Below are 230,686 nucleotides of genomic sequence, written 5' to 3'. Positions count from 1 at the left end.
GTTTCCGCCCCTAATCGAATACCACAGTTCGTGCGCCGTTCAGAAAGACGCGGTCTTCGATTAAAGCTTTGACAGCGCGGGAGAGAACACGTTGCTCAATGCTGCGGCCTTTGGCGACAAGTCGTGCGGCCGTATCCGCATGGGTGATGGGTTCGACACCTTGGACAATAATCGGCCCTTCGTCGAGGTCAGGTGTAACGAAATGGGCGGTGGCACCAATCATCTTGACGCCGCGTCGATGCGCCTGATGGTAGGGCCGCGCGCCCTTGAACCCGGGGAGAAAGCTGTGGTGGATATTGACGCAGCGCCCGATCAATCGATGTGTAAGGTCATCGGACAAAATTTGCATGTAGCGGGCGAGCACGACGATTTCCGTGTCCGTTTCTTCGATTAACGCATCAATGCGCGCTTCTTGATCCGCCTTGGTCGATTTGGTGATCGGGAGGTGGTAAAATGGCGCGCCGTGTAAATTGCTGATGCGAAGGGCGTCGCGTGGATGGTTCGAGACTATGCCAACGATATCCATATCAAGCTCACCCAACCGAGTACGGTAAAGCAGATCGACGAGACAATGGTCGAATTTTGAAACCAGAATGAGCACGCGTTTCGCGCGAGAAGCGTCGCGAAGCCGCCAGTCCATATTGAACGATTTGGAGAGGGTATCAAAGGCACCGCGGAACGCGAGCGGATCGTCGATATCAAACGCGACCCGCATAAAAAACATGTCGCTTTGTGGGTCGTTATATTGCTGAGCCTCCGTGATATTGCCGCCAGCACTCTGCAAAAGTCCTGTGACGGCGGCGACAATTCCGGGACGGTCAGGACAGGATAAAGCTAATATTTGCGAACTGGACATGGAAGAAACACTTAAAAGATCAAAGGCGACCAACGTCTGACGGTAAACGGCAAAAATTGCCAGCGATAGCATACTTTTTTCGATCCCAATCGAATGACGCCATAACGATCAGGGTGGAGCTCTCTGTTCAGATTGGTTAGAGATGATTGATGAGAGCTGATTATACACTGCCCCGCTTATATTTGGATCACACCCTTTGCGGCGAGATTGATTTGTCACGAGAGCAGGCGCATTATTTCGGCACGGTGTTGCGCAAACGCGTCGGCGATCGGGTAAGGCTGTTTAACGGTCGCGACGGGGAGTGGGCGGCAGAAATCGTTACGACCGACCGGAAATCAATGCGACTGTCCGTGGGCGAACAGCTGCGAGAGCCGTGTCCTGTACCGGATATTCGTTTGCTCTTTGCGCCGTTGCGAAAGCACCGAACGTCAACTGTTTTGGAAAAAGCGACAGAACTGGGTGTCCGCACAATCCAACCTGTCATCACCGCTCGGACGCAATTTTCGAAATTTAATATCGAACGTGCGAATGCACAAATCACGGAAGCGGCGGAGCAAACCGAACGGTTGGATCTGCCAGACCTTTATGCACCTGTGACGCTGTATAGCGCGCTCGCGGATAACCGCCATCTGCTGTTTGCTGACGAAGCAGGCTGTGTGCCGATGGTTTTACCAACGTTGGAAGGTCTCAGTTTGCCGCTTGATGTGTTGATCGGGCCAGAAGGCGGGTTCATGGAGGATGAACGCGACATGATCCGAGCGAGAGACGATGTTTATCCGGTCACGCTCGGCCCGCGAATTTTACGCGCCGACACGGCGGCGATCAGTCTGCTGACGCTGGTTCAGGCGAAACTCGGCGACTGGCAACATATCTGAATGGCGATGCATACATTTGCAGGGCTTTATTCATTTGCGAATGTTGTTACACAAAAATCATGAGCGATGTTCTTGATTTAGTGATTATCGGTGCTGGCCTGTCAGGGATCGGCGCCGCCTGCCGATATGTGACGGAGTTCCCGGATGGAAACTTCACTGTTTTAGAATCACGTGACGCCATCGGCGGTACGTGGGACTTGTTCCGTTACCCCGGAATTCGGTCTGATTCTGACATGTTGACGCTCGGCTATGATTTTCGTCCGTGGAAAGGCGCGAAAACGCTCGCCGATGGCCCGGCTATTCGGGACTATGTCCGCGATACGTCACGGGAATATGGCATCGATCCCAAAGTCCAGTTCAACAGCCGTGTGATCTCGACAGATTTCTCAACCACCGAAGATATCTGGACCCTATCCGTTGAAACGGATGGCCAAACGCGAGAAATCAGGACGCGGTTCATTCTCTCCTGTGCGGGATATTATCATTACGACAAAGCGCATGATCCGGTGTTCGCGGGTCGTGAAGATTTTCAGGGCGACGTTATCCATCCGCAATTCTGGCCTGAAGGGTTTGATTATGCGGACAAACGTATCGCCATTATCGGGTCTGGCGCGACGGCCGTGACACTGGTTCCAGAGCTTGCCAAAACGGCGGCCCATGTCACCCAAATTCAGCGCACGCCCTCTTACGTCGCAGCAATTCCGAGCGAAGACCCGATTAATAAGCTGACGTCAAAAATCATGCCGGAAAGTCTGTCCATCCGTTTCAACCGGTGGAAGAACATCAAGCTATCGCAACATTTCTATAAACGCGCACAGTCCGACCCCGCTCGCGCCCGCCGTAATTTGCGCAAAGCGACACTTAAAGCCTTAGGTGAAGATTATCCGGTCGATACCCATTTTAACCCGCCCTATAATCCGTGGGATCAGCGCCTGTGTATGGTTCCAGACGGTGACATGTTTACCGCAATCAACCGGGGCAAAGCTTCCATTGTCACGGGCCATATTGATCGCTTTAATTCTGAGGGTGTGCGCATGAAAGATGGCACGCAAATCGATGCAGATGTTATCGTCACGGCAACCGGAATTGAGCTCAATTACTCGACAAATTATCCCGTCATGATTGATGGGGTCACGCAGGTGGCGAATGATAGCTTCACCTATAAGGGTGTCATGATTTCTGGCGTGCCGAACATAGTGGCCGTCTTTGGTTATACAAATGCCAGTTGGACGCTGCGCGCCGATTTGATGAGCCGTTACGTTATCCGACTTATCAAACATATGAAGGCAAAGGGTCTGACACGTGTCGTTCCGATTGCGCCTGAGGGGATGGAGCGTCGACCGATTATTGATTTCCAAGCGGGCTATATGCAACGTGTTCTGCACGAAATGCCCTGCCAGGGAGATCGTATGCCGTGGCTAAACGTGCAAAATTATAAGCATGACCAAAAAGTCTTGATCGAAGATGCGCTGGACGATGAAGCGCTGCATTTCTCCCGTATTGAATCCCAAACGTCCCTTGCTGAGGCCGCAGAATGAAATCTTTCTCTCAATATTCAGGTAAAGTTTGTGTCGTGACGGGGGCGGCGTCTGGCATTGGTCGGGCGGTCGCGAAATCGCTCGCAGCATCGGGCGCAACACTCGCCCTCTCTGACATCAATGAAGAGGGCCTTAACGAGACGGTTGAGATGATTGGTGGGGCGAACCGTCACAAAGTCGATGTCCTTGATATGGCGGATGCGGACGGCATTGCCGCTTATGCCCCAGCCGTTGAAGCGGCGCTCGGACCTGCGGATTATGTGTTTAACATTGCTGGTTTGGCGCGGGTCGGTGACTTCCGTCATACGCCTGCGGAGAGTTATGAAAAAGTGATGGACGTCAATTTTTACGGCGTAGTCCGCATGTCCAAAGCATTTCTAGAGCAGTTGATCCAAACCAAAGGCGGACTCGTCAATATTAGTTCGATTTTCGGCATTGTGGGTTGGCCCGGGCAGACACATTATTGCGCGTCAAAATTTGGGGTTCGAGGCTTCTCTGAATCGCTGTCTATGGAAATGATGGAACATGGCGTGAGTGTATCGTGTGTTCATCCCGGCGGTGTACAAACCAATGTCGCGAGAAACGCCCAAGTTGATCATATGCCTGACGTCGCGGTGACTCGGGATCAGATGAACGCGAATTTTGAGAATAATACACCGACCAGCGCCGAGCGTGCAGCAGAGATTATTCTCGAGGGCACGGCGAAACGTAAACAACGCATCATTGTGGGACCGGATGCGAAATTTATCCAGTTCTGGAACCGTCTTTTCCCGACACGCTACCGCAAACTTGTCATGAAAAAAGCGCTCACACTCACGGCGGACTGATCTCACATGATCGTTACTGGGTTGCGACTTGAATGCTCTCGGCTTAGGTGGCTCGTGTGAGCGGTCCATCTTCCCCCAATTCTCAGCCTATTGAACGAAAGGCGCAGCTGATCGAGCATTTGGCTCTTGGCTGCAAGCCGAAGGACGCTTGGCGTATCGGTACAGAGCATGAGAAGATCGCCTTTGCGACGGCGGATAATTTGCCGTTGCCTTATGATGGTCCAACGTCGATTCGCGCGCTGCTCGAAGGGCTGCAACGTTTTGATTGGGAGCCTGTCGAAGAAAAGGGTCATTTAATTGCGCTGAAACGCGATGGTGCCTCTGTCAGCCTCGAGCCGGGTGGGCAGTTCGAATTATCCGGGGCTCCGCTTGAACATGTACACCAAACTTGCGCGGAAGTGACACGTCACTTGCGGGAGGTGAGGGACGTCGCGGATGAAATGGGCGCAGGATTTCTCTCGCTCGGCTTTCGCCCGGATACGCGACTCGAAGATGTGCCGATTATGCCCAAGGGTCGCTACAAAATCATGCGCGACTATATGCAAAAAGTCGGCACGTTGGGGCGCGAGATGATGTTCCGGACTTGTACGGTTCAGACTAATCTCGATTTTTCTTCTGAAGCTGACATGGTGAGAAAATTCCGTGTTAGCTTGGCTTTGCAACCGATCGCGACAGCCTTGTTTGCCAACTCGCCATTCACAGACGGCAAGCTGAATGGATATAAATCCTACCGCTCAGCCGTGTGGCTCGACACGGATAATGACCGCGCGGGAATGCTCCCCTTCGTCTTTGAGACGGGCTTCGGGTTTGAGCAATATGTCGATTATGCGCTCGATGTCCCGATGTATTTTGTTCATCGGGACGGCACTTATCTGGATGCGTCCGGTAAGAGCTTCCGCGACTTTATGACGGGGAACCTTGATATTCTACCCGGTGAAATTCCGACGATGTCTGATTTCGAAGATCATCTCTCGACGATTTTCCCGGAAGTGCGCTTGAAACAATTCCTTGAAATGCGTGGTGCGGATACCGGGCCGTGGGACGAGCTTTGCGCGTTGCCCGCCTATTGGGTCGGTCTGCTCTACGATGATGCGGCGCTTGATGCTTGTCTGGAGTTAGTCAAAGATTGGACAGCGGCTGACCGTCAGAAACTTCGTGAAGACGTCCCCGCACAAGGGTTCGATGCCATAATCCACGGTCGATCGGTCCGCGAGATCGCGGCGGATACATTGTCTATCTCCCGAAAGACGCTGAACGCGCGCGGATATATGAATGGCCACGGTGAAAACGAAACGGTGTTCTTACAGGCGCTGGATGCCATGGTTCGTGCGGGTCGCTCGAATGCGGATGTTTTGATTGCCGCCTATAATGGCGAATGGGGCGGTGACATTTCGCGGTGCTACACAGAATGCATTTATTAGCGGGTTGTGTCTGCACGGCGGTTTGAGAATCAGGTGCACCCGTTTTGCAGGCGGGCTTGGGGTAGGCTCAAACGCATCAAATCAGCGAAAAAAGTACAAAATTTGGTCGCGACGCGCCGCAAAAGCTCTCTTTCAAGACCTGCATATTTTGATATCTGCCTTGCATATTTGACGCCCCAGCAATGCCGGACGGAAAATTTCTCGTCGCAAGGCTAACTCAAATTAGCTGAAATCCACTCTACCTATTGAAAAATATAGATATATTTATGATTTTTGTTCCTGTGTGCGAGAGAGGAAACATACATGAACGTAGAGTAAAACATCACCACATACATTTTTGCATGAGCTCATACGTCACACTTTGGCGCGAATTCGTCCTATATGTTGGTTTGCGACACTCCCCCCGTCGCACCTTTCAATGCTCGGACGTTTGACCGTCCACGCACTTTTAAAGACGTCTTGGAGACATCACATGAAAATCGCATCCGCCCTTATTGGCACAGCCGCTCTTATCCTTCTTCCGCAAGCTGCTTTTGCCAGCAACATGACCTCTGACAACATCTTAACATGCAAAACTGAGATTGAAACACGTATGGCCACGACTGTATCTGAAACATCGCTCGACTTTAAAAAAGTCAAAGGCAACTCCCGTGCTCAAACACTTAGCTTCCGCATCAATGCAGACGGCGAAACTGACACGGTAAAATGTAAAGTCAGCCGTGATGACACAGTTGAAATTAAATGGGGCAAAAGCGTTAAGCCGAAGATGGCCAAGGCTGTTCAAGCTGAAGAGACACTGACCGCCGGCGAATAAATCGCCAAAAATTGGTCCGATTTTTTCGGGCGCTTATCTACACCCTCGCTATTCGCGAGGGTGTTTTCGTTTGGACTTTGGCCCAAACTGACCCTCTGTCACGTTGAGGCCTTTAACTGATTTTTGCGCGATCAACGGCGCGACCGCATCGGGGTATCATCTCGACCGCAAATAAACGGTCGCCGCAATTGCGCCACATTGTTGCAAAAACAAGGCAGACGTACGCCTCACTCTCGCCAAACCTCAGACTTAGAGGTGTCTCAATGCAGACACACACTTAAACCGCTGAGGGTTTTACACATGCAGACGATGAGCCTAGTTAGAGATCATACCTACACATCCCGTAAGGTTGGAGGGCGGTCCGTGGCGACTATTTTCCTCGTCGATGATGACGAGAACATCCTAACGTCTGTATCCATGTATTTGGAAGCCGAGGGCTATGACGTCCGAAAGTTTCATGATGGCGTTAGCGCGTTAGAGGTATTGAAGGTTAGTCCGCCTGATCTCGCCGTCTTTGATGTGAAGATGCCGCGCATGGACGGGATCGAACTGCTCCGTCGCCTGCGCCAAACATCGAACCTTCCGGTTATCTTCTTGACGTCAAAAGGCGACGAATTGGATGAAGCTATCGGCTTTTCGATGGGCGCGGATGATTACATCACCAAGCCGTTCAGCCAGCGGCTGCTGGGCGAGCGTATCAAAGCGATCCTGCGTCGGGCACAACTGACCTCGACAGCCAATCCTGTGCCAGAAGAAGGCGACGAAAATGTCATCCGACGCGGGCAACTCTTGCTCGATCCCAATCGCCATGCGTGCTCTTGGAATGGGGATACGGTGCGTTTGACCGTGACAGAATTCCTCATCCTAGAAGCGCTCGCCAAACGACCGGGTTACGTTAAATCCCGCGATCAGCTGATGGACGCGGCCTATGATGACCAGATTTATGTCGATGATCGGACCATCGACAGTCACATCAAACGCCTGCGAAAAAAGTTTCGCAAGACGGACAAGGCGTTCGACGGTATCGAGACCCTCTATGGAGTCGGATATAAATATAAAGAAAGCTGACACGGCCCCTATGTCGGATAAACCCGCCCGCGTGCGGCGTGGACGGGATAAGCGTCGGCGGTTTGTCCCCCGGCGCTTTCTGCTGTCCTCACGCCTGACCCAATTGATTTTAGCCGCCAATCTCATTGGGCTGAGCATACTTGTTATCGGATCGCTCGCGATGAATCGGTTCGAAGAGGGACTGATTGATGGTAAGGTTGATAATCTGAATTCCCTCGCAGCGACCATAACGACGGTTATGGGCGATCGTGCCACAGGGTCAGGCCAAGCGTCCGAGCTTGATATAGATAAAGCGAAACAGGTGCTCCGCGGCATTAACGTGCCCGAGGGATGGCGCGTGCGTTTGCATGACCGCGCGGGACACGTTGTTGCGGATACAGCTCAACTTGATGACCGGATTGTTGTCGGCACGCTCGATCCGATTCGAACGGAAGAAACGGTCGCAGAGCTACCTAAAGGTAACATCAGCGAGACATTGGGCGCGCGGGTTCTGAGCGCAACGCAAAAACTGCCGTGGCGTCAGGCGCATCGCGACCGTCTTCGTCGCGATCTCAAAGCGGATATTCGCACCGCCTTGACCGGAGAGCCAGTGAGTGGTGCGCGGTATGATATAGATGACACGCTCATCGTAATGGCGACTCAGCCTGTATATCGAGTCCAGCAAGTGCTCGGCACTGTCACCGTCGAGAGCAGTGATGTCAGCGGTATCGTCAATGCGGAACGCCGCGCGTTAGCCCCGATTATCGGCTTGGCATTGATTGCCGCCTTGCTGTCTTCCTTTGCCTTAATTTTATTCATTACCCTGCCGATGCGTAAATTAGCGCGTGCGGCCGAACGCGTGGCCCGAAACCCGCAGGATTTTGAGACCATACCGGACCTGTCACATCGACGGGACGAAATTGGCGACTTGTCCGTTGTGCTGCGCGACATGACACGCGGCTTATATAGCCGCGTTGACGACATTGCTAATTTTGCGGCTGATGTGGCGCACGAAATCAAGAACCCGTTGACCTCTCTTCGGTCGGCCTCCGAGACGCTCCGGGTCGCAAGGTCGGATGAAGACCGGGATAAGCTGATCGACATTATCTCGCAGGATGTGGCGCGGATGAACCGATTGATCACAGATATTAGCAATGCGTCTAAGGTTGATGCCAACCTCGCGAAGGAAACAGCTCAGACTTTGGATGTCGCAGAAATCGTCGCAAATATCACCATGTTCTATGAACAAACAAAGTCTGGACCGGGAGCCGATGTTGTTGACCTGACAGATTTAGCCGAACCCGTATTCATTCGCGCGTTTGAAACGCCGTTCGCACAAGTGTTGCGCAACCTGATCGATAATGCGCTGACGTTCTCGGCGGATGAGGGGGTGGTCGAAATCACAGCGCGCTCCGACGATGATTGGGTCACGCTCACCATCAAAGATTATGGCCCAGGCATTCCTCCGGGTAATTTAGACACAGTCTTTGATCGGTTTTATACGCAGCGGCCCCAAGGCGCGAAATTCGGATCGCACTCCGGATTAGGGCTCGCCATTTGCCGGCAGATCGTCACCGCGCACAAGGGCCGGATTTGGGCGGAGAACTGGCTGGATAAGGCCGGGGACGTTGGCGGCGCCCAATTTTATGTCGAAGTTCCAAGGCAAACATCCGGCGGAGCGCCTGCGGCATCACGCCGCAATCGAGACTAAGGGTCAGCCCGCCTGAGGCGGCGTTAAAAGTGCGAAGCACAGTCTAAGCTGAAAAACCGCTTTACCCGGCGTGCAAATGGGGTTTTACCAAGTGGATGGAAAAACGGACGGCCTCATGATTGGACTGGTGATTGTCACTCACGGCGAACTCGCCATCGAGTTGAAGCGGGCGACAGAACATGTCGTCGGTCCGCAGGACGCATTCCTGACCGTGTGTATCGGTCCGGATGATGACATTGAACAACGGCGCGATGATATTCGCAAAGCCGTCGACGCCGTCGAATGCGGCAGCGGGGTCATACTTTTGACCGATATGTTCGGAGGCACACCCTCCAATCTCGCAATTTCGATGTTGCGCGAAGACAAGGTTGAAGTGCTGGCCGGCGTAAACTTACCCATGTTGATCAAATTAGCTGAAGCCCGCCGTAGCGGTACGCTTTCAGAGGCGGCGCTAAAGGCAAAAGATGCCGGCCAACGCTATATTGCAATCGCGTCGCGTATTCTCGCGGGCGAGGGGTAGTGGACCTTGGCTGCGGCATTCCGGACGCCAATGGCGCGCCCTCTGCCACGGCGACCCTAACGCTGCAAAACAAACGCGGTCTTCACGCGCGCGCCTCCAATAAAATTATGGAACTCGTCGGTCAGTTTAATGCCCGGGTTTGGGTCCGCAGTCATAATGACGTTTGCGCCGAAACCGTCGAAGCCGATAGCGTGATGGAATTGCTACTGCTCGGTGCCGCCTGTGGCGAATCAATTACGTTGACCGCGCAAGGGGATCAGGCAGACAGTGTTATTGCCGCGTTGACTGATTTGGTCGATGATCGGTTCGGCGAAAGCGAATGAAAGCCGTTGCCCTTACTGTCGCCGCTGTATCGGTTTCGGCCATGCTGAGCGGTTGCGGATCGACGCAAACTTTTATGCCACAGAGCCAATACCCGCCGGACCCTTACGTTAAAGGCTATGCTGGGCCGGATGATTGTATCGGCGGCGAAGCGCTGGCGGCGATTTCACTGGATATGCCAGAATACCCCAACCGCGCTTTTCGGACAGGTCGACAAGGGTGGGTTATCCTCCGGCTTGATGTTGGGGCTGATGGATCGGTTGTAGAAGCCGAGGCCCAACGCGCGCTTCCTGTTGGTTTGTTTGAAAAATCTTCAGAAAAAGCGGCGCGCGCATGGCGGTTTCAACCACCAGCCAATGGCGGATTGTCAGATTGTCGCGTTCTCATTCGCTATCGACTAGGCGAGGTGAGTTTGGGCGGCTAAGGGCGGGTCATGAAGATTCTACCTGTTATCCTAAGCGGCGGCGCTGGAAGTCGCCTTTGGCCTTTGTCCCGACAATCGGCGGCTAAGCAATTTTTGGCCTTGTCGGGCGACCGAACGATGATCCAAGACACAGCCGCGCGAACAACAGGTGAAGAATTTCTTCCGCCCGTTTTTATCTGTAATGCGTCACATGTTGATCTGATTAAGGATCAAATCGACAATTATGGTGCCATTATTATTGAGCCGGAAGGCCGTAACACGGGCCCCTGTGCTATGATTGCGGCATTGCATGGGCTCTCTCTCGGACCGGATACACTGGTGCTGCTTGCGCCGGCTGATCATGTGATCGACCGTCCAGAGGCGTTTCTAGACGCTTTACGAGCGGCAGCGCCGATTGCCGCGGCGGGACATCATGTGACCTTTGGTATCATGCCGGATCATGCCGCCACCGGATTTGGGTATATTCAGCAGGGCGCACCGCTATCCAATGGATTGTATGAAATTGCGAGCTTTCAGGAAAAACCCGATGAAGCGACGGCGCGCGACTATCTGGCCAGCGGAAACTATCATTGGAACAGTGGGATTTTCTTGCTCAATCCGTCTTTGGTGATCGAAGAAATGCTGAGTTTGGCCAGTGAATGTTCTGACCCTGCGCGCAAATCATATCAGGACGCTGAACGCGACGGGAAAGTTATCGCGCTTGATCCGGTCGCATTTGCGCGTTGTAAACCTGAACCCGTCGATATTGCATTGATGGAGCGGACCTCAAAGGGCGCTGTGTTGCCGTGCGATCTGGGATGGAAAGATGTCGGTAGCTTCTCCGCCTATTACGAATTGCATGCTGACGGCGACGCGCCAGTCATCAAGGGTGACGGCTACGCCCATGCGAGCCCGAACAGTTTGATTGATACAGATGGCCCGCTGGTCGCGCTGGTCGGGGTTGAGAATGTCGGTGTTATCGTCCGTGACGGCCGTGTTCTCGTCGTTAATCTCGACGCGTCGCAGGACGTCAAAAAGATCGTGACCCAGCTTAAAGCCGAGAATCGAACGGATAAGCTTTAAGATGCCGCAGTATTTCGGAACCGACGGCATTCGGGGTCGCGCGGGTGACGGAAAACTATCCGAATCCTCGCTCGAAAAGCTCGCTCAGGCGATTGGGGCGCATTTCGGGGCGGGCGCGACGGCTGTGATCGGACGCGATACGCGCGAATCCGGCGGTTGGGTCAAACGCGCCTTAACACGGGGGCTCATTGCACAGGGGGTCAACGTGACGTCAGTGGGTTTTTTGCCAACCCCAGCGACCGCATCAATGGTCCCGCATCTGCGCACGGACTTCGGCTTAATGATCACCGCATCGCATAATCCCTATTACGATAATGGTGTTAAACTGTTTGGACACGACGGGCGTAAAATTTCTGATACGGCGCAAGATGCCATCGAAACTTTGATCGAGACTGTCATGTCGCACGGTCTTGATGCGGCCGAGCGCGCAGGTGTTGAGCATACGGAGCTGGAGAAGGCGGGCGTCTATATCGAAGCGCTGCTAGCGGCGTTTCGCTCGACAGGGCAATCTAGTCTCTCAGATCTTAAAATTGTTGTTGATTGTGCCAATGGCGCCGCGTTTGAGACATTTCCAACGGCTCTACGCGCGCTCGGGGCTGATCCGATCCTGATCGGGATTGCGCCCAATGGAAAGAATATCAACGCAGACTGTGGCTCGACCCATCCTGAGACGCTCGCCAAAGCTGTCCGTGATAATGACGCCGATATTGGTGTCGCTTTAGACGGCGACGCCGATCGGTTGATCATGGTCGATAGTCACGGCGATGTCGTCGATGGCGATCAACTGATTGCGCGTTTAGCCACCGATTGGCAGGCGGAAAATCGATTGCACGGCGATAAGGTTGTGTCGACGGTCATGTCGAACCTTGGTCTGGAGCGCTATCTTGAGGCTAAAGGTCTGACGCTGGTGCGCACAGCCGTGGGGGATCGTCACGTGGCGGCGCAGATGATCGCCCTTGAGGCTAATCTTGGCGGGGAACCGTCAGGACATTTATTGATGACTGATTATGGCGCGACGGGCGACGGCAGCCTAGCTGCGTTGATGATTCTGGCAGGCTTGCTCGCTTCAGGTCAAACCAGCGCGGATTACCTCCGTGTTTTTCAACCCTTTCCGCAAATTCTGAAGAATGTCCGCTTTTCCGGAATGTCGCCTCTGCTGCGCGAGTCTGTTCAGCGGGCGATCCGCGACGCGGATAAGAGATTAGGCCAGAGCGGTCGCGTGTTGGTCCGCGCGTCCGGAACAGAGCCACTCATCCGGGTTATGGTGGAAGGCGAAGACACGCAGCTCGTATCGGAAACGGTCGAAGAACTCTGCGCCTTAATTGAACAGGCTGCGCAATAGTCACGGTTCGGACTTTCCTCTTTGGACTTTGATGTCTATCCCACACGCTGGGGCGAGATAGTTTTGGCATTTGCGCCCAATTTTGGAGATGATTTTCTCAGACCGTGCCTGCCTTGATGATTGATACTCAGTTTTCGATAACTGCCATAGCGGTGCTGCTCGCTGTCCTCATGGGCTGTGTCATGCTTGCGTTACTCCGACGCATGGGACGCGCGGAAATGCGGTGGAAGAGCCGCGCGTTAAATTTGGACGCGCAGGTTGGCAATTATGACGCCGTTTTCGGGGCCTACCCGGGTCTTGTTTTGGTTTGGGATGACGGTGGAATTATTTTAGGCGCGGAGGCTGAATTCGGTTTGCCGCGTGTGTTTGGCAGTCCTGCGGCGCTGGCCTCGATGATGCGGTTCTCAGAACCCGGCCGTGTTAAAGATCTCGCGATGCGAATCCTCTCGGGACTCGCCGATCTCGATACGGTCTCTGATCAAACCCGCCCGCCGACATTGCGAACGCTTTTGGTGGCTCTGCGTAAAAGTGGCGAGGCATTCTCGACATCCATTATTTTACCGGGCGGAAAAATCATCGAAGCGGATGGCCGTGTGGCCGGACAGCAAATTGTTCTTTGGCTACAAGACGCCTCAATTCGTGGAGAAGATGAACGCGAGGCTATTTCGCGTTTTGAAATTACGCGCCTGACGGCAGAAGTCCAACCTGTAGCCTTTGTCGAAATGATGAGCCGATCTCCGCATCCAGTCTGGCGGCTCTCCAGCACCCGTAAAATTAATTGGGCGAATCCGGTCTATATTCGGGCTGTCGGAGGCAAGAACCTAGAGGATGTTGTCGAGAGACAGCTCCATCTTGACGCTATGGCCCAATCTGAGGCGATGAGCGTCTTGGAAACGGGTAACCCGACGCGGTCCGTTCGCCCCATTATCACAGGGAGCGGTCAACGCATGGCGATGCGAATTGACTTGTTTCCCGTCAGCGGCGGCGTCGCCGGTATTGCGATGGATTCGTCTGAAGCCGAGACCCTTAAGCGGATGTTGGATCGACACTTAGCCGCCCATGAAGCGTGGTTGGGTAAGACGGGTGAAGCGGTGATTTCGTTCTCGCCAGATAAACTGCTGCGAAGCTTCAACCCAGCTTTTATGAATTTGTTCAAGCTCGATGCGTCCTGGCTTCACAGCGGGCCGAACCATGCGGCGCTGTTGGATCGATTGCGGGAGACAGAGCAGCTTCCGCATCAATCCGATTACAGACAGTGGAAAGCCAAGGAATTGGCGCTCTATACGGATTGGCCGAGCGAAGTTCCGGAAGAAACTTGGGGCCTGCCTAATGGTAATCTATACCGGGTTGTCCGCATGCGGGACGCCGAAGGCGGCATTAGTATCTTGTTCTCAGATATTACCGACAAGATGACGCTAAAAAGCAAACTCGGCACACTGATCAATGTTCAGCGTGCGACACTCGACAAACTGACCGAGGGCATTGCTGTCTTTGGGACAGACGGACGGCTGCGTTTGCACAATTCCGCGTTCGCCACCCTCTGGAATCTTGCCGAAGAAGACTTGAAGGGGAATCCGCGCTTTTCCGACATCATCGATATGTGTCTGCCCCTCTATCATGATCTGACTTTCTGGAACGAACTCAAAGCCAGAGCGACCGATCCGAATCCGGATGTGCGGCGACAAAAAGAAGACGAAATCACCTGTTCCGACAAGCGTGTGATGCATTGGTTGTCACGGCCCTTACCGGACGGTGCGACCTTAATCGCGTGGGACGATATTACCGCGTCACGCCGCACCGAACGCGCCTTACGCGAACGGGCTGAAGCGTTGGAAGAAGCCGACCGGATGAAAAGCGAATTTGTCGGCCATGTTTCCTACCAGTTACGAACACCTCTGACGACAATCGCGGGCTATTCTGATTTCTTACAGAATGGCGGGGCGGGTGAGTTATCTGACAAACAAAGCGAATATGTCTTCGCCATTCAAAGTGCCTCCGAGGACTTGGCTAAAGCTATTGACGATATCCTCGATATTGCGGCGATTGACGCCGATAAGCTTGATCTTGAATTGGGTGATGTCGATATCTTCGCGCTGCTCGACCATTCACTTGATTATGTCGCGACCAAAGCGGACGATACCCGCGTCACGCTTGATTTGGTCTGCGATCCTGAGATTGGCTTGGTTCGCGCTGATGAAACGCGGCTCAAACAGGTGGTTTATAATCTGCTGGCCAATGCTTTGCGCTTCACCAAACCGGGCGGATTAATTGAGCTTGGCGCAGAACGCTCGGCGGCGGATGGCGTGCGTCTCTGGGTGCGGGATACGGGTGTTGGCATTCCGCTCGACCGTCAGGCCGCGGTGTTCGAAAGCTTTGAAAGCTCACGCGGAGGGGTCGGACTCGGTTTGACTCTCGTCCAACGTATTATCGAGCGTCACGGCGGTTGGGTTGAACTGGATAGCATCGAGGGGCAGGGGACACATGTGTCCGTCTATCTGCCGCGCGAAGCCGATCCAGAGGGTGCGAACCCTGAACTTTTCGCTGTCGTCGAGAACTAACACTCTTCTGTTTACGCGACTTGCTTTTTTATAAGGGCTTGCGTAAGTGCGGCCACTGATTTTCCTTCATTTACGAGTCCCCTATGGCCCGCGTTACCGTTGAAGATTGCGTCGAAAAGATACCAAACCGGTTCGACCTCGTCCTGCTCGCCTCGCACCGTTCCCGCAATATTTCGGCTGGCGCGAGCCTGACCGTTGATCGTGATAACGATAAGACACCGGTTGTCTCTCTGCGTGAACTTGCAGAAGGCAATTTGGTCTTGGATGATCTGCGCGAAAGCCTGATCTCCAACCTGCAGCGCGTCATCACGGATGATGATATGCCGGACGATGCCAAGGATGATGCGCCGGTTCTGGCGATTGAACAAGGTGACACACAGCCGAAAGAAATGTCCGAGGCAGACCTTCTTCGCGCGCTGCAAGGTGACCGCGATAATGATAGTTCGACCCGCTTTTAGCGTCCCGATGATCTCTATCGATTTGCAAGCCACCGGTTTTCCCCGGTGGCTTTTGCGTATGTGCCTCTCTATATCAGGTCTGTGAACGATCACACGCCGATCCTGCCCGCCCCCGAAAGCGGAAAGCCCAGCTATCTGCGCCAGTTTGAACTGGTCGAGCGGGTAAAGGCGTATGACCCTTCGGCGAATGAAGGACTGATCAATAAGGCCTATATTTTCACCATCAAAGCGCATGGTGAACAGAAGCGCCATTCGGGCGATCCTTATTTCGCCCACCCGATCGAAGTCGCCGGTATTTTGGCAAATCTCCATCTTGATGTAGCTTCGATCTGCACGGCACTGCTTCACGATGTTCTCGAAGATACGGATGTGACGCGTGAGGAATTGGCCAAAGAGTTTACGCCTGAGATCGCGGAACTTGTTGATGGTGTGACGAAGCTGTCGCAATTGGAATTGAGTCCGTCTGCCACCAAAGAGAGTGCTCAGGCGGAGAATTTCCAGAAATTCGTTCTCGCAATGAGCAAGGATGTCCGCGTTCTGTTGGTGAAATTGTGCGACCGATTACACAATATGCGCACGTTGGAATATCATCCGCGACAATCGTCCCGCGAAAGGATCGCGAAAGAGACTTTGGAAATCTATGCGCCTCTGGCCCGTCGAATCGGGGTGGACAGAATATGTTCAGAACTTGAAGATCTCTCGTTCAAGCACATTAATGAGGGGGCCTATGAAGGCATTATGCGGCGGCTCGATGATTGGCGCGAAAATCAAGGCGAAGCGATTAGTGATGTTTCGACGGCTCTAAGAGACCTGTTTGACAAGTATAATTTATCGGTCCGCATTTACGGACGGGAAAAACGTCCCTTCGCGATTTGGCGAAAATTACAGCGGCAAAATATTAGTTTTGAAGACGTGGCTGATCTGTATGCTTTCAGGATTTTGACCGAAACAGAGGAAGATTGTTATCGTGTCTTAGGTATCTTGCATCGCAACTATCGGGCGGTTCCGGCACGGTTTCGTGACTTTATCAGCGTGCCCAAGCCCAACGGTTATCAATCGCTGCACACCACCATTCGTACCCCCGATAATCGCCGCGTTGAAATCCAAATCCGCACGGAACGTATGGAAGATGTGGCCGAACGGGGCGTGGCCGCGCATTGGACGTATAAAGACCAATCCTACGCCTATGACCCGGAACGAGCCAAGGCGTCTGGCGGCGATCCGGTGCGCCGAATTCGACCCCTTGTTGAGATGATGGAACAGTCCGGCGATGCCGCCGAATTCCTTGTAAACGCAAAAATGGAAATGTTCGCGGATCAGGTTTTCGCGTTTACACCGAAAGGTGATCTGATTTCCTTGCCGCGCGGCGCGACGCCACTCGATTTTGCTTATGCGGTCCACACGAAAGTTGGCGACACCTGTATCGGCGCTGTCGTGAATAGTAGCCGTGTTCCGTTAAGAACCCAGCTGCGCAACGGCGATGTTGTCAAGATCGTGCGGGGCGGGACGCCCGAACCGCAAGAGGGCTGGGAGAATATGGTCGTAACGGGTAAAGCGCGGTCGGCCCTCCGCCGCTTGACGCGCGAAGGAGAAGCTGAAGAATTCCGGCGTATTGGGGCGATGCTGGCCGAGCATGCCTTTCAACGTGAAAACCAACCGTTTGCGGAGAAATCTCTGGGCGATGTTGTGAAACGTATGGGGCTGACCGACGTCGAAGAAGTTTATGAAATTCTTGGTCGTGGCGATCTTTCCATGAACGACTTCATCATCACCGTTTTTCCGGCGCTAAAAGACCGCGATGCCGACGAAGAAATGGCCAACCGTGACTTGATAAGTGACAGGAGCGCGCGGCTTTATGTCAAAGGCGAAGAGTTGCGGCCCGGTGTAAGCTTACATCTAGAATCCTGTTGCTCACCGATACCCGGCGACCGGATCATAGGGCTGCAATCGCGCCAAGGTGGGATCGATATCCACACAATTGATTGTGAAGAGCTGGCGAAACACGAATCCGATCCTCAGGATTGGATCGACCTTGGGTGGCGTCGCGCCGCCGAGAAGGCTGCCTCGACAGCCCGTGTCACAACGACCGTTCAACATGTCCCCGGGGCTCTGGCGGACGTCACACGCATCATTGGTGAGAATTTCGGCAACCTTATCAACATCAAGACGCTGCAACGCAGCCCGGCATTCTTTGACATGCTGTTAGATCTGGAGGTCCGCGACAACAGGCACCTTCTGGCGATTATTGCCGCGATGCGCACGTCGACCTATGTCGTCGCCGCTGATCGAACGCGGTCACAGATTGAAAAAGGCGAAAGCAATGTCTCAGACGCAAAGCAAAGTGACGAAAAGTAAGATGACACAAAGCAAAATGACGACAGCGGATGTGCTAGATATTTTTCGCGAAGCCGGGGCTTTGTTGGAAGGTCACTTCATCCTGTCATCTGGACGGCGCAGCGCCTTGTTTATGCAAAAAGCACTGATTTTTCAAAACCCAATCCTGACCGCCAAGGTCTGTGCGGCCTTAGCCGATAAAGTTCGTGAGCAGTTAGGAACGCTGCCCGATGTGATCATTGCGCCCGCCATGGGCGGCGTGATTCCCGGATATGAAATGGCGCGTCAGCTGGGTCTGAACTCCATGTTTATGGAGCGTGAAGGCGGAGAGTTTACACTGCGGCGGGGCTTTACCTTACAGGAAGGCCAAACCGTGCTGATGGTCGAAGATATCGTCACGACCGGCCTGTCATCGCGTGAAACGATTGCCGCCATTACGAAAGCGGGCGGAAACGTCATTGCGGGCTGCTGTATCTTTGATCGATCGGGCGGAGACGCGGATATTGGCGTGCCGCTCATCAGTCTCGCCTCAAAACGGTTCCCTGACTACGATCCCAATGATCTACCGCCAGAACTCGCGGGGACTGTCGCGATCAAGCCGGGTAGCCGAGGTCTGGCTTAATGCCACAAAGCGGTTTTATCCGACTCGGCGTTAATATTGATCACGTCGCCACCCTGCGTAATGCGCGCGGCGGAACCCACCCAGATCCCGTTGAGGCGGCGAAAGTTGCGATAGCGGCGGGCGCGGACGGAATCACGGCCCATTTGCGTGAGGACCGACGTCACATCACAGATGCGGACATGGAGCGCTTAGCCGTGCTCTGTGAAGACGAGAATATTCCGCTGAATATGGAATTGGCGGCGACGGACGAAATGGTCTCGGTCGCAATGCGCTTGAAACCTCACGCGGCCTGCATTGTCCCTGAGCGGCGCGAGGAGCGTACGACCGAGGGCGGATTGGATGTGGCGGGGCAACATAACCGACTCGTCCCGATCATCGCGCAGCTGGCTGACGCCGGCTGCTGCGTCTCTCTCTTTATCGAAGCTAACCCCCACCAGATCGAAGCGGCCGCCTCGACCCGCGCTAACGTGGTTGAATTTCACACTGGCGCGTATGCGCATGCGCTTGATGATGGCGATCAAACCAAAGCGGATGCGATTTTGGAGCAGTTGCGTGAGGGCGGGCGTCTGGCCCATGCGGCAGGCTTAGAAGTCCATTATGGACATGGCCTGACGTTCGATAATGTCGCACCTATTGCGCGTATCAATGAGGCGAAAGAGCTCAATATCGGGCATTTCATCATTGGCGAAGCCGTGTTTCTGGGCTTACAGCCCGCGATTGAACGCATGGCGACCCTAATCCGAGACGCGCGCGCGTCATGATTTTGGGAATAGGCACAGATATTTGCGACATTCGCCGCATTCGAAAGATTTATGATCGCCACACGGACCGTTTTGCGGCGAAAGTGTTGACTGCCGCCGAACGGGAAAAATGCCTCGCGCGAATGGACCCTGTGCCCTGTCTATCAAAGCGTTTTGCAGCCAAGGAAGCCGTGGCGAAAGCTCTGGCGTCTGAGCAAACGGGCGCGTTATCTTGGCATGATGTTGAAATTTACAATGACCAATCTGGACGGCCTGGGGTCTTGCTTCACGGCGACGCGGCAGAGCGTTTGCGGGCGATGCTGCCCGAAGATCACACAGCACATATCCGCGTCAGCCTTTCTGACGAAGTCGATTTTGCTGTGGCCTTTGCGGTAGTCGAAGCGCGGCCCGGCTGCTAGGCGCTGCGCATGTTTAAAAAGACAGCCAAACAGAAAGCCACGGCTGAGAAGCCCGAAGGCGGTATCGGAGAGCTCCTCTCGACGGTTGCATGGGCGCTGGGGATCGCGCTCATCCTGCGAACCTTTATCTTTCAACCCTTCACCATCCCGACCGGGTCGATGTATCCGGGATTGATGGAGGGGGATTATGTCATCACCTCAAAATACTCAGTCGGGTATGGCCGTTATGCCGCGCTCCCTCTGCCATTTCCTGACGTCAAAGGCCGGTTTTTGGCCCGCGGTCCAGAACGCGGCGACGTGATTGTCTTTCGTCCGGATGGCATCCGTCAAAATTATATCAAACGTTTGGTGGGTCTGCCCGGCGAACGTATTCAGATGATCGAGGGTGTTCTTCACATCAATGACGTGCCTGTTGAGATGACTCTCGTCCGGACGGAAACTTACACGCACCGAAATGCCGGCCGGGTCTTGGGTCGTTATAATGCTGAACTTTACGACGAAACTTTGCCGGGCGAAGCTGAACCGCATCTTATTTATGACGGCATCAAGAATAACCGGGCTGACAATACATCCGTCTTCACTGTTCCCGCGGGCCACTATTTCATGATGGGCGATAATCGCGACTTTTCAGGCGATAGCCGCGTTCCCGTGACACAGCAGGGCGCAGGGTATGTGCCCGCAGAGAACATCATTGGCCGCGCAGAATTTGTGCTCGCATCTGTCGATGAGGATTTCGTGATTTTCAAACCGTGGACGTGGGCGAATTTCCGGGGTGATCGTTTCTTTAAGGGCATTGAGTGAGCTCGCTCGAGGCGCAACGCTATAAGCGCGTCGAGAAGCTTGAGACGCGGCTCGGCTATCGGTTTGAAGACCGGATGCTGGCGATGCGGGCATTGCGACATAGTTCTTATGGTGACGGATTGGATTCCAGCGGCAATAATGAGCGGCTTGAATTCCTCGGGGATCGGGTTCTCGGCTTAATGACCGCGCGGGCCCTGTTTGATTATTCGAGCGAGCCAGAAGGCACATTAGCGCGTCGGCTTAATGCGCTCGTTCGCAAAGAAATGTGCGCGAAAGTCGCGCGGAAAATTGGTCTCGGCGATTGTTTGCTGATGTCAGCGTCCGAGGAAAAACAAGGCGGTCGTGAAAAGACGTCTATTCTAGGAGATGCCTGCGAAGCGCTGATCGCGGCGATCTATCTGGATGGCGGCATGGAGACGGTGCAGTCGTTCTACGACACACACTGGATTCCGGAGCTAAAAATAGTTGTTTCCAAATCCGCCAAGGACCCAAAAACAACGCTGCAGGAAATGGCTATGGCGCATGGGCGTGGATTGCCGCAGTATGAAGTTACAGACCGATCAGGCCCCGATCATGATCCGGTCTTCGTTATCGACGTGTCCGTCACAGGGATTGGGACAGCCACCGGAACAGGGAAAAGCAAGCGCGATGCGGAACGTCTCGCCGCTCAGTCGCTTATCAATATATGGAAATAACACCAAAAACAGACGCTGTTATACGCAGCGGCTTCGCGGCCATTGTTGGCGCTCCCAATGCGGGGAAATCGACCCTAACCAATCGTTTGGTGGGGGAGAAGGTCTCAATCGTCACGCACAAAGTTCAGACAACACGGTTCCAAATTCGTGCGATCGCGATGTTGGAAACGACGGACAAAGTTCTCTCCCAAGTCGTACTTGTCGACACTCCCGGTATTTTTGCGCCACGCAAACAAGACCGTCTCTCTAAGTCGATGGTTCATGCGGCCTGGAGCGGTGCCGATGATTCCAACGCCATCGTCCACGTCGTTGATGCAGGCGCATGGTACCGCCACAAAATCGGCGAAGGCGATGCGCAAGACCGTTTGGGATCAGAAGATACTGAAATGGTCATGGCGGGTCTCGCGAAGCGCGAGCGCAAGGCCGCACTCGTCCTGAATAAAATGGACACGGTTCCAAAAGAAGAAATGCTTCCGATGATGGCTCACTTCGATGAGCATGGCGATTATGCCAAGATTTTCGTGGTCTCTGCGACGAAGGGCGAAGGCGTCCCTGAACTGGCGGCCTATCTGGCGGACGCGATGCCAGAAGGCCCGCTCTTATACCCTGTTGATCAGGCCGCAGACATTCCGGTTCGTTTGATGGCGGCCGAGATTACGCGCGAAAAACTGTTTCTGCGTTTGCATGACGAGCTGCCATACGCCTCTATGGTCGAAACCGAAAAATGGTCCGAGCGTAAGGACGGGTCCGTTAAGATTGATCAGATCATTTATGTCCGTCGTGGGACGCAAAAAGCCATCGTGCTTGGCAAAGGCGGCGCCGCGATTAAAGATATCGGCGCGTCGGCCCGGAAAGAGATGCAAGAGTGGCTGGGTCGAAAAGTCCACCTTTTTCTCTTTGTGAAAGTGCGTGAAAACTGGATGGATGACCGCGCGCGCTACACAGAATCCGGTTTGGAGTTCGACGTTTAGTGGATTTTGTTTCTGAAGCCATTGTGCTTCAAGCGCGCAAGCATGGCGAAACCTCCGCGATCATGGAAACGTTCACCCGTGAGCATGGCCGCCATAATGCGTTAGTCCGGGGCGGGGTTGGGCGGCGGATGCGCCCGATTTTACAGCCGGGCAACATAGTCGAAGTCGAGTGGCGCGGACGGCTTGAGGAACATCTCGGTTATTACACGGTCGAACTTGTCGACGCGCTGGCCGGGACCTTTATGGAGGATCGGCTAAGCCTTTCCGCGCTCAATAGTCTCGCCTCGCTGTTGCGAGAAATGCTGCCAGAGAAACAGCCGCTTCCCGGTCTGTATGATGTGACTAAAATCGTCCTCGAACGGCTGGACGACCCGGATATCTGGCCAGCGCTTTATGTGCGCTGGGAAACCATGCTGCTCGAAGGCCTCGGGTACGGTCTTGATTTGTCGCGATGTGCGGCGACAGAAACGACAGACAACCTCACGCATGTCTCGCCGCGCTCTGGTCGGGCTGTCTGTGCCGAAGCCGCTGAGCCCTATCTCGATAAACTCTTTCGCCTGCCGCCCTTCTTGCGCGGTCAGCCTATCGCAACACCGCAAGATATTGCCGACGGTTTACGCCTCACGGGTCATTTCTTGGAAACCCGCGTGCAGTGGGAGCGAAATCGGACGCTGCCCGAGGCGCGGCGCGTGATGGTCGAGCGGTTGGTAGCGGACGGGTTGGCCGTTTAGTTTGTAATCGGCTTAAACATAGCTGCGTTGCTATGATTTTCTTGCTTTGTTCCGCTAGGTTTCAAGTCTGAATCAGGTAGAGGTTTGGTATGGCCAAGACACGCACACCTAAGACTCCGCCTCCGCTCCCGCCCAAGCCGGTGATTGAAGAACACATCGACCGCGCCCTGTCGGGCCGTTACATGGCGTACGCGCTGTCGACGATCACGCAGCGGGCGCTTCCCGATGTGCGCGACGGAATGAAACCGGTTCACCGCCGTATTCTCTACGCCATGCGTCAGCTTAAGCTTAACCCAGAAGGCGCGTATAAAAAATCCGCACGGATCGTTGGCGATGTGATGGGGCAGTTCCACCCGCACGGTGATCAGTCGATTTATGATGCCCTGGTCAAGCTCTCGCAAGAATTCGCCACGCGTTACCCACTTGTCGAAGGGCAGGGCAATTTCGGAAATATCGACGGCGATAGCCCCGCCGCGATGCGGTACACTGAAGCCAAGATGACGGCTGCTGGCATGCTGTTGCTCGAAGGGCTGGACGAGGACGCGGTCGATTTCAAAGCGACCTATAATGAAGAAGATGAAGAACCGATCGTTCTCCCTGCGGGTTTTCCGAACTTGCTTGCCAATGGCGCGCAGGGGATCGCCGTTGGTATGGCCACGAGTATCCCTCCGCATAATGTCGCGGAGATTTGTAACGCGGCTTTGCACTTAATCAAAACGCCGAATGCGCGTGTCGAAACGCTTGTCAGTCATATTCTCGGGCCGGATCTGCCGACAGGCGGGATTATGGTGGAGTCACCCGAATCGATCTTGGAAGCGTATAAAACGGGCAGAGGCGGTTTCCGCGTTCGCGCGCGGTGGTCGGTTGAGGATTTGGGTCGCGGCCAATATCAGATCGTGGTCACAGAAATCCCCTATCAGGTACAGAAATCCCGCCTGATCGAAAAGCTAGCTGACGTCATTGAAAGCAAGAAGGCGTCTGGTCTTGCCGACATCCGTGATGAGAGTGCCGAAGATATTCGCATCGTGCTGGAACCGCGCAGTAAGAACATTGACCCCAAAGTCTTGATGGAAAGCCTGTTCAAAATGAGCGAGCTGGAAAGCCGGGTCTCGCTCAATATGAATGTGCTCGATGCGCAGGGTGTTCCGCGCGTGATGGATTTGCGCGAAGTCATTCAAAGCTGGCTCGATCATCGCCGCGTTGTGCTCCTACGCCGGACGGAACAACGGCTCAGTAAAATTGCGGACCGTTTGGAAGTGCTTGAAGGCTATCTGATTGCCTTCCTCAATCTGGATGAGGTCATCCGGATCGTTCGCTACGAAGATAAGCCGAAAGAGGAGCTTATCGCGGCCTTTAACCTGACTGAACGTCAGGCCGATGCCATCCTGAATATGCGCTTGCGGGCCTTGAACAAGTTGCAAGAGATCGAGATCAAATCTGAGAGTGAAGCGCTGCGCGAAGAGCAGGCGAAGCTGGACGGCTTAGTCGCTTCGGATGAGAAACAGTGGGAGACGATTTCAGGGCAAATCAGATCTCTGCGAGACCTCTATGGGCCGAAAACTGAAAACGGACGACGCCGGACGACATTCGAAGTGGCCCCTGATTTGGATATCGATCTGTCCACGGCCTTTATCGAGAAAGAAAAAATCACGGTTATCCTGTCAGAAAAAGGCTGGATTCGTGCGCTCAAAGGCCATGTCGATGATCTCTCGACGTTGAAGTTTAAGGAGGGCGACAAGCTGGCCTTCCTTATCCCGGCTGAAACCACGGATAAGATTATCCTGTTCGCCTCAAACGGAAAATTCTACACGCTGGGCGGGGATAAACTACCCGGCGGGCGCGGAAACGGAGAGCCGATCCGCCTGATGGTTGATCTGGAAAACGACCATATTCCGGTTGGCTTGTTTGTACATAATCCTGAGCGCACCCTGCTCGTCGCGTCGAGCGAAGGCTATGGCTTCCGCGTCAATGAGAGCGACATCATTGCCTCAACGCGCGGCGGCAAACAAATCCTCAATGTCAAAGGTGATGCCGAAGCCATTCGCGTCATTGAAGCCAAAGGCGATCGTGTCGCGATTATAGGTGATAACCGGAAGCTGTTGGTATTCCCGCTCGACGAAGTGTCCGAACTCTCGCGCGGCAAGGGCGTCCGTCTACAACGCTACAAGGATGGCGGAATGATTGATGTGACGACTTTCACGGCGGAAGAGGGGCTTTCCTTCATCGACAGCGCTGGACGCCGCCAAGAGGTTCCAGATTGGCCGAACCATGTCGGGTCGCGCGCCCAAGCGGGCCGGATGGCGCCGCGAGGGTTCTCGCGGAAGGGACTGTTTGCCCCGGATAAGCGGCTTTAATGCCAATCGTTGAATGACTATAGTTTCATTAAACACAGCAATCGTTGCCCTTGCTTTGCCACATTTGCAGGGTTTAGTTATAATGTAATGAAATCGGTCTCTGGGATATTTGGACGGAATGGATTGCGCGCTTTGCTGCGCGATCCCCGCCACTATCAAATCAGCGTCCTGTCCTCGCTAATCCTGATCGGTCTGTTCGCCTATAGCTTTCGTCTTCCGTGGTGGCATGTCGTCGGTTGTGTTGGTGCAACATTGGTGACGCAAGCGCTGGCGGATCGGTTCATTGCTAAGCGCCCGTTTGATCCGCGTAGCCCTCTTATTTCAGCGCTATCACTGACTCTGCTGTTACGCACGGGCAGCGTAAGCCTCTCGATCTTGGCAGGCGTGTTGGCCGTCGGGTCAAAATATATCCTGCGCTGGCGCGGCAAGCATATTTTCAATCCAGCCAACTTTGGCCTCGTCATTGTCAGTTTGATATTTGGGGCGGCTTGGATTTCACCGGGGCAGTGGGGCGCGGCGCCTGTTCTGGCGGTGTTACTGCTTGGCCTCGGCGGAATCGTGACGGGCAAAGCGAAGCGGTGGGATGTCAGCTTGGCGTTGCTCGGTAGTTATGCGGTGCTCTTGTTCGCACGCGCGCTCTGGCTCGGCGATCCGCTCGCTATTCCCCTCCATCAGCTACAAAGCGGCGCGCTGCTCATCTTTGCTTTCTTCATGATTTCCGACCCCAAGACGACGCCGGATGCGCGAGTCGGACGCGTGCTGTTCGCCGCCCTTGTCGCCACAGTTGGGTTTTCTATTCAGTTCGGCTTGCACAATAGCGCGGGTATTATTCTGGCACTCATCCTCTGCGCGCCGCTCGTGCCGCTCATCGATCATCTATTCCGCGATACGCGATATGCGTGGCCGCAATTTTCGCCGTCTCACACCCCATCGCCTTCCCAAGGAGTCACACATGTCCATGACCTTACGCCTGCTGAGTAGCGCAATTGCTTTTGGAGCAATGGCCGTCGCGACGAACGCGTCGGCCTTCTGTGGCTTCTATGTCGCCAAGGCGGACACGGACCTGTTCAACCAATCGTCCAAGGTCGCGATGATGCGCGACGGTGATCGGACCGTCATCACCATGGCCAATGACTATGAGGGCGAACCGGAAGAATTTGCGATTGTCATCCCTGTGCCGACGATCATCACTAAGGACCAAGTTCACGTCAGTGACCCAGCGCTATTGGCGCATTTGGATGTTTATACGGCTCCGCGTCTGGTCGAATATTTCGATGATAATCCATGCAATCGCATGCAATATGAAACTGAAATGAGGGTGTTTAGGGCGCTTCCACAAGCTGTCTCCGAGACGGTGGAAGATGCAGCCGAAGCGCTCGGTGTCACCATCGAAGAAGAATTCACCGTCGGTGAATATGACATCTTGATCTTGTCGGCCAAAGAAAGCGACGGCCTCCAGACATGGTTGGAGCAAAACGGCTATAAGGTCCCTGAAAAGGCCAAACAGACGCTCAGCAGCTATATCAAGCAAGACATGAAGTTCTTCGTCGCTAAGGTGAACCTCGAAGCGAGGGCCGACTCAGGCAATGAATATCTTCGCCCCATTGCGGTCGCGTTTGAGAGTCCGAAATTCATGCTCCCGATCCGGCTTGGCACAGTTAATGCCCAGGGTAATCAGGATATGTTCGTCTATATGCTGACGCGCGGCGGGCAGGTCGAAACAACTAATTACCGTACGCAAAAGATTCCGACCGATCAGGAAATCCCGCCCTATGTGAAGGACGAGTTCGGCGACTTCTATAAATCCATGTTCCACACGGCGGCCGAACGCGACGGCGGACACGGCGTATTTATGGAATATGCGTGGGATATGAATTGGTGTGACCCGTGTGCCGCGGATCCGATGTCCGATGAGCAGCTACAAGAGCTGGGTGTCTTCTGGCTGGATAACGGCGCGACCGATATACCGCAGCCACAACCCCGTATTCGTCCGCGTCCCCAGTCAAAAGACGTCTTCGTGACGCGACTGCATGTTCGCTATGATGCGGAAAGCTTCCCGGAGGATTTGAAGTTCAAAACAACGGGCAATCGTGATAATTTCCAAGGTCGCTACGTCATGCGCCATGCCTATGATGGCGAAATGGTGTGTGAAGCCGCAGCAGACTATAAAAAACAGGTCAATGCGCGGCGCGAAACCGAAATTAATACATTGGCTAATCTGACGGGATGGACGCGAAAAAATATTCGGAAAAAGGTCGAGGATGACACAGGGTTTTTCACAATGGACGACAGCGCACCCAAACACCGGTGGTGGTCAAAACTTTGGGGAAGCGAATAGTTACTGAAGTATGACAACAGAATATATGGCCTATTCACCATGCACGATAAATTAAAATAAAGAAGTTTGGTCTAAGCATAGGCTATGGCGCAATTTAAAAAACCCGATTTTTGGCAAGATACCAATGGGAATCTTTCCATTATAACGGGTGTCGTCGGCCTTTTACTCATTACAGCTGTCGGTGCGTCATTGGATGGTGGTCAGATGTTTTCGACCAAGCAACGACTCCAATCCATTACAGATGCGGCCGCCCTTACGGCGACGATGCCAGATGGAATTTCTTCGGATCGCCGAAAAAAGTTAGCCGTCAGCTCGATTTACAGCCACGCCGAAAAAGTCGGCGGTCTCAACATAAGCGAAACGACGATCGAGGTGAACGAGGCTGCCGGACAAGTATATGTCTCGCTCACAGCCGATGTGCCTTTGTTGTTCGGAGGGGTGCTGGGTAAAAATAATCGCAGTGTTTCCGCGTCATCTCTAGCTGAGGGGTCCAGCACGTCATCTACAAAAGCGCTATCCATCTCGCTTGTTTTGGACCTGTCTTCTTCGATGCAGGACCGTTTTGATAGTGGCAGCAAAATTTCATCAGTGCGTGCTGCCGTCTCCGATGTGTTTAGCATGGTCAGCTCGAATTTTGGTAGCGAAGCGGCCGCGGCAACACGAATTAGCACGGGTGTATACCCATTCAATTGGGGCATGGTCGACGGTGAAACTGTCGCATTACAACCAGGAACGGGACAAGTCTTGGCTTCCATGACGAACCTGTCGCTGTCCGAAGGCAGTGTTTCGGCAAATGCGATAGAACGCGCGGTTGAAGATCAGATCGCCGAAGCCGCCTTTGAAACGGATCGAGAGAGATATATTGTCTATATATCGGACGGCCGAGTGGAACACGACAAGTCGGACGAGTTCGGCCGGTATCTGGATGAAAAATCGATGTTCGCAGGCATTGAGAGCGTCAAAGGGTGCACGCAAGAGTCAAAAGAGCTATTCCGGTCTGATATGGAACTCGAGCCCGGTTTGGTCGAAATCTTGAGTCCTATTGCGCGGCTAAGCTTAGCTGAACTACTAACCCCATGGGATGTAAATAGAGGGATCTACATGAGCCCAACATGTAAAAAACCGGCACACCCACATAATCCAATTAACTTCCCTGATATTCCCTTATCATATGTCTATAATCCTAACTTAGACCCGAAATTGAATGAGAAAATTAAAAAAGGTAAACACCTCGGGCACAATCATACGCTTAGAAAATCTGATAAAATGGCGAAACGGTTGGAGAAACGTGAAAAGTTCTTGAAGCAATGCCGCCCGATACAGACAGAACGTGTCGTGAAAGCATGCGAAAGAGCTCGAGAAGAAGACATTTCAATCATCGCGATTAATTTGGCAGGTGAGGACGGGTTGGCCAGCAACGTCACGCATATGTGCGCAAACGGCTTCAACTTTGGTGATAAAAAGAAAGTAAAAAAAGTCGTTGATGAAGACGGTATTCCTCTTGAAACAGAAATAACGACCCGGGAGCTCCCATCTGGAGTGGAAATCCGTGTTTCAGCAGATGGCCAGTCCTTCTCAGGGGATGCTACCAACCTTGAAGAGCTGCGCGAAATGCTAAGTTCTATGTTGCCAAGCGGCTCGAGAGATCGTCACGTCCGCCTTGTCCGTTAAGGCGCGATCACAGCACACGCGATACGGCCGCCTGCCGCGCCGGTCGGCTGCGAGACATAATCGTCCGCACTGGCGTGAATGATGAGAGCCGTATTGTCCGCATCAAAGAGCGGCGCGAAGCCTTCTCTATCAGAGAGACTGACACGTTCATTGAGAACTTGGGTTTGAACCACTCCGGATACTGGCGCGTCGAAATTACGCATATCGCCTGCATGCGGATTGGGAGCGGTTGAATCAAACCCGTGATTAACCGCCATCGGATCGTAATGGCCCTCTGCACTCGAGAAATTTGGAAGATCACAAGTGCCATTTGTATGGAAATGGATCGCATGAGTGCCTTGTGGAATGGCCGTTACGTCCAAATTGAGTAACACCCCGCCCGCGGCTTGATCGGCAACTGTGACATCCCCAATCTCGACACCAGCCGTGTTGATGATGGCAAATGTCTGCGTCATCAGGCCCTCAGTTTGCATGCTCTGGGTTTGCAAGGTTTCACTTGGCGTTGTGAGCGTGTTTGAGGGTGCCTCAGTGTCCGGCTGACCGTCTGTTCCACCGCAGGCCGCTAAGGTGATTGCGGCGCTGACTAAAATCCAGTTTTTCATTTCAAATTTCCTTCGAGACTATGTCCCTATACCATGGTTTCGCAAGAAATACGCGTGCAACCTAGCCTGTGTTCCAAACTCAGTTGCGTTTGTGACTTCGCCTGTAAAATGTTAGGGATCACAGATTGAGATAGCCGAATCGTAAGCCATTAATTTCTTATGTTTTCAAGGCGATCGGTTTGAGGAATGCATGTGAGCGACGAAACCGAAGATCAGTCCACGCAACCGCCCGAAAAGGAACAGGGGGTTTCCCCTGTGACCATCGAGGAGGAGATGAAACGCTCCTATCTCGACTATGCGATGAGCGTGATTGTCAGCCGGGCGATTCCCGATGTGCGTGACGGATTGAAACCCGTCCACCGTCGTATTCTTTATTCAATGCATGAAAACGGATTCACGCGCGAAAAGCCCTACAAAAAGTCGGCCCGGGTTGTTGGCGATGTTATCGGTAAATACCACCCGCACGGCGATAGCGCGGTTTATGACGCGCTGGTCCGCATGGCACAGCATTTTTCAATGCGCCTGCCATTGCTCGAAGGGCAGGGCAATTTCGGCTCTGTCGATGGCGATCCACCCGCCGCAATGCGTTACACCGAAGTACGCATGGATAGTCCGGCAGCCCAGCTCTTGGCGGATATCGAAAAAAACACGGTCAATTTTCAAGATAATTACGACTCGTCTGAATCTGAGCCCATTGTTCTACCAGCGCGCTTTCCGAATATTCTCGTTAATGGAGCCGGCGGGATTGCCGTCGGTATGGCGACCAATATTGCGCCCCATAATCTTGGCGAAGTCTGTGACGCGACCATCGCGATTTTGGATAACCCCGTGCTTACGGATGCCGAATTGCTAGAGATTATACCCGGTCCGGACTTCCCGACGGGCGGTCTGATCATGGGTCGCAGCGGTGCTAAACAGGGCGTTATGACAGGGCGTGGGTCTGTGACCGTGCGGGCCGTGACCAATGTCGAGGAAATCCGCAAAGATCGCTACGCGATCATTGTCACGGAACTTCCGTTTCAGGTGAACAAAGCCAATATGATCGCCAAAATCGCGTCGCTGGTTAATGAAAAGCGCGTTGAAGGTATTTCCGCCGTTCGCGATGAATCAGACCGAGTCGGGATGCGGGTTGTGATTGAGTTGAAGCGGGATGCTCACGCGGAAGTCGTACTGAACCAACTCTACCGCTTCACGCCGCTACAACAGAATTTCAGCTCCAACATGCTCGCCTTGAATGGTGGCAAGCCAGAGCAGATGAACGTGCGCGACATGCTCAACGCCTTTTTGGTGTTCCGCAAAGACGTTATTGCGCGTCGGACAAAGTTCGATCTCAGTAAAGCCCGCGACCGGGCGCATATATTAGTCGGCCTGGCGACAGCTGTAGCCAATATTGATGAAATCATTCGTTTGATCCGGACGTCGCCAAACCCGGCCGCAGCCCGCGAAGCGCTGACCTCGCGCAAATGGCCCGCTCAGTCCATGGGCGCCTTGATCAACCTGATCGCCGACCCACGCTCGCGTCTCCAAGACGACGGCACGATCCTGCTGACGGATGAACAGGCGCGCGCCATTCTTGATCTGCGACTACAAAAACTGACGGCGCTCGGGATGGAAGAGATCACCGAAGAAGCTGAAAAGCTGGCTACGACGATTGCGGATTTGCTGGCGATATTGCGGTCGCGGGACCGTGTTCGCACCATTATTCGTGACGAGTTGAGCGAAGTCCGTGAGAAATTCGCCACGCCGCGCCGGTCCATCTTTATGGACGGTGGGTTTGATTTCGATGATGAAGATCTCATCGCGGTTTCCGATATGGTCGTTACGGTTACGAATGGCGGCTATGTCAAACGCACGCCGCTTGATACGTACCGCGCACAACATCGCGGCGGCAAAGGCCGGTCCGGGATGCAGACTAAGGACGAGGATTTCGTCACGACGGTCTTCGTTGCAACAACGCACACGCCGATCCTGCTCTTTTCCTCCTCAGGCATGGCGTACAAGCTCAAAGTTTGGAAATTGCCGCAAGGCGGGGCCGCGACACGCGGGCGGAGCTTTAATCAGCTCATTCCGTCCTTGGAAAAAGACGAGTTTATCACATCCATTATGGCGCTGCCGGAGAACGAAGAAGATTGGGCCGGGCTCGATATCATGTTCGCGTCCAAGTCCGGCGGTGTTCGCCGCAACAGCCTTGCTGACTTCACGCGCGTCAACCGCAACGGAAAGATTGCGATGAAGCCAGACGAAGGTGACGGTATTGTCGATGTGCGCCTCTGTAGTGAGCAGGACGACATTGTTCTGACGACCTTACTGGGTCGCGCGATCCGCTTCCCTGTGACGGATGCGCGTCGATTTGTTGGCCGCACATCAACTGGGGTTCGGGGCATAAGGTTAGGGCTCGGTGATGAGGTGATCTCAATGGCCGTTGTCCGGCATTTCGATGCCACCAGCGAAGAACGCACAGCCTATCTGAAACATGCTAATGCCATGCGCCGCGCGCTGGGGGATGAAGTCGAGGACAGTGCGGATGATGAGGATGACGCGGCGGAGAATGAAACCGCCTTGTCAGATGAACGTCTCGGTGAAATGGGCGCCTCGGAACAATTTCTACTCACCATCGCCGATGATGGCCACGGTAAGCGCGCCAGTTCCTACTCCTACCCGGTTCGGGGACGGGGCGGTAAAGGCGTTATCGCGCAAAACCTTGATCGCGGTAAAAACACTGAGAATGCAACACTGGTACGAAGCTTCGTTGTCGAAGATGGCGACCAGATCATGCTCGTCACCGATGGGGGGCAGCTGCTCCGCACGGGCGTCGACAATATCTCAATCGTGTCGCGCAGTTCCAAAGGTGTCTGGGTCATCCGCACGCGCGAAGACGAACATGTCGTCAGCGTAGAGCGTATTGCTGAGACGGAAGAGGGCGAGGGCGACGAAAACCCCGACGTCTCGGAAGTGGGCGGGTACGTCACTGAGAACTAGCGCATGGGGCTAGCTTGCGAAAGCAGGCTAGCCATAACCCGGCTGGTTTGACGATGGGCAGGTGATGTCGAAGCTTTGCTGATTGCGCTGTGCTTGGCCTTGTAGATTGCGAATGTGTGACGCCATGGAATTGGCATCATAATTTATATTGAGACAGCCGAGCGTCCGTTTCGTATCGCCATCAATGACGGCCGCAAATCCTGTGATGCCCATCCAGCGGTTATACTGTTCCACGATACCACGATCAAAGACGGCGTTAGCATTCCAAGCGCCTTGATTGTTTGAAATATCGATGCTCACATATTCAATGCGGGAGTCATGCAGCGTCCGAAGAGCTTCACTCAATCGCGGTTCCACGACTTTGCAGGGGGCACACCAATCAGCCCGAAACATAACGACATAAACGTCCGGCACAGCCTTTACCGTCTGATACTGGGCCTGCGTCGTGGAGAAGAGGCCAACACTGCCGATAAGACCTAAGCAGACGGCTGCCATCATTGATTTGAACGCGATATTCATCGTCTTTTCCTTTGTCTGGTCTCAATATACTCAATTGAGACCGATCCATCCATTCTTTGTCCGCCAGTCTACGCCAGCGTCAACGTAAGACGCCCGAACGGTGAACCGTCCGGGCGATACTCTCCCAAGAGCCCACATATTAACCAATAGATTTAACGAGGGGGTTGGTTAAACGTTGCCGGACACGGCGACCCAGCGACAGACGTCGATGCTTGGGTCATCCGTGGTTGGCCGTTGGCCGAGCGTGTCATTGTGGAGATATCATTCGCCATATCTGTTGTTGTCCGCGTCGCATCAATGCAGCCAATGATCGTCTTGCTCTTGGCGTCAACGACGGCGGCGAAGCCCGGAAGGCCCACCCATTTATTGAACACAGGAACTATGTCGCGGTTAAACGCATCATGGGCCGCTTTTTCCCACTTGGCCGCTGTCGTCGTGTCAATCACGACTTCTTCGGCATTAACTTGGGCGATATTCAGGGCTGTCGAGAGCTGACTATCCAGTTGCTGGGACTTGATGTCCTTCGCGTGTCGGAAGTTGACGACATAGACGTCAGGTGAGGCAAAAGCGGGAGCGGTAATCAGGAGGCCCAGTAAGGCTGAGACTATGGCTGTGGAAGCGAGTTTCATAATGATGTCCTGTAGTCGTGCGCCGAACAGACGCATATGGATCGGGGTGATCCAAGATATGACGGTGGACAGTGAAGAAAGCGGAAATTAGCTGGTAAGGGCTGATTCAGATAGGTTTCCAGAGTCGTTAATTTTTACGTTAAGTCTCTGATAGTGCATTATAAATATTTCTGCTGTGATGTGCAGAAGCATCGTTGAAGACCGTATTTCAAGGCCAATTTTCATATTCTGGAAACCATGACCCTATCATCTGTAAAGACGATAGTAATGACTATGGCGATGAGGTTACGAAAAAACGCGTTCGAAAATCGTATCGACATGCTTCAAATGATAGTCATCATTGAACATGGCGTCGATCTGAGCCGACGAGAGCAGGGCGGTCACGTCCGCATCTTGATGTAACAGGTCCCGGAATGTGCCGTCGCCCGCAGTCCCATCTGCGCGGAACATCTCCCACACTTTCATCGCATTACGCTGCACAAGGCGGTAGGCGCTTTCGCGTTGCTCTCCGGCTTGCGTGAGGGCGAGCAGGACACGTTGGCTGTTATGCAGGCCGCCAAGGCGGTCCATGTTCGCTTTCATTTTGTCCGGATAGATCATGAGTTTTTCGATCATTCCGGCGAGGCGATGAAGCGCAAAATCAAGGTGAATTGTTGTGTCCGGCGCAATGCCACGTTCGACAGACGAGTGGCTAATATCGCGTTCATGCCAGAGCGCGACGTTTTCCATCGCCGGTATTACGGCCATTCGGACCAGGCGCGCGAGTCCGGTCAAGTTTTCCGTCAGGATCGGATTACGCTTATGCGGCATGGCTGAGCTGCCTTTTTGACCCTTAGAGAAGTATTCTTCGGCTTCTAGGACTTCTGTCCGCTGCAAATGACGGACTTCAACGGCTATGTTTTCGATGGAGGAGGCGATAACGCCCAGCGCTGCGAAATAGGCGGCGTGGCGGTCGCGCGGGATAACTTGCGACGACACCGGTTCAATCGCGAGGCCCATTTTTTCGGCAACGTGAGCTTCGACAGTCGGGTCAATATTCGCAAATGTGCCGATCGCGCCGGAAATGGCACAGACGGCGATTTCTTCACGGGCGGTGACAAGGCGCGCCCGTCCGCGGGCGAACTCCGCATAAAACCGCGCGAGTTTAACCCCCATTGTCGTAGGTTCGGCGTGAATGCCGTGGCTCCGGCCAATGGTAATCGTATGCTTATGTTCTTCTGCGCGGGTTTTGAGCGCCGCGAGAACGCGGTCCATACCCACCAGCAATAGATCCGTAGCGCGCGCCAGTTGCACAGACAGAGTTGTGTCGAGAATGTCGGAACTCGTGAAGCCCTGATGCACAAAGCGGGCATCATCGCCGATAAATTCGGCCAAATGCGTAAGGAATGCGATCACATCATGTTTTACTTCACGTTCGATTTCATCGATTCGCGCAACGTCAAATTCTGCGGCGCCGCCCTTGTCCCATATGGTCTTGGCCGCCTCTGTCGGGATAACCCCTAAGTCCGCCAGCGCGTCGCAGCCATGGGCTTCGATCTCGAACCAAATTCGATATTTCGTGGCTTGGGACCAGATGGCGGCCATTTCGGGGCGTGAGTAACGTTCGATCATGGCCGCGTCATAGCGAAGTTCCGCCCAAAATGAAGGGGGCGGAACGTATTTGTTTTTTTAATTCGCGTCCGAATTGCGTGCTTCAGCCGCGGCCCAATCCTTGGGAAGTGTTTTCCGAACGATAAGATAGGCCATAACAGACAAGCCATAAGCCGCAAAAGTGGTAAACATCGCGTACCGTGTCGCAACCAGCTCAACATTTCCTGCACGTCCAAAGACATCGATCATTGCTCCGGCAAATGTAGGCCCGCCGCCCAAAGCAATCATATTCAAAATGAAGAAAAACAGAGCCGTTGACATGGCGCGAATTCGAATCGGGGCCAAAGTCTGCGCAATCGCGAAACTGGGGCCCAGATAAACACCAAGGCAGAGCTGTAAAAACGCGCCAATAGCGAGGTGTGCAATGACGGTCGGCACAGCAAATGTTGCTATTGCGAGCGGGAGGCACAGCAGGATCGAAATCGCCGGTATCGTGCCATAGGCGCGAATGTCTGTCTTTGCTTTCCAATCGACAAGCCTTGCGCCGAAATAGGTGCCCGCGACGTAAAAGGTCCCGTTAATAATGCCGATCCAGATGACAATCGTACGGAAGTTAAACTCAGGATCTAAAAGGAGAAGGTATTTCGTTTGGAATCCTGAGATCGCGTAAGACGCAAAGCTGGCAAACGCGATTCCAAGGCACATCCACCACCATGAGGGAATGGATAGAAGCGTCCGGACACCGATCAGAAAAGGAACTTTCAAAGCCTCTTCTTTTTTGACGATATGTTTCGGAACTTCGGGAATGCGTAGTGAAAGCCGAGTCATCACCGCCAAGCACACGCCGAAGAGGATTATGAAAATTGTGACGACATCCCAATTGAGAGTCGTTCCTAAAAACGTATCACTTGCCCCGAGTAGTTGAGCCAACAACGCAAAGGCGACAACAAACCCCAAGAGGATGGCGAGAGATTTAAATGAATCATTAAACCGAACTGTCGGCGAGGTATCATGTGTCGTTATCTCAACCGCACCGCGTTGGGGTTCAATGATGACGAGCCGTACAATGAGCGACAGAAATAGACCCGTGATACCGAGTATGATGAAAATACGTCGCCAGTTTACATCCGTTGCGTCTGCACCGAGAAGGGCCGCCGTAAGGAAGTAGGCGGACATAATGCCGAGCGGGATACCCAGGGAATAGACACCCAAAGCGCCCGAGCGTTCTTCTTTTCCGTAGAAATCCGAAATCATGGAATGAGATGGCGGGCTGCCGCCTGCTTCGCCGATGCCGACGCCAATTCGCGCCAGTGCAATGTGAAGGAAGTTTTGAGACAGTCCTGTGAGGGCTGTAAAACCTGACCACACGGCCAATGAAATAGCCAACAGGTTCACACGATTTACTCTATCTGCCAAAAAGGCGAGGGGGATGCCCATGATCGTATAAAAAGCCGCGAAAGCAAGGCCGATCAAAAGCCCAAGCTGCGTGTTCGTGAGACCCAAATCAGCTTGAATAAACGGGGCTAGAATACCGACAATTTGACGGTCGATGAAGTTGAATCCGTAAACAACAGTCAGCAGCAGAAGAACGACCGTTCTGTAGCCCTTTTTTGACGCCGCCTTCGGTGTCTCGTTCGCGTTTAAATCTGACATGCTGTCTCCCCAAAATCTTACGGCCTTAAGAGGGGAGATTGCGCGAACGGTCAAGCCTTACATCAAACCTAACATCTTAAAGCTGGCCACATCTTCGCGGCCGACGATCAAATGGTCGTGAACGACGACATTAATGGCTTTGGCTGTCTCTATAATAGATTCTGTCAAGGCTATGTCTTGGCGCGACGGCGTCGGGTCGCCCGACGGGTGATTGTGAACGAGGATGATCGCCGTGGCTTCATGGACGAGTGCGCGTCGAACGATTTCACGTGGATAGACGGGCGCACGGTCGACAGTTCCGTGTCCCATCACCTCGTCTGCGAGCAACCGGTTTTTACGGTCGAGAAAGAGCACGCGAAATTGCTCACGTCCTTCAAATTGCATCGCGGCGCGGCAATAATCGAGCAGAGCGTTCCAACTGGACAGGACAGGGCGGTTAATGACCGAGCTCTTACCTATGCGGATGCTGACCTGTTGGAGGATTTTCAAATGTTGCGCCGCGCTGGGACCGATCCCTTTAACAGTGGTGAGTTTCTCGACGGGCGCGGCGACGACTTCGGCGAGGGTTTCGAACTTAGCCAGCAATGCTTTGGCAATGGGTTTGGTGTCGATTCGCGGTAGCGCCTGAAACAAAATAAGTTCGAGCAATTCATAATCGTCAAAAGCGTCTGCCCCACGGCGCGTAAATTTGTCACGCAATCGGTCGCGATGATCATGGTAATGAGGTTTGGGGTCTTTGTCGGTTGCGGGCGCGAGTTCAGGGGGCTCAGCGCGCGCGTCTTTCGACATATTTGGAATCGGAGCGCTGCCTGCCTCTAAATGAGAAGGCGTAAGGTCTATTGCAGCGCCTTCTGTGGCCTGCCGAAACAAGGCTTCAAAGCCTTCGGCGGCCTGTTCCCCCGTGCGCGATCCGTCTTTAGGCGGCATAGGGTCTATGCAGTCCGGTGGGCGATGCGGTAAAAATTTCGCAGCCATCTTTGGTGACACCGAGGGAATGTTCGAATTGCGCGGTCAGTTTTCGGTCCCGCGTCACGGCGGTCCATCCATCTGACAAGACTTTCACACCGGCGCGTCCCAGATTGATCATCGGTTCGATTGTGAATAACATCCCTTCGCGGAGTTCCTCGCCTTGACCGGGGCGACCATAGTGAAGGATGTTCGGACTATCGTGGAAAAGTTTCCCGAGGCCGTGGCCACAAAAATCTTCGACAACAGAACAGCGTTCACCTTCGGCGAACTTCTGAATCGCGTGACCGATATCCCCGGTTGTATTGCCGGGCTTCACCGCGGCGATCCCTAACATCAAGGCGTCATAGGTAATGCCCATGAGGCGTTCTGCGCGGCGGTTTGGTTCGCCCGCCGCATACATGCGTGATGTGTCGCCGTGCCAGCCATCGACAATCACTGTCACGTCAATGTTTAACGTGTCGCTGTCTTTGAGGGGTTTGTCGCCCGGGATACCGTGGCAAACGACGTGGTTGATTGATGTGCAAAGCGAATGTTTATAGCCGCGATAGCCGAGGGTTGCAGGCAATGCGCCATGATCGAGAATAAAGGTCCGCGCCGCATCGTCGAGCGCGCCGGTCGTCACGCCGGGCTGCACAAGGGGCGCAAGATGGTCGAGGCATTCTGCCGCCAGCCGCCCGGCCTTGCGCATCCCCTCAAATCCAGAGGCGCTGTGAATTTTTATAGCGCCGTCGCGAAGAGTGGGCGCATCGGTTGCATCAGTATAGTTCATCCGGGTCATTTAGCAGTGGTTTCGGTAAATCGCTAGGGGGCGTCTCTGGTCTTGCTATGATTGTGTTTGCGGGCGTTTCGGGCGTGATATTTGTAGCAACGCTAGATATCGCGGGTTTAAGGTCATGACCGTCGACCCCTTTTCGGTCGAAGAACCGATCTATCTGTGAATCACTATACCCGTCCGCAATCGTTCGAATGCGATCAAGACCCATTTTAAGCCGAAGCGAAATCCATATAGAAATAAGGCCGGCCGTCAGAGGAATGACCGCGACGATAATTATGGCGCCATGAACTTTGATGGCGGTCATGATCAAAACCGTAGCAATCGCTCCCATTATAATGGCGACAAGCCATAGACAGAGGTGAACGATTAATAAGGGCGCTGTGGCGCGTTCTAAGAGCTGCCCCTGCGCAAATCGCAAGGCGAGCTTTGATGCCAATGTTGTGTCGCGCCGGGCGCGGAAGATTTGAAAAAGCTCTAAGATCATAGCTTAATCTCTCGGCGACAGCCGGATCTGTCAATCTAAACTGCCGCGACCATTTTTTGGACGGCAATTTACGGGTGATGCAAAATTGACACACAGTTGATAATTTTTTGTCATTTCTGACTTACGACTTGGCCATAGTGGATGCTTGGTAATAGAGGATCAGATAATTGTGAGTCTTTTGGGGCTCACAGGCAACGCATTTTTTGAAGGGAAGTTCTCCATGCGAAGAACAATGAAGTCGAAGTTTTTGCTTTCGACCGTTATGGGTGGGGTTATTGCCTCCACTGGCATGACGGCGATGGCGCAGAACGCCGGTGATGATGAAATTATCGTCACAGGCTCACGCCTAAATGTTAACCCGAACCTGACATCAGCTCAGCCGATCCTCTCGATCGACAACTCTGAAATCAGCGCTCGCGGTGTCGTCAACATTGAAGATCTGACAAACAGCCTGCCGCAGATTTCTGCCGCGCAAACATCCGAGCAGTCTAACGGCGCTTCCGGTACAGCTCAGCTTGACCTTCGTGGTCTGGGTGCACAGCGTACATTGAGCCTGATCGACGGTCGTCGCCTTCCTTATGGTGACTCTTCTTCTGTTGCTGTTAACATCGACTTGGTCCCGACTAATCTCGTTGAGCGTATCGAAGTCCTAACTGGTGGTTCATCCGCTGTTTATGGTTCCGATGCGGTTTCTGGTGTTGTCAACTTTATCCTTAAAGACGACTTCGAAGGCGCAGAGCTCGACCTGCAATACGGTTTTGCTCAGAGCAGCAACGGTAGCGATGACATTTTTGATGACGTCATGCGTACAGCACAAGTGCAGCTTCCTGGCTCTATTACAGACGGCGAAGAAGTCACAGGGTCAGTCACACTCGGGGCGAACCTTGATGGTGGTCGCGGTAATGTGGTCGCATTCGCCTCTTATCAAACACGCAATGAAATCCTCGGTGCTGACCGGACGCGATCAGCCTGTACAATCGGTTCAGGAAGTACGAATGGTTTCGGCTGTGTGGGTTCGTCCAACTTCCGTCGCTTCAACAATGTCGCTGACTTCGGCGGTACTGACGTCTTCCAGCAAGAAAACGGTCAGTTCACAACATTTGCCGGCGGTCCTGCTGAAACATTCAACTTCGGTGCTTCGAACTATTTCCAACGTCCTGTTGAGCGCTTCCAGCTTTATACAAAAGCAAGCTACGAAGTTATTGACGGCCATGAACTGTTTATGGATTTCGGTTTTACAGAATCGCAATCTGACGCTCAAATCGCACCGTCTGCGTCGTTTGGTTTCTTCCAGCGTAGCATCAACTGTTCGAACCCGCTGATCCAAGATACGTCTCTGTTTGCGAATGGTGAATCATTCGCAACGAACATCTTGGGGTGTTCGGCTGCTGATATCGCTGCCGATGCTGCTAACCCAGGATCCGTTGTTGTTGACGGCCTGACTGCAACACACCGGAACGTCGAAGGTGGTTCACGGAACTCACGTCTCGAAAACCAAGCCATGCGCTTTGTGGGCGGTATGCGCGGGACATTCGCAGAAACGTGGGATTACGAAGTCTTTGGTCAGTATTCCAAAACAAAAGACCAAGATACATCCACCAATGACTTCCAGATCGACCAATTGGGTCAGTCCCTCTTAGTCACAACTGATGCGGCTGGTAATGCTGTCTGTATCGATCCTTCAAACGGATGTGCGCCTTATAACATCTTCGAACGTGGCGCCGGCGGCGAAAGCCTTGTGTCTGATGCGGCTCTGAGCTTCATCCAAGGTGTTGGCATCACAACTGGTCAAACTGACCAGCTTATCTTTGGTGGTAACGTACAAACTGATCTTTCCAACTACGGTTTCGTGTCGCCATATGCGTCCGATACAGGCGTTGGCCTGCTCATCGGTGCGGAATACCGCGAAGATTCACTGGACGCGCAACCTGATCAAATCAGCCAGCGTGCCGATGGCGGTTTCACAGGCGTTGGCGGTCCAACTCTGCCCGTCGCTGGTAGCATTAACGTGTTTGAACTGTTCGGTGAGATTGAAATCCCACTCGTGACAGGCGTTGAGTTTTTTGAAGAACTCGTCTTCAATGGTCAGTATCGTTACTCCGACTACTCTGTCGATGGTAATGGGGTGTCAAACAGCTTTAGTACGGATACATATGGTGCTCAGCTGACGTGGGTTCCAACGCCGGACATCACATTCCGGGGTCAGTATCAACGAGCCGTTCGGGCGCCAAACGTTGTTGAACTCTTTACGGGTCAATCAACTGGGCTTCCGGATCTACCAGAGTTTGGTAAGGACTCGGCCGGTAATACAGTTTATGATCCTTGTTCAAGTACGGCTACGACTACGCCTCTTGCGTCAGCAGCGGCCTGCGCCAGTACTGGTGTAACAGCGGCTCAATACGGAAGTGTTCCAGACGTTGTTTCAGGTCAGACCCAAGGTATATTTGGTGGCAATCCTAATCTTTCGCCAGAAACATCTGATACGTTCACTGTTGGAGCTGTCTTTACTCCATCATTCATCAGCGGACTCACCGCCTCTGTCGATTACTTCGACATCACAATTGATGATGCAATCGTTTCAGGTATTGGCGCGTCCAACATTCTAAACGGTTGTTTGGAAACTGGTGACGCAACGTTCTGTGATCTTGTTCAACGTGATGGCGCCGGTTCGCTTAACGCGAGTGGCCCTGGCATTGGCTTTGCGCTGACAAACCTGAACGCTGCGTCTCTTGCAACGAGCGGTATTGATCTTCAGGTCAATTACAGCTTCGATCTGGAACGCTTTGGTGCCGAAAACTTCGGTGATTTTGCGGTCCAGTACGCGTCAACATTCCTGTCATCCTCAGATTTCACACCGTTCCTCGGTGCTGTCACTGACGAATGTGAAGGCAAGTTTGTCGGTAACTGTGGTCAGCCAACTGCGGATTATCGTCATCGTGCGATCGCAACATGGAACACGCCTGTTGAAGGTCTGGGCGTTAACGTCACATGGCGTCACTTCGGCAGTGTCGAAAATGAAGGAAACCCGCAATCTACGAACGAAGGTTCACTCGATGCGGCGAACTACTTCGATGTTTCTACACGTTGGGAATTCATGGACGGTATTACCGCCCGTGCCGGTGTGAACAACATCTTTGAAAACCGTTTCCCAGTGTCCGTGTCATCGGGCCCAGGAATCAACGGTAACAACAATACCTATCCTGGTATTTATGACACCGGTCGTTTCGTCTTCGTCGGTCTGAACGTCAAACTTTAGTCCTCACGACATTGAATAACGAAAGGTCGCCTTCGGGCGGCCTTTTTTGTTTTAAGACTGTAAGTTGGTATAGTCTGAGTTAGTTTGACTCTAAATGTGCGCCAGAGTACTTCCATCGCTTGCCCCTTGTGACGGCCTTTGCTAAGCGGCGCGCGATTGACGAGTAGGGATTCCCTTTTGCTTGTTGTTTTCTCACGCCGGAGCAATCCGGCTTTTGCTGACGGACATAACTAACGTGACTTCTGAAGACGTCATTACGGGCGAAGCCCCGGCTCGCTATGCTAAAGCGCTGATTGATCTGGCGGACGATGCCAAGTCATTGGTTCGGGTTGAAAAAGACCTCACCGACATTGCGGCTGCGTTTAAAGAGAGTGACGAATTGCGTCGTTTTGCGATCAGTCCCGTTTTTGCGACAGAGGATAAAGTTGCGGCGATGATCGCCATTGCGAAAGCCGCGAAAGTTAGCGAACTGACGCAGCAATTTATGGGTACGGTTACAGCAAATCATCGGGCCGGAGAGTTGCCTATGATTATTGCTGCTTTCAACGAGATGGTTGCCTTGCGCCGCGGAAGCCAAGTCGCGAAAGTGACATCCGCTTCTAAATTGACGGCTGCACAACTGACACAATTAAAATCGAAATTAAAAGCCGAAACAGGCAAAACGGTAGACATGGAAGTCTCCGTTGACCCTGACTTGCTTGGCGGTTTTATCGTCAAATTGGGGTCTCGGCTCTATGACGCATCGCTCAAAACTAAGCTCGAGGATTTACGCCTCGCCCTCAAAACGGCTTAAAAACCCGCTCACCGAATTTAAGACGCGTCACGCGCACACGATAAAGATCTGAAGAGGACACCGTCCATGGACATTCGCGCCGCTGAAATCTCCACAATCCTGAAGCAACAAATCAAGGATTTTGGTAAAGATGCCAAAGTCTCTGACATTGGCCAGGTTCTATCCGTCGGTGACGGGATTGCCCGAGTCTATGGGCTCGATAGCGTTCGCGCTGGCGAAATGGTCGAGTTTCCCGGCGGCATCAAAGGGATGGCGCTCAACTTGGAAACTGACAATGTCGGCGTTGTGATCTTTGGGGATGATAAATCCATCAAAGAAGGCGACCAAGTGCGCCGCCTCGGTGAAATCGTTGACGTTCCAGTCGGCAAAGGTTTGCTCGGCCGTGTTGTTGACCCGCTGGGCAACCCCATCGACGGCAAAGGCCCTATCGAGGCGACAGAGCGTCGCCGCGTTGATGTGAAAGCACCGGGTATTATTCCGCGTAAATCTGTTCACGAGCCTGTTCAGACGGGTATCAAGGCGATTGATGCGCTAATCCCGATTGGTCGCGGACAACGCGAATTGATCATTGGTGACCGCCAGACCGGTAAAACAGCCGTCGCGATTGATGCGATCTTGAACCAGAAGGCCGCGTTTGACGATGGCCGTGAAGCGGACCAGCTTTACTGTATCTATGTTGTGATTGGCCAGAAACGCTCCACGGTCGCGCAGCTCGTCAAGACGCTCGAAGAAAATGGCGCGATGGATTATTCCATTGTTGTCGCTGCGACCGCGTCTGAGCCGGCACCGCTGCTTTATCTCGCGCCATTCTCTGGTTGTGCGATGGGTGAATATTTCCGTGACAATGGCATGCACGCGCTGATCGTTTATGATGATCTGTCCAAGCAAGCTGTGGCTTACCGTCAAATGTCCTTGTTGCTGCGTCGTCCTCCGGGCCGCGAAGCCTATCCGGGCGATGTCTTCTATCTCCACTCCCGTCTGCTCGAACGTGCGGCGAAGATGGGTGATGATTACGGTAATGGCTCACTGACGGCGCTGCCGATCATTGAAACTCAAGGTAACGATGTGTCGGCCTTTATCCCGACCAACGTGATCTCCATTACTGATGGCCAAATCTTCCTCGAAACTGATTTGTTCTTCCAAGGTATCCGCCCTGCGCTGAACGTTGGTCTTTCCGTGTCCCGTGTGGGTTCTGCGGCGCAGATCAAAGCGATGAAACAGGTCGCAGGCCCGATTAAAGGCGAATTGGCACAATACCGCGAAATGGCGGCGTTTGCTCAGTTCGGTTCCGATCTTGATGCATCCACTCAAGCGCTCCTCGCGCGCGGTGACCGCCTGACAGAACTACTGAAGCAGCCACAATTCTCACCTCTGCAAGTGGAAGAACAAGTTGTCGTTCTTTACGCGGGCACACGGGGTTATCTCGCCAAGATCGCTGTGAACGATGTGCAGGATTACGAAGCGAAGCTTCTGTCTCACATCCGTACTGATCAAAAAGCCCTCCTGTCCGATATTTCGACACAGAAGAAACTGACGGACGAGATTGAAGGTAAGATCAAGGACGTCCTCGAAGCGTTCACATCGAACTATATATCGGCCAAAGGGTAGGGACCAAGCATGGCCTCTCTCAAAGAGCTCAAGAGCCGGATCTCCAGCGTTAAGAACACGCAGAAGATCACGCGGGCCATGCAAATGGTTGCGGCAGCGAAACTGCGTAAAGCGCAGGAAGCCGCCGAGTCCGCACGGCCCTACGCCGAGCGTATTCGCGGCGTAATTTCCAATCTTGCCAATTCAATGGGTGATGGCGGCGATGCGCCAAAATTGCTCATCGGGACAGGCTCGCAAGACACTGTCTTGCTTGTTGTCGCAACGGCCGATCGCGGTCTGTGTGGTGGCTTTAACACCAATATCGTGCGTAAAGCGCGTGAAGAAATTGTTGCGCTGGAACGCGCGGGCAAGACTGTTAAGCTCTATGTGATCGGCAAAAAAGGCTACGATCAGTTGAACCGTCTTTATAGCGCGAATATTGTCAAATATATCTCGCTCAAAGAAGAACGTAAGCTTCATGCAGGTATTGCACGTAATATCGGTGAAGATGTGACCGCTATGTTTGATGCGGGCGAATTTGATGTCGCCAAGCTAATTTTTGCGAACTTCAAAAACGTGATGGAACAGGTTCCTGTGTCCCAAACGATCATCCCGGCAAACGCCTCTATTGAAGTTGCTGACGAGGATGCTGGTGGCCCGGATTTGAACGGCGCAATCTATACCTATGAGCCAGACGAAGCAGGCATTCTGCGTGTTCTGCTCCCCCGCTCAATCAATACGCAAATTTTCTCTGCCTTGCTTGAAAACCAAGCGGGCGAGATGGGCTCCAAAATGGCCGCAATGGATAGTGCCACGCGGAATGCGGGCGATATGATTGATAAGCTGACGTTGACCTTCAACCGGACACGTCAGGCCAGAATTACGTCCGAACTCATTGAAATCATTTCAGGCGCGGAAGCGCTTTAACCGCATAGCTGACAGGAAAGACCCGATGGCGACTGCTCCGAAGAAAACAACAGCGAAGAAACCCGCTGCGAAGAAAAAAGCGCCGGCAAAGCGCGCAACTAAGAAGGCCGCAAACACGAACCGTGTCGCGACTGGCAAAATCAGCCAGGTCATCGGCGCTGTCGTCGATGTCGTCTTTGTAGGCGATCTGCCGGAAATTCAGAATGCGCTAGAGACGGATAACGGCGGCAACCGCCTTGTTCTCGAAGTCGCGCAGCACCTTGGCCAGAACACGGTCCGGACCATTGCGATGGACGCGACTGAAGGTCTCGTGCGCGGCCAAGCGGTAACAGATACGGGCTCGCCCATCATTGTTCCCGTCGGCCCTGAAACGCTGGGTCGGATCATGAACGTTATCGGTGAGCCGATCGACGAACGCGGCCCGATTAACTCCAAAATGAAAGCGCCGATTCACAAATCTGCGCCGCCCTTTGTTGATCAAGCAACAGAAACAGCCGTCCTTGCGACTGGTATCAAAGTCATCGACTTGCTTTGCCCTTATGCCAAAGGCGGCAAAATCGGCCTCTTCGGCGGTGCGGGTGTTGGTAAAACCGTTTTGATCATGGAATTGATCAACAACATCGCCAAACTCTTCGGCGGTTACTCTGTCTTTGCTGGTGTGGGTGAGCGGACTCGTGAAGGGAATGACCTCTATCACGAAATGATCGAATCCAAAGTGATCAACCTCGACGGCGAAAGCCGGGCGACGTTGGTCTATGGCCAGATGAATGAGCCTCCCGGAGCCCGCGCACGTGTGGCTCTGACGGGTCTGTCACAAGCTGAATATTTCCGTGATGAAGAAGGCAAAGACGTTTTGTTCTTCGTCGACAACATCTTCCGCTTTACCCAAGCGGGTTCCGAAGTGTCCGCGCTCTTGGGCCGTATTCCCTCTGCGGTGGGCTATCAGCCAACATTGGCGACCGAAATGGGACAGATGCAGGAACGCATTACATCGACGCATAAGGGCTCTATTACGTCCGTGCAGGCGATTTACGTGCCAGCCGATGACTTGACCGACCCGGCGCCAGCGACATCTTTTGCTCACTTGGACGCGACAACCGTTCTGAACCGCGCGATTTCTGAAAAAGGTATCTACCCGGCGGTTGATCCGCTCGACTCCACATCACGGATTTTGGAGCCTCGGACTGTTGGTGAAGACCACTATAAAGTTGCGCGTCAGGTTCAAGAAACGTTGCAGCGTTATAAGTCTTTGCAAGATATCATTGCCATTCTCGGCATGGATGAGCTGTCAGAAGAAGATAAACTCGTCGTCGCGCGTGCGCGTAAGATTGAGAAGTTCCTCTCACAACCGTTCGACGTGGCTGAAATCTTCACTGGTTCGCCGGGCATTCAGGTGCCTCTCGAAGACACAATCCGTTCGTTCAAAGGCGTTGTGAACGGCGAATATGATCACTTGCCAGAGCAAGCCTTCTATATGGTCGGCGGCATTGACGACGTGATTGAAAAAGCGGCGAGAATGGCCGCGGCTGCGGCGTAAGGTCGATGGCCGATACGCTGACATTCTCGCTCGTTTCGCCAGAACGCGAATTGTTTTCAGGGCAGGTGGATCAGGTTGATCTGCCGGGCACTGAAGGCGACCTTGGCGTTTTGCCGAACCACTCGCCGCTGATGGCGGCGATCCGCACAGGCGCGATTACGGTTTATTCCAATGGCAGCGAAGAAAAATTCTTCGTTGAAGGCGGATTTGCTGACGTCACGCCCGCGGGACTAACGGTTTTGGCGGAGGTTGCGACACCGCTTGCCGACGTTGACCCTGCTGATCTAACAGCTCGCATTGAAAAAGCGCGGGCTGAGCTTGAGATGATGTCAGATGAAAAAGCCATGGCGCATCGTCTTCATATTGACGGGCTCGAAGCTATCTTCAATATGGTCTGATCTGGCCCTGTTTCTGTCATATACTGAATTAAAAGGCGCGGTATGATCCGCGCTTTTTTTATATCCGGTTGTCTCGTTGCGTTGGGCTTGCTTGTCTACGCCGGGTGGATTGAGCCGAGACAGCTGCATATTCGCGACGTGGAAATTGGTGAAGGCGCGCGCACGGTTCGCATCGCGCTGATGACGGATTTGCACATCGGCGGGCTGCATGTCCCACCGGATAGAGTCGCGACGATTGTTGAGCAGATCAACGCAGAAGCCCCTGATATCATCCTTTTGCCCGGTGACTTCATTAACGGTCATACACCGCGTGAAGTTATGAATGCGGAGCAGAAAAAACGTCTGGCGGACGGGCTGTCTCATTTTTCTGGCTTTTCGGCCCCCGCGATTGCGACCACGGGCAATCACGATGGGTGGCACAATCGCCGGGTTGTGACCCGTATGCTTGAAGATGCGGGCGTGAGCGTGATCGATAATGCGGCGACACTTTATGATAATATTTGCATTGTGGGCGTTGCTGACTTTTATACGGATAAGCCGACCGCGGCAGGGTTTGAGCTGTGCGTAGACAATGCGCCAATGATCGCCCTGATGCATTCACCCGATACACGGTCCCTTTTACCGCCTGAGGCGGTATTGGCCGTCGCGGGGCATACGCATGGCGGACAGGTCAATTTGCCACTTATAGGGCGTCGCGTGACGTCTACCGTGTGTGGGCAACCCTGTGCTTATGGCTTGATTCAGACCGAGCCCCCGCTTTTCGTGAGCGCAGGTGTCGGCACGTCAATTTTACCCATACGCTTCCGCTCTCCGCCAGAGATCGTAATGATTACACTGCGTTTGCCAGAGTAAGTTAGGGGAGTGCGCGCAGCGCCTCCGTGACAGGATCGATGAGGGGTTTCACCTCTGTATTCGAACTCAATGACGCCGCGACATAAAGCGCTTGAAGAAAAGATTTCACATTGTGAAGGCGCGCCAACCCAGCTTCGGATTTATAGGCTTCACCCCACTCGCTCATTGGGGCGGGGTCAATCAAGGGCGCTAGCCATTCTGTCCACGCTTGTTCTGAACGTCCCTGTTGCATCGCGATAAATAGGACGGGACGCGCCAACCGACCGGGTTCACCGTGAATATAGATGTGCCCGTTACCGGAAGGAATTTGCGTTTGAATGGCTTTCAATAAGATGTTGGCATGATCGTCTGTGAGCGCAGGATTAAGCGACAGCTGCATCAACCAGTCAGCCCCATGGGCAATCCCGTGTCGCCATCCCTCCGTGTCAGAGAAACCGCGATAATCTGTGACTCCATTGACGTAAGTTGCGGCGGCCTGAACGAGCTGGTCAAATTCGGAGTCGGTCAAATAAGGTTCGACACGGTCGGTGCGGGCGACTTCGGATAGGACGAGTGCGGCAAAGGGTGCAGAATACCCGTCCGCGTCATTTGTCTCGACAATGACGAGCAGTTGGTCCCGTAAGGCACGAATGTCGTCTTGGGGTAGAGTGCCAGAGCGCAATAAGGCTGTCAGCCCCGCGTAAGCGATCCCATCACGAATAGCTGGGTCTGGATGGCCGAGACAGGCCACCATTGACGTGGCCATGTTCGCTTTTGCGCGTGTATCGAGGGTTTCGAATGCGTTCGCTTTGGCGCGTTCCATGTCTTTAACAGTGATATCCGACGACAGACACGCGGCGCTATTTTGTCCCGTGTCAGCGCAGGCTGACAATGACTGCCCAATGAGGGTGAGAAAGGCAAAGGACTTAAGGATACGGATCATGAGAGGGCCCATAGCAAATTATGACGCTTGTCTCACGCGTCTGGGATTGGCTCCACGACGGGCGCTGGGACATCACTCAGTTTTGCGGTCCGGTCTTCTTTGGTTGTCACCATCATAAAGGCAACGAACGAAATCGCGGCGAGGAGGGCGGCAAGTAAAAACGGGGCGCCAGGTTTATAGATCGGTGATGTTTCGGGGTCAGCAAAGACATAGAAAACGCCGGTGAGCACAAGCGGGCCGATCATCATGGCAAGGCCCTGTGCCGCGCCTAATGCGCCCTGTAACTCGCCTTGTTCGGTGTCGCTGACCCGAATGCTCATCATATTGGTCAGGGAGGGTCCATAGAGCCCGGCCAAGGCTGCGAAAGGTCCGGCGGCATAGACAATCCAGCCTTCAGACGCGTTGCCGAGGATGCCGTAGGCCAGCACGCAACTGCCCATGCCGATCAGGCCGCACCAAAACAGGCCGAGCTTCGGAATCGCAATGCGAATGAGATAGCCCTGCACAAACAGGCTCGCGAGTCCGAAAGCGCCGAGAGAGTTTCCGACATCCTTGGGCGCCCAACCCAAAGCTTCTTGGGTCGAGAGCGTGTAAGTGCTGGGGTAGACCGTGTGGGCCACGGCAAGCAGGAAGTAGACAAAGATCATGCCTTTAACGCCAGAGATGCGGCTGAGGCTTTTCAGCGATCCTGCGGCGTTTGAGCGTTTGATATCAAACGCGCGGCGTTTCTCGGGCTTATGCGTCTCCGGTAAAACGATAAATCCGTACACGAAATTTAACGCGCAGATCCCTCCGGCCGCAAAGAAGGGAACGCGCGGCCCAAATTCCCCTAGCCAGCCGCCGAGAACGGGGCCGAGGATGAATCCGACGCCGAAGATTGCGCCTACTAGCCCAAAGTTTTGCGCCCGCATCTGCGGCGGACTCACGTCTGAGATGTAAGCATTGGCAGTTGAGAACGTCGCGCCGAATGCGCCTGATATTGCGCGGCCTAAATATAGTATGGCGATTGTCGGGGCCAATGCCATCATAAGATAGTCGAATGCTAAGGCTCCGACAGAAAACAACATGACGGGCCGTCGGCCAAACGCGTCAGATAACCCGCCCGCAATCGGCATGCAGACGAATTGCATGACCGCAAAAATAAATGTCATGCCGCCAAGGTGCAAAGCGGCTTGATTGTTGTCCAACCCGGTCAACGACTTGATCAGTTCTGGCAGCACCGGAATGATGATCCCGAAACCGATCGCATTGATGGCGACGGTAATCAGCACAAAAATAAGTGCGTTTTTTTCTCTGAATGAGGTCGCCATGAGGCGCACTAACTTATGCGCTTGGGTCTGCATAGCGCGCAAACGCGGTGACTAGCCGTTCATAAACGTCGCGTTTAAACGGCACGACCGAGTTGGGTGTTTTGGCAAATTTGGCCCACTTCCACTCTGAAAATTCTTGCGTGCCGTGGGACGTTAAATCGACATCTCTCTCGCTTCCATTGAAACGATAGGCGAACCAAAGTTGGCGTTGCCCCTTGAACGTCTTGCCTTTTTTCTTGGCCATGCCCGGGGGGTAATCATAGTATAACCAGTCTTCAATATGACCCAATGGCGTGAGGTTGGCGACGGTGACACCTGTCTCTTCCCATAACTCTCTCAGAGCCCCGAACTCGGGACTTTCGCCGTCGTCCAAGCCGCCTTGTGGAAACTGCCAAGAAAATTTCCCTGTTTCGCCATAGCGCCGGCCAAGCCAAACTCGTCCTGACTTGTTAAACAGGCAGACGCCAACACAGGGTCGATATAGGTCTGGATTAGAAGTCATTTTAGGGTCGCTGTTGCCGGAACGAGGATGAGCCCTTGGCTAGACAAGGTCGCGGCCCAACCTTTGACCGCATCAATAGTTTGCGGATAGACGAAGCCCACACTGAGCGTGCCGGGCGACGTCTTTGCTTCTGCCGCTAAGTTTGCCAACCGGGCTTCGATCACGCTTTGACTGGGGGCCGGATCAATGAGGCCAAAGCTAGCCTTGAACGGTAAGGAAATAGAACTTGCCAGTGCGCCGACGGTCGGTGCCTCGAAGGATCCATCGATAAACAGCCCGAGACCGGAGGCTTTGATTTCATTGAGAATGGGGCTGAGTGTATCGCTACGCAAAAGCAAGACTTCGCCTTGATAATTGATAACCCCAGCATAGCCCTGTGCGCGTGACAGTCCATAATGCAGGTGTTGGCGATTCTCGTCCGGGCTAAGGTTGACCTGTAAGGTTCTTTCTGATCCTGGAGACGATGCCTCAAATCCGGCGCCCTCCATCGCAATTTCCAGAAGAACCTCATGACCGCGTGCGCGGGCTTTATTTATCCATCCCTGCAGAGCAGGTGTTTGCGCTGCGAATGACAGGGTCACAGCCGGGGGAAGCTCATCAATGGCGCGTTGCGTCAGTGTCGGATTAATGCCGAGCCCGCCGACAATGATTGAGACGGGCGTGCGTCCACTCTGGGGGGCTTGTGGAAGGCGGTAGGCCTCAAGCGGGGTCCTCCCATCACGGTTTGGCCCAGGAATGGCACCAAAACGGCTCTGGCGAGTCAAAGACGCATCGATCGGCGGCGCCTTCGGCGCGGCGGGCGGCAATACAAGGGCCTTAGGTGTAACTTTGGGTTTTGACCCGACCGGATTTCCGAGCGCATCGATAGCGGCAATGGCGTCTGTTGGGTTCTCGCCTGCTGGAACAAGGTCCGCGAGGAGGTCAGGAAGTGTGTCCCCTTTTTCGTCTAGCGGTGAGGGAATTTGTCCTTGCGGCAGGTTCGCGACGGATACGGAGCCTTTCGGTTGCGCATCAGAATCACTGCCAAAAAATCGCGCCATGAGCATCGGCGCTGAAATCAAAATAATCAGGGCCAAGAGCGCTAAGCTAAGGTGATGTCTGCGCTTGGGCAGCGACAAAGCTTGTCGCCGCCGCGAGGCGACTCGCCTGATAGGATCATCCGATGTCATAAGTCGCTCTTAAGGCGAGCCGGGGGCGCTAGTCGAGGTCAGATTGCGCGTTGAGCAAATCTTGGTAGCGGGATGTCTTGAGGATATCGACGGCGGTACGAAGCTGAAAGTCCTCATCAATGGGGAAGGTTTCCGGCGGGAACATCACGTCATCATAAATTTCTTCATAGTCAGATGTATCAGTGTTTCTCAGCGCATTGGGCAGGCTGTCTTCGCGGATACGCCGTCGCAATTCACCATTATCGTCGAGAGCCGATACCAGCTGGTCGGGCATGATACCACGACCCTGAATGCTTTTGCCGGACGGCGTATAATATCTCTGCGTTGTCATCCGTAGCGCGCCTTTATTTCCGGGCAGGGGGATCACAGATTGTACGGAGCCTTTTCCAAAGGTCCGGCGGCCAACGACGACGGCGCGTCCTCGGTCTTGGAGTGATCCGGCGAGAATTTCAGCCGCGCTAGCGGAACCCGGAGAGACAAGAACGACAATCGGCATGTCGGGCAAAAGCTCGCCGGCTTCCGCGTGGTAGCGCTCAGTATCAATGTCCTTGCGTCCCCGCACGGAGAGAACTTCTCCGCCATCGAGGAACAACCCTGAAACTGAGACGGATTGAGTGAGCAAGCCGCCACGATTACCGCGTAAATCAATAATCAAACCTGGGATTTCACCGCCCAGTTCTTCCGATAATATTTCCAGAGCGCGTTCGAGGTCAGTTGTCAGTTCGGTGTTGTTGAAGCTTTCTAAAACCACATATCCGAGACCTTGTTCGACACGGTGGCGTATCGCCCGTCCACGGACTTGTGCGCGCATCACGGAGATGTCTCGCGGTTCTTGGTCGGGAGTGAGGACGGTGACGGTGACGGGGTCGCCCGCCAGACCGCGAATGCCTTCGACGGCTTCGTCTAGATCTCGCCCTAAAATGGACTCGCCTTCGACGGCTGTGATAAAATCACCCGATCGAATGCCAGCCGCGAAAGCCGGGCCTTCTTCGAGCGCAAAGCTGATCTTAATCAGCCCGCCTTCCATGATCACTTCGATGCCAAGGCCGCCATATTCGCGTCGCGCGGCTTTGCGTTGTTCGGTGAATGTCGTTGGCGGGACATAGCTGGAATGGGGATCTAGTTTGGCGAGCGCGCCGTTTAGAGCGCCCTCAATCAAAGCCTGAGTTTCAACAGGTTCGACATACTTCGTCTCGACGATGGTCAAAATGTCGGCGAAAATTTGCAATTTCTCAAAGGAGGGGGCGTCAATCGGCTTAGGCGGGACGGCATAAGACCACCCCGCAATAAGGCTGGCTGTTAACGCACCTGCAAGAACAAAACCTTGTTTCGGTGACACTAGTTTTGCAGCTCAGCCAAGCGTTGATCATAGTCGCCGGACTTTATCAGCGCGATGGCCTGTTGAAGCTGATGGTCATCTTGGATGACAAAGCCTTCAGGCGGGTAATCAATGATCATTTCATCTTCTGCGGCGTCTTCTGTCGTGTCGTCAGTGACTCCGTCCTCAGTAACGCTATCATCTACGATTTCTTCGGCATCTTCATTTAAGATTGAATTCGGTAGATCGGCTTCGCTCATACGTGTGTGGTCTTCGCCATCATTCGGATAGGACGAAACGAAGAGGTCCGGATCAATGCCTGTGCCCTGAATAGAGCGGCCCGATGGGGTGTAATAACGCTGAGTCGTCAGGCGTAGCGCGCCGTCCCGTCCGCCGCGTAGCGGGATCAGTGATTGTACTGACCCTTTGCCGAAACTGGTCATGCCCATCACGAGGCCACGGCCCCGATCTTGGATCGCACCGGCAACAATCTCTGAGGCCGAAGCAGACGCCTCGTCGATCAAGACAACAACCGGAACCCCTTTGAGAAGTTGACCCGGTTCTGCGGTATAGCTTTGTTGATCCGCTCCTTCGCGACCGCGTGTTGAGACGACTTCACCGCCATCTAGAAAGGCGGAAGAAATTTTGATGGATTGGTCAAGCAAGCCCCCTGGATTGGTCCGTAAATCGAGGATTACACCTGGCAATTTGCCATCTACGTCGCGGCGCAATTGTGCGATGGCTTCGACAAGCCCCGGAGCCGCTTTTTCATTAAATTGACTGATACGGATATAGGGAACGCCGTCTTTGATTTCGTGGGTCACAACGGCGCGGTCTACTGCGCGACGAATCAGCGTTATATCTTGCGGCTCCTCATCGATGCGCGCGATTGTTAACGTGACGGATTCGCCCGTTTCGCCGCGGATGATGTTGACCGCTTCGGTCAAAGACAATCCCAGCACGGTTTTGCCATCGATCTCAGTGATATAATCGCCAGATTTGATACCAGCTTCTTTGGCTGGGGAGCCGTCAATCGGAGAGACGACTTTAACGTAGCCATCTTCCTGCGTAACTTCCATACCGACGCCGACATAACGCCCCGAAGTTTGTTCTTGCAGACGAAGAAAATCGTCCGGGTTGACATAGGAACTATGGGGGTCGAGCGATTGCAGCATGCCGTTAATCGCATCTTCAATCAGCTCACCATCTTCGACTTCAACAACATAATCGCTACGAACGCGCGCCATAACATCGGCGAAGAGGTCGAGTTGCTCGAACGTGTCGGAGTATGACGGCTTTTCAACCGCCAGTGCCGCCTGATTGGCGGTGGAGAAGGCAAACAATCCCACGGCGGCGACTGTGCCTACAACTGGCAGTACATATTTCATCAAGCGTCTCCTTGCTGAATCATTACCTATAGACGGTAATTCCCCGTTTCCAGTCAAATTGCTGCGATTGCCATGCCAACTTACCACTGTTTAACCCGCAAACCCTTAACCGCGGCCACCCATCCACGGTTCTGGATCAATTGATCGTCCATTCCGTCGTAATTCGATGTAAAGTGGGGTTCGGCCCGATGTTCCCGGCATTAATCCAACAGGCTCACCGCGTTTAACGGTTTCGCTTGTCGTGACATAGGTTTCGCTGAGCCCGGTGAGCAAAAGATAATAGCCGTCATCCATATTGAGAATCACAACACGGCCGTAAGTGCGAAACGGTCCGACAAATTCTACTCGCCCTGCATAGGGTGCGATGACTTGCCCGCCGCTTCTGGCCGAATAGGTCTGTCCTTTCGAACTACGGCCAAACCCTTCAGTCATGCTGCCAGATACAGGCCGGACCATGCCGCCTTTGGCATCGGCAAATCGAACCGTGCCGGGCGGAAGCTTGATCGGAGGAAGGCTGAGCGGCGTCGCGTCGGGCGTTAGGCCGGGTTTGAGGCGCGGTGTGACCGATTCTGGAATCGCCGCAACTTTGTCGATGAGCTCGCGCAAGGTCGCGGCTTCGCTTGCAAAGCGGGCGGCATCCGCGCGCGCCTCTTCCTCATCCGTTTGTATCGATAGTCGGAGCTTTTCTTTTTGCGCAACAAGCGCTTGTGTGCGTGTTTTCCGGCGCAGAAGTTCTGCCGCATTCGCGTCTAGCGCGTCCTGCTGGGTCAAGGCTTCATCCCGGGCGCTCGCAACATTTTCGGCAAGTTGTTGCGTGACTTTTGCCCGCTCTCGCAACTGCCCCGATAATAAGTCGATCATCGTCGCGGCTTGGGCTGTTCTGACCGCATCGTCAGGATGGGCGAGGGTCGCCACGCTTGGCCGGAGTTGTAGACGTTGCAGCGAGGCGAAGAGTTCGAGTGTGCTATCGCGATTGGCGGCGAGCTCGATTCCTAGTTTTTGTAGCTTAACGGTGGAGTCCGACAGTTTCTCAGTAATGCGTTGGCTTTCGCGCTCAAAAGCTTGGGTTTGCTGTGTGTCACGCGCCAATTCGGCCTTCAGCGCCGCGATTTCTTTGATCACTTTTTCCCGCTCAGTTTTCAGGCGGGCTTCGGTTTTTCGGGCTTCTGCTTCGGCTTTCGCCAGGCTCTCAAGATCAGGGGCTTGCTGCGCCATTGCGGACACGTTCAGGGCTAAAAGCAGCCAGATGAAGGGCAAAAGTGCGAAGCGCATAGAACGCTCTTTGACAAGGCGCACAGCGCCGTCAATCCCCCCCATCAGTCTCCCTTGCTAGCAATTGTTGCTAAGCTCCCATGAGACACAAGGGTCAGTGCCCCGCAATCGAACTGGCGAAGGCGATTATGATGAGGATTGTTCTCAACCAATGCCAATTCGCCCAACGGCTAAGCTCTCCAGCTAGCGCGTCATGCTTTAAGCTATGATCCGCGAAGCTTTTATTGGCTTTGCTGAAATAGACGAAGAAGATTCCGAGCGCCGTCAGGCACAGGCCTGCGGTCACATTCCAGGCCATGTTTTGTGCCTGGTTTAGAACCGCCACGATGAGGGAAAGAGCCACAGCAGACGCTGTCAATGGCGCATAATAGCGAAACAGTCTGGGTCCTAGCGATCCATGAAGCCGAAAAAACTCACTCGGGTCCATGCGACGCCAGTACGGGACCAGTATCGTTGCCTCTGTCAAAAGGCTGCCCGCATAGAGGCCGACTATGAGGGTCGATAACAGATTCAGCGGCTCTAACATGTCTAATTCCTTTTTATTATACATGTATATTTTATTGTTAAACCCGTGTCAATCGACTAGGTCTAGCGCGACGCGGGAGGGGAGAGTCAGGTGACAGAAACACATAGTGAAACCGCTACTACGCCTGGGCGACCGTCGATTACGGAAGCAAAGCGGCGCCGCATGCGGCGGGAAATTGCAGATATTGCGAAGCAACTTTTCCAAAAGGAGGGCTACGCCAAGGTCTCTATGCGACGTATCGCGGGAGAGATTGGGTGTTCGCCGATGACACTCTACAAATATTACGATGCCAAAGTGGATGTGCTCCGCACGCTCTGGGCGGATGTGTTTCGCGACCTTTTTGATCAATTGGAAACCGTACCAGAGGCGCACGATCGTCAGCTGCAGGGCTTAGGCTTAGCCTATGTCCAATATTGGTTGGACCATCCCGACTTTTATCGACTTGTCTTTATTTCAGATGGCGTCACGCAATCCGATGTGAGTGTCTTCATTGAAAGCCCAGAGCTTGTGCAACGCTTCGAAATCTTTTCTCAAGCGCTTTTAGATGGTCACGAGGATGACCTTGGCTCGAATGAACTGAAAGCAAAGCTCGACGCATTCATCTGTTTTTTAAATGGGATCGCCCACAATATGATCACAATCAGTGGGTATCGCTGGTCTGAGCCTGACATCATGGTCGCCATGGCCGTTCGTGCCGTTACGGCGCAAGCGGCTCGTTAGGACTTAGTCGCGATGATAAGGTGTTCCGGCCATGATCGTGAGGGCGCGGTAAATCTGTTCCGCCAACATCACGCGGACCAGTTTATGCGGCCATGTTTGCGTTCCGAAAGAGATTTTACGGACTGAGGACGGCAATGCCGACGGCTCAAACCCATCCGCCCCACCAATCAGGAAGACAGCTGAGGAATGACCGTCATCCCGTAATCGGATCAATGTTTTGGAAAGTTGGCGTGACGTAATCGCTTTACCGCGTTCATCTAAAACAAAAAAAACGGCACCATCAGGAAGGCTGCCCGTTAGTTTCTCCGTTTCTTCAGATCGGTTGCGGCACTTTCCAAGCTCGACGGATTGTTCTTCAACGTCGAGAAAGCCAAGGCCGCGCGCCATCGATTGGGCGCGCTTGAGATAGTCATCGACCATCTCGCGTTCCGGGCCTGACCTCATGGTCCCGCCCGCACGCAAAATTAGCTTCATTCGTTCGAATCTGCGGGGGCTTCTTCGGCAATCGCACGCAACCCATCCGGCAAAGGAACAGACCAGATTTTTTCAAGATTGTAGAACACACGGACTTCGGGGCGGAACACATGCAAGATCACATCGCCGGCGTCGACGAGGACCCAGTCTTTGCCTTCTTGGCCTTCAGTGCCGATGTCTTTGAATCCGGCTTGCTTCAGACCGCGCAGAACGTAATCGGCGAGCGCGCCCACATGGCGGTTGGATCGGCCGGAGGCGACAAGCATATAGTCGGCAATTGACGATTTCTCACGGATATCGATCTCCAGCACATCTTGTGCAGAGTTTTCGTCCAAAATTTCTCGGATATAGGCGGAGAGCTTTGTTGAGTCGGTCAGGAGCGCATCAGCTTCAGGTGTTCCGGCGTCTAACATTGTTTTATGGGGAGTCATGTTGGGCAAAGTTATGTTTCTTGCGAGAGTTTCAATTTGAATAAACTCGTCTCTATCACAAGGAATACGTCAGGACTATTGTCAGTTCGCAGTGTGTTTGGCTCGGATTGCAGAGGATGAAATCGAATTGAGCGGCAACGTGAGATAGGTCCAACAAGGGGCTGAACAGTCCTTTAGCGCATGCGCTTGTTGCTCTGGTAGACGCGAGCCCGCCATTTGCCTCGCAACTTGCCCAAGTCGCGCTTTTAGGGGCGCGCCGGGGCGAGCAATGACGGCAACAGGAACCATATCAAATACCGTCTGCCAGTCTTTCCAGCGCGGCATTTGTGCGAGATTGTCTGATCCGATCATATAGACAAAGCGCGTCGTGGGATATTGGGCGCGGAGTTGGCACAAAAGATCGACCGTGTAGCGTGTTTTCAGGCGGGTTTCGATGTGGCTGATCCGCATTGCGTAAGGCAGGTCTAAATTATCGATTGTCTTGGCGCGGTCTGATGCGCTGGGTTGCGCAGATTTTAGAGGGTTCTGCGGGCTGACGAGCCACCAGACTTGATCGAGCTGCAACTCACGTAAGCCCGCGTCAGCAACATGGCGATGCCCCGCATGGGCCGGGTTGAACGACCCCCCAAACAGACCGATGGACGGGCCTGATTTGGCCATCATAACATGACCAGATTGTCGCGGTGAACGACGACAGATCCCGTCGGATGGTCGATTTGGTCAGATCGCAGTCCGCACAGAGGGATCAGGTCGTGGCTATCGTATGAGGAGAGCCCGCGTGCGATCTCGTGACCTGCGCTGCTCATGATCGTGACTGTGTCGCCCTTACCAAAGCGACCCGAGACGGAGGTCAGTCCGGCGGCCAACAGGCTTTTTCCCAGTCGCAATGCGGCGACGGCGCCAGCATCAATTATGAGCTGCCCAGAGGGCGCCAGACTATTGGCGATCCATTGTGATCGCGCGCTTTTAGGATCGCTTCCGGCGTTGAAAATCGTATGGATCGCGCCGTCCTGTAGGTTTGTGAGCGCACCGTCAGCCTGCCCATCACAAATAATCATATCACAGCCCGCATTCAGGCAAATCTTCGCGGCCAATAATTTCGTCGCCATACCGCCTGTGCCGACACCGCGCTCAGAATTCGCGTTGCCACCCATCGCTAGAATGGTGTCATCAATGTGCTGCACTTCTGGAATATGTCGCGCCGTTGAGGATTTACGCGGGTCCTCAGAGTAAAGCCCGTTCACATCAGACAGTAAAATCAGTAAATCGGCCCCAATCATCTGTGCCGTTCGGGCAGCGAGACGATCATTGTCGCCATACCGAATTTCAGCCGTCGCGACTGTGTCGTTTTCATTGACGACAGGAACAACGCCGAGGTCGAGCAATGTATCAAGCGTGGCGCGGGCATTGAGCCAGCGTCGCCGATTTTCCGTGTCATCAAGGGTCAACAAGGCTTGCGCAGAGGGGCAATTAAAAGCGGCTAACGTGTCATCATAGGCCCGGGTCAGGGCGGATTGGCCAACGGCGGCGCAGGCCTGTTTCTGCGCCAGTGAGAGTGACGCCCGATCCATACCTAAGGCTTCACACCCCAAGGCGACGGCCCCTGACGACACAATGGTCACATCCGAGCCCTTGGCTTTTAACGCGGCGATATCTCCACATAGACGGATCAGCCAAGACCGCCGCAATGCACCGTCTTCAACGAGGAGTGCAGAGCCGACTTTGATGACGATCCTGTTATAAGCGGAGAGGTTCATTACAAAGGTGACCAGCCTTTTTCGACAACCTCCGGGGCTAGCTCAGCCTTCCGGCGCTTGTCGACATATTGAAAAACCTCTGAAAGCAAGGGTTTGAGGCCTTGGCGCGCCACGGACGAGATTTGGAAAACAGTCTGTCCACAAGCGGCTTCAAGCTCTTCTTTCGCCGCGCGAACAGTCTCATCATCCAATGTTTCGCATTTTGTCAAAGCGATGATTTGCGGTTTATCCGTTAGCCCCTCACCATAGGCGTCGAGTTCACCGTGTATCACGCGGTAGCTCTCAGCGGGGTCATCGCTGGTGGCATCAACCAGGTGGATAATGGCCGCGCAGCGTTCGACATGGCCTAAGAAACGGTGGCCAAGACCTGCGCCGTCCGCGGCGCCTTCGATCAAACCGGGAAGGTCCGCGAGCACAAATCGTTCCGCCGGGCCAAGATCAACCACACCGAGGTGCGGGTGCAGGGTGGTGAAGGGGTAGTCGGCTTGTTTCGGGTTGGCGGCGGACACAGCGGCCAAGAAAGTTGATTTGCCAGCGTTGGGAAGTCCAACCAGACCCGCATCGGCGATGACTTTTAGACGTAACCAAACAAAACGTTCTTCGCCGGGCTCTCCCGGATTAGCATTGCGCGGAGAGCGGTTGGTCGCCGTTTTAAACCGGACATTCCCCCAGCCGCCATTGCCGCCTCTAGCCAACATCACGCGCTCGCCATCTTCAGTCAGATCGATCAGCGTCTCATCCGTCTCCGCATCAATGACCTGTGTCCCGACGGGCACCATCATTACGACATCCTCGCCCGCCGCGCCGTAACGATCCCGGCCCATACCGTGCCCCCCCGTGCCGCCCCGAACATGTTGGCGGAAGCGATAGTCAATCAAGGTGTTGAGCGAGGAGGTCGCTTCGACATAAACATGTCCACCGCGCCCGCCATCGCCGCCATTCGGGCCGCCAAATTCGATATATTTTTCACGCCGAAAGGAAATGCTTCCCGCACCGCCATTGCCGGAGCGGAGGTAAATTTTGGCTTGGTCGAGAAACTTCATGAGGCGGCTCTTAGGAGGATTGTCCTGTTACGGCTAGGGGAGACCCTATGCCGATAGATAGTGAGTTAAAATTGACTGCCAGGTCCGATAATTGGCTTTGCATGCCGGGACCGAATTTTGGGCTCACGCGAGACGTGAAGCCGAACGTTTCGTAAAATGAGTCTTGTCCGTTTGCGGCCATCAGGCCGACTGTAATGGAGGATGGGAGCGTGTCCTGCATCCACTGAATTGCAGTTTGGACAAGGCGGCGACCGATACCAAGACCGCGGTAGTTTTCATCGACAATGACATCTTGAACGTAAACATTCATCGCGCCGTCTCCGACAATTCGGATCATGCCTATCGTTGCCATCTCCATTATTGCGACGGCCCCAAACACACTGTTGTTCAGTGCCAGTGTGATCGTCGCGTTATCGGGCACACCCCAGTCCGTTTGGGCGCGTAAACGCTTAAAGCTTGCAAGATCAGGCAGATAGCACGCTATCCGAACGGCGGTGTGTATGTCCAAAACCTTAGCCATCACTCGATACAGAATTGGCTTCGAATTGAAAACTCCAGCCTTCCATGGTCTGACGCCGTGCGAGGCTATAGGTTTGTTTAAGTTCGGCTTTTTGTTCAAAGCCGATCGTTTTTAAGAGATGGGCGCTCGCTGTATTGTCAGTAAAGACACCCGCGATCATGCGCAGGTTAGGGGTCAGCTTAACGAGATGGGCGATGAGACCGCAGAGCGCTTCTTTCATCAGGCCTTTCCCCCAAAATGGTTCGCCTAGCCAATAGCCAATCTCACGGGTTTCGGCCTGTCCGAACAACCCAATGACACCAACAAACTGCTCCTGCCAGAGGATCGTCCAGTGATAAGAGTGGCCCGTGACAGCGCGGGCGCAGAAAATCTCGACTAATCCTTCGACCGACGGTTTGGGGAAGGGATAGGGGAAGGTGCCCGTCATCCGGCAAATGGCGCGATTATTGACAAGACGTGCAAAATCCGTCGCGTCCGTTGTTTCCAGCGGGCGCAATGTCAGTCTATCGGTTGTCAGAACCTCGTGCATCAGAGCCTCCATCGGCATTTGACCAGGGATATAGCATAAAAAAAGGGAAACCGGGTGACCCCAGTTTCCCTGCTATTCGCAACGAGGTCGTCCAATTGGGCGACCCTTATAAAGAGCGATCGCTACTCTGCGGCTTGGGCCACTGGATCAATAGAAACATAAGTGCGGTTATTGCGTTTTTTCGCAAAAGACACGCGGCCTTGTTCCATCGCATAGAGCGTATGGTCTTTACCCATGCCGACATTGGTGCCGGGATAGTATTTTGTACCACGCTGGCGAATGATGATGTTGCCGGGAATGACAGCTTCGCCACCAAATTTTTTCACGCCAAGACGGCGACCTGCGGAGTCGCGACCGTTGTTGGACGAGCCGCCTGCTTTTTTATGTGCCATGTCGGTCTCCTAGATTGAGAAGGGCGCGCGAACGCTAGCCCGTAATGCCTGTGATACGTACAACTGTTTCCAGCTGACGATGGCCGCGTTTACGGCGATAATTTTGACGACGTTTCTTTTTAAAGACGAGAACTTTTTCGCCTTTACGTTGTTCGATCACTTCACCGGTGACGGACGCGCCGTCGACCATCGGTACGCCGACTTTAACGTCGCCATCCGCGCCGTGCATAAGCACGTCGTCGAAGGTGACAGTTTTGCCCTCTTCGGTGTCGAGTTTCTCAACAATTATAATGTCGTCTTTGGCAACTTTGTATTGTTTGCCGCCTGTCTTGATGACTGCGAACATGATGTTCCGTCCTTACTGTTTGGTCGGGCCGGCACATGCCTAGAGAGCCCAAAAATCACGAAAGCCGCGCGCGTGAAAGACTCACCGGGCGGCAGTAGCGGGCGAATTAGCCCTGCCTCACTAAACTGTCAAGCCAGACCGTCAGCATCTTGACGAATTCCGGACATGAAAAGACCCCGCCGATAAAATCGGCGGGGTCCGTATTCAAATAGCAGAGGCCTTAGTTGTTAACCGAGCCGATGACATTGCCTTGTGCGTCCAGGATTTGGCCCTGAGCGTTAACACGGCCGATCACAGCGCCCGTTCCGTCGACAACAAAGCCGTCAGAGCGAACCGTGAAGCTCGAGGATGAGCTTCCTGTCGTGACTGAGCGACCTGTTGACGTCAGCACACTGCCAGAGCTTTGCGATCCGACTTGGGCGCGAGGCAGGACAGAGACGGGGTTACGTGAACCCGATGTCGTTGTCGTGGTCGACTCACCCGAGATGATCGTTGATCCGCCGGTCACAACTGTTGGCATTTGGGTTGTCGTGGTTCGCGTTTGCGACCCGGTGATAACCGTTGGGCCTTGTGTCGTGACCGTTGTTTCGCGACGCGATCCAGCAACGATTTGCAGGTTTCGGACAACGATGACACCTGCACTGTTGATGACATTGCCGGTCGATGCTTCGTAACGGCCGACAACCGTTCCGTTGCCGTCGATGACCATGCCGTCATCGCGCACTGTGTAAGACAATGTGCGAGTTGTGGTTTCGGTCACTGTTCCGGTTTGGATACCCGTAGTGTTTGTCTGAGTTGATGCACCCGTGGTGAAGCCTGTGGTCGTTGTGGTAATTGCACCACTGACCATTGAGCGCCAATCGACCCGCAATTCGTCCACTGTACGAAGCGTTAGCCCGCCTGTGGAAAGATTGCGTGACGTCTGGAACGCCTCAACCGCTGAGTAGGTTTCTTGTGTCAGGCGACCGTTAATGGCGCTGGAGTAGAAGCCCAATTCTTGCAGACGACGCTGGATGGCCGAGATAACCACAGAGTTGGCGTTCGCTTCGCAGAGAACCTGACGCCATTCTGAGCGTTGTGCGCTTGTCACTGTGCGCTTCTCGATCGTGTCATAGACAGCGGGGATTGTGATCCGCTCTGTCCGAGCCGGGGTCACAACACGCTGCACTTCAACAGTCTGGTAGACCGCTGGAATGACTTGTTGCTCGACGCGGGCGGCTTGATCAACGACGCGGCGTGTCACGGTCCGCGTGACCGCTGGGATCGTCTGCTCATCGACGCGTGCCGCTTGAGCGACGACGCGGCGTTCAACCGTGCGAGTCACAGCCGGGATAACCCGCTGTTCACTGCGCGCTGGGCTGACAATGCGACGACGTGTTTCCGCGCGGGTCACAGCCGGGATCTGACGTTCTTCAACGCGGCCAGGGGTGCGGACGACACGGCGCGTGACAGCTTCAGTCACAGCCGGGATCGTCTGTTCAACGGCACTTGCCGGGTTAACAACAACACGACGTGAGATCGTTTTGGTGACAGCCGGGATGGTCCGTTCAACAGTCCGTGCGGGCGTAGTGACAACGCGACGTGTTTCCGTCCGGGTTATGGCCGGGATGGCCCGTTCAACCGCGCGGGCTTCCTGACGCAGGATTTGACGCGACACTTGCTTCGTCACAGCGGGGACAACCCGTTCTGTCACTTGAGCCGGTGTCCGGACAACGCGGCGGGTCACTTCTTTGGTAACCGCTGGGATTGTCCGTTCTGTCGCTTGTGCAGGTTGCGCGATAACGCGGCGCGTGATCGCTTTCGTGACCGCTGGTACAGTCCGTTCAACCGTGCGGGCTGGGGTCCGAATGACACGACGTGTCTCGTTCCGTGTGACCGCAGGAATTGCGCGTTCAGTGACTTGTGCAGGATTACGAAGCACTCGGCGTGTTTCCTGACGCGTGACCGCTGGGACCGCGCGCTCAACTATACGAGCCGGTTGCGCTATAACCCGGCGCGTAATGGCTTCGGTAACCGCTGGGATTGTCCGCTCTGTCACGGCAGCCGGTGTCCGCACAACGCGGCGCTGGATTTGCTTGGTCACAGCCGGGATTGTCCGTTCGACGGTACCGGCAGGTTGAGTGATGCGGCGCATCGTTTCCTGACGGGTAACCGCTGGGATTGTCCGTTCAACCACAGCAGCCGGTGTCCGCAAGACGCGGCGTTGGATCTGCTTGGTGATCGCTGGAATGACCCGTTCGACAGTGACAGCCGGTTGCGTGACAACGCGACGTGTTTCCTGACGGGTGACCGCTGGGATGGCGCGTTCAGTAACTGCTGCAGGCTGGCGCACGACGCGACGCTGCAATTGCTTCGTCACAGCCGGGATAACCCGTTCAGTTGTTGCTGCAGGGGTCCGCAAGACACGACGTGTTTCCTGACGGGTGACCGCTGGGATGGCGCGTTCAGNCGAACCGTTTCCTGACGGGTGACCGCCGGGATGGCACGTTCAGTGACGGCGGCGGGTGTTCGCACGACGCGGCGCTCGATCTGTTTGGTCACGGCCGGGATGGTCCGTTCGGTCACCGCAGCGGGTGTCCGCACGACACGGCGTTCTTCAACGCGGGTCACAGCAGGGATACCCCGCTCAGTGACGGCAGCCGGTGTCCGCACAACACGGCGCTGAACTTGCTTGGTAACCGCCGGGACGGCACGCTCGACAACGCGGGCAGGCTGAGCCAACACGCGAACCGTTTCCTGACGGGTGACCGCCGGGATGGCACGTTCAGTGACGGCGGCGGGTGTTCGCACGACGCGGCGCTCGATTTGCTTGGTCACAGCCGGAATGTTTCGTTCTGCGACGGTCGCAGGCGAACGAATGACGCGAACCGTTTCCTGACGGGTGACCGCTGGGATGGCGCGTTCAGTGACGGCGGCGGGTGTTCGTACGACGCGGCGCTGGATCTGCTTGGTCACAGCTGGGACAGCGACCTCAACCGTACGAGCTGGTTGCGTGATGACGCGACGCGTTTCCTGACGGGTGACCGCCGGGATACCGCGTTCTGTGACCGCTGCCGGTGTCCGCAAGATGCGGCGCTGGATTTGCTTCGTAACCGCAGGAACGGCCACTTCGACGGTGCGAGCAGGGGTCCGGACAACACGACGCTGTTCGACGCGTGTGACGGCCGGGATGGTGCGTTCAACGACGGACGCGGCTGCATCGACGACCCGGCGTGTGACCTGACGGGTCACGGCTGGGATTGGCCGTTCTACAACAGCGGCTGCATTGGCTACAACACGGCGTTGGATTTGCTTCGTGACCGCGGGGATCGCCCGTTCAACGGCGCGGGCTGGTGTCGCTAGAACACGACGCTCTACCGTTTTGGTGATTGCCGGGATGGCCCGTTCCACTGTGGCGGCTGGACGCGTGACGCGACGAACATCCTCGAGGCGTGTGACCGCTGGGATCGCACGCTCTACGACACGAGCCGGTGTGCGGATGACACGGCGTGTCTCCTCACGTGTGACCGCTGGGATGCCGCGTTCAACTGTACGGGCCGGTGTTGCGACGACGCGACGTGTTTCCTGACGCGTGACGGCAGGAATGGCACGTTCAACAACAGAGGCCGGACGATCAATAACGCGGCGTGTGATTTCTTTCGTCACGGCTGGAACCGCACGTTCAACTGTGCGGGCTGGCTGAACGATCCGGCGACGTGTTTCCTGACGGGTAACCGCTGGGATGCCACGTTCGACGGCGCGGGCCGGCGCATCAATGACACGACGTGTCACGTTGCGCGTGATCGCCGGGATTGGACGCTCGACCATACGGGCCGGCGTCCGAACGATGTTCGTTGAAATTTCGCGCGTGACGGCCGGGACGGCACGTTCAACAATACGAGACTGTTCGATCAGACGTTGGATCTGGACCGTGCTGACCTGTTGCGAGTAATCGCCATTGCCACCTGCACCACCGGCACCGGGATCAATTTCGACAACACGCGCTGGCGTGACCAGACGACGGACTTCGACGTTTTCATAGACCGCAGGGATCGTGATTTCGCGTGTGGAGGCGGCGCTATCCACGACACGTTTTGTCACTTCACGCGTAACCGCAGGAACGACGCGCTCAATGGCGCGGGCGGGTTGAACCAAAATCGTCTTGGTAATGGCCTTATATTTAGCAGGGACCAACACGCGGCAGAGGATTTCGCCCGTCTGCGTTACGATTGTTTGCGTTGATTCGACGACTTGCTCAGACACACCGTTAAACACAGTGAACTGACCGCGTGTGTTGGTGTTGACGCGGCCTGTTGCGCCCAATTGAGCGGCATTCAGGGCTTGTGTGCCAGGTTTCCACTCTTCACGCGCGGGCTCAATGATGACCTGCTCTGTGCGAGTTTCATAGACGGCCGGGATGACTTCGATTTCGACACGCTGTGGTGAGATAACAATTGTCTCTGTCACAGTGCGGTAAGTCGATGGCATCACTTCGATACGGGTCGCTGCGTCTTGCATCAGAACGCGTTCAGTTACAGTTTCGAACTGAGCCGGGATCACGCGGAGCAATGAGGCGCCATCGCGAGAAACGTAAGTCTCGTTGATGGTTTCATACTCGGCAGCAACGGCGATATACTCAACCGTAGCCGGCTGAACGACGACCGTTTCAGTGACGGTTTCGAATTGAGCGGGAATTGCCACCAATTCGGTGGTCGCGTCTTGAACAACGACAGTTTCTGTAACTTCCCGGAACGAGGCGGGTTGAGCGATAAGCTCTGACGTCGCTTCTTGAACAACGATGGTCTCGGAGAAGTCTTCGAAGACAGCGGGAACACTGATAAATTCAACGCTCGCATCTTGAACAACAACAGTTTCTGTCACGTTACGGAATGTCGCCGGTGTTGCGACCAGCTCTGTCGAGGCAGGTTTGAGAACAATTGTTTCGGTCACAGCTTCAAATTCAGCCGGGATCGACACAAACTCTGTCGATGCGTCTTGGACGACGACAGTTTCTGTCACGGTATCGAATTCAGCGGGTACAACGACCAGTTCAGTTGAGGACGGTTGGACGACAACTGTTTCTTGATACGTTTCGAACTGTGCAGGAACAGATTGGAACTCAACAGACGCGGCTTGGACGACAACCGTTTCTGTTACCGTCTCGAACACAGCGTCTACGTTGATAAGTTCAACGGAGGCATCTTGAATGACGACAGTTTCTGTCACGGTCTCAAAGCGAGCCGGCGTAACAACAAGTTCGCTGGACGCGTCCTGAACGACAACGGTTTCCGTGATTTCGCGGAAGGTTGCAGGCTGTGTCACGAGCTCGCTCGACGCGTCTTGGACGACAACCTGATACTCTTCGGTGACGAATTCAGCTGGAACCGTTTGGAAAGCGACGGAGGCAGGCTGAATAACGACTGTTTCTGTCACAGTTTCAAAGGCTGCTGGGATCGTAACGAGCTCAGTCGACGCTTCTTGAACAACGACAGTATAATCTTGATTAGTAAAGGTCGCTGGGAATGTGTCGAATTTCACTGTTGCAGGCTGCACGACGACAGTCTCTGTGACTGTTTCGAACACCGGGGCAATTGCTACGAGCTCAGTTGAGGCGTTTTGAACAACAAAAGTTTCCTGAACCGTCTCGAAAACGGCAGGGGTCGTGACATATTCAACGCCAGCCGGTTGCACGACAACGGTCTCAGTGACGGTTTCGAAGACGGCCGGGACGGTGATCAGCTCAGCTGACGCGTCTTGAACAACTACGGTGACTTGCTGCTCTTCATAGGCGGCCGGAATGGTTTCAAAGACTGTAGACGCCGGTTGAACAACCACAGTTTCTGCGACGGTTTCAAACACGGGCGGAACTGCGATGAGTTCAGACGAGGCGTCTTGAACAATGATGGTTTCCTGAACTGTTTCGAACGACGCTGGAACGCTCACATATTGGACGGTTGCAGGTTGAATGATGACTGTTTCGGTGACGGTTTCGAATTGCGCTGGAATGGACACAAATTCAGCCGACGCTTCTTGCACGACGAGGGTTTCGGTCACGGATTCGAATTGCGCCGGAACAGCCGTATATTCGACACCCGCAGGTTGAATAATAACTGTTTCAGCGACTGTCTCAAAGACAGGCGCAATGGCAATCAATTCACTCGACGCTTCCTGAACGACGATCGTTTCTGTGACGTCGTTGAAGACAGCGGCTGTACCGACGTATTCGACGGTCGCGGGCTGAACGACAACAGTTTCTGTGACAGTTTCGAATTGTGCGGGAATAGTGACAAGTTCAGTCGCAGCTTCCTGTACAACGATTGTTTCAGACACAGTATCGAATTGCGCTGGGATCGAATCATATTCGACGCTGGCAGGTTGAACGATAACCGTTTCAGTGACCGCTTCGAAAACGGCCGGAACGGCGACGAGTTCGTTTGAGGCTTCCTGAATGACCACTGTTTGTGTGTAGTCTTCGAATTGCGCAGGAACGGCAGCATATTCGACGGTCGCGGGTTGAACCACGACTGTTTCAGTGACTGTTTCAAAAACAGGGGCCGTGGCAACCAATTGGGTCGCTGCGGCGCGTGTTACGATCGTTTCGGTGACATCTTCAAAGACAGCCGGGACGCTGACCAGTTCAACACTGGCGTCCTGAACAATAATCGTCTCCGTGACGGCTTCAAACGCCGCTGGGATGATAACGAGTTCGCTGGATGCTTCTTGCAAAACGATCGTTTGTGTGACGTCTTCGAAGACAGCCGGAACAGACACATACTCGAGTGTCGCGGGTTGCAAGACGACTGTTTCTGTTACGCTCTCGAATACGGCTGGAGTCGTGACCAACTGACTGAACGCGGGTGTTACAACCAATGTTTCGTTGACAGTCGCAAAGACGGGAGCTGTTGAGATAAGCTCAACAGTTTGGTCCTGAACGACAACGTTTTCGGTGACGGTTTCAAAAACGGCCGGGGTGATGAGAAGCTCTGATGAGGCTTCTTGAACCGTGATCGTTGCTGAACGCTCTTCAAAAACCGCCGGAACCGTCTGATATTCGACAGTTGCAGGCTGAATAACGACTGTCTCGGTGACATCATTATAGGCTGCCGGTGTGATGATCAGGCGATTTGCAGCGTCCTGAACGACGACGTTTTCAGTAACCGTTTCGAAGACAGGCGGAATTGATACAAATTCAGTCGATGCAGCCTTGACGATAACATTGTCCGTGAAGTCTTCAAAAACAGCCGGGGTTGTTACGTATTCAACTGTTTCAGGACGAACCAGAATAGTCTCAGTGCGTGTCTCGTAAACTGGGGGGATTGTCACGAGCTGCGTAGAGGCTTCTTGAATGACAACGGTCTCAGTCACATTACGGAAGGTGGGGGACGCGGACACGACTGTGCCGCCCGTTCCGTTAGCGAAGCTATTGACCGCATTGGCGACGATGACGCGCCCATCCGTTGCGACGATGGCGCCGCGATTATTGATTGTACCGATGACACTGCCTGATGCGTCGCGAACACCAAAGCCGGAATCGATACCGAAGGTGTTGCCGCCAATGGTCAGTCGTGTCGCCACGCCATTTGCAAGGCCGATGTAAGTGACAGGGTCGACAGCGCCCGCGAGGATCAACGATCCGTTAGCGGCGACCAGGTCGCCATTCGCATTGACGGAACCAATCCGGTTGCCACTTGCGTCGATAATGTTGCGGCCGGCATCGATTGTATAAGTGACGCCACTAAAGATGATCTGGATGCGGCCAACGCCAGGAACCAGAACAGCGCCCGTGCCAGAACCGACCGGGACGATTTGGAAACTTTCTTCCTGAACAAGAACGCGTTCTGTGCCTGTTTCAATAACAGGGGGGATCGTGCGAATTTCGAACGACTCTTCACGAAGAACAACTTGTTCTGTTGAGATCTCATATTGAGCGGGAACGATGACCCGGGCGAAGCATTCGCCGGGCAATGGATTACCCGGAGGCAAATCCTGCGCAACGGAGGGTGCGGCAAGAACAGCAACGCTGGCTGCCATCAGTAAAGTGCGTTTCATATATAAGACCCCCAAGTCTTCAGTAAGATATTCTGCTGAGGCGCAGTTAGTCAGACGCTTACCCAAACCTCAGAAAGATGGCTAGGCGTTAATACAACGATAGCAAACCTTTCAGCTTCAGTTCAAGAAATGACCGTCGTGAGGAGAAGTTTATGTAATTCGATCCCCTAAGGAGCGTTTCACAACGATGTTTCTATCCGAAATTATGGAATACTATCAAAGGCTACGCGTTAGTGGCGAATACGTTGCAATTTGTTGACCGAAATGGATTATAACGTGTAAATATGGCGTTTTTACTGCGTTTCACGGCGTTACAGACTTGATTCCACGTGGAACTTTTCTGGCCCTTATTAACTTTTCTGGCCCTTATTAAGGTCCCACCTCATTTTACGCGGCTTTGTGTGCTCGACACTCAATCTATTCCCCTCAGAGTAGAGTTTTTGAGGGTTTAGTCGCGTTTTGCGTGATTAAGAACCCGAATAAGTGCAGACATGTTCGCTCCGTCGAAAGAGGCGTTCTCGGCATGAGGCGAGAATCAATTACCTTAACCCTTCTATTAAACGCCATGACAATCGTCCTTGTGGGACGGTCAGATGTTGCGCCATTGCACCCCCTCGACAGCGTGAATGTCGATGTTTGAAGGTAGTGATATGATACGATCCGGTTTTGCGGCAGCACTCCTCGTAACGACGGCGGCGCTTATATCTTGCGCACCCGCGTCACCGCAGACCGAAGGCGAAATCAAAGTTGCGCTGCCGGCGGTTGAGAGTGTCGATTTCATTCATCAAGCTAGCGACCTCGCGATGGATGAAGACATTCTATATGGCCGGTTCCCGAACGGATTACGCTATGCCGTCATGAGTAATGATACGCCGTCCAAAACAGCGACATTACTTATGCGGATTGATGCAGGCTCATTGGATGAAACGGACGCGACGCGGGGCCTCGCGCATTTTCTCGAACACATGGCGTTTAATGGGTCTGATGCGATCCCCGAAGGGGAGATGATAAAACGGTTGGAACGGCTCGGTTTGGCTTTTGGGCCTGACACGAATGCCTCTACCGGATTTGATCAAACAAGCTATCAGCTAGAATTGCCTGACGTGACGGATGACCTGCTTTCCGAAGCGCTCTCGATTTTTCGCGAAACCGCGCAGCGCCTGACGCTTTCGCCGGATGCGATTGAGCGTGAACGTGGAATCATTCTGGCCGAGAAACGAGCACGCAATAGTCCCGCGTTCCGCGCCCAAATTGCTTCGTTAAAATTCCAGACTGAAGGTTCGGGACTGGTCGAGAGCCTGCCGATTGGAACAGTCGAGACCATCGGGTCAGTGACGCCAGAGCAGTTTCGAACGTTCTATGATGCGCAATATCGTCCAGAAGACGCGTTCATCGTTCTTGTTGGGGATCGGCCGACAGAACAACTGGCACATTTGATCGAAACCGAATTTGCGGATTGGACGAATGATACGGCACCGGTGGGCGACGCAACACTGCCGCCGATTCGCTTTGATGAGCCGCGGTTTGGCGCCTTTTTCGATCCTGAAGTGATAAGTTCGATTTCACTCTCGACGATCAGCGAAATCGCACCCGAATTAGAACGGCGCGACACTGAAGCCAACCGGGCGGCAGGTCTGCCCCTCTATTTTGCTAACGCAATGCTAAATCGTCGATTCGCCAAAAAGGTGCGCGCGGGGGAAGCGAATTACACAGGAGCCGGGACCGGCGTCAGTGATTTTTTCGAGTCTGCTGAAATCGCAAGCCTGAGCGTATCTGGTGAGCCGGATAAGTTGCGTAACGGCTTTATCGAAGCCGAACGAATTTTGCGCCAAGCGATTGAGCATGGATTCTCACAATCTGAGCTCGACGAGCAAATCGCCAATGCCCGAAAAGGCTGGGAAGTGGCCGTGCAAACGGCCCCGACACGCCGAACATCGTCATTGGCCCGCCAGATTTTAGGGCGTTTTTCAGAGGAGCAGGTGATGACCTCCGCTGCAAGTTCACTGGCCCGATTTGAAACGAGCGTTTCCGCGTTGACGGTTGAGGATGTCCATAACGCATTGCGCGAGGCTTGGAACAATTTGGACACGGCTCCGCAATTATATTTGCAAGGCGATAATGTCATTGAAGACCCTGAAGCTTGGCTCCAAGCGCTGTTGACCGAAGCGCGGTCTATCTCACTTCCAGCCGATATTCAAACCGATGCCGGAACCTTTGCCTATACCGATTGGGGGCCAGCCGGGCAGATCGCAGAGACGTCGACGATTGAGGATATTGGCATCACGACCGTCAGGTTTGAAAACGGTGTGCGTTTGAACATGAAAACAACGCCCTATGAGGAAGACGTCATCCGTATTCGCGTGCGGACAGGATCAGGTTCTGCTTTCTATCCGCAGGATGAGCCCGCTTTTGGTATGCAGCTTGGATCTGTTTTGGGCGCATCCGCTGTGGGCGCCCATACGGCGGATCAACTCTCGACCTTGACGGCAGGCAAAACCGTCGGTGTCGGTCGCGGATTTGGCATGCGAAGCATGACCCTGTCCGGCGCAACCGTTCCCGGTGATTTGGACATGCAGTTGCAATTGATGACGGCCTATCTGACGGATCCGGCTTATCGGCCCGAGACTTTGACATCCTATGAAAGCCAAATTCGATCTTTCTGGTCAAAGCTTGATTCAACACCGGGCGGCGCGGCGAGTTTGAAAGTCCCGTCTCTGCTGAGCTCTAATCATTGGTCTGATGCGCATCCGACAGAGACACAGGCGTTGAATGTCGATCTTGACGCTTTGTCCGCTTGGTATGACGCCAATGTTCGCGGCGGTCCTTTAGAAATTGGCGTGGTGGGTGATTTTGACGAGGCCCGTGTGATCGATCTCGTATCGCGCACCTTCGGAACACTTCAGAATGTTGACGGTGAGGCCAAGGTTCTGCCGCAAACCGCGATCAACCCCGTGTTCCCCGAGGGACGTTTGCGTCCGTACCGTATCACCCATGCAGGAGAACCGGATACGGCTCTTTTACGCCTCTACTGGCCCGTCAAAGATCATAAGGAGACCTTGATGGACAGGCGTCTGAATGTCTTAGCGCAAGTTTTGAAGTTGGAATTAAATGAGGTTCTGCGAGAAGAGGAGGGGGCGACCTACTCGCCATCGGCCTTTACGTCATTGCCAGACACGACCCCGAACTGGGGTTATGTCGGCGTCAGCATTGAAGCGTCACCCGAAGAGCTAGATCGTCTGACGGGGGTCATTGAGACTGTTACCGCCAAGTTAGCCACACAGGGCGTTGTGCCGGATACATTTGACCGCGCGATGAAACCCACGCTTGAAAATTTAGAAACGAGCTTGGAGAGCAATAACTACTGGCTTGGTGTGATTGATGAGGCACAAGGCAGAGCCGAGACGCTTGATCGACACCGGACGCGCGATGCCGCCTATCAAGCCATGACCGTTGACGATATTTCTGTTGTCGCGGCCGGCGTTTTCAATCCTGACGCCGTTATTCGTGTTTACGTCTTACCGGAAAAATAGAGAGGTGTTGCGGCCATCCGCCCTCCCGGCGAGACGGCTGTTACATGGCTAGCTCAAACAGGCGTTAAGTATGCTGTAAGCATGATCGTTGAGCCTGATTTAAACCTATAGGCGCTAAAAGGACCGGGAGAGAACAGACAAGATGATAATCAAGCGGAGCACAGACGTGCCTCGACTGGGTCAGCATGGCGTCCGCAGGAGGTCTCAATGTTAAGCCGTTTTGTTAGCAATATTGGTTCATCTATTCGTCAGAATGAGAGCGGCAATGTCGCCATTATGACCGCTGTGGCGATGTTAATGATCGTTGGCGCAACGGCCTTATCGCTCGATATTTCTAAAGGGGTGAATACCAAATCCCGGTTGGCGGATGCGACTGACGCTTTGTCAATCGTCTTGGCTAAGTCTCGAGTTCAAAACCAAGCTGAAATGCGACAGATCGCGCAAGAGTTTCTCGACACAAATTATCCAGACTTATCCGGCGAAAAGGTCGAAATTCTGTCCCTGTCGTGGGACGGTGATGCTGTGACCGTCAAACTATCTGATGTTTCCGACAATAGTTTTGGGTCGTTCCTTGGCCGCGAAAAACTAGATGTGTCGGTCGAGTCGACAGCCGTGTATTCCCGTAAACTCATGGATATTGCGCTTGTGCTGGATTCAACGGGGTCAATGAGTGGATCAAAAATGTCCACTCTCAAATCTGCAGCCACAGATATGATTGATATCATTGATGAATATAGTGACACGAACGTCCGCATGTCCGTTGTCCCATTTTCTGACTATGTGAATGTTGGTGTCTCGCAACGGACGGCGTCATGGTCGGACGTGTTGCCGGATCGGTCTTATCGTGCGGCAAGCTCAGGTCGGCCTGCTGTCGCCGAAAGAAAATGGTTAGGCTGTGTCGGGTCCCGAAATGGGCAGGATCATATGCGTGTGGCCTACAATGGCCGAAAAATTCCGGCCTTATATAAAAACCAAGTCACCTGTGGGTCAGAACTGCTGCCTCTGACGACGAATTTTAACGCGGTTAAGACAACGATCAACGGCCTTGTTGCGTCTGGGTGGACGTACATGCCCTCAGGCATACTCTGGGGCTGGCGGACTTTGGATGACAACGCGCCCTTTTCGCATTTTACGGCCGATAAAACCCAAAAAGTTATGATCCTGATGACGGACGGTGAAAATACACGAGCCAAAAAAGGCATTATGCATAACCAAGCGGGACAAAATTATAAAGCGGACCAGATGACACGCGACCTTTGCGAGGCTGTGAAGGACGAAAACATAATGATTTATACGATCGCTTATGAAGTCAATGACACGTCGACGCGGAGTCTTTTGGAAAATTGTGCGACAATCAAAGCGAATTATTACAACGCCCGTAACGCCGGACAACTTAGAAAAGCGTTCGAAGATATTGCGAACACGCTGAATGATGTTCGGATCAGCTCCTGAGTTTGACTTCGTTTTGAGCGGTGAACGCTTAACGATCTAAAACCGATGTTTCGAGCCGTGATTGGTATCTTTGAAAACTGCGTATCAGGACAATCGAAATACTTTAACGCCAAAAACGCGTCTGAGCACAATGACGCATTCAAAGCGATCGCTGCTTTGCTCAATGATTTACGGATTAGCGCCTAACCATAGGTTAGGCGCTAATAGCGTTCGGTCTTAGCGGTTGACGCTGATCAGTTGCATGTTGAAGACGAGGGTGCCAGTCGGACGCCCGCCTGCACCGCTATTGCCGTAAGCGAGATCTGCGGGAATATAGAGCGTGCGCGCTTCACAGACGGCCATGTCAGCCAAGCTCTGGTTCCAGCCGGGAATAAACCCGTTTGACTTATGGGTCATCGGAGACCCTTTCACATAGCTACTGTCGAACACTTCACCATTGGGGAAATAGCCGTGATAATTAGCGGTGATGGACTCGCCAGCGTCTGGTTTTACGCCATTTTTGATGCCCGCTTGAATGACTTTATACTGGAGCCCTGAATCCGTTTGCTCAACATCATCGCGCGCTGCGTTCTGAATGTGCCAATCCGCAAAATCCTCAGTGTCCGGTAGGGATTCGTCAGGATAGGCGTCGAGGCCAACAATCATTGCGTCGGGACAGACGGTGACGGCATTCATGGCGGCAGCATCGCCATTGGCCTCCATATCATCTGACGCAGGGGCACAAGCTGCCAGCAAGGCAGCAAGAGAGGCGGTAGCAAGAATACGTGTCATAGAATCTCCAAAGAGGTAAACGTGTCTGAAAGGGTTAAACGGTTTGCTAGCGGGCAAGTTCCCGCATCGCGTTTTCAAGTCCGGTGAGAGTCATGGGGAACATACGTTCCGCGCCGATAATTTGTTGGATCATTTGCGTGGACTGGCTGAATTCCCAGTATTTTTCTTGGGTCGGGTTGATCCAAATGAGGTGCGGATAAATATCGGCGATACGTTGCAACCAAACAGCGCCTGACTCCTCGTTCCAATGTTCAACAGAGCCACCGCGCATCGCGACTTCATAAGGGCTCATTGCGGCATCGCCGATAATGACAACACGGTGGTCACTCGGAAATTTATGTAGAATGTCCCACGTCGGGGTCACTTCGGACATGCGACGGCGATTGTCCTTCCAGACTTGTTCATACAGGCAATTGTGGAAGTAAAAATATTCCAGCCGCTTGAACTCGCTCTTGGCGGCACTGAACAGGTCTTCGGCCTGTTTGACATGCGCGTCCATGGATCCGCCTATATCGAAAAAAGCGAGGACTTTAACGGCGTTGCGGCGCTCTGGGCGCATGCGAATGTCAAGCCAGCCTTGTTTGGCGGTGCCATCGATTGTCCCATTAAGATCAAATTCTTCGGCAGCGCCTTCGCGCGCGAATTTCCGCAGGCGACGGAGCGCGATTTTAATATTGCGTGTGCCGATTTCACGGTCGCCGTCGAGGTTTTTAAACTGACGTTTATCCCAGACTTTGACCGCTTTACCGTGGCGACCGTCTTTCTGGCCGATCCGCACACCTTCGGGGTTATAGCCATAGGCCCCAAAGGGGGATTTGCCTGCGGTGCCGATATTTTTATTGCCGCCCTCGTGACGTTTTTCTTGATTTTCAAGCCGCTCCTTGAGCGCTTCCATGATCTTATCCAGATCACCGAGGGCTTCGATCTCTGCCATTTCTTCGGGCGAGAGATGAAGTTCCGCCATCTTCTTAAGCCAATCGTCGGGAATCGAATGTTCATCTTGGCCGAAAATATCGCCAAGATAATCAACGCCGCGAAACACATGGCCGAAGACCTGATCAAATTTGTCGATATCGCGCTCATCTTTCACCAACGCTGTACGCGACAGATAATAAAACCCATCCATACTGTCCTCCGGCACGCCCTTATCCAGCCCTTCCAACAGGGTTAGATATTCACGGATAGACACTGGCACAGAGGCGCGGCGTAGCTCGCTAAAAAAATGGTGGAACATTAACGAGGCCTAACGGGGCGTTCTTTGGCCCATTCCGGATGGGGGTTGGCAGGACGATCCACAGCCCGCCCAGAATATTTAAACACGACGAACTCCATTGGACCCTCGTTTGCGGCGCGAATACCATGATAGTCCCATGCCCGCGCAAAAAGAATATCGCCCGGATTGGCGGGCGTACTGATGCCGTTCAGTGTCCATATGCCTCGACCCCGTGTCACCATTAAATACTCCTCATCGGCATGGCGATGAGGAGGGTGGGTTTGCTGTCCCGCGTCTATTTTTGCGACCCCGACAAGCACAGGAGAGAGAGCATGCGTGTCTTCCGCAAAGTAGCTGTAGAACGTTCCCCAATCAGCCTGATCCACACTGGCTTGCGCTTCGCTCATAATTGCCGACGCCGGAGCGAGGTTCGTCGCATCGGTCATATCGGATGGGGCCGTGGCGCAGGCTGTCATGGCCAGTCCGAAGATCGCATAGGCTATAGGCCTCATGGACGGCATTCGCCGCGATAGGCGGCCGAGACGCCGGACCCATTCGCATTACACTCGTTGCCATACGTCCGGCCATCACATCCGCATACGGGCGCATATTCCTGTGTGCAGATTTGCGGGATTGGGCGACAAACGCCGGTTTGATCAGCGGCACCACATTGCGCCTCGACGGTGCGATAACAGAATTCGCCTTGAACGCCGCAGGTTGAGCCCGTCATACCGCCACAAATCCGATCGCCCGGTTGAGTCGCGGGCGGTTGCGGCAGGGGCGTGTAATCCACGGGAGGATAGGTTGGTTGGGTCGGATAGGTCACGGGACCTTGGTCATGACCCTGATGGGGGCCGTGATCATGATAGGGCGGGGCCTGAGTGCAGGAGACAAGCAAAACCGCAAAACCAATTAAAAATAAACGCATCATCCCGTCCTCACTTCAGTTTCAATTAACGCGGCCGCTTCGGGGTCAAGGCGAAGCGCCATGGCAAGGCGGTCGAGATAATCCCGTTCTGGCCCATTGGTGCCGTCTGCGATACGGCAGCTGACGGCGTAGATTTCGGCACCACATTGATCCGAAGTTGCCAGCGCCGCAATGTCCGCAGGCTGGTCTGGATCAGCGAGGAACTGGGCTAGTTGGTCAAGGTCAGCGTTGGGGTAGGCCTCAATCAGGGCGCGTTCCTCCTCATCAATCACGCCGTCGGCTTTTGCCGCGGCAATCATCGCGCGAAGCAACATCGTGGCCCGTCGGTCGGACGTTTTGCCCGTCAGCAAATTGATCGCATCTTTGAAATCTGTCGGCATCGCGCCGCGTTTGTGGCCTTTATACGCCACAGCGCCGAGGGCGGCGAGACCGCCTAGTGTCGCCAATTTACGGGTTGAGCGTGAGCTTAGTAACAACGCCAGTCCGCCAGCTATGCCGGCATATTTTGCTTGCTGTCGAATTTGGTCCCGGCTGGCGGCGCTATCGTCCATGCCCAGCGTGTCGATGAGGAAATTCTCCCCACGTTCCCCCAGTTCACGCGCCTGTTTTGTCAAATTCCCGGATCGACCTGTTAGGTTGAACCCACCCCCGAGAAGCTGTGCGAGCAAATCTTGTGGAGAGTTCATTGAAGGTTTGGGCGTGTTTGTCATCGGTGACTCCTCATATCATGCATATGCTCTTCGTCCTCTTGGATCAAATGCAACCTTGCCGCTGAGGGCGTTTCGCGCAAAACAAAGCGCATGAAGAAAATCCTCCTGTCGCTTGTTGCGCTCATTGTTATCGTGCTGATTGGCACGTCAATCTATCTATGGACTCCAGACGGTCGAGATTTTGACCCGGATGCCGCGAGAGAGGCCGCCGCGCAATATGACGCCCGGATCCTGCGGGACGAATACGGCGTCGCGCACGTATTCGGTAAAACGGATGCGGACGCGCATTTTGGCTTCGCCTACGCCCATGCCGAAGACGCGTGGGAGGTCATGGAAGAAACAATCATGGCGGGCCGTGGGGTCGCCAGCCAGTATCGCGGTAAAGCGGATGCGCCGGGTGACTATCTTTATGATCTATTCCGGGTCGAGCAGTCTGTGGCCGCAGGCGGCCTTGGTGTTCCCGATGACGTACGCGCGATCATGCAAGCCTATGTGGCGGGCGTGAATTTGTTCGCAGCGGAAAACCCGGGCCGGGTCACGCCGGGGCTTCTGCCATTGACTGAAGACGATGTTAATTCCGCCGTGATGTGGCTGACACCGTTTTTCTATCGCTTGGATGGCTATCTGGAACCGCTGTTTAGTGAAACAGACGCGCCGCAAGTCTCGCCTTGGGCACAGACGTCGAGCCTCAATCTTGAAGAGGTTGTGCGAGGATCAAATGGGTTTGCCGTCGCACCATCCCGGAGTGACGATGGCCATACGCGCTTGATCGTCAATTCTCACCAGCCCATGAATGGCCGCTACGCTTGGTATGAGGTTCACCTCGTTAGCGAAGAGGGGCTCAATATTATGGGCGGAACATTCCCTGGAACGCCAGTTGTGCCGCAAGGGATTACGCCAAACACAGCTTGGACCCATACCGTTAACCAACCTGACTTGGTCGATATCTATAAACTGGACGTTGATGATGAAGACGACCCGCAAACCTATAAATTGGACGGCGAATGGAAAGCGTTCGATCGGGGTGTATCCGAGTTTCGGGTGAAACTTTGGGGTCCATTCTCACTCCCCGTCAAACGCGATGCGCTTTGGTCCGAGCATGGTCCCGTCATCTCAACGCCGAATGGTCACTTTGCCTTGCGATTTGCCGGTATGGGCGAGACCGCAGCCGTTGAGCAGTGGTTCCGCATGGCGAAGGCACAAAACCTCACGGAATGGCGCGAAGCGCTTAATGTGAACGGCGTTCTTTCGTTTAATATGGTTTATGGCGATCGTGCGGGTAACATCGGCATGATCTACAATGGCCGCATTCCAAACCGGATCGAAGGCCCAGATTGGAAAAGTATTCTACCGGGTGATGATAGCCAACTTATCTGGGACGGTTTCCGCCCTGTGTCTGATTTGCCGCAAATTTGGAATCCGGATTGCGGCTGGTTATTTTCGGCCAACGCTACTCCGTTCATGGTCACGGATCCTCAATGCGATCTCAATCGCGAGGATTACTCAGAGACCTTCGGGATTGAAAAGCGGATCACGAACCGGTCGCGCCGCGCCGTAACGTTGTTCACCCAAGACTCCTCGATCACGCGCGAAGAGTTGCTCCGTTATCGCGCTGACACATTTTACGCGCCTGAGTCCCTGCTGATGCAGTTAGTCGTCGAATTGGTTGGAATGCCAAGCGATGATCCCGCCGTTAAAGCTGCGCAAGATGTGCTGCGCAATTGGGACGGCAATACAGCCCAAGCGTCACGCGGGGCGGCTTTGGCCGTCATCACAGGCGTTCGGACTCTCGGCTATGAATATACGGATGAGGCAGGCGCCTCGCTGGAAATTCTGCTCGCTGTGGCGAATGAACTAGACGCTGAATTCGGCCAAATTGATCCGGAATGGGGCGCGGTCAACCGCATCGTTCGCGGCGATGAAAACTGGCCACTGGACGGCGCACCGGATGTGCTTCGCGCGATCTATTCCGATAAGGACGGCGTCGCGAATGAGGGGTATCTGAATGCCTTCGCCGGTGACACGCACATTATGGTGGCCGATTGGGGCCCAGACGGCACGCTTCGGGCGGAGAGTATTCTGCAATACGGGTCTGCCACGGTTGACGAAACGTCGCCTCACTATGCCGATCAGGTCGAAATGTTCTCAAAGGGTGAGTATAAAACGCTGCACATGACACTGGATCAAGTGCTTGCGGTCGCGACAGAGGATTACCGTCCCGGCGACGCGCGTCCTTAGGTGATAGCCCTTGAGGCTACCGCCGAGAAGGCGGTCGCTTTGAGGATGGCGGCCGATTGGGCGTGGGTGTACGCTTCTGTGGCGTGGATCGGTTGCTCGGACGCGGCCCGGATTTGACCGGCTCTTGGCGCGGTTTCCAATAGTCGCGGCGGACGCGTTGTCCGAGGCGGGCGAGAAGTTCATAATTGATCGTCCCGGCTTCGCGCGCGCGCTCTTCCATATGGTCCCCGAGAAATTCGACAACGCCGCCAATTTGTACCGGCAAGTGAATGTCGGTCGTATCCAGCGTTGTGACGTCCATTGAGACTCGCCCAACGACAGGAATTGGCTGGTCGTGAATAACGGCGTGCCCTTTATTGCTAAGCGAAACGGGAACGCCGTCCGCATAGCCCGCTCCAACAATTGCGAGGCGCATATCGCGTGCGGCTGTGTGGGTGGCGTCATAGCCGATGTTTTCACCGGCCTTGATATAGCGAACCTGTAATATCGGCGCGAGCAGCTTCACGACGGACTTACCGACTTCTTTGTCAGGGCGATCCGTGGCCTTGCCGCCATAAAGTCCAATGCCCGGACGCACCATCTGGAAATGATAGTTTTTGCCGAGATAGATGCCCGCAGTATTAGCGAGGCTGAGCGGCGTTTCAGGGAGGGCGGCGGACAGTCGCTTGAACGCCAGCAATTGTGCAGCATTCATCGGGTGGTCCGTCATCGACCCGCAGGCTAGGTGGCTCATCACCCAATCGGGTTTGATCGCGCGCCAGAGGTCTTTTTCGTGCGCCAAGGTTTTCACTTCGGCTTCTGATAGACCCAATCTGTTCATGCCCGTATCAATGTGAACGGCCGTATAGGGCGGTTCATTGACCTCGCGGCTGACCTCTGCCCAGTAACGGGCTTGATCGACTGAACTGATGACGGGTTTGAGTTTCGCACCCAATAATGTGCCTTTATCACGCGGTGCAGGCCCGTTGAGCACATAGATGGCGCCGTTCGGACCAATCGCGTCGCGCAATATTTTGCCTTCGCCCGCTGTCGCAACAAAGAAGATGCGGCAGCCTGAGCCATAAAGCGCGCGGCCAATCGACTCGACCCCAAGACCATAGGCGTCAGCTTTGACGGAGGCGGCCACCTTGGCGCGCGGCGTCAGCGCTTTTAGCGCTTCATAATTTGCCTTCACCTGAGCGAGGTCAACGCGCAGGGTTGGTCGGGTCGAATAGGGCGGTAAGGTCATCGCCGCGCGCGTAAAGGCGCAATGGGGCGAATGCAAGGCGAGCGGGCTGTGTTCCGCCTAGAGCTGTGTGGCAATTTTGGCATTGCGCGTAATGGTTTCCCAATCCCGAGCGGCGAGCGAGGCCTTATCAGCGACCCATGATCCACCGACGCAAATGACGCTGGATAGATCAAGATAGCGGCGGACATCATCGCGCCCGATGCCACCCGTTGGCATAAAGCTCAATTGTGGCAGCGGGCCGCCAATCGCTTTTAGCGTGGACACGCCGCCAGCGGCTTCGGCGGGGAAAAACTTCACCGTGTCATAGCCGCGTTCCAGCATCGCGACGGCTTCGCCGACTGTACTGATGCCGGGCACACAGGGAATATGGCTGGCGGAAATGGCGTCCGCGAGTCGCGGGGTTGTTCCGGGCGTGACAATGAAATCCACGCCAATTTGGGTGCAGCGTTCGACTTGCTTCGTGTCGATGACTGTCCCGACACCGAGCAAAATGTCGTGTTTGGCATTTTTGAGAGCCTCGATCACCGCGAAAGCATTCGGTGTTCGCAATGTTAGCTCAATCACATCAATACCGCCGGCCATAAGGGCATCGGCGAGGGGAACCGCGTCATCCGGTGAGTCGAGAGCGACAACGGGAACAACTTGGCATAACTTGAGACGTTGAATGTCCATGAATAACCTCGATCTTCAAATGCTGTTCTAATAGCAATCGGCACGCTGATGCGGGCTAGGGTCACTTGACACCGCTGTCAATGCCGCCAAACGGGTCGAGAAAAGTCGAAATCTGAACGAGGATGGCAATGTGTCATTGTCACGCTATATTGCGCCCAGAGGACATAAAAAGCCTATGAAAACGACCATTACTGACGTGGCTAAACAAGCCGGCGTGTCGATGAAGACCGTCTCTCGTGTCTTAAATAGTGAGCCTAATGTTGCAAAAGCAACGCGTGAGCGGGTATTGGAAGCGGCAGCAGAGCTGCAATACCGTCCCAATCTGGCCGCGCGCGGATTGGCGAGTTCGCGGTCTTATTTGATTGCGTTGCTCTACGATAATCCCAATCCGAACTATATTATCCAAATCCAGCGCGGTGCGATCGAAGCCTGCCGCCGACACGGGTACCATCTTTTGCTAGAGCCTATGACGCGCGAGCAGGCGTCGGGGCCGGACGTTGGTAGCCTTCTGAGCCGCCTAGGTGTGGACGGTGTTATTCTCACGCCCCCGCTTTCTGATTCCATTCCGCTGAGACGTGAGATGGAGGCCCTTGGGTTGCGCTACGTTGCGATTGCGCCCGGTGACGTCGGCACGGTTCCAACTGTGCGCATGGATGACGTTAAGGCGGCAACAGAGATGGTAACTTATCTTATTGAACAAGGTCACCGTGATATCGGGTTCATTATTGGCCACCCCGATCATATCGCCAGTTCAAAACGACAGGACGGGTTTGAGGCGGCGATGAGGACGGCCGGGCTTACGCTGGATGAAAGTCGTATCATTCAGGGCGATTTTAAATTCAGGTCCGGGGTCAAGGCGGCTGAAACCTTGCTAAAAGATAGTGCCAACAGGCCCACAGCCATTTTCGCGTCTAATGACGATATGGCCGCTGGCGTGGTCAGTGTGGCGGGGCGTTTGGGAATTGATGTTCCGAGTGAATTGTCAGTCTGCGGGTTTGATAACACGGCGATCGCGCAAATTATTTGGCCTAAATTGACAACCGTTGCCCAGCCAATTCTGCAAATGGGTCGGAAAGCGGCAGAGGTATTGCTGGATCGATCCCAGAATGACGACCCCGTCGTTCACACACTGGATTTTGAAATTCTTGTGCGGGAATCCACGGGTAAGCCTAAGTAGTGCGTCGTTAGGTGAGTCTCAATTCATTGACAGCGCTGTCACGGTTTAGCATATCGAAGCAATTGCATCGGTCATTTCGATCGATCACGAGTTTACAGATAGAGATGCACCATGACGGAGCGTGATCCCGATGTAACGCAGAAGTCTGACCCTGGCGGGAAATCCGGCTTCGTCCCGGTTGACCCCTTTGAGCTGGTCGTGTTCGGTGCCACAGGGGATTTGGCACGGCGAAAGTTATTGCCATCGCTTTACCACCGTTTCTGTGACGGGCAGATTCCGGAGAATTCTCGTATCATTGGGGCGTCTCGATCAGAGTTGACCCGAGATGAGTTCGTCAAAATGGTGGCGGATGCTTATTATGAATTCGAAGATCACCCGGATTTCAAACCAGATTCCTTTAAACGTTTTACGGAAATGCTCGATTACGTCGCGGTAGACGTCACCAATGACGATGATGGGTGGAACGAATTGGCAAAGAAAATCGGGAAACAGTCTGACCTGATCCGTATTTTCTATTTGGCTATGCCGCCCCGACTTTTCGTCAAGATCGCGCAAGGTCTCGACGATGCAGGTCTCGCGCATGATAAGAGCCGGGTTGTGCTCGAAAAACCTCTCGGGAGGGATTTCGCCACTGCCGACGAGATCAATGAGGGCGTGGGCCGTGTTTTCGATGAAAACCGTATCTACCGAATTGACCATTATCTGGGCAAAGAAACCGTCCAAAATCTGATGGTTTTGCGGTTTGGCAATATCCTGTTGGAGCCACTCTGGAACAGCCGTGCGATCGAACATATTGAGCTGACCGTTGCGGAAAGCCTCGGTGTTGAGGGACGCGGTAGCTATTACGATGGATCGGGTGCGTTGCGCGATATGGTTCAGAACCACCTGTTGCAATTGCTCTGTCTCACAACGATGGAGCCGCCGGCCTCTATCGATGCGGACGACTTGCGGACCGAAAAAATAAAGGTTTTGAGGGCGTTACAGCCTGTTACAGCGCAAAATGTCAAAGAGACAACGGTGCGGGCGCAATATGTTCGGGGCCAAGTCGAGGGTGAGTCGGTAAAGGATTATTTGTCCGACGTTGAGGTTGATGAATCCAAAACGGAGAGTTTCGTCGCGATTCACACAGAAATCAAAAATTGGCGCTGGGCCGGGGTGCCGATCTATATTCGGACGGGCAAGCGCATGGCGAGTAAACGCTCGGAAATTGTCATTCAATTCCGTCCCGTGCCGCATTCTATCTTTCCAGAGACGACCAATATCACGCCAAACAAGCTCGTGATTCGATTGCAGCCGGATGAGGCTGTGAAACTTTGGATGGAAATTAAAGAGCCGGGGGCAGGCGGGCTTCGCCTCAAAACGCTCCCGCTCAACCTCTCCTATGCCGACAATTTCACGGTCCGTTATCCCGATGCCTATGAGCGGCTTTTGATGGATGTTGTCCGCGGTAATCTCTCGCTCTTTATGCGACGGGACGAAGTTGAAGCGGCCTGGCGTTGGGTCGATGGAATTATTGATGCGTGGGAAGAAACGGATCAACGGATTAGTCTCTATCCCGCAGGGTCCGACGGGCCCGATGCGGCCGTTTTCATGCTGGAACAACTCGGCGATCGTTGGTCGGAACACTGATGGCCAGCATGGACATAAGGCTTTTCAAAGACAAATCGGCGCTTGTTGATGCGGCGACGACGCACCTTTCTGCCGTTCTCGATGACGCATTAAAGGCGCGGGGTCGCGCGAGTGCAATGCTGTCAGGGGGCTCTAGTCCGAAACCGATTTATGAGGCGCTGGGCAAGGTACCTTTGGCGTGGAGCGGAGTCGGTATTAGCCTCGTTGACGAACGCTGGGTGCCGCGCGGCTCGGCGGGGTCAAATGCAGACTTTATTCAGGCCTGCTTTGCCGGGACTGAGGCTGAGAACGCTTTTTTCGTCCCCCTTTATAATGGTGATACGTCGCCCGAAACGGGTCTAGCCGCGGCGGAACAAGCCCTCGCGCTGATTGCGCAACCGTTCGATCTCTGTGTGTTGGGTATGGGCATGGATGGCCACACAGCGTCTTGGTTTCCATACAGTGGTGGATTGGTCGCGGCGCTCGATTTGGACAACACAGCGACGCTCGCGGCGATTGATGCGTCAGGCTGCGCCGTCGCAGGCGATCACACGGACCGTATCACCCTGACTTTATCCGCTGTCGCGGCCTCCCGGAACATCATTTTACTTTTACCGAGCGCGGAAAAACTGTCTGTGTTCAAAGCAGCCGCGAAGAAAGACCCGCTAGAAGCGCCCGTAAAGAACCTTCATGCGTTGGGAGATCGATTGACCGTCTATGCCTTGGAGGAACTGAAATGAGCGTCAAAGCTGAGCTACAGGCGGTCACTGACCGCATTATAGAGCGCTCCGCGAAGACGCGGGCAGCCTACATGGCAGCGTGTCAGGCGAATATGCGCCCCGGACCGCGTCGGCGGCGTCTCTCTGAGGGCAATTTAGCTCACGCAGCGGCGGCTTGCCCGGTACTTGAAAAAACTGAGATTTTGGGCGCGAGTTGGCCGAATATAGGCATTGTCACGGCGTATAATGATATGCTGTCCGCGCATCAGCCGTTTGATCGGTTCCCAGAAATTATCAAACATGCAGCGCGCCGGAATGGGGCGACAGCGCAGGTCGCAGGCGGCGTGCCCGCTATGTGTGACGGGGTCACGCAAGGCCAAGACGGGATGGAGCTGTCGTTGTTTTCCCGCGATATTATTGCGCGCGGCACGGCCATCGCGCTGTCCCACGATTGTTTTGATGCGGTGATCCATTTGGGAGTTTGTGACAAAATCGTTCCCGGGCTGCTCATCGCAGCGCTTCGTTACGGCTATTTGCCACATATTTTTGCGCCCGCAGGACCGATGCCATCGGGGATTCCAAATCCAGAAAAAGCGCGTATTCGACAACTTTTTGCGGCGGGTGAAATTGGCCGCGAAGAGCTGTTGAAAGCCGAAGCTGCGAGCTATCACGCACCGGGGACATGCACATTCTACGGTACGGCGAATACCAATCAGATGCTGATGGAAATTATGGGCATGCAATTGCCCGGCAGCTCCTTCATCCATCCCAACACACCACTGCGGGATGCTATGACGGCACAGACTACACGCCGCGCGGTTCAGATCACCAATATGTCTGTCGGACAGGGGGGGGATTTCACCCCGGCCTGTGAGGTGATTGACGAACGCGCCATTGTGAATGGCCTCGTCGGTTTAATGGCGACGGGCGGATCGACGAATTTGACGATCCATCTGTCCGCAATTGCGCGCAGTGCCGGGATTATCATCAATTGGGACGATTACGCGGACATCTCTCATATCGTCCCCCTTATCTGTCGCATTTATCCGAACGGTGTCTCTGACGTGAATCACTTCCATGCGGCGGGCGGCATGAGCTACCTTATTGGTGAATTGATTAGCTCTAACCTGTTGCATGCTGACGTTAAAACTATCGCGGGCGGCGAGGGATTAGTTGAATATACGCGTGAGCCTATCCGCAATAAACATGCGGAAGCCGACACGGTCCTCTACCGTGCAGGCCCCACGGTCAGCCTCGACAAAGAGGTTCTGACCTCTGTTGACGAACCCTTCCGCACCGATGGCGGTCTGGCTGTCCTATCGGGCAATCTGGGTCGCGGTGTAATGAAAGTTTCGGCTGTGAAACAGGAAAACTGGTTCGTTGAAGCACCAGCCATCGTGATCGATGACCAAAATGACCTTATCGCCATGCATAAGGCCGGAGAGTTGGAACGCGACTTTGTGGCGGTTCTGCGTTTCCAAGGTCCCCGCGCCAATGGCATGCCGGAGCTGCATAAGCTGACGCCAGTGCTGGGTTTGCAACAAGATAAGGGATTCCGTGTCGCGCTGGTGACGGACGGCCGTATGTCCGGCGCGTCAGGCAAAGTGCCGGCCGCGATACATCTGCATCCTGAGGCGCTCTTGGGTGGCCCCTTATCGCGCGTCGAGACGGGCGATATTGTCCGGGTTGATCCATCAAATGGCTCAGTGGTGGTCTTAGGCGTCGATTTGGATAGTCGGACACCCGCATTAGGGCCTGTTCGAACCAATCTTTCGACACTGGGAATGAATATGTTTGCCCCGCAAAGGGCCATTGCGACAGATGCTGAGAGCGGTGCCTCAACATTAGGCGAATTGGACGTACCAAAATAAACGGGAGGGGTTAAACCGCTTCCAAAAAGGCCGTTGGCCAAAATGAGGGACACAGTGTGGATCACACATTAGTTGGCGATGTTGGTGGAACCAATGCGCGCTTCGCTCTTGCTGAGCGGACCACGCATGGCACGATCGAATTACACCATTCAAATCGGTATGCGGTAAAGGATTTTTCGCATTTTAACGATGCGGTTGATGCCTATCTCGATAGTATCGACGTCAAGCCAAAGCGCGCAGCCTTTGCTTTCGCAGGGCCTAAATTCGATGATGAAATTCGGATGACCAATGTCGATTGGATCGTGTCGGAAAACAATCTGATGTCGACCTTTGGATTTCAAGAAGCCGTTGTCCTGAACGATTTCGTTGCTATGGCGAATGGCGCAACGGTCATTCCGGATGATGGGTTTCAGACCCTCATTGACGGCAAAGTAAATTACGCCAAACCCGTCGCCGTGATGGGGCCAGGAACAGGTCTCGGCTTATCGTGTATTCTTCCGGGTCGTCCGCTTCGCATTGTACCAACAGAGGGCGGGCACACGGCTTTCTCCCCACAGTCCGAGCTAGAGATAGAGGTCTTGCGCTATTGGGTTAGTCGTATCCCCTATGTCTCCGCCGAAGCGCTTATTTCGGGTCCGGGCTTGTTCCGCCTTTATACGGCGCTTTGTGAGATTCAAGGCGAGGCCCCAATTTGCACAAAGGAAGACGAAATTGTCGCGGCCGGCCAAGCCAATCCAAATTCTGTCGCGCGCCTGTGCGTGAGGACTTTTTGCGACATGCTGGGCACATTTGCGGGCAATGCTTGCGTGACATTGGGCGCGTCGGGCGGTGTAGTTTTAGGCGGAGGTGTATCGCGACATATTGCGCCGTTCATCGCTGAATCAGAGTTTAAGGCACGGTTTCAAGAACGCGGATACGGATCATGGTTTGTCAAAGACGTGCCCGTACGCCTCATCCAAGCGCATTTTGTGGCGCTTTACGGGGCTGCGGCTATGGTCCTGTCGTAGATCGAATTTAGAGTGAGCTGTTTTAGGGATAGATTATGAAACGACTTCTTCCGCTGCTTCTTCTCTCGGCCTGTGTGACAGCGCCCGATCCGAGTTTCCCTACGATTGGATCAATTGACGATATGGCGCGCGGTATTCTACCGGCAAATGCACAAATCGAAGACTTAGGCGGTGAGTTTGCATGGTCCGAAGGCCCCGTTTGGATCGAAGACGGATATCTTCTTTTTACAGACGTGCCGAGCAACGCGATCTGGAAGTTTAGCGATACAGAGGGGTTATCGCTTTGGATGCTGCCGGCAGGATCGAAAGTGAAAGAGGATTTCACATCCTCTCCGGGCGCGAACGGCCTTTACCCCTATGGAGCTGGTAAAATCCTTGTGCCAGATCATGGCAACCGGGCGCTTTATGTTATGGATGTTGAGACACAGGTGAAGACGGTCTTGGTCGATAAATTTGAGGGCAAGCGCCTCAATTCCCCGAATGATGTTGTCGTGCATTCGTCCGGCATGATTTACTTTACCGACCCGCCTTACGGCCTGACAAATCAGGACGATAATCCGGCTAAAGAACTGGACTTTAACGGCGTATTCGCCCTGTCCCCGGACGGCGACCTAAGCGTCATTGATCGCACGCTGACCCGGCCGAACGGGATTGCGCTCTCTCCAGACGGTCGGTCGCTTTACGTCGCGAATTCAGATCCAGATGATTCTAAATTTATGACCTATCCCGTGACAGCGGACGGCGATGTCGGGGCTGGGTCGCTTTTCTTGGATGTCTCAACTGAGCGCGAAAGTGAAGGTTTTGGCAATCCAGACGGAATGGCCGTCGCCACGGACGGCACGATTTTCGCGACGGGACCGGGGGGAGTCTGGGTGATTTCCCCTAAAGGCGATAAACTCGGTCTTATTCGGACTGGGAAACCTGTCGCGAATGTCGCCTTTGGAGATGCGGATCGTAAGATGCTATATATGACGAGCTATGACCGTCTCACGCGCATCCATACGCGAAAGACGGGACTGTAAGTCAGGTGCGCGATTAACTCTTTATCCCGGCGGCGATAAGTGAATCGAGTTTCGGCAAGTTTGCACCAGAGACAAATTCATCGTTTAAGATGAAAAACGGTGTTCCGGTGAGCGCTGGAATGCGGTTGCCGATGGTCAGGTTATCTTGAATTTGGCGCGCAATCGCGGGGTCTTTCATATCACGTTCGAGCTGGTCGACATTCAGGCCTAAATTCTTCCCGATCTCCAACACGCGCGCCTCATTGATGGAGCGCTCACCCATCAGAGCGAAATGCATCTTCTTATATTTGCCTTGCCGCGCAGAGGCGAGGGCGGCGCGCGCAGCCATGTGTGACGTTCCATCAATGCCCGTCAAAACAGGAAGCTCTTTGAAGACGACGCGGACATCATCGGGATATTTCGCAATCGTTTCTTCCATCCACTCGGTCGACCGTTTGCAGAAGCCACAATTATAGTCAAAAAACTCGACGAGTTGAATTTTAGCGTCTTTCGGGCCGATGGAATAATCACGGGGGTCACGGAAAATCTGATCCGAAAGATCGGCAATCGCATCGACAGTTTCTTGTACTTCTTCTTGCTCGCTTTTCTTGTCGAGTTCGATGAGTGCTTCGCGGATAATTTCAGGATTTTCGAGCAAATAGGCGCGAACGATAGCTTCCACGTCAGCCTTTGACATGTCGCCGGGGCCCGCTTGAGCACAGGCCGCAAGACCGAGAATGGAAACCGCAGCTGCGGTTCTAAAGAAAAGTTTCATGGGGAAATCCAAAATAATTTTGACGCGGCAACCCTAGGGGCTGCGTAATTGACTTAAGGTTGGATAGTCGATCCGCTGCGCCAGCGCGATTCCTTTTGGGTGTCTGTCGATGAAGTTATCGTGAACGGCTTTCCGCGGCGCTGATTGCGGCGGCTTTTTTCAAGTTGTGTGTCTGCCACCACGATGATGTCTGACGCCCGACGCCATTGCGGCGTCTCGCGAGGAAGGTCTTTCTGTGCGCGCCCTGCAAATGACCGGGCTGAGTTCAAATCCCCAATGGCATAATACCGCTCGGCCGACGCATATTTCGCCAGCGCATCCTCGTTTTGTTCAGCGTAGGCAAGGGAGAGGAGATACCAGCCATAGGAATAGCGGTCTTCTTGGCGCAGGGCGGATTTCAACAAGTCGATCGCGCGGTTGACTTTGGCTTCGTCGCGCGTCTCGATCAGGGATTGCGCCAAAGCGACTTTAAGCAACATTGCGTCCGGTTTGAGTTCAAGGGCACGTTCAGCTGAGGGTAAGGCTTCTTCACGCTTGCCGGATTCATAGAGAACTTGGGCCTTAAGCTCGTGAAAGTAGGGGTTCTCTGGCTCATCCTCAATCAAAGTATCGAGCACGCGAACGGCGCTGCGAATGTCGCCTGACCGGAAATGCGCCACCGTACGCGCATAGCGCGCGGGCTTAGACATTTCAGTCAAAGGAAATCGATTGAAGACAAGTTGTGGCGCATCCAGAAAGCCGCTCAATTTTGCTTTCATCATCTCATGACGATGCAGATCTTCGGGCGAGTCCGGCGTATCCGTAAAGGGGCTCTCAGCAACCCGTTCACGCAGTTGATCGATACGGTTGGCCGAGAGAGGGTGGGAGCGGAAATATTCATAGCGGCGACTTTGTGACAGCACTTCCTGAGCCCGGAAATTCTCAAAAAAATCGATCAGACCCTGACCGGATTGTCCGGTCGTTTCAAGAAACTGTGCCGCGTATTGATCCGCAGATGATTCGTTGACGCGGGAATAAGCCAAGGCTTCAACTTGGCCGAATTGCGTCGCCCCGCCGAGGATCGCTGCGCCAGCGCCGCCTTCGCCAGCGAGGATAGCGGCAAGCCCAACCCCAGCAGCCAGTAACATCGCCCCGTAAGCCGACCTGTTGCCATAGTCAGAGCGAACAATATGCCCGCCGACAATATGCCCTGCTTCGTGCGCGATGACGCCCTTAAGCTCGTTGGGCGTTTCCGCCCGCATAATCAGGCCGCTATGGAGGAAAATATTCTGTCCGCGCGTCACAAACGCGTTCAATTCCGGGTCGTTGACGATGTAAATATCGACAGAGCTAGGATTGAGACCGCCCGCGCGCAGGAGGGGGGTCGAGAACTCGCGCAAGGTCTCTTCAATTTCAGTATCGCGCAACAGACTTTGCGCTTGGCTCTGGACGACGAGCAACGTGGCAATCGCCAATCCGCTCATCAAGCGGAGCAAAGCCGTTATAAATGTTTGAGCCGCAACCATAAAGGCCTTGTTCACTGCGCTGCGAGGCGGGTCAAGTTACGCGGGGGTCACAATTCAGTGTGACCCCCGTCGATTTATCTTCTGTTCAGGAAACTATTCCTTGCCCATCAGGCGGTCGAGTAGGCCGCGTTTACGCCGAGGTGGTGCTTTACGGCGACGGTCGTCGGCAGACTCCTGCACGGGATTTTCCGCAACAGGCGCTGGCTTGGGCGCCGGAACCTGCTTTGGCTCAGCTTGTGGCGTCGGCGTTGGCGCAGGTTTGCGAGCGGGGGCTTTACGCCGAGCCGCAGGTTTGGCCTCTGCCTTCGGGGCTTCGTCTTGCGTCGCTTTTATAGGCGCGGTTTTAGCCGGTGCCTTTTTCGCGGGCGCTTTACGTTTCGGCGCTGTGCCCGCCTTTGCCGCGTCTGCCGTTTTCTTCGGCGCAGCCCGTTTACGAGCCGGCTTAGGTGCCGCGTCCGCAACGTCGGCCGATTTAGCCGGAGCCTTCGCCTTTGTCGGCGCCTTTGCTTTCGCTGGAGCCTTAGTCGGGGCTTTGGTTGGCGTTTTCGCAGGGGCTTTACGACGGGCCGCAGGTTTCGACGCTGTCGTCCCTTCATCTTTCGATGTCGCGGCAGCTTTCACGGGGGCCTTGCGGCGACGCGTTGGTTTGGCGTCATCCGCTTTTGCCGTGTCCGTCGCCACTTTGTCACGCGCAGGCGCTTTTTTCACAGGAGCTTTTGCCGTCGTTTTAGCGGGCGCTTTGCGACGACGTGCAGGTTTAGCCTCCGCCTCAGTCGTGTCGGTCTCTACGGCTTTGGTAGGTGCCCGACGACGTGTGGGTTTGGCCGTTTCCTCTGACGTCGGCGCATCCTCTTTGGACGTTGCCGCCTTAGCAGGCGCCTTACGACGACCCGCTGCTTTAGGGGCGTCAGTTGGTTTTTCCACATTGCGGGACGGCGCCCGACGACGACGACCCGACTTGGGCGCGTCCTCTTGTGGGGCTTCAGCTGTCGTCACAGCCGTATCAGGCTGAACGTCAGATGTTTCGGACGTGTCCTTAGAGCCATCCCGGGACGGCGCTTTGCGGCGTGAACGGCTACGGCGTTTACGCGGAGCTGGTGTATCGTCTGAAGGGGCATCCGGCGTTTCAGTCTTAGCGGTCTCGGCTTCGTCTGAAGTCGTTTCCGTTTCGGATGTTTTAGACGGGGCACGGCGACGACGACGGCGACGCGGTTTCGCGTCTTCATCAGCCACTGCAGTGTCAGTTGGCTCGGCGTTGTCAGCCGTATCCGCCGTGTCATCAGCGTTATCTGTCTCAGAACCGTCAGAATCTGTTGGACGACGTTTACGATTGCGACCGCCGCGACGACCCCGACGACGGCGAGGTTTGTTCTCATCATCGTCCTCACGGACCTCTGACGTTTGATCCTCAGCCGTGGTTTCGTCGTCTTCGTCCTCATCACTGACATCGGGCTTAGAGGCCGCGCGTTGACGTTGCTGCTCAGAACGAGTCGTCTCTTCGCGAATGTCTTTTTCGATCTGAACGAGCGGATCTTTGCGGCTGTCTTCACGCTTTTCGATGATTTCAATCGTGAAGGATGGACGGATCAAATTGTCATCATGTTCAACAACGGTGAAGACGTCAGCATTTTCGTCGACCTTGGTCAGCAGATCACGTTTCTCATTGAGGAGGTAAAGCGCAACGTCGGGGGGACATTTCAACCGGATTTTCTTGGCTTTGCCGCGAATAGCGAATTCTTCAACCGCGCGGATTGCGGCGAGGGCCGCTGATTCCACAGTCCGTTTGCGGCCTACGCCGCCACAGTGCTGACACGCTGCCGTGCTGCCTTCCAAGAGGGAACGGCGGCGACGCTGTCGGCTGATTTCCATCAGACCGAACTGGCTGATGCGCGATGTCTGGATGCGGGCGCGATCTTGCGTCAGCATATTTTTCATCTTGTTTTCAACCGTGCGGTTGTTGCGGCTCTCATCCATGTCGATGAAGTCAACCACGATTAGCCCGGCGAGATCCCGGAGGCGCATCTGACGCGCCAGCTCTTCCGCAGCTTCAATATTGGTCTTGAGTGCCGTGCGTTCGACATTGCGTTCTTTCGTCGATTTGCCTGAGTTCACATCGACGGAGACAAGCGCTTCTGTCGGATGGATTACAAGGTAACCGCCGGATTTCAGCTGCACAGTCGCGTCAAGGCTGTTCTCGATCTGGCGTTCGACATCATAGCGCAGGTAGAGCGGAATTGGATCATCATACCGTTTCACGAACTTTGCGTGGCTCGGCATCAGCATTTTGATAAAGGCTTTGGCATTCTTGTAAGCGTCTTCGCCTTGGACCAGAACTTCCTCGATATCTTTATTGTAGAGATCGCGGATGGACCGCTTCACGAGGTTGCCCTCTTCATGGATCAATGCAGGCGCGACGGAATTCAACGTTGTATCCCGAATTTCGTCCCACAAACGCGATAGATAGCTATAGTCGCGTGTAATCTCAGCTTTGGTGCGCTTTGCGCCCGCCGTACGGACAATAACGCCCATCCCTTGTGGGACGGACAGCTCGTCCATAATGGCTTTCAACCGTTTGCGATCAGACCCATTGGCGATTTTGCGGGAAATGCCGCCACCGCGGGGTGTGTTGGGCATAAGCACGCAATAGCGTCCGGCGAGCGACATATATGTCGTCATGGCCGCGCCTTTATTGCCGCGCTCTTCTTTGACCGCTTGCACCAGAAGGATCTGGCCACGCTTGATGACTTCTTGGATTTTATAGCGACGGCGGCGCATTTGTTTGCGGCGGTGACTCGCGACTTTGACTTGTTCGTCGGCCACTTCAGCGTCGTTTTCGTCAGAGGTATCATTGACATCTGGGTCAAGATTTACGTCTTCTTCGACATCTTCATCACTATCGGACGCTTCCGCGAGTTCTTCCTCGTCCTGCTTTTGCAGCGCGAGTTTATCCTCGTAGGGGATCTGGTAATAGTCAGGGTGGATTTCAGAAAAGGCGAGGAAGCCGTGGCGATTGCCACCATAGTCGATAAAGGCCGCTTGCAGCGACGGCTCTACGCGTGTGACTTTGGCGAGATAGACATTGCCGCGAAGCTGTCGCTTGTTGCGGCTTTCGAAATCAAGTTCTTCGACTCGGGTTCCGTCGACGATGACGACCCGGGTTTCTTCCGGGTGAGCGGCATCGATTAGCATACGTTTTGTCATGGAGTTCTCCTGCGGCCCGGAGATAAATTTGCGGCGCCTCACCACGGCAGAGCGTGGGGCGTTCTCGCAAAAGGGGGCCAGTTGTAAGGGATGTGAGGGGGGCGCGTGCAGGCAAAACGACCGTTGATCGTTCAAACAGGTTTGTTAGTCTCGCACGACGCATGAATTCTCTCAGATAGGGGATGCAGCGCAATTATTTGTGCTGTCCCATCAGATCCGTCGCCATGCAGGGCGTCTCATATGACACACTGCCGCGACTGGATTGAATGCGTCCTGCCTTAATTCGTGAGTGTGTGCAAAGCATTTGTCAGGTTAAGGCGGTGATGAAAATGTAATGATTGATCACACTGCTTTATAAGGGTTTATTCACCCTGTTGCGAAAAGGTCCCTCGCATGTCGACCCGGGCTCTCATAATCGCGATAATACTCGCCCTTATTGCTCTGCCGGCGATAGCATCAGGTCCACGCTACTTTAAAGATGCTGTCCCTTACCCGCGTATAAAGCCTGCTCCGAGTGCCGGCAAGCCTCTGATCGTGATTGATCCGGGGCATGGTGGAAAGGATCCGGGCGCCGTCGGCCAAAAAGGATTGCTCGAGAAAACGGTCACGACCAGCGCTGCAAAAGAGTTGAAAGCGCTGTTGGAAAGAACGGGCCGGTATGAGGTGCTTCTGACTCGTAGCGGAGACAGCTTTGTCGAACATGACGACCGCGTTCGCATCGCGCGCGAGAAACACGCGGATTTGTTCATTTCCATTCACGCTGATTCCACCAACGGTTCATCAACCCGAGGAGCGTCCGTTTACACGCTGGCCGACCGCGCACGAAATCGCAGTAAACGGATCGTGAATGGCCAAAACTGGATCATGGATGTTGATTTGGCGGAACAAAGCGATTCTGTTGGTGATATCCTCGTTGACCTGGCGCAGCGCAGCACGGAGAGTCAGTCTGAAGCCTTCGCTGATATTTTACTGGAAAACCTTGAAGGAAAAACAAGACTCGTCGGGAATTCTCATCGTCGGGCAGGGTATTACGTTTTATTGGCGCCAGACGTACCCGCCGTCTTGTTAGAACTTGGGTTTCTGTCGAATTCTGAGGACGAAAAACTGCTTAAAACTAAAGCACATCGCACGAAGTTGATGAAGGCCGTTCGCCGTTCTGTTGATGAGTATTTTGTAGGGCCCGGCAGACCTGGCTGAGACCCCTTGACCCGAAAAGCATATCTGGCGCTAAATCGCCCGAATTTGATGCAAAATTAGCACAGCTAGACCTCGACCTTGCCACAATTCCCTATAGATGTATCGGCGTGTCAGACATCGTATCAGAAATTACCGAGACGCCTGAGCCGTCTTCGCCCGCGCCTATAAAGCGCTCACGTCGGGCGCTTTATTTCAAAATTGCCAAATGGGTTGTTCTCACCGGTTTCGTCTTTGGCGTTATCGTTGCGATTGCCCTGACGATTTGGACCATTCGCGCAACCAAAGACCTGCCGAGCGTTCAAGCTCTGTCTGAATATAAGCCCGCCATTATGAGCCGCGTTCATGCGGGTGACGGCAAGCTTATCAGCGAGTTTCGGACTGAGGCACGGGTGTTTGTGCCCATCGTAAGTGTCCCGACACGGCTGCAACAGGCGTTTGTCGCGTCTGAAGACAAGCGCTTTTACACGCATAATGGCTGGGACCCGATTGGGCTGACCCGCGCTGCCTTAACGGCGCCGGGCAAAAAACTCAGCGGACAACGCATTGGCGGCACCTCGACAATCACGCAGCAAGTCGCGAAGAACTTCCTCGTCGGGGACGATTACTCGATGAAACGCAAAGTGCGTGAGATTTTCATCGCGCGCCGGATGGAGAAAGCTTTTGAGAAAGGTGATATTCTAGAGCTTTACTTGAATGACAACTATTTTGGTCGCGGCGCTTATGGTGTGGCCGCGGCGGCGTTGAACCATTTCGGCAAAGAAATGGATGATTTGACGATTGGCGAGATGGCCTATCTCGCGCTCGTGGTCAAAGGGCCCGCCAATTACGAACTCGACAACCCCAAAGAATATGCCGCAGCCCGTTCGCGCCAACAATACGTACTAAATCGTATGGCCGAGGACGGCTACATTACGCAAGTCGAGGCTGATGAGGCCTTCGCCGCGCCACTAGAGTGGACGGACCGGTTGAACGGCGCTGAATATTTGGCCGCGGAATATTTCGTTGAGGAAGCGCGCAAGCAGATTTTCGCTATGTATGGCTCAGAGGAGCTCTATTCGGGTGGTCTCTCGATCCGCACGACGCTTGATACGGATATGCAACTCGCAGGGCGTCGCGCCCTTCGCCGCGGACTTGAAATGCTGGACCGTCGTATGGGCTGGCGCGGACCGCTGGCGACGTTTGAAACGATGGACAGTTGGAACGAACAGCTTGCGGCCTTTGCGGCTCCTAAAGATATTGGTGATTGGCGCGTCGCTGTCGTGCTCGAACGAGATTCGACCACGGCAAAGCTGGGCTTAATTAAAGGCGCCGAAGACAGCGACGTCGCGGAAGAGGTCGACGGTCCTGCCGACACAGACGTTGCGGCTGAACTTGCGACGGAAACGGGTCAACTCGCTTTGGAAGATGTCGCTTGGGCTGGGAAAGCGCTGAATAATGGCGTGCGCGGCGCGCCGCCTAAATCGTTGAACAGCGTAATTTCCGTCGGGGATGTTATTCTCGTTGAGGCGCATACAACTAAAGTTGGAGCCTATAATCTTCGGCAAGTGCCGGACGTCAACGGCGCGTTGATTGCAATGGACCCGCATACGGGGCGTGTGAAAGCGCTGATCGGTGGTTATAGTTTTGAACAAAGCCAATTTAACCGCGTGACCCAAGCCTATCGTCAGCCGGGATCAAGCTTCAAACCGTTTGTTTATGCATCGGCCCTGCTGGAAGGCTTTACACCCGCTTCGCAAGTGCTCGACGCGCCGTTTGTTATCGAGCGGTCGGATTCGGATTGTGAAGTCAATGAGTTGGGCGTGCTTGAGCTTCGCGATACGGGCGAAGATCGGAGTGAAGGCCAGACAACCCAGCCAGCCCTGCGCGATCAATGCGAACGTTTCTATAAACCTGAAAACTATGATGCCGGCCGCTACTATGGCTTGTCGACGCTACGCCTCGGGATTGAGAAATCACGTAATGCGATGACGGTACGATTGGCGAACGATATTGGCATGGCCCCCATCATGCGTACGTCCCGTCGATTTGGTATTTATGATAATCCTCTCCCTGAATTGGCGTGGGCCTTGGGCGCGGGCGAAACCAACTTACTGCGTTTGGCCACGGCCTATTCCATGATGATCAATGGCGGCAAACAAATCGTGCCGAGTATTTTGGACCGGGTGCAAGACGGGCAGGGGAAGACGATTTTCTTGAATGGCGATGTGACATGCCCAGAATGTCAGCAAAAGGATTATACGGGACAAGCACCACCTGTTTTGCCGGATGATCGTGAACAGGTCATTGACCCGATCACGGCCTATCAAGTCACCTATATGATGATTGGCGCGGTCGAAAACGGCACAGGCGCAAAGTTGAGAGCGCTTGGACGGCCTGTCGGTGGCAAGACGGGCACAACCAATGATTCAAAGGATAACTGGTTCATGGCTTTCACGCCGGACCTCGTTGTTGGGGTCTATGTCGGCAAGGATACACCGCAACAAATGGGTTATGAGACGGGTTCATCCTCGGCGGCGCCGATCGTGCTCGATTTCATGACCGAAGTGCTCGAAAATGAACCTATGGTGCCGTTTCGTATCCCAGATGGCTTGACGCTGGCTCCGGTTAATCGCGACACGGGTGAGCCAAGCTTTATCGGCGCGCCGAATGTGATTCTCGAAGCCTTCCGTCCCGGCACAGAGCCAAAGGTCGGGTCGCTGGACAGAACAATCAGGATTGGATCTGGCAGTGATACGTTCGGATCGGGCTTTTTCGGCTCTGGTCCCAAGCGCCTTGATGATACGATTCCACCGGGTTTAGGTGAAGAACCTCCTTTCCCAACCGATGACCCCGTCCTTAATCCACTAGATCTGCCGACAGACACCCCCGTGAAGACCCCTGATCCGGAGCCTGAAGAGGATCTGGATGACGGTCTATACTAGGTCAAAAGGAACCCTCGATGCGCGCTGACGTCGACCAGTTAAAATCCGAAATCGAGCAGTCTGTAGAGCTGCTAAGGAGGCGTCTTTGACTGGGAAACCAGTGAACGTCGCTTAGCGGAATTAAACGCGCTCTCAGAGGCGCCGACTTTTTGGGATAATGCTCAGAAGGCCCAAGTCCTGATGCAGGAACGCGCCAAACTGGAATCCGCTTTCGATGCGATCAATTTCATTACCACCAACCTTTCTGAAAATGTTGAATTGGCAGAATTGGCCGAGATGGACGACGATACGGACCTTTTAGACGCGGCCGCTGCCGCGCTGCGCAAAGTCCAAGCCAAAGCCGCAACCGCAGAACTCGAGGCGCTATTGTCGGGAGAGGCGGACGGCAATGATTGTTTCGTTGAAATCCATCCGGGTGCTGGCGGGACCGAGGCTCAGGATTGGGCCGCGATGATCATGCGGATGTATTCTCGCTGGGCGAATTCACGTGGGATGAAAGTTGACGTTCTCGAATCCTCCGATGGTGACGAAGCCGGCATTAAGTCGGTCACATTGCGCTTTAAAGGGCCCAATGCCTTTGGATGGATGAAGACCGAGTCAGGCGTTCACCGCTTGGTTCGAATCAGTCCCTATGACTCCAGTGCGCGTCGTCACACAAGTTTTGCGAGTGTTTGGGTCTATCCGCAGATTGACGATACGATCGAGATCGAGATCAATGAAAGTGATTGTCGCGTTGATACGTACCGCGCGTCAGGCGCCGGAGGACAGCACATCAATAAGACTGATTCCGCGGTGCGGATTACGCATGAGCCGACGGGCATTGTCGTCCAGTGTCAGAATGATCGCAGCCAGCATAAGAATCGGTCCCAAGCGTGGGATATGCTCCGTGCGAGGCTCTATGAAAAAGAGCTTCAAGAGCGCGAAGAAGCGGCGCAAGCCGAAGCCGATAGTAAGTCGGACATTGGCTGGGGTCATCAGATTCGGTCTTACGTTCTTCAACCTTATCAGATGGTCAAAGACCTACGGACGGGTGTCGAAACGTCAGACACGTCCGGCGTTCTTGACGGTAAGTTGGACGAGTTTATGGCCGCAGCCCTCTCTGCTCGGGTCGGAGATCAGGAAGACAGGGCCTAGTCGGCGCTGTCATAGGTGTGGAGCGCCGCGTCAATATCGGGGCATTCATCCTTGATAAAACTGAGTAAGGCCATTTCGTTTTCATCGTGTTTTCCATCGGTCAGTAAGCGGTCAATCAACCACTTTGCTTCGCGAAGGTCGATCTGTTCAGCGCGCGCAACGTCTCCTGTCTTGAGATTGCTATAACCGCCTGATCCATCTGTACGTTGTTCTTCACGCCGCTGGTCGAATAAGGATTTGAAAGATCCGACAAAACGATTTCCAAAGTTTGCCGCGTCATCATTTAGCCAATTTTCGCGATGAAGGGCTTCTTCTGGCGTGGGTATGGCAGGCGCGCTGATGACCATGAGGTAATTGGCGATGGCATGAACGAAAAGCGTTTGCCAGCTGGGGTGATTGGCTCGACCGGATGTCGCGTCATTCAACCTGAATAGCGCCTCTGCTTCTGTGCGGGTGATCCCAATGCCGCCTTTGCCGGAACCCGCATAAAGCACCTGGCGCAGCAGTTTGACTTCCGCTTCGCCAAGGATGCCAGGGGTCAGCATGGAGCCCGAGACGACACCTCGGCCAGACATTACGGCTGAGAGGACTTGATCAAGGGCAAATTTTTGTAGGGCGTCTGGAACGTGATGGGCTGTCTTGAGGACATTCATCAGCAGCTTTAACTCTGTCTCTGTTTCCACAATGCCGTCGTGACTGATTTTACTGATGAGCCATGCCGCACTGCTGCCAGACACATAATCCTGAGGTGCTTCGCGGTCATCGACATAGGCGGCAAGCACAGATGTGAAGTATGGTCCCCAGTTTTCAGGCTTGTCCGACACGGCGTTCAATTCAAAAAGAGTGTCCGCTTCCGTCAGTGTTACAGTGAGGTCTTGGCCAAAGGCGCGCCGAACTTTGCGCACGTCATTTTCGTCCATCCGCTCATTGCGGTGTATGTCGGCAATGAGTGTCTGCACATCTTTCATGGGGTTTTCTCTTCCTCTTACAATCCAGAGAAATACCCTATCTTACTGAAAGAAGGTCTAACGTTTGACAATTTTATGCGCAACGAGGATGCGTCTCTGAACACTCCGAAAGAGGCGCTCTTTCAAAGGTGGAGAAATCAGAGATGTGAAAGATGCGCCGTTATAACGCTCTCAGAGAGAGGCGTTATGCGGACTTTTGGGTCGCCGCCTTGATCGGGGTCGGAGCCGACGACTTGCGGGTACATTTCCCATCAAAGAAAGCCCCATTGGCAATGATAAGCTTGTCTTGAACCAGATCGGCTTGAACATTCGCGGTTTCAGTGAGGTCGATGCTCATCGCGTCAATCTTACCCGTGACTTTCCCGCGGATTTGAATGATGGCACAGACAATTTTTCCATTGACCACGCCTTGTTCGCCAATCGTCACTTTTCCCGCACTGATATTGCCATCAACGCGACCATCAATTTGAACTTCGCCATCTGTCTTAATGTCGCCTGTAATGATGAGGTCACTACTCAGCAATGAGGGGACTGCGGCAGACCGCGCCTGTGTTGGAGCGATGCTAGAGGTTTTTTTCTGGGAGGACTGAGCGGATGCGGACTGAGACGTGTTGGATGATCTAGTGAACATAACGTCCTGCCTTGAGAAACTTCTTTGGGTCACGTGCGCGACCGTCAAAATGAACTTCGTAGTGCAAGTGAGTCCCTGTGCTACGACCTGTCGACCCCATACCACCCACTTGGTCACCAGCAAGGACTGTTTGACCGCGTTTGACGTTCAATTTCTTCATGTGTGCGTAGCGTGTAATGAAACCATTCCCATGATCAATCTCGACCATATTGCCGTAAGCCCCACCCCAGCCAGCGAATTTAACCGTGCCGGGGCCTGTTGCGACGACAGGCGCCATTGGGCCGCCGATAAAGTCGAGACCGCTGTGATGTGTCGGTCGTTTTGTGAAGGGGTCACGCCGAACACCGAATTTGGACGTTTGGACCGTCTCATTCAGGACCGGATGTCCGAGCGGGAGAGTTCCAACGATTTCGGCAAGGGCCTCGGCTTCATAAAGGCGCGCCTGAATGGCGGTTGTCCGGGGCTGAAATTCGCCTTCAAGTAATGGCGCGTCAGGCCCGTCTAGGGGAATGTAAGGCCCGCCTTGGCCTTGTGTGCCTTGTTCTAGCACTGAGTCGAGATCCATATCCGTTGCGGCAATCAAAGCCCGATTGAAATCGATTTTTTCCAAAAGCTCGGCTTCGGCAGAGAGGAGAATAGCGTTTTGTGTTTGGTCCAACGAAGCCAAGGACCGATCAAAGGGTAAGCCGGTCGCAATATCGTGAGTCGCGATGGAGGCCCGGCGGGCAACTCGGTCGACACTATCTCTGAGGGTCGGGGCCATGAGAATTTCTGCGTTCGCAAATTTTAGCGCGGGTTCGTCGCCCAATATGGCAACGGCTTCGGTGCCGACAATTTCTGAAAGCGCGTTGTGTTTGGCCTCAATGTTCGCGGCCATTGTTTCAAAGCTTAGGCGCTGTTCAGAAAGCAGGAGCTCAACATTTTCAATTTTGGCCTGACTGTCGGCCAACTGGCGTTGGTAATTAGATTCGATCTCGACGATACGCTCGTCAGTGCTGGCAAAAGGCGTCACGCTAAAGGCGAGATTGACGATTGTGAGCAGGCACCAAGCCGCCATAATAACGATAATGGCGACCACGCCGGCCTGAACTCGGGTCGACAAATTGTAATAAGTAACCTCGCCGCCAGAGCGAAGATAGATTTGGCGTTCGGGGAATGTCTGGAGAAGGTGCTTGCGCATATCCCCTATAACGTCAGCAATCATGATTCCCCATCCGGCTTTAGAAGCTTTCATACCTTACACCATAGCCGTGACGTCAACGTAAAGCGCTTTTTCCACTAAGTGTGGTTAACGCGCCTTTAGTTTTAGTCATTATGTGGAAAGGTCTTCATAAAAGCTTAACTTTAACCCCGCTTTATGCCGCGCTGCATGATTGAAGGGCGGTTTGATAGTTCCTTTAAAGTGTTCACGTACCATGCCACGAAAGAGCGTCCGCGAATCTTTTTCGCGGTGCGAGGCGACATGTTGCAACCACAGCATGCCGATCGCGACGTGCCCGACTTCTTCTTCGTAGATAATTTCGAGGATTGCGGCACTCTCGCGGTCCTCGGCTTGGTCTAATTTGACAATCATGCCCGGCGTCACGTCGAGCCCTCTTGCCTCTAAGACGAGAGGGGCGATTGACAGTCGCGCGGCGATGTCAAAATTCGTTTTCATGGCTGCGTCCCAAAGCCCGTTATGCGCCGGGAAATCACCATAGACAAAATCAAGTTCGACTAAACGATCAGAGATCAAACCAAAGTGCCGGGCCTCATCGTCACAGACGGAGGACCAGTCGGCAATAAAGGCGTCGCGCTGACCAGCCACATCGGGTGCATCAGCAAAACGCGCGATCATATCCGCAGCTAAGTCAATCGCGTTGAGTTCAATGTGCGCGATGGCATGTAACAAAGCGGCGCGTCCTTCGGGGGAGCCGAGCCTGCGGCGTCGCAATTCTCGCGGAGACACCAGCGGTGGTCGTTCGGGACGGGCAGGCCGCTTCGGCGGAGATTCGCAAAACACGGTTGCGCCGCCCAAGACGGCCCGTCGAAATTCACGGGCCTTTTTCGCTTTCTCCCACGGGTTAGATTCTGTCAGAACGCCAAGTGGACTAACCTTAGCCGCCATGATCACGCACAGCTTGAACCACCGTATCTACATGGTTTTTGACCCGAACTTTGGGCCAGACCTGTAAGATTTTGCCGTCAGGTCCGATCAAAAACGTCGATCGGACAATTCCCATATAGGTTTTGCCGTAATTTTTCTTCTCGACCCAAACTCCATAGGCCTCGAGGGCGTGGCCGTCTTCATCGGAGGCTAAGCGGACCCTTAAATCATGTTTGGCGATGAACTTGTCATGTTTGGCCACTGTATCTTTGGATATGCCGATGACGATAGTATTTAACGCGGCGAGATCGTCCTTGGCATCCGTAAATTCCTTCGCTTCGGTGGTGCATCCCGGTGTGTCATCACGAGGGTAAAAATAGAGCACGACATTTTGTCCGCGATGATCGGATAGGGTGATATCGTCACCCCCATCGCCTGGAAGCGTGAAATCAGGCGCCATATCGCCGGCGTTCAGGTCTGACATAATCGGCCTTTCCAACTGAAATTTAAGGTCCTGGATTGCGTCCGTCTCTGGACGCGGTGCCGGGCCTTCGTTAGCGACGGTTCCTATGGCGGATAAGCCGACACCCGACAAGCCAAAGCCCGACGTCGATCGCAAAGCGACGTTTCGTAACAGGTTTACTCCGAGCGCACTGCGGGCGATGGGCCGACGGCTGGGATATCGTCTTTATCGACTGGGCGGAGAGACGGTGTCCGTTGTGACGGCACTCGCAATTGCCGCACTTTTCTTTGCGGGGGGGCTCTTATCCCGACAATCGGCGGATCTAACCGCATTACGTCCCAATTTCGAACACTGGTTTTCGCAAGGATTCGACGGGGCGCGGGCCGAATTGGGCGATCTTGAATTACGCTGGAATCCGTCTGACGATACGATATCCTTCACCGTGACAGATATTGTCGTCTATGATCAAGACGACACGATTATTCAGACATTACCAAAGCTCAAAGGGACTGCGCCAAAGTCCAATGTGCTAGCCCGGCGCACGGCGCTGACGGACATAGAAATCGTAGGCGGCGTCGTGACATGGATGCAGCGCGAAAATGGGGCAGTCGTGGCAGGTTTGGGCACGCCCGAAACGGTGGGACGGTTTGGACCCGTTTATCGCGGCCAAAGTGACGCGCCGCGAACGACTCGGCTAGATTGGCTCAATGACTTTAAATCTGTGACTCTGACAAATAGTCGCGCGCATATTGTGCGTGAAAGCGACGGCCTGGATATGATCCTGGATGTCGAATCGCTGAGTGGCGCGCGCGATGACAAAGCGATAAGTCTCAATGTTGCGGGACGTTTGAGTTCAGAAGATCGAGGCAATGCGGGTGAAATATCGCTCGCTTTAAAAACCGATAATGATTTTGAAACCGTCTTCTTCAGCTTAGAAACGGATGAGCTTGTTCCCAAACATATTGCGCCCCTGCGCGATCGTCTGTCGGTGTTTGGGGCCGTTGATGTACCTCTGAATATGGAATTTGAAGCTGAGTGGGGACGTGATGACGGGGTCCGTTCTGCCTCGCTTGATCTGGATGCCGGAGCCGGGGTCATCCGACTCGCCGGGCAGGACCGTATCTTGAACCGTGGACGTTTCATCGGCGCTTTAAGGGCCGGCGATGAAGAGATGCGGGTTGAGGCCTTGTCCTTGGACGCGGACCGTCTGCGTCTGACGGGGCAGGGTGTCATTCGCGACATTGGTCGTTGGAATGATGGCGATGTTGGCACATCGCCAAAGTTCGATCTCGCCTTAACGCAGAGTTGGTTGGACCTCCGTCCGGTCTTTCAAGGCCCTCTAAATGTCGAAAAGGCCAAGGCTATTGGCGAATTGGATTTGGATGCTCGAACTCTAACACTGGACCAATTGACCGCGCAATTCGAGGGGTTCGCATTGAATACACGCGGTAAAGTTGCGACGGGATCGGACGGTCTAAAACTTGTGCAACTGTCGGGCGGGACTGACACATCTATGACGGCTCCGGATTTGCTGTCGCTATGGCCGGTAAGTGCCGCCGATGGCGCGCGCCGGTGGATTGATCGGGCCGTCTTGGGCGGAACATTGCACAATGTCCGCTACAAGGTGGACCTTGATGAGGGTTTCTTTGCTAGTCCCAAGCTCACGTCAGAGCGATTGCAATTGGACTTCGATGTCCAAGACGGCATCGTTCGTTATGTCAGTACGATGGATCCGCTTAGTGAGGCTTTCGGCTCGGGCCGGGTTGATGGGAACCGCTTTGGATTTGTTCTGGCGTCGGGCCGCATCAACGATGTTGAGATCGTTGGTGGCGACATTGATATCCCAAGACTAACGCCAAAGGGGGGCAATATACTGATTTCTGCTCAGGCCAAGGGCAAGGCCAGTTCACTCTTGGCGCTGATTAATCAACCGCCGTTTGGCTACTTGGATCGCTATGGCGTCACGGCCGACGGATTTAGCGGTTCGGCCGACGTCACAATCAATATTAAACGCCCATTGCTAGAATTTTTTGATCCTGACCGTGTTGAATATAGCGTTGACGGCACATTCACGGATGCGAGTGCGCCGTTCAGCTTTGGCGGATTCAAGCTCTACGACGCGGATGTCACAGTTCGCGGTGGCAAAGAGGGGTTGTTTGTCGATGGTCCGGCCAATCTGGGCCCGTGGCGCGCGAACCTGTCGTGGGCGGAGCGCTATGGCCAAAATGGTGAGCCGACGCGTTATCGGGTTTCTGGGTTGATGAACCGGAAAACTTTGGACGGTTTTGGCTTCGGGTTTCGTGAATTCTTTGGTGGTGACATTGACGTCGATGTCGAAGCTTCGGGCAAAGGTTTGGAGATTGCGGAGGCCGTGATCGACCTCGGCTTGGATCAGGCCGAGATTACGTTTGGTGATATTTGGTCCAAATCCAAAGGCGATAAGGGCCAATTCAGAGCGACTCTAGAGCGAGGTTTAGACGGTTTTTCTGTGCCTAAACTGACGATGCAAGCGCCGGGGCTCGACCTAGAGGGCTCGATTCAACTGAGGGCGGGGCTGGCATTGGAAAAAGCCCGCCTCGACACGGCTAGAATCGATGGGCTTATTGATGGGCAGCTTGTTCTATCGCGCGATGATGCCGAGAACCGGTTAGCGTTGGATGCGCGCGGTAAACGCCTCGATATATCCGCTTTCGTTACCCGAGCCCTCAAAAGCGCAGGCGGCGAGGCAAATAATATTCCCCTCTCGTTTGACGCCGCGTTCGATGAAATCATTCTTTCACCCGGATACACGTTGGACCAAGGCACGATGAGCTATCGCCATAATGGAGACGCAATTGATCGCTTGTCTCTTCTGGGAACACGCGCCAGCGGCCCCTTTAAAATTAAACTTGATCAGATCGAATCCGGAAACCGCGAAGCTGTTTTGAGCGTGCCCGATGTCTCTGAGGCCGCGTCCAAAGTTTTGGGCTTGAATGCGACGCAGGGCGGGGCGCTCACCATTGAGGCCTCACTACCAGAAACGGGCGTTGTGGGCGCTGTCATTGGTGAAGCCTTTGCGACAGACTTAACCGTTAAGAACGCGCCTTTTTTGGCGCAAATCCTTTCACTGGCCTCCTTAACAGGCATCGTCGACACGTTATCAGGAGGGGGGCTTCGTTTTGATGAGCTGACCTTTGATTTCGCGCTCGAAGAACGAATTTTGTCCATTCGTGAGGCAAAAATGCGGGGACCGTCTATCGGGATGACGGGGGAAGGCGATATTGGATTGAACGATAAGACGGTCGATTTCAGCGGAACATTAGTTCCGGCCTATACGGCCAACTCACTCCTCGGCGATATCCCGCTTATTGGCGGTCTTCTGATAGGCAAGGACGGCGAAGGCGTCTTCGCAATCACCTATGCAGTCAAAGGGCCGTATTCCAACGCCGTTATTTCGATCAATCCGCTGTCGGCGCTGACTCCAGGGTTCATTCGCGGTATCTTCCGTGAAAAACGCGATGAGCTGCCAGACAGTGTCATCCAAGATATCGAAGCAGTCCGGCCTTCTGTCGTTGAAGACTAAAACAGGCCGAGCAGAAACGTAAACTTTAGGCGCTCACTGACTTTCATCAGATGCTTCGGAGTAAAGCGTGACGCTTCTTACCGACTGATAATTTCACAACGCCGTCCTGAATATCGCCCTTGTTGATCGTTGCGTCGTGTGACGCGACGGTTGTACCATTCACCTTAAGCGCGCTGCCTTTTATATGACGGCGGGCTTCGCCATTCGATGCGGCCAGTCCGGCGGTGACGGCGGCGCTGAGAATGCCCATACCGTCTAAGACGTCCCCTGCGACATCTGTCGTTGGTAAGCCTTCAGCGGCTCCGCCCGCAAATGTTTCAAGGGCTGTGGTTTTGGCCGAATCAGCCGCCGCGCGACCGTGCAGCAAAGCTGTCGCTTCATCGGCTAACTTTGTCTTGGCGATGTTAATATCTGCGCCGTCCATCGCTTCATATGTCGCAATCTCTTCCAATGAGAGATCGGTGAACAGGCGCATGAATTTCCCGACGTCGGCATCATCAGAATTGCGCCAGAATTGCCAATATTCGTAAGGGCTGCGCGTGAAGGCGTCGCCGAGAGCCGGGTCGCCATTGAGCCAAACCGCGCCGTCCGCCGTTTTGCCCATTTTTCCGCCAGACGCGGTGGTGATTAGCGGCGTGGTAAAGCCAAAGACTTCTTGGCCTTCCATTCGGCGCGTCAGATCGACGCCTGTGGTAATGTTCCCCCACTGATCCGATCCTCCGAGCTGTAGGCGGCATTTATAGCGACGGTTCAACTCGACAAAGTCATAGCTTTGCAACAGCGGGTAGTTGAATTCGAGGAAGGTCATCGGCTGTTCGTTTTCGAGCCGTCGTTTCACTGTATCCATCGTCACCATGCGGTTGATCGTGAATTCGGTCCCGACAATACGGAGGAATTCGAGATAGCCGAGATTGGCGAGCCAATCGTCATTATCGACCATGATCGCGGCGTTCGGCCCGTCAAAATCGAGAAACTTCGCAAAAACTTGGCGAATGCCGTCCTTATTGGCGTCGATCTGATCTTGCGTCAGCATCTGGCGGGATTTGTCTTTTCCTGAGGGATCGCCGATCTTCGTCGTTCCCCCGCCGAGTAGCACAATCGGTGTGCCGCCAGACTTCTGTAAAATCCGCAGCATCATGATCTGCACCAAGGATCCGACATGCAGGGACGGGGCTGTGCAATCAAAGCCAATATAGCCCGTCACGCCCGTTTGCGCGGTCTCGTCCAGTCCAGCCTCATTGGTGCACTGATAGAGAAAACCGCGCTCCGTTAGCGTTGTCATCAGGTCTGATTTGTAATTCGTCATAACGCCGCGCTTCTAATCACCGCGCAGATCGTGTCAAAGGGGCTTATGAGCAAAATCTACACGGCACTGGGTTTAATGAGCGGCACGTCGCTGGACGGCGTTGATGCGGCCGTGATCATGACGGATGGTGAGCAGGTTCAATCATTTGGACCTAGCGTAACCGTCCCTTACACTAATGCGCAGCGCCAAACTCTCACTGATGCGACGCTAGCGGCGCTCACATGGAACTTCATCGGACCTGCGCCGAACATTTTTGCAGAAGCCGAAGACGCTCTGGATGCGGCGCATCGGACAGCTATTCAGACCTTAGATGCGGGGGTCGTGGATATAATCGGTTATCACGGACAAACTGTATTGCACCGTCCAGACCGCCTCAAAACGTTGCAGCTCGGGCGGGGGCAAGGCTTGTCTGACGAGTTCGGCTGTCCTATTGTGTTCGACTTTCGATCCGAGGACGTGGCCTCAGGCGGGCAGGGCGCGCCGCTCGCCCCGATCTATCATAAAGCGCTCGTCGATCATGCAGACTTGCCGGGCGTCACCGCCGTGCTCAATTTGGGTGGCGTCGGCAATGTGTCTCTGGTGACAGCCAATGATCTGCTCGCGAGTGACACGGGGCCTGCCAATGGACCGCTGGATAGTTTTCTTGACAGTTGGGGCATCAGTATGGACCGCGACGGTGATGTGTCACGCGACGGCATGCCGGACTTCTTTAAGATCGAACGGTGGCTGCGTGCGGACTTCTTCAACCGCGCTTGGCCGAAGTCAGCAGATCGCTATGATTTCAGTGTTTTAGATGATTTATCGGATGTTGCGATTGGCGATGGTGCGGCAACGCTCTGCGCGTTTACGGCGCTCTCTGCCGCGCGAACCATACGACAGATGGGCGTAGCGCTAGACCGGATTATTGTCTGCGGTGGCGGGCGACGTAATCCGACAATTATGACGATGTTACAGATGGAACTCGATTGTCCTGTCCAACCTGCCGAAACAGTCGGATGGGACAGCGACGCGATTGAGGCGCAGGCATTCGGCTATCTCGCGGTCAGAGTCATGCGAGGGTTGCCGAACAGTTTTCCAACGACGACGGGTGTGCCAACCCCGACAGTGGGCGGGCGGATCGTCTATCCTGCATAAAAAAACGCCCCGGCAGCAAATGCCGGAGCGTTTTTGTGTGTCTAAATCGAGTGGGCGGTTTTAGCCTTCTAACAACCGCTGTTCGCGCGGTGGCGAGTAACGCGGGTCGAGATGGACATCGAGATAATCTTCAATGATTTCTGAGGCCTCGTCCAAGTGGTGCGTATAAAAATGGTCGGCGCCTTCAATCAAGTGCGGCGTAATAATGTGACCTTTTTGGACGCGAATTTTGTCGACGATGCGGACAACATCTTCATGTGGGACAATCGGGTCCTCATCACCATAAGTGATCAGGCCAGAAGCCGGACACGGGGCGAGGAACGAGAAGTCATAGGTGTTGGTCGGCAGACTCATCGAGATAAAGCCAGCCACTTCCGGGCGACGCATCAAAAGCTGCATGCCGATCCACGCGCCAAAACTATAACCCGAGACCCAAGAGAACGGCGCGTTCTGGTTAAAGCTCTGCATCCAGTCGAGCGCGTAGGCCGCATCTTGCAACTCGCCTTGCCCATTATCATATGTGCCCATTGAGCGACCAATGCCGCGGAAGTTAAACCGCAATACGGAAAAACCGCGACGCTTATATTGCTCATACATCGCTACAGGAATGCGGTGATCCATATGACCGCCCGCTTTGGGGTGGGGTGATAGGATCAGGGCGCAGGGAGCCGCTGGGTCGTCAGCCGGATGATAACGACCTTCGAGACGGCCTTCAGGACCGGCAAAAATTACTTCAGGCATAAAGGGAGCGCTCTATTAAACTATGCACAAATGCCGCAACGGCTCTGCGCTGTTATTCTTGACTAAATTAGTCGGAAACCTTACATTACCGTCTCAATCAAGATGTATATGGTCTTGCGTCAGTCCCTATCAAGGGGGCGGCCATATTGCAAAAAAAATGGCAGTCGCGTCACGATTCGGACAGGATTACAGTGAAATTAAGCGCAAAAGGACGAACGGCGGTTACCGCCGTGGCCGATCTGGCCACTCAAACTGCTTTGTGCGGTCCGGGCTCGCGTGTGCGCTTGAATGAGATCGCAGAGCGGCAGGGACTCAGTCAATCTTTCCTAGAGCAAGTTTTCGCCGATCTACGGCGCGCGGGGCTGGTTGATAGCAAACGCGGCCCGACAGGGGGCTATGCGCTGACCCGTGCCGCAAGCGACATGGCTGTGTCTGATATTATTGCCGCCGTTGAGGAAGAAGTTCGCGCCCACGGCTGTCGCCCAGACGCAGCGCTTGGCTGTACAGGGCGGACAGCGAAATGCTTGACGCATAGCCTTTGGGGCGCGCTGGAAGACCATATTGGTGGCTTCCTGAGCGCCGTCACGGTGCAAATGGTTGTCGATGGCGATTTGCCGAAGACGAAGGTGCCGTCATGAGTATCTATCTTGATCATAACGCGACCAGCCCCGCGCCGCAGTCTGTCATTGACGCGGTGAGCCACGCGATGGGCGTGATCGGCAATGCGTCTGCGCAACACCGTCACGGTCGCGCCGCGGCAAGCCTTATTGCTGAAGCCCGAGAGGCCGTCGGTATGGCGATGGGGCAATGCGCGCAGGACGTGATTTTTACCGGATCTGGCACAGAGGCGCTGAATACGGCGATCCACTCAGCCGTCGCGAGCGGCAGTCAGCATTTGCTGATCTCGTCGCTCGATCATCCGGCGACAATTATGGCGGCTGAAGTCAGTGGCGCGCGCGTCACATTACTGCCGGCTACAGCGTCCGGGCGAACCGATATGGACGCGCTGGCCGCAATTTTGGCGGAGTGGGACGATAATGAAGGTCAACCTTTCCTCTCAATGGTGGCTGCGAACAGCGAAACGGGTGTCATCCAAGATACGGACCGCGCGATTGATCTGATGCAAGAGGCCGGCGGATTGGTGCTGATTGATGCCGTGCAGGCGATGGGTAAATTGCCGATGGCTTTTCCGGCGGATTATGTGGCGGTCTCCGCGCATAAAATCGGCGGACCGCAAGGTGTTGGCGCGCTCTACGTCTCGCCGGACGCGCCGTTTACGTCGCTGCTACACGGCGGAGGTCAAGAACGCCGGCGTCGCGCAGGCACATTGAATACGGCGGGAATTGCTGGGTTTGGAGCGGCGGCTGTGGATATGGATACGCGTCTCTCGGGCTCGGCGGACCTTCGTGATGCGCTACAAGCCGCGCTGCTTGAGATTGATCCGGACACGGTCATCTTTGGTGCCGGTGAAGCGCGTCTCCCCAACACACTGTTTATTTCTGCGCCCGGCTTGCGCGCGATGACAGCGATGATGAATTTTGATTTGGCGGGCATTAGCGTCAGCACCGGCACGGCCTGTTCCTCCGGCAAAGTCGGTGAAAGCAGAGCCCTGCGCGCGATGGGCCGTATTAATGATGCACCTGACGGTGCGATCCGGATCAGTTTTGGTCCGGGAAACACGATGAATGACGTGCAAGCGGTTGCCACAGTTTGGGCGACCCTGCGCAAGGCTCGAAAGGCCGCATAAATGACTGATGTGAACGTGAAAGACGGAATTGATGCCAAAACAGTCGAGGGCGTTCGCGCGCTTGAGGCCGATAAGTATAAATACGGCTTTGATTCCGATATTGAGCAAGAGTTCGCGCCGAAAGGCCTGAACGAAGATATTGTCCGTTTTATCTCGGCCAAGAAAGACGAGCCGCAATGGCTGCTCGACTGGCGGCTGGAAGCCTATCGCCGGTGGTTGACGTTAAAAGAGCCGAAATGGGCGATGGTCGAATATCCCGAAATCGATTTTCAGGATATGTATTACTATGCCTCTCCGGTGAAGAAAAAAGAGCTGGATTCGCTTGATGACGTCGATCCGGACATTCTCGAAATTTACAATAAGCTCGGTATTTCCCTGAAAGAACAAGAAGTTCTGGCGGGCGTCAAAGGAGCGCCGAGAGTGGCCGTTGACGCTGTGTTCGATAGTGTGTCGGTCGTCACGACGTTCAAAAAAGAACTCGCCAAAGATGGCGTGATTTTCTGCTCATTTTCGGAAGCGGTCAAGGAGCATCCAGAACTGGTCCGCAAATATATGGGCTCTGTCGTTCCTGTGACGGACAATTACTACGCGACGCTGAACAACGCGGTCTTTTCGGACGGGTCGTTCGTTTACATCCCGCCGGGCGTGCGCTGCCCGATGGAGCTCTCGACCTATTTCCGCATGAACGCACAAGGCACAGGCCAGTTCGAGCGCACATTGATCATCGCCGACAAAGGCTCTTACGTTTCCTATCTTGAGGGCTGCACCGCCCCGATGCGGGATGAAAATCAGCTACATGCCGCCATCGTCGAAATCGTCGTGATGGAAGACGCTGAAGTGAAATATTCCACCGTGCAAAACTGGTGGCCGGGCGATAGCGAAGGCAAAGGCGGGGTCTATAATTTCGTCACCAAACGCGCCGATTGTCGGGGTGACAATGCCAAAGTCAGCTGGACGCAGGTCGAAACAGGCTCTGCGGTGACATGGAAATACCCAAGCTGCATTCTGCGCGGCGATAATAGCCAAGGCGAATTCTATTCCATCGCCATCACCAATGGGCATCAACAAGCCGACACCGGCACGAAGATGATCCATTTGGGCAAGAACACCAAATCGCGAGTAATTGCCAAAGGGATCAGTGCGGGCAAGTCCAATTCGACCTATCGGGGCCTTGTTAGCGCCCACCGCAAAGCCACGCGCGCGCGCAACTTCACGCAATGCGACTCCCTTTTAATCGGGGATCAATGCGGTGCACACACCGTGCCCTATATCGAGAGCAGCACACCGACCGCGCAATTCGAGCATGAGGCGACCACGTCTAAACTGTCCGATGAGCAACTGTTTTATTGCCGCCAACGCGGTCTCACCGAGGAAGACGCCGTCGCGCTCCTCGTCAATGGTTTCTGCCGCGATGTGTTGCAAAAATTGCCGATGGAATTTGCCGTCGAAGCGCAAAAGCTCGTTGCCATCTCGCTCGAAGGGAGCGTGGGCTAATGTCTGAAATACAGGCGCGTAAAGGCCTCATTTGGATCATTGGCGGTATTGGCGCTTTGCTCATCGCGGCCATGGTGATTGTCAAAATTTGGTTCGCGGCGACCGTGTTTATGCCGATTGATGAGGCGGCGATTGCGGCGGCGTCTGAACCGCTCGATCCCGAAGAACAAATCGTGCGCGACATGGTCACGCCAGTGGCGCTCGGAACGCCTGTGATGCCAACGGTAACTCCTGCGCTCGATCCGGCCGATTATAGCCGCGATCTCGCGCGCTTCATCCCGATAGAGGTCGGAATGGACCGCTATCTCGCCAAGGATGAATTATTGCTGCACTATAATTCCGAACCCTTGAGCGAGAACCCGGAGGCCCGCGCCAAGGTCAGCTCGAATGAACAGATGATCGACGGCGCGACCTTGTTCGTGATCCGCCGGAGCGGCATGGCCGACGATTCTGTCGCGGCTGAAGAAACGTTCGCCCTCTTTGATGGCGCTGTGCTGGTCGATTTCGGCTCGCGCATCCAATGCCGCCGCGGCGACACACCCAATCAATGGACCACCACCCTTTGTCCCTAAGGAACTCGACACATGGCTAAGAAAAAACCTGATCCTAAGCGTAAGCTGATTACCCTGTCCGAGGGGGAAAAGACCTATTCCATGAGCCGTGCCGTCGTGCAGGGCGATTGGTGTTTCGTCTCCGGCACCGTCGGCTATGATTATTCAAACGGCGAGCTGCCCGAAAGCGCGGCGCAGCAAGCGATGAACACATTCGCCAATATCCAAGCGGCGTTGAAAGCAGGCGGGTTCGAACTCGGTCACACGATTCGGGTGCAATATACCCTGTCAGATCGTGCCCACATCAACACAGTCCTCCCAGTCATTAATCAGCATTTCGCCAATATTCTGCCAGCGGCAACAATGGTCATCGCGGATTTGGTCGATGACCGGATGAAAGTCGAAATCGAAGTGACGGCGTTTAAGGGTTAAATCCACCGTTCGCCTCAGGCCGACTTGATCGGCCTGTCTATGGACCAAGACCCGCATAATTCGCATTCAGGTCTGACATTGCATCATGGGCCCGCCGATCAAGTCGGCGGGAAGGGGTGTAAAACAAGCCTACGACGTAACTCTAAACCAAAGAATCCATGATCCAAAAAATCAACATATCCGAGAAGTTTGATCTTATCTCCGAACACTTTCGTCCGAAAACGGTCACGGAATTGAATGGGCAGGCGTTTCAGCTGGCCAAGATCAAAGGCGACTATCCGTGGCATGCCCACCCAGAGGAGGACGAGATGTTTTTCTGTTGGAAAGGCGCATTCACGCTCGACATCGAAGGCCAAGACAGCGTGGCTGTCGGGGAGGGCGAATGTATCACCGTCCCCAAAGGCATCCGCCACCGCCCGCGCGCCGCGGAGGAATGCTGGATTTTCCTGATCGAGCCTGTGGGCACCAAAAACAATGGCGATACCACCGTCGACGCGAAATATGACGCGCCTGCGGGGGCGTGGGTGTGATGGATGGCATACTTAAGAAGGGTATAGTTGCCATCAAATTCACTGTGTCTTTCATCTCTTTGACAATGCTGATTATCCTTGGGTGCTTCCTTGCTCTAATTGTGTTTTTAGCGCTTCTGTTTGCATTTGTGATTGGGCAGGTTGAAGAAAAAGCAGCTTTAGAGGAAGTGAATTTAAGCCCCATAACGGCTAAAATTGGGACTTGGAAAACAACGCCCGAAAACACTGTTGTATCTGTGCTCGATTTGCTGCCCGCTCAGGCTAGCAAAGCTGAGTTGGTGCAAATATTAGATGATCAAGGCTTTAAACTCACTGACAAAGAAAATAGCAAGGCCATCACGGAGAGCGACGATTTTTCAGTTAAGCCCTTCGATCAATGTGCACGTAGACTAATAATCGGCGTTTGGTCCTGTGTGTACGAATACAATGTCGTTATGAATTTCGAGGACGGATTGCTGAGCGAAGCATCCGGCGCATACAGACTTTGGTACTATGACTAACTAATTTATTGGACTGTATTTAATGCTTAAAATAACCAACCTCACCGCCACCGTCGATGACGGCGCGAAGATCATTTTGAATGGTCTCTCCCTCACTGTGCCCAAGGGCGAAGTGCATGCCATTATGGGGCCGAACGGGGCGGGGAAATCGACCTTGTCTTATGTGCTCACCGGGCGGGACGGCTATGACGTCACGGACGGAACTGTGACGTTGAACGGCGAAGACTTGCTGGAGATGGAACCCGAAGAGCGCGCCGCCAAAGGCCTGTTCCTATCGTTTCAATATCCGCTGGAAATCCCCGGTGTGCCGACGCTGACTTTCCTGCGCACCGCCATGAACGCGCAGCTGAAAGCGCGCGGCGAGGGCCCGATAAGCGCGCCTGACTTTATGAAAAAAGCCCGCGCAATCGGCAAACAGCTGAAGATGACGCCGGAAATGCTCCGCCGCCCGCTCAATGTCGGGTTTTCCGGCGGCGAGAAGAAGCGCATGGAAATTTTCCAAATGATGATGTTGGAGCCGAGCTTCCTCGTCATGGACGAGACAGATTCCGGCCTTGATGTGGATGCGCTGCGGATCGTTGCGGACGGTGTGAACGCGTTGCGCTCGCCGGATCGTGGCATGCTCATCATCACCCACTATCAGCGCCTGCTCGACTATATCGTGCCGGACGCGGTGCATGTGTTGTCGGGCGGTCAGATCAAAGCGAGCGGCGGCGCGGACCTCGCTAAAACTCTCGAAAAAGAGGGCTATGACGCTTATGTTTGATGTCGTGACCCATCTGCCCCATCGCGGGCTAGAGGAGTGGAAATGGTCGGATTTAAAATCCACCGTGGAAGCGCAAAAGCCGGATGATCTATCCCAGCCCATGCAGGTCGATATTGCGGCGCGGGACGGTTTAACCGTGACGCATACGGAGCCGACGGACGGCCTCGACGCGATGACAAATATGGCGGCCATTCTGTCATCTGGCACTCTCACTGTTAGAGTGCCAGACGACGTGCGTCATGAGCAACCGCTCAAATTGACCGACCTGCGATCCGGCAATGCGCAAATCGTGATTGAGATCGGCAAAGACGCGTCGCTCTCTGTCGAAGAGCATCACAGCGCGGACGCGGGCTTCGTCAATCTTGATGTCCGCTATATTGTGCGCGAAGGCGCGTCGCTCACCCGCTCTGTCGTGACGCAAGACGGGGCTGACGTTATTCGTCACGTGCGCGCGTCTGTGACGCTCTGGGCGGATGCGACTTTCAAGCAGACGCAACTGACCTTTGGCTCAGCGTTGACGCGGCTGGAAACTCGGGTCGCGTGTATGGGCAAAGTCAGTGTTGAAATGTCGGGCGCTTACCTTCTGTCGGACAAGCGTCACGCCGATATCACCAACTATATCGACTTTGCCACGCCCGGGTCGACAGTTCGTGATGCCGTCGCGGGGGTTGTCACGGATAAGGCGCGCGGCGTCTTCCAAGGCAAATTCAACGTTCGCCGCCCGGCGCAACAGACCGACGCCGTCATGCGCCACGACGCGCTGATGCTGTCAGACACGGCCAAGATCAACGCCAAGCCAGAGCTCGAAATCTACGCCGATGATGTGCTGTGCGAACATGGCAACACCATCGGGCAATTGGACGAGCAGGCGATGTTCTACATGCGTCAACGCGGTATCCCGAAAGCGCAAGCGCGGGCTTTGTTGATCGAAGCGTTCGTGGTTGCGCGTTTGGGTGAGGATGAGGCGATGGTCGCCTTGGTGCGCGATTGGTTGGACGGGCAGTCATGAGCCTCGCTCTCGCCGCCGCCATAAGCGCAATCCTCTTGTTGATATCTTCGCAAGTGAAGCGACGGATTCCCGGTAACGGGCCATGGCTTGATTGGCTCATCAAGGGCCTAGCGGTCATCGTTATCGGGCTTGTTGTGACGTATTTTTACCTGCGAGTTACAGCATGAGCGCGTTCGACGTCCAAAAAATTCGCGCCCAATTCCCGATTCTCACCCGTGAGATAAACGGTTATCCGCTGGCCTATCTCGACAATGCCGCCTCGGCGCAGAAGCCGGATGCAGTGATGGAGGCAATGGTCGGGCAGACGCGCTCAGCTTACGCCAATGTGCATCGGGGCCTCCACACGCTGGCGAATGAGACAACCGAAGCGTTTGAAGCGGCACGGTCGTCTGTCGCGACGTTTCTGAATGCGCCTTCATCGGACAACATCGTCTTCACGCGCGGCGCGACGGAGGCCTTAAACCTCTGCGCCTATGGCCTCGCGCACATGATCCAGCCGGGTGACGAGATCGTCCTGACCGAGATGGAACATCATTCCAACATCGTGCCGTGGCACTTCCTGCGCGAACGTTATGGCGCGGTTCTAAAGTTCATTCCGGTTCTGCCGGACGGGACATTGGACATGAAGGTGTTCCGAGAAACCATTGGAATAAAAACAAAAATTGTCTCCGTGGTCCACATGTCCAACGTTCTTGGAACGGTCAATGACATCGCAGAAATCGCGCGTTGGGCCAAGGCGGCGGGCGCGGTGATGATATCGGACGGCACACAAGCCGCAGTGCATATGGACGTCGATGTACAGGCGCTCGGCGTCGATCTCTACGCCATGACAGGGCACAAACTCTATGGCCCCACGGCCATCGGCGCGCTCTACGGCACGTCTGATATTTTCGAGAAAATGCAGCCGTTCAATGGTGGGGGCGAGATGATCGAAGATGTCTACCTCGACAGGGTCACATATGCCGAGGCACCGGCGAAATTTGAAGCCGGCACGCCGCCGATCTTGGAAGCCATCGGCCTCGGTGCCGCGATTAACTGGTATTCGCAGTATGACATGGCGGACGTGCATCAACACGAAATGGCGTGTTATCATGCGGCGCGGGACGGATTGCGCGATATCAATAGTGTGCAAATTTTCGGCGAAGCGGCGAACAAAGGCCCTGTGCTGGCATTCAATCTACAGGGTGCCCATGCTCATGATATGGCGCAAATACTGGATAAATACGGCGTCGCTGTGCGCGCCGGGCAACATTGTACGCAACCACTGATGAAACGCTTAGATGTGCACTCAACCGTGCGGGCGAGCTTTGGCATTTACAACACGCTGGATGAGGCCGAACGCTTCGTCACTGCAGTGAAAAAGGCGGCGCTCTTCCTTGGCTGATCAAAACACCCTATATTGGATCTTATAATGGACAATGTAACAGACAGAGCCCGCCAAGCCGAAGCTATGGCAAATTCGCAAATCCCCGGCTATGTGCCGGAGACAAAGCGTGCCCATGAGGATCAGACACCTGCAAAGAACCCGCCCGTGGCCGTCACGCCCGACCGGGATATTATGGACGTTTCCGGTGCGCCCGTAACGGCACCGACAGATGCTGAAATCGCGCGGATTACCCATGATGTGGTTGAGCAGATCAAAACGGTTTACGACCCGGAAATTCCAACGGATATTTATGAGCTAGGCTTAATCTATAAAGTTGAGCTGGAAGACGACAGAACATTGCTGGTCGATATGACGCTCACCGCGCCAGGTTGTCCCGTGGCTGGCGAAATGCCTGTGTGGGTACAAGAAGCCTGTCAGCGCGTAGACGGTATCCGCCGTGTCGAAGTCTCGATGGTGTTTGACCCGCCGTGGACCCCAGACCGGATGAGCGAAGAAGCTCGACTAGATTTGAACATGCTATGAGCCTGAAAGATCGTATGATATCTGAAAGCCGCCGTGCCCGACCCAAGCTGGTCACACTCACGGATGCCGCCGCCGATCAGGTGCGCGAAATTTTGGCGGAACGCGGCGAAGGCTTTCTGCGTGTTGGCGTCAAAAATGGTGGCTGCGCGGGCATGGAATATATGATGGATTACGTTTCCGAGCCGGCCAAATTTGACGAAGTTGTCGAAGACAAAGGCGTTAAAATTGTCGTCGATGCCAAAGCTGTCTTGTTCATTTTGGGCGCGACCGTCGATCACGAAACGACGCTGCTGCATAGCAAGTTCACTTTCCGGAACCCGAATCAGACAGATGCCTGCGGTTGCGGTGAAAGTGTCACGATTGTGCCTGCGCTCGGCTGAGGCAGAGATAGTGTCAGGTCGCGTTAGCAATCCCCAGCAACGCAAATGATTATTGATTTAAGAATTCTAATGTGACTGAATTTATAAGCTCTGGCTTTTCCGCCAAAGCATAGTGTGTCCCATTCGGAACAATAAATAACTGAGCATTTGGCAACGCATTATAGAGCGATAATGCGTGGTCTAGCCCCATATCCTCACGGTCGCCGTTAATGATGAGCGTCTTTGCTTGGACTGTTCCGAGGTCAGAAATGGTGAAGGTTGGGCTTGTCGTCCACATGATTGACATCTCTTCGAGTAAGTCCCCAAATTCAGTTAAGTCATCCTGCCCTGTCAAATAGTGCTCGATGAAATTTCCGGGATAGCCATTTGGGTTGGTGTTTCCGTCCCATTTATAGTTTGCGATAAAACTGCGTGTCGCCTCGGGATAGGACTCAAAATGATAGTTTGCGCCAAGCAAGACTAACTTATCGACGAAATTTGGATTGTTCATGGCTGTGGTGAGGGCGGTTACACCTCCATCGCTTAAACCCATGATTGAGATACGATCATGGCCTAAATGTTTTGCAAGGGCGACGACATCCTTTGACATGAGAGTATAGGAAATTTGTGTATCCGCACGACTGCTCCGTCCTTGCTCACGGCTATCCAGCGCGACAATTGTGAACGTCTTAGAAAGCTCATGTACTTGTTGATCGAAACTGTCCCGAGATTCCATCCCGCCATGCAAAAGGTAGAGCGGGGGTCCATCTCCTCGAATGATATAATCAAGCGTTACATCATTGACGAATGCAGTCTGCGAGACGGACGAATTACAAGAGGCAAGCGTTATCAGTATTGCTGATAGTAAAAATTTTTCCATTGCACACGCATATGGGGGCCGTGCCAACTGTGCAACTTTTGGCGGCTGTCGATCACGAAACGACGCTACTGCATAGCAAGTTTACCTTCCGAAACCCGAACCAGACTGATGCCTGCGGTTATGGCGAAAGCGTCACGATTGTGCCCGTGCTAGGCTGAGGCGTTTAAAGGCGTTTCTATATCGCCTAAAAACACCACGATGAGCGACGTACCTACGCTCTGTAAATCGCGCGGCCATTCTCAATCGTGATAGCATCGGCGGAGTATTCTGATGTGCCGATATAAATTTTATTCACGACTGTGTTGTTGTGAATGACCGCTCTAACAGCGCCCAAGCGGGTTCCATTGTCTTGATAGACAACGATGCCCGGCATGATTGATGTTACGGGTTTTGTGACAAAATGGTCTGGAAACTCTGACGCATTTGTCGTCGCGAGGTGTCTTACAGATAATCCCGCTTGATCAGCGTAGACGACTGACGACCCAGCGAAAACGCTGAATAATGCTGCGATGATGGCGACGGTTTTCATAATGAACTCTGTTTATGATCTTGAACTCATCCAACGTTCTAAATCTCAAACAGTTCCCTGATCCGACGGTGATAACGGTCATCGGTCCGGGGGAGCGTCCACGCTAGTGTCATGTCACGAAACAGGCGTTTGTCGCGGCTCCGACGCCCGGTTGGGCGTCGGATTATGCCTTAAGTTTAAAGCGTGATTTTGCCGCGAACCAGCGCATCATAATCAGCAGCGAGGCTCTTGATCGTATCGCAGACAGTGAATTGATTGCCGTCAATGTCCCGCACGGGCGTCACTTCAGCCGCGGTGCCAACCACGAAACAGCCTTGGAAATGGGGAATTTCGCTGGGGTAGATATCCCGGCGATGGACGGTGATGCCACGCTTCTTGGCCAGCTTGATCACGGTGTCGTAGGTCAGGCCTTCAAGCAGAATGTCATTTGTGGGGGTGTGGAGTTCTCCGTCACGGACAAAGAAAATATGCGCGCCCGTACATTCCGCGACACGGCCACGATAATCATACATCAACGCATCATCCCACCCCGTTGCGACGGCTTTGTCCTTGGCCATGGTGCAGATCATATACAGACCTGCTGCTTTGGATTTGCACGGAATTGTATCGGGGGCGGGGCGTTTCCAGTCCGATATCATCAGGCGAATGCCTTTCATCTTATCGGGGAAATAATTGCCCCAATGCCATGTCGCCACGGCGAGATGGATGATGTTGTTTTTGGACGCTACTCCCATCATTTCCGACCCGCGCCAAGCGACAGGGCGAACATAGGCGTCGCTCAGGCCTGATTTCGCGAGCGTGTCGCGGCAGGCCTGATCGATTTGTTCAACCGTATAGGGGATTTCATAACCGAGTAATTCGGCAGAGTTTTTCAGACGGACCGAATGATCCGAGAGCCGGAAAATTTTACCGTCATAGGCGCGATTGCCTTCAAATACGGCTGAACCGTAATGCAGTGAGTGAGTGAGGACATGCACTTTCGCATCGCGCCAGTCGACGAACTCGCCATCGACCCAGATATGGCCGTCGCGATCGTGATAGGGTTTTTCCAACATTTGGGGATTCTCCGTTAACCTGTCGCATTCTTGACTTGGAGCGCGCTAAGTCAACCGTCATAAGAGCTTTGAAGGAATATTATTTGGAACAGCAAGCAACATATCTCGACCGCAGCGACACACACGTCCTTGTAATAGACGATGATGATCGGATTCGCGATCTACTCTCGCGTTATTTGGGCCGGGCAGGCTATCGTGTGTCGTCCGCGAAAAATGCTGCGGACGCGCGCGCAAAGATGGCGGGTATCGAATATGATCTGCTGATCGTTGATGTCATGATGCCCGGTGAGGACGGCGTTAGCCTCGTCGCGGATTTGCGTGGCTATAGCGATATTCCCGTGATTTTGCTCACTGCGCTTGGCGATCCGGCCCACCGGATCAGAGGGCTTAAGGCGGGGGCGGATGATTATCTACCAAAACCGTTCGAACCAGAGGAATTATTGCTCCGTATGGATGCGATTTTCCGACGCACGGGCCGTAAAACGGTCAGCGACAAGATTAGCTTCGGGGAACTCGTTTACGATCTGAAGCAAAGCGTTTTGACCCGCCGTGGGGAAGTTGTTCGATTGACGACGAGCGAAACCACGCTGCTCGACCTCTTGGCGCGCCAAGGCGGCGGTACAGTGTCTCGCTATGTTCTGTCGGAAAACGTCAACGGGGAAAGCGAACGCGCGGTGGATGTGCAGATGACCCGACTTCGCCGTAAACTGGAAGAAAATCCGTCAGAGCCGTGCTATCTGCTGACCGTACGGGGCAAGGGCTACCGCCTCGTCGCGGAACCGGAGTCTGAGCACTGAGATGGCGCTAACCCTGCGCCAAATCGCCCCCAAATCAATTTTTGGGCGGAGTGTGTTAATCATTATTCTGCCGATTATCGTGATGCAGATGATCGTCGCGTATATTTTCTTCAATGCGCATTGGGCGACTGTGACGGCGAATCTGACCGAGTCCGTGGCCGCCGATGTCGCCGTGGCGACGCAGCTTTATAGCCGTGACCCGACAGTGGCTAATGCCGACGCGTTAGACGCACTTCTGCGCCCTGATATGCAACTCTCGGTTCGGCTTAAACCGGGCGAAACGTTGCCGACTGCGAGACGGCGCAATTTTTTCTCTGTTCTGGACAAGACGATTGGGCGGGCTTTGTCCAATGCGATCGATTTGCCGTTTTGGTTCGACACAACTCGCTACCCACACCACATTGATATTCGCGTGCAGGTTAATGAAGGCGTGTTACAATTCTATGCCGCGCGGGATCGGGTTTTCGCGCCGACCGGATTTGTCTTCATATTCTGGCTTGTCACGGCGACGATCCTTCTGACACTTGTCTCCGTACTTTACATTCGTCGGCAAAGCATCCCGATCCGCGAACTTGCAGATGCGGCGGATGCGTTTGGTAAAGGTCAAGATATCGGCGCGTTTAAACCCCACGGCGCGGCCGAGGTTCGTCGCGCGGGGCAATCCTTCCTCAAGATGCGGCAGAGAATTCGGCGTCATTTAGACCAACGCACCTTGATGTTGGCGGGGGTCAGTCATGATCTGCGCACACCGCTGACGCGGTTAAAGTTGGCGCTCTCTATGGCCGAAACGAAAGAGGATATTGCCCATGCCAAGCGGGATTTGGACGAGATGGAGGCGATGCTTTCGGCCTACCTTGATTTCGCCCATGGGGCCGGACAAGGCACACCAGAGGATTTAGATTTAGGCGATTTCGTTATTGGGATTGCGGCCACGGAAGAAATTCAAGCGACGGTTGCGGGTCCGGTCGAGATCGAAGCGCGTCCACAACAATTGCGACGGGCCCTTATGAACTTGATCCAAAATGCGCGCAAATATGCCGGCGAACCTAAGGTCGTTCTAGAGATGACAGATAGTCACGTGCAGATTCATATTGATGATGCGGGTGACGGTATCCCCGAACATATGCGCGAAGAAGTCTTACGTCCCTTTGCGAGGCTGGACGAAGCGCGGACGCAAAATATTGAAGGCGTTGGGCTCGGTTTGGCGGTCGCGCGCGATATTGCCCAAGTTCACGGGGGACGGCTAAAGCTGGATGATAGCCCAGAGGGCGGGCTTCGTGCGACAATCCAATTGCCGCGATAGTCGCTGCCGCTATTCAGAAAATTCGCGCGCGCGGGCGAGCGCTGCGACGACAGCCCGGCGCATCAGTTGGCCTTGTCCGTCGTCGGCCATCAAAACATCGAGTGCCGCTTGAGTTGTTCCACCGGGTGAGGTGACGGCTTCGCGCAATTCTGTTGGGGATTGGTCAGACGCTTCGAGTAATGCGCTCGCGCCGATAATCGTTTCACGGGCCAGTTGTGCGGCTACGTCCGGCGGCAAGCCAATAGATTGTGCGGCTTTGGCGAGGGCTTCGCAGAGGTTAAAAATATAGGCCGGACCTGATCCAGACACGGCGGTTACAGCGTTGATCTGTTCGTCGGTCTCAATTCGGATGACTTTACCGGTCGCCCCTAAAAGTGTTTTTATCGCCTCAACTTTTTCTGACTTAAGCGCGGGGTCGGCGGTAAAAGCGGTGACGCCTTTGCCGATTGCGGCGGGCGTATTGGGCATAGCGCGTACAATATCGGCGCCGGGGAACGCATCTTTCAGAGCTTGGGTTGATATGCCCGCCATAATGGAAATGATGAGAACATCTTCGCCAAGGGCTTCGGCCAATTGGCGCCGCATTTGCGGGAACATTTGCGGTTTGACGGCGAGTAGAATCGTTTTTGTGTTCCGAGGAATGCCGTCGAAGTCAGCGAGGTGCTTGGCGCCCCGTTCAATCGCGTAAACGGCTTCTATGCCGGGGTTGGGATCGATTATGGCAAGATTTCGGGCATTGACGAGAGAGCTTTTCAACCAACCAGAGAGCAAGGCCCCGCCCATATTGCCCGCGCCAACGATGAGGTAAGTTTGGGCCATAGGGTCTAGTTAGCCATGTGAAGCTATATCGACAAGGGCTTCTGCAAGCGCGTCTTCGGGTGTTTTCCCCGCCCAAATGACATATTGGGCGGCAGGGTAGCCCCGTTCGGCCGCGTCCAAGGCTTGGCTCATGAGGTCAAGAGCCTGATCAATTCCGATTTTCGCGCCCCCGCGCAAGGAGACGGCATGGCGATACACGAGCGTACTGTTACGTTGCCAAAAGTCGAAATGGCCGGCGCTCAGCTGTTCGTTCAAGAGTGAGAGGAGGCGGCAAATTGAATCGGTGCGTCCACCAGGAACTTTTCCGTCAAACAGGATGAAGAGTGACAACTGTTCATCCGCCGTATTCCACGATAAGGATAAATCGTGATCGCACCACAGGCCTGTCAGGCTGACATGGACTTCATTCTCGCCAATACATTCATAGGCGTAGTTCTCAGCCGTCGCGATGCGAACAAATGTTTCGATCGGATTAGCGCGCACGGTGGAGACCGCCTTGAGGCTTGGGAGGGGCCGGATACATCTGTCGTCGGCGAAAGCCATTTAAAATCCTACGAATCTCTTAAGGCAACCGCTAAGCAATTTCGCAGGCGTGACAAGTTTATGGCGTAAGTCGCGTGTTGATAACCAAGATTAGCGGTGAACATTAACCTATTGGCAAGACCTCTTCCCAAACGGGATATTTGACCATGATTCGTTTGAACCGCTCTGATTGCAGCCATTTATTCAACCAACGGATCAATTCAGACGGGGCAGTTGCCGTCCACCATGCGGGCTCAACGGCTGCGAACTGACGCACGAAAGGAAAGGTCGCGACATCTATCAGGCGAGGGCGGTCTCCGCGTAAGAACTCTGTGGTTGCGAGGGGCAAGGCGAGGTCTAACAATTGACCCAAGGCAGCCTCGCGGTAATCTGTATCAACTGTACCGCGCGTAACGGACGGATCATAGCGGCTGGCATATTTATAGCGGTCGAGCTTGTTTTTAAAGGCGGTCAAAAATTTTTCCGCGTCTATTCTGTCTTGTTGTCCGTCAGCTAACCAACCCTCAGGGTCGTGCTGGGTCAGTGCCCAATTCATGATGTCGAGACTCTCATCAAGAACACCTGTCTCTGTCACTAAGACGGGAACGGTTCCTTTGGGTGACGCTGCCAACATCGCTGTCGGTTTGTCGCGTAAAAGTACTTCGCGATGTTCGACGGTCATGCCAGCAACATCTAATGCCATCCGGGCGCGCATGGCAAAGGGGCAGCGTCGGAATGAATAGAGGGTCGGCAGGCTCACCCCTTACGGCCGAGGTGTGGTTCATCGCGTTTTTTGGCGAGGTCTATCTGGCGCTGACGCTCCTCAAATCGCGTGACGTCCGTGTCTGGCTTAAAGCAGTGAGGACAAGAGACGCCTGTGACATAATGGGCCGATTGGCAATCTTCTGGTGATAGCGGTGTTCGACAGGCAAAACACTGGGTCCAATCCGTTTCCGAGAGGCCGTGACCCACGGCGACCCGCTGATCAAACACAAAGCAATCACCCTGCCACAGGCTGCTCTGTTCGGGCTGTGTTTCGAGATATTTGAGTATGCCACCCTTGAGGTGCATCACATCCGGGAAGCCTTCGGAGAGCATGTAGGAGGAGGCTTTTTCGCAACGAATGCCGCCGGTGCAGAACATCGCGACGCGCTTGCCTTCAAGCTGTACGCGGTTTTGCTGAACCCATGTTGGGAAATCTCGGAAGGATTCGGTTGCAGGGTCGATTGCGCCTGCGAAAGTCCCAACCCCGATTTCGTAGCTGTTGCGCGTGTCGATAACGACCGTGTTGGGATCGCTGATGACGGCGTTCCATTGATCCGGATCAACATAAGTGCCGACCTGCTTGTTTGGGTCCGTGCCGTCGACTCCGAGCGTCACGATTTCGCGTTTCAGCCGCACTTTAAACCGGAGGAAAGGTTGCTCTTCGCTGTCACTGAATTTGGAATCTAAATCTGACAGGCGCACATCGGCGCGAAGATAATCCAAGAGCGCATGAATGGCCTCGTCTGACCCCGCAATCGTGCCATTGATCCCTTCGGTCGCGAGCAAGATCGTCCCGCGAATCCCCAAATGCTCACCCATGACTTTTAACCAAGGTTGCAGGGCGGCGTAATCAGGCAGGCTGACGAATTTATAGAGGGCGGCGACAGTGTAACGCATGAGGGTGAGCTAGGGCAGGGACTGTTGATCGGTCAACCGTTGCGGTCATTCAAATTGCGACCTTCTGCGGTTTCAATAAGTCCCTCAAGAATGCCTGTTGCGTCGAGGAAATTGAGCAAAGGGTCTGGTAATCCTTCACGGTCGAGCAAGGTGTAAACCTGTTCGCGAATGAGATTAGGGTCATTGCAGGTGCTCGCCAGCATTCGGAGATCGCGAATCCCGCGACCGTCAACCAGCTCTTTTTCGAGGTCATTGGCGGCATTCGACAGACGAAACATCTGAATCGGGCCGGGCGTGTTTCCGTTCATCCAACTGTCCCCGACGGTACGAAAGGCGCGTAAGGCTTTATCGAGCCGTGTTTCAATGCGCTCGACCGCGCGTTCAACACGGGGCTCAATCCAGGCTGCTGTGCAAACGTCTGCGGGGTCTGGTGTGGTCGAGCAGGCGCTTAGAGCAACAAGACAAGGAACAAGGATGCGGCGCATTGAGATCTCCTGTACGGACAAAACTCTTCATACGCTTCACGGGGTCAATGGCAAAACAAAGGGCCAGTTGTGACAGTGATTTAAGGTCTAAAAGATGTTTCCGGATTCGAGAAAGTCCATGTCCATCGGTTCAGCAACGAGCATCGCCCAATAGGTCGAATAGGTCGTGCGCGGTTCGTAAACTAACGCAATGCCAAATTCTGAAACGTCCGGGCGGAGCAGGTTTTCATTGTGCCCAGGGCTGTCCTGCCAAGCCTTAAAGACTTGATCCCAGCTTTTTTGCCCTGTTGCGACGTTCTCACCGGCAATGGTGAAATTATAACCGACGCGGTGCGCGCGGTCACCATGTGAGGAGCCATCAGTCCCGCTGTGGGAAATTATCCCCGCTTTGGCGAGATCATCCGCATGTATCCGCGAGGCTTCGATTAAACGGGGCTCAATTGTGACAGGGTTCAGTCCGTAGCGCGCTCTGTAATTGTTCAAATCGGAGACAGCTTGGCGAATATCAAGCGGTTGTGGTGGGACCTGTGGGAACACAGGATTCGCGCCGAAGCCATTGTTTAACCGACAGACGGCCTCCGGTTTGGTGACATCGGGTTGATAGGTCACAGCGCCGCGACAATTCGGGTCTGCTTTGCAAAGGCTGGAGCAATCACCGGGAAGGGTGATCGGAACGACTTTGTAGGTCCCATCATCTGGCTTGAACGTGATTTTGGACGAAATCGTTTTGGCGGATGCCGGTAAAATGCTGAGAGCCATTATGGGCAAGACGAGCGCCGCAAATTTTCCCAACTTGATAAAACAGAACATATTGGGCCCTCCGTGGATCAAAAAGCCATTAGGCAGGCTAAATCCTAGGAAATCGTTGAATTGCCCGTTAATTATCAGCAATAGTTTGACAATTTTAAGCGGTTTCCCCGTTGGGTTGTCTTACACCAACAGGGTTCACCGACCTGCGCTCACCGTTCCGCCGCCTCCAGCGCCACTGGCCAGATCGCGTTCGTGCCGTAGGTCGGCGGCTAAACGTGCGTAAAAGGACATTCTCTCAGAGTGTTGAGAATCGTCAATGTCGAGCTCTGGTACGGATAGGGGCTCTTTTTCCAGATCCTCATGGGCCGCAGTCATAATCAACTTCCAAACGTCAACAGGCAGCAGGCCGCCCGTAACTTCGTTCATCGCACTGTTGTTGTCATTTCCCATCCAAACGCCGGTCGTCATTTGGTTCGTAAACCCAAGGAACCACGCGTCTCGATAATCCTGTGACGTTCCGGTCTTGCCCCCTGCCAGCCGTGGTAGGAGTCGCGCGCCATGCGCGGTTCCGCTCTCAACAGTTTCTTGCAGCATGCCCGTCATTTGTTGGGCGTAAGGTATGGGATAGACCCGTGAACCTTCGTCATCCCGCCTCGTATAAATAAGGTCACCGCTCGTATTTTCGATCCGTTGGATAATGTAAGGGCGGCGGCGTACACCTTCATTGGGGAAGACAGAATAGGCGCTGGTAAGCTCTAGCAAGTTAACTTCTGAGACGCCGAGCGACAGCGACAAAGTGGGACGAAGTTCCGATTCAATACCAAATCGGTGGGCTGTCTCAGCAATTTTTTCGGCGCCAACTTCGGAACCAACCTTCGCGGCAACCGTATTGATGGAGAGTTTTAAGGCTTCCCGCAGGGTCATGGGACCCCGAAAGCGCAGCGTATAGTTCTTCGGTTGCCAGCCATTGATGTTGGTTGGCTGGTCGACGCGAACCGTTCCCGGCGTAAATCCGTCTTCGAGCGCCGCAGCATAAACAAATGTTTTAAAGCTAGACCCGGGTTGGCGTTGGGCTTGAACGGTTCGGTTGAATTTACTCTCACCATAATTCCGACCGCCGAGCATGACGCGAATACCGCCTGTGGCATTATCAAGCGTGATAACAGCGCCTTGCGAGACTTTTCGGCCCTTGCCGTTGGCGTCGAGAATACCGTTCAGGCTCTCCCCAGCAGAGCGCATATAGTCCGCGTCGAGAGTCGTCGTCACAACAAGATCAGGGTTATTAAGTCCGGCATAATCGCGCGCTTGCGCTGTAATATAGTCAAACGCATACCCCAGCGTGTCTTCATCGACGCCGAGGTTGGGTTCTTCAACAATTTCAGGGGCATTGGCGACGGCTGAATCATGTTCGGCTTGGGTGATGTAGAGATTGGCGCGCATTCGACGCAATACTAGATGCGACCGGGTCAGGGCGCGTTCGTAATGGCGGCGCGGGTTGAATCGGCTCGGAGCCTGCGCCAGCCCAGCGAGCATGGCCGCTTCCGAGAGAGTTAGTTCGCGGGCGCTTTTGCCAAAATAAATCTGGCTCCCGGCTTCAGCGCCAAAAATCTGCGGTCCGAGGCTGACCCTGTTGATGTAAAGCTCAAGGATTTCGGGTTTTGACAGTACGGATTCCATGTCACGGGCGAGCAGGGCTTCCTGAAACTTCCGACGATAGGTTTTTTCGGGTGTCAAAATCATCAATTTGACGAGCTGTTGGGTGAGGGTGGACCCACCTTGGCTGCGACCGCCGGACCGCGCATTGCTCACCATAGCCCGCAATATGGCGCGATTGTCGACGCCTTCATGTTCAAAAAACCGTTCATCTTCGATGGCCAAAACGGCGTTCGGAAGATGCGCGGGCATATCATCCAGTTTGAGCGGTTGACCAATCCACGGGCCACGGTGGCCGATCATCCGTCCTTTATGGTCAATCAGCGTGATCGTATCTTGTAGATTGAGCTGCCACATTGTTTCTTTGTCGGGCAGCGAGGGCAGGCCATCGATTAAATAGGCGCGTCCAAATACAAAGCCTGTCGCGCTCGTCGCGGTCAGAAACGCGAGAATTCCAAGCGCCCAGGCTGAGCGGCGTCTGCGCTGGCTTGTCTCCACGACATTGATATCGGCCCGATAGGTCGCCATAGGGCCGCTTACCCGGCTTTTCGCTGCTTGATAACCGCATTCATCATGACCGACCCGATACACCCAAAGCCTTTCTGGCAAACTAAGACGTTGGCAGAAATGTCAGCGCCAGAATGGGAGAGCCTGTGTGATGGCTGCGGCAAATGCTGTTTGATCCGGTTGGAAGATGATGAGACCGAAGAAATATACACGACCGACGCCCATTGCCAGCTTTTTGACAACGGAAGCTGTCGCTGTTCAAATTATGAAAGCCGCAAGTCAATTGTCCATGATTGTGTAATTCTAAAGCCGAATAATGTCGCAGCCTTGAAATGGATGCCGCGGACCTGTGCCTATCGTCTGCTATCAGAAGGGAAGCCATTGCCAGAGTGGCATCACCTCAAGACGGGCTCAAGGGACACGGTTCATGAGGTCGGGATGAGTGTGCAAGGGGCCACTGTCAGCGAAGTTGGGTTGAGTGAAGAGGACCTTATGGCGCGGATTACCGTCTGGCCGGGGGAGCCGGGCTGGGATGATTGATTGCACATCAATATCTGCGAACGATTTGCAGTTGCGCGGTGTTTTGAGGGATCTCGGTCTTTTCAGCCTTAAGCGGATGAAACGTCGCAGCTAAGTCCTCAGGATTCCTCTGAATTCTGCTGATTACGCCGTTGCAATGAGTAAACGCCCAAACTAGGTTCTGCTCGATTTCAAGGCCCACGCGAGTCATGTCGACGCGCGCCGACCTTATTAAGCCGTTGAGGGTCTAATGCCCGATCTCTTGATCGAATATCTCCCTGTTGTGATGATGTTTTCCATCGCGCTCGTCCTGTCACTGGCGTTTTTGGTCGTTCCCGCTGTTATCGCGCCGTCCGACCCGGATGCCGAGAAGGTCTCGACCTATGAATGTGGGTTCGAGGCGTTTGACGATTCGCGGATGAAGTTCGACGTGCGGTTTTATCTCGTCGCGATCCTATTTATTATTTTCGATATTGAAGTGGCCTTCCTGTTTCCGATCGCTGTCAGCTTAGACATCGTTGGTGTGTATGGCTGGGTCATTATGATGCTCTTCCTGCTCGAGCTCCTCGCGGGGCTTGTTTATGCATGGAAAATCGGCGCGCTGGACTGGGAATAGAACGATGGTTGATATTCTTTCGCCAAATGGGTCACTTGCACGCGACTTAGGGTCGCCGAGCTATAACCCCGGCATTCATGACACAGGGTTTGACGGCCTGTCCGATCAGCTGGCCGACAAAGGCTTTATCACGGCAGCCTCTGACGACTTGATCACATGGGCGCGCACAGGATCGCTGATGTGGATGACCTTTGGTCTCGCCTGCTGCGCTGTTGAGATGATGCAGGCCTCCATGCCGCGTTATGATCTGGAGCGGTTCGGTTTTGCTCCGCGCGCATCTCCCCGCCAGTCGGATGTGATGATCGTTGCGGGGACGTTGACCAATAAAATGGCACCTGCGCTCCGCAAAGTTTACGACCAGATGCCAAATCCGCGTTACGTGATTTCGATGGGCTCCTGCGCCAATGGCGGCGGCTATTATCACTATAGCTATTCCGTCGTGCGCGGCTGTGACCGGATTGTGCCGGTTGATGTCTATGTGCCCGGCTGTCCCCCGACCGCTGAAGCGCTGATCTATGGTATTTTGCAGCTACAGAAGAAAATCCGGCGTGAGGGGAGCATCATCCGATGAGCACGACCTCTTCTGATATGTGGGCCGATATTCGCGATCATATCGAAATGCATCACGCCGATGATGTGCGCGATATGTCTGTCTCGCACGGCGAGTTGACCATCACAGTGCGCCGCGCCGCGATCCTCAATATTATCGGCTTTCTGCGCGATGATCCGATCTGCAAGTTCAATCAGATGATTGACCTCTGCGGTGTTGATTATCCCGAACGCGCGCGCCGGTTTGATGTCGTTTATCACTTGCTCAGCATGGCGCATAACACACGCATCCGGGTCAAATGTTCAACGGATGAAGAAACTCCGGTCATGTCGATTGTGTCGCTGTTTCCAAATGCCGATTGGTATGAGCGCGAAGCCTTCGACATGTATGGCATCATTTTTGATCAGCATCCTGATCTGCGCCGTATCCTCACGGATTACGGATTTGAGGGCCATCCCTTGCGCAAAGATTTCCCGCTGACCGGCTTCGTCGAAGTGCGCTACGATGAAGAACGCAAAGAAGTGATCTACGAGCCTGTTGTCCTGCAACAGGAATACCGCTCATTTGATTTCCTCTCACCGTGGGAAGGGGCGAAATATATCCTCCCAGGTGATGAGAAGAGTGAGGCAGCTGAGTAATGGCCACTACAGAAGCCCTCATCACGGACGAGCAAGATCGTCGCTTTACGATTAACTTCGGGCCGCAGCACCCGGCGGCGCACGGCGTGTTGCGTCTGGTGTTAGAGCTAGAAGGCGAAGTCGTGGAGCGCGTTGATCCGCATATTGGCCTGCTGCACCGCGGCACCGAAAAGCTGATCGAACATAAGACCTATTTGCAAGCGCTGCCGTACTTTGACCGTCTCGACTATGTCGCGCCGATGAATCAAGAGCATGCGTTCTGTATCGCGATTGAGCGTTTGGCGGGCATTGATGTGCCGCGTCGGGCGTCTTTCATTCGTGTGATCTATTGCGAAATTGGGCGTATTCTATCGCATCTCCTCAATGTCACGACACAGGCGATGGATGTCGGCGCACTGACGCCGCCGCTTTGGGGTTTTGAAGAGCGCGAAAAGCTGATGGTGTTTTATGAGCGCGCGTGCGGATCCCGCATGCACGCCAACTATTTCCGTCCCGGCGGCGTGCATCAAGATTTGCCGCCCCAGTTGGTCGCTGACCTTCTGACATGGTGTGATCAATTTCCTGAAAAGCTCCAAGAAATTGAAACGCTGCTGACGGAAAACCGCATTTTCAAACAGCGTAACGTTGATATCGGCGTTGTGTCGAAACAAGATTGCTACGACCTTGGCTTTACCGGCGTGATGGTGCGTGGCTCCGGCATTGCGTGGGATTTACGCCGCAATCAGCCTTATGAAGTTTATAACGAACTCGATTTCAAAATCCCACTCGGCAAGAATGGCGATTGCTACGACCGTTATTTGTGCCGCGTCGACGAAATGTATGAGTCTGTTAAAATCATGAAGCAAGCGCTGGAAATGATGCCGGAAGGTCCGGTCATGACGACGGATAATAAGTTTGTCCCGCCGCGTCGCGCCGAAATGAAACAGTCAATGGAAGCTTTGATCCATCACTTCAAACATTACACGGAAGGCCTGAAAGTGCCGGAAGGCGAAGTTTACGCCGCTGTGGAATGCCCGAAGGGTGAATTCGGCGTTTATCTCGTGTCCGACGGGACCAATCAGCCTTACCGCTGTAAAATCCGCGCGCCGGGCTTCCCGCATTTGGCCGCGATGGACTATCTGAATAAGGGTCACATGCTCGCTGATGTTTCCGCTATTATTGGCTCGCTCGATGTTGTGTTCGGGGAGATTGATCGATGAGTGCCCGTCGTCTCGCCCCGGCTGCCCAGCAGCCCGCCAATGCCAGCCTGTCATCAGACGCGCTAGATAAAATTGCCACATGGACCCGGAAGTATCCCGAAGGCCGTCAGCGCTCCGCGCTGATCCCGGCGCTTTGGATTGCCCAAAAAGATGCGGGCGGTTGGTTGCCGGAAGCCATTTTGCGCGCGGTCGGCGATCGTCTCGGCATGGCCTATATCCGCGTCTACGAAGTCGCGACATTCTACACGATGTTCAATCTCGCCCCTGTCGGTGAGTTTCACATCCAGCTGTGCGGGACAACGCCGTGCTGGCTACGCGGCTCTGATGCGTTGAAAGACGTTTTGGCGCGCCGTGTTGGACCTCAAAACACCGTGAGTGCCGACGGGAAGTTCAGCTGGCTCGAAGTTGAATGTCTGGGTGCCTGCGCGAACGCGCCGATGATGCAGTTATCGACAGATGTCGATGAAGATCCTTACTATGAGGACCTGACGGCCGAGTCATTGGATGCTATTCTTGATGATCTTGCCGCTGGCAAGATGCCTGAGCGTGGCCCGCAAAATGGCCGGATTAATTCCGCCCCTGAAGGCGGTCCACTCACGCTGAATTCTAAGGACCTCTACAAGGCTGCCAAAAAACTAACCAAGCTCCCTAATCAGAGCAAGAAAGTAGCGCTCACGCGTCACGCGGACGACCCGAAGGAAAAGCGAGCTACGAAAGGGGGGGCAGCCTCTGCTGCCGCTGAAAACAAACCTTTTGCCGCCAAACCTAAACGGGCGACACAGGCAGCCGATGAGAAAATATCCAAGCCCAAATTGCTCTATACTGACGGCCCGACGGACGGCACGCCGGATGATCTGAAGAAGATCAAAGGCATTGGACCGAAGTTCGAAGGTGATCTGAATGCCAAGGGTATTTATTATTACCGTCAAATTGCGGCCTGGAAAGTGAAAGACGTCAAAGCTGTTGAAGCGGTCATGGAAAAATTCCCGGGCCGGATCGCGCGTGATGAATGGGTGAAACAGGCCAAAGCTTTAGCGAAGGCCGCGTCATGAAAAAACGTAACCTCTTGTCCGCGCTCTTAAACACCTTCGCCTGTTTGGCTTGGATGGCGTCATTAATTCTAACGCCGAAAGATGCGGGTTTTCCTTATCTTACCGTTCTCGTGACGGCAGTTTTCGCAGCCTGTGCGACGTTCTTTTGGATGGCTTACATGCGTGAACGTAAGGCGACAGAATTGACCTCCTTAGACTTAAAAGGGGGAGAGCTCTAATGGTGCAGCTTCTCAAAGACGAAGACCGTATCTTCAAAAATCTCTACGGTACGCAAGACTGGGGTCTCGACGGCGCGCGGCAACGCGGCGCTTGGGAGGGCACGGGCGCGATGCTGGAGCAGGGACGGGATTGGATTATCGATCAGGTCAAAGCCTCCGGCCTGCGTGGTCGGGGTGGCGCGGGCTTCCCGACAGGGCTAAAGTGGTCCTTTATGCCCAAAGAAGTGGGCGAACGTCCGCATTATCTTGTCGTCAATGCTGATGAATCCGAGCCCGGCACGTGTAAAGACCGCGAAATGATGCGCCACGATCCGCATTTGCTGATCGAAGGCTGCTTAATCGCCAGTTTCGCGATGCAAGCACACGCGGCTTATATTTACTTGCGCGGTGAATACACATTTGAACGCCAACGGCTCCAAGCCGCTGTTGAACAAGCTTATGCGGCTGGTCTGATCGGGAAAAATGCCTGTGGGTCTGGTTGGGACTTCGATGTTTATGTCCACCACGGTGCGGGCGCGTATATTTGCGGCGAAGAAACAGCGCTCCTCGAAAGTCTTGAAGGCAAGAAGGGGCAGCCCCGTCTTAAGCCGCCATTTCCAGCTAATTCAGGTCTCTATGGGTGTCCGACGACTGTGAACAACGTCGAATCAATTGCTGTCGTGCCAACAATTTTGCGCAAAGGCGCGGAGTGGTTTTCCAGTTTTGGCCGTGACAATAATAAAGGCACGAAAGTCTTTTCGATTTCAGGTCATGTCAACAAACCCTGTAATGTTGAGGAAGCGCTCTCCATACCACTCAAGACATTGATCGAGACCCATGCGGGCGGCGTTCGCGGCGGTTGGGACAACCTCAAAGCGATCATTCCGGGCGGCTCATCCGTTCCGCTCTTGCCGAAAGAAATTTGCGATACCGTCCTTATGGATTTTGACGCACTGCGCGAACATCAATCCGGGCTGGGAACGGCGGCTGTCATCGTGATGGATAATAGCACCGACATCGTCAAAGCGATTGCGCGCTTAAGCTACTTCTACAAACATGAGAGCTGCGGCCAATGTACGCCGTGCCGCGAAGGCACAGGCTGGATGTGGCGTGTGATGGAACGTATGGTTCGCGGCGAAGCCGAAATTGGCGAAATCGATATGCTGCTCGATGTGACCAAACAAGTTGAAGGTCACACGATCTGCGCACTCGGCGATGCAGCGGCTTGGCCGATCCAAGGCCTCATCCGTCACTTCCGTCACGAGATCGAAGACCGCATCAATCTCTATCGCTCAAGCCGTCCCGTGTTTGTGCAGGCTGCAGAATAACTATGACCGACCTCCGTAAAGTCAAAATTGATGGTGTCGAGCACGAGGTGCCGGCGGAATACACGCTGATGCAGGCGTGCGAAGAATATGGCGGCGCGGAAATTCCGCGTTTCTGTTATCATGAGCGCCTGTCCATCGCGGGTAACTGCCGCATGTGTCTGGTCGAATGGGAAGGCGCGCCGAAGCCGCAAGCGTCTTGCGCCTTGCAAGTCAAAGACCTGCGCCCGAACCGCGACGGCACGCCGGCCCACATCAAAACCAATTCTCCACTGGTAAAAAAAGCCCGTGAAGGCGTGATGGAATTTCTCCTCATCAACCACCCGCTGGATTGCCCGATTTGCGATCAGGGCGGTGAGTGTGATTTGCAAGACCAAGCGATGGCCTATGGCCGCGACTTTTCCCGTTTTGAGGAAAACAAACGCGCCGTTGACGACAAGCACATGGGCCCGCTCGTCAATACGATCATGACTCGTTGCATCCAATGTACGCGCTGCGTGAGGTTTATAACCGAAGTCGCTGGCGTACAGGAAATTGGCCTCGTCAATCGTGGCGAGAACGCTGAAATCACAACCTATTTAGAAAAGTCACTGACGTCGGAATTGTCCGGCAATGTGATTGATTTATGCCCCGTCGGAGCACTGACGTCCAAGCCTTACGCCTTTAATGCGCGTCCATGGGAATTGGATAAAGTCGAGAGCGTCGACGTGATGGATGCAGTCGGCTCGAACATTCGGATCGATTCGCGCCGCGATGCTGTTTTGCGTATTCTGCCGATGATCAATGATGACGTGAACGAGGAATGGATCAGCGATAAAACACGATTCGTCTGGGACGGCCTTGCCCGTCAACGCCTTGATCGTCCGTTCATCCGTGAAAATGGGAATTTACGCCAAGCGAGTTGGGATGAAGCGCTCGGCTTAGCGGCTGAAAAACTTAAAGGCGACCCGAGCAAAACCGCCGCGATTGCGGGCGATCTTTGCGACGCTGAATCCATGTATGCGCTGAAGGAACTGATGGGTTCGCTGGGCGTGAAAAATATTGATTGTCGTCAAGATGGCAGCCTGATCGGCACTGGCGCGCGCGAAGGCTATCTCTTTAATAGCTCTATTGCGGGCATTGATGACGCCGACGCCATTTTATTCATTGGAACCAACCCTCGCCTTGAAGCGCCGATCATTAATGCGCGTATTCGCAAGCGCTGGATCACAGGCGATCTCGAAATTGGAATGATCGGCGACACCGTCGACCTGACCTATGATTATCACCATGTCGGGACATCTGCCGCAGACCTTGCGGCCTTTAGTCGGGCGCGAAAAGGCTTTGCGCCGATCCTAAAGAAAGCTGAGAATCCGATGATTATCGTCGGGGCAGGCGCTTTGGTCGGTGAGGCTGGACAAGCTTTACTGGCGGCATTGGCCACACTGATGTCGGGACCAAAATTTGTCCGTGAAGGCTGGAACGCGCTGAATATTCTTCATACAGCGGCGGCCCGTGTTGGCGGTCTCGACCTTGGCTTCTTGCCAGGTACGGATGGAAAATCGACTGAGGCCATTTTGGCAGGCGCGGAAGCGGGCGAGATTGAGACCGTTTACTTGCTCGGGGCTGACGAATTTGACGCGAGTCGATTGAAAGACACGTTCGTGATTTATCAGGGCCACCACGGCGACGCAGGCGCCCATGTCGCGGACATCATCCTGCCGGGTTGCGCTTACACTGAAAAAGACGGTCTCTATGTGAATACAGAAGGCCGTGTGCAAATGGGCATGCGCGCTGTGCCGCCGAAAGGCATGGCGAAAGAAGATTGGGCGATTGTCCGGGCACTGTCGGCCGCGATTGGCCGCGTGTTGCCATTTGATAGTCAGTCCGCTCTCCGGGATCAGATGATTGAGAAGCATCCAACCTTCGGTGCTCTGGGTTATGCACCCGGGGCGGCTTCGGCAGCAGATTTTGATCTGTCGCAACTGGGAACAGATGGAACGCTTTCCGATGCTCCGCTCAAAAGTCCGGTGACAGATTTCTATATGACCAACCCGATTGCGCGAGCCTCCAACGTAATGGCGGAATGTTCTGCTGGCGTCGATAAGCCGACCTATTCGGAGGCCGCGGAATGATCGACCTCATTCAATTGCCGGTTTTTCAAGCTGCGGCTGGGGACGCCTCTGGTTGGGGCCTTTGGGTTGCGCTCAAAATGCTGCAAGTTTTAGGCTTTGTGCTGGTTCTAGCTTTGCTTGTCGCGGCGTTGGTGCTCGCTGACCGTAAGATTTGGGCGGCTGTGCAAATGCGCCGGGGCCCCAATGTTGTGGGCGCGTTTGGCTTGCTGCAAACTATGGCCGATGCGCTGAAGTTTTTCTTCAAGGAAATCGTCGTTCCGGCGGGGTCTGATAAATTCCTGTTTATCCTCGCGCCGCTGATTGCTCTCGTCATGGCCTTTCTGGCGTGGGCGGTGATCCCAGTTGCGGACGGTTGGGTGATTTCAGATATTAACGTCGGGGTTCTTTATGTCCTCGCGATCAGTTCTCTCGGCGTTTACGGCATTATTATTGGCGGTTGGGCGTCGAACTCGAAATATTCCTTCATGGGATCACTGCGCTCTGCGGCGCAGATGGTGTCCTATGAAGTCTCAATCGGCTTTATCATCCTGACGGTTATTTTCGTCTCGGGATCCATGAACCTGTCCGAAATCGTCAACACGCAAGCAGGCGGGTTTTGGAACTGGAATATGTTCCGACTTAATCCCTCAACAGAATTCGGCCTCGCCAATTATATTTTGACGCCTGTGCTGTTTTATATGGGCGTGATGTTTTTCATCAGCGCACTTGCGGAAACAAACCGCCCGCCGTTCGATCTTCCGGAAGCAGAATCCGAGCTCGTAGCTGGTTATCAGGTGGAGTATTCCTCCACACCGTTCTTGATGTTCTTCTTCGCGGAATATGTGAACATTATGCTGCTATCTGCGATGATGGTGATCCTGTTCCTCGGCGGCTGGCATGCCCCGATCGACATTGGCGTTCAGTTCCTGCCGGGCGTGTTTTGGTTCTTCCTCAAGACGGCTTTCATCTTCTTTATGTTCGCGATGGTGAAGGCGATTGTGCCGCGTTACCGCTATGACCAATTGATGCGTCTGGGTTGGAAAGTGTTTCTTCCGACGTCCATCATTGCGGTTATGATTGTGTCTGGCGTCGTTGTGTTTACGGGAGCCGCATGATGTCTCGTCTTAAACAGCTCATTCGCGGCGCTTTGCTGCTCGAATTTGTCAGCGCTTTTATACTCGCAATGCGGTTTTTCTTCCGCCCGAAAGTCACCCTGAACTATCCATTCGAAAAAGGGCCGCTTAGCCCCCGTTTTCGCGGCGAGCATGCGCTACGTCGCTATGCGAGTGGTGAAGAGCGCTGTATTGCGTGTAAGCTCTGCGAAGCCATCTGCCCGGCGCAAGCGATTGTTATTGAAGCTGAACCGCGTCCGGATGGTTCGCGTCGGACAACGCGTTATGATATCGACATGGTCAAATGTATTTATTGCGGCTTGTGTCAGGAAGCGTGCCCCGTCGACGCGATTGTCGAAGGACCAAACTACGAATTTGCCACTGAAACCCGCGAAGAGCTTTACTATGATAAAGAAAAGCTGCTCGCGAATGGGGACAGATGGGAAACTGAAATCGCCAAGAACCTAGAAATGGACGCGCCCTACCGTTAAGGGGACGCGAATCCGCGTCGGCTTACCGATGCGGAGGAAAGAGAAGAGAGCCAGACGTGATCGCGGCCATCGCATTCTACATCCTCGCAACTGTTGCTATCGCTTCCGCCTTTATGGTGGTCGCGTCGCGAAATCCTGTGCACTCGGTGATGTTCCTCATCCTGACGTTTTTCAGCGCGGCCGGGCTCTTCATTCTTATGGGGGCCGAGTTCCTCGCGCTGCTTCTCATCATGGTTTATGTGGGAGCCGTTGCCGTTCTCTTCCTCTTCGTCGTGATGATGCTTGATGTGGATTTTGCGGAGTTGAAAAAGGGCTTTCTCTCTTACGCGCCTATTGGTGCGATCATTGCGGGAATCTTGTTGATTGAAATGATTACGCTTGGCGCAGCCTATTTCTCAGATGGCGGACGCCCACTGGTTGTCACAGACGGCACGATGAGCAATCTCGAAGCCTTTGGCGCGGTGCTTTATACAAAATATGCAGGCGCGTTTGAGGCCGCAGGCTTTATCCTGCTCGTTGCCATGATCGGTGCGATTGTGCTGACATTGCGGGAACGCGAAGGCGTGCGCCGTCAGGATGCGAATGCGCAAATGGCGCGGACGCGTAAAGACGGGGTTGAACTCGTGGACATCGAACCTGGACAGGGGCTCGGTTAGCCGGGTCCGGCTAGGAGGGAAGACATGGTCATCGGATTATCACATTACCTGATCGTTGCCGCGATGCTGTTTATCATCGGCGTGTTTGGCATTTTCGTGAATCGTAAAAATGTCATTGTTATTTTGATGTGCATTGAGCTCATCTTATTGGCGGTGAACATCAATTTCGTGGCGTTTTCGACGCACATGCCGGCTGCACCGGGCGTGAACCCTATTGATGGGCAAATATTCAGCCTCTTTATCCTCACTGTGGCCGCGGCAGAAGCCGCTGTCGGCCTCGCTATTCTTGTCGTTTACTTCCGCAATCGCGGTAACATTCAGGTCGAAGACGCTGACCTGATGAAGGGCTGATCTCTTGTTGTATCAGACGATCGTTTTTGCCCCGCTGATCGGGGCCATCATCGCCGGTGTTGCGGGCACAGGTTTTGGCGGTGCACGCCTGCCTGAAAAAGCCAGTATGGTTTTGACAACAGGATTGTTGTTCTTGTCAGCCATACTCTCATGGCTCGCATTTATGGGTATTGCCTTTGGCGATGCGCCAGACACGACGATCACGCTGATGCGTTGGTTGGACATTGGCGGGTTAGAAGCCAATTGGGCGCTCAAGATGGACACGCTAACGGCGGTGATGTTGATCGTTGTGACGACAGTGTCCTCGCTGGTTCACCTCTATAGCTGGGGCTATATGAGCGACGACAAATATAAGCCGCGCTTCTTTGCTTACCTCTCGCTGTTCACCTTCTTCATGCTGATGCTCGTCACCAGCGACAACTTCATCCAGCTGTTTTTTGGTTGGGAAGGCGTCGGGCTCGCCAGTTATCTATTGATTGGCTATTACTACAAAAAACCGTCTGCCAATGCCGCAGCCATCAAAGCGTTTGTCACCAACCGAGTTGGCGATGTCGGCTTGGCGCTAGGCGTTATGACGGTTTTCCTCGTCTTTGGATCTGTTGAATTTGACGTAGTATTCTCCGCAATTGCCGAGAATAGCGACCGCCGTCTCGATTTCTTGGGCTTTAACCTCAATGCGATTGAACTGATCGCTATGCTGCTCTTCATCGGCGCGATGGGGAAATCAGCGCAGTTCCTTCTGCACGTCTGGTTGCCAGACGCGATGGAAGGCCCGACCCCTGTGTCGGCGCTTATCCACGCGGCGACTATGGTGACAGCCGGCGTCTTCCTCGTCTGTCGGGCTTACCCGATTTACGACGCAGCCCCGTTTACAGCAGGTTTCATTACCGCCTTGGGCGCCTTCACGGCCTTCTTTGCGGCAACGGTCGGTCTGGTGCAGAACGATATCAAACGCGTCATCGCTTATTCGACCTGTTCGCAACTCGGCTACATGTTCTTTGCTGCCGGCGTTGGGGCCTATAACGCGGCGATGTTCCACCTCTTTACCCACGCGTTTTTCAAGGCATTGTTGTTCCTCGGGGCCGGGTCAGTCATCCATGCGCTGCATCATGAACAAGACATGCGTAAAATGGGCGGGATATGGCGCAAAGTACCGTGGACATATGCGGGTATGATTATCGGCACTCTAGCGCTGACAGGGATCGGCATGCCGTTACTCGGTTGGGGTTTTGCGGGCTTCTTCTCGAAAGATGCCATTATCGAAGCGGCGTATGCCGTGGGTGCTGGCGGCGGGAATAACGCGGCTGTCTTCGCCTTCTGGATGGGGCTCATCGCGGCCTTTATGACCAGCTTCTATAGCTGGCGCCTTATCTTCATGACCTTCCACGGCCGCTTCCGGAGTGACCATCATACGCTGGAACATGCGCATGAGAGCCCGTGGAGTATGCGAATTCCGCTGATTGTTCTGTCTATTGGGGCAATTTTTGCCGGAGCCATTTTCTACAAAAGCTTCATGTATGGTTATGGCGGCTTCTGGCATGGGGCGCTTCCAATTGCGGGCGGCGACCACGCCGCACTTGCGCCAACCAACCTGTTTGCCGCGGCTGAAGGATATGAGAGCGCCGGTGAAGAAGCTGGCGGCGGTCATCATTTCCCGCTGTGGGTTCTATTTTCACCGCTCGTTGTTTCCGCTTTGGGCTTTGTGCTCGCGTTCTTCATGTACCGTAATGGCGGAACTGAGCGCCGGATTGCTCACGCGGCAGACACAGGGGGCTCACCGCTTTACCGCTTCCTGCTCAATAAATGGTACATCGACGAACTTTACGAAGTAACGCTTATTCGTGGTGCTCGTAAGTTGGGTGACTTCTTCTGGAAAGTCATTGATGTCGGCATAATCGATCGATTTGGACCTAACGGGATTGCCGCGTTTACGGCAGGGGCATCACGCCGTCTGTCACGACTACAATCAGGTAAATTGTTTCACTACGCCTTTGTCATGTTGATCGGCGTTGCCGTTCTGGTGATGATCGGCGTTCGTGGGCTGGGAGGTTAAGGCCGTGTTTTCGAACCTTCCTATTCTGCCGGCATTGGTCGTCATTCCGTTGATCGGGGCTTTGTTCCTCGCTTTTGTGTCCCGCCTCACGCGTGCCGATGGTCGCGAACAGACTGAGCGTAATGCGCCGCGTACGGCCCTGTTGGTCAGCTTGATCGTTTTGCTACTGTCCGTCGTTCTCGTGATCGATTTTGATCCAACAAATCCAGGCTTTCAATTTGTCGATGAAGCCCCGTGGCTTGGCAACGGGATTGACTTTCGCATGGGCGTCGATGGTATTTCTGTTCTCTTTATCGTTCTGACGGCATTTCTGACCCCGCTTTGTATATTGGCGTCAGAAACGTCGATCAAGAAACGCAAAGCCGATTACATGATCGCGTTCCTGCTATTGGAAAGCCTTATGATTGGGGTCTTCTGCTCGCTTGATCTAATTCTATTCTACATCTTCTTCGAAGCGGTACTGATCCCAATGTTTATCATTATCGGTGTTTGGGGTGGGGCGAACCGCGTTTATGCGTCTTATAAATTCTTCCTCTACACGCTGTTGGGGTCAGTTTTGATGCTTGCGGCTATCTTGTGGCTCTACGCTCAAAGTGGGACGCAGTTTGGCGATCCAACTACGGATATGCGGGCTCTCAAAGACCTTGATATTCCCGGCGGTGTTCAGACGTGGCTCTGGCTTGCGTTCTTTGCCTCCTTTGCGGTCAAGATGCCAATGTGGCCTGTCCATACATGGCTGCCGGATGCGCACGTTCAGGCGCCAACGGCGGGTTCGGTTATTCTGGCGGGTATTTTGCTAAAATTGGGTGGTTACGGCTTCCTACGTTTTTCTCTGCCTTACTTCCCAGACGCGTCAGTTCAATTTGCGCCCATGATCTTCACCTTGTCGGTCATCGCAATCATCTACACGTCACTGGTCGCTTACCGTCAGACGGATATGAAAAAGCTGATCGCTTATAGTTCCGTCGCTCACATGGGCTTCGTGACGATGGGGATATTCACCTTTAATCTGCAAGGTATCCAAGGCGGAGTTTTCCAGATGATCAGCCACGGTTTGGTCTCTGGCGCGCTCTTTTTCTGCGTCGGTGTGATTTACGACCGGATGCACACGCGCGACATCGCTTTTTACGGCGGACTTGTGAAACGCATGCCGATCTTTGCAGCCTTCTTCCTGCTCTTTACTATGGCGAATGTGGGCTTGCCCGGAACGTCAGGTTTTATCGGTGAAATCTTGACCATGATTGGTGCCTATCAAGTAAGCCCGTGGATCGCGGCAGGCGCAGCCCTCGGCATGATCTTGTCGGCGATGTATGCGCTCCATCTCTACCGAGAGACGATCTTTGGCGAACAGGTCAATGAGAAGCTCGACGTGATTACCGATGTCACAGCGCGGGAATGGCTGATCTTAGGATCGCTCGCCTTCTTCACAATTTTGCTTGGTGTTTATCCGGCTTTGGTGACGGATTTGACCGAAGCCAGTGTCGCTCAACTCATTGCGGACTTCCAAGCGGATACGGTTGTGCCCGCTTTGGCTGAGGGGAACTAAGATGGAAGCTGTGTCCCTAATGGCGCCGGAGCTGTTGCTTGCGGCTCAAACTCTTATCGTCGTAGTGATGAGCTTGTTCGTTAAAGGCGAAAAGCAAGCCGATGTGATGCGCTGGATTGCCATTGCTGTGCTTGTCGCCTTCGCGTTGATCGGATTCGTCTTAGGTCGTCCTCAAGGAACTGCGTTTAACGGTCTGCTCAAGGTCGATGATTTTGGGCATTACGCCAAACTGATCATCGGTTTGACGGCCGCGCTCGCGCTCGTTTTCACCAAATCCTATTTCAAAGCCGAAAAACTTGATCGGTTCGAATTTTCCGTGTTGATGATCTACGCTGTGCTCGGCATGTCGATCATGGTCAGCGCGAATAACCTGCTCGCGCTCTATATCGGTCTCGAATTGCAAGCGCTTGCGCTCTACATCATGGCGGCGTTCAACCGGGATAGCTTGCGCTCTTCAGAGGCTGGCTTGAAGTATTTTGTGCTCGGCGCTTTGTCGTCAGGTCTACTGCTCTACGGTACGTCGATGATTTATGGCTTTACCGGCCACCTTGATTTTGCGGGCATTGCGTCCGTGATTGAAACAGGCGGCGTGAACGGCGGACTCGTTGCGGGCATGGTCTTTATGATGTGCGGCTTGGCGTTTAAAATTTCCGCTGCACCGTTCCACATGTGGACGCCGGATGTTTACGAAGGCTCGCCGACACCGATCACGGGCTTCTTCGCCTCGGCTCCGAAATTTGCAGCGATGGCCTTGATTGCCCGGCTGTTGTTCGGTCCGCTCGAAGGTATGTTTGACCAGTGGCAACAGATCGTCGCAGCGCTCGCATTGGTATCGATGTATGTCGGTGCGATTGGCGCGTTGAGCCAAAGGAATATCAAACGTCTGATGGCGTACTCTTCCATTGCGAACATGGGCTACGCGCTTGTGCCGCTGGCGGCGGGGACCGTGTTTGGCCTGAAGGGTATGCTGATCTTCATGACGATCTATGTCATCAGCTCGATCGGTATATTTGCTGCGATCCTGCAAATGCGGATCCGTAACGGCATGGTCGAACAGATTTCGGATTTGTCTGGCCTGTCACAGACCAACCGTCCGATGGCGCTAGTTCTGACGGTCTTTTTCTTTTCACTGATGGGTATTCCGCCCTTGCTCGGGTTCTTTGGTAAGTTGTTTGCCTTCTGGCCTGCGGTTGAAGCCGGCCTGTGGTGGTTGGTTGTCGCGGCCTTGGTCGCGTCCGTCATCGGCGCGTTTTACTATCTTCGTGTTATCAAAACGATGTGGTTTGATGAGCCAGCCCAAGACTTTGTCGAATCTCCCCGCTCTTTGCGTTGGATTACGACGGGGTCCGCGCTGACTTTGCTCTTGTTATTTGCTCTGCCATTCATCTCGATTCCGGCGCAAAGCCTTCTCGATAGCGCAGCCGCGGCGCTCTTCTAGCTCTTGCAGTTTATCCATCTGGATAGCGTCGGCTCGACTCAGGACGAAGCTCGGTCGCTTTATAAATCGGGTGAGCGCGGTCCGGTTTGGGTGCGCGCCGATGTGCAAACACAGGGGCGAGGGCGGCGTGACCGGACATGGGTTAGCTGCTCTGGTAATCTGTCGGCAACATTGCTCCTGCCTAATTCAACGGACCCATCTCAATCCGCATTGCACGGCTTTGCGGCGTCACTGGCTATCGTGGATACGCTGGTGGCCTATATGCCGCAGCGTCCCGTCACGTTGAAATGGCCAAATGATGCCCTGATTGGCGGGGCCAAAATTAGCGGCTTGTTGATCGAGCGCGAAGCCAAAGCGCTTCTTATCGGGATTGGTATTAATCTCGTGTCACATCCCGACAATACGCCTTATCCGGCGACGCATTTATTACGAGAAATGAAAGCCGAAAATTTGGCAGATGCGGAACCCCTCTTTACGGGGGCCGAGGCTGTTCTCGCCCTTTTGTCCAAACACGTGATGCAACGGATCGGAACCTTACGAAACGATGGGTTTGAACCGATCCGTAAAGATTGGCTTGCTTACGCGCATCATCTTGGAAAAACAGTGACGGTGAATGGCCTCACGGGAACATTCACGGATCTTGCGCCGGATGGTGCGTTGTGTCTGATCTTGCCTAATGGCACAGAGACCCGCGTCCATGCGGGCGATGTTGCTTTCGGATAATTCTATGTTGCTTGTCATTGATACCGGGAACACCAACACGCTGTTCGCTATTCATGATGGCGAAAATTGGGTTGGGGAATGGCGCATTGCGACTGACGCCGCGCGCACAGCAGATGAGTTCGCGGTCTGGTTCTATCAACTCATGTCCATGTCGAACCTGTCGTTTAAGGATATTGAGGGTTGCGTAATTTCCACCGTGGTGCCGCAATCCTTGTTTAATCAACGGAATTTGGTTCGAAGGCATTTGGGAGTTGAGCCGCTAGTTGTCGGTGAACCAAATGTTGAACTGGGTATTGGAATTCGCGTTGATAATCCGTCGTCCGTTGGCGCGGATCGGCTTGTCACTGTATTGGGCGCAGTGCAGTCTTATGAGGGACCGTTGATCATTGTTGATAGCGGTACAGCGACAACATTTGATATTGTTTCCGGCGACCGCCATTTTGAAGGCGGGGTAATTTGCCCGGGCATTAACCTGTCGATGCGAGCGCTGCACGAAGCGGCGGCGCAACTACCGCGGATCGAGATCCGACGGCCCGACCGTGTCGTTGGTAAGGACACCGTATCCGCCATGCAATCCGGTGTGTTCTGGGGTTATATCGGGCTGATTGACGGGCTAGTAAGGCGTATTCGCGAAGAAGATGGGCGGGACTTCACCGTCATTGGAACAGGTGGCGTTGCCAGCCTGTTTGACGGCGCGAGCGAAACAATCCAGCATTTTGATCCGAATCTAACGATCCGGGGTTTGCTGGAAATCTGGAAGTTGAACCGACCGAATGGCTAAAAATCAAGACGAATTCGTATTCCTACCGCTGGGTGGATCCGGCGAAATCGGAATGAACCTGAACTTGTTTGGCTATGGCAGGCCGTCCAGTCGTAAATGGGTCATTGTCGATATTGGCGTGACGTTCGGCAATGCTGAAACGCCGGGTGTCGATATTATCATGCCGGACACGGCTTTCATAGAAGAGCACAAACATAATCTTTTGGGGATTGTGCTTACCCATGCGCACGAAGACCATATGGGCGCGCTGGCCCGTTTGTGGCCGCGCTTGCGTTGCCCAGTCTATGCAACGCCCTTCACCATGTGGTTGGTCAAGGACCGTTTGGCGGAAGCCGGGCTGCTGGATGAAGTTGAACTCATTGAAATTCCGCTCAAAGGCAGTTTTGATCTCGGACCGTTCCAATTCGATCTGATTTCTCTGACACACTCTATTCCTGAACCGAACGCACTCGCGATCCGCACAGATCTCGGCATGGTTCTGCATACAGGCGATTGGAAGATTGATCCCAACCCACAAATTGGTGAGGGCGTTGACGAAGACGCGCTTAAAGCCATTGGGGATGAGGGGGTCCTCGCGATGATTTGCGACAGTACCAATGTCTTCTCGCCGGGCTTCAGTGGATCAGAAGATGGCGTCCGCATAGAGCTAACGAAGCTGATCGGGGAGCATAAGGACCGGGGCATGGCGGTCGCCACCTTCGCGTCCAATGTCGCGCGCCTGCAATCGATTATGTATGCCGCGAAGGCGAATAAACGCTCAGTCTGTTTGATTGGACGGTCGATGAAACGCATGACGGCGGCGGCGAAGGCTGTCGGGATGCTCACCGACGTGGGGCATCTTTTGTCTGAGGACGAAGCGTCCGCCATGCCCGCAGGGCATGTTCTTTATCTTTGCACCGGAAGCCAAGGCGAACCGCGCGCGGCCCTGTCTCGGATCGCAGACGGGTCGCACCGAACGGTTAAATTTAAATCTGGCGATGTTGTGATCTTCAGCTCGAAAATCATTCCCGGCAATGAGTTGGGCATCTTTGCTTTGCAGAATGCTTTGGCGGATGATGGGGTAAAAATCATCACAGAAAAGGATCGCCCGATCCACGTGTCCGGCCACCCAAATCGGGGTGAACTCAAAACGATGTATGAATGGGTCAAACCTAACGTCGCGATTCCGGTGCATGGCGAACGTCGCCACTTGTTGGAACATGCCCGGTTTGCAAAAACAGTTGGTGCGAAAATTTCGATCCCGGGCCGGAATGGTGAAATGATTCGACTCGCGCCCAATGGCCCTAAAATCATCGATATTGTTCCGACGGGTCGTCTTTACGAAGATGGCGGGAAGATTGTGTCGTCAATGGATGACGGCATGCGGCTCCGTCGCAAAATGGCCTATGCTGGCCATGTCGCCGTCAGCGTCGTGGTCAATGAAAAAGGCCGATTAATTAGCGGACCAGAACCCAGGATCAGTGGATTTCCAGAGGGCGAAAATGGTGCGGTGATGGATGAATTGCTCGATGCTGTCGCGGAAATGGCGGAGCGCGCCTTTAATGAACTGGCTCCGCGCGCGCGCAAAGATCTGGACGCAATAGAAGAAAAGCTTCGCGGTCGTGTCAAACGCGTCGTGCGCAATTTGACTGACAAACGTTCTATCGTCGAAATCCACGCGCATATGGTCAAAGGGGCCGCTTAAATGATTGGTCCGCTCAACCATGTCGGCGTTGCCGTTCCGGATATTCGTAAGGCGATCGCGTTCTATCGGGATGTGCTCGGCGCGACCGATATTACTGAGCCTCAGGATTTGCCCCCGCAGGGCGTGACTTACGCGTTTGTTACGCTGCCAAGCGGACAAGTTGAACTGATTGAGCCTTATGGTGAAAACTCCCCAATCCTGAAATTTCTGGAGCGAAACCCCAAAGGCGGACAACATCACGTTTGTTTCGAAGTTGATGATATTCATATCGCGAAGACCACAATGGAAGCGCGCGGCATGCGCGTTCTGAACGAGCCCCGTATCGGCGCGCATGGCACGCTCGTTGTCTTCCTTCACCCTGGTGACAGCGGGGGTGTGCTGATTGAACTCATGGAAGCCCCTGACGTTGAGCATTAGGCGACTCTCATGAACTGGTTTACGGGACTCGCATCTTTCCTCATCCTTTGGTGGCTCTCGCTTTTTATTGTCCTTCCCTTGGGAATTCGGGGGCAGGCCGAGGACGGCTCGGTTGAACCCGGAACGGAACCGGGGGCGCCAATTCGACCCCGTATGATTCGTAAGGCACTTTGGGCAACCGGACTTGCGATAATTTTCTTCTTACTGCTCCATTGGGTCCTGTCGACGGGATGGCTGACATGGGAACGGATGGGCGTCATATTTGGGCTGAATCGAGACACATAACGCGCGTTCCCCGAAGATTTCCTGCAAGCGCTCGCTTGCTCGTTGGCGAGTGCACAGCTAAGCGCGCACAATGCGACTCTCACGCTATTTCCTTCCTCTTCTTAAAGAGACCCCGTCGGATGCGACGATTGCCAGCCACAAGCTGATGTTGCGTGCGGGGATGGTTCGGCAAAATAGTGCCGGCATTTACACTTGGCTGCCGCTTGGGTTCAAAGTTCTCAAAAAGATCGAGCAGATCGTTCGCGAAGAGCAGAACCGAGCAGGCGCAGTCGAAATGCTGATGCCGACCATTCAATCAGCGGACCTTTGGAAACAGTCGGGCCGTTATGATGCCTATGGTCCGGAAATGCTGCGGATTACGGATCGTAATGATCGCGAAATGCTGTTTGGGCCAACGAACGAAGAAATGCTGACTGATGTGTTTTCGTCTGATGTCCGATCCTACAAAGATTTACCGAAAATGCTGTATCACGTGCAGTGGAAGTTTCGTGATGAGCGGCGCCCCCGTTTTGGCGTGATGCGCGGACGCGAATTCCTGATGAAGGATTGCTACAGCTTTGATCTCACGCCCGAAGACGCGCGCAAGAGCTATCACAAAATGTTTGTTGCCTATCTCAAAACGTTTCAGAGGTTAGGTTTGAAAGCTGTCCCCGTTAAAGCGGCGACGGGACCCATTGGGGGCGATCTTTCTCATGAGTTTCATATTCTCGCGGAAACAGGTGAGAGTGAAATATTTTGCGACAAACGAATTTTAGAATTGGATCCTATTGGAGATGTAGACTTCGACAGTGATTTGTCTGAGATTGTTGAAGCTAGAACGCGACTATATGCGAGAGCTGATGAAGAACACGAAGGATGGAATTTTGAAGATTTGCCTGAAGATCAAAGGGTTTCTGCCCGAGGAATCGAGATTGGACACATCTTCTACTTTGGCACGAAATACTCCGAGCCGTTCAATGCGAAAGTACAAGGCCCGGACGGTAAACCGACTGCGGTCGAAATGGGTAGTTACGGCATTGGTGTCTCGCGTCTTGTTGGCGGAATTATCGAAGCCAGTCATGATGAAAACGGGATCATTTGGCCGGAAGACGTATCGCCATTCGATGTCGGCATTATCAATTTGAAATCTGGTGATGAGGATTGCGACCGCGTTGCGGACGAGCTTTATCAAGCACTGATCGCAGCGGGACTGGATCCACTTTATGATGATACGTCAGATCGTGGTGGGGTCAAATTCTCGCGAATGGACCTGATTGGTCTGCCTTGGCAGATTGTGATCGGGCCACGAGGGTTGAAAGACGGAATCGTCGAGCTGAAACATCGGCGCACGGGTGAGCGAGAAAACCTCTCTCCTGAAGCGGCTGTGGCGAAGCTAACAGGCTAGACGATGGCTGAGGTTACTCAGAACGCCCCATTCGGGTCGGTCGAGCGTAAGATTTCGATGCGCTATTTGCGCGCGAAGAAAACGCATGGCGGCGTCGGCTTTATTGCTGTCATCAGCTTCACCTGCATCATGCTCGCCATTGCGGCGATGATCACTATCATGTCGATCATGAACGGCTTTCGCGCTGACATGATCCGCCTGACCATTGGCAGTGAAGGCCATATTTATGTGCAGTCTGTACAGCCGGACATCACTGTCGCGGAGATCGAAGCGCTAGAGCAACGGATGCAGGCTATTCCGGGCGTTGAAAATGCATTCCAGTTCACGCAACATTTCACGGGTGTTCAAGCCAATGGCCAATTCGCGCTGGCGCAAGTCATCGGGATAGCCAAAGATGATCTGATGGCGTTTGAGTTAATCGCGGACGGCGTCATTCAAGGCGATCTTCGCTCTCTGGGTGAAGGAGAGGGGTCCGATCATGCGATTGCGATTGGTTCAGCGATGGCAGCGGGGCTTAGTCTTCAAGTTGGGGATCGCTTGCTCGTCTATTCACCGCGTACACGCCAAACAATTTCCGGCGCGGTTCCTGTTCGTAAAACCTATACGATTGGCGCAATTTTTGACGTTGGTCTTTTCGTGACCAACCAAACTTATATTTACATGGATTTGGATGAGGCGACGCTCCTTTTCGAGGGTGGCAAGGTGAAGGGGGATATTCAACTCAGACTCGAAGACCCTGACGAAATTGATGAGTTGCGCCCACAAATCTTCGAACAAGCAGGGCAGCCGATCCGGCAAATGACCTGGAAAGACCGCAATCAATCTACGGCGAGCGCGCTGCGCGTTGAACAAGTGGCGATGCGTCTGATCTTTATGATTGTTGTAATCATCGCCGCGTTCCCCGTGTTGGCGTCAATGATTATGTTGGTGAAGAACAAGTCGCGCGATATTGCGATCTTGCGCACCATCGGCATGACACGCGCAGGCATTTTACGGATATTCCTGATGAGCGGCGCCACCGTGGGCATTCTTGGAACGCTAGTCGGCTTGATTGTCGGCGTATTGTTCTGTTTGAATTTATATTCGATTCAGCTTTTCATCGAAGGTATTATGGGCGTGCAACTGTTCCCTCAGGACGTTTACCAACTGACGGACCGCATTCCCGTCAAGATTGTTTGGTCCGAGGTCGCGTCTGTCGCGCTGTGGGGCTTTATGATTTCCGCGATGGCTGTGTTTTGGCCCGCTTGGCAGGCCTCTAAAATCGATCCGGTCGAGGCTCTCCGCTATGACTAGGCCCGTTCTTTCCGTTCGCAATTTGCATCGATCCTACAAATCCGGTGGGGGCTTGTTAAAGGTTCTTGCCGGGGCTGACATCGATATTTTTCCCGGTGAAATGGTGGGCCTGATTGGACCGTCTGGATCGGGTAAATCAACCCTGCTGCATGCGGCGGGGTTGCTTGAAAAGCCCAATGCGGGTGAAGTTTTTATCAATGGTCGTGAATGTTTGAAACTGCCGGATGATGAACGCACGGCTATCCGGCGCGAACGGATCGGGATGGTCTATCAGTTCCACCACTTGCAAAAAGAATTCACGGCTGAAGAAAATGTGATGATCCCACAAATGATTGCCGGCAAGACATCACGCATTGCGCGGGCTGAAAGTCGGCGTTTATTAGTGGCGATGGGCCTGGGTGAACGACTGACCCATCGTCCCAGCCAAATGTCTGGCGGGGAACAACAACGGGTCGCTATCGCGCGTGCATTGGCCAATCGGCCGCAAGTTTTGCTGTCTGATGAACCGACGGGCAACCTTGATCCGGCAACAAGTGCTGTTGTCTTTGATCAGCTGTACCAGCTCACCCGTCAGGAAGGCGTCGCGGCCCTTGTCGCTACGCACAACATGCAACTCGCGAGCTATATGGACCGTTTGCTGACTGTGCGTGAAGGCATGGTTGTTCCGTTTATTCCGGCGCCTGTTTCCTACTAATCGCGTAAAAAACGAGACCGACACCAATCAAAACGAGTGCCCCGACGGCGGTTTTGGGTGAGGTTGTGACGACATAGATCAGTGTGAACGCCGTAATCGCTAAATAGACAAGTGGAACAAGAGGGTAGGCGGGAACTTTGAACGGGACTTCTGCCTTTGGCTGTTTGCGTCGTAGGATGAACAGTCCCAAAACTGCGAGCAAGCTGTTGAAGGCCAAGAGGCTTCCGGCGAAGATGATAATCGTCTCAAAGGTCTGGGTGAGGACAAAAAATGTCGCGATCCCGCTTTGCAGCCAGACCGCATTACGCGGAACCCCATCTGCATTGGTGCGAGCTAACCATCGGAGCGGATGGAAGTCTTCTCCAATGGCCTGTAGCGCCCGCGGGCCAGCCAGAGTCATGGCCGAGACGGTGCTAATCAGAAGTAAGGCGAGCATACCGCCTGCGATCCGCCCGCCGCCATCGCCAAATATGCCCCGCGCTGCAATATAGCCGATTTCGACCTCGCCGCGCAGAGCCTCCATCGGCGCGGCGCGAAGAAAGACGACGTGAAGTAAAATATAAAGGACAGCGACTAGGAGGGTGCCTTTGACCAAGATGCCGGGGAGTGACTTTTGCGGCTCAGCTAATTCTCCCGAAATATAGGTCGCAGCGTTCCAGCCCGTGTAGGCATAAGAAACATAGATGAGAGACACGGCGAAAGCCGGAGAGAGCAGGTTCGCTCCGTCTCCGGGTTTTGGCAGAAACGAGATCGGCTGTGGATCGCGCACAAGGAATAAACCCGCGGCGATGAAGCCGATTATCAGGGCAACCTTGATGGCCGTCAAAGCGGTCTGTGAGGCGCCTGACATGCGGCGCGAGCGTCCGTGCAGATTGCCCATTGTCAGAACGAGCGCGATTGCCATCGCAGTTTGCATCCCCGGTGTCATATCCCAGGGGAGGACGGCCGCCATATATTTCGAAAACGCAATCGCGACGGCTGCAATTGGCGCCGCAAAGCCAATGGTCGCGGAAACCCAGCCTGACACGAAACCTGCGGCGGGATGGTATATCTCACCAAGAAAATTATACTCACCGCCAGATCGGGGCAGGCGGGTTCCAAGCTCGGCATAGCTCAGCGCACCACATAGCGCAGCCACACCGCCAATTATCCAAAGCATCAAAATGGCAAAAGGGGAGCTAATGTCGAGGAGTTGAAAACCGAGCGACGTAAATACGCCGGTTCCGATCATATTGGCTATGATGACGGCGGTGGCCGTACGCGGGCGGAAGTTGGCGCTCATCTATTCTCCGTGCGGGCCGCCGTATCATAAGGCAAGCGGGTAATTATCCACACGACGCGCGTCGAATCAGGGAAAGAATTCCTAATCTGTTGACATGAGAACAAACATAGAACAGAACAAAATGGCAACAGAGTAAGAGAAAAGGGGATAACCATGATGAAGCAGTTCGCACAAGACCTTGGAGCGGCTATCGTTCTGGCAGCATTCGTCACCGTCATGTCGGTTTGGATGATGGTAATTGGAGGATAATGTTGCCCATGGTTCGTGACTTCGTTCATCTTCGTATGCGGTCTCCTTATTCCATGTTGGAAGGGGCGCTGAAAATGAAGGAGACGGCCTCACGGTTGACGACCTATCGCCAACCGGCGATTGCGATCACTGACACGAATAATCTTTGCGGCGCTTTGGAGTTTTCCGAGGCGATGACAGGGGCGGGCATTCAGCCTATAATTGGGCTGACCTTGTTTTTAGACTTAGAGGGGGAACGTCAACCCGGACAACTCCGCACGGAGCTTGATGGAACAATCGTTCTGCTCGCGCAGGATGAGACAGGTTATAATAACCTGATGGCCTTATCGTCAGCCGCGTTTCTGGATGTCGATGCTGTCGATGAACCTCATGTCAAACTGAGCGCGTTGAAGGGCCGTACGGACGGCGTAATCGCGCTGACGGGCGGATTGGATGGCGCGCTAGACCGTCTCATCAATGACGGTCGTCCCGAAGAAGCCGAACGCTGGCTGACGACACTTTGCGGGATGTTTCCCAACCGCCTTTATATCGAATTGCAGCGTCACGGATTACCCCAACAAGCGAAGACCGAGCCCGTCCTGATTGAGATGGCCTATCGGCTCGACATTCCTCTCGTCGCTACAAATGAGCCCTATTTCATTGGGCCAGAAATGTATGATGCGCACGATGTGTTGCTCGCAATGAATGAAGGGTCTTATGTTCTTGAACAGGACCGTCGAAAACTGACTGCGCGCCATTATCTGAAGTCATCAGAAGAGATGATTCCGCTTTTTGAAGATATTCCCGAAGCGATTGCCAATACACTCATTATCGCACAGCGCTGTGCCTATCGCTCTCTCAAGCGCGATCCGATCCTACCGAATTTTGGTGACGGCTCGCAATCAGAATCAGATATTCTCGCCAACCAAGCGCGTCAGGGATTAGAGGCCAGGTTAGCCTTGATTGATCTTGCACAGCCGCGAGAGACTTATTTCGAGCGATTGGATTATGAGCTCGACGTGATCACCCAGATGGGGTTTCCGGGTTATTTCTTGATCGTTGCCGACTTTATCAAATGGGCCAAGGATAATGATATTCCTGTCGGTCCGGGACGCGGGTCTGGTGCGGGTTCCGTTGTCGCGTGGGCGTTGACAATTACTGATCTGGACCCTCTTCATTACGGTCTCCTATTCGAACGGTTCCTCAATCCAGAACGGGTCTCTATGCCCGATTTCGACATTGATTTTTGTCAGGAACGTCGCGGCGAAGTGATTGAATATGTCCGGAAGAAATATGGTGACGGACAGGTTGCGCAGATCATTACATTCGGAACCTTGCAGGCACGGGCGGTTGTTCGTGACGTAGGACGCGTGATGCAAATGCCGTTGGGGCAGGTCGACCGATTGGCGAAATTGGTGCCCAGCAATCCGGCAAACCCTGTCACGCTTCAGCAAGCCATCAACATGGAGACATCTCTTCAAGATGCTCGCCGCTCAGACCCCAAGGTCAGACGCTTGCTAGATACCGCGCTATCTCTCGAAGGTCTTTACCGAAATGCCTCGACCCACGCAGCCGGGGTGGTGATTGGAGACCGCCCATTAACGGAACTGGTTCCGCTATACCGCGATCCACGCTCAGACGTACCCGCGACGCAGTTTACGATGAAATGGGCAGAAAAAGCCGGCCTCGTGAAGTTCGACTTTTTGGGCTTAAAAACACTCACCGTGATTGACCGTTGCCTGAAACTGCTCCGCAAGGACGGGGTCGACATAGATTTGGCCACAGTTGGAACATCGGAGCCGAAAGTTTATGAACCGTTAGCGAGAGGCCTGACGGCGGGGGTTTTCCAATTGGAAAGCTCCGGCATGCGCGATGCCCTTCGCAAGCTGGCGCCGGACTCGATAGAAGAATTGACCGCGATTATCTCTCTCTATCGGCCCGGACCGATGCGAAACATTCCAGACTTTATCGAACGGAAATTCGGGCGCCAAGAGATCACCTATCCGCATCCAAAGTTGGCGGATTTGCTTGAGGAAACCTACGGTATTATCATTTATCAGGAACAGGTGATGGAAATCGCCAAGGTCCTATCGGGCTTCTCCTTGGGCGACGCTGACTTGTTGCGTCGCGCAATGGGTAAGAAAGATCAGGCGGAAATGGACCGCCAAAAAGATAAATTTATCGACGGCGCCGTTGCCCGTGGAGTGGATCGTCATCAAGCGTCGGGTATCTTTGATCTTGTAAACGAATTTGCGGGCTACGGGTTCAACAAATCACACGCGGCCGCTTATGCGATGATTTCATTTCAAACGGCCTATCTCAAAGCGCTCTATCCCGCCCATTTCATTGCCGCGATGATGAGCCTTGACCTGAGTGTTGTGGAAAAGCTGTCATTCTTCTTTCAAGAAGCCAAACGGATTGATGTCGATATCCTTCCGCCTTGCGTTAATCGGTCGATGGCCGATTTTGATGTTGTTGACGGCAAGGTTCTCTACGCCTTGGGCGCACTCAAAAACGTGGGACTTGAGGCGATGAAACATGTCGTTGAGGTTCGGACGCGCGATGGCAAATTTTCAGACATTTATGATTTCGCACGGCGTGTTGATATGCGGGTTGTTAATAAGCGCGCGATGGAAAACCTCGCCCGCGCGGGCGCGTTTGATTGTCTGGGCGTGTCGCGCGCAACGGCGCTGGCGTCTGCGGGCATGCTCCAGAAGGTTGGGACATTGGCGGCGCAAGAGCGTGAGTCTGCACAGGTCAATCTGTTCGGCGGTATTGATGAGGCGACACCTGACCCTGATCTATTAGTGAGGTCGGATTGGGAAACAGTCGAAGCGTTGGAGCATGAATTTGGGGCTGTCGGCTTTTACTTAGGCGGCCACCCGCTGGAGGAGCATCTCAAAACTGTCTCGATTAAAATTGTGCCTTCGGAACAGATCGAAGCGCTTGCGATATCGGGGAAGCGGAATTTCCGTGTCGCCGGCATTGTCCGTAACCGCCAAGAACGAAATTCCAAACATGGGAAGCGTTTTGCCTATCTCGGTTTGTCCGACCCGAGTGGTGAGTTTGAACTTTTCGTGCCTGAAAACCTGCTCTTTACTAAGCGTGAGGTCATGACCGTCGGGAACGCTGTGATCTGCGAAGTACGGGTCGAGGGCGAAGATGGCGATCTGCGCTACTTTGCCCAAACGGTTCAATTGATTGCAGGGTCGTCATCACAATCTGATGATCGCCTTCCCCCGAAAGGCCTCCGTATTCGGTTACGCGATGTTGAGACGTCCACGCTGGATGAATTGGAAGCTATGCTGTGCAAACTTCGCGATGCGCCGCATCTTATTTCAGGCATTATCGAGCTCTCTGGCCCATTGAGTGACGCGCGCGAAGCCCGTTGGCAGCTGCGCGGAAGTTGGGCGATTGACCCCAATATTCGAAAGGCGTTGAAAGCGAATAGCGCGATTGAAACAATCGAAGAAATTGCGGCCTAGGTGAAAACACCCTCAATTCTGTCTCTCAACAAGTTGACCAATTCTGGATCCATAAATTGATAGAGGTCTGGTACGTCAAGCGTGTGAAGGGTCACTTGAGACAGTGTACGTCTGATCATGGGCCTCAGTCGATCCGCGTGCGACGAATCCATGGCGATGATGACGTCAGCCCAAGTGATGTCGCGGTCTGGTACGCGTTTGCGTGCCGATGCGCTAACTCCGGCTGAGCGAACGTTGAAGCGATCATCTTTTCTGTAAATGCGTTCAGCTGTAGGGCTTCGCCATTGGTTGCGTGAGCAGACAAAGAGAATATTAATTGGATTGCCGTGCATAGAGGCTTGATAAAGGTTTCGTCTCGACCGCACAAACCCCTTGCATCCCGTCTCTTGCGCAGTATAGCGCGTTCCATCAATTCGCGTGCGGGTTTTGGCCCTGTGCATATAGCGCAGACGTCAGTTCCGGTGAGACATCAGTCTCTCAACCCCGCATTTAGGTTAACCGGAAGAAGGAGATATCCCATGGCTCTTCCTGAATTTTCTATGCGCCAACTGCTCGAAGCAGGCGTACACTTTGGTCACCAGACACACCGCTGGAACCCAAAAATGGCACCGTATATTTTCGGCGCTCGTTCAAACATTCATATTATGGATCTGTCGCAGACAGTTCCTTTGTTGCACCAAGCTCTCAAAGAAGTCCGTGATGTTGCCGCTAAAGGCGGTCGCGTACTCTTCGTTGGTACAAAGCGTGCGGCATCTGAGCCTGTGGCACAGGCCGCGGGTCGTTGCGCACAATATTACGTCAATCACCGCTGGCTTGGTGGGATGCTCACCAACTGGCAGACCGTGTCTAAATCAATCGCGCGCCTGAAGCAGCTTGATGCAATGGACCCGAACGAAGCCGGCCTGACCAAGAAAGAACTCTTGAACCTGGCTCGCGAACGTGAACGTCTTGACCGGACACTCGGCGGAATCAAAGACATGGGCGGTAAGCCTGACCTGATGTTCGTGATCGACACGAATAAGGAAAGCATCGCGATTAAAGAAGCGCGTCGCCTTGGCATCCCTGTTGTTGCGATCCTCGACACGAATTGCGATCCATCAGAAGCTGATATTCCGATCCCAGGTAACGATGATGCGGCCCGTGCTATTCAACTCTATTGTGAGCTGATGGCGGATGCTGTGTTGGACGGTATGACCGAAGCCGCTGCCTCTGTTGGTATGGATATCGGCGCTGCTGAAAATCCAGAAGAGCTTGCTCTTGATATGGCTGCTCCTGAAGAAACAGCTGCTGCGGCACCCGCCGCCGAAGCTGCTCCTGCACCTGCTGCTGAGCCTTTGACAACAGAGACACCTGTTGCTGAAGCTCTTGCCGATGTTAATCCAAAATTGGATGCGACAGAGCAAGTGACGTCGGAAGCTGCTGCTGAGGCTGTTAAACCAGCTGAGGGTTAAGCCCTTTAAATCTCCTCGCGCCGCTCTTATTTGCGGCGCGAACCCCATAAAATTCTAAGGATGGAGAGACACCATGGCAATCACTGCCGCAATGGTCAAAGAACTGCGCGAAATTACGAGCGCAGGCATGATGGACTGCAAAAAAGCACTCAACGAAACCAATGGCGACATGGATGCTGCCATTGATTGGTTGCGCACCAAAGGGATCGCGAAAGCGGACAAGAAAGCGGAACGTATCGCGGCCGAAGGTCTTGTCGCCGCTGCGACATCTGGCACAAAAGGTGTCGTCGTCGAAGTGAACTCTGAGACTGACTTTGTGGCTCGCAACGAAATTTTCCAAGCTACTGTAGCTAAGATCGCCACGCGCGGTCTGGATGTTGACGATAGTGCGTCTCTGGGCTCAGCCGAACTCGAAGGCGGCAAGTCGGTCACTGAATATCTGACCGAGTTGGTTGGTAAAATCGGTGAGAAAATGTCATTCCGCCGGATGGAAAAACTAGAAGTCAGCGAAGGTGTTGTGGCATCTTATATTCACAACGCGGCCGCGACTGACATGGGCCGGATTGGTGTTTTGATTGCGCTCGAATCGTCTGGTGACGCAGTAAAACTGGAAGAATTGGCCAAAAAAATCGCGATGCATGTCGCGGCGACGTCACCTCTTGCCAATACTGTCGCTGATTTGGATCAAGCTATCGTGTCTAAAGAGCGTGAAATGCTAAAAGCTGAAGCGCTGGATTCTGGTAAGCCAGAAGCCATTGTCGACAAAATGGTCGAAGGTCGGATGCAGAAGTTCTTCAAAGAAAGCGTTCTCGCGACGCAAATCTTTGTCATGGACGGTGAGCGTACGATTGAAAAAGTTCTCGAAGATGAAGGTAAAGCCCTTGGCGCCGACATCAAACTCACAGGTTTCGTCCGTATGGCCGTTGGTGAGGGAATTGAGAAAAAAGAAGAAAACTTCGCAGAAGAAGTGGCCGCAGCCGTTAAAGGCTAAGGCGACAATTTCGAATATCCAGCCTGCTCCGAGATTCTCGGGGCAGGCTTTTTTGTGTCGACGGCTTGGATATAGCCGTGCGCTACGATAGAGCCGCCAAAACTGCCGCTTTAGCGACGGATATCGAGGTTGAGGATCATATGGCTGACTATCAATATAACCGGGTTCTCCTGAAAATTTCAGGCGAAGCCCTGATGGGTGAGCATGAGTACGGGATTGATACGGAAACCGTCACCCGGATTGCCGGAGAAGTCGCGGCTGCGCATGAAAAAGGCCTGCAAATCGCCCTCGTTATTGGCGCGGGTAACATTTTCCGGGGTCTATCGGCTCAAGCCACGGGGATTGAACGGTCTACAGCGGATTATATGGGGATGTTGGCGACGGTCATGAACGCCCTCGCGATGCAGAGCGCATTGGAGCAGATCGGCGTTCCGACCCGCGTGCAATCCGCGATCCCGATGCAGACAGTTTGTGAAAGCTATATTCGCCGTCGCGCCGTGCGGCACATGGAAAAAGGCCGAGTCGTTATTTTTGCTGCGGGCACAGGCAACCCCTATTTCACGACTGATACAGCTGCGGCGCTTCGGGCGGCGGAAATGGACTGTGATGCTTTGCTAAAAGGTACACAGGTGGACGGTGTCTATGATTCTGATCCCAAGACTAACCCTGATGCTGTGCGTTACGAGACATTGAGCTATCACAAAGTGTTATCCGACGACCTTAAAGTTATGGATGCATCTGCGATTGCTCTGATGCGTGAAAACAATATTCCGATTATCGTGTTTTCATTGCAAGAGATGGGTGCTCTCGACGCGGTTATGGCCGGTCATGGTACATCGACCATTATAAAGGCATGATTCGGCCTTGATGAACGCTCAAAGACAGTGGAGGACAGGTAAATGACCGGTTTTAAAGTTTCAGATTATCGAAAACGTATGGACGGTGCGCTCGAATCGCTCCGCAAGGAATTTGGCGGGTTGCGGACTGGCCGTGCCAACGCAGGACTGCTCGACGGTGTCGTGGTCAAAGCCTATGGATCAGAAATGCCGATCAATCAGGTGGCGTCCGTCTCGGTTCCGGAGGCCCGCATGCTGACTGTGTCCGTGTGGGATAAAAGCATGGTTGGCGCCGTCGATAAGGCCCTGCGCCAAAGCAGTCTGGGGCTGAACCCGGTTATGGACGGTCAAAACTTACGGATTCCTATGCCGCCATTGACTGAAGAGCGGCGCCGGGATCTCGCGAAAGTTGCCGGGACATATTCCGAGAATGCCAAAATTGCGGTTCGCAACGTTAGACGCGAAGCCATGACGACGCTTAAACGCCTCGAAAAAGATGGCGATATGGGTGAAGATGAGCAGAAGTCGCATGAAAAAGATGTTCAATCTGCGACTGATGAGCTTGTTAAACAAATTGATGACGCACTTTCGCACAAAACCGATGAGATTATGCAGGTCTAGCGATTTCTGATCCTGATACATATGATTTGACGACATATTCCGGCGCTATTCCGCAGCACGTTGCCATCATTATGGATGGGAATGGGCGGTGGGCCAAGGCGCGGCATCGGCCGCGTGGGTTTGGTCATCGCGCCGGTGTAGAAAGCGTTCGGCGGATCGTCGAAGATGCCTCAAAAATCGGCATCAAATGTCTGACACTGTATAGCTTCTCGACTGAAAACTGGTCGCGTCCTAGAGCGGAAGTCGCGGCCTTAATGGCATTGATGCGCGAGTTTATTGAGGCGGATTTAGACCGACTTAAACGCGAAGGGGTTCGCATTCGCATCCTTGGAACGCGCAAGGGCCTATCGAAAGATATCCTCCGGCTGGTCGACCGGGCTGTTTTAGAGACAGCCGAAAACACCCATTTCAATCTCAACATTGCGTTTAATTACGGTGGCCGAGACGAGATTATACGCGCGGTCCAGCGGGCCGCCGCTGATGGGGCTAACCTGCAAGAGATGACCGAAGCTGATTTCGCCGGCTATCTTGATACGGCCGATCTACCAGATCCCGACCTAGTAATTCGGACAAGTGGAGAGAAGCGCATTTCGAACTACCTATTGTGGCAAGCCGCCTATGCCGAATTTGTTTTCACGGATGTTCTTTGGCCCGACTTTGGTCGGGAAGAACTCGTCGCCGCATTAAAAGAATATACTGGCAGAAACCGACGTTTTGGTGTCTCCGAAGCATCAGAGGTGGCCTAGTGACTGATGTCGTTAAGAAAGCGCGCTTGAGCGGATTAAAACCCCGCCTTCTAACCGGGGTGATTGTTCTTCTCGTTTGTCTGCTTCCTTTCTACTTCGGCGGATATATTTGGACAGCGCTCGTGGCGATATTCTCAGCCCGAATGATGTATGAGTGGGTGCGTATGACGGACTCGGGTGCAACACCGCTTGCGTTTGGGCTCGCTATGGTCGGGCTGTTCGTCGCTCTTCTTTACGCTGTTCAGGGCCTGCCAGTCTGGGCCGTCGGCGCGCTTTTTCTTGTCACATTGGCGGCCGTTGCGGAGCGTCAATCACGCGGTGGGGCCGTCTGGACGGCCTTTGGCTTGCCTTACATCATCTTTCCTGCGGTCGTGATGATCTTATTGCGAGGGGCTGAGGTCGGGTTTGCAACACGGGGTTTCACTCAACTTAGTTTCATCATTTTGGTCGTGATTGCCGCTGATGTTGGTGCCTATTTTGGCGGATCGACGATTGGCGGGCCAAAGCTCGCTCCCAAGCTGTCGCCGAACAAAACATGGTCAGGAGCAATTTCAGGTCTTATTCTTGCGAGTATCATTGCTGTTATTGCCGGTTTGTTTATCGGATTGCCGGCTTGGGGTTCAGTTCTTCTGGCTTTGCCCTTAGTTGTCCTCTCCGTTCTTGGGGATTTGCTTGAAAGCATGTTCAAGCGGCGTTTGGGTGTGAAAGACACCGGAACCTTGCTGCCGGGGCATGGCGGTCTTCTCGACAGACTGGATAGTTTGTTGGCGGCTGTCGTTGGCGGCGCAATTCTCTTTATGCTTATCGGGGATCGGTGGCCGATCGGATGACGCGGTCTATTACGATTTTGGGTTCGACGGGTTCGATCGGGGTCAACACGCTTGACCTGCTCGGGCGTGCGGCTGTGGGCGCGTTTAAGGTTGTGGGTTTGTCCGCCAACCGAAATGTGGATTTGTTGGCACAACAGGCCATCGAATTTAAAGCTGAAGTCGTCGCGATTGCAGATCCGGCTTGCGAAGCAGACCTTCGTGAAAAACTCGCCTCTCATTCGGTCCAAGTCTTATCGGGATCCGAAGGGCTCGTTGAATTGGCTCGGCATACAGCCGACATCACGATGGCCGCCATCGTCGGCGCAGCCGGATTAGAGCCAACACTCGCAGCGGTCGGGCAGGGGAACACAGTTGCTCTCGCGAATAAAGAATGCCTCGTCTGTGCTGGGGAAACCTTCATGGACGCAGTTTCCAGGCATGGAACGACTCTTTTGCCCGTGGACTCAGAGCATAACGCCATCTTTCAGGTGCTCGATAAAGATCGACCCGAGGGCGTTCGGCGCCTCATTTTAACTGCGTCAGGCGGCCCATTCCGGGAAACCCCCTTGTCTGTCTTGAAAACTGTGTCTCGTGAAGACGCCTTGGCCCATCCGGTTTGGAGCATGGGCGCGAAGATCAGTATCGATTCTGCGACACTGATGAACAAAGGGTTGGAACTTATTGAAGCTGCTTGGCTATTCGGTCGTCCGTCGTCTGAAATTGATATTGTTGTTCACCCACAATCAATCATTCATTCCATGGTGGAATATCTCGACGGGTCGGTGCTCGCGCAGATGGGCTCTCCGGATATGCGCACCCCAATCGGCTATGCTTTGGCGTGGCCAGAGCGGATGGAAACGCCCGTTGAACAGCTAAACTTCGCTAAAGTCGGACAAATGACTTTCTTTGATCCAGACTTAGACCGGTTTCCGGCTTTACGGTTGGCGCGTGACGCATTGGAGGCGGGCGGACAGGCGGCATGTGTCTTGAACGCGGCTAATGAAGTCGCGGTTGAGGCTTTCTTGCAGGGTCGAATCGGGTTTCTCGATATTGCACATACGTGCGAACGCGCGATGGATACATTTGCAAGCCAGAGTGATTTTGGGGCTGCCCCAGAAGATATGCAGGCCGTTATTCACACGGATCGACGCGCCCGTGACACTGCTCATGGCCATATTGTAAACTTGTAAGCTCCCACCAATACAGGCAATCGCTTCTTAGGTCTGGAATCGGGCCGTTACATGTAGGTCCTAGTGCTTCTAGACATTCTCTATATCCTTCTTGCGGTCATTGTTTTCTTCACCGTTATTTCTGGGCTGATCTTCTTCCACGAATTAGGTCACTACAGCGTTGCCAGAATGTTCGGTATAAAGGTTGATCGATTTTCGATTGGCTTTGGTCGTCCTATTTGGAAGCGCACCGCCAAGTCGGGGACAACTTGGGCGATCTCAAAAATTCCGCTGGGCGGATACGTCAAATTTGCAGGCGATGCAGGGGCCGCGTCTAATCCAGATGCCGAAGCCTTGGACAAGATCCGCTCTGAACAAGGTGATGTCTCGGGCATTTTTCACTTCCGTCCAATTTGGCAGCGTGCCCTCGTGGTGCTGGCTGGCCCTGTTGCTAACTTTATTCTTGCTGCCATCCTCTTTGGCATTGCCGTACTCTGGGTAGGGACGCGTCATCCTGAAGCTTTGATCGGTAGTGTCGAGGCGGGAAGCTCTGCGGCCATGGCCGGCATACAGGTGGATGATAAGGTTGTTGGGATGGATGGTCGAGAGATCAGGGATTGGCTCGAAATGGCTCAGCACATTCAACTCAGAGGTGACACCCCGATTGATACAGTGATCGACCGCAACGGAACACTCGTTGAGCTTACGGTGACGCCGCGTATGGTCGAAGCTAAAGATTTTATCGGGGGTCGCATGACTCACGGACGTCTTGGTGTCGGCCCATCGCCTGACGCTGCGTTCGAGACCCGTCGTTACAATCCGGCGACAGCACTGATGTTTGGCACGAAACAGGTTGGCACTACGCTGTCAGCAACGGGTGGCTATATTGGGCGGATTTTCACCGGCAAAGAAGACGGAAAACAGCTGGGCTCCATTTTACGCATCGGGGCTATGACTGGTAAAGTGACGGTTGATATCGTCAAAACTGACCGTTCAGCCCGCGAAAGGCTACGAAACCTCGTTTTTATGCTGCTTAATTTAGGCGCTGGCATTTCCGTCGCATTAGGATTCGCTAATTTACTGCCGATCCCCATGCTCGACGGTGGACATCTGGTCTTCTACGTTTATGAAGCAGTCGCGGGAAAACCGTTGAGCCAGAAGAAGCAGGAAATCGGGTTCAGGTTCGGAATGGCCATTCTTCTGGGGTTATTCGTCGTCCTGACAATAAACGACATTGGCTACATCGGAAGCCTAATCTCATAACTGGATGGCCAAGAATGCGATCTCTCCACACATGGATAGAACAGCGTCTGTCGAATGCGCAGGCTGTAATTTGCCTCTCATTGGCGATGACGTTGTTATGCTTGCTGTTACCAGCGACAACTCTTGCACAACAAACACCGATCCCTGACAGTGCCGCTGCAGCGGCGGCTTTTCAGACGCCCTCACGCATTCGCACGATCCAAGTTGTTGGTAATCAGCGCGTCGAAGCCAATACAGTCGCGTCTTATTTGCTGTTCGCGCCGGGTGATCCTTATTCAGAGGATCGGATCGATCTATCGCTGAAGACACTTTATGCGACGGGCTTATTCGCTGATGTTGTTATTGACCCGCGTGACGGCAACGTCCTGATCCAAGTGATTGAAAACCCGATCATCAACCGGGTTATCTTTGAGGGCAATAAGTCGCTCAAAACCGATAAGATCAATGATGAAATTAGCGCGGAGCCACGCTCTCTCTTCACCCGCGCACAAGTACAAGAAGACGTTCAGCGTATTATCGAGCTTTACCGCCAGTCGGGTCGTTTTGGGGCGACAGTTGAACCGAAAGTCGTTGAACAGCCGCAAAACCGCGTCGATCTGATTTTTGAAATCTCAGAAGGTCCTGTCACGGGCATCAAACGCATCAATTTCATTGGGAATGCCGAGTATTCAGATCGTAAATTACGCAAAGAGATTGCAACGACAGAATCAATCTGGTGGAAATTCTTCAGTTCGAACGACAACTACGATCCGGGTCGCCTTGAGTTTGACCGTGAACAGTTGCGTACATTCTACACAAATCGCGGTTTTGCCGATTTCCGTGTTGTCTCCGCTGTGGCTGAACTGACACCAGATCAAGAAAACTTTTATGTCACCTTTACGCTTGATGAAGGCGGCGAATACCGCTGGGGCGACATTTCGGTCGAAACAGAGTTGGAAGCCCTCAATAAGAATTTCCTCAAGCGACTGGTCAATATTCAAGAAGGTGAGGTCTTTAATTCCTCACAAATTGAAACCGCCATCGATAATTTGAATTTTGCGGCTGGTACCAGTGGCTATGCATTCGTCGATATCCAACAAGACCTTCGATTGGATCGGGAAACTAAGACCGTTGACCTCGTTTTCAATGTCGTTGAGGGCCCCCGCGTTTATATCGAGAAGATTGATATCGTTGGGAATACGACGACACTCGATTATGTTATTCGCCGGGAGTTAGAACTCGTCGAAGGCGATGCGTTCAACCGAATTTTGTTAGACCGTTCGCGCAATCGGGTCAGAGCGCTCCGCTTTTTCGAAGATGTCGAAATTGTCGAAACGCAAGGGTCGTCTCCCGATCGGGCCGTTGTCGAAGTCCGCGTTAAAGAGCAACCGACAGGGGAGCTCTCCTTCTCTGCAGGTTTCTCGTCTGCGGATGCCTTCCTTGTCGATCTGTCGATTACGCAGCGAAATTTACGGGGACGTGGCCAGTTACTGCGCTTCGTGATCCGAGCCTCGTCTAACCGACGAGAAATTGACGCACGATTTACAGAGCCGCGTTTCTTGGGTCGAAATCTCGCCGGCAGTGTCGAGCTGTTCGATGTCGTGATCGACTTCCTTGAGGAAGCGGGTTTCCGATCGACCCGTACGGGTGGACAAATCGGACTTGCGTTCCCACTGACACAAAACACGAGCCTCTCGACGCGGTACTCTTTACGATCTGAATCGATTGAGTTTCCGCAAGAGAACGAATGTGATGCTGTTCTCGCAAGCTCGCTAAATAACAGTTTGTCTGCGCAAAATACCCAACTCCTATCGCTTTGTCAGCAGGTCGGTGGTCGCTTATCCTCCATTGTCGGATACACGTTTGGGTGGGACCGCCGAAATGATCCGATCACACCGACAGGTGGATTTGATTTTCGGTTTAGCCAAGATGTCGCCGGTGTTGGTGGCGACGTTCGTTATCTGCGCACAGACGTTCGGGGCAATTACTATAAGGGCTTGTTCCCAGGCGTTATCGCGACGGCTGGCCTGTCTGGTGGTTATATTCGCGGCTGGAGCGGTGATCCGGTTCAGGTCAATGATCGCTACTTTAAAGGCAACCAAGATTTTCGCGGGTTTGATAATGCCGGTATTGGTCCGCGCGTTGTGAACTTTGTCGCCGAAACGGGATCAACATTGATACCGACAGCGAGCGGCGGCGTTGATGGTCGTCAACAAGCGCTCGGGGGCAATTTGTTTGCGCTCGCTGCGGCTGAGGTGAGTTTCCCTGTTGGCCTCCCACAGCTTCTTGGGTCACTCTTCGTTGAAGCTGGGACAGTTGGCCTGCTGGATGAAGATTTCCAGTATAATATTATTGTCGATCCGGGCACGTCCGGTCTTCAATCAGGTGCCAGTTGTGACGGGGTTACTGCGTCGGGTGTGATTTGTCAGAGGACAGTTGATTCGCTTTCACCGCGCGTCACGGCCGGGGCCAGTATATTTTGGGAAAGTCCTTTCGGACCGATCCGCTTCGATTTTGCGAAGCCGCTTGTGAAACAATCTTTTGACGACAGACAGTCGTTCCAGTTTACTACTCGTACGAGGTTCTAGAATGTCTACTTTTAAAACTTTACGCCGCTCGGCGCTCAAAGCTGCTGCAGGCGGGGCTTTAGCCCTCATCGCAAGCGCCGGAGCTTTTGCTCAAAGCACCGTCCTGGTCGTTGATACGGCCAGAGTTTATACAGAAAGCCAAGTCGGTCAGCATATTGAACGCCAGATCGCATCCTTGGCGACAACGACTAAATCACAGCTTGAAGCGCAAGGTGCTCCGCTGCAAACTCGCGGTAAAAGCCTTATGACCCTGATGGATGGCAAAACACGCGAGCAAATCGCGGGCGATGCTACGCTTGTCTCCCAGCTGCAATTGCAACAAAAAGACGAACAAAAACTACAGCAGGACGCCGCGATTGCACAGCGTGAGCTGCAAATTGCTAAGTTGAAAGCGGTTCAACTCGTTGATGCGAAAGTGTCCTCAATTATCAAGAAAATGGTTGAAGAACGCAACGCCGACATCGTGCTTGATCGTGCCAATGTTATTTTTGGCGCTCCTGCGGATATTACGACAGATGTTCTGACACGGCTTAACGCTGAGATGAAAACTGTGCCCGTCACACGTGAAAAGCTTCCGCGTCAGCCGGGCTAATTGCTAGCTTACGTTACTTGATGACACGGGACGTGTTTTGGAGGGGCGGGGGACCGCCCCTTATCTAATTGTTATGATTGACCCACGCTTCTATACTCTGCGTGACGGCGGACTCTCTGTGGCGGAGCTCTGTGCGCGTCTCGATCTGGCTGCGCCAGAGGGCAGTTTCGCTGACACACTTATTTGCCAACCCGCCCCATTGGCAGGGTCCCAGCCCGGGGATGTGTGCTTTCTTGAGAGCAAACGTCACGTTGCGGCATTGGAAACTGCTAACGCCTCAGCCTGTTTTGTGCCTCCAAATTTGGCTGAACAGGTCTCGGCACGACATATTATTCCCATCTTGTGTAAGGCGCCTAAATACCAGCTTGCGCGCGCGACGGACCTCCTTGTGCAACCGTCTGTGACGCAGACAGATATTGCGCCCACGGCGGATATTCACTCGAGTGTTCATATTGGCCCCGGCGTTTCAATTGCGGACGGTGTAAAAATCGGACCTAATTCGGTCATCATGAACGCTATCATTGGGAAAGATACGACGATTGGGGCATGTACGGTTATCGGTGGGAGTGGTTTTGGTGTTGCCATAGGTCCCGCAGGTTCAGTTCTTCCTGTTCCGCACGTAGGCCGCGTCATTATTGGCGAACGTGTCCGAATTGGATCCAATGTTTGTGTTGACCGTGGTCAGCTCGGGGACACGAAAATTTCTAATGATTGCCAGATCGATAACCTCGTTCAAATTGCGCATAATTGCGTTTTAGAACGCGGATGTATTTTAGCGGGACGAGTTGGGCTGTCCGGATCCTGTCACATTGGCGAAGGCGTTATGATGGGTGGTAGTGCGGGTCTAGCCGATCATATCACTGTCGGCGCGGGTGCGCGCTTGGCGGCTTTTGCAGGCGTTATGCACGATGTCCCTGCCGGGGAAACATGGTCGGGAATTCCTGCTATGCCTATTCGCGATCATATGCGTATTGTTGCCCAAGCAAAACGGGCCATAAAGAAATGAACTATAAATTTCCTCTTGGGCGTGACGCGGTTTCAGCTTTGCTGCCACACGCGCCGCCCGCTTTACTGGTGGACCGGGTTCTCTCTTTTGACGGTAAATCGACACATGCGCAGGTTGACGTATCGCCGGAATGGGATGTTTTTCGAGGACATTTCCCGGATCGTCCTATTCTACCGGGTGTTCTGATGATCGAAATGGTGGCTCAAACGGGCGCATTGATCGGTGTATTGGGGGAAATGGTCACCAAAGGTGACTTTCTCGCTTTCACGGGTATCGACAAGGCCCGCTTTCGCTTACCAATTGTTCCTGGCGACACACTTGATCTTCACGCCGAATTGCTTGACGTGCGTCGTAATATTTACCGGTTCAAAGGCATGGCAGTTTGTAACGGGGCGCGAGCCTTAACCGTCGAGTTTCTGGCCAGCCCTCTGACATTTGACAGCTAGTTCATGAGCATCACAGTCCATCCGACCGCCATTGTGGATCCCGCTGCCCAACTCGGGGACGGGGTCGAGATTGGCCCGTTCTGCATCGTGGGCCCGCATGTTTCCTTGGGGGCACGAACCCGGCTTGTTAGCCACGTGACATTGGATGGGAACACGAAAATCGGAGCGGATTGCCAGCTTTTCCCGCAAGTTTCGATGGGTTTCCCGCCACAAGACTTTAAACATAAAGGTGGAGACAACGTCGGAATCGAAATTGGTGATCGTTGCGTCTTTCGCGAAATGGTCAACATCCACCCCGGAACGGATGTTGGTAAACCGATTACCCGCCTCGGTACTGATTGTTATCTGATGGTCGGCTCTCATATCGCGCATGAATGCCAAGTCGGACACCATGTGACGCTATCAAACTATGCGCAAGTTGGCGGGAATGTCTCAATCGGTAATTATGTGACCTTGGGCGGTGTAAGCGCTGTCCATCAACATACGCGCATTGGTGATTATGCGTTTATTGCCGGGATGGCTTTAGTGACGAATGATGTCATTCCTTATGGCCTCGTTATGGGCAATGCCGCTCACTTACAGGGGCTCAATGTTGTTGGGTTAAAACGGCGCGGATTTGATCGTGTGCAAATACACAGGCTTCGTGCGGCTTATAGACAGCTCTTCGCCTATGAAGGGACGCTCGCAGAACGGATCGAGGATGCTACCCGGCTGTACGCCGAAGAAGTTTTAGTCATGGAAATCATCGACTTTATTCAGTCGAGAAGTAATGGTCGGAATCTGACATTGCCGGACATGCGGCGCTAACCGTGGGCATTCCGCGCCACATTGGCTTGATCGCTGGCGGCCTAGATTTACCCGTAAACGTTGCCAAGTCTGTCATAGAATCGGGCGACCGTTTGACCGTGATTGAAATTGATCCGGATTGCCCAGCGGGTCAATTTGAAGGGGCGATGCGATTCCCTTTAGCTAAATTTGGTAAGGTTCTGAAAACAATGGAGAAAGCAGGCGTGACCCACGTCTGTTTGGCCGGGCACGTGGGACGTCCGGATTTCTCTAATTTCAAACCTGACCTGAGTGCCATGCGCTATTTGCCGGGCACATTGAAGGCGGCGAAAGAGGGTGATGATGCGTTGATGCGTCACGTGATGGGCATTTTTGAGACGCGTGGGTTTGAAATTGTTTCTGCCCAAACACTCTGCCAATCTCTGCTTTTAGCCGCCGGACCTGCAGGCCTGCATTCGATATCCGCTGACCAACGCGCAGACGCGCAACGCGCTATGGAAGTCGCGCAGTTGATTGGCGAGAAAGACATTGGCCAAGGCGCCGTGGTTGTGAACGGCGTTGTTCTCGCGGTTGAAGCCCAAGAAGGGACTGACGCGATGCTAGAGCGGGTCGCACAGTTACCTTCGGCGCTCAGAGGCGACGCTGTATCCCGCGCCGGTGTCTTGGCAAAACGGCTGAAGTCAGGACAGGATCGCCGTGTTGATCTACCGACGATTGGTCCGAAGACGGTCGAGCTGGCTGCAGCAGCCGGGTTGGCCGGAATCATCGCGGACGCGGGCGAGGCCTTTGTGATTGAGCGCGCAGAGACTGTCCGCTTGGCGGATGAGCATGGCCTATTTTTGGTAGGGCTCCCCAAAGGTGGGTAACCCTCCAAAGGTCGATGCACGCGCCGATGTCTTCATCGTTGCTGCGGAACCGTCCGGAGACCATCTAGGGGCCGACCTTGCGCGTGCTCTGAAAAAACAAGCCCCTTCAATACACCTCCTTGCCATAGGTGGTCCGGCTTTGGGTGGGGTAGGTTTGCAGAGCCAGATGGACATTGATGGACTCGCGATTTTGGGGTTCGTCGAAGGGCTGAAGGCCTATCGGTTTGTACTGCAGAAAGTGCGCGAAGCGACCGATATCATCTTAGAAGCTAACCCAAAATCTGTCGTTCTGATCGATAGCTGGGGCTTCATGGTCCGTGTCGCTAAGGCACTGAAAGCGGCGGGCTATGAGGGTAAAGTCATTAAGTTTGTTGCCCCACAAGTTTGGGCGATGCGCTCTGGGCGTGCAAAAATACTTGCGCGATATATTGATCATCTGTTGTCAACGCAGCCCATGGACGAGCCCTATTTTCAGGCCGCGGGCCTTGCGCAAACCTTCGTTGGGAATCCCGTTCTCGACCAGGATTACGGGGCAGGGAATGCGCAAGATTTCCGACACCGTCACGGGCTTGATCCTCATCGCCCTGTCATTGGATTTTTCTTCGGCAGCCGTCCTTCCGAGATTGACCGTGTCGGTCCCGCCATTTTGCACGCTTTGGACCGACTGGATGTCACGCATCCCAATTGCCAGCCGGTCTGTGTGATCGCCGATCCCGTCCGCCCACTAGTCGATTCTATGCTGATGGACCGAAACATTACCCGCGTTAATCAATCAGAGTTTTTGGACGCGATTGCGGCGATGAACGGCGCGCTGGCTTGTTCGGGAACGGTAACGACCCAATTGGCCACCGCAGGTGTGCCGACTGTGGTGATCTATCGATTGTCGTCGCTGACATATTGGTTTGCGATCCGGATGTTTAAACCGCGTTATATCTCACTGGTCAATATATCCGCCGATGTGAACAATAAGGCGTTAGATGAGCCGCTTATGCCGGAGTTCATTCAAGAAGAAATCATGACGGATGGGCCTGTGGATAGGCTGATGCAATTATTGGATGAGCCTAACACCGCCGCGCGTCTTCGCGCTCTATTAATACAAGAAACCCGGCGCATGGGCGCCGGGTCTGATAATGCGTCGGATCGAGCCGCAGCCGCGATCTTGTCGATGGTAAACTAGCGCGTCGCGCTTATCGTTTGCCGATTGGGACGTAATCGCGTTCTGTGGCCCCAGTATAAAGCTGCCGCGGACGGCCGATGCGTTGGCTCGGATCTTCCAACATTTCGTTCCACTGGCTGATCCATCCGGTTGTGCGCGCAAGCGAGAACAACACGGTGAACATATCAGTTGGGAAACCCAAAGCAGACAAGACGATCCCAGAATAGAAATCGACATTTGGATAAAGACCGCGTGACACGAAATATTCTTCGTTCATGGCAATCTTCTCGAGTTCCATCGCAACTTCGAGAACAGGGTTGGTGATTCCCAACTCGCCGAGAACTTCATGCGTTGTTTTACGCATGACAGTCGCGCGGGGATCCATGGATTTATAAACTCTGTGTCCAAAGCCCATGAGGCGGAACGGGTCATTCTTATCTTTGGCGCGGGCGATGAATTCAGGAATACGGTCAACCGTCCCGATTTCACGCAGCATATTCAAAGCGGCTTCATTGGCACCGCCGTGACTTGGACCCCAGAGACAGGCAATGCCTGCGGCCATACAGGCGTATGGGTTTGCGCCCGATGACCCGGCTAAGCGTACGGTTGAAGTCGAGGCGTTTTGTTCGTGATCCGCGTGAAGGATGAAAATCTTATCCATCGCTTTTTCGATCACCGGATTCACTACATAGGGCTCGGCTGGAACGGCAAAACACATACGCAAGAAGTTGCCCGCGTAAGACAGACTATTGTCTGGATACACGTGCGGCTGACCGACGCGGTATTTGTAGCAACGGGCGGCGAGAGTAGGAATTTTTGCTATAATGCGGTGAATTGCAATGTCGCGGGCTTCGTCTTCTGTCGTGTGTTGATCATCATGATAGAACCCAGACAGAGCGCCAACGGTCCCCGTTAACATGGCCATCGGGTGCGAATCGCGACGGAAGCCTTGGAAGAAGCTCTCGATTTGATCATGCAACATCGTGTGATGGGTGATTGTGTTTTGGAACTTCGAATATTGTTTATCGTCTGGAAGTTCACCATTTACGAGAAGATAGGCAACTTCAAGGAAGGTTGATTGTTCGGCCAGTTGCTCAATGGGGTAGCCGCGATAAAGGAGCTGCCCTTTTTCACCATCAATAAAGGTGATTTGGGATTCCGTCGAACAGGTCGATGTAAAACCCGGGTCGAAAGTGAAGTGACCCGTGTGCTTTGACAAGGCTCGCACGTCGATGGCGGGTTGCCCCATTGTTCCTGTGAGGACAGGAAATTCTACGGCGTCACCTCCGTCGATTGAAATCTTCGAGGTGCCGATCTGTTTGACTTTGTTTTCCATAACTCTCTTCGTTTTCAGCCCATTAGGGGGATTGCATCATCTAAGCGTGCGAGCACCTCGGACCGACCCAATAGGGCCAGTACATCGTGCAGATCGGGTGATGGGGCGCCGGCAGTAAGGGCAGCCCGAACTGGGGCGCCAATTTTGCCGAAGCCTATCTCTTGATCAGCGACGAAGTCAGAAAGAACCGTCTGTAAAGTGTCCGCCGTCCATTTCGCGTCTTCTAAAGATTCCAGACGAGATGTCAAAGCACGGACGAGAGAAGCTGTGCCCTCGCGCCGGAGCGACTTTGCCGTTTTCCCAGAAATGTCGAGCGGACGCGCATCAAATAGATATGCCGCATTGGTTGCAAGTTCGACCAAGGTTTTGGACCGCGGTCTCAGTGTCGGAAGGGCCGCCCTTATTCGCGTTGAAATTTTATCGGAGAGGGGGGCGCCGGCTTCAATTTCAAGAAAGGGTTTGGCGTAAATCAGTAGACGATCGGCTTCAATATTAGCGATATGTTGCGCGTTGATGTGATCCATTTTGTCGAAATCGAGCCGCGCCGGGGCGCTGTTTATACCGTCTAGAGAAAAGACAGCCGCGATATCAGAGTCATCGAGGAAGATTTCTTGGTCGCCATGCGCCCAACCGAGTTTAACGAGGTAGTTTCGTAACCCTGACGGCAAATACCCCATATCACGGTAAGCCTCAGCCCCGAGCGCGCCGTGGCGTTTAGAGAGCTTTTTCCCGTCTGGACCATGAATGAGCGGAACATGAGCCCAATTCGGAACATCCCATTTTAGGGATTGATAAAGTTGTTGTTGTCGTCCCGCGTTGATCAAATGGTCATCGCCGCGGATGACATGGGTGATGCCCATATCATGGTCATCGACGACCACGGCGAGCATATAGGTCGGGGTTCCATCCGTGCGGAGCAAAACAAGATCGTCGAAATTTTCGTTTTCCCAGACGACGTCCCCTTGGACTGCATCACTGATCCGTGTTTGTCCGTCAGGAACACGGAAGCGCACGACATAAGGACCATCGCCATCATTCCCGCCGTCCCGGAAAGGCGAGCGGAAAGCCGTCCCTGCGGACCGCAATTTTTCTCGCTCGGCCTCTATTTCTTCCGGTGTTAGATAGCATTTGAACGCTGCACCGCGTTCCAGAAGGGCGTGGGCGGCGGCCGTGTGAGCGGCTTGGTTCTGACTTTGGAGGACAATGTCGCCGTCGTGCGCGACGCCTAACCAAGCTAAGCCATCCATAATGGCTTGGGTAGCTTCAGGTGTGGATCGTTTGATGTCCGTATCTTCGATTCGAAGACACATTTCCCCCCCCATATTGTCAGCAAAATAGCGATTGAACAGGGCGGTTCGCGCTCCACCAATATGAAGAAACCCAGTCGGCGAAGGCGCGAAACGGGTACGGACAGGACGGGTCATGTGTTGGATCTCACGGAAGTCGCTTGCGACATTCATCGGGGCACGCTCTATGCAAGATCATGGTCGGCTTTGAAAGCCAAAACGAAAGAAGAACTGTGCTCAGACGCGGCGGGCGTCGTCTGGGGGTTGATCCCTATGTTTTGACGTTTGAAGCGGGCATCATTGCTTTCGCTGTGGGCATCGCCACTTACTTTGCTTGGCCGACAGAACCTAACCCGCTTATTGGATTGGCGCTCACCATCACGGTCTTGCTGCTGCTCTGGCGAATGCCATCACTCTGGTCGGGCGTGTTCATGACAATAGCGATTATGCTGGCCGGGTTTTCATGGTCGGCCCTGCACACGCGCATCGTCTCGCCAAATCCAGTGAATATTGAGCAAAGGTTGGAAATTAAAGGCTGGGTCTCAGCGATCGATCAAGGCGGATCGATGCGGCGGTTACAGATCAATGTTACGAGTAGCGACCCTTTGCCGCGGACGGGTTTGCCTAAGCATGTACGTATCCGCGTTGGTCGTAACTTCCCTGACTTCCAGATTAGTGACGGGATAATCTTTGATACGGTCATTGGCCCGATGCCTGGTCCGGCCATACCGAATGGTTATGATCCGGGCCGCCGCGCCTTCTTTGATGGACTGGCTGGAACTGGGTTCGCTATTTCAGACGGGCAAAAGATTGACGTTGATCTGTCGCTTCGCGCGGCACTGTCTGCTCGTATTGAGTCAGCGCGACGTGAAATTGCGAAACGCGTCATGCGCGCAGCCCCGGATAAGACCGCAGGGCTTCAAGCGGCCTTATTAACGGGTATTCGCGATTACATCCCTGAACGGCAAACCGAAAGCCTGCGGGCCTCTGGGCTGGCTCATATTCTGGCTATCTCAGGCTTGCACATGGGGATGGTGGCCTTTGGGGTCTATGTTGTAGCGTCGGTCTTACTCGCCGCAATATACCGGCTTGCACGGGCGCGAGACGTGAGAAAGATTGCAGCCGTCATCGGTATTTTTGCGGCAACCGCCTATCTCGGTTTATCCGGCGCATCGGTGGCGACACAGCGCGCGTTTATCATGGTCTGTATTGCTTTTCTTGCGGTGCTTTTAGATCGTCGTGTGATCAGCCTGCGGTCTGTCGCGGTGGCCGCTCTCTTGACCCTGTTGATCCGGCCTGAAGCCTTGTTGAGCGTTGGTTTTCAAATGTCATTTGCGGCTGTCTCTGCGATGGTCGTCATATTTCGCGCGTGGCAAGACCGATGGCCGCGCCAAAAATCACAAGGATTCAGGGACCGGGTCCGTGCCTTTTATGGATCTCTTTTTGGTACCAGTTTAGTGGCGGGATTCGCGACGGGCGTGTTTGCATTGCTCCATTTTGGACGACTCGCCAATTATGGGTTGATCGCCAATATGGCCGCGATGACCGTGTTTCCAGCGGTCATGGCCTTCGGGATTATTGCGCTCCTGTTGATGCCCGTCGGATTAGAATCAGCGCCTTTACTGGCGATGAGTTGGTTGATCGAATTTATGCTGTCTGTTGCGGAATGGGTCAGTGGACTGCCGGGGGCTGTCGCAACTGTCAAAGCCAGCCAACCGTGGGTGATTGGTCTTTATGGGTTGGGTTTTGCCTTAGTCTGCCTCTCTCGACGGAAGGCGGTTCTAGCCGGTCTGTCCGGAATGGTTGTCGCGACCCTATTTTGGACGATTTCGCCGATTTACGATTTGCGGATTACAGACCAAGGCCGAGTGAGCTTAATATCGAAAGATCAGGCTGTCACGACGTCGCTGCGAGCTGATCGGTATGGTCGGGATCAATTTTCAAGAGCGAGCGGGACGCCGCGTGTTGAATGGACCAATTATCGAGATAACTTTGCCCACTGCGATGTTCTGGCGTGTCGGTTCATCGTCAATGCGGTGACAGTCTCAGTTATTGAGGAGCCCTCGGAAGTCCCGCTGGCGTGTTTAGATAGCGATATAGTTGTACTCGCCAGTCGTTCAGCCGGCCCTGTGGCGCGGCGAGCATGCCAAGCGACACTCCTCGATCACCGCGCATTGATAGCAAGCGGCGGCTATCATGTTAAAACGTCTGACCCGATGAAGATGGTTCCGATCCTGAGCGAGAATCGAAGGCGGCGTCTATGGGGGCAATAATTATCGGTCGCGATAGGAGCTGCGACCCTAATTATAGTTTCGAACCAAGCCCACGAGCACGCCTTGGACTTCAACACGGTCAGGACCGTAGGTTTTGGTTGGGAAGTCGGGGTTTTCGGCGATGAGGTCGATTTTCCCATCATGTTTATAAATGCGTTTGAGCGTCGCTTCGTCCTGATCAACCAATGCGACCACAATGTCATAATTTCTGGCTGTATTCGACTTTCGCACAACAACAAAGTCACCGTCCATAATGCCTGCGCCTGTCATCGATTCGCCTTCAATTTCGAGCGCATAATGGTCACCATTACCGAGCAATGACGGTGGAACGGCCATCAAATTATAAGAATCCTCAATCGCCGCGATCGGTAGGCCCGCCGCAATTTTGCCGACGAAGGGGATTTCGTAGCTGTCATTGGCTGGGACGGGCGCGAGCGGGGATTCTTTTTGTAAGCCTTCCGGCATTTTGATCACTTCGAGCGCGCGGGCCTTGTTCGGCAAGCGGCGCACGAAGCCACGTTCTTCAAGCGCAGTGATTAATCTGTGGATGCCAGATTTGGAGGCGAGACCCAGCTCATCTTTCATTTCATCATAAGAGGGCGGAACGCCGACCGCGCGAATACGGTTGTCGATCAGTAGTAATAGGTCTTTTTGCTTTTTAGTCAGCATGTCTGGGTCCTCGAACAAAGCGGCAACATCTATAGGTGTTCTATAAATGTTCTAGTTTTGTCAAGGAAGAGTTTACAATGCGCCGCGTAGCGCACGGGTCGCCGCTTCGACGTCCGCTTGTCGCATCAGGCTTTCCCCAATGAGATAGGCTTGAGCGCCGGAGCGTTTTAGCCGTTCAATGTCTTGCCGCGTAAAAATCCCACTCTCAGCGACGAGCAATGCCTCGGCCGGAACGGAAGGAGCAAGCGAATCGAATGTGTCCAGACTGGTCTCAAACGTTCTCAAATTACGATTGTTGATCCCAATGAGAGCCGCGCCAAGATCAATCGCGCGTTGTAATTCGTCCGCATCATGCGTTTCGACCAAGACATCCATGCCAAGCGCTTCGGCCTCCGCGATCAAATTTCGGGAGATCGAATCATCCGTCATAGCGAGAATGATAAGAATGGCGTCAGCCCCCATGGCCCGGGCTTCCCGTACTTGTAGCGGATCAATCATAAAGTCTTTGCGCAGGAGTGGCAGATCCGTCGCGTCTCGTACGGCAGAGAATATCTCTTTACTGCCCTGAAAGCCCGGACCATCCGTCAGGACTGAAAGGCAGGCTGCGCCCCCGGCGGCATAAGCCTTCGCAATGGCAATAGGGTCAAAGTTTTCGCGGATAATACCTTTACTTGGCGACGCCTTTTTCACTTCACAAATAAGAGCCGGTTGCGATCCGTTTTGCAGCGCTTTTAAAAACCCACGCGGAGCCGGGGCGGTGCGAAGCGCTGTCTTGATCCATGTCGCGTTAATGTTTGCGACTTCATCGACTTTGTAGGCGGCGATCTTGGCGAGGATGTCTGGGATATCTCTCATGTGTTTGTTGCCGCGACTAAATTCGCTAGCGTCGTTCGGGCCGCGAAACTGTCAATTGCGGACGTGGCGAGATCAATGCCTGTGGGAATATCGTTTGCGACCCCAGAGATCATTAGCGCGGCTCCGGCATTGAGCAAAACAATGTCGCGATAATCGCTCGCTTGTCCGTCGAGCAACTCTGAGAGCGCCTGCGCGTTTTCGACAGGTTTACCCCCGCGGAGACTGTCCAGAGTGGCCAGTTCAAATCCATAAGTTTGTGGTGACAAAGTAAAATCACGAATGTCAGTCCCTTTGACTTGGGTGACAGAGGTTGGTCCGGTAGTGGTGATTTCGTCCAGACCATCATGACCATGCACGACCCAAACATGATCTACGCCAATATCGCGCAGGGCTTCGGCCATAGGGCGTCGCCACTGATCGTCACTCACGCCGAGCAGCATTCGCCGAGCGCCAGCGGGATTGCTCATGGGGCCCAGCAAATTGAAGAGCGTGCGAATGCCTAAGGCCCGACGCGCCGGCCCAACATGTCGCATCGCGGGGTGATGATTAGGCGCGAACAAGAAGCCCAGCCCAACATCGTGGATCATCGCAGCCGTCTTTTCTGGGGTGATATTCAGATTTACACCCAATTCAGATAATGTGTCTGCTGTCCCCGTCAAAGACGACGCGGCGCGATTACCGTGCTTTGCAACTTTGGCCCCCGCCGCCGCGCAAACGATGGCTGAGGCTGTGGAAATGGACAGTGTATGCAGGCCTGTTCCGCCCGTTCCGACAATGTCGATAACGTCGTCTGTTACATTCACCGGGATCATATTGGCCCGCATTACCTCGGTGCCGACTCGGATTTCCCGCGCCGTCAGTCCGATCATTTCAAGGCCAAGCAACAGAGCGCTAATCTGTTCTGATTGTGCGTCGCCCTTGAGAATCGCGGTCAGCGCATCCCGCAATTGCTCTTCACTTGGACGAACAGACTGCGATAACGTCTGAAGGATGGCCGTGTCGAAACTCACCGCAATCCTGCGAGGGTTAGAAAGTTTGCGATGAGGGCATGGCCGTTCTCGGACGCGATGCTTTCGGGATGAAATTGAAGGCCGTGGAGCGGGCGCGTTGCATGACGTAACCCCATGATTTCACCGTCTTCGGTCCAGCCATTGACGAGCAGTTCGCCGGGGAGCGTTTCGCGTTCAACCGCGAGGCTATGGTAGCGAGTTGCATTAAAGGGACTCTCCAAGCCTTTGAAAAGTCCGGTTTTGTCATGAAATACAGGCGAGGTCTTTCCGTGCATAATGTCTTTTGCTTGAATCACGCGACCGCCAAACGCTTGTCCCATTGCCTGTTGCCCAAGGCATATGCCAAGCATCGGTAAATCGTCGGGTGCTTGTTTGATCAATTCAAGACAGATTCCGGCGTCATCAGGCGTCCGAGGGCCGGGCGACAGGAGGATCGCTTGCGCGCCGCAATTCAGCGCTTGATCAACAGAAACCTCATCGTTGCGCACGACTTTCGTTTCCGCACCCAACTCCTGCGCGTAGTGGACGAGGTTGAATGTAAAGCTGTCGTAATTGTCGATAACAAGCAGCATTAGCCGCCAGAATCCTTCGAAGAGTCTTTTTCGACCCGTTCTTTAAGCCAGTTTTCTAACCAGTGAATATTATAGTCTCCGGCCTGAAATTCTGGATCTTCGATCAGCGCTTCATGGAGCGCTTTATTGGTCGTGATTCCAGAAATTACCATTTCGCCGAGAGCACGCCGTAGGCGCAAGATCGCGCCTTCGCGTGTATTGCCCCAGACGATGAGTTTTCCAATCAAACTGTCGTAATGAGGCGGCACATGATAGCCCGTATAAAGCGCACTATCGAGACGGGTGTTCATCCCACCGGGCGCGTGAAACTCTACGACTTTGCCGGGACTAGGCGCGAAGGTGAACGGATGTTCCGCATTGATGCGGCATTCAATGGCATGGCCAGAGAATTTTACGTCTTTTTGAGTATAGTTGAGCGGTAGGCCTGCGGCGATGCGGATCTGTTCGCGGACTAAGTCGATCCCGGTAATTTCTTCTGTGACCGGATGTTCCACTTGCAAGCGTGTATTCATTTCGATGAAGAAGAACTCGCCGTTCTCATAAAGATATTCAACAGTTCCGGCGCCGCGATAGCCAATAGCTTTGACGGCTTTGGCTGTGACAGCGCCAATTTCGGCGCGTTCTTTCGCGGTTAAAGCCGGAGAGGGCGCTTCTTCGAGGACTTTCTGGTTGCGACGTTGCAACGAACAGTCGCGTTCGCCCAAATGCACGACATTGCCGTGCGTATCGGCGAGAACTTGAATTTCAATATGGCGCGGACCCTTAAGGTAACGCTCCAGATAGACCGCTCCATTGCCAAACGCGGCCTTAGCCTCAGTCTGAGCAGACCTCAGCGCTTCGTCCAAATCCGCTTCGGTCTCGGCCAGACGCATACCGCGACCACCCCCGCCAGCGGCGGCTTTGATCAGAACGGGAAAGCCAATGTCTTTGGCGATGATTTTGGCTTCTTCAAAATCATGCACTTCGCCAGGACTGCCCGGAACAACGGGGATTCCGGCTTTCGCGACAGTGGCTTTGGCCGTAATTTTGTCGCCCATAATGCGGATATGTTCCGCCGTAGGGCCAATAAATGTCAGGCCGTGAGCTTCGACAATCTCGGCAAACCGGGCGTTTTCTGACAAGAAGCCATAGCCGGGGTGAACGGCGTCCGCGCCCGTGATTTCACAGGCCGCTATAATCGCCGGAATGTTGAGGTAGCTATCCGTGCTGGACGCGGGACCGACGCAGACAGACTCGTCAGCGAGGCGCACATGCATGGCGTCTTTATCCGCCGTTGAGTGGATTGCGACTGATGACAGCCCCATTTCCTTGCATGCCCGATGGATTCGCAGGGCAATTTCCCCGCGGTTGGCTATGAGAACCTTGCTGACCATTGTGCCGGCCTAGTCGATGAGGAAGAGTGAGTCGCCAAATTCGACGGGCGAGACATCTTCAATGAATACGGCGGACAGCGTGCCGGACTTCGGCGCGATGATCGGATTAAACGTCTTCATGGCTTCAACCAACATAATGGTTTCGCCTTCTTTCACCTGTGCGCCGATCTCTGCGAACAAGTCTGCATCGGGCGAAGGGCGAAGATAACACGTCCCGACCATCGGAGACGTCACTGCGTCCGGATGTTCGTCTTTGGCCGCAACGGTTGGCATTGGCATACCGGCTGCGGGGGCAGCAGCAGGCGCGGAGGGGGCCGCGCTCATCGGCGCCGCCATCATGGTTTGCGCAGACGCAACCCCATTTTTGGAAACCCGAATTTTCAGGTCGCCCTTCTTCATTTCGATTTCGGTGAGGTCGCTACCTTCAAGGACTTTTGCAAGTTCCTTGATGAGCGCGAGGTCGTCATTACCCTTGGAAGCAGCCATGGGGGGTCTCCGTGCCTAAATTATGGGCTCGCTTTAACGAGTTTGATCGCAGCTTGCAGCCCTAAAAGGTAAGAATCTGCACCGAAGCCGCTAATCGTGCCTGTGGCGGCTTCTGAAACAAACGACCGTCGTCGAAAGCTTTCCCGGGCTGCGGGCTGGGAAAGATGGATTTCAATCGTCGGAATACCAACCGCTTTGATCGCATCGTAAAGGGCGATGGACGTATGTGTATAGGCCGCAGGGTTGAGGACAATCGCCTGCGCATCTCTGCCTGCCATTTGGATAAAGTCGACAAGTTCGCCCTCAATGTTAGACTGTTTGAAGACAATGTCGATGTCGCCCGCCGCGTCGCGGCATATCGTTTCGATGTCGGCCAATGTCTGCGATCCGTAGATTTCAGGTTCGCGCGACCCCAGTAGATTGAGGTTCGGCCCATTGATGATATGTATGGCTTGCGGCATTGGTACCTTTGCGCGGTAAAGCAGGCATGATAACGCTCGTTGCGCCGTTCAACAAGCGGTCAGTCAGGACTAAACAATGGTATGGCGATGCATCTCATTATAAATGGCGAAGATCATGACGACCTACCCGATCACTTAACTGTGGCGGGACTTATCACGCATCTCGGCTTACCAGAGCGCAAAATCGCCGTTGAACGAAACTTGGAGGTTATCCCAAAAAGCACGTTCGACACGGTTGTTCTTATCAATCACGATGCGCTCGAAATTATTCATTTTATCGGAGGCGGCTAAGTGTTGGCTAATACGCAGGACCCCCTTATTGTCGCGGGGCGGACATTTCAGTCCCGCCTGATTATCGGCACAGGTAAGTTTGCTGACTATCAGCAAAACGCGGATGCTTTGACCGCCAGTGGTGCGGAAATCGTCACCGTGGCTGTTCGCCGTGTTAATCTGTCTGACCCGTCTGCTCCGATGTTAGCAGACTTCATAGACCCGGCATCAACGACTTATTTGCCCAATACGGCGGGATGTTTCACGGGCGAAGACGCTGTGCGAACACTCCGATTGGCGCGTGAAGCGGGGGGGTGGAACCTCGTTAAACTGGAAGTGCTGTCAGATCCAAAACATCTATATCCGGATATGGAAGAAACGATGCGCGCGCTCGCACTCCTGAAATCAGATGGCTTTGATGTCATGGTGTATTGTACGGACGACCCTGTTTTCGCGCGTAAATTAGAGGATCAAGGTGCGGACGCGATCATGCCGCTGGCCGCCCCGATTGGTTCCGGCCTTGGTATTTTGAACCCCGTTAATATCCGTCTGATCGTCGAGCAGACAAAAGTCCCAGTCGTGGTTGATGCGGGTGTCGGAACACCGAGCGATGCCGTCATCGCGATGGAACTGGGCTGTGATGCGGTCTTGGCGAATTCAGCTATTGCGGCGGCGAAGGACCCTGTTCGCATGGCGCGCGCGATGAAACATGCGGTCATTGCTGGGCGCGAAGCCTATCTCGCGGGTAGGATGCCCAAGAAAATGTACGCGGATCCAAGTTCTCCCTTAGCGGGCCTTATTTAGGGCGGCTTGAAACCTTTTTCTGTCAGGCGCGTAACGTCATCATGCAACGTAATATTCTTGCGGCTTTTTCGGCCGCCATGTTTCTTTCCGCGTGTTCGACGTCGTCAGGCAAGGGCACATTTAGAGGCACGGATACGCGAAACGTCGAATCGGCTGTTATGTCGCCCGCCAATGACATCGGCTTGGATGATATTGAAATTCCAGGCTATCTGACATCTATGACAAACCCTTACTACAATGCGCCAGAGAGTTGTGATTCGATTTCAACTGAACTGGCTAAACTAGACGCGATACTCGGCGATGACGTCGATGTGCCTGAAGAAATTGCAAGGCGGCGCGAGCAAAATGCGCTCAACGCAACATCTAGTACAATTGGGAGCGTCCTAATTCCGTTCCGAGGCGTTGTCAGGGTCATATCCGGGGCCGCAAGTAATGAGCGAGATGCACGTCAAGCTTATGAACGTGGCCTGGTTAGGCGCGCATATTTAAAGGGCATGTCAAAACAGATGGCTTGCCGCCCCTCATAAATTTTCCGCAGACATTCATGGTGGAAGTTAGCGCTCGTCCGGTCTAAAGGCGCGCCTTCCGTTTGACGCCCTTTCGTTGACTGCGACCAATTATGTCCACCGTACTTCTTGTTATTCTTCTTATCATCTCTGTCATCATGACGGGACTGATTCTGATTCAGCGTTCCGAAGGCGGTGCGCTTGGAATTGGCGGCGGCGGTGGGGGTGGCAATGGTTTCATGTCTGGCCGTGCAGCCACGACATCTGTGGCTCGTATGACGGCGATCCTCGGAACTATCTTCCTTGTGCTGTCTTTATTGCTGTCAGTTGTTTTTGCCCTCGAAAATCAAAATACAGGTGCGTTGGATAATGTGGACAATGAAGTGGATGGCTTGACGTCACCCGCCGAGTCGTCCGATGAGATACTCCCGTTGGAAGAGACTCCTGCAATACCAGCGGATCCCACCGACACAGACGAATAATTTCCTTGGCGGATGCGCAATACTGCGCTCGTCGCCGAGTGTCGGGATATTGCGTTAATGGCCAAACAGCCCCGTTACATTTTTATCACCGGCGGGGTTGTATCCTCGCTAGGCAAAGGGCTTGCGTCAGCGGCCCTTGGGGCTTTGCTGCAAGCACGGGGCTATAAAGTTCGCTTGCGCAAGCTTGACCCCTATCTGAACGTCGATCCGGGCACGATGAGCCCCTACCAGCACGGTGAGGTTTACGTCACAGACGACGGGGCGGAAACTGACCTTGATCTTGGCCATTATGAGCGTTTTACGGGTGTTTCCGCGGCTCAATCTGACAATATTACAACCGGTCGGATATATTCAGAAATCATCGCCAAGGAACGGCGCGGCGACTACCTAGGAGCAACAGTCCAAGTCATCCCGCACGTGACAAATGAGATCAAGGATTTCGTTTTATCTGATGCGGGTGATGTTGATTTCGTTTTGTGCGAAGTCGGCGGAACGGTGGGCGACATCGAAGGTCTGCCGTTTTTCGAAGCCCTGCGCCAATTGGGCCAAGAATTGCCACGCGGGCAATGTTGTTTTCTGCATGTGACGTTGCTGCCCTATATTGCGGCCGCGGGCGAAATGAAGACCAAACCGACCCAACACTCCGTCAAAGAGCTCCGCTCGATTGGTATTCAGCCGGATATCTTGTTGTGTCGTTCTGAGCGTGAAATTCCAGAAGGCGAACGCCGCAAAATTGCGCGTTTCTGTAATGTGCGCGAAAGCTCTGTCATTCAGGGTTTGGACGCAAAATCCATCTATACGGTTCCATTGGCTTACCATGATGAAGGGTTGGACCGCGAAGTTCTCAACCATTTTGGTATCCTTGCGCCGCCCAAAGCTGACCTTGGTACATGGCAGGCAATTGAAGAGACCTTGTCCAATCCTGATGGCGAAGTGAAAATTGCTGTGGTTGGCAAATATACGGTTCTGCCGGATGCGTATAAATCGATCACCGAAGCGCTTGTGCATGGGGGTTTTGCCAATCAAGTCAAAGTCAAAATCCTCTGGGTTGAAGCCGAAGACTTCGAAACGAAAGAGCCTGAAGATGTCCTAAAGGGCGCGAACGGTATTTTGGTACCGGGCGGGTTTGGTGAACGCGGGACTGAAGGTAAAATCAAAGCTGTCCAATATGCGCGCGAGAAGAAAATCCCTTATTTTGGCATCTGTTTAGGGATGCAGATGGCCGTCATCGAAGCCGCGCGCAATTTGGCCGGCATGGATGCGGCCAGTTCGTCAGAGTTTGGTGAAGAGGGCGAGAATGTGGTCGGCCTGATGACGGAATGGACGAAGGGCAATGAGCGCGTTGAGAGGACCAAGACGGCGGACTTAGGCGGAACCATGCGTCTCGGAGCCTATCCAGCAATTCTCAGCGAAAGCTCACTAGTTGCGAAAGCTTACGGCACGACGGAAATCAGCGAACGGCATCGTCATCGCTATGAAGTGAATATTGATTACCGGGATCGTCTGGAAGCGACCGACCTTCATTTCTCAGGCTTGTCTCCTGATGGTGTGCTTCCTGAAATTGTTGAAATTCCGACCCATATTCATCCGTGGTTTGTCGGTGTTCAGTTCCATCCAGAGCTAAAAAGCCGTCCATTTGATCCACATCCCTTGTTTAAGGGCTTCATTGGTGCTGCCGTCGAGCAATCGCGGTTGGTTTAGCTGGCTTGCGCGACCATTACGGTCGATCACGCATTATCTCACGGGAAGTTGTTACGAAGTTGTCATAAACTGCGTTGACGGGGCGGGTCTGAAGCCATCTTAAGAGGCTGACAAAACGTCTAATCAGGACCCCTAATGACTCTTCGAACATTTTCACGCGTCGCACTTGCGGCGACGCTTCTTGCTGGAACAAGCCTGACCAGTGCGTACGCGCAATCATCAGTCAGCGACGAAATTATTGTCACCGCACAGAAGCGTGTACAGAGCTTGCAAGATGTTCCGTTATCATTGGATGTGGTTCGTGGCCAAGAACTTGATGTGGCTAGAGCGGGCGGTGAGGACATCCTCTTTTTATCCGCGCGTGTGCCCAGCCTCTATGCTGAAGGGTCCTTTGGCCGGACATTCCCACGGTTTTACATTCGCGGTCTCGGCAACACAGATTTTGATCTCAATGCGAACCAGCCTGTCAGCCTTGTATATGATGGCGTCGTCTTGGAAAATCCCGTTCTGAAAGGTTTCCCTGTTTTCGATCTGGACCGGATTGAGGTGCTTCGCGGCCCACAAGGCACGCTGTTTGGCCGCAACACGCCGGCGGGTGTGATCAAATTTGAAAGTGCCCGTCCAACCCGTGATGTCGAAGGTTATGTTCGCGGCGCATATGGTCGGTTTGATACGATTGATCTGGAAGGAGCTGTGAGCGGACCTTTATCAGACACGGTGTCGGCGCGGGTGTCCGCCTTATACCAAAGCCGTGATGATTATGTCGAAAATATAGCGCCCAATCCTTCGGAAGAGGCGTTCGAGGATTTCAACGAATATTCCGGACGAATTCAAGTCTTGTTTGAACCTGCAGCCGATACGACGTTCCTGCTGAACGTACATGGGCGCAAACTTGACGGCGGATCCCGGACCTTCCGCGCGAATTCCATTCAGCCTGGTACGGGGAGACTGGTCGCGGGTTTTGAGCGCTTTACGGCCGCACAAGATGCGACGCAGCTTCTCGATGTTGAGAACTTCGGCTCCTCCCTGACTATTGAAAGTGAGGTCGGGGCCGGGACATTGACTTCTATCACGGCGTTTGAAAGCGTCCGCATTGATGCACGCGGTGATGTTGACGGCGGGGTTGGGGCCGTCTTCGCGCCGCCGTCCGGTCCGGGCTTCATTCCATTCGCCGCGGAAAGCCAAGATAACATCACGGGCCATAGCCAATGGACGCAGGAGCTACGTTACAATTTCGATGCTTCGGATACTGTAAATGTCACTCTCGGTGGGTTTGCTTTCATCGAAAACCTCGAAATCGAAAGCCTGTCCTTTGATACTTTGTTTGGCGGTGGCGTGAATGGGCGTGCGATCCAAGATCAAGATACAGAAGCGTTTGCGTTGTTCACATCACTTGCTTGGCAAGCCACGAACCGCCTCACGGCGACTGGTGGTGTGCGTCTTTCATTCGAAAGCAAAGATTTTGTTGCATCCCGGACAATCGGCCCCTTCGGCTCTGGAACTTTAGGTCCGCTCGACGCCAATCTCGACGATACGGTGCTGACGGGCGACCTTTCGCTCAATTATGAATTGAATGAGGTCGTGAACCTATTTGCGCGTTATTCACGCGGCTTCCGAGCGCCAAATGTACAAGGAAGGCTCGTCTTTGGTGACGTCATCACCGTCGCAGATACAGAAACTATCGACTCAATTGATATGGGCTTTAAATCGCGTTTCCTTGATGGTCGAGGCACATTCAACGCGACGGCCTTTATCTTTGAAACACGGAATCAACAGCTGACAGCTGTTGGCGGGGCAGGGAACTTTAACCAACTCATTAATGCTGAGGCGGTTGGCGGCAAAGGGATTGAGATTGATGCAAGTCTGGCACCGACGGATTTTATCGAGCTGACAGCAGGCTTTAGCATCAATGATACAGAGATATACGACGGTACGCTTGAAGTTGGAGTTTGTGGTGCGCCTTGTACGATTCTCGATCCCGTAAACCCGGTCACGGGTAACGCGCAAATTGACGGGAATGCCTTACCCCAAGCGCCGAAATATATCGCAAATGCCTCGGCGCGTTTCGGGGTTCCGATTTCTGACACTGGAGAAATTTTCTTCTATGGCGATGTGGCGCACCGAAGTGCAGTCAACTTTTTCCTCTATGACAGTGCGGAATTCCGTAGCGATGGTCTAACCGAAGTTGGCCTTCGGGTTGGCTATGTCCATGATGATGATTTGGAAATCGCCGCCTATATTCGCAACGCCTTCGGTGTAACGGAATTGGAAGGAGCCGTTGATTTCAATAACTTCACGGGCTTCATCAATGAGCCGTCCCTCTATGGTGTTGAAGTAACGAAACGGTTCTAACTCACCGTCACAAATTGATAGTAAGCTCGCGCGATGGCGCGGGCTTTTCTTATGACATATCAAAACTGTGATGGTCCATTCATACGATAGGGGATGATTTGCCTCAGGAGGGCTGTTAGCAACAAATAATCGCCATATCCTGAGGACTCACATGTTTCGACAAATCCTGCTTTGCACTGCCGCTCTATCGCTTGCGACCGGAGCATTCGCACAAGACAAGGAAGGGGCCGACGATGCAAAATGGGATGTCACGAACCCTCCGGGCAAAAAACGGTCTATCAAAATTGATGTGACGGAAGGGACTTGGATGAGCCTCGACGTCTCTCCGGATGGTCAGACGATTGCCTTCGATATGCTGGGTGACATTTACACGATGCCGGCCACAGGGGGCACGGCCAGGAATATTGCCTCTGGTTTCGCATGGGAATTCCAGCCGCGATTTTCGCCCGATGGGTCGCGACTGGCATTTACGTCGGATCGTGGGGGCGGCGACAATATCTGGACGATGAATGTTGATGGCTCAGACATGGAGCAAGTGACAAATGAGTCGTTCCGCTTGTTGAATAACCCAACATGGCATGCGTCCGGTGACTTCATTGCGGCCCGCAAGCATTTTACGACGTCACGCTCTGCGGGTGTTGGCGAAATTTGGCTTTATTCGACAGAAGGCGGCTCCGGCGTGCAGTTGGTCAAGCGCCCGTCCGAAGCGCACCAGAAAGAACTGGGCGAGCCTATGTTCACACCAGACGGCACAGGACTTTACTATAGCCAAAACATCACTTCCGGCCCGATTTTCGAATATGCGCAGGATAGCAATACTGAGCTGTTCCAGATCAAACGCTACGACATGGAAACAGGTGAAACCGATGTCGCGGCCGGCGGGCCCGGCGGCGCGGTGCGGCCAACGCCTTCACCCGACGGAAAATATCTCGCCTATGTGAAGCGCGTGCGCGCAGAAACCATGTTGTTCCTAAAAGATATTGAGAGCGGCGAAGAACGGATGATTTTTGATCATCTGGACAAGGACATGCAGGAGACGTGGGCCATAACGGGTGTCTACCCAAACATGGATTGGAGCCCCGATAGTGAAAGTATCTATTTCTGGGCAAAGGGCAAAATTCACCGCTACGATGTCGACGCAGACAATGTTGAGCACATCGAATTTAGTGTGAAAGATACACGCGACGTGCTTGATGCACCGCGTTCAGACACAGCCGTGTCGCCGGATAATTTCAAGTTGAAAATGCCTCGCTTCGCGGAAATTTCGCCGGACGGCTCAACACTCGTCTACGAAAGCCTCGGCAAACTTTACACGCGAAACATAGCCTCTGGCGCCATCACGCGCCTGACGGGATTTCCTGAGACTGTGCGCGAACTGCAGCCAAGTTGGTCCGGCGACGGGCAGTCCATTGCCTTTATTAGCTGGGATGACCAAAAACTCGGCGCGGTTCACACGATCAATCTGGTCAGCCGCGGTGTTGCAACAGTGACCACGCAGCCTGGCCATTACCGCAATCCGCGTCTGTCACCGGATGGGCGTCATATTGTTTATCAAAAACGAAGCGGCGGAAATTTGGTCGCACCGGAATGGTCGGCCGATACGGGTCTCTACGTCAAACCTGTCTTTGGCGGAGAAGCCGTTCGGATCGCGAAGTCGGGCGGCAGCGCGCATTTTAACGGCAAGAATGATCGCTTATTCTACACCCGTTCCAACGACGGAGCGAGCCAGCTGGTCAGCGTTGATCTGTCCGGCAATAAAGAGCGCGTTCACGCCACCAACAAAATGGCGCAAACCTATATTGTCAGCCCGGACGGCCGCCATGTCGCCTTCCGCGAAAACTATAATCTTTACGTCATGCCGCTTCTGCCGGGGCCACAGAAAGTCGCGGCTGGACGCGCAAGCAAAGCACTGCCCGTCACGAAAGTAAGCGAAAGCGGCGCGTCCTATCCAAGCTGGACGGCTTCGGGTGAACTCTACTGGACTCTCGGGTCTCAGCTATTTTCCGTTACAATGGACGAGATGAAGGCCGATGACTTTGAACCTGTCACGACGGGAACTGATATTTCGACGATGGCAAAAGCCGACAAGCCAACAGGGCGCGTCGCACTAACCAATGTGCGTATCGTGACCATGAAGGGCAAAGATGGCGGCGTCATTGAAAATGGCACCATCCTGATTAAGGGGGATAGAATCGAAAAAGTCGGCGCGAATGTCCGGATTCCAAGCGGTGCGAAAGTCGTCGATTTGGCCGGTAAGACGATTACGCCCGGCTTTATCGATGCCCACGCCCATGGCCCTCAAGGTGTCGCGGGCTTGGTGCCACAGCAAAACTGGGAGACGATCGCCACGCTTGCTCTGGGTGTGACTACGGTGTTCGATCCGAGTTCTAGCGCGGAACTTATTTTCCCCGCCGCAGAAATGCAGCGGGCAGGGAAGCTCCTTGCGCCGCGTATCTACTCAACAGGTGAAGTGATTTACGGGGCAAAAGCACCGGGCTTCTATGCCTCTATCGAGAGCTTTGACGATGCGGCGGAACATGTGGACCGCTTGGCAGCGCAAGGGGCGCTGGCCGTGAAAAACTACAACCAGCCCCGCCGCGATCAACGACAGCAAGTCGTGGAAGCGGCCCGCAAAGCCGATATCCTCGTCGTCGCAGAAGGAGGCTCGCAATATCACATGGATATGGCACTGGTGCAGGATGGGAATACATCGGTTGAACACAATCTGCCGACGCTCGCGATTTATGACGATGTCATTCAAATGTATTCGCAAACGAACGTTGCCTACACGCCGACCCTCGTCGTGACATATGGCGGCGTACGCGGTGAGGATTATTACTATCAGACGACGGATGTGTGGAAGCACCCGATCTTGTCAAAGCACGTCCCGCCATCAACGCTGCAACCCCGCTCGGTCCGTCGCCAGATGGCTCCGATTGAGGATTACTCGGACGCGGCGTCTGCGTTGTCAGCTAAACGCCTGATGGAAGCGGGCGTTCCGGTCAGTATTGGCGCACATGGTCAACGCGAAGGTCTTGCTGCCCATTGGGAAATGCAGAGTTTTCAGCGCGGCGGCATGAGTCCCTTGCAGGCCTTGATGACGGCGACAACTGAACCTGCGCGTCACCTCGGCCTAGCCAAGGATTTAGGGAGTATTGAGCCGGGTAAGCTCGCTGACTTGGTTATAATGGACGAAGACCCGCTCGCCGACATCGCCCATGCTGAGAGCCTCACTCACGTCATGATTGGTGGGCGTCTCTATGAGAGCGCGACGATGAACGAAGTTGAGACGGGTACGTCGAAGCGTCTACCTTACTGGTGGGAATAGGGAGCGTGCGGGGTTTAAAAGCCCCGCGCCTCCAACCACTTTAATATCTCAGTGTTCACAGCGTCAGGTTGGTCCCACATGGCCCAGTGACCGCAATTTGGGATCGTGACACGGGTCAAGTCTGGTACGGTTTCGACCATGCTGTCCGTCATGCTGGGCGGCAGGAAGAAATCGTCTTCTGGGCTAATCATCAGGGACGGAACTTCAATCGTTGTCGAAAGGCCGTCAGCGAGTTGCCAATTTGCTGTTGTGTTGCGGTAATAGTTCATGCCGGATAAAAATCCGGTTCGAGCGTAAGCGTCGGAATAAACGCCCCGTTGCTCCGGCGTTACGACCATCGTCCCATCGTCTGGTGCGCCCGCTTTCAAATAGGCTTCGAATCGCTTCGGCAAATGGGTTAACTCTGGTGTGAGTTTCAGACCTGCCGGGGAGGTCCGGAACATCATCCGGAAAAATGCGTCCGGATCGGAATTATACAAGGCTTCGACGGTGTCTGTCCGATCTCGAAATTCGACGAAATAATGGTTTTTGCCAAAGCGTGTTTCGAAGATGCTCATCGGATCAATAGGGGCGCGGCCGACATGGGGCGTGCTGATACTGATGGCTGCTGTAGTGCGATGTTTGAGCATGCGCACCGCGTGCCACAGAATGATTCCCCCCCAGTCGTGGCCAAGGATAACCGCTTTCTTGATATCGTAGTGATTCAGAACCGCTTCGAGGTGGCCGACAACATTTTCGATTCGATAGTGATCAAGACCGCGCGGCGCGTCAGATTTCCCGAAACCGAGCAAATCGTAGGGAATCGCCCGATAACCGGCGTCAGCGAGCGCAGGAACGGTTGTAGCCCAGCTATAGGCCAACTCCGGCCACCCATGTATGAGTATGATGGGGGTGCCATCATCCGGTCCATGCGGGTAAGTTGCGATTTGGTACCCATCGGCGGTAACAAAGGTCGGATTATTGTAGTTCATTCGCGGACAATGACATTTTTAGACCGTCTGCCAACCGTAAAAATATCTTGCGAAACGTATGAATCGCCACTAAGTCCAGCTGGAACGATGGCCTCGCGGGCAACCCGAGGCCTTTTGCTATTTTATAAAATGAGAGTTGAACCGACACATGGTCGAAATTTACGTCCGCCAAAATAATGTTGATCAGGCCCTTCGCGCGCTAAAGAAAAAGCTGCAGAATGAAGGCATCCTGCGCGAAATGAAGGCGCGTAAGCATTACGAAAAGCCATCTGAGAAGCGTGTTCGCGAACAGGCTGAAGCCGTTCGTCGCGCCCGTAAACTTGCGCGTAAACGGGCACAGATCGAAGGTCTGATCCCGAGCAAGAAGAAGAAGCGCTACTAGGCCGCTTCGATATTTGTTACTGAAACAGCCGTCCCTTTGGGCGGCTTTTTCTTTGGAGAATCGGATGGTCGACGCAGCGATAACCCTGATTGAAAAACATGGTTTGTTGCCGCATCCCGAAGGCGGTTTCTATCGGGAGACGTTTCGCTCAGATATTCAAGTTGAGACGGCGGTTGGTCCACGATCAGCCGGAACAGCCATTCTTTACTTGCTCAACGGGGATGACGTCTCGCGGTTGCATAAGATTGATGCAGATGAGATCTGGCATTTCCATGAGGGCGCTGCGCTCGCCATCCACTCGCTATTACCGGACGGGACAGCGTGTATTGATGTGCTGAGCCCCGATAACCCGCAGATCGTCGTCGCTGCGGGCGTGTGGTTTGGTGCCGAGCTGGTCGAACGTAACAGCTATTGCTTGGTTGGATGTACAGTCAGTCCAGGCTTCGAGTTTTCGGGATTCGAGTTAGCCGATCCCAATATGCTTTTGCAAACATGGCCAAACGCGAGGAACGTGATCGCGCGTTTAACCTAATTATGCGGCGAGCTTCTGACCTGAGTCGACCATTGGTCCGCCCACTGCGGCGTAAGGATCAAGTCCGGCATCCCGCATCATCTTGTGAACTTTTGGGTACACTTCCATCGGCGTAACATTGAGCATGGCCCGGACCTCTTCGAGGGGCCGCGGAAGCAAATCCTGTAGATCATAAAGCATGATGTTTTTGGCGGCTTTACCGCGCCGTGCGGCTTCGCGAATCGCGCCAACTGTCGGCGACCCTTTTGGAGCCCAGCGTTTAACTTCGAGAGCGCCCAGATAGGCGATGAATTGAATGCCAAGCCCGGACGTTTGTTGATAAGTGTATGAGAGCACGGAGGTCTCACCCAGTGCATCCCGGCCATAACCCGTCAGTACATGTAACATATCATGCGTGTCGCGAGATCGGTTGTTATACCATTGGAATTCGGGCGACCGCGTGTCGTCTATATCTTTGGCAAAACGGTCAAATTCATCAACCAAGCCCTGAGCCGTTAAACCTTCACGATCCATGAAATTGCAATAAGCCTCCGCCAGTGAGCCCTTGGGCATGGCGCGCAATGTTTTGCGGTCATCAAGAATGGGTGGCAGGTACGTGCGTTCTTCAAACCGCTTGCGACCTTCTGGGTGCGAGATGAAGCGGTTGAACTGCTTATAGAGATCATTTCCATTGAGCGCATTGGTGATGTGAAAGACATGTGTTGTGTCTTCCTTATCCGCGATCAATTTGCGAAAATGTTGCATGGCTTTAATCCAACGGCGTCGCATCCGCGGGATTTCAATGGCATCGGGCGTTATAGCATGGGTCATAATATCATCTATATACGCATGAAATCCCTTCTCAACCCTCAAAGATTGTATGACGGTCGTGCGCGCATGCTCGCCATATAGGCGTGTAGGGCAGTGTGATCCGGGCCGGGTTGGGCTTTTATCCACTTCGAAAAGTCAAAAACGACGGTCATTGTAATGTCGGCCATGGAGTAATGATCGCCGGCAATGAACTCAGATGTCGCGAGATGGGCTTCTATGTCTTCGAAAAACCAGGCCAAGCGTTTTAGTCCGCGTTCTGGTAACGCGGGTATCTGGTCCAGATTGCGAGGACCGGGCAGGGCGCGGCCCTTCATGTGCGGTGAGCTATTCCGAAGAACTTCAGCGATTGCGGCAAGTCCGTCCATTGTACAACGAAAGTCCCATTCGAGGACGCGGGCTTTTTCTAAAGGTGTCGTCCCCAGCAAGGGCGGGTTTGGGTGCAAAGCTTCAACATAGGCGGCGATGCCAATATTTTCGCCAATCACGTCGCCCTCATCCGTGACAAGGGCCGGGACGGTGGCGCGCGCATTGACCGCAAGAAAATCTGGCGACATTTGTGCGCCGACACGCAGATCAACTTCAATTGTCTCCCACTCTATCCCTTTTTCGGCCAAAAACATGCGGGCGCGGCGTGGGGATGGGGCTGTTGAGCAATCGTAAAGCTTGAGCATTGGCGGATTTTCCTTAAATTGACCGCTATGTTGACGCCCCACGCTCTCCCAATCAAGGCTTCGTTGAACACGAAGGTTAAAGATCTCGGCGGCTTTACGGTTCGACGGGCTTTACCGTTTCCCGCACATCGGTCTGTTGGGCCATGGGTTTTCTTTGATCATTTCGGTCCTGTTGAATTTTCCTCGGGCGACGGCATGAATGTGCGTCCGCACCCCCATATCGGGATCGCGACCGTCACCTATCTATTCGAAGGTGAAATTTGGCATCGCGATAGTTTGGGGAATTCCGCGCCAATTCTTCCCGGCGCCATTAATTTGATGGTTGCGGGCAAGGGCATCGCTCACAGCGAACGTACGCGCGATGAATTACGCGAGACCGGATTTCGGCTGCACGGCTTACAGTTATGGCACGCCTTGCCCGACACCGAAGAAGAAAGAGAGCCAAGCTTTCATCATCATCCTGCTGGCACGATTCCAGAGATGACGCTGGAAACAGGCGCCAAAGTCCGTGTGATGATGGGGCGGGCGTTTGGCCTGACCTCGCCAGTCGAGGTGTTCTCAGAGACTCTCTACTACGAGGTTGAAATACCGGACGGTGCGACTGTGACGCTTCCTGAGGCGCCAGAATGCGCAATATATGTTGTTGAAGGCCAAGCAGACATTGAGGGGCATAAATCAGACCGTTTTGTGTTCTCGATTTTGAATCATGGCCCCCATCTTGTGACGGCTCGAGGTCGTACGCGGTTCGTGGTCGTGGGCGGCGCGCCACTTGGCGAACGGCATATGAAGTGGAACTTCGTCTCATCCCGGCCGGAGCGGATCACACAAGCCGCAGACGATTGGCGAATGGGTGAATTCCCAGTCGTTTTTGACGATGTGGACGAGTTCATTCCTTTGCCTGAGAAATTGGTTTTTTAAGGCGGGCTTTTCCAACGATTTTGATCCGGTGGGTGTGACGCCCGTAGTCGTGGTGTTCAAAAGGCCCAGATAGACAAAGCTTGTTTTTGGTCTCTCAAACCTTGGTCGAGACTTATGATCGGGCCGTTTCTGGCGGGTCTAAATGAACTTCCTCTCTCATTTCTCTGTTCCAACGAAGGGAGACATTCCCCGTGATTTAAGTGTGAGGTTACAGTCAGGAATATTGACTCCAGTCATATAGGATGACACATATTTGTAGCAAATTCGACATACTCAAGTTGCGTGGAGCACGATCACAATGCTCCGGCATTGGGGTGACGGCCCCCATAGGGCTAAAACAATGCGTCTCTCATCTTTCATCTTGGCATTCACAACTATCACGGCTCTGTCTGGCTTAGCCGCCCCTGTTTACGCTCAAATAGCCAGCGGTGTCCCTGGGGCCACGGTCAAAGAGGGTGAGAAGTTTCTGCAATATCGAATCGCTGTCGATGTCGACGATGACTCGACGGGCGAAGCGGCAATCGCTCAGCGTGTGTTATATCGTCAGGCGATCAATGACCGCTTCAATATTCGTGGGTCGATTCAAACCCTGCGAACAGCGAGTTCAGATTTTGATTTTGATTATGCGAAGCTAGAAGTAACTTGGCAAATCACTCCGAAATCGCAGCCCTATCAAACGGGTTTGCGTCTCGATCTTCGGACACGCGCGAATAATCGTTCTGATACGATTGGTCTGAATTGGGCTCATCAGATGACTTTTAACGATGGATGGCGTGCGCGAGGTGCGTTGTCAGGAACGATTCAATTTTCGGACAAGACGTCGGACGACATTGCTTTTGGTGGGGCAGCACAGGTCAGCCGTAAGTTAGAGAATGGCGTTCGGCTGGGCGTTCATGGTTTTAGCAACTTTGGCGATTCGAGCGAGCTTCTCTTTCTGAAACGTAGTTCAACGGTTGCCGGGCCCTTTATTGAGTTCAATCTCACCAAGGATGTCCCCGTTATGATTGGGACATTGCACGGTGTGACCAACAGTGCGCGTGACGATCAAATTCGTCTTTTCATTGGGAAAAACTTCTAAGCGGCGTAAAGCTGACTTGGATCTTTGAAGCTCTTGAATTCCAGCGCATTTCCGCTGGGGTCATAGAAAAACATCGTCGCTTGTTCTCCGGTCTCGCCTTTGAACCGAATATAGGGATCGATCACGAATTCTGTGCCTGAAGCCACCAGTCGGTCCCGAAGCATGTGCCAATTGGACCACGGCAGAACCGCACCGAAATGACGGACGGGAACAGATTTTCCATCAACCTCATTCGTCGCGAGGTTTTCCGCCTCAGTGCAAACATGAAAACTGACCTGATGGCCGAAGAAGTCAAAGTCGATCCAATGATCGGCTTCACGGCCGACAGAGCAGCCGAGCATAGATGTATAGAAGGTCCGTGTTTCTTCTTTGTCCCGAATAGGGGCGGCAAGGTGGAATGGGATACTCATGATTCTTGTCCGTAAATTACTTTGGCCCGTAATCGTAATTCCCGCCGCGCTCTAACGCGCGGAGATAGGCGGGACGTTTCCAAACGCGATCAACAAATTCGTTGCAGGCTTCGTAGCCCTTCAAGCGTCCGCGCGCCCGCGCAGCCTCTAACGGGAAGATCATGTTGAAATCCGCGCCTGTCAATTCATCGCCCGCGAACCATTTATTACGCACGAGTGAATACTCGCAGTAATCCAAGACCTTTTTGATTTCGTCGGTGATCATGGGCTGGATCGGTTGTGCGGCGTCGCCAAGAAAACCCGTATAGAGAGCGAGCAATAACGGCAGCATGGCTGATCCTTCTGCGAAATGAAGGAAGTGGACGTAATCGACATATTCTTGCGTGCCCAGTTCAGGGCGGAAACGTCGATTGCCCTCAGCATCGGTACCAAACACATTGAGGAGATAAACGATGATTGCGCCCGTTTCAGCGACAATCAAGCCATCATGTTCAATGACGGGGCTTTTGCCGAGCGGGTGTACGGCTTTCAATTCAGCCGGCGCCCGACTAGTTTCCGCATCGCGCGCGTAGGCGTGAATATCATACTCTATTCCGAGCTCTTCTAAGAGCCAGAGGATGCGTTGAGATCGAGAATTGTTGAGGTGGTGTATAGTAAGCATAACACCGGACTAGGCAGGGGATGTGAATCACGCAACCTGTTTCGGACCATCATCCCCGGAGAATTCGAGCGTGATTGTTTCGTTATCGCGAACTATGTTGACACTATTACTCTGATTTTTGATCAAATCGCGCAGCATACGCGCATCAATTGAGAGCGACCCATCGCCAATGTGGCCATCCTGATAGATGTAAACACTATCCCCTTCAATTTCGGCGCCAATGATTTCGAGTGTGGCGGGGACACCACTCGCGGCAATCGTGAACCACTCTTGCGTATAAAGCGCGAGCTTCGCCCGGGCTCGCAGTGAACTCAGGTCGGGTTGATCGATCATTTTTGCTTGGAACAAGGCTGATTGCGCATCCTGTAAATGGTACACGTGGATGACGCTTATTGCACCATCGGGGGTGATCCGGACGTCTGTTTCAGTCCGCGCGAGACGATGCGCCACAGCCGGGGTCGCAACCGTGAGGGCTGCGATCCCGCCAATGATGATCCGGCGTGTCGGTAAATCAGTCTTCACGGCCCAGCATCTTACGAAGCGTTTCGCGCAGGCTCGTGCGTTTGGCCTCATCATCATTGTCTGTTGGTGCGGTCTCTTCTGAATTTTCCGCAGGAGTTGATTCGGCGGGAGCCTCGGTCGTCGTGTCTGTTTCGGACCCTTCGGAGCGTTGCAGCGGAATCGAACTCTCGTCAGACGGCGCGCCTTCATCTGTCTCCTCAGTCTTCAATTCGCGCAGCATATCGGCCATCAGGCTTCTATTCGTCGAGTTTGACTTCGCGAGCGTCAGGCGATCGGACACCATGGATTGTGGATAGCCATTATTGCCATAATCCGCATCGGCTGTCTGGTGAGATGGATCGAGTTGAATGCTCTCAATGCGTTTGTCACGGACAATGAGCTTGCTGACATGTTGGCTATCACGGCGCCAAATCTCAGCCGGAACCATCAGGTCTTCGCTACTACCGTCCGCGAATTTTAGCGTCAGAGGTAACGGTGAAATCAGACCCCCAATGTTTTCGAAATCGACGAAATAGAGATATTTCCCATCTTCCATCGCGCGATCATAGGCTTTGCGTTCCCAGTCTTTCAAACCGTTTCGGAAAGATGTGAACGTATTGCGGTCGGCATTTGTGACGGTGAAGCTGTCATTTTTATTATAAAAATCATTCAGATCCTTGAACCGATCGACACGCGTTGTGCGACCTTCATCGCGGTTACGTCGCTGAACGATGTTCTCTGGATATCGCGTGAGATCTTCATCGCGAGCGATATCTTTTTCGATATCCGGATCATTCGTGCCAATTTGATATTCGCGGACATCGGTGATCGCCATATCGACATAGTCAGTGCCGAAGAACCATCCACGCCAGAACCAGTCGAGGTCAACAGCGGATGCATCTTCCATGGTACGGAAGAAATCTTCCGGTGTCGGGCGTTTGAATTTCCAGCGGTTTGCATATTCGCGGAAGGCAAAGTCGAAGGCTTCACGTCCCATCACGGTTTCACGTAACACGATCAAGGCTGCCGCTGGTTTGGCATAGGCATTTGGACCAAATTGCAGCACGGAATCAGATTGCGTCATGATCGGCACCTGAGTGGAACTGGTCATGTAGCGGGTGATTTCATCCAACGGGTTTTGCATATTGCGGCGGATTGGGAAATTTTCTTCCCACTCATATTCCGCCATATATTCCAAGAATGTATTGATGCCTTCATCCATCCACGTCCACCTGCGCTCGTCAGAGTTGACGGTCATGGGGAAATAAATGTGGCCGACTTCATGGATGATCACACCCACCAGACCGTATTTCACATTGCGAGAATAGACGATCTCTTCTGATTTTTTGTCTTTGTAGGGGCGGTATCCGTTAAACGTAATCATCGGATATTCCATCCCGCCACGTTCCCACGCATTCACGCTTTGTGCGGTCGGGTAGGGGTAGTTGAATGAAAAACGGTTATAGACATCCATCGTGTGAACGACGGCTTGGGTCGAGAATTGTGACCAAATTGGATCGGCTTCTTTAGGGAAGAAGCTCATCGCGAGGACTTGAGGATGATCCGCATCATCCTGTTCGAAAATCATCGCGTCCCAAATATACTTAGGCGAACTGGACCACGCAAAGTCGCGGACATTCTCGGCTTGGAATTTCCACGTTTTTGTACCCGTGGCGTTCGCGCTCTCATTCTTGGCTGCTTCTTCTGGTGTCACGATATAGGTGGGCTTATCAGTGCCAGCATTTGCCAGACGACGGCGCTGCGCGGCGGTGAGAACCTGACGTGGGTTTTGTAAGACGCCTGTGGCGGACACAATGTGATCTGCGGGAACAGTTAGATCGACCGTGTAGTCTCCAAATTCGAGCGTAAACTCGCCGCGCCCTAAGAACTGTTTGTTCTGCCAACCAGTATAGTCGGTGTAAGCTGCGAGGCGAGGGAACCACTGTGCCAACGCGAAAATGTAATTGTCTTCGTCTTCGAAATATTCGAACCCGCCGCGTCCGCCAACGGCGACTTCGTCGATGATATTATGCTCCCAATCGATTTGAAAGTTGAACGTCGCACCCGGTGCGAGCGGTGTCGGTAGGTCAATTCGCAACATAGAGTCATTGATGAAATAAGAAAGTTCACCGCCTGACATGTCTGCGATTTGGCTGAAATCAAACCCGTATTTACGGTCTTCCATCGCATGTTCGTAACGGAGCTGGCCAAAGCTATAGCTGTCAGATCCGCCGCCGCCTTGTCCACGGGATGAGCCCGATGCGGACGCAGTCGCACTTTCGCGCGCTAAGCTGCCATCTTTAAAACGGTTTTGGTCGAGCGCGAGCCAGATATAGTTCAGCGTGTCAGGGGAGTTATTGACATATTCTACGTCCATCTCAGCCGTGATGTGCTGTCGGCTTTCGTCAAGCGTGGCATCAATGTCGACATTCGCACGTTGTTGCCAATAGCCGGGACCGGGTGCGCCTGAGGCTGATCGGTAGATGTTTGGGGAACGGAATTCAGTTCCCATTTGCCGGAATTTCGCAACGCCGTCTGTCGCGCTGCCGGCGACACCGCGTCCAGGCCCTTCATTGGCGAATACGTCAGATGTGACACCCAAAGTCAAAACGAGAGCGCCCGCCGTCAAGGTTGCAAGCTTGAAGGCGTAGGTCAAATGGGACATTAAAGACTCCGGGCCGAACATTCTCATGTCGACGCATTAAGGTTTCATTTCCTATGTTTCATAGCGGGTTCGCGTATCGGGGGAAGGCTCTAAACTGCATTCTACATCTGAATAGAAGCTGCCTGTGGACTTTTGCGCGAATGTGCCCTGAAAATAGCGTCTGAAACCGCTTTGAGCGGATGGGCTTTTCGAAATGCGTGCCGTCCCAAAATAGTCCCTCCGCGCACGGCATTCGGATCGTAGAGGGTTTCAACTTTAGCGGCGACGGCTTGCAATGTGTTGAAACGGTCTAACGTAATCCGGCGGGCGTCGGCTAACACGGCTTTTCGCTTGCGAAATTGGTCCGACGCAATGGCTTCGCGTATGATCGTTATTGTGCGTTCGAGATCGAAAATATCGATTTGAATAACAGATTCTCTTGGAAATACAGCGGCGTATGTCGGGTCTCCAAAGTAAAACGGTAAACACCCTGCAACAAAACAGTCTGTCAATTTTTCTGTAAAGTGACCCGGTTCGACATGGTTCTCGACCGCGACGTGATAGCGATAGGGGGCCATCGCTTCGGCCTTGTCGTCCACGGGCTGAATGCCACGACCAAAGAGGTGAAGATCATCCCCAAGTCCTTCCTTCAGCGCGAGCATGAAGGAAAGACGCTGCGCATGAACCGTGTGCGCCATCGCCTTGGTTGAAGACATGGCGGAGAGGGACATCACTTTTTCGGGAGGCTGTTTCGGAACATCTAAATGTGTGCCGCCGACCATATTCCGCCCATAGAAAAACCGTAGCGGAGGGGTTTCGCGAATCTGGCTCGGGTGCCGGACGAGGCTGGGGTGTTTGGCGGTCCAGACATGGCCGAACTGGCGTAAGTAATGTGGACCATCAATGCGAATGGACGCGGGTTCCGTTGTCAGCAAAAACGTGTTGATCGGCGCGCATGCGAGACGTTCTTTGCGGTCAATCTTTTTTTCACCCAGCAAGGGGGACAAATCCTCATAGGCGACTAAAACGTCATAATCGGACGTGTCAATATCAAAGGTAAAAATGCAATTGCCAATCCTATTAGATCCCGTCGGGAGGAGCGGTCGCCACAGCGCGTCGATGACGTCCGGTTGGGTTTTGGAGACAAATTTGATGCGGATCATTTTATGATCGGATGGCGCGCTCACCAGTGCTCCGCAATCCAAGGCGTTGGCCGGACATGCTTATAGAGTTTCTTCCACGCGGCTTTCACGGGCCATTCGCCGCGCAAGGCTTCGTCTTGGTCGGGTTTACCCGTAAACGCGACGATCCGTGTCTCGGCAGGGAGGTCAGGGGCTTTGACAAAGTTCATCGGCCAGCGTGGTAGCAGCGTATGTTTGAAGGATGCGCACCATAGGGTTGGCCAGAACACCATGTCGTCGATTTCGCGCGAAATGTAGAGTTGCTCTATCCGGTAACGGGATAAAATGTCGTTAGGATTGTCTTGTAAGTCATTGAAAATATGCGTATATTTTCCGACTGGGAAACGAAATGCCGACGTATTTCCATTGCCTTGACCCATCTGCGTCCAGTTCTCAATGACGCAATATCGTCCGGGTTCAAAGTCGAACATTTCGTCCAAAGAGCCCGTGATAACGAGGTCAAGATCAAGAAATAACACGTCACCGGAGAGGTCGGCGAGCGGCGCTTGCCACAAGGTCAGTTTCCGCCACGGCGTATTAATCAAGTCTAGGGGAAGATTGATGTCGGGAATCGGGTGGCAGTGAACAGCCGCATCAATCCCCGTGACATCATCGGTCAGGCAGACAAGTCGCGTCGGGCGCGCTGTGTTTCTTTGCACAGCGGCCCACATGCGATTGACGAATTCGGGGCCATAACGTGTGCCCCATTTCATGCAGATGACGGTCTGCATAATCGTGATTAATCGTCCATTTCCGCGCGTTGCTCATCACGGAGCGCCCGGAATTCATTGCCATCATACCAATTTGGCCAGTCTGTACTATCAGCCAAATTATAGCCGAGCTCAAACAGGATTTCTGAGACTTGTTTGATCCCGGACAGATCCCAGCTATTGTCATATTCATCAGCAGGCTTGTGGTAACGGATCTCCGTATACTCTTTGCCAAAGGCTTCGCCGTAAGCGCTACCCTTAGTGACATGATCAACACCGCCATCCGCATAGAGCATCGGCACACCGCGCTTGGCGAGGCTAATGTGATCTGAGCGATAAAAATAACCGGCCGATGGGTTCTTGTCCGGTTCGATCCGCATGCCGCGCGGGGTGAGAATGTCGTTCAAGCGGTCTTCCAACTCTGAGCTACCATAACCCACGACGATAACATCTTTTGTTTCGCCGATCGGTTGGATCGCATCAATGTTGATGCCGCCAACGGTCTGTTTCAACGGAACGATTGGGTTTGCGGCGTAATAAGCGGAGCCGAGCAAGCCGCTTTCTTCCGCCGTAACGGCGACGAAGAGGGCAGATCGCTCTGGCGCGCCCGCTTCGACAAAGGCTTCACCAATTTCAATGATAGCGGCCGTACCAGTCGCATTATCGACGGCGCCGTTATAAATATGGTCTTCACCGACACCATTGTTCCCGAGATGGTCCCAGTGGCCCATATAAAGGACATATTCGTCAGGATGGACAGTGCCGCGTATGCCGCCGACAACATTGGCGCTTTCAACCGTTTTTACGGATTGATTGATGGTCGCGTTGAGTTGGAGCTCCGCCATATCAACCGCTTCAAAACCCGTGGATGCGGCGCTGACGGAGAGGGTGTTAAAGTCTAGCCCGGCAGAGGCGAACAAGGACTTGGCGATGTCTTCTGTGACCCAGCCCTCCAAGATCGCGCGGTCTGCCCCGCCGTCGGCGCGCACAACATCTAGCTGAGCTCCTGTCCAACTTCCTGAGACGACTTCCCACGGATAAGAGGCCGGAGCGGTTTGGTGGATCACGATAGCGCCCGCAGCCCCCTGACGGCCCGCTTCTTCATATTTATATGTCCAGCGACCATAATAGGTCATCGCGTCACCATTAAAGAGTGCCGCGTCCTTGGTCGCGTAGCCCGGATCATTGACGAGCATGACAACGGTTTTACCTTCAACGTCGAGGCCTTCGTAATCATTCCAGCCAAATTCTGGGGCAACGACGCCGTAGCCAACAAAAACGAGCTCACTGTCTGCCAAAGTCAAAGCGGCGTCGGTTTTCTTGCTCCAGAATATCGCTTCGTTTGTTTGTGACGCGTTCGCAGCAACGATGACATCGTCATCATGGGTGATCTGCATCATGCTATCAGCATTGAGCGTGGCTTCGGCGAGTTCAACAGTTTGGAAATAGGTGCCATTGTCGCCCATTGGGGCAAGACCAGCCGCCTTCATTTCGGCAGCAATATAATCAAGCGTCTTCTGTCCGCCCTCTGTTCCCGGTGCGCGACCCATAAAGTCGTCGGAGGACAGTGTTTCAATGCGGCGGCCTAAGTCGGTCGCTGAAATCATTGTGCCCGGGTTAAAAACAGGTTTGGACGCTGCGACGTCGGAATCAGCACAGCCAGTAAGGACAAAGGCGGCGCAGGCGCTCGCCAGAAGAACAGTTTTCGTCATTGTAGAACTCCCATTCAGTTTCACGCAGTTGCTAACGCGGCTGGACCGTTTATCAAGCCTGCAAATTCAGAGACGAGGTTCAATATGTCGATTGGTCAATGGGCGAAACAGGGAAGCGCTATGCTTGCCATTATGATTGGCGTGACAGCGTGTGCCACGCCAGCAATGCAATCGAACGTCAGCGAGACCGTTGAACAACAAATATTAGATGCAGCGCGATCCGGGTCGCAAGGTTACCTCATCGTCGAAGGGTTGACGACAGAAGTCGGCCAACGTTTGGCTGGGACAGAAGCCGAGGCGCGTGCCCGTGATTGGACTGTGGAAAAGTTTAAAGAGATCGGATTGCAAAATGTTCGGGTCGAACCATTCACAATTCCAGGCTGGGAACGCGGTGTAGAGACGGCCACAATCGTCAGTCCCTATCCCCAACAGATGGTGGTGACGGCATTAGGCGGTTCGGTAGCGACTCCCTTTGGTGGCGTAACAGCAGAAATTGCTTATTTTCCAACCTTTGAAGACCTTGTAAGCGCACCGGCAGGGGGATTGGACGGTAAAATCGTCTTCATTTCAGGCTTGATGGACAAGGCGCCTGACGGCGCAGGCTATGGTCCGGCTAATCAAAAACGAAGGTCGGGTGCGTCGGAAGCTGCGAAGCGCGGCGCAGCCGCTGTTGTGATCCGCTCGGTTGGGACCGATTCGCATCGCTTTCCCCACACGGGTCAGATGCGATACGCGCCAGACCTTCCGAAAATTCCAATTGCTGCGCTGTCTGCACCTGACGCCAATCAGCTCGAACGTATGTTTGAACGCGAACACAGCGTCACGATGGCCCTGAATATTCAACCGCGCGCGTCAGGGGATATGCCGTCTGGCAATGTGATCGGTGAGATTGTCGGAACTGAACGGCCGGACGAAATTGTCCTCATCAGTGGACATTTGGATAGTTGGGATCTTGGAACGGGCGCGATTGATGATGGCGCTGGAATCGGAATTAGTGCCGGGGCCGCGCAAGTGCTGATCGAAGCTGGACTGAAACCCAAACGGACAATTCGCGTTGTGGCTTATGGCGCTGAAGAAGTCGGGTTGCTGGGCGGGTTTGCGTATCGCGACCTTCACAAGGAAGACCTGATTAATCACGTCCTCGCGACCGAATCTGATTTCGGGTCAACGCCAGCATATGAAGTTCTTCTCGGCGTCACTGAAGGGCAAGAGGTCATTAAAGCCGCGGCTGACGCTTTGGGCCTGCCGATGGGTGAACGCGGGACAAATGGTGGACCGGACATTGGCCCCATTGCCGCGCTTGGCGTGCCGACAATGCGGTTCCAGCAAGATGGAACAGATTATTTCGATCTGCATCACACACCCGACGATACACTTGATAAAATTGATCCTGACGACATGGCCGAAAATGTCGCCGCTTTCGCTCTTATGGCGTGGCTTGCTGCCAATGCCGAAACAGACTTCCGTTCAGATACAGGTAACTAGACTATGGCTCTTCCCGATATTCTTAAACAGACGCGAATTCCCGTTATCGCGGCACCTTTGTTTATCGTGTCCGGTCCGGACCTCGTGATTGCGCAATGCAAAGCCGGTATTATTGGCAGCTTCCCTGCGTTGAATGCCCGGCCGGCTGATATGCTGGAAAAATGGATCGTCCGGATCAAGCTGGAGCTCGAAGCCTATCAGCGCGATAATCCTGACGCCATTGTCGCACCGTTTGCGGTTAATCAGATTTGTCATCCGTCGAACAATCGACTGGCGCATGATATGGAAGTTTGCGTGAAGCACGAAGTGCCGATCATCATCACGTCGCTTCAAGCCAATCAGAAAGTCTATGACGCTGCTCATTCTTATGGCGGGATCATTCTGCATGACGTCACGAACATCCGTCACACCAAAAAAGCGCTGAGCATGGGTGCAGACGGTATCATTGCCGTCTGTGCCGGCGCGGGCGGTCACGCGGGTACTTTGTCGCCTTTTGCGCTCATTCCTGAAATCCGCAAATTCTTCGATGGTCCGATCTTATGTAGCGGATCCATGAGTACAGGCGGGTCTATCGCGGGCGCAATCGGGATTGGTGCGGATATGGCCTATATGGGCACGCGCTTTATTGCGACGGATGAGGCCAATGCCGAAGCCGCCTATAAACAAGAAATTGTTGATAGCTCTGGCGCGGACATCGTCTATTCTCCACTTTTTACCGGTGTACACGGAAACTACTTGCGCGGCTCGATTGTAAAAGCGGGTATGGATCCAGACAATCTGCCAACGGCTGACAAGACGTCCATGAATTTTGGATCCGGTGGTAATACGGACAAGAAAGCTTGGAAAGATATCTGGGGCGCGGGGCAGGGCGTTGGAACGATCGACAGCTCCACGTCGGTCGCCGACGTCGTGAACACGCTGGAAACCGAATTCAAATCTGCTTTGGCGCGACTTTCCTCCCACGCCTAATCCATCCCACGCTTAATCAGTTATCAATTCATTAAGGGTTTACGGTGGCGGCATCTATCGTTTACCATTGGTACGTTAGTCCTATACGGACTTCGTGTGGGGAACTGGGAGAATGATAATGGGTCGCTGGATATTGGGCGCGATCATTCTGATGTTCGTTGGGCTTGGCTACGGTCTTATGACCGCCGAGACGCGAATGGCAGATATGCAAAGCAACATTAAAACAGATCTTGTGACGGCGGGCTATGATTGGGCCGATGTCGAAATGAGCGGCAATGAAGCACGAGTCTCCGGAACCGCGCCAAGCCTCGCTGAACAACAGAACGCGATTCAGATTGCGACTGACGCATATTGCTCGGCGTGCAAAGACAAGCATCGCTGGCATACCGTTGAAGATGCAACAAAAGTCGTTGAACTGGCGGCGTTGCCAACACAATCTCCCTATAGCTTTTCAGCGCGCAAAACTGAAAGTGGCACCGTCATCCTGAACGGTTATGTTCCTTCAGAAGAAATTCGGGGAACGATCCTTCGCAATGCCGTCGAGATTTTCGGAAACGATAACGTCGCCGATGATAGATTAATTCTCGCGAGCGGTGCGCCCGACGGACGCTGGACTGATGTCATCACCCTTTACATGCGTAACCTTGCTCAGCTCGATTCAGGTCGGCTTTTGATCGAAGACTTCGAAGGGTCTCTCCAAGGTAAATCTTCGTCTCGCGATATTCAGCAAGCGCTTTATGGTTTGATGGGTGACGGCACGTCGGAAGGGTATAATTTTGTTGGCAATGTTGCTGTGCCTCAAGTGCCTGTCCAAGTCTTTGGTCAGTCGGGTTCGCAAACGATTTGCCAAGGTCTTCTCGACGATCTTCGTAACGGGCGGAAAATAAATTTCGCATCAAGCGAAGCGGTTATCCGTGGAGATCGTAATTTCGATCTGTTGGCTGAACTGGCCAGCGCGGCCAATCAGTGCCCTAACTTCCGCATTGCTATTAATGGATATACGTCCAGTGATGGTGAAGCAGAGATGAACCAAAAGCTTTCTGAAGACCGTGCGAATGCCGTGCTGTTTTACCTAAGTGAACAAGGTGGGATTGAATTGGCCCGTCTTGCCGCGCGTGGCTTGGGATCTGATAATCCTATCGCCAGCAATGCGACCCCTGAAGGACGGGAACAAAACCGTCGAATCGAATTCATCCTGAGCAGAGCCGAATAGGAAGAACACATGGACAATTTTTTTGGATTTTTGGGGGCTTACTACCTCATACCGTCACTGATCATCGGGATGATCGGTTTTATATTGGGTTGGCTCCTGAAGCCTTCAACAAAGCGCGCCGGTGATCTGAGCGTCGAAGGTGAGGGCGCGTTAAGGGCCGAAGCCGACAGTCTTCGGGCGCGAGTTCAAGATCTTGAAAGTCGCGTCGCGGGACGTGACTCTGAAGTCTCTGATCTGAAAACTCAGCTTGCAGCGTCCCCAGTGGTCGCGGCCTCAGGAGATGTGACGACTAAGACAACAGAGGCCGATGACACTTATGCGCTGGAATGGCAAAATCGCTATCTCGCAGCCCGTGTGAAATATCTTGATAGCCGTCTGGCTGAGATGGGTGGGGCGGATGACGCCAAGCCGGTCAAAAAAGCCAAGGCGACTGCTAAGAAGGCGCCGGCCAAAAAGACTGTCGCGAAGAAAAGCACCGCTAAGCCAAAAGCTGCGGCTGCCGCCGTTGCCACAGCTGCTGCTGTAACGGCTGCCGCCCCCGCTAAGAAGGCGGCGAAGAAACCTGCTGCCGCCAAGAAGCCTGCTGCCGCCAAGAAACCCGCGGCGAAAAAGCCTGCGGCAAAGAAAACCGCGGCAGCGAAAAAGACCGCGGCTAAGCCAAAAGCAGCAACGGCGAAGGCCGCTCCTGCGAAAAAGAAGGCGGCCCCAAAGTCTGATGCGAAGCTTGATAAATACTATGAGAACGTCAAAAAGTATGATGCGCGTGCGTCCAAGACTGTCGTTGAAAACATCGTCAAATATTGCGGTGTCTCACTTCGCTCTCGCGATAGCAGCCTTGTCGCATGTTCGGATGAGACTGAGTTGCAAACGGTTGCAAAAGGTTTCGTGACGAAGAAACTCGGTGTTGAAGACGGTCAGATGGATCTGGTCAAATCTGTTTGTGAGGAAATGAAGGGGCAGCGTATGAAATCGCGCGTGACCTTCTATTACCTTGCGGCGAAAAAAGTGAAGAAGCTGGAATTGTTCAATTAGTCTATCCGCGTAAAACCACTTTTTAAAAACGATCTTAAACCCGCCCCTAGGCGGGTTTTTTTATATCTGGCCAAAGACTGATCCTCGGTCTGAAAAGCGCCGTCATGTTTATAGCATGACAAATCAAACAAATTGGCGTTGGCCTGATTTTAGTCGTGTTGAGATGTCCTGTCGCCATTGTGAGCAGGCCTATCATTGGCCAGCGTTCATGGATGCGTTGCAGGCCGCCCGTGATCAGATTGGGCGACCGTTTCACATCCTCTCCGCCCACCGTTGCAGCTTGCATAATGCCCGTGTCGGGGGTGCGTCGAGGTCCCAACATCTTCGTCTTGCCGTTGATATCGCCCTACGGGACCATGATCCGGGCGCTTTATACATGTCCCTCAGTGAGGCGGGATTTACGGGTTTTGGTTTCTACACCACCTTCATACACGCTGACATGGGTCCGGTGCGGCAATGGTTCGGCACACGCAAAGCGAGGACGCTATGGCAACAGGATTAGCCACTCTCTCACTCGATGCCGCCGCGAGCGGACTGTTCGGTCTTATTGGGACAGGATTGGGACGTATTGCAGGGTTTTTTGAGCGTAAGCAGACCTTCAATCAAGAACAGGCGCGCTGGTCGCATGAGCTAAAATTGCATGAGCTGACGATGCAGGCCAATGCACAAGAAACTGAAGCTGAGCTGGCGCTCATTGCACAGTCTGGCAGTTGGAAAGGGCTCGAAGCGTCAATTCTGGCGGAGGCTGCGATTGGTGAAGGAAGCCGCTGGGTGGTCAATACGCTTCGGCTCGTTCGCCCTGTACTCACGCTTTTGCTATGGTTGATCACCGCTTTCATCTTTGCGCAAACGGGCGATGGCAGCGTCATCGACGCGGCGGTTTTTGCGGCGACAGCGGCGACCTTGTGGTGGTTTGGTGATCGCGCGCCTAAGCCCCCGGCACGACCGTCTGCGGAATAGGGCGAGTGGGACTATGATCCGAAATGTCGAGTGCCACGGATTGCAAAGCTGTGGCGAGGATGGCGGTCGCGATGAACAGCATGGTCCATGTATAAACCCAGCCAACGCCGTAAGCCGTCAGTAAAGATTTAAACCAGCCCCGGCGGAATGCCCGTTTAACGGAGCAAGGTAAATACACGAGCAATATCACGGTGTACCAAACGATGAGATATGAGATCGCGGTGTATTGCGACAGAAGAATGAATATGAACAGCAGCAAGAATGAGAACGCATGCACATAGGCCGCATGAACGAGATGGTCATAGAGCATGGCTGTTTCTCGGCCGCGAATAAAGATCGCGCCCATGAACATCGCAAACGGCATCATGAAAAACATTGCCCATTTCAGCTTCGTGTTCAGTTGATTGTTGACGACTGCTGGGTTGCGAAGGATGCGAGCGTACAGATCCGACATGCCCTGCCCATCAAGCGTGATAATCTCTCCATTTGTGCCCGGGAAAGATAGGGTTCGGCCACTATCATCCGGGGTCGTTTCGTCGCCCACAGGGGGCTCTGTTTGAGGGGCGTCCGTTGTTTCAGTCGCTGTTTGGGCCTCTGCTTTTGCCAGAGTTTGCATCAGCCCTTTGCGCGTTGCGGCTAAGGCTTCCATTGTAATCTCCGAGTCCGTCTGCTCAATTTGCAAAGTGAGGTCGTCGATGGCGGCACGCAGCGATTCTGGCGTACGGTTTTGGCCGATGTTGAGATTAAACCCGTCACTGATCAACGCCACCCGGTCAGATGGGGGCGTTTTCAGTTTTGATTCTCGGACAAAAAATAAGAGACGCTGATTATATTTTTCTTCGTCAACCTCGAAATTAATGCCCTGTTTGGACCGTGCGTCGCCAGACTCAATATCGCCGAGGACGATGATTTGTGTGCCTGACAGGGCGATGTAACCAAACAAGACGAGTGACGTCGCGAGAAAGAGACGGATGGGAGAAGTCCACCTCTGCCGTGCGCCATCCGCATATTCGCGGGCCATTTGCCCCGGTTTGAAGACTAGACTGGACAAGCTGGCCCAAATACGGCCTTCAAATGCCGTTAAGTTTTGGAACAGTTCAGACCCAAGCGACCAGACAGAGCGGCGATAATTGTCGTTCTTATTCCCGCACGCATAGCAGTAGAGGCCCGTCATAGGCTCTTCGCAGGAGAAACAGGTCAGGGATTGGTTCGCGTTCGGAACATTATCAGCATCAAGCAAACCCGAGTCGTTCGCCGATAGTTCATCCATTATGCATTGTTCTTCGCTCCCCATACTGTCTCTTATGACACACGGATCGACTATGTGAAGCCGCGCGGTTCGGGTTGCACAGCAGATTGATGGCGTTAAGACACGAACATGTTTGAAAATAAAATAGTCGCCGTAACCGGCGCATCAGGTGGTATCGGTCGAGCCATCGGGGAAATGTTCGCAAAGCATGGAGCCAAAGTGGCTCTATCGGACTTGTCGCCGCCGACTGCTTATGCGCACGAGATGGGCGGTAAAGCCTATGTGTGCGACGTGTCGTCAGAACAATCTGTCATCGCGTTTATTGATCAAGCGGAAGCTGATCTGGGCCCTATCGACATATATATTTCTAACGCGGGTGTCGGCGATGGGAACGGTCCGCACGTTGCGGGTGGATCGAACGCGAGCTGGGAATCAAGCTGGCAAGTCAATGTGATGGGCAGTGTTTATGCGGCGCGTCGATTGATGCCGGGTTGGTTGGAGCGGGGTGACGGACGTTTTGTAATTACGGCTTCGGCCGCAGGATTGCTCAATCAAGTTGGTTCTGCGAGCTATAGCGCCACGAAACATGCGGCCGTCTCTTTTGCAGAAAGCATTGAGATCGAACATGGCGACGCGGGCGTTCACAGCCATTGTATCTGTCCGCAATATGTCCGCACGAACATGACTGCGGGCGTCGATTTCTCAGGCCAACGCGAAAAGCTGTTAGAGCCTGAAGATGTGGCTGAGGCCCTCCGTAAAGCCATTGAGGACGAAAAATTCCTCGTGTTGCCGCATCCTGTTGCGGGTGAATATTACGCGTATCGTGCCGCAAATCCCGATGCGTGGTTATCTGGCATGCGAAAAATGCTGGCAAAGCTCAAAGAAACAAAAAGCTACATCTTCAAGGACAGCGAATAATGGCTAAGGACGAAAAAAAGAGATTTGATTTAACCGGAAAAGTGGCCCTCGTCGCGGGCGCTTCGCGCGGCATTGGCGAAGCGATCGCCCACGGTTTGGCAGAGCAGGGTGCGCATGTGGTTTGCACATCGCGCAAGCCCGAAGCCTGCGCAAAAGTTGCGGACGACATTAAAGCGAAGGGCGGAAGCGCCAGTTTTGCTGAGCTTCATTTGGGCGACCTGTCTCACCATGATAAAGTTCTGGCGCAGATCGAGGCCGAGCATGGTCGGCTTGATATTCTGATTAACAATGGCGCGACGAACCCTCATTACGGCCCAGCGCATAGTGCAACAGAAGACGCGTATGACAAGACGTTCGCCGTTAATACCCGCGGACCCTATTTCCTGACCAGCAAAGCTTACCCCCTATTAAAACGTGATGGTGGCGGCTCTGTCGTCAATGTGGCATCGATAGATGGGCTCCAGCCTGCGGAAAACCGCGTGATCTATGCGATGACGAAGTCGGCTTTGATTGCCATGACACAAGGCATGGCAAAGGAATATTCAGACGACAAAAATGGCGAGGGCGTTCGCGTCAATGCACTGCTTCCCGGGCCGGTTGATACCAAATTGGCAAGCGCGCTCAAAAATGCGCCGGATGTCGACAAGTATCTCGATATGACCATGGCGATTAAACGCTTCGCGCAACCTGAAGAAATGGTCGGTGCGGTGATATTCATGGTCTCTGACGAAGCAAGCTTCTACACGGGTCAATGTACTGTCGTTGATGGCGGGGCGACCCTATAATGACGTCGGCAATTGGAGAGAATGCGACGATTGACGTTCGCGAGGGCGAAGGGCTCGATGTTGCGGCCGTTGATGCTGCGTTAAAGGCCAGTGTCGAAGGCTTGTCCGGTACGCCAAAGGTCACGCAATATCCATCGGGTAACTCGAACCTGACATATGCCATCGACTATCCGGATCGCCGGATGGTGCTTCGTCGTCCGCCATTTGGTCCATTACCGAAAGCGGGACATAATATGTTCCGGGAATACCGGATTATGCGCGATTTGAAGCCGGCGTTTGATCAAGTCCCGAATACGGTTTTCTACACCGACGATGAGAGCATTATCGGCAAGGAATTTTACGTCATGGACCGGGTCGATGGACCACTGATTCATAAGACAATTCCGTCTGAATGGAATTGGTCTGAGGATGACACGGGGCAGCTCGGTGAGAACTTCATCGATGCGCTCGCAAAGCTACATACGCTAGATTACAAATCGCTCGGGCTTGAGGATTTTGGTAAGCCCGACGGCTATGTCAAACGCCAAATTGATGGTTGGAATCGCCGTTGGAACAATGCCTGGACAGACGGGATTACCCGTTTTGAAGATGTCCAGAAGTGGCTTGAAGATGAGATGCCCGCCGAATCGGGCAATGTCGGTGTTTTGCATGGGGATTATCGCGTTGATAACGCCATTTTGGATGCGCGTGACCCGCGTAAGATTGCGGCACTGCTAGATTGGGAAATTTGTGCGATTGGCGATCCGTTGATGGATCTCGGCAATACGCTGTCTTACTGGATCGAGGCCTCAGACCCTGCGCCGATGCATTTGATGATCCGACAGCCGTCGGCGGCACCGGGCATGCCAAGCCGCCGCGAATTTGCCGATCGGTATGGTGAGAAGACCGGCTATGACGTGTCCGATATCCACTACCATTTTGTCTACGGAATCTGGCGTTTGGCTGTGATTATTCAACAAATCCACGCCAGATATGTCCGCGGTCAAACGCAGGACGAACGGTTTGCGGTTATGGATAAATCCGTCGAAGCGCTCGGCGCTCTCGCGCGCCATAAAATTAATACGGGCAGCCTCTAGGCCGCCTTTACGTCCTATTTTTCAAGGAGACTAAGATGAGTGATAATATGTGCCTCGGAGTAACCGAGCGCTTGAAGCCGATTCTCGCCGAAGTGCGCGAGATCGTTCAGAACGACGTCCTGCCAATCGAAGAAAAATGGCATCATGAAACGGCCAACGCGGCCGATCGTTGGGCGCATACGCCGTGGCAGCTGGAAACACTGGAAGCCTTAAAAGCAAAAGCGCGTTCGAAAAACCTATGGAATTTCTGGCTCACGAAAACAGGTTTGACGGCGTCTGATAAAGGGTTTGGTCTGACGACGGTCGAATATGCTCACTTGGCTGAACAAATGGGTTGGTGTCATCTGGCGCCGGAAGTGTTTAACTGTTCCGCGCCCGATACAGGCAATATGGAAGTGTTCGAAAAATACGGCACGGAAGAGCATAAAGAGCGTTGGTTGAAGCCGATGCTGGAAGGGAAAGTTCGGTCCGCTTACCTGATGACAGAACCAGATGTCGCATCGTCTGATGCAACGAATCTCGAATTCAGCGCGGTCAAAGACGGCGATGAATGGGTCCTGAATGGTGAGAAATATTGGTCTTCGGGTGCGGGTGATCCGCGTTGCGAGGTTTATATTTTGATGGCTCGCACAGAAGCTAAGGGCGACGACATGTCCCGTCGCCATAAGCAGCACTCGATGTTTGTCGTGCCCGCTGATTTGCCAGGAATCACAAAACTCCGCGCGATGACGATTTTCGGTCAAGATGATGCGCCGCACGGTCACTTGCACATGAAATTTGATAATGTTCGCATTCCGGCTGATGCGCTATTGATTGGCGAAGGTCGCGGTTTTGAAGTCAGTCAAGGCCGCCTCGGCCCTGGCCGTATTCACCACTGTATGCGCGCGATTGGTCAAGCAGAACGGGCGTTGGAATTGCTTTGCAAACGCGCCACATCTCGTGAGGCCTTTGGTCGCCCACTTGCCAAATTGGGCGGGAATTATGATATTATTGCCGATTGCCGCATTGGCATCGAGCAAGCGCGTCTATTATGTCTGAAAGCGGCATCCTTGATGGATACTGGCGATCACCGGGCGGCCGGACCTTATATTTCCATGATTAAGGTGGCGGCTCCGCAGGTTGCATTGAAAGTCATCGACGAAGCCATGCAAATGCATGGTGGTGTCGGAATCAGCCAAGACACACCTCTTGCCAATATGTTCGTGCAAATGCGGACCTTGCGTTTCGCGGATGGCCCGGATGCCGTTCACCGGATGCAAGTCGCGCGTAAAGAGCTGCGTGGCTATACGAACCAGAAAGTCTAACAACTTTCATATCATCGATTTTGCGCCGCCCCTTTGGGCGGCGTTTTTCGTTGCGTGTCCGGGAGTTGCAGGGCGCGCAAATGATCCCTATTTCAGAGTCTCATTCAGACTATCTCAGGAGCCACCCATGCCATCTTTTGATATCGTGTCCGAAGTCGACATGTCCGAAGTCGAGAACGCGGTGCAAAACGTCATGCGCGAAGTCGGCACACGGTATGATTTCAAGGGCAGTAAGAGCACGGTTGAAGTCGTTGACGGTGGGATCAAGGTTTTCGCTGACGACGACATGAAGCTCAATCAAATGCATGAACTTATTCGGGGCCACCTACAAAGACGCAGCATTGGGCCGGGGCAGTTGGATTATCAGAAAATCGACCCTGCAGCTGGGGCCAGCGTGCGTCAAATGATCGTGGTCAAAGAAGGCATTGATCGCGACATGGCTCGCAAAATTGTCAAAGAGATCAAAGGCTCGAAGATGAAAGTTCAGGTCTCAATTCAAGGCGAAGAATTGCGCGTCACAGGTAAAAAGCGCGATGATTTACAAAGCGCGATGCAGTTTGTGAAAGACTTAGGTTTGGAACAGCCTGTTCAGTTCAAGAACTTTCGCGACTAAGCCAAACCTAAGTCACGGGCTTTCGTCATAACCTGAGAAATTATCTCTTCGCCTATCCTGTGGCCGCGTCAGACAGGGGTGTCGTGATGTCGTTTATCACGACACATCCTCTTAGACCCTAACGGCTCCAAATAACGTTACCGTCGACCATGGTCATGACCGGGTTCGCATCCATCGGTTCGACAGCGGGATCGAGCATGTCTTTGTCAAAGACGGAGAAGTCGGCAAGTTTACCCACTTCGATGGAGCCGAGTTCATTTTCCTGGAAAGCGGCATGGGCTGGCCAGAGCGTGAACATTTTCAGCGCTTCTTGCGGTGCCACGCGTTGATCAAGACCCCAGTTTTCGTTGGAGTAGCCGTCTAGGTCAGTCCGCTGAATAGCCGCATGTAGTTCGATTCGGGGATCGCCGACCTCAACAGGGGCGTCAGAACCGCCCGCAACAATCACACCGCTGTCGATCAAGGCGCGCCAGGCGTAAGCACCTTCGAGTCGGTCCGTGCTGAGGCGATCAACGGCAAAGTGCAAATCACCGATGGCGTGGCTCGGTTGCATAGAGGGGATCACACCCAGGCTTTTGAATCGAGAAATGTCAGAGGGGTCGAGAATTTGGCTGTGTTCAATCCGCCAGCGCGGTTCTTGCACCGCCCATTCTGATTTTGGGACGTTGTTGAAGGCTTCTTCATACCAATTCAGGGTTTCTTGGTTGCCTTTGTCACCAATGGCGTGGGTGTTGACTTGGATACCGTTGCGTAAAGCGGCTTCGAAGATCGGGATCGCCCGGTCCCGCTCTAATGTCATCAGGCCGCTATTGTTGAGATCGTCTGAATAAGGGAGTAGCAAAGCCGCGCCGCGTGAGCCGAGTGCGCCGTCTGCATACAGCTTGATGGCGCGCGTTGTGACATGGGGCGCGTCGCCGGACAATCCGCCAGCCATTGCCGCAACTTTGTCGCTTGGGCCGCTTTCAGGAAGTCCGAGAGAATTATAAACGCGAATGGATATATCGCCATCATTGGCCATTTGATTGATCATATCGACATTGCTGTGCATCACGCTCATCGAATGAATGTTGGTCCAACCGCGCGACGCATAGACATCAGACCCAAGTTTGAAGGCGCGTGACCGAGTTTCAGCGTCCATCGCCGGCATTAATCCAAAAACCAATCTCTGCGCGTTATCGATCAGCATTCCAGTCGGGTTGCCCTCGGTATCGAGATTGATTGCCCCGCCAAAAGGCGCCTCTGTGGATCCATCAATTTTAGACATGGATAAAGCCAAGCTATTGGCAACAGCAGCGTGACCATCAGCACGTTGCAGAATGATGGGATGGTCCGTCGAAACGGCATCCAGATCCTGGCGTGTCGGGAACCGACCTTCAGGCCAATGCGTCTCTATCCATCCGTCACCAAACACTGTTTCACCAACGGGTGTCGTGATAACCACGGCACGGACGAGGTCTTGTAATCCTAAAACAGATTTTGCGGATGTGAGGTCAAGTTCCATCTCGCGCTTTCCGATTCCGATCAGGTGCGCATGAGCATCAGTGAGGCCGGGATAGAGGGTGTATCCGTTAAGATCATACGGGACGGCCTGTTCAGGGCACCAATCGCCTTCATCCGCACCAACATAGGTGATTTTATTGCCGATAACGGCAACGGCGTCTGCTGTGGGTTGGGCGTCATCCGCGGTGTAGATTGTTCCGCCGCTAAAACACCAGCCGTTAACGGCGGCGAGTTCAGGGCTTGCGGGCGCGATAGCTTGGCCACAGGCGGACAAAAGAAGAAGGGCTGAGAGTGCGGGGAGTGTTCTTATCATGGGCTGATCTTATCGTGAGAAGGGATGACTGTCAGCGGAATAAATTAAAGATTATGCCGCCGACGCGACTTTCCTATCGTCATCGAGCAGCACTTCATCAAATGCTTGAAGCAGGGCCGCGAGTTTGATCGGCTTACCAAGCGATGCATTCATCCCAATATTTCGGCATAAGCGCGCCTGTTGATATTGGGGGTCGGCGGTGAGCGCGATGATCGGGACGTTCTGATAGCGGGAGGGTTCACTCCGAATAGCCAGCGTTGTCTCAATGCCGTCCATAACCGGCATATGAATATCCATGAGAACAAGGTCGAACGTTTTCAGCTTAAGCTGATCTAACGCTTCTTGGCCGTTTAAAGCTGTCGTGATTTCACCGACGACATGGGAGAGCAGGGAGCTCACCACGATATGATTTGTGGCATTATCATCGACAATTAGAACGCGTAGATTGCTGTATGGGTTTTCTTTAGAATTGCCCTTATCCAAAATTTGGTCAAATAATGAATTTGACTGCGTGTTTTTGGGTGTCGTGTGTGAAGACGGAACCTGCACTTGTATCGCCACGGCAGGGACAGAAATAGGTTTGATGTTTGGCTTTGACAGGACAATTTTTTCGGGTCTAGTTGGAGTTTCTTGAGGTGTTGGCCCAGCTAATACTGGTGCGGCCTCAGCAGAGACAATCGGAAATGTAATCGCGAACAATGTTCCCTTGCCAAACTCAGAGGTCACATTGATACGCCCGCCCATTAAGTCGACAAGATCTTTGACGATCGAAAGCCCTAAACCCGTCCCGCCGAAGCGGCTGGAAATTGACTTATTGGCCTGCCTGAAGGGTTGAAAAATATGCTCTAGGGACTCAGTCGTCATCCCAATACCATTGTCACGCACAGCGAGGACAAGGTGTTGATTGTCGCCTTTTCCTTTGGGCGCGAGGATGACTTTTACCGTACCGCCCGGGGTAAACTTTATGGCGTTTGAGAGAAGGTTGCTGAGGCATTGCTCGTAACGATAATCATCAAGCACCATTGTTTTAGGGACATCAGGGTGGATCGCAAAGGAGAGCTGCGTGTTTTCCAACGCGGCTTTGTCCACCCACTTTTGGCAAACTGTTGTGACAAGTTCACTGGGCGAGCACCCTCGTAAATTAAGTTCGACTGCGTCATCGGCCAGTTTCGTATGTTCGAGCGTACCGTCGACCATCTCCATCACTTTTTCAGCTGAGTTCTGTATCAAGAGGAGCTGAGGGCGTATCGTGTCGTCTTTACAATTGTGAACAAGGGCGTCGGCCATGCCAATCACGGCATTGAGCGGTGTACGGACTTCGTGAGAGAGGCGCCCGAGAAATTCATTTTTCGCTTTAAGTGCAGCTTCAGTAATCGTCTGCGCATCGCGGAGATCTTGTTGGATCTGCATTTGCGGGGTGATGTCAGTAAAAAAGCAAATCAACGACCTGACTTTGCCACCTTCATCAATGTTCGGCATCACATGAGATTTGAGCCAGTGCACCGTTTTATCATCGCCAAGAATGCGAAGCGTCATAATGTTAGGTGTACGCGTTTTTATAACTTGGTTGATGGCTTCGGCGCCCATTTCCCGATCATCAGGATGAATCACGTCCATGAAGCCAGTGTTTTCTATGATTTTAAAATTTTTATCCGTGAAATGTTGCCGGAGTGAATCCGCGCGAACATGAAGATCTTTTGTGCGTGGATTGTAAAGCCAATACCCACTTTGACCAACTTGAAGGGCCGTATCCAAGGCCCGCTTTTTAAGCTCTTCTTGGGTCACATCCCGCATCAAGAGAAGGTAGCTATCGTCACGTCCGAGACTAACCCGGATATCGATGTGCTGCCCGGACGGCGTGACGGCGTTGATGATCTGAGTTGAGGTGTTTTGCTTTAATCTCTGATTGACCAAAAGATCTGAAATCAGGGCCTCGAAGACTTTTGGGTCACCCTGACCAAAGTAGCCTTGCTCAGCCATGACGCCCGTAAGTTGGCTGAGTTGAGTCAGTTCCTCCTGACTAATCGGCGCAATTTTGAGGAGGTCGAAGATTTTTTTATCGACATATTCGATGCCGAGGTTCCGATTGACAACGATACACGCTTCGCCCGTCAAGTCGGCCAATCGTTTAAGCCAGAAAAAGTCTTCTTTACGACGAACGGATACGCGGCGATCTAATTTCTCGCCTGTATGTGTGTCGTCTGAGCCTATCGACACTAAAATGCCCTCACAATTCCAATGAATACTAGTTTTCACAGCTAAATCCAAAGACGGCGTTAAGATTTTCTCGTCTTGTTTGAGTTTTGATGAACCGTGCAGTCGGTTTGAGATCTAATAAGTGCAGGAAGACAAGTGTGGGGGAATGCAGTGCGGGCGGTCGTCTTGGACTGGACGCCACATACATACTTTGCCGCGATACGATGGCTTACGTGATTCTACGCGTCGACTTAGACACGTTTCAGAATTTTGAGTGTAAGAAAAAACTGGTGCCGCGAGGGTGCACCGAGATGTTGTGTCGTTTGTTATCATAGCGGTTCAAATTGTGTTTAAATTCAATTACTAACGGTTGATATTGTATCTCTTTGTGTCAGCTTGTGTCGCTCTATCTCACTTTTTGGTGTACATAAAATTGTACATAAAGGGGAAGACTAATGGCACATTCTCGAAACAAGCTTACTGTAAAGGCGATTAAAACTAGTCCAAAAGGGGCGTATGGTGACGGTGGTGGGCTACTCCTCAGAAAAACGGACAGAAACAACGGTCAGTGGATTTATCGCTTTCGTCTACATGGTCGTCAAAGGCAAATGGGGCTGGGAGGGCTGAGCAAGGTGTCATTATCCAAAGCTCGCCAGATAAGAGACGAATATCAAGCACTTGTCATAGATGGCATTGATCCCGTGCGTGAGCGTAAAGCGGCGCGACAGGCCCAAATTGTCAAAACAGTAACGCTTGCAGATGTTGCTGACATCGCGTTCGTTGCACGGCAAGCGGAACTTCGTGCCGATGGCAAAGCGGGGCGGTGGTTCAGCCCGCTTAAGATTCATGTCCTACCTTCTCTTGGTAAGCGACCGATCGTCAGCATCACTCAAAACGACATCAAGGATACTTTGGGCCCTATTTGGCATGAAAAAGCTGACACAGCACGGAAAGCAATCAACCGTCTTCAAATCGTCTTTAAACATGCGGTCGCTATGGGGTTGGATGTTGATATCCAAGCCGTCGAGAAAGCCAAAGCGCTCCTTGGCAAGCAACGTCATCAAGTCAAAAATATCCCAAGTATGCCGTGGGGCAAAGTTCCAGAGTTCTTTGCGAGCCTAGATGAAGAAACGCCCGTTCAACTTGCCCTGAAGTTTCTTGTCCTGAATCCAGGGGCGAGGTCAAAGCCAGTCCGGTTCCTTCGGACGGAGGATATTGAGAAGAACGTTTGGGTTGTTCCGGCTGACATGATGAAAGGACAAAAGGGGCATACTCGAGATTGGCGGACACCATTGTCGTCGGAGAGCCTTGCTATCATCAAAGCCGCTGAACCGTTCGAAAGGAATGGATGGCTCTTTCCAAATCAATCAGGAAAAGGGGTTATCTCCGATGCTAGTATGAGCCGTTTGATGGAGCGGCGTGGCCTTGAGTATCGGCCGCATGGCTTCCGTTCGTCCTTTCGGACTTGGGCTGCTGAAACGGGACAAAACCGCGATATTGCAGAGCGTTCTTTGGCCCACAAAATTCATGGCAAGGTAGAAGCGTCATATCTCCGAACTGACTTCCTGATTGAGCGAGCGGAGTTAATGCTCCTTTGGTCAAAATTTGTGTCGAGTGTTGAGCTGTCAGAGCTTGAACAGGCCACGGTTATGAAGCCACAAAACACTAAAGAAGGTCAGAGTAAGGCAGAGAAAGAAATGTTTGATTCCATGATTGAGAGGGGAAAGGCGAAATGGGTTACCAGAACTCTTCCTGTGTCACGTTCCGGAAGTGAATGATTTCGCGGCAGTGGATTAGAGTGTCTCTGATTGCGTGCCGAAGAAGGTCAAACTGTCTCGGCAAGACAGTCATGGGCTCTCAAAGTGCAGATTCTAGTCAAACTGACAGGGCAATCCAGTACGACGTGATTCTAAGTTCCGGGTAAGGCTGACCTCGGAAAGTCTCCTTAAGATGACCTCAGCCAGTGTCTTACTTGAGGCGATTTTGAGACACTCGAATGAATGGTGAAACACCCCTATCGCTCACCCGTAGGTCGTATTCCCTAACCGCTATAGTCGAGATCTTTTAGCCCCGCGGCGAACCAGTTTTGGTCATTCACGTGTTTTGTCAGACGACCGAGGGTCATGGCGCGTTTCCCCCGCTGACAGACATATCCAGTATCGGAAACGCCATCGGCACAAAGCAATCGCCATAAAGCGCCGCACTGCGCGCGTTTTCGGCGGGTAAGTCCGCCAACACCTCTGCCGTGATATTGGCCGGAACATTGACGCCTAGCGTCTCAATCGAAGCAATAATCTGGCGGGATATGCCCTCGATAGCGGTACTCTTACCATCCAGCTCCCCCAGAATTTCGTAAAAGCGCGGCCGCTCGTCCGGGCTGATCGTCGTCGCGACCGCCAGCATCTTCATCCGCCCTTGCAGCGTGTAAACTTCAAACTGAATGTCTTCGACATATCGGGTAAGCAGGAAGAGACGGTCGAGCGCATCGCGGCGTTCATCCGCCATCCGGTTGAATGTGCCGCGCGCGAGGCCTGCGTCCCACGTGCGGGATCCCCAGAACCGCTGCGGCGATCGAAACACATCAGACAGCGCCGGTCCGCCGGAATTTGGATAAGGCGGCATGGAGACAGGGGTCCACGTCTCGCCCGGCTCCAGCAATTGCGCCCCAATCGCCTGATATTTGGCTTTACGGCAATTGGCTGTCGACAAACGCTCTTGGGCATTGCTGTAATTGGTCAACAGATCAATCTGCAACGCCGCCTCAGCCACACGCAGATCGGCGCGTTGTTGCCCATTGCTCAACCATTGCTGTCCCATTAGCGCGACCCCGACGCCAAAGACGACAATGCAGAAATCGAGCGTCACCGCGAGCCAATTCTGCTCGCGGATATGTTTTGTAAGACTTCGAAGTCTCATGATGCGGCCCCAATCCGCTATTGCAGAACATAGCGCTTTCCATAATTTAGTCTAGTGAGGGTTGAGCGGCCCTCTTTGAGCGTTTTAAGCATCCGAGCGCGAGAGGCTTAGATTAGGCTATTTTAGGACACTCGAGTTTGCGCAAAATCATTTACTGCTTTCCTCGGCAAGCATCTTAATAAGTTTTGCGAAACTCTCTTGGTGAGATTTATTGACGGATAATTGGCCTGCAAAAACACCCTGATACAGATTGATTCCGACAATTAAATCGGCCTTGGAACCAGACATAGCAACCGCTTCATCCATTGCCATTTCTTCAATCAGCGCGCCTAATCTCACGAGCGCTGTGAGATATGGCCGTGACCATTCTCGAACAGATTGATTTCCACTCATGAATTGACCTGTTAACGCGGCATGACTGACAAGCTCATCCCGGAGCGTATCATTAGACAGTAATTTCATGTCCCCACTGGCGACGAGTTGGGCATAAGTGTCTGATTGGCCAGACGGGCTAGGAAGGTTGAAAGATGTTTCGAAAAAAACTTTGATTTGCTGGATATCAGCACTTTCTGGATAGTTGATTATCAGCTGTCTAAATTCTTCTATTTCGTTAATGCTAGACTCAAAATACTCAATCTTCTCTTCGGTTCGTCGGCCAAGCGCTTCAAAATCCGCGTGCAAACGGCTAACTATCTGTTGTTCGCGCGTCCGGTCCTGGCGGGTCTCGCTCCAATTTGTGATTTGGAAAGCGATGAGGATACCGGTCACCACAATAAAAAAGTCGAGCGCAACTGCAAGCCAGTTTTGATCTTTCACGTTTTTTGTTACTGAGCGAAGGCGCATTATCTCTTCTTCTGCTCTACTTTGATGAGGTCGAGGATACCCAGAATGCTTTGCCGATTGTCGAGTAGGATCGCATGAAGGTTGTCCTGTATTCCATAGGCGGTTTGTAATGCCGCAAGCATGTCCGGGTCATTTATCAGACGTGCGTGATCGACCTCTTTCGTCGCGAATGAATTACGATTTTTTTTTACGGGAACCCCAGTTGCAATTAAACTTCGAGCTGAGATGAGCGTACCTCTCGAACTGTCCAGTGGGCTTGTATAAAAACCGTGTTGGCCGCGAGCAAAGTTGACGTAGTCATTGAGCTCAGACAGGGCTCGCCTGAGTTCATCGCTTTGAATGAGCTGTAGGCGACCATCCGAAACAAGCTCCGTATAGGTTATTGAAGGGCCCGTTGGTAGCGTATATTCAGTCGCAATGCTGATGTCATCAAGCAGGGTTTCTTCCGCGAGCTGTTTTTGCCTGATACCACGAATGAGCCTTCCCGCCGCCGCAAGATTGGATTTATATAAAGCCAAACTCCGGTCAGTACGGTCAAGTTTTTGCTGGAAGTCCTGTTCCAGCCGCACCAAAATATTCCCGGCATCAATCCGCTCACTTCGCGCGTCACTCCAGTTCGTGATTTGAAAGGCTATCAAAATTCCGAAAACAACGATAAAAAAGTCGAGCGCCACGGCAAACCAGTTCTGGTCTTTCACGTGTTTTGTTAAACCTCGTAGTAACATGGTGCGCCCCAAATCCCCTGACGAGGAACATACCCCTTTCCCTAAGTGTGTCTAGCGATGGTTGAGAGGCTTATTCTGGGCGTTTTAGGACTCCGGACAGATGCTCGCTTTTGCTGCGAAAGTCGGAGTCCATTCTATTAAGCTTACGCAACGCGAGGAGTCCGTCCAAGCTGGAATGTTCTGTCAGATTGATTGGAATCTGCACTCATAGAGGGGGTGGAATGCAAGTTGAGAAAATCGACGTGTTGAAGGTAACCAAAGTTGCACCTCCGGACTGCTCCGTAGAACGACGACAAGAATTGAAAGTACTTCGATGGGATAATCATTTTGGGCCGTTCGACCCAAAGAAACTCACAAGGTATAGTTGCCCTTAAATCGACACTACTCGAAAAGAGCGGGACTTATGATGGTCTCAAACGACATTAGATAAGACCGCATATCTGGAGCTTTTACACGAAGACGAGTTCCCACATCTCCAAGTCGAGCAACTGTCTGACGTCAGCGCTCATGGCACAGATTTGAGCCTGGGCTAAGAGAGACTTTGCTCACCTCCATCCTTATGGAGTGAAGCATGAGACAGACTAAAACAACG

The 230,686-nt window shown here is 53.6% G+C and carries 208 protein-coding genes and 1 pseudogene; 128 read left to right on the top strand and 81 right to left on the bottom strand.

Annotation, left to right across the window (positions count from 1 at the left end; translation table 11 throughout):
• Nucleotides 1–10: 10 nt before the first annotated feature.
• On the bottom strand, nt 11–856 hold the full coding sequence (purU, locus tag IE105_RS06870; protein ID WP_189496873.1) for a formyltetrahydrofolate deformylase: 846 nt from the start codon (nt 854–856) through the stop codon (nt 11–13).
• A gap of 149 nt (nt 857–1,005) precedes the next feature.
• Between purU and IE105_RS06865 the strand changes: the two genes are divergently transcribed.
• From IE105_RS06865 to IE105_RS06740, 26 genes are all read left to right on the top strand, one after another.
• A complete protein-coding gene (locus tag IE105_RS06865) occupies nt 1,006–1,731 on the top strand; it encodes a 16S rRNA (uracil(1498)-N(3))-methyltransferase (protein ID WP_189496772.1) in 726 nt (241 codons plus the stop codon).
• Nucleotides 1,732–1,790: 59 nt separating this feature from the next.
• Nucleotides 1,791–3,269, top strand: coding sequence for a flavin-containing monooxygenase (locus tag IE105_RS06860; RefSeq protein ID WP_189496770.1), 1,479 nt, complete (start codon nt 1,791–1,793; stop codon nt 3,267–3,269).
• Nucleotides 3,266–4,096, top strand: a complete 831-nt coding sequence (locus IE105_RS06855; RefSeq protein WP_189496768.1) for an SDR family NAD(P)-dependent oxidoreductase — start codon at nt 3,266–3,268, stop codon at nt 4,094–4,096. The genes IE105_RS06860 and IE105_RS06855 overlap by 4 nt, the downstream gene beginning before the upstream one ends.
• A 56-nt stretch (nt 4,097–4,152) precedes the next feature.
• The gene (locus IE105_RS06850; protein WP_189496766.1) at nt 4,153–5,517 is read left to right on the top strand and encodes a glutamate--cysteine ligase; all 1,365 of its coding nucleotides are present in this window, start codon (nt 4,153–4,155) and stop codon (nt 5,515–5,517) included.
• Nucleotides 5,518–5,989: 472 nt separating this feature from the next.
• Nucleotides 5,990–6,331 (top strand): hypothetical protein, encoded by a 342-nt coding sequence (locus IE105_RS06845; RefSeq protein ID WP_189496764.1) that lies wholly within the window; start codon nt 5,990–5,992, stop codon nt 6,329–6,331.
• A gap of 363 nt (nt 6,332–6,694) precedes the next feature.
• Nucleotides 6,695–7,399: a response regulator transcription factor gene (locus IE105_RS06840; protein WP_189496762.1), complete on the top strand. Its 705-nt coding sequence runs from the start codon at nt 6,695–6,697 to the stop codon at nt 7,397–7,399.
• A gap of 10 nt (nt 7,400–7,409) precedes the next feature.
• The gene (locus IE105_RS06835; protein WP_189496760.1) at nt 7,410–9,089 is read left to right on the top strand and encodes an ATP-binding protein; all 1,680 of its coding nucleotides are present in this window, start codon (nt 7,410–7,412) and stop codon (nt 9,087–9,089) included.
• A 115-nt stretch (nt 9,090–9,204) separates the two neighbouring features.
• Nucleotides 9,205–9,609, top strand: a complete 405-nt coding sequence (locus IE105_RS06830) for a PTS sugar transporter subunit IIA (protein WP_189496871.1) — start codon at nt 9,205–9,207, stop codon at nt 9,607–9,609.
• Nucleotides 9,609–9,932, top strand: a complete 324-nt coding sequence (locus tag IE105_RS06825) for an HPr family phosphocarrier protein (RefSeq protein ID WP_233354025.1) — start codon at nt 9,609–9,611, stop codon at nt 9,930–9,932. Before IE105_RS06830 ends, IE105_RS06825 begins: the two co-directional genes overlap by 1 nt.
• Nucleotides 9,929–10,354: an energy transducer TonB gene (locus IE105_RS06820; protein WP_189496758.1), complete on the top strand. Its 426-nt coding sequence runs from the start codon at nt 9,929–9,931 to the stop codon at nt 10,352–10,354. Before IE105_RS06825 ends, IE105_RS06820 begins: the two co-directional genes overlap by 4 nt.
• Before the next feature lie 9 nt (nt 10,355–10,363).
• The gene (locus IE105_RS06815) at nt 10,364–11,416 is read left to right on the top strand and encodes a mannose-1-phosphate guanylyltransferase (RefSeq protein ID WP_189496756.1); all 1,053 of its coding nucleotides are present in this window, start codon (nt 10,364–10,366) and stop codon (nt 11,414–11,416) included.
• 1 nt (nt 11,417) lies between these two features.
• Nucleotides 11,418–12,758, top strand: coding sequence for a phosphoglucosamine mutase (glmM, locus tag IE105_RS06810; protein WP_189496754.1), 1,341 nt, complete (start codon nt 11,418–11,420; stop codon nt 12,756–12,758).
• 182 nt (nt 12,759–12,940) lie between these two features.
• Nucleotides 12,941–15,316, top strand: a complete 2,376-nt coding sequence (locus tag IE105_RS06805; RefSeq protein ID WP_189496752.1) for a PAS domain-containing sensor histidine kinase — start codon at nt 12,941–12,943, stop codon at nt 15,314–15,316.
• A gap of 83 nt (nt 15,317–15,399) precedes the next feature.
• Nucleotides 15,400–15,774 carry a DNA-directed RNA polymerase subunit omega gene (gene rpoZ, locus IE105_RS06800; protein ID WP_189496750.1) on the top strand — a complete coding sequence of 125 codons (375 nt, stop codon included), beginning with the start codon at nt 15,400–15,402 and terminating at the stop codon, nt 15,772–15,774.
• Between the two features lie 81 nt (nt 15,775–15,855).
• Nucleotides 15,856–18,129 carry a RelA/SpoT family protein gene (locus tag IE105_RS06795; RefSeq protein ID WP_189496749.1) on the top strand — a complete coding sequence of 758 codons (2,274 nt, stop codon included), beginning with the start codon at nt 15,856–15,858 and terminating at the stop codon, nt 18,127–18,129.
• A 16-nt stretch (nt 18,130–18,145) separates the two neighbouring features.
• Nucleotides 18,146–18,730 (top strand): orotate phosphoribosyltransferase, encoded by a 585-nt coding sequence (pyrE, locus tag IE105_RS06790; protein WP_189496867.1) that lies wholly within the window; start codon nt 18,146–18,148, stop codon nt 18,728–18,730.
• Complete coding sequence (locus tag IE105_RS06785) at nt 18,730–19,491, top strand: pyridoxine 5'-phosphate synthase (RefSeq protein ID WP_189496746.1); 762 nt, start codon at nt 18,730–18,732, stop codon at nt 19,489–19,491. Before pyrE ends, IE105_RS06785 begins: the two co-directional genes overlap by 1 nt.
• Complete coding sequence (gene acpS / locus IE105_RS06780) at nt 19,488–19,889, top strand: holo-ACP synthase (RefSeq protein WP_189496744.1); 402 nt, start codon at nt 19,488–19,490, stop codon at nt 19,887–19,889. The genes IE105_RS06785 and acpS overlap by 4 nt, the downstream gene beginning before the upstream one ends.
• Before the next feature lie 9 nt (nt 19,890–19,898).
• On the top strand, nt 19,899–20,690 hold the full coding sequence (gene lepB / locus IE105_RS06775) for a signal peptidase I (RefSeq protein WP_189496742.1): 792 nt from the start codon (nt 19,899–19,901) through the stop codon (nt 20,688–20,690).
• On the top strand, nt 20,687–21,385 hold the full coding sequence (rnc, locus tag IE105_RS06770; RefSeq protein ID WP_233354023.1) for a ribonuclease III: 699 nt from the start codon (nt 20,687–20,689) through the stop codon (nt 21,383–21,385). Before lepB ends, rnc begins: the two co-directional genes overlap by 4 nt.
• Complete coding sequence (gene era, locus IE105_RS06765; protein ID WP_189496740.1) at nt 21,376–22,356, top strand: GTPase Era; 981 nt, start codon at nt 21,376–21,378, stop codon at nt 22,354–22,356. The genes rnc and era overlap by 10 nt, the downstream gene beginning before the upstream one ends.
• The gene (gene recO / locus IE105_RS06760) at nt 22,356–23,087 is read left to right on the top strand and encodes a DNA repair protein RecO (protein ID WP_189496738.1); all 732 of its coding nucleotides are present in this window, start codon (nt 22,356–22,358) and stop codon (nt 23,085–23,087) included. The genes era and recO overlap by 1 nt, the downstream gene beginning before the upstream one ends.
• 89 nt (nt 23,088–23,176) lie before the next feature.
• The gene (parC, locus tag IE105_RS06755) at nt 23,177–25,441 is read left to right on the top strand and encodes a DNA topoisomerase IV subunit A (protein ID WP_189496736.1); all 2,265 of its coding nucleotides are present in this window, start codon (nt 23,177–23,179) and stop codon (nt 25,439–25,441) included.
• 87 nt (nt 25,442–25,528) lie between these two features.
• Complete coding sequence (locus tag IE105_RS06750) at nt 25,529–26,422, top strand: RnfABCDGE type electron transport complex subunit D (RefSeq protein ID WP_189496734.1); 894 nt, start codon at nt 25,529–25,531, stop codon at nt 26,420–26,422.
• Nucleotides 26,394–27,779: a DUF2330 domain-containing protein gene (locus IE105_RS06745; RefSeq protein WP_189496732.1), complete on the top strand. Its 1,386-nt coding sequence runs from the start codon at nt 26,394–26,396 to the stop codon at nt 27,777–27,779. Before IE105_RS06750 ends, IE105_RS06745 begins: the two co-directional genes overlap by 29 nt.
• 84 nt (nt 27,780–27,863) lie before the next feature.
• Entirely contained in the window at nt 27,864–29,450 is a 1,587-nt protein-coding gene (locus IE105_RS06740; protein ID WP_189496730.1) for a pilus assembly protein TadG-related protein, read from the top strand.
• Here IE105_RS06740 and IE105_RS06735 read toward each other — a convergent pair.
• Nucleotides 29,447–30,052 (bottom strand): superoxide dismutase family protein, encoded by a 606-nt coding sequence (locus tag IE105_RS06735; protein ID WP_189496728.1) that lies wholly within the window; start codon nt 30,050–30,052, stop codon nt 29,447–29,449. The two genes, IE105_RS06740 and IE105_RS06735, sit on opposite strands and share 4 nt — an antisense overlap.
• 186 nt (nt 30,053–30,238) lie before the next feature.
• Here IE105_RS06735 and gyrA point away from each other — a divergent pair, with 186 nt between their 5' ends.
• Nucleotides 30,239–33,031 carry a DNA gyrase subunit A gene (gene gyrA, locus IE105_RS06730; protein ID WP_189496726.1) on the top strand — a complete coding sequence of 931 codons (2,793 nt, stop codon included), beginning with the start codon at nt 30,239–30,241 and terminating at the stop codon, nt 33,029–33,031.
• 27 nt (nt 33,032–33,058) lie between these two features.
• Here gyrA and IE105_RS06725 read toward each other — a convergent pair whose 3' ends face one another.
• From IE105_RS06725 to IE105_RS06695, 7 genes are all read right to left on the bottom strand, one after another.
• A complete protein-coding gene (locus IE105_RS06725) occupies nt 33,059–33,550 on the bottom strand; it encodes a thioredoxin family protein (protein WP_189496724.1) in 492 nt (163 codons plus the stop codon).
• A gap of 152 nt (nt 33,551–33,702) precedes the next feature.
• Nucleotides 33,703–34,179 carry a hypothetical protein gene (locus tag IE105_RS06720; RefSeq protein WP_189496723.1) on the bottom strand — a complete coding sequence of 159 codons (477 nt, stop codon included), beginning with the start codon at nt 34,177–34,179 and terminating at the stop codon, nt 33,703–33,705.
• 285 nt (nt 34,180–34,464) lie between these two features.
• A complete protein-coding gene (gene purB / locus IE105_RS06715; protein WP_189496721.1) occupies nt 34,465–35,790 on the bottom strand; it encodes an adenylosuccinate lyase in 1,326 nt (441 codons plus the stop codon).
• 57 nt (nt 35,791–35,847) lie between these two features.
• Complete coding sequence (locus IE105_RS06710; protein ID WP_189496719.1) at nt 35,848–37,422, bottom strand: spinster family MFS transporter; 1,575 nt, start codon at nt 37,420–37,422, stop codon at nt 35,848–35,850.
• A 57-nt stretch (nt 37,423–37,479) separates the two neighbouring features.
• Nucleotides 37,480–38,211, bottom strand: a complete 732-nt coding sequence (gene radC, locus IE105_RS06705) for a RadC family protein (protein WP_373299062.1) — start codon at nt 38,209–38,211, stop codon at nt 37,480–37,482.
• Nucleotides 38,212–38,338: 127 nt separating this feature from the next.
• Nucleotides 38,339–39,160, bottom strand: coding sequence for a type I methionyl aminopeptidase (map, locus tag IE105_RS06700; RefSeq protein ID WP_189496715.1), 822 nt, complete (start codon nt 39,158–39,160; stop codon nt 38,339–38,341).
• A complete protein-coding gene (locus tag IE105_RS06695; RefSeq protein ID WP_189496713.1) occupies nt 39,147–39,650 on the bottom strand; it encodes a hypothetical protein in 504 nt (167 codons plus the stop codon). Before IE105_RS06695 ends, map begins: the two co-directional genes overlap by 14 nt.
• Nucleotides 39,651–39,882: 232 nt before the next feature.
• Between IE105_RS06695 and IE105_RS06690 the strand changes: the two genes are divergently transcribed.
• From IE105_RS06690 to IE105_RS06660, 7 genes are all read left to right on the top strand, one after another.
• Complete coding sequence (locus IE105_RS06690) at nt 39,883–42,906, top strand: TonB-dependent receptor domain-containing protein (RefSeq protein ID WP_189496711.1); 3,024 nt, start codon at nt 39,883–39,885, stop codon at nt 42,904–42,906.
• A gap of 235 nt (nt 42,907–43,141) precedes the next feature.
• Complete coding sequence (locus IE105_RS06685; RefSeq protein ID WP_189496710.1) at nt 43,142–43,699, top strand: F0F1 ATP synthase subunit delta; 558 nt, start codon at nt 43,142–43,144, stop codon at nt 43,697–43,699.
• A gap of 66 nt (nt 43,700–43,765) precedes the next feature.
• Complete coding sequence (gene atpA / locus IE105_RS06680) at nt 43,766–45,307, top strand: F0F1 ATP synthase subunit alpha (protein ID WP_189496709.1); 1,542 nt, start codon at nt 43,766–43,768, stop codon at nt 45,305–45,307.
• Between the two features lie 9 nt (nt 45,308–45,316).
• The gene (locus IE105_RS06675; RefSeq protein ID WP_189496707.1) at nt 45,317–46,213 is read left to right on the top strand and encodes a F0F1 ATP synthase subunit gamma; all 897 of its coding nucleotides are present in this window, start codon (nt 45,317–45,319) and stop codon (nt 46,211–46,213) included.
• 25 nt (nt 46,214–46,238) lie between these two features.
• Nucleotides 46,239–47,750, top strand: coding sequence for a F0F1 ATP synthase subunit beta (atpD, locus tag IE105_RS06670; RefSeq protein ID WP_189496705.1), 1,512 nt, complete (start codon nt 46,239–46,241; stop codon nt 47,748–47,750).
• Between the two features lie 5 nt (nt 47,751–47,755).
• Nucleotides 47,756–48,148, top strand: coding sequence for a F0F1 ATP synthase subunit epsilon (locus tag IE105_RS06665; protein WP_189496703.1), 393 nt, complete (start codon nt 47,756–47,758; stop codon nt 48,146–48,148).
• A 42-nt stretch (nt 48,149–48,190) separates the two neighbouring features.
• Nucleotides 48,191–49,000, top strand: coding sequence for a metallophosphoesterase (locus IE105_RS06660; RefSeq protein ID WP_189496700.1), 810 nt, complete (start codon nt 48,191–48,193; stop codon nt 48,998–49,000).
• A 1-nt stretch (nt 49,001) separates the two neighbouring features.
• Here IE105_RS06660 and IE105_RS06655 read toward each other — a convergent pair whose 3' ends face one another.
• The 8 genes from IE105_RS06655 to IE105_RS06620 all read right to left on the bottom strand — a co-directional run bounded on the left by IE105_RS06655 (nt 49,002) and on the right by IE105_RS06620 (nt 57,407).
• Nucleotides 49,002–49,922, bottom strand: a complete 921-nt coding sequence (locus IE105_RS06655; protein WP_189496698.1) for a DUF2785 domain-containing protein — start codon at nt 49,920–49,922, stop codon at nt 49,002–49,004.
• Nucleotides 49,923–49,954: 32 nt separating this feature from the next.
• A complete protein-coding gene (locus tag IE105_RS06650) occupies nt 49,955–51,232 on the bottom strand; it encodes a TCR/Tet family MFS transporter (protein WP_189496696.1) in 1,278 nt (425 codons plus the stop codon).
• A gap of 13 nt (nt 51,233–51,245) precedes the next feature.
• A complete protein-coding gene (locus IE105_RS06645) occupies nt 51,246–51,734 on the bottom strand; it encodes an RNA pyrophosphohydrolase (RefSeq protein ID WP_189496695.1) in 489 nt (162 codons plus the stop codon).
• Nucleotides 51,731–52,903, bottom strand: a complete 1,173-nt coding sequence (locus IE105_RS06640; RefSeq protein ID WP_189496693.1) for a divergent polysaccharide deacetylase family protein — start codon at nt 52,901–52,903, stop codon at nt 51,731–51,733. The genes IE105_RS06645 and IE105_RS06640 overlap by 4 nt, the downstream gene beginning before the upstream one ends.
• A gap of 28 nt (nt 52,904–52,931) precedes the next feature.
• Complete coding sequence (locus IE105_RS06635; protein WP_189496691.1) at nt 52,932–54,242, bottom strand: S41 family peptidase; 1,311 nt, start codon at nt 54,240–54,242, stop codon at nt 52,932–52,934.
• A complete protein-coding gene (locus IE105_RS06630; protein ID WP_189496689.1) occupies nt 54,242–55,609 on the bottom strand; it encodes a S41 family peptidase in 1,368 nt (455 codons plus the stop codon). The genes IE105_RS06635 and IE105_RS06630 overlap by 1 nt, the downstream gene beginning before the upstream one ends.
• 105 nt (nt 55,610–55,714) lie before the next feature.
• Nucleotides 55,715–56,881, bottom strand: a complete 1,167-nt coding sequence (locus IE105_RS06625) for a murein hydrolase activator EnvC family protein (protein WP_189496688.1) — start codon at nt 56,879–56,881, stop codon at nt 55,715–55,717.
• 94 nt (nt 56,882–56,975) lie between these two features.
• Nucleotides 56,976–57,407 (bottom strand): DUF1772 domain-containing protein, encoded by a 432-nt coding sequence (locus tag IE105_RS06620; RefSeq protein ID WP_189496685.1) that lies wholly within the window; start codon nt 57,405–57,407, stop codon nt 56,976–56,978.
• Between the two features lie 162 nt (nt 57,408–57,569).
• On the opposite strand from IE105_RS06620, the gene IE105_RS06615 reads away from it, so the two are divergent.
• On the top strand, nt 57,570–58,127 hold the full coding sequence (locus IE105_RS06615) for a TetR/AcrR family transcriptional regulator (RefSeq protein WP_189496683.1): 558 nt from the start codon (nt 57,570–57,572) through the stop codon (nt 58,125–58,127).
• 3 nt (nt 58,128–58,130) lie between these two features.
• Here IE105_RS06615 and IE105_RS06610 read toward each other — a convergent pair whose 3' ends face one another.
• The 10 genes from IE105_RS06610 to IE105_RS06565 all read right to left on the bottom strand — a co-directional run bounded on the left by IE105_RS06610 (nt 58,131) and on the right by IE105_RS06565 (nt 66,020).
• Nucleotides 58,131–58,571: a 23S rRNA (pseudouridine(1915)-N(3))-methyltransferase RlmH gene (locus tag IE105_RS06610; RefSeq protein ID WP_233354021.1), complete on the bottom strand. Its 441-nt coding sequence runs from the start codon at nt 58,569–58,571 to the stop codon at nt 58,131–58,133.
• 26 nt (nt 58,572–58,597) lie between these two features.
• The gene (gene rsfS, locus IE105_RS06605) at nt 58,598–59,032 is read right to left on the bottom strand and encodes a ribosome silencing factor (RefSeq protein ID WP_189496680.1); all 435 of its coding nucleotides are present in this window, start codon (nt 59,030–59,032) and stop codon (nt 58,598–58,600) included.
• An 81-nt stretch (nt 59,033–59,113) separates the two neighbouring features.
• Nucleotides 59,114–59,695, bottom strand: coding sequence for a nicotinate-nucleotide adenylyltransferase (locus IE105_RS06600; protein WP_189496678.1), 582 nt, complete (start codon nt 59,693–59,695; stop codon nt 59,114–59,116).
• A complete protein-coding gene (proB, locus tag IE105_RS06595) occupies nt 59,692–60,789 on the bottom strand; it encodes a glutamate 5-kinase (RefSeq protein WP_189496676.1) in 1,098 nt (365 codons plus the stop codon). Before proB ends, IE105_RS06600 begins: the two co-directional genes overlap by 4 nt.
• Nucleotides 60,789–61,832, bottom strand: coding sequence for a GTPase ObgE (obgE, locus tag IE105_RS06590; RefSeq protein WP_189496674.1), 1,044 nt, complete (start codon nt 61,830–61,832; stop codon nt 60,789–60,791). The genes proB and obgE overlap by 1 nt, the downstream gene beginning before the upstream one ends.
• 10 nt (nt 61,833–61,842) lie before the next feature.
• Nucleotides 61,843–62,340, bottom strand: a complete 498-nt coding sequence (locus IE105_RS06585; protein WP_189496672.1) for a GNAT family N-acetyltransferase — start codon at nt 62,338–62,340, stop codon at nt 61,843–61,845.
• A gap of 4 nt (nt 62,341–62,344) precedes the next feature.
• A complete protein-coding gene (locus IE105_RS06580; protein ID WP_189496670.1) occupies nt 62,345–62,881 on the bottom strand; it encodes a GNAT family N-acetyltransferase in 537 nt (178 codons plus the stop codon).
• A gap of 122 nt (nt 62,882–63,003) precedes the next feature.
• Nucleotides 63,004–63,273 (bottom strand): 50S ribosomal protein L27, encoded by a 270-nt coding sequence (gene rpmA / locus IE105_RS06575; protein WP_189496668.1) that lies wholly within the window; start codon nt 63,271–63,273, stop codon nt 63,004–63,006.
• Between the two features lie 34 nt (nt 63,274–63,307).
• Entirely contained in the window at nt 63,308–63,619 is a 312-nt protein-coding gene (gene rplU / locus IE105_RS06570; protein WP_189496666.1) for a 50S ribosomal protein L21, read from the bottom strand.
• A 220-nt stretch (nt 63,620–63,839) separates the two neighbouring features.
• A complete protein-coding gene (locus tag IE105_RS06565) occupies nt 63,840–66,020 on the bottom strand; it encodes a peptidoglycan-binding protein (protein ID WP_189496664.1) in 2,181 nt (726 codons plus the stop codon).
• A 6,277-nt stretch (nt 66,021–72,297) separates the two neighbouring features.
• On the opposite strand from IE105_RS06565, the gene IE105_RS06555 reads away from it, so the two are divergent.
• Nucleotides 72,298–75,177: a M16 family metallopeptidase gene (locus IE105_RS06555; RefSeq protein WP_189496659.1), complete on the top strand. Its 2,880-nt coding sequence runs from the start codon at nt 72,298–72,300 to the stop codon at nt 75,175–75,177.
• Between the two features lie 207 nt (nt 75,178–75,384).
• Complete coding sequence (locus IE105_RS06550) at nt 75,385–76,629, top strand: vWA domain-containing protein (RefSeq protein WP_189496657.1); 1,245 nt, start codon at nt 75,385–75,387, stop codon at nt 76,627–76,629.
• Nucleotides 76,630–76,845: 216 nt separating this feature from the next.
• Here IE105_RS06550 and IE105_RS06545 read toward each other — a convergent pair whose 3' ends face one another.
• From IE105_RS06545 to IE105_RS06525, 5 genes are read right to left on the bottom strand one after another with little or no spacing between them, the layout of a single operon-like run.
• Nucleotides 76,846–77,400, bottom strand: a complete 555-nt coding sequence (locus IE105_RS06545) for an FKBP-type peptidyl-prolyl cis-trans isomerase (protein ID WP_189496655.1) — start codon at nt 77,398–77,400, stop codon at nt 76,846–76,848.
• 46 nt (nt 77,401–77,446) lie between these two features.
• The gene (locus IE105_RS06540) at nt 77,447–78,634 is read right to left on the bottom strand and encodes a vWA domain-containing protein (protein ID WP_189496653.1); all 1,188 of its coding nucleotides are present in this window, start codon (nt 78,632–78,634) and stop codon (nt 77,447–77,449) included.
• Nucleotides 78,634–79,125 carry a cupin domain-containing protein gene (locus tag IE105_RS06535; RefSeq protein WP_189496652.1) on the bottom strand — a complete coding sequence of 164 codons (492 nt, stop codon included), beginning with the start codon at nt 79,123–79,125 and terminating at the stop codon, nt 78,634–78,636. Before IE105_RS06535 ends, IE105_RS06540 begins: the two co-directional genes overlap by 1 nt.
• On the bottom strand, nt 79,122–79,544 hold the full coding sequence (locus IE105_RS06530; RefSeq protein WP_233354020.1) for a Kazal-type serine protease inhibitor family protein: 423 nt from the start codon (nt 79,542–79,544) through the stop codon (nt 79,122–79,124). The genes IE105_RS06535 and IE105_RS06530 overlap by 4 nt, the downstream gene beginning before the upstream one ends.
• Complete coding sequence (locus IE105_RS06525) at nt 79,541–80,251, bottom strand: tellurite resistance TerB family protein (RefSeq protein WP_189496650.1); 711 nt, start codon at nt 80,249–80,251, stop codon at nt 79,541–79,543. The genes IE105_RS06530 and IE105_RS06525 overlap by 4 nt, the downstream gene beginning before the upstream one ends.
• 90 nt (nt 80,252–80,341) lie before the next feature.
• Here IE105_RS06525 and IE105_RS06520 point away from each other — a divergent pair, with 90 nt between their 5' ends.
• Nucleotides 80,342–82,489, top strand: coding sequence for a penicillin acylase family protein (locus tag IE105_RS06520; RefSeq protein WP_189496648.1), 2,148 nt, complete (start codon nt 80,342–80,344; stop codon nt 82,487–82,489).
• 16 nt (nt 82,490–82,505) lie between these two features.
• On the opposite strand, the gene alr is transcribed toward IE105_RS06520, so the two are convergent.
• Nucleotides 82,506–83,717 (bottom strand): alanine racemase, encoded by a 1,212-nt coding sequence (alr, locus tag IE105_RS06515; RefSeq protein ID WP_189496646.1) that lies wholly within the window; start codon nt 83,715–83,717, stop codon nt 82,506–82,508.
• Nucleotides 83,718–83,774: 57 nt separating this feature from the next.
• Nucleotides 83,775–84,389 carry a bifunctional 4-hydroxy-2-oxoglutarate aldolase/2-dehydro-3-deoxy-phosphogluconate aldolase gene (gene eda, locus IE105_RS06510; protein ID WP_189496644.1) on the bottom strand — a complete coding sequence of 205 codons (615 nt, stop codon included), beginning with the start codon at nt 84,387–84,389 and terminating at the stop codon, nt 83,775–83,777.
• 175 nt (nt 84,390–84,564) lie between these two features.
• Between eda and IE105_RS06505 the strand changes: the two genes are divergently transcribed.
• The 6 genes from IE105_RS06505 to IE105_RS06480 all read left to right on the top strand — a co-directional run bounded on the left by IE105_RS06505 (nt 84,565) and on the right by IE105_RS06480 (nt 91,793).
• Complete coding sequence (locus tag IE105_RS06505) at nt 84,565–85,566, top strand: LacI family DNA-binding transcriptional regulator (protein WP_189496642.1); 1,002 nt, start codon at nt 84,565–84,567, stop codon at nt 85,564–85,566.
• A gap of 111 nt (nt 85,567–85,677) precedes the next feature.
• Nucleotides 85,678–87,195: a glucose-6-phosphate dehydrogenase gene (zwf, locus tag IE105_RS06500; protein WP_189496639.1), complete on the top strand. Its 1,518-nt coding sequence runs from the start codon at nt 85,678–85,680 to the stop codon at nt 87,193–87,195.
• Between the two features lie 8 nt (nt 87,196–87,203).
• Nucleotides 87,204–87,914, top strand: coding sequence for a 6-phosphogluconolactonase (gene pgl, locus IE105_RS06495; RefSeq protein WP_189496637.1), 711 nt, complete (start codon nt 87,204–87,206; stop codon nt 87,912–87,914).
• The gene (gene edd / locus IE105_RS06490) at nt 87,911–89,764 is read left to right on the top strand and encodes a phosphogluconate dehydratase (RefSeq protein WP_189496635.1); all 1,854 of its coding nucleotides are present in this window, start codon (nt 87,911–87,913) and stop codon (nt 89,762–89,764) included. Before pgl ends, edd begins: the two co-directional genes overlap by 4 nt.
• Before the next feature lie 56 nt (nt 89,765–89,820).
• The gene (locus IE105_RS06485; RefSeq protein ID WP_189496633.1) at nt 89,821–90,771 is read left to right on the top strand and encodes a glucokinase; all 951 of its coding nucleotides are present in this window, start codon (nt 89,821–89,823) and stop codon (nt 90,769–90,771) included.
• A 35-nt stretch (nt 90,772–90,806) separates the two neighbouring features.
• On the top strand, nt 90,807–91,793 hold the full coding sequence (locus IE105_RS06480; protein WP_189496631.1) for an SMP-30/gluconolactonase/LRE family protein: 987 nt from the start codon (nt 90,807–90,809) through the stop codon (nt 91,791–91,793).
• A 13-nt stretch (nt 91,794–91,806) separates the two neighbouring features.
• Here the strand turns inward: IE105_RS06480 and IE105_RS06475 are convergent, their stop codons facing one another.
• From IE105_RS06475 to IE105_RS06465, 3 genes are all read right to left on the bottom strand, one after another.
• Nucleotides 91,807–92,547, bottom strand: a complete 741-nt coding sequence (locus IE105_RS06475; protein WP_189496629.1) for a DsbA family protein — start codon at nt 92,545–92,547, stop codon at nt 91,807–91,809.
• 53 nt (nt 92,548–92,600) lie between these two features.
• Complete coding sequence (locus IE105_RS06470) at nt 92,601–94,052, bottom strand: M48 family metalloprotease (protein ID WP_189496627.1); 1,452 nt, start codon at nt 94,050–94,052, stop codon at nt 92,601–92,603.
• A 93-nt stretch (nt 94,053–94,145) separates the two neighbouring features.
• Nucleotides 94,146–97,253 carry a ribonuclease E/G gene (locus tag IE105_RS06465; protein ID WP_189496625.1) on the bottom strand — a complete coding sequence of 1,036 codons (3,108 nt, stop codon included), beginning with the start codon at nt 97,251–97,253 and terminating at the stop codon, nt 94,146–94,148.
• A 393-nt stretch (nt 97,254–97,646) separates the two neighbouring features.
• On the opposite strand from IE105_RS06465, the gene IE105_RS06460 reads away from it, so the two are divergent.
• From IE105_RS06460 to prfB, 3 genes are all read left to right on the top strand, one after another.
• The gene (locus tag IE105_RS06460; protein ID WP_189496623.1) at nt 97,647–98,450 is read left to right on the top strand and encodes an N-acetylmuramoyl-L-alanine amidase family protein; all 804 of its coding nucleotides are present in this window, start codon (nt 97,647–97,649) and stop codon (nt 98,448–98,450) included.
• 107 nt (nt 98,451–98,557) lie between these two features.
• Nucleotides 98,558–101,371 (top strand): penicillin-binding protein 1A, encoded by a 2,814-nt coding sequence (locus IE105_RS06455; RefSeq protein WP_189496621.1) that lies wholly within the window; start codon nt 98,558–98,560, stop codon nt 101,369–101,371.
• A gap of 17 nt (nt 101,372–101,388) precedes the next feature.
• Nucleotides 101,389–102,505 (top strand): peptide chain release factor 2 gene (gene prfB, locus IE105_RS06450; protein ID WP_189496619.1). Its coding sequence is split into 2 segments (ribosomal slippage): nt 101,389–101,457 and nt 101,459–102,505, totalling 1,116 coding nucleotides; the frame shifts between segments, so codons are not numbered across the junction.
• On the opposite strand, the gene IE105_RS06445 is transcribed toward prfB, so the two are convergent.
• The 5 genes from IE105_RS06445 to bcp all read right to left on the bottom strand — a co-directional run bounded on the left by IE105_RS06445 (nt 102,502) and on the right by bcp (nt 106,674).
• Complete coding sequence (locus IE105_RS06445; RefSeq protein ID WP_189496616.1) at nt 102,502–103,473, bottom strand: hypothetical protein; 972 nt, start codon at nt 103,471–103,473, stop codon at nt 102,502–102,504. The genes prfB and IE105_RS06445 overlap by 4 nt on opposite strands.
• 184 nt (nt 103,474–103,657) lie before the next feature.
• On the bottom strand, nt 103,658–104,104 hold the full coding sequence (locus IE105_RS06440) for a bactofilin family protein (protein WP_189496614.1): 447 nt from the start codon (nt 104,102–104,104) through the stop codon (nt 103,658–103,660).
• Nucleotides 104,094–105,338 carry a M23 family metallopeptidase gene (locus tag IE105_RS06435; protein ID WP_189496612.1) on the bottom strand — a complete coding sequence of 415 codons (1,245 nt, stop codon included), beginning with the start codon at nt 105,336–105,338 and terminating at the stop codon, nt 104,094–104,096. The genes IE105_RS06440 and IE105_RS06435 overlap by 11 nt, the downstream gene beginning before the upstream one ends.
• 78 nt (nt 105,339–105,416) lie before the next feature.
• Nucleotides 105,417–106,211 carry a ferritin-like domain-containing protein gene (locus IE105_RS06430; RefSeq protein ID WP_189496610.1) on the bottom strand — a complete coding sequence of 265 codons (795 nt, stop codon included), beginning with the start codon at nt 106,209–106,211 and terminating at the stop codon, nt 105,417–105,419.
• The gene (gene bcp / locus IE105_RS06425) at nt 106,201–106,674 is read right to left on the bottom strand and encodes a thioredoxin-dependent thiol peroxidase (protein WP_189496608.1); all 474 of its coding nucleotides are present in this window, start codon (nt 106,672–106,674) and stop codon (nt 106,201–106,203) included. Before bcp ends, IE105_RS06430 begins: the two co-directional genes overlap by 11 nt.
• 85 nt (nt 106,675–106,759) lie before the next feature.
• Here bcp and IE105_RS06420 point away from each other — a divergent pair, with 85 nt between their 5' ends.
• Nucleotides 106,760–110,215 (top strand): YhdP family protein, encoded by a 3,456-nt coding sequence (locus tag IE105_RS06420; protein ID WP_189496606.1) that lies wholly within the window; start codon nt 106,760–106,762, stop codon nt 110,213–110,215.
• Nucleotides 110,216–110,261: 46 nt separating this feature from the next.
• On the opposite strand, the gene tyrS is transcribed toward IE105_RS06420, so the two are convergent.
• Nucleotides 110,262–111,521, bottom strand: coding sequence for a tyrosine--tRNA ligase (gene tyrS, locus IE105_RS06415; protein ID WP_189496604.1), 1,260 nt, complete (start codon nt 111,519–111,521; stop codon nt 110,262–110,264).
• 45 nt (nt 111,522–111,566) lie between these two features.
• Between tyrS and IE105_RS06410 the strand changes: the two genes are divergently transcribed.
• On the top strand, nt 111,567–112,655 hold the full coding sequence (locus tag IE105_RS06410; protein WP_189496602.1) for an anhydro-N-acetylmuramic acid kinase: 1,089 nt from the start codon (nt 111,567–111,569) through the stop codon (nt 112,653–112,655).
• A 60-nt stretch (nt 112,656–112,715) separates the two neighbouring features.
• Here the strand turns inward: IE105_RS06410 and IE105_RS06405 are convergent, their stop codons facing one another.
• Complete coding sequence (locus IE105_RS06405; protein WP_189496600.1) at nt 112,716–113,396, bottom strand: alpha/beta hydrolase; 681 nt, start codon at nt 113,394–113,396, stop codon at nt 112,716–112,718.
• Nucleotides 113,397–113,587: 191 nt separating this feature from the next.
• On the opposite strand from IE105_RS06405, the gene IE105_RS06400 reads away from it, so the two are divergent.
• The 12 genes from IE105_RS06400 to IE105_RS06345 all read left to right on the top strand — a co-directional run bounded on the left by IE105_RS06400 (nt 113,588) and on the right by IE105_RS06345 (nt 122,714).
• Nucleotides 113,588–114,034: an Rrf2 family transcriptional regulator gene (locus IE105_RS06400; protein ID WP_189496598.1), complete on the top strand. Its 447-nt coding sequence runs from the start codon at nt 113,588–113,590 to the stop codon at nt 114,032–114,034.
• Nucleotides 114,031–115,143, top strand: a complete 1,113-nt coding sequence (locus IE105_RS06395; RefSeq protein ID WP_189496596.1) for a cysteine desulfurase family protein — start codon at nt 114,031–114,033, stop codon at nt 115,141–115,143. The genes IE105_RS06400 and IE105_RS06395 overlap by 4 nt, the downstream gene beginning before the upstream one ends.
• Entirely contained in the window at nt 115,144–116,637 is a 1,494-nt protein-coding gene (gene sufB, locus IE105_RS06390; protein WP_189496594.1) for a Fe-S cluster assembly protein SufB, read from the top strand.
• Complete coding sequence (locus tag IE105_RS06385; RefSeq protein WP_189496592.1) at nt 116,637–117,209, top strand: hypothetical protein; 573 nt, start codon at nt 116,637–116,639, stop codon at nt 117,207–117,209. The genes sufB and IE105_RS06385 overlap by 1 nt, the downstream gene beginning before the upstream one ends.
• Before the next feature lie 12 nt (nt 117,210–117,221).
• Nucleotides 117,222–117,620, top strand: coding sequence for a RidA family protein (locus IE105_RS06380; protein ID WP_189496590.1), 399 nt, complete (start codon nt 117,222–117,224; stop codon nt 117,618–117,620).
• Nucleotides 117,621–117,778: 158 nt separating this feature from the next.
• Nucleotides 117,779–118,150, top strand: coding sequence for a cupin domain-containing protein (locus IE105_RS06375; RefSeq protein WP_189496588.1), 372 nt, complete (start codon nt 117,779–117,781; stop codon nt 118,148–118,150).
• Nucleotides 118,150–118,650, top strand: coding sequence for a hypothetical protein (locus tag IE105_RS06370; protein ID WP_189496586.1), 501 nt, complete (start codon nt 118,150–118,152; stop codon nt 118,648–118,650). The genes IE105_RS06375 and IE105_RS06370 overlap by 1 nt, the downstream gene beginning before the upstream one ends.
• Before the next feature lie 22 nt (nt 118,651–118,672).
• The gene (sufC, locus tag IE105_RS06365) at nt 118,673–119,416 is read left to right on the top strand and encodes a Fe-S cluster assembly ATPase SufC (RefSeq protein ID WP_189496585.1); all 744 of its coding nucleotides are present in this window, start codon (nt 118,673–118,675) and stop codon (nt 119,414–119,416) included.
• Nucleotides 119,400–120,425, top strand: coding sequence for a SufB/SufD family protein (locus tag IE105_RS06360; protein WP_189496583.1), 1,026 nt, complete (start codon nt 119,400–119,402; stop codon nt 120,423–120,425). Before sufC ends, IE105_RS06360 begins: the two co-directional genes overlap by 17 nt.
• 163 nt (nt 120,426–120,588) lie before the next feature.
• Nucleotides 120,589–121,809, top strand: a complete 1,221-nt coding sequence (locus tag IE105_RS06355) for an aminotransferase class V-fold PLP-dependent enzyme (protein ID WP_189496581.1) — start codon at nt 120,589–120,591, stop codon at nt 121,807–121,809.
• Between the two features lie 174 nt (nt 121,810–121,983).
• Entirely contained in the window at nt 121,984–122,334 is a 351-nt protein-coding gene (locus IE105_RS06350) for an SUF system Fe-S cluster assembly protein (RefSeq protein ID WP_373299061.1), read from the top strand.
• Nucleotides 122,331–122,714 (top strand): HesB/IscA family protein, encoded by a 384-nt coding sequence (locus IE105_RS06345; protein WP_189496578.1) that lies wholly within the window; start codon nt 122,331–122,333, stop codon nt 122,712–122,714. The genes IE105_RS06350 and IE105_RS06345 overlap by 4 nt, the downstream gene beginning before the upstream one ends.
• Before the next feature lie 49 nt (nt 122,715–122,763).
• Here IE105_RS06345 and IE105_RS06340 read toward each other — a convergent pair whose 3' ends face one another.
• The gene (locus tag IE105_RS06340; protein WP_189496576.1) at nt 122,764–123,573 is read right to left on the bottom strand and encodes an alpha/beta fold hydrolase; all 810 of its coding nucleotides are present in this window, start codon (nt 123,571–123,573) and stop codon (nt 122,764–122,766) included.
• A 47-nt stretch (nt 123,574–123,620) separates the two neighbouring features.
• Between IE105_RS06340 and IE105_RS06335 the strand changes: the two are divergent.
• Nucleotides 123,621–123,731 (top strand): annotated as a pseudogene (locus IE105_RS06335) (FeS assembly scaffold SufA); the annotation flags it as partial.
• Nucleotides 123,732–123,784: 53 nt separating this feature from the next.
• Here the strand turns inward: IE105_RS06335 and IE105_RS06330 are convergent.
• Both IE105_RS06330 and IE105_RS06325 read right to left on the bottom strand, forming a co-directional pair.
• Complete coding sequence (locus tag IE105_RS06330; RefSeq protein WP_189496574.1) at nt 123,785–124,102, bottom strand: hypothetical protein; 318 nt, start codon at nt 124,100–124,102, stop codon at nt 123,785–123,787.
• Between the two features lie 176 nt (nt 124,103–124,278).
• The gene (locus IE105_RS06325; RefSeq protein WP_189496572.1) at nt 124,279–125,157 is read right to left on the bottom strand and encodes a branched-chain amino acid aminotransferase; all 879 of its coding nucleotides are present in this window, start codon (nt 125,155–125,157) and stop codon (nt 124,279–124,281) included.
• A gap of 83 nt (nt 125,158–125,240) precedes the next feature.
• Between IE105_RS06325 and IE105_RS06320 the strand changes: the two genes are divergently transcribed.
• Nucleotides 125,241–125,954, top strand: a complete 714-nt coding sequence (locus IE105_RS06320) for a response regulator transcription factor (protein ID WP_189496570.1) — start codon at nt 125,241–125,243, stop codon at nt 125,952–125,954.
• Nucleotides 125,955–126,006: 52 nt separating this feature from the next.
• Nucleotides 126,007–127,257, top strand: a complete 1,251-nt coding sequence (locus IE105_RS06315) for an ATP-binding protein (protein ID WP_233354017.1) — start codon at nt 126,007–126,009, stop codon at nt 127,255–127,257.
• Between the two features lie 9 nt (nt 127,258–127,266).
• Here IE105_RS06315 and proC read toward each other — a convergent pair whose 3' ends face one another.
• The 7 genes from proC to IE105_RS06280 form a co-directional block, all read right to left on the bottom strand.
• Nucleotides 127,267–128,076 (bottom strand): pyrroline-5-carboxylate reductase, encoded by an 810-nt coding sequence (proC, locus tag IE105_RS06310; protein ID WP_189496565.1) that lies wholly within the window; start codon nt 128,074–128,076, stop codon nt 127,267–127,269.
• A gap of 9 nt (nt 128,077–128,085) precedes the next feature.
• Nucleotides 128,086–128,619, bottom strand: a complete 534-nt coding sequence (locus IE105_RS06305; protein WP_189496563.1) for a type III secretion system chaperone family protein — start codon at nt 128,617–128,619, stop codon at nt 128,086–128,088.
• 103 nt (nt 128,620–128,722) lie between these two features.
• On the bottom strand, nt 128,723–129,358 hold the full coding sequence (locus IE105_RS06300) for a glutathione S-transferase N-terminal domain-containing protein (RefSeq protein WP_189496561.1): 636 nt from the start codon (nt 129,356–129,358) through the stop codon (nt 128,723–128,725).
• Nucleotides 129,355–130,260 (bottom strand): oxygen-dependent tRNA uridine(34) hydroxylase TrhO, encoded by a 906-nt coding sequence (gene trhO / locus IE105_RS06295; RefSeq protein ID WP_189496559.1) that lies wholly within the window; start codon nt 130,258–130,260, stop codon nt 129,355–129,357. The genes IE105_RS06300 and trhO overlap by 4 nt, the downstream gene beginning before the upstream one ends.
• 32 nt (nt 130,261–130,292) lie before the next feature.
• Nucleotides 130,293–130,745, bottom strand: a complete 453-nt coding sequence (locus IE105_RS06290; RefSeq protein ID WP_189496557.1) for a hypothetical protein — start codon at nt 130,743–130,745, stop codon at nt 130,293–130,295.
• An 87-nt stretch (nt 130,746–130,832) separates the two neighbouring features.
• Nucleotides 130,833–131,555, bottom strand: a complete 723-nt coding sequence (locus IE105_RS06285; RefSeq protein ID WP_189496555.1) for a CAP domain-containing protein — start codon at nt 131,553–131,555, stop codon at nt 130,833–130,835.
• A 135-nt stretch (nt 131,556–131,690) separates the two neighbouring features.
• Entirely contained in the window at nt 131,691–133,676 is a 1,986-nt protein-coding gene (locus IE105_RS06280; RefSeq protein ID WP_189496553.1) for a transglycosylase domain-containing protein, read from the bottom strand.
• 45 nt (nt 133,677–133,721) lie between these two features.
• On the opposite strand from IE105_RS06280, the gene IE105_RS06275 reads away from it, so the two are divergent.
• From IE105_RS06275 to IE105_RS06160, 24 genes are all read left to right on the top strand, one after another.
• Complete coding sequence (locus IE105_RS06275; protein WP_189496551.1) at nt 133,722–134,195, top strand: YcgN family cysteine cluster protein; 474 nt, start codon at nt 133,722–133,724, stop codon at nt 134,193–134,195.
• Between the two features lie 229 nt (nt 134,196–134,424).
• Complete coding sequence (gene ndhC / locus IE105_RS06270) at nt 134,425–134,790, top strand: NADH-quinone oxidoreductase subunit A (RefSeq protein WP_189496549.1); 366 nt, start codon at nt 134,425–134,427, stop codon at nt 134,788–134,790.
• Complete coding sequence (locus IE105_RS06265) at nt 134,756–135,361, top strand: NuoB/complex I 20 kDa subunit family protein (RefSeq protein ID WP_373299056.1); 606 nt, start codon at nt 134,756–134,758, stop codon at nt 135,359–135,361. The genes ndhC and IE105_RS06265 overlap by 35 nt, the downstream gene beginning before the upstream one ends.
• Nucleotides 135,362–135,378: 17 nt before the next feature.
• Nucleotides 135,379–135,978 (top strand): NADH-quinone oxidoreductase subunit C, encoded by a 600-nt coding sequence (locus tag IE105_RS06260; RefSeq protein WP_373299060.1) that lies wholly within the window; start codon nt 135,379–135,381, stop codon nt 135,976–135,978.
• A complete protein-coding gene (locus tag IE105_RS06255) occupies nt 135,978–137,177 on the top strand; it encodes an NADH-quinone oxidoreductase subunit D (RefSeq protein WP_189496543.1) in 1,200 nt (399 codons plus the stop codon). Before IE105_RS06260 ends, IE105_RS06255 begins: the two co-directional genes overlap by 1 nt.
• Nucleotides 137,174–138,229: an NADH-quinone oxidoreductase subunit NuoE gene (gene nuoE, locus IE105_RS06250; protein ID WP_189496541.1), complete on the top strand. Its 1,056-nt coding sequence runs from the start codon at nt 137,174–137,176 to the stop codon at nt 138,227–138,229. The genes IE105_RS06255 and nuoE overlap by 4 nt, the downstream gene beginning before the upstream one ends.
• A complete protein-coding gene (locus IE105_RS06245; RefSeq protein ID WP_189496539.1) occupies nt 138,226–138,447 on the top strand; it encodes a hypothetical protein in 222 nt (73 codons plus the stop codon). The genes nuoE and IE105_RS06245 overlap by 4 nt, the downstream gene beginning before the upstream one ends.
• Nucleotides 138,447–139,754, top strand: coding sequence for an NADH-quinone oxidoreductase subunit NuoF (nuoF, locus tag IE105_RS06240; RefSeq protein WP_189496538.1), 1,308 nt, complete (start codon nt 138,447–138,449; stop codon nt 139,752–139,754). Before IE105_RS06245 ends, nuoF begins: the two co-directional genes overlap by 1 nt.
• 2 nt (nt 139,755–139,756) lie before the next feature.
• Nucleotides 139,757–141,865 (top strand): NADH-quinone oxidoreductase subunit NuoG, encoded by a 2,109-nt coding sequence (gene nuoG / locus IE105_RS06235; RefSeq protein ID WP_189496536.1) that lies wholly within the window; start codon nt 139,757–139,759, stop codon nt 141,863–141,865.
• Nucleotides 141,862–142,959 (top strand): NADH-quinone oxidoreductase subunit NuoH, encoded by a 1,098-nt coding sequence (gene nuoH, locus IE105_RS06230; protein WP_189496534.1) that lies wholly within the window; start codon nt 141,862–141,864, stop codon nt 142,957–142,959. Before nuoG ends, nuoH begins: the two co-directional genes overlap by 4 nt.
• Nucleotides 142,959–143,447, top strand: coding sequence for an NADH-quinone oxidoreductase subunit NuoI (nuoI, locus tag IE105_RS06225; RefSeq protein ID WP_189496860.1), 489 nt, complete (start codon nt 142,959–142,961; stop codon nt 143,445–143,447). Before nuoH ends, nuoI begins: the two co-directional genes overlap by 1 nt.
• Nucleotides 143,448–143,560: 113 nt before the next feature.
• Nucleotides 143,561–144,103: an NADH-quinone oxidoreductase subunit J gene (locus IE105_RS06220; protein ID WP_373299059.1), complete on the top strand. Its 543-nt coding sequence runs from the start codon at nt 143,561–143,563 to the stop codon at nt 144,101–144,103.
• 24 nt (nt 144,104–144,127) lie between these two features.
• Nucleotides 144,128–144,454: an NADH-quinone oxidoreductase subunit NuoK gene (gene nuoK / locus IE105_RS06215; protein WP_189496530.1), complete on the top strand. Its 327-nt coding sequence runs from the start codon at nt 144,128–144,130 to the stop codon at nt 144,452–144,454.
• 4 nt (nt 144,455–144,458) lie between these two features.
• A complete protein-coding gene (nuoL, locus tag IE105_RS06210) occupies nt 144,459–146,507 on the top strand; it encodes an NADH-quinone oxidoreductase subunit L (protein ID WP_233354015.1) in 2,049 nt (682 codons plus the stop codon).
• A 4-nt stretch (nt 146,508–146,511) separates the two neighbouring features.
• Entirely contained in the window at nt 146,512–148,053 is a 1,542-nt protein-coding gene (locus tag IE105_RS06205; protein WP_189496528.1) for an NADH-quinone oxidoreductase subunit M, read from the top strand.
• The gene (gene nuoN, locus IE105_RS06200; protein ID WP_373299058.1) at nt 148,040–149,491 is read left to right on the top strand and encodes an NADH-quinone oxidoreductase subunit NuoN; all 1,452 of its coding nucleotides are present in this window, start codon (nt 148,040–148,042) and stop codon (nt 149,489–149,491) included. Before IE105_RS06205 ends, nuoN begins: the two co-directional genes overlap by 14 nt.
• 3 nt (nt 149,492–149,494) lie before the next feature.
• Entirely contained in the window at nt 149,495–150,214 is a 720-nt protein-coding gene (locus IE105_RS06195; RefSeq protein ID WP_189496524.1) for a biotin--[acetyl-CoA-carboxylase] ligase, read from the top strand.
• Nucleotides 150,215–150,218: 4 nt separating this feature from the next.
• Entirely contained in the window at nt 150,219–150,995 is a 777-nt protein-coding gene (locus tag IE105_RS06190) for a type III pantothenate kinase (RefSeq protein ID WP_189496857.1), read from the top strand.
• Nucleotides 150,988–152,679 (top strand): ribonuclease J, encoded by a 1,692-nt coding sequence (locus IE105_RS06185; RefSeq protein ID WP_189496522.1) that lies wholly within the window; start codon nt 150,988–150,990, stop codon nt 152,677–152,679. Before IE105_RS06190 ends, IE105_RS06185 begins: the two co-directional genes overlap by 8 nt.
• Entirely contained in the window at nt 152,680–153,096 is a 417-nt protein-coding gene (gene mce, locus IE105_RS06180; RefSeq protein WP_189496520.1) for a methylmalonyl-CoA epimerase, read from the top strand.
• Nucleotides 153,097–153,105: 9 nt separating this feature from the next.
• A complete protein-coding gene (locus tag IE105_RS06175) occupies nt 153,106–153,381 on the top strand; it encodes a DUF1467 family protein (protein WP_189496518.1) in 276 nt (91 codons plus the stop codon).
• A 70-nt stretch (nt 153,382–153,451) separates the two neighbouring features.
• Nucleotides 153,452–154,765 carry a proline--tRNA ligase gene (gene proS / locus IE105_RS06170; RefSeq protein ID WP_189496516.1) on the top strand — a complete coding sequence of 438 codons (1,314 nt, stop codon included), beginning with the start codon at nt 153,452–153,454 and terminating at the stop codon, nt 154,763–154,765.
• A gap of 3 nt (nt 154,766–154,768) precedes the next feature.
• On the top strand, nt 154,769–156,058 hold the full coding sequence (locus IE105_RS06165; protein ID WP_189496514.1) for an ABC transporter permease: 1,290 nt from the start codon (nt 154,769–154,771) through the stop codon (nt 156,056–156,058).
• On the top strand, nt 156,051–156,752 hold the full coding sequence (locus IE105_RS06160; RefSeq protein ID WP_189496511.1) for an ABC transporter ATP-binding protein: 702 nt from the start codon (nt 156,051–156,053) through the stop codon (nt 156,750–156,752). Before IE105_RS06165 ends, IE105_RS06160 begins: the two co-directional genes overlap by 8 nt.
• Here the strand turns inward: IE105_RS06160 and IE105_RS06155 are convergent.
• The gene (locus IE105_RS06155; protein ID WP_189496509.1) at nt 156,727–158,034 is read right to left on the bottom strand and encodes an APC family permease; all 1,308 of its coding nucleotides are present in this window, start codon (nt 158,032–158,034) and stop codon (nt 156,727–156,729) included. The two genes, IE105_RS06160 and IE105_RS06155, sit on opposite strands and share 26 nt — an antisense overlap.
• Nucleotides 158,035–158,282: 248 nt before the next feature.
• Between IE105_RS06155 and dnaE the strand changes: the two genes are divergently transcribed.
• Nucleotides 158,283–161,747 carry a DNA polymerase III subunit alpha gene (gene dnaE / locus IE105_RS06150; RefSeq protein WP_189496507.1) on the top strand — a complete coding sequence of 1,155 codons (3,465 nt, stop codon included), beginning with the start codon at nt 158,283–158,285 and terminating at the stop codon, nt 161,745–161,747.
• On the opposite strand, the gene IE105_RS15650 is transcribed toward dnaE, so the two are convergent.
• On the bottom strand, nt 161,744–162,079 hold the full coding sequence (locus IE105_RS15650; RefSeq protein WP_189496505.1) for a low molecular weight protein tyrosine phosphatase family protein: 336 nt from the start codon (nt 162,077–162,079) through the stop codon (nt 161,744–161,746). The genes dnaE and IE105_RS15650 overlap by 4 nt on opposite strands.
• A gap of 186 nt (nt 162,080–162,265) precedes the next feature.
• On the opposite strand from IE105_RS15650, the gene rpsB reads away from it, so the two are divergent.
• The 15 genes from rpsB to IE105_RS06070 all read left to right on the top strand — a co-directional run bounded on the left by rpsB (nt 162,266) and on the right by IE105_RS06070 (nt 177,073).
• A complete protein-coding gene (gene rpsB, locus IE105_RS06140; protein WP_189496503.1) occupies nt 162,266–163,198 on the top strand; it encodes a 30S ribosomal protein S2 in 933 nt (310 codons plus the stop codon).
• Nucleotides 163,199–163,271: 73 nt separating this feature from the next.
• The gene (tsf, locus tag IE105_RS06135) at nt 163,272–164,189 is read left to right on the top strand and encodes a translation elongation factor Ts (RefSeq protein ID WP_189496500.1); all 918 of its coding nucleotides are present in this window, start codon (nt 163,272–163,274) and stop codon (nt 164,187–164,189) included.
• A gap of 140 nt (nt 164,190–164,329) precedes the next feature.
• Nucleotides 164,330–165,046 (top strand): UMP kinase, encoded by a 717-nt coding sequence (gene pyrH, locus IE105_RS06130; protein WP_189496855.1) that lies wholly within the window; start codon nt 164,330–164,332, stop codon nt 165,044–165,046.
• Nucleotides 165,047–165,088: 42 nt separating this feature from the next.
• Nucleotides 165,089–165,646, top strand: a complete 558-nt coding sequence (gene frr, locus IE105_RS06125; protein ID WP_189496499.1) for a ribosome recycling factor — start codon at nt 165,089–165,091, stop codon at nt 165,644–165,646.
• A 26-nt stretch (nt 165,647–165,672) separates the two neighbouring features.
• On the top strand, nt 165,673–166,392 hold the full coding sequence (uppS, locus tag IE105_RS06120) for an undecaprenyl pyrophosphate synthase (protein ID WP_233354013.1): 720 nt from the start codon (nt 165,673–165,675) through the stop codon (nt 166,390–166,392).
• Complete coding sequence (locus IE105_RS06115) at nt 166,392–167,222, top strand: phosphatidate cytidylyltransferase (protein WP_189496497.1); 831 nt, start codon at nt 166,392–166,394, stop codon at nt 167,220–167,222. Before uppS ends, IE105_RS06115 begins: the two co-directional genes overlap by 1 nt.
• Nucleotides 167,219–168,391 carry a 1-deoxy-D-xylulose-5-phosphate reductoisomerase gene (gene dxr / locus IE105_RS06110; RefSeq protein ID WP_189496495.1) on the top strand — a complete coding sequence of 391 codons (1,173 nt, stop codon included), beginning with the start codon at nt 167,219–167,221 and terminating at the stop codon, nt 168,389–168,391. The genes IE105_RS06115 and dxr overlap by 4 nt, the downstream gene beginning before the upstream one ends.
• Nucleotides 168,392–168,454: 63 nt before the next feature.
• Nucleotides 168,455–169,633, top strand: a complete 1,179-nt coding sequence (locus tag IE105_RS06105; RefSeq protein WP_189496494.1) for a M50 family metallopeptidase — start codon at nt 168,455–168,457, stop codon at nt 169,631–169,633.
• A 14-nt stretch (nt 169,634–169,647) separates the two neighbouring features.
• Nucleotides 169,648–172,200, top strand: a complete 2,553-nt coding sequence (gene bamA, locus IE105_RS06100) for an outer membrane protein assembly factor BamA (RefSeq protein WP_233354012.1) — start codon at nt 169,648–169,650, stop codon at nt 172,198–172,200.
• Between the two features lies 1 nt (nt 172,201).
• The gene (locus IE105_RS06095) at nt 172,202–172,792 is read left to right on the top strand and encodes an OmpH/Skp family outer membrane protein (RefSeq protein WP_189496492.1); all 591 of its coding nucleotides are present in this window, start codon (nt 172,202–172,204) and stop codon (nt 172,790–172,792) included.
• A gap of 73 nt (nt 172,793–172,865) precedes the next feature.
• On the top strand, nt 172,866–173,798 hold the full coding sequence (locus tag IE105_RS06090; protein WP_189496491.1) for a UDP-3-O-(3-hydroxymyristoyl)glucosamine N-acyltransferase: 933 nt from the start codon (nt 172,866–172,868) through the stop codon (nt 173,796–173,798).
• Nucleotides 173,795–174,244 (top strand): 3-hydroxyacyl-ACP dehydratase FabZ, encoded by a 450-nt coding sequence (gene fabZ / locus IE105_RS06085; protein WP_189496489.1) that lies wholly within the window; start codon nt 173,795–173,797, stop codon nt 174,242–174,244. Before IE105_RS06090 ends, fabZ begins: the two co-directional genes overlap by 4 nt.
• 9 nt (nt 174,245–174,253) lie before the next feature.
• Nucleotides 174,254–175,051, top strand: a complete 798-nt coding sequence (lpxA, locus tag IE105_RS06080; RefSeq protein WP_373299057.1) for an acyl-ACP--UDP-N-acetylglucosamine O-acyltransferase — start codon at nt 174,254–174,256, stop codon at nt 175,049–175,051.
• Between the two features lie 2 nt (nt 175,052–175,053).
• Complete coding sequence (locus tag IE105_RS06075; RefSeq protein WP_189496484.1) at nt 175,054–175,896, top strand: LpxI family protein; 843 nt, start codon at nt 175,054–175,056, stop codon at nt 175,894–175,896.
• The gene (locus IE105_RS06070) at nt 175,889–177,073 is read left to right on the top strand and encodes a lipid-A-disaccharide synthase (protein WP_189496483.1); all 1,185 of its coding nucleotides are present in this window, start codon (nt 175,889–175,891) and stop codon (nt 177,071–177,073) included. Before IE105_RS06075 ends, IE105_RS06070 begins: the two co-directional genes overlap by 8 nt.
• A 10-nt stretch (nt 177,074–177,083) precedes the next feature.
• On the opposite strand, the gene IE105_RS06065 is transcribed toward IE105_RS06070, so the two are convergent.
• Together IE105_RS06065 and gltX are read right to left on the bottom strand one after the other, a co-directional pair.
• Nucleotides 177,084–178,388: a citrate synthase gene (locus IE105_RS06065; protein ID WP_189496480.1), complete on the bottom strand. Its 1,305-nt coding sequence runs from the start codon at nt 178,386–178,388 to the stop codon at nt 177,084–177,086.
• Nucleotides 178,389–178,402: 14 nt separating this feature from the next.
• Nucleotides 178,403–179,812: a glutamate--tRNA ligase gene (gltX, locus tag IE105_RS06060; protein WP_189496478.1), complete on the bottom strand. Its 1,410-nt coding sequence runs from the start codon at nt 179,810–179,812 to the stop codon at nt 178,403–178,405.
• 95 nt (nt 179,813–179,907) lie between these two features.
• Between gltX and IE105_RS06055 the strand changes: the two genes are divergently transcribed.
• On the top strand, nt 179,908–181,947 hold the full coding sequence (locus tag IE105_RS06055; RefSeq protein ID WP_189496476.1) for a ComEC/Rec2 family competence protein: 2,040 nt from the start codon (nt 179,908–179,910) through the stop codon (nt 181,945–181,947).
• A gap of 27 nt (nt 181,948–181,974) precedes the next feature.
• Here IE105_RS06055 and lexA read toward each other — a convergent pair whose 3' ends face one another.
• The 7 genes from lexA to aroQ form a co-directional block, all read right to left on the bottom strand.
• Nucleotides 181,975–182,616: a transcriptional repressor LexA gene (gene lexA / locus IE105_RS06050; RefSeq protein ID WP_189496474.1), complete on the bottom strand. Its 642-nt coding sequence runs from the start codon at nt 182,614–182,616 to the stop codon at nt 181,975–181,977.
• A gap of 72 nt (nt 182,617–182,688) precedes the next feature.
• A complete protein-coding gene (trpC, locus tag IE105_RS06045) occupies nt 182,689–183,462 on the bottom strand; it encodes an indole-3-glycerol phosphate synthase TrpC (protein WP_189496849.1) in 774 nt (257 codons plus the stop codon).
• 5 nt (nt 183,463–183,467) lie between these two features.
• Complete coding sequence (gene trpD / locus IE105_RS06040) at nt 183,468–184,481, bottom strand: anthranilate phosphoribosyltransferase (protein WP_189496472.1); 1,014 nt, start codon at nt 184,479–184,481, stop codon at nt 183,468–183,470.
• Nucleotides 184,478–185,053, bottom strand: coding sequence for an anthranilate synthase component II (locus IE105_RS06035; protein ID WP_189496470.1), 576 nt, complete (start codon nt 185,051–185,053; stop codon nt 184,478–184,480). Before IE105_RS06035 ends, trpD begins: the two co-directional genes overlap by 4 nt.
• Nucleotides 185,053–186,426 carry an acetyl-CoA carboxylase biotin carboxylase subunit gene (gene accC / locus IE105_RS06030; protein ID WP_189496468.1) on the bottom strand — a complete coding sequence of 458 codons (1,374 nt, stop codon included), beginning with the start codon at nt 186,424–186,426 and terminating at the stop codon, nt 185,053–185,055. Before accC ends, IE105_RS06035 begins: the two co-directional genes overlap by 1 nt.
• A 9-nt stretch (nt 186,427–186,435) precedes the next feature.
• Nucleotides 186,436–186,912, bottom strand: a complete 477-nt coding sequence (accB, locus tag IE105_RS06025; protein ID WP_189496466.1) for an acetyl-CoA carboxylase biotin carboxyl carrier protein — start codon at nt 186,910–186,912, stop codon at nt 186,436–186,438.
• 20 nt (nt 186,913–186,932) lie between these two features.
• Complete coding sequence (gene aroQ / locus IE105_RS06020) at nt 186,933–187,373, bottom strand: type II 3-dehydroquinate dehydratase (protein WP_189496464.1); 441 nt, start codon at nt 187,371–187,373, stop codon at nt 186,933–186,935.
• An 87-nt stretch (nt 187,374–187,460) separates the two neighbouring features.
• On the opposite strand from aroQ, the gene thiS reads away from it, so the two are divergent.
• The 7 genes from thiS (at nt 187,461) to IE105_RS05990 (ending at nt 196,816) form a co-directional block, all read left to right on the top strand.
• The gene (gene thiS, locus IE105_RS15385; protein WP_233354010.1) at nt 187,461–187,664 is read left to right on the top strand and encodes a sulfur carrier protein ThiS; all 204 of its coding nucleotides are present in this window, start codon (nt 187,461–187,463) and stop codon (nt 187,662–187,664) included.
• Nucleotides 187,665–188,447, top strand: coding sequence for a thiazole synthase (locus IE105_RS06015; RefSeq protein WP_308429072.1), 783 nt, complete (start codon nt 187,665–187,667; stop codon nt 188,445–188,447).
• Between the two features lie 41 nt (nt 188,448–188,488).
• Nucleotides 188,489–188,974, top strand: coding sequence for a putative periplasmic lipoprotein (locus tag IE105_RS06010; protein WP_189496462.1), 486 nt, complete (start codon nt 188,489–188,491; stop codon nt 188,972–188,974).
• A gap of 92 nt (nt 188,975–189,066) precedes the next feature.
• Entirely contained in the window at nt 189,067–189,435 is a 369-nt protein-coding gene (gene secG / locus IE105_RS06005; protein ID WP_189496460.1) for a preprotein translocase subunit SecG, read from the top strand.
• Between the two features lie 12 nt (nt 189,436–189,447).
• Nucleotides 189,448–191,136 (top strand): CTP synthase, encoded by a 1,689-nt coding sequence (gene pyrG / locus IE105_RS06000; RefSeq protein WP_267904661.1) that lies wholly within the window; start codon nt 189,448–189,450, stop codon nt 191,134–191,136.
• Nucleotides 191,137–191,271: 135 nt separating this feature from the next.
• On the top strand, nt 191,272–193,488 hold the full coding sequence (locus IE105_RS05995) for a TonB-dependent receptor (RefSeq protein ID WP_189496458.1): 2,217 nt from the start codon (nt 191,272–191,274) through the stop codon (nt 193,486–193,488).
• Nucleotides 193,489–193,639: 151 nt separating this feature from the next.
• Nucleotides 193,640–196,816: an amidohydrolase family protein gene (locus IE105_RS05990; protein ID WP_189496456.1), complete on the top strand. Its 3,177-nt coding sequence runs from the start codon at nt 193,640–193,642 to the stop codon at nt 196,814–196,816.
• A 14-nt stretch (nt 196,817–196,830) separates the two neighbouring features.
• Here IE105_RS05990 and IE105_RS05985 read toward each other — a convergent pair whose 3' ends face one another.
• Nucleotides 196,831–197,787 (bottom strand): alpha/beta fold hydrolase, encoded by a 957-nt coding sequence (locus tag IE105_RS05985; RefSeq protein ID WP_189496453.1) that lies wholly within the window; start codon nt 197,785–197,787, stop codon nt 196,831–196,833.
• A 148-nt stretch (nt 197,788–197,935) separates the two neighbouring features.
• On the opposite strand from IE105_RS05985, the gene rpsU reads away from it, so the two are divergent.
• Entirely contained in the window at nt 197,936–198,169 is a 234-nt protein-coding gene (rpsU, locus tag IE105_RS05980) for a 30S ribosomal protein S21 (protein WP_189496451.1), read from the top strand.
• Between the two features lie 64 nt (nt 198,170–198,233).
• Nucleotides 198,234–198,701 (top strand): cupin domain-containing protein, encoded by a 468-nt coding sequence (locus tag IE105_RS05975; protein WP_189496449.1) that lies wholly within the window; start codon nt 198,234–198,236, stop codon nt 198,699–198,701.
• Here the strand turns inward: IE105_RS05975 and IE105_RS05970 are convergent, their stop codons facing one another.
• Nucleotides 198,702–199,511, bottom strand: a complete 810-nt coding sequence (locus tag IE105_RS05970) for a Coq4 family protein (RefSeq protein WP_189496447.1) — start codon at nt 199,509–199,511, stop codon at nt 198,702–198,704.
• Between the two features lie 38 nt (nt 199,512–199,549).
• Nucleotides 199,550–200,182 carry a glutathione S-transferase family protein gene (locus tag IE105_RS05965; protein WP_189496445.1) on the bottom strand — a complete coding sequence of 211 codons (633 nt, stop codon included), beginning with the start codon at nt 200,180–200,182 and terminating at the stop codon, nt 199,550–199,552.
• A gap of 27 nt (nt 200,183–200,209) precedes the next feature.
• Here IE105_RS05965 and IE105_RS05960 point away from each other — a divergent pair, with 27 nt between their 5' ends.
• Nucleotides 200,210–201,100 carry a pirin family protein gene (locus IE105_RS05960; RefSeq protein ID WP_189496443.1) on the top strand — a complete coding sequence of 297 codons (891 nt, stop codon included), beginning with the start codon at nt 200,210–200,212 and terminating at the stop codon, nt 201,098–201,100.
• Between the two features lie 340 nt (nt 201,101–201,440).
• Nucleotides 201,441–202,178 (top strand): hypothetical protein, encoded by a 738-nt coding sequence (locus IE105_RS05955; RefSeq protein ID WP_189496441.1) that lies wholly within the window; start codon nt 201,441–201,443, stop codon nt 202,176–202,178.
• Here the strand turns inward: IE105_RS05955 and IE105_RS05950 are convergent.
• The 7 genes from IE105_RS05950 to IE105_RS05920 all read right to left on the bottom strand — a co-directional run bounded on the left by IE105_RS05950 (nt 202,175) and on the right by IE105_RS05920 (nt 209,997).
• Complete coding sequence (locus IE105_RS05950) at nt 202,175–202,588, bottom strand: VOC family protein (RefSeq protein WP_189496439.1); 414 nt, start codon at nt 202,586–202,588, stop codon at nt 202,175–202,177. The genes IE105_RS05955 and IE105_RS05950 overlap by 4 nt on opposite strands.
• A gap of 16 nt (nt 202,589–202,604) precedes the next feature.
• On the bottom strand, nt 202,605–203,249 hold the full coding sequence (locus IE105_RS05945; RefSeq protein WP_189496437.1) for a glutathione S-transferase family protein: 645 nt from the start codon (nt 203,247–203,249) through the stop codon (nt 202,605–202,607).
• 27 nt (nt 203,250–203,276) lie between these two features.
• Nucleotides 203,277–203,771: a DUF6702 family protein gene (locus IE105_RS05940; protein ID WP_189496435.1), complete on the bottom strand. Its 495-nt coding sequence runs from the start codon at nt 203,769–203,771 to the stop codon at nt 203,277–203,279.
• Complete coding sequence (locus IE105_RS05935; protein WP_189496433.1) at nt 203,761–206,415, bottom strand: M1 family metallopeptidase; 2,655 nt, start codon at nt 206,413–206,415, stop codon at nt 203,761–203,763. The genes IE105_RS05940 and IE105_RS05935 overlap by 11 nt, the downstream gene beginning before the upstream one ends.
• A gap of 101 nt (nt 206,416–206,516) precedes the next feature.
• Nucleotides 206,517–207,581, bottom strand: a complete 1,065-nt coding sequence (locus IE105_RS05930) for a glycosyltransferase family 10 domain-containing protein (RefSeq protein WP_189496431.1) — start codon at nt 207,579–207,581, stop codon at nt 206,517–206,519.
• Nucleotides 207,578–208,306: a hypothetical protein gene (locus IE105_RS05925; RefSeq protein WP_189496429.1), complete on the bottom strand. Its 729-nt coding sequence runs from the start codon at nt 208,304–208,306 to the stop codon at nt 207,578–207,580. The genes IE105_RS05930 and IE105_RS05925 overlap by 4 nt, the downstream gene beginning before the upstream one ends.
• 8 nt (nt 208,307–208,314) lie before the next feature.
• The gene (locus IE105_RS05920; RefSeq protein ID WP_189496427.1) at nt 208,315–209,997 is read right to left on the bottom strand and encodes a M28 family metallopeptidase; all 1,683 of its coding nucleotides are present in this window, start codon (nt 209,995–209,997) and stop codon (nt 208,315–208,317) included.
• 120 nt (nt 209,998–210,117) lie between these two features.
• Here IE105_RS05920 and IE105_RS05915 point away from each other — a divergent pair, with 120 nt between their 5' ends.
• From IE105_RS05915 to IE105_RS05890, 6 genes are all read left to right on the top strand, one after another.
• Nucleotides 210,118–211,482: a M28 family peptidase gene (locus tag IE105_RS05915; RefSeq protein WP_233354009.1), complete on the top strand. Its 1,365-nt coding sequence runs from the start codon at nt 210,118–210,120 to the stop codon at nt 211,480–211,482.
• A gap of 3 nt (nt 211,483–211,485) precedes the next feature.
• Entirely contained in the window at nt 211,486–212,451 is a 966-nt protein-coding gene (locus IE105_RS05910) for an NAD(P)H-dependent flavin oxidoreductase (protein WP_189496423.1), read from the top strand.
• A 118-nt stretch (nt 212,452–212,569) separates the two neighbouring features.
• Nucleotides 212,570–213,664, top strand: a complete 1,095-nt coding sequence (locus IE105_RS05905; RefSeq protein WP_189496421.1) for an OmpA family protein — start codon at nt 212,570–212,572, stop codon at nt 213,662–213,664.
• 9 nt (nt 213,665–213,673) lie between these two features.
• Nucleotides 213,674–214,696, top strand: coding sequence for a DUF2853 family protein (locus tag IE105_RS15380; protein ID WP_233354008.1), 1,023 nt, complete (start codon nt 213,674–213,676; stop codon nt 214,694–214,696).
• Nucleotides 214,697–214,811: 115 nt separating this feature from the next.
• Nucleotides 214,812–215,198 carry a YcbK family protein gene (locus tag IE105_RS05895; RefSeq protein WP_189496419.1) on the top strand — a complete coding sequence of 129 codons (387 nt, stop codon included), beginning with the start codon at nt 214,812–214,814 and terminating at the stop codon, nt 215,196–215,198.
• The gene (locus tag IE105_RS05890) at nt 215,183–215,656 is read left to right on the top strand and encodes a hypothetical protein (protein WP_189496417.1); all 474 of its coding nucleotides are present in this window, start codon (nt 215,183–215,185) and stop codon (nt 215,654–215,656) included. Before IE105_RS05895 ends, IE105_RS05890 begins: the two co-directional genes overlap by 16 nt.
• On the opposite strand, the gene IE105_RS05885 is transcribed toward IE105_RS05890, so the two are convergent.
• The gene (locus IE105_RS05885; protein WP_189496415.1) at nt 215,625–216,926 is read right to left on the bottom strand and encodes a DUF3667 domain-containing protein; all 1,302 of its coding nucleotides are present in this window, start codon (nt 216,924–216,926) and stop codon (nt 215,625–215,627) included. The two genes, IE105_RS05890 and IE105_RS05885, sit on opposite strands and share 32 nt — an antisense overlap.
• Nucleotides 216,927–217,034: 108 nt before the next feature.
• Between IE105_RS05885 and IE105_RS05880 the strand changes: the two genes are divergently transcribed.
• From IE105_RS05880 to IE105_RS05860, 5 genes are all read left to right on the top strand, one after another.
• Complete coding sequence (locus IE105_RS05880) at nt 217,035–217,823, top strand: SDR family NAD(P)-dependent oxidoreductase (protein WP_189496413.1); 789 nt, start codon at nt 217,035–217,037, stop codon at nt 217,821–217,823.
• Nucleotides 217,823–218,608 (top strand): glucose 1-dehydrogenase, encoded by a 786-nt coding sequence (locus tag IE105_RS05875; protein ID WP_189496411.1) that lies wholly within the window; start codon nt 217,823–217,825, stop codon nt 218,606–218,608. The genes IE105_RS05880 and IE105_RS05875 overlap by 1 nt, the downstream gene beginning before the upstream one ends.
• On the top strand, nt 218,608–219,684 hold the full coding sequence (locus IE105_RS05870) for a phosphotransferase family protein (RefSeq protein ID WP_189496410.1): 1,077 nt from the start codon (nt 218,608–218,610) through the stop codon (nt 219,682–219,684). The genes IE105_RS05875 and IE105_RS05870 overlap by 1 nt, the downstream gene beginning before the upstream one ends.
• A 35-nt stretch (nt 219,685–219,719) precedes the next feature.
• Nucleotides 219,720–220,988 (top strand): acyl-CoA dehydrogenase family protein, encoded by a 1,269-nt coding sequence (locus IE105_RS05865; RefSeq protein WP_233354007.1) that lies wholly within the window; start codon nt 219,720–219,722, stop codon nt 220,986–220,988.
• A 127-nt stretch (nt 220,989–221,115) separates the two neighbouring features.
• Entirely contained in the window at nt 221,116–221,601 is a 486-nt protein-coding gene (locus IE105_RS05860) for a YajQ family cyclic di-GMP-binding protein (RefSeq protein WP_189496407.1), read from the top strand.
• 118 nt (nt 221,602–221,719) lie between these two features.
• Here IE105_RS05860 and IE105_RS05855 read toward each other — a convergent pair whose 3' ends face one another.
• Nucleotides 221,720–223,414: an amidohydrolase gene (locus IE105_RS05855; protein ID WP_189496405.1), complete on the bottom strand. Its 1,695-nt coding sequence runs from the start codon at nt 223,412–223,414 to the stop codon at nt 221,720–221,722.
• Between the two features lie 51 nt (nt 223,415–223,465).
• Entirely contained in the window at nt 223,466–225,670 is a 2,205-nt protein-coding gene (locus IE105_RS05850) for a hybrid sensor histidine kinase/response regulator (protein WP_189496403.1), read from the bottom strand.
• A gap of 395 nt (nt 225,671–226,065) precedes the next feature.
• Here IE105_RS05850 and IE105_RS05845 point away from each other — a divergent pair, with 395 nt between their 5' ends.
• Complete coding sequence (locus tag IE105_RS05845) at nt 226,066–227,388, top strand: tyrosine-type recombinase/integrase (protein WP_189496401.1); 1,323 nt, start codon at nt 226,066–226,068, stop codon at nt 227,386–227,388.
• A 343-nt stretch (nt 227,389–227,731) separates the two neighbouring features.
• Here IE105_RS05845 and IE105_RS05840 read toward each other — a convergent pair whose 3' ends face one another.
• The 3 genes from IE105_RS05840 to IE105_RS05830 all read right to left on the bottom strand — a co-directional run bounded on the left by IE105_RS05840 (nt 227,732) and on the right by IE105_RS05830 (nt 230,067).
• Nucleotides 227,732–228,526 carry a hypothetical protein gene (locus tag IE105_RS05840; protein ID WP_189496399.1) on the bottom strand — a complete coding sequence of 265 codons (795 nt, stop codon included), beginning with the start codon at nt 228,524–228,526 and terminating at the stop codon, nt 227,732–227,734.
• A 147-nt stretch (nt 228,527–228,673) separates the two neighbouring features.
• Nucleotides 228,674–229,369 carry a DUF6090 family protein gene (locus IE105_RS05835; RefSeq protein WP_189496397.1) on the bottom strand — a complete coding sequence of 232 codons (696 nt, stop codon included), beginning with the start codon at nt 229,367–229,369 and terminating at the stop codon, nt 228,674–228,676.
• Nucleotides 229,369–230,067 carry a DUF6090 family protein gene (locus tag IE105_RS05830; RefSeq protein ID WP_189496395.1) on the bottom strand — a complete coding sequence of 233 codons (699 nt, stop codon included), beginning with the start codon at nt 230,065–230,067 and terminating at the stop codon, nt 229,369–229,371. The genes IE105_RS05835 and IE105_RS05830 overlap by 1 nt, the downstream gene beginning before the upstream one ends.
• Nucleotides 230,068–230,686: the final 619 nt, after the last annotated feature.

Origin of the sequence: Algimonas arctica (assembly GCF_014652695.1) — a bacterium.
Classification (GTDB): Bacteria; Pseudomonadota; Alphaproteobacteria; order Caulobacterales; family Maricaulaceae; genus Litorimonas; species Litorimonas arctica.
Note: the sequence above shows the minus strand (reverse complement) of the source record. Positions and strands in the feature narration are given on the sequence as shown.

Bases quoted from the DNA above. Each gene is read 5' to 3' on its own strand.
- purU (WP_189496873.1), bottom strand. From the start codon at position 856: ATGTCCAGTTCGCAAATATTAGCTTTATCCTGTCCTGACCGTCCCGGA.
- IE105_RS06865 (WP_189496772.1), top strand. From the start codon at position 1,006: ATGAGAGCTGATTATACACTGCCCCGCTTATATTTGGATCACACCCTT.
- IE105_RS06860 (WP_189496770.1), top strand. From the start codon at position 1,791: ATGAGCGATGTTCTTGATTTAGTGATTATCGGTGCTGGCCTGTCAGGG.
- IE105_RS06855 (WP_189496768.1), top strand. From the start codon at position 3,266: ATGAAATCTTTCTCTCAATATTCAGGTAAAGTTTGTGTCGTGACGGGG.
- IE105_RS06845 (WP_189496764.1), top strand. From the start codon at position 5,990: ATGAAAATCGCATCCGCCCTTATTGGCACAGCCGCTCTTATCCTTCTT.
- IE105_RS06835 (WP_189496760.1), top strand. From the start codon at position 7,410: ATGTCGGATAAACCCGCCCGCGTGCGGCGTGGACGGGATAAGCGTCGG.
- IE105_RS06830 (WP_189496871.1), top strand. From the start codon at position 9,205: ATGATTGGACTGGTGATTGTCACTCACGGCGAACTCGCCATCGAGTTG.
- IE105_RS06820 (WP_189496758.1), top strand. From the start codon at position 9,929: ATGAAAGCCGTTGCCCTTACTGTCGCCGCTGTATCGGTTTCGGCCATG.
- IE105_RS06815 (WP_189496756.1), top strand. From the start codon at position 10,364: ATGAAGATTCTACCTGTTATCCTAAGCGGCGGCGCTGGAAGTCGCCTT.
- glmM (WP_189496754.1), top strand. From the start codon at position 11,418: ATGCCGCAGTATTTCGGAACCGACGGCATTCGGGGTCGCGCGGGTGAC.
- IE105_RS06805 (WP_189496752.1), top strand. From the start codon at position 12,941: ATGCTTGCGTTACTCCGACGCATGGGACGCGCGGAAATGCGGTGGAAG.
- rpoZ (WP_189496750.1), top strand. From the start codon at position 15,400: ATGGCCCGCGTTACCGTTGAAGATTGCGTCGAAAAGATACCAAACCGG.
- pyrE (WP_189496867.1), top strand. From the start codon at position 18,146: ATGACGACAGCGGATGTGCTAGATATTTTTCGCGAAGCCGGGGCTTTG.
- IE105_RS06785 (WP_189496746.1), top strand. From the start codon at position 18,730: ATGCCACAAAGCGGTTTTATCCGACTCGGCGTTAATATTGATCACGTC.
- acpS (WP_189496744.1), top strand. From the start codon at position 19,488: ATGATTTTGGGAATAGGCACAGATATTTGCGACATTCGCCGCATTCGA.
- lepB (WP_189496742.1), top strand. From the start codon at position 19,899: ATGTTTAAAAAGACAGCCAAACAGAAAGCCACGGCTGAGAAGCCCGAA.
- era (WP_189496740.1), top strand. From the start codon at position 21,376: ATGGAAATAACACCAAAAACAGACGCTGTTATACGCAGCGGCTTCGCG.
- parC (WP_189496736.1), top strand. From the start codon at position 23,177: ATGGCCAAGACACGCACACCTAAGACTCCGCCTCCGCTCCCGCCCAAG.
- IE105_RS06750 (WP_189496734.1), top strand. From the start codon at position 25,529: ATGAAATCGGTCTCTGGGATATTTGGACGGAATGGATTGCGCGCTTTG.
- IE105_RS06745 (WP_189496732.1), top strand. From the start codon at position 26,394: ATGTCCATGACCTTACGCCTGCTGAGTAGCGCAATTGCTTTTGGAGCA.
- IE105_RS06740 (WP_189496730.1), top strand. From the start codon at position 27,864: ATGGCGCAATTTAAAAAACCCGATTTTTGGCAAGATACCAATGGGAAT.
- IE105_RS06735 (WP_189496728.1), bottom strand. From the start codon at position 30,052: ATGAAAAACTGGATTTTAGTCAGCGCCGCAATCACCTTAGCGGCCTGC.
- gyrA (WP_189496726.1), top strand. From the start codon at position 30,239: ATGCATGTGAGCGACGAAACCGAAGATCAGTCCACGCAACCGCCCGAA.
- IE105_RS06725 (WP_189496724.1), bottom strand. From the start codon at position 33,550: ATGAATATCGCGTTCAAATCAATGATGGCAGCCGTCTGCTTAGGTCTT.
- IE105_RS06720 (WP_189496723.1), bottom strand. From the start codon at position 34,179: ATGAAACTCGCTTCCACAGCCATAGTCTCAGCCTTACTGGGCCTCCTG.
- purB (WP_189496721.1), bottom strand. From the start codon at position 35,790: ATGATCGAACGTTACTCACGCCCCGAAATGGCCGCCATCTGGTCCCAA.
- IE105_RS06710 (WP_189496719.1), bottom strand. From the start codon at position 37,422: ATGTCAGATTTAAACGCGAACGAGACACCGAAGGCGGCGTCAAAAAAG.
- radC (WP_373299062.1), bottom strand. From the start codon at position 38,211: ATGTCGAAAGACGCGCGCGCTGAGCCCCCTGAACTCGCGCCCGCAACC.
- map (WP_189496715.1), bottom strand. From the start codon at position 39,160: ATGAACTATACTGATGCAACCGATGCGCCCACTCTTCGCGACGGCGCT.
- IE105_RS06695 (WP_189496713.1), bottom strand. From the start codon at position 39,650: ATGATCTTAGAGCTTTTTCAAATCTTCCGCGCCCGGCGCGACACAACA.
- IE105_RS06690 (WP_189496711.1), top strand. From the start codon at position 39,883: ATGAAGTCGAAGTTTTTGCTTTCGACCGTTATGGGTGGGGTTATTGCC.
- atpA (WP_189496709.1), top strand. From the start codon at position 43,766: ATGGACATTCGCGCCGCTGAAATCTCCACAATCCTGAAGCAACAAATC.
- IE105_RS06675 (WP_189496707.1), top strand. From the start codon at position 45,317: ATGGCCTCTCTCAAAGAGCTCAAGAGCCGGATCTCCAGCGTTAAGAAC.
- atpD (WP_189496705.1), top strand. From the start codon at position 46,239: ATGGCGACTGCTCCGAAGAAAACAACAGCGAAGAAACCCGCTGCGAAG.
- IE105_RS06665 (WP_189496703.1), top strand. From the start codon at position 47,756: ATGGCCGATACGCTGACATTCTCGCTCGTTTCGCCAGAACGCGAATTG.
- IE105_RS06660 (WP_189496700.1), top strand. From the start codon at position 48,191: ATGATCCGCGCTTTTTTTATATCCGGTTGTCTCGTTGCGTTGGGCTTG.
- IE105_RS06655 (WP_189496698.1), bottom strand. From the start codon at position 49,922: ATGATCCGTATCCTTAAGTCCTTTGCCTTTCTCACCCTCATTGGGCAG.
- IE105_RS06650 (WP_189496696.1), bottom strand. From the start codon at position 51,232: ATGGCGACCTCATTCAGAGAAAAAAACGCACTTATTTTTGTGCTGATT.
- IE105_RS06645 (WP_189496695.1), bottom strand. From the start codon at position 51,734: ATGACTTCTAATCCAGACCTATATCGACCCTGTGTTGGCGTCTGCCTG.
- IE105_RS06640 (WP_189496693.1), bottom strand. From the start codon at position 52,903: ATGACATCGGATGATCCTATCAGGCGAGTCGCCTCGCGGCGGCGACAA.
- IE105_RS06630 (WP_189496689.1), bottom strand. From the start codon at position 55,609: ATGAAATATGTACTGCCAGTTGTAGGCACAGTCGCCGCCGTGGGATTG.
- IE105_RS06625 (WP_189496688.1), bottom strand. From the start codon at position 56,881: ATGCGCTTCGCACTTTTGCCCTTCATCTGGCTGCTTTTAGCCCTGAAC.
- IE105_RS06620 (WP_189496685.1), bottom strand. From the start codon at position 57,407: ATGTTAGAGCCGCTGAATCTGTTATCGACCCTCATAGTCGGCCTCTAT.
- IE105_RS06615 (WP_189496683.1), top strand. From the start codon at position 57,570: ATGCGGCGGGAAATTGCAGATATTGCGAAGCAACTTTTCCAAAAGGAG.
- IE105_RS06610 (WP_233354021.1), bottom strand. From the start codon at position 58,571: ATGAGGTCAGGCCCGGAACGCGAGATGGTCGATGACTATCTCAAGCGC.
- rsfS (WP_189496680.1), bottom strand. From the start codon at position 59,032: ATGACTCCCCATAAAACAATGTTAGACGCCGGAACACCTGAAGCTGAT.
- IE105_RS06600 (WP_189496678.1), bottom strand. From the start codon at position 59,695: ATGATGGCCAAATCAGGCCCGTCCATCGGTCTGTTTGGGGGGTCGTTC.
- proB (WP_189496676.1), bottom strand. From the start codon at position 60,789: ATGAACCTCTCCGCTTATAACAGGATCGTCATCAAAGTCGGCTCTGCA.
- obgE (WP_189496674.1), bottom strand. From the start codon at position 61,832: ATGAAGTTTCTCGACCAAGCCAAAATTTACCTCCGCTCCGGCAATGGC.
- IE105_RS06580 (WP_189496670.1), bottom strand. From the start codon at position 62,881: ATGCACGAGGTTCTGACAACCGATAGACTGACATTGCGCCCGCTGGAA.
- rpmA (WP_189496668.1), bottom strand. From the start codon at position 63,273: ATGGCACATAAAAAAGCAGGCGGCTCGTCCAACAACGGTCGCGACTCC.
- rplU (WP_189496666.1), bottom strand. From the start codon at position 63,619: ATGTTCGCAGTCATCAAGACAGGCGGCAAACAATACAAAGTTGCCAAA.
- IE105_RS06555 (WP_189496659.1), top strand. From the start codon at position 72,298: ATGATACGATCCGGTTTTGCGGCAGCACTCCTCGTAACGACGGCGGCG.
- IE105_RS06550 (WP_189496657.1), top strand. From the start codon at position 75,385: ATGTTAAGCCGTTTTGTTAGCAATATTGGTTCATCTATTCGTCAGAAT.
- IE105_RS06545 (WP_189496655.1), bottom strand. From the start codon at position 77,400: ATGACACGTATTCTTGCTACCGCCTCTCTTGCTGCCTTGCTGGCAGCT.
- IE105_RS06540 (WP_189496653.1), bottom strand. From the start codon at position 78,634: ATGTTCCACCATTTTTTTAGCGAGCTACGCCGCGCCTCTGTGCCAGTG.
- IE105_RS06535 (WP_189496652.1), bottom strand. From the start codon at position 79,125: ATGAGGCCTATAGCCTATGCGATCTTCGGACTGGCCATGACAGCCTGC.
- IE105_RS06530 (WP_233354020.1), bottom strand. From the start codon at position 79,544: ATGATGCGTTTATTTTTAATTGGTTTTGCGGTTTTGCTTGTCTCCTGC.
- IE105_RS06525 (WP_189496650.1), bottom strand. From the start codon at position 80,251: ATGACAAACACGCCCAAACCTTCAATGAACTCTCCACAAGATTTGCTC.
- IE105_RS06520 (WP_189496648.1), top strand. From the start codon at position 80,342: ATGAAGAAAATCCTCCTGTCGCTTGTTGCGCTCATTGTTATCGTGCTG.
- alr (WP_189496646.1), bottom strand. From the start codon at position 83,717: ATGACCTTACCGCCCTATTCGACCCGACCAACCCTGCGCGTTGACCTC.
- eda (WP_189496644.1), bottom strand. From the start codon at position 84,389: ATGGACATTCAACGTCTCAAGTTATGCCAAGTTGTTCCCGTTGTCGCT.
- IE105_RS06505 (WP_189496642.1), top strand. From the start codon at position 84,565: ATGAAAACGACCATTACTGACGTGGCTAAACAAGCCGGCGTGTCGATG.
- zwf (WP_189496639.1), top strand. From the start codon at position 85,678: ATGACGGAGCGTGATCCCGATGTAACGCAGAAGTCTGACCCTGGCGGG.
- pgl (WP_189496637.1), top strand. From the start codon at position 87,204: ATGGACATAAGGCTTTTCAAAGACAAATCGGCGCTTGTTGATGCGGCG.
- edd (WP_189496635.1), top strand. From the start codon at position 87,911: ATGAGCGTCAAAGCTGAGCTACAGGCGGTCACTGACCGCATTATAGAG.
- IE105_RS06480 (WP_189496631.1), top strand. From the start codon at position 90,807: ATGAAACGACTTCTTCCGCTGCTTCTTCTCTCGGCCTGTGTGACAGCG.
- IE105_RS06475 (WP_189496629.1), bottom strand. From the start codon at position 92,547: ATGAAACTTTTCTTTAGAACCGCAGCTGCGGTTTCCATTCTCGGTCTT.
- IE105_RS06470 (WP_189496627.1), bottom strand. From the start codon at position 94,052: ATGGTTGCGGCTCAAACATTTATAACGGCTTTGCTCCGCTTGATGAGC.
- IE105_RS06465 (WP_189496625.1), bottom strand. From the start codon at position 97,253: ATGACAAAACGTATGCTAATCGATGCCGCTCACCCGGAAGAAACCCGG.
- IE105_RS06460 (WP_189496623.1), top strand. From the start codon at position 97,647: ATGTCGACCCGGGCTCTCATAATCGCGATAATACTCGCCCTTATTGCT.
- IE105_RS06445 (WP_189496616.1), bottom strand. From the start codon at position 103,473: ATGAAAGATGTGCAGACACTCATTGCCGACATACACCGCAATGAGCGG.
- IE105_RS06440 (WP_189496614.1), bottom strand. From the start codon at position 104,104: ATGTTCACTAGATCATCCAACACGTCTCAGTCCGCATCCGCTCAGTCC.
- IE105_RS06435 (WP_189496612.1), bottom strand. From the start codon at position 105,338: ATGAAAGCTTCTAAAGCCGGATGGGGAATCATGATTGCTGACGTTATA.
- IE105_RS06430 (WP_189496610.1), bottom strand. From the start codon at position 106,211: ATGGCGGCTAAGGTTAGTCCACTTGGCGTTCTGACAGAATCTAACCCG.
- bcp (WP_189496608.1), bottom strand. From the start codon at position 106,674: ATGTCAGACCTGAACGCCGGCGATATGGCGCCTGATTTCACGCTTCCA.
- IE105_RS06420 (WP_189496606.1), top strand. From the start codon at position 106,760: ATGGCGGATAAGCCGACACCCGACAAGCCAAAGCCCGACGTCGATCGC.
- tyrS (WP_189496604.1), bottom strand. From the start codon at position 111,521: ATGACGAATTACAAATCAGACCTGATGACAACGCTAACGGAGCGCGGT.
- IE105_RS06410 (WP_189496602.1), top strand. From the start codon at position 111,567: ATGAGCAAAATCTACACGGCACTGGGTTTAATGAGCGGCACGTCGCTG.
- IE105_RS06405 (WP_189496600.1), bottom strand. From the start codon at position 113,396: ATGCCTGAAGTAATTTTTGCCGGTCCTGAAGGCCGTCTCGAAGGTCGT.
- IE105_RS06395 (WP_189496596.1), top strand. From the start codon at position 114,031: ATGAGTATCTATCTTGATCATAACGCGACCAGCCCCGCGCCGCAGTCT.
- sufB (WP_189496594.1), top strand. From the start codon at position 115,144: ATGACTGATGTGAACGTGAAAGACGGAATTGATGCCAAAACAGTCGAG.
- IE105_RS06385 (WP_189496592.1), top strand. From the start codon at position 116,637: ATGTCTGAAATACAGGCGCGTAAAGGCCTCATTTGGATCATTGGCGGT.
- IE105_RS06380 (WP_189496590.1), top strand. From the start codon at position 117,222: ATGGCTAAGAAAAAACCTGATCCTAAGCGTAAGCTGATTACCCTGTCC.
- IE105_RS06375 (WP_189496588.1), top strand. From the start codon at position 117,779: ATGATCCAAAAAATCAACATATCCGAGAAGTTTGATCTTATCTCCGAA.
- IE105_RS06370 (WP_189496586.1), top strand. From the start codon at position 118,150: ATGGATGGCATACTTAAGAAGGGTATAGTTGCCATCAAATTCACTGTG.
- sufC (WP_189496585.1), top strand. From the start codon at position 118,673: ATGCTTAAAATAACCAACCTCACCGCCACCGTCGATGACGGCGCGAAG.
- IE105_RS06360 (WP_189496583.1), top strand. From the start codon at position 119,400: ATGACGCTTATGTTTGATGTCGTGACCCATCTGCCCCATCGCGGGCTA.
- IE105_RS06355 (WP_189496581.1), top strand. From the start codon at position 120,589: ATGAGCGCGTTCGACGTCCAAAAAATTCGCGCCCAATTCCCGATTCTC.
- IE105_RS06350 (WP_373299061.1), top strand. From the start codon at position 121,984: ATGGACGTTTCCGGTGCGCCCGTAACGGCACCGACAGATGCTGAAATC.
- IE105_RS06345 (WP_189496578.1), top strand. From the start codon at position 122,331: ATGAGCCTGAAAGATCGTATGATATCTGAAAGCCGCCGTGCCCGACCC.
- IE105_RS06340 (WP_189496576.1), bottom strand. From the start codon at position 123,573: ATGGAAAAATTTTTACTATCAGCAATACTGATAACGCTTGCCTCTTGT.
- IE105_RS06330 (WP_189496574.1), bottom strand. From the start codon at position 124,102: ATGAAAACCGTCGCCATCATCGCAGCATTATTCAGCGTTTTCGCTGGG.
- IE105_RS06325 (WP_189496572.1), bottom strand. From the start codon at position 125,157: ATGTTGGAAAAACCCTATCACGATCGCGACGGCCATATCTGGGTCGAT.
- proC (WP_189496565.1), bottom strand. From the start codon at position 128,076: ATGGCCCAAACTTACCTCATCGTTGGCGCGGGCAATATGGGCGGGGCC.
- IE105_RS06305 (WP_189496563.1), bottom strand. From the start codon at position 128,619: ATGGCTTTCGCCGACGACAGATGTATCCGGCCCCTCCCAAGCCTCAAG.
- trhO (WP_189496559.1), bottom strand. From the start codon at position 130,260: ATGCGTTACACTGTCGCCGCCCTCTATAAATTCGTCAGCCTGCCTGAT.
- IE105_RS06290 (WP_189496557.1), bottom strand. From the start codon at position 130,745: ATGCGCCGCATCCTTGTTCCTTGTCTTGTTGCTCTAAGCGCCTGCTCG.
- IE105_RS06285 (WP_189496555.1), bottom strand. From the start codon at position 131,555: ATGTTCTGTTTTATCAAGTTGGGAAAATTTGCGGCGCTCGTCTTGCCC.
- IE105_RS06280 (WP_189496553.1), bottom strand. From the start codon at position 133,676: ATGGCGACCTATCGGGCCGATATCAATGTCGTGGAGACAAGCCAGCGC.
- IE105_RS06275 (WP_189496551.1), top strand. From the start codon at position 133,722: ATGACCGACCCGATACACCCAAAGCCTTTCTGGCAAACTAAGACGTTG.
- ndhC (WP_189496549.1), top strand. From the start codon at position 134,425: ATGCCCGATCTCTTGATCGAATATCTCCCTGTTGTGATGATGTTTTCC.
- IE105_RS06265 (WP_373299056.1), top strand. From the start codon at position 134,756: ATGCATGGAAAATCGGCGCGCTGGACTGGGAATAGAACGATGGTTGAT.
- IE105_RS06260 (WP_373299060.1), top strand. From the start codon at position 135,379: ATGTGGGCCGATATTCGCGATCATATCGAAATGCATCACGCCGATGAT.
- IE105_RS06255 (WP_189496543.1), top strand. From the start codon at position 135,978: ATGGCCACTACAGAAGCCCTCATCACGGACGAGCAAGATCGTCGCTTT.
- nuoE (WP_189496541.1), top strand. From the start codon at position 137,174: ATGAGTGCCCGTCGTCTCGCCCCGGCTGCCCAGCAGCCCGCCAATGCC.
- IE105_RS06245 (WP_189496539.1), top strand. From the start codon at position 138,226: ATGAAAAAACGTAACCTCTTGTCCGCGCTCTTAAACACCTTCGCCTGT.
- nuoF (WP_189496538.1), top strand. From the start codon at position 138,447: ATGGTGCAGCTTCTCAAAGACGAAGACCGTATCTTCAAAAATCTCTAC.
- nuoG (WP_189496536.1), top strand. From the start codon at position 139,757: ATGACCGACCTCCGTAAAGTCAAAATTGATGGTGTCGAGCACGAGGTG.
- nuoH (WP_189496534.1), top strand. From the start codon at position 141,862: ATGATCGACCTCATTCAATTGCCGGTTTTTCAAGCTGCGGCTGGGGAC.
- nuoI (WP_189496860.1), top strand. From the start codon at position 142,959: ATGTCTCGTCTTAAACAGCTCATTCGCGGCGCTTTGCTGCTCGAATTT.
- IE105_RS06220 (WP_373299059.1), top strand. From the start codon at position 143,561: ATGGTGGTCGCGTCGCGAAATCCTGTGCACTCGGTGATGTTCCTCATC.
- nuoK (WP_189496530.1), top strand. From the start codon at position 144,128: ATGGTCATCGGATTATCACATTACCTGATCGTTGCCGCGATGCTGTTT.
- IE105_RS06190 (WP_189496857.1), top strand. From the start codon at position 150,219: ATGTTGCTTGTCATTGATACCGGGAACACCAACACGCTGTTCGCTATT.
- IE105_RS06185 (WP_189496522.1), top strand. From the start codon at position 150,988: ATGGCTAAAAATCAAGACGAATTCGTATTCCTACCGCTGGGTGGATCC.
- mce (WP_189496520.1), top strand. From the start codon at position 152,680: ATGATTGGTCCGCTCAACCATGTCGGCGTTGCCGTTCCGGATATTCGT.
- IE105_RS06175 (WP_189496518.1), top strand. From the start codon at position 153,106: ATGAACTGGTTTACGGGACTCGCATCTTTCCTCATCCTTTGGTGGCTC.
- proS (WP_189496516.1), top strand. From the start codon at position 153,452: ATGCGACTCTCACGCTATTTCCTTCCTCTTCTTAAAGAGACCCCGTCG.
- IE105_RS06165 (WP_189496514.1), top strand. From the start codon at position 154,769: ATGGCTGAGGTTACTCAGAACGCCCCATTCGGGTCGGTCGAGCGTAAG.
- IE105_RS06160 (WP_189496511.1), top strand. From the start codon at position 156,051: ATGACTAGGCCCGTTCTTTCCGTTCGCAATTTGCATCGATCCTACAAA.
- IE105_RS06155 (WP_189496509.1), bottom strand. From the start codon at position 158,034: ATGAGCGCCAACTTCCGCCCGCGTACGGCCACCGCCGTCATCATAGCC.
- dnaE (WP_189496507.1), top strand. From the start codon at position 158,283: ATGTTGCCCATGGTTCGTGACTTCGTTCATCTTCGTATGCGGTCTCCT.
- IE105_RS15650 (WP_189496505.1), bottom strand. From the start codon at position 162,079: ATGCACGGCAATCCAATTAATATTCTCTTTGTCTGCTCACGCAACCAA.
- rpsB (WP_189496503.1), top strand. From the start codon at position 162,266: ATGGCTCTTCCTGAATTTTCTATGCGCCAACTGCTCGAAGCAGGCGTA.
- tsf (WP_189496500.1), top strand. From the start codon at position 163,272: ATGGCAATCACTGCCGCAATGGTCAAAGAACTGCGCGAAATTACGAGC.
- pyrH (WP_189496855.1), top strand. From the start codon at position 164,330: ATGGCTGACTATCAATATAACCGGGTTCTCCTGAAAATTTCAGGCGAA.
- frr (WP_189496499.1), top strand. From the start codon at position 165,089: ATGACCGGTTTTAAAGTTTCAGATTATCGAAAACGTATGGACGGTGCG.
- dxr (WP_189496495.1), top strand. From the start codon at position 167,219: ATGACGCGGTCTATTACGATTTTGGGTTCGACGGGTTCGATCGGGGTC.
- bamA (WP_233354012.1), top strand. From the start codon at position 169,648: ATGCGATCTCTCCACACATGGATAGAACAGCGTCTGTCGAATGCGCAG.
- IE105_RS06095 (WP_189496492.1), top strand. From the start codon at position 172,202: ATGTCTACTTTTAAAACTTTACGCCGCTCGGCGCTCAAAGCTGCTGCA.
- IE105_RS06090 (WP_189496491.1), top strand. From the start codon at position 172,866: ATGATTGACCCACGCTTCTATACTCTGCGTGACGGCGGACTCTCTGTG.
- fabZ (WP_189496489.1), top strand. From the start codon at position 173,795: ATGAACTATAAATTTCCTCTTGGGCGTGACGCGGTTTCAGCTTTGCTG.
- IE105_RS06065 (WP_189496480.1), bottom strand. From the start codon at position 178,388: ATGGAAAACAAAGTCAAACAGATCGGCACCTCGAAGATTTCAATCGAC.
- gltX (WP_189496478.1), bottom strand. From the start codon at position 179,812: ATGACCCGTCCTGTCCGTACCCGTTTCGCGCCTTCGCCGACTGGGTTT.
- lexA (WP_189496474.1), bottom strand. From the start codon at position 182,616: ATGCTGACTAAAAAGCAAAAAGACCTATTACTACTGATCGACAACCGT.
- IE105_RS06035 (WP_189496470.1), bottom strand. From the start codon at position 185,053: ATGCTGCTTGTTATCGACAATTACGACAGCTTTACATTCAACCTCGTC.
- accC (WP_189496468.1), bottom strand. From the start codon at position 186,426: ATGGTCAGCAAGGTTCTCATAGCCAACCGCGGGGAAATTGCCCTGCGA.
- accB (WP_189496466.1), bottom strand. From the start codon at position 186,912: ATGGCTGCTTCCAAGGGTAATGACGACCTCGCGCTCATCAAGGAACTT.
- aroQ (WP_189496464.1), bottom strand. From the start codon at position 187,373: ATGCCGCAAGCCATACATATCATCAATGGGCCGAACCTCAATCTACTG.
- thiS (WP_233354010.1), top strand. From the start codon at position 187,461: ATGCATCTCATTATAAATGGCGAAGATCATGACGACCTACCCGATCAC.
- IE105_RS06010 (WP_189496462.1), top strand. From the start codon at position 188,489: ATGCAACGTAATATTCTTGCGGCTTTTTCGGCCGCCATGTTTCTTTCC.
- secG (WP_189496460.1), top strand. From the start codon at position 189,067: ATGTCCACCGTACTTCTTGTTATTCTTCTTATCATCTCTGTCATCATG.
- pyrG (WP_267904661.1), top strand. From the start codon at position 189,448: ATGCGCAATACTGCGCTCGTCGCCGAGTGTCGGGATATTGCGTTAATG.
- IE105_RS05995 (WP_189496458.1), top strand. From the start codon at position 191,272: ATGACTCTTCGAACATTTTCACGCGTCGCACTTGCGGCGACGCTTCTT.
- IE105_RS05990 (WP_189496456.1), top strand. From the start codon at position 193,640: ATGTTTCGACAAATCCTGCTTTGCACTGCCGCTCTATCGCTTGCGACC.
- IE105_RS05985 (WP_189496453.1), bottom strand. From the start codon at position 197,787: ATGAACTACAATAATCCGACCTTTGTTACCGCCGATGGGTACCAAATC.
- rpsU (WP_189496451.1), top strand. From the start codon at position 197,936: ATGGTCGAAATTTACGTCCGCCAAAATAATGTTGATCAGGCCCTTCGC.
- IE105_RS05975 (WP_189496449.1), top strand. From the start codon at position 198,234: ATGGTCGACGCAGCGATAACCCTGATTGAAAAACATGGTTTGTTGCCG.
- IE105_RS05970 (WP_189496447.1), bottom strand. From the start codon at position 199,511: ATGACCCATGCTATAACGCCCGATGCCATTGAAATCCCGCGGATGCGA.
- IE105_RS05965 (WP_189496445.1), bottom strand. From the start codon at position 200,182: ATGCTCAAGCTTTACGATTGCTCAACAGCCCCATCCCCACGCCGCGCC.
- IE105_RS05960 (WP_189496443.1), top strand. From the start codon at position 200,210: ATGTTGACGCCCCACGCTCTCCCAATCAAGGCTTCGTTGAACACGAAG.
- IE105_RS05955 (WP_189496441.1), top strand. From the start codon at position 201,441: ATGCGTCTCTCATCTTTCATCTTGGCATTCACAACTATCACGGCTCTG.
- IE105_RS05950 (WP_189496439.1), bottom strand. From the start codon at position 202,588: ATGAGTATCCCATTCCACCTTGCCGCCCCTATTCGGGACAAAGAAGAA.
- IE105_RS05945 (WP_189496437.1), bottom strand. From the start codon at position 203,249: ATGCTTACTATACACCACCTCAACAATTCTCGATCTCAACGCATCCTC.
- IE105_RS05935 (WP_189496433.1), bottom strand. From the start codon at position 206,415: ATGTCCCATTTGACCTACGCCTTCAAGCTTGCAACCTTGACGGCGGGC.
- IE105_RS05925 (WP_189496429.1), bottom strand. From the start codon at position 208,306: ATGCAGACCGTCATCTGCATGAAATGGGGCACACGTTATGGCCCCGAA.
- IE105_RS05920 (WP_189496427.1), bottom strand. From the start codon at position 209,997: ATGACGAAAACTGTTCTTCTGGCGAGCGCCTGCGCCGCCTTTGTCCTT.
- IE105_RS05915 (WP_233354009.1), top strand. From the start codon at position 210,118: ATGCTTGCCATTATGATTGGCGTGACAGCGTGTGCCACGCCAGCAATG.
- IE105_RS05910 (WP_189496423.1), top strand. From the start codon at position 211,486: ATGGCTCTTCCCGATATTCTTAAACAGACGCGAATTCCCGTTATCGCG.
- IE105_RS05905 (WP_189496421.1), top strand. From the start codon at position 212,570: ATGGGTCGCTGGATATTGGGCGCGATCATTCTGATGTTCGTTGGGCTT.
- IE105_RS15380 (WP_233354008.1), top strand. From the start codon at position 213,674: ATGGACAATTTTTTTGGATTTTTGGGGGCTTACTACCTCATACCGTCA.
- IE105_RS05895 (WP_189496419.1), top strand. From the start codon at position 214,812: ATGACAAATCAAACAAATTGGCGTTGGCCTGATTTTAGTCGTGTTGAG.
- IE105_RS05890 (WP_189496417.1), top strand. From the start codon at position 215,183: ATGGCAACAGGATTAGCCACTCTCTCACTCGATGCCGCCGCGAGCGGA.
- IE105_RS05885 (WP_189496415.1), bottom strand. From the start codon at position 216,926: ATGGATGAACTATCGGCGAACGACTCGGGTTTGCTTGATGCTGATAAT.
- IE105_RS05880 (WP_189496413.1), top strand. From the start codon at position 217,035: ATGTTTGAAAATAAAATAGTCGCCGTAACCGGCGCATCAGGTGGTATC.
- IE105_RS05875 (WP_189496411.1), top strand. From the start codon at position 217,823: ATGGCTAAGGACGAAAAAAAGAGATTTGATTTAACCGGAAAAGTGGCC.
- IE105_RS05870 (WP_189496410.1), top strand. From the start codon at position 218,608: ATGACGTCGGCAATTGGAGAGAATGCGACGATTGACGTTCGCGAGGGC.
- IE105_RS05865 (WP_233354007.1), top strand. From the start codon at position 219,720: ATGAGTGATAATATGTGCCTCGGAGTAACCGAGCGCTTGAAGCCGATT.
- IE105_RS05860 (WP_189496407.1), top strand. From the start codon at position 221,116: ATGCCATCTTTTGATATCGTGTCCGAAGTCGACATGTCCGAAGTCGAG.
- IE105_RS05855 (WP_189496405.1), bottom strand. From the start codon at position 223,414: ATGATAAGAACACTCCCCGCACTCTCAGCCCTTCTTCTTTTGTCCGCC.
- IE105_RS05845 (WP_189496401.1), top strand. From the start codon at position 226,066: ATGGCACATTCTCGAAACAAGCTTACTGTAAAGGCGATTAAAACTAGT.
- IE105_RS05840 (WP_189496399.1), bottom strand. From the start codon at position 228,526: ATGAGACTTCGAAGTCTTACAAAACATATCCGCGAGCAGAATTGGCTC.
- IE105_RS05835 (WP_189496397.1), bottom strand. From the start codon at position 229,369: ATGCGCCTTCGCTCAGTAACAAAAAACGTGAAAGATCAAAACTGGCTT.